At 43.5% G+C, this 228,783-nt stretch carries 233 protein-coding genes, 1 other RNA gene, 1 pseudogene and 1 CRISPR repeat array (2 of these 236 running past the window's edge); of the genes and pseudogenes, 138 read left to right on the top strand and 97 right to left on the bottom strand.

Annotated features, from left to right (window positions below):
- Nucleotides 1-18 carry the 5' end (the start) of a class I SAM-dependent methyltransferase gene (locus IPL34_RS07020; RefSeq protein WP_296839824.1) on the bottom strand. 1,476 nt of this gene lie to the left of the window's left edge, so the window shows 18 of its 1,494 coding nt (coding positions 1-18); its start codon is at nt 16-18; the stop codon falls past the left edge of the window.
- A gap of 492 nt (nt 19-510) precedes the next feature.
- Nucleotides 511-708: a hypothetical protein gene (locus tag IPL34_RS07025; RefSeq protein WP_296839830.1), complete on the bottom strand. Its 198-nt coding sequence runs from the start codon at nt 706-708 to the stop codon at nt 511-513.
- A gap of 32 nt (nt 709-740) precedes the next feature.
- Here IPL34_RS07025 and IPL34_RS07030 point away from each other — a divergent pair, with 32 nt between their 5' ends.
- The 4 genes from IPL34_RS07030 to IPL34_RS07045 all read left to right on the top strand — a co-directional run bounded on the left by IPL34_RS07030 (nt 741) and on the right by IPL34_RS07045 (nt 3,181).
- Entirely contained in the window at nt 741-971 is a 231-nt protein-coding gene (locus IPL34_RS07030) for a hypothetical protein (RefSeq protein WP_296839834.1), read from the top strand.
- Nucleotides 972-1,137: 166 nt separating this feature from the next.
- The gene (locus IPL34_RS07035; RefSeq protein WP_296839837.1) at nt 1,138-1,533 is read left to right on the top strand and encodes a transposase; all 396 of its coding nucleotides are present in this window, start codon (nt 1,138-1,140) and stop codon (nt 1,531-1,533) included.
- Nucleotides 1,490-2,074, top strand: coding sequence for an IS1595 family transposase (locus IPL34_RS07040; protein WP_296839839.1), 585 nt, complete (start codon nt 1,490-1,492; stop codon nt 2,072-2,074). The genes IPL34_RS07035 and IPL34_RS07040 overlap by 44 nt, the downstream gene beginning before the upstream one ends.
- A gap of 210 nt (nt 2,075-2,284) precedes the next feature.
- Complete coding sequence (locus IPL34_RS07045) at nt 2,285-3,181, top strand: copper uptake system-associated protein (RefSeq protein WP_296839841.1); 897 nt, start codon at nt 2,285-2,287, stop codon at nt 3,179-3,181.
- Between the two features lie 9 nt (nt 3,182-3,190).
- Here the strand turns inward: IPL34_RS07045 and IPL34_RS07050 are convergent, their stop codons facing one another.
- The gene (locus IPL34_RS07050) at nt 3,191-4,591 is read right to left on the bottom strand and encodes a M48 family metallopeptidase (RefSeq protein ID WP_296839844.1); all 1,401 of its coding nucleotides are present in this window, start codon (nt 4,589-4,591) and stop codon (nt 3,191-3,193) included.
- A gap of 151 nt (nt 4,592-4,742) precedes the next feature.
- Here IPL34_RS07050 and IPL34_RS07055 point away from each other — a divergent pair, with 151 nt between their 5' ends.
- The 11 genes from IPL34_RS07055 (at nt 4,743) to IPL34_RS07105 (ending at nt 16,027) form a co-directional block, all read left to right on the top strand.
- Nucleotides 4,743-5,081: a rhodanese-like domain-containing protein gene (locus IPL34_RS07055; RefSeq protein ID WP_296839846.1), complete on the top strand. Its 339-nt coding sequence runs from the start codon at nt 4,743-4,745 to the stop codon at nt 5,079-5,081.
- A 73-nt stretch (nt 5,082-5,154) separates the two neighbouring features.
- Nucleotides 5,155-5,619, top strand: a complete 465-nt coding sequence (locus IPL34_RS07060; protein WP_296839850.1) for a DsrE/DsrF/DrsH-like family protein — start codon at nt 5,155-5,157, stop codon at nt 5,617-5,619.
- Between the two features lie 185 nt (nt 5,620-5,804).
- Nucleotides 5,805-6,422, top strand: a complete 618-nt coding sequence (locus IPL34_RS07065) for an NAD(P)H-dependent oxidoreductase (protein WP_296839854.1) — start codon at nt 5,805-5,807, stop codon at nt 6,420-6,422.
- Between the two features lie 22 nt (nt 6,423-6,444).
- Complete coding sequence (locus tag IPL34_RS07070) at nt 6,445-7,314, top strand: metallophosphoesterase (RefSeq protein WP_296839857.1); 870 nt, start codon at nt 6,445-6,447, stop codon at nt 7,312-7,314.
- Nucleotides 7,315-7,529: 215 nt separating this feature from the next.
- Nucleotides 7,530-7,964, top strand: a complete 435-nt coding sequence (locus tag IPL34_RS07075; protein ID WP_296843047.1) for a response regulator — start codon at nt 7,530-7,532, stop codon at nt 7,962-7,964.
- 4 nt (nt 7,965-7,968) lie between these two features.
- On the top strand, nt 7,969-8,340 hold the full coding sequence (locus tag IPL34_RS07080) for a response regulator (RefSeq protein WP_296839860.1): 372 nt from the start codon (nt 7,969-7,971) through the stop codon (nt 8,338-8,340).
- Nucleotides 8,340-8,894, top strand: a complete 555-nt coding sequence (locus IPL34_RS07085) for a chemotaxis protein CheW (protein ID WP_296839863.1) — start codon at nt 8,340-8,342, stop codon at nt 8,892-8,894. Before IPL34_RS07080 ends, IPL34_RS07085 begins: the two co-directional genes overlap by 1 nt.
- Before the next feature lie 16 nt (nt 8,895-8,910).
- Nucleotides 8,911-10,197 (top strand): methyl-accepting chemotaxis protein, encoded by a 1,287-nt coding sequence (locus IPL34_RS07090; protein WP_296839866.1) that lies wholly within the window; start codon nt 8,911-8,913, stop codon nt 10,195-10,197.
- 39 nt (nt 10,198-10,236) lie between these two features.
- A complete protein-coding gene (locus IPL34_RS07095; protein ID WP_296839870.1) occupies nt 10,237-12,057 on the top strand; it encodes a hypothetical protein in 1,821 nt (606 codons plus the stop codon).
- Nucleotides 12,058-12,086: 29 nt separating this feature from the next.
- Nucleotides 12,087-15,560, top strand: coding sequence for a response regulator (locus IPL34_RS07100; protein ID WP_296839873.1), 3,474 nt, complete (start codon nt 12,087-12,089; stop codon nt 15,558-15,560).
- Entirely contained in the window at nt 15,557-16,027 is a 471-nt protein-coding gene (locus IPL34_RS07105; RefSeq protein WP_296839875.1) for a chemotaxis protein CheW, read from the top strand. The genes IPL34_RS07100 and IPL34_RS07105 overlap by 4 nt, the downstream gene beginning before the upstream one ends.
- Before the next feature lie 44 nt (nt 16,028-16,071).
- On the opposite strand, the gene IPL34_RS07110 is transcribed toward IPL34_RS07105, so the two are convergent.
- From IPL34_RS07110 to IPL34_RS07125, 4 genes are all read right to left on the bottom strand, one after another.
- Nucleotides 16,072-16,887: a symmetrical bis(5'-nucleosyl)-tetraphosphatase gene (locus tag IPL34_RS07110; protein WP_296839878.1), complete on the bottom strand. Its 816-nt coding sequence runs from the start codon at nt 16,885-16,887 to the stop codon at nt 16,072-16,074.
- Between the two features lie 80 nt (nt 16,888-16,967).
- Nucleotides 16,968-17,678, bottom strand: a complete 711-nt coding sequence (locus IPL34_RS07115; RefSeq protein ID WP_296839883.1) for a Bax inhibitor-1 family protein — start codon at nt 17,676-17,678, stop codon at nt 16,968-16,970.
- Nucleotides 17,679-17,762: 84 nt separating this feature from the next.
- The gene (locus IPL34_RS07120; RefSeq protein WP_296839886.1) at nt 17,763-18,470 is read right to left on the bottom strand and encodes an SPOR domain-containing protein; all 708 of its coding nucleotides are present in this window, start codon (nt 18,468-18,470) and stop codon (nt 17,763-17,765) included.
- A gap of 137 nt (nt 18,471-18,607) precedes the next feature.
- On the bottom strand, nt 18,608-20,815 hold the full coding sequence (locus tag IPL34_RS07125) for a primosomal protein N' (RefSeq protein WP_296839889.1): 2,208 nt from the start codon (nt 20,813-20,815) through the stop codon (nt 18,608-18,610).
- 520 nt (nt 20,816-21,335) lie between these two features.
- On the opposite strand from IPL34_RS07125, the gene mazG reads away from it, so the two are divergent.
- On the top strand, nt 21,336-22,130 hold the full coding sequence (gene mazG, locus IPL34_RS07130) for a nucleoside triphosphate pyrophosphohydrolase (protein WP_296839894.1): 795 nt from the start codon (nt 21,336-21,338) through the stop codon (nt 22,128-22,130).
- An 822-nt stretch (nt 22,131-22,952) separates the two neighbouring features.
- On the opposite strand, the gene ruvA is transcribed toward mazG, so the two are convergent.
- The 3 genes from ruvA to IPL34_RS07145 are packed head-to-tail and all read right to left on the bottom strand — an operon-like array spanning nt 22,953 to nt 24,794.
- Nucleotides 22,953-23,549 (bottom strand): Holliday junction branch migration protein RuvA, encoded by a 597-nt coding sequence (ruvA, locus tag IPL34_RS07135; RefSeq protein ID WP_296839898.1) that lies wholly within the window; start codon nt 23,547-23,549, stop codon nt 22,953-22,955.
- Complete coding sequence (ruvC, locus tag IPL34_RS07140) at nt 23,546-24,052, bottom strand: crossover junction endodeoxyribonuclease RuvC (protein WP_296839901.1); 507 nt, start codon at nt 24,050-24,052, stop codon at nt 23,546-23,548. Before ruvC ends, ruvA begins: the two co-directional genes overlap by 4 nt.
- Nucleotides 24,042-24,794 (bottom strand): YebC/PmpR family DNA-binding transcriptional regulator, encoded by a 753-nt coding sequence (locus IPL34_RS07145; RefSeq protein WP_296839904.1) that lies wholly within the window; start codon nt 24,792-24,794, stop codon nt 24,042-24,044. Before IPL34_RS07145 ends, ruvC begins: the two co-directional genes overlap by 11 nt.
- A 297-nt stretch (nt 24,795-25,091) precedes the next feature.
- On the opposite strand from IPL34_RS07145, the gene IPL34_RS07150 reads away from it, so the two are divergent.
- A complete protein-coding gene (locus IPL34_RS07150) occupies nt 25,092-25,235 on the top strand; it encodes a hypothetical protein (protein ID WP_296839907.1) in 144 nt (47 codons plus the stop codon).
- Between the two features lie 66 nt (nt 25,236-25,301).
- Here IPL34_RS07150 and IPL34_RS07155 read toward each other — a convergent pair whose 3' ends face one another.
- From IPL34_RS07155 to gloB, 3 genes are all read right to left on the bottom strand, one after another.
- Nucleotides 25,302-28,253 (bottom strand): NACHT domain-containing protein, encoded by a 2,952-nt coding sequence (locus tag IPL34_RS07155; protein ID WP_296839910.1) that lies wholly within the window; start codon nt 28,251-28,253, stop codon nt 25,302-25,304.
- A gap of 78 nt (nt 28,254-28,331) precedes the next feature.
- Nucleotides 28,332-28,901 carry a Uma2 family endonuclease gene (locus tag IPL34_RS07160; RefSeq protein ID WP_296839912.1) on the bottom strand — a complete coding sequence of 190 codons (570 nt, stop codon included), beginning with the start codon at nt 28,899-28,901 and terminating at the stop codon, nt 28,332-28,334.
- A 25-nt stretch (nt 28,902-28,926) separates the two neighbouring features.
- Nucleotides 28,927-29,805 carry a hydroxyacylglutathione hydrolase gene (gene gloB, locus IPL34_RS07165; RefSeq protein WP_296839915.1) on the bottom strand — a complete coding sequence of 293 codons (879 nt, stop codon included), beginning with the start codon at nt 29,803-29,805 and terminating at the stop codon, nt 28,927-28,929.
- Nucleotides 29,806-29,928: 123 nt separating this feature from the next.
- On the opposite strand from gloB, the gene gmk reads away from it, so the two are divergent.
- The gene (gmk, locus tag IPL34_RS07170) at nt 29,929-30,546 is read left to right on the top strand and encodes a guanylate kinase (protein ID WP_296839919.1); all 618 of its coding nucleotides are present in this window, start codon (nt 29,929-29,931) and stop codon (nt 30,544-30,546) included.
- A 45-nt stretch (nt 30,547-30,591) separates the two neighbouring features.
- A complete protein-coding gene (locus IPL34_RS07175; RefSeq protein ID WP_296839922.1) occupies nt 30,592-31,056 on the top strand; it encodes a PaaI family thioesterase in 465 nt (154 codons plus the stop codon).
- Between the two features lie 32 nt (nt 31,057-31,088).
- On the opposite strand, the gene IPL34_RS07180 is transcribed toward IPL34_RS07175, so the two are convergent.
- The 3 genes from IPL34_RS07180 to rluB form a co-directional block, all read right to left on the bottom strand.
- Nucleotides 31,089-31,880 carry a hypothetical protein gene (locus IPL34_RS07180; protein ID WP_296839924.1) on the bottom strand — a complete coding sequence of 264 codons (792 nt, stop codon included), beginning with the start codon at nt 31,878-31,880 and terminating at the stop codon, nt 31,089-31,091.
- Nucleotides 31,819-32,313: a DUF488 family protein gene (locus IPL34_RS07185; protein ID WP_296839927.1), complete on the bottom strand. Its 495-nt coding sequence runs from the start codon at nt 32,311-32,313 to the stop codon at nt 31,819-31,821. The genes IPL34_RS07180 and IPL34_RS07185 overlap by 62 nt, the downstream gene beginning before the upstream one ends.
- Nucleotides 32,314-32,471: 158 nt before the next feature.
- Nucleotides 32,472-33,413 carry a 23S rRNA pseudouridine(2605) synthase RluB gene (gene rluB / locus IPL34_RS07190; protein WP_296839930.1) on the bottom strand — a complete coding sequence of 314 codons (942 nt, stop codon included), beginning with the start codon at nt 33,411-33,413 and terminating at the stop codon, nt 32,472-32,474.
- Between the two features lie 61 nt (nt 33,414-33,474).
- On the opposite strand from rluB, the gene IPL34_RS07195 reads away from it, so the two are divergent.
- Nucleotides 33,475-35,268, top strand: coding sequence for an ABC transporter ATP-binding protein/permease (locus IPL34_RS07195; RefSeq protein WP_296839932.1), 1,794 nt, complete (start codon nt 33,475-33,477; stop codon nt 35,266-35,268).
- A gap of 79 nt (nt 35,269-35,347) precedes the next feature.
- On the opposite strand, the gene IPL34_RS07200 is transcribed toward IPL34_RS07195, so the two are convergent.
- Nucleotides 35,348-35,773 (bottom strand): hypothetical protein, encoded by a 426-nt coding sequence (locus IPL34_RS07200; protein WP_296839934.1) that lies wholly within the window; start codon nt 35,771-35,773, stop codon nt 35,348-35,350.
- Nucleotides 35,774-35,847: 74 nt separating this feature from the next.
- A complete protein-coding gene (locus tag IPL34_RS07205; protein WP_296839936.1) occupies nt 35,848-37,026 on the bottom strand; it encodes an MltA domain-containing protein in 1,179 nt (392 codons plus the stop codon).
- 204 nt (nt 37,027-37,230) lie between these two features.
- On the opposite strand from IPL34_RS07205, the gene IPL34_RS07210 reads away from it, so the two are divergent.
- The 5 genes from IPL34_RS07210 to IPL34_RS07230 all read left to right on the top strand — a co-directional run bounded on the left by IPL34_RS07210 (nt 37,231) and on the right by IPL34_RS07230 (nt 41,474).
- Nucleotides 37,231-38,040, top strand: a complete 810-nt coding sequence (locus IPL34_RS07210) for an ABC transporter permease (RefSeq protein ID WP_296839939.1) — start codon at nt 37,231-37,233, stop codon at nt 38,038-38,040.
- Between the two features lie 161 nt (nt 38,041-38,201).
- A complete protein-coding gene (locus IPL34_RS07215; protein ID WP_296839944.1) occupies nt 38,202-39,209 on the top strand; it encodes an ABC transporter substrate-binding protein in 1,008 nt (335 codons plus the stop codon).
- An 11-nt stretch (nt 39,210-39,220) separates the two neighbouring features.
- Nucleotides 39,221-39,979 carry an ABC transporter permease gene (locus IPL34_RS07220; protein ID WP_296839947.1) on the top strand — a complete coding sequence of 253 codons (759 nt, stop codon included), beginning with the start codon at nt 39,221-39,223 and terminating at the stop codon, nt 39,977-39,979.
- A complete protein-coding gene (locus IPL34_RS07225; RefSeq protein WP_296839950.1) occupies nt 39,976-40,731 on the top strand; it encodes an ABC transporter ATP-binding protein in 756 nt (251 codons plus the stop codon). The genes IPL34_RS07220 and IPL34_RS07225 overlap by 4 nt, the downstream gene beginning before the upstream one ends.
- A complete protein-coding gene (locus tag IPL34_RS07230) occupies nt 40,725-41,474 on the top strand; it encodes an ATP-binding cassette domain-containing protein (protein WP_296839953.1) in 750 nt (249 codons plus the stop codon). Before IPL34_RS07225 ends, IPL34_RS07230 begins: the two co-directional genes overlap by 7 nt.
- Nucleotides 41,475-41,481: 7 nt before the next feature.
- On the opposite strand, the gene IPL34_RS07235 is transcribed toward IPL34_RS07230, so the two are convergent.
- Entirely contained in the window at nt 41,482-42,600 is a 1,119-nt protein-coding gene (locus IPL34_RS07235) for an SAM-dependent methyltransferase (protein ID WP_296839957.1), read from the bottom strand.
- A gap of 29 nt (nt 42,601-42,629) precedes the next feature.
- Here IPL34_RS07235 and IPL34_RS07240 point away from each other — a divergent pair, with 29 nt between their 5' ends.
- Complete coding sequence (locus tag IPL34_RS07240) at nt 42,630-43,379, top strand: pteridine reductase (protein ID WP_296839961.1); 750 nt, start codon at nt 42,630-42,632, stop codon at nt 43,377-43,379.
- A gap of 2 nt (nt 43,380-43,381) precedes the next feature.
- Here the strand turns inward: IPL34_RS07240 and rfaH are convergent, their stop codons facing one another.
- On the bottom strand, nt 43,382-43,894 hold the full coding sequence (gene rfaH, locus IPL34_RS07245; protein WP_296839964.1) for a transcription/translation regulatory transformer protein RfaH: 513 nt from the start codon (nt 43,892-43,894) through the stop codon (nt 43,382-43,384).
- Nucleotides 43,895-44,004: 110 nt separating this feature from the next.
- Here rfaH and IPL34_RS07250 point away from each other — a divergent pair, with 110 nt between their 5' ends.
- The 13 genes from IPL34_RS07250 to mutM all read left to right on the top strand — a co-directional run bounded on the left by IPL34_RS07250 (nt 44,005) and on the right by mutM (nt 56,005).
- Complete coding sequence (locus IPL34_RS07250) at nt 44,005-44,952, top strand: ABC transporter ATP-binding protein (protein ID WP_296839969.1); 948 nt, start codon at nt 44,005-44,007, stop codon at nt 44,950-44,952.
- A complete protein-coding gene (locus tag IPL34_RS07255) occupies nt 44,952-45,704 on the top strand; it encodes an ABC transporter permease subunit (RefSeq protein ID WP_296839972.1) in 753 nt (250 codons plus the stop codon). The genes IPL34_RS07250 and IPL34_RS07255 overlap by 1 nt, the downstream gene beginning before the upstream one ends.
- Nucleotides 45,705-45,710: 6 nt before the next feature.
- Nucleotides 45,711-47,120, top strand: coding sequence for a DUF4350 domain-containing protein (locus tag IPL34_RS07260; protein ID WP_296839974.1), 1,410 nt, complete (start codon nt 45,711-45,713; stop codon nt 47,118-47,120).
- Nucleotides 47,117-47,932: a hypothetical protein gene (locus IPL34_RS07265; protein ID WP_296839977.1), complete on the top strand. Its 816-nt coding sequence runs from the start codon at nt 47,117-47,119 to the stop codon at nt 47,930-47,932. The genes IPL34_RS07260 and IPL34_RS07265 overlap by 4 nt, the downstream gene beginning before the upstream one ends.
- Nucleotides 47,933-48,212: 280 nt before the next feature.
- Nucleotides 48,213-49,556, top strand: coding sequence for a Na(+)-translocating NADH-quinone reductase subunit A (locus tag IPL34_RS07270; protein WP_296839978.1), 1,344 nt, complete (start codon nt 48,213-48,215; stop codon nt 49,554-49,556).
- 4 nt (nt 49,557-49,560) lie between these two features.
- Nucleotides 49,561-50,790, top strand: a complete 1,230-nt coding sequence (locus IPL34_RS07275; RefSeq protein ID WP_296839981.1) for an NADH:ubiquinone reductase (Na(+)-transporting) subunit B — start codon at nt 49,561-49,563, stop codon at nt 50,788-50,790.
- Nucleotides 50,787-51,596 carry a Na(+)-translocating NADH-quinone reductase subunit C gene (locus IPL34_RS07280; protein WP_296839983.1) on the top strand — a complete coding sequence of 270 codons (810 nt, stop codon included), beginning with the start codon at nt 50,787-50,789 and terminating at the stop codon, nt 51,594-51,596. Before IPL34_RS07275 ends, IPL34_RS07280 begins: the two co-directional genes overlap by 4 nt.
- A complete protein-coding gene (locus IPL34_RS07285; protein WP_296839986.1) occupies nt 51,593-52,279 on the top strand; it encodes an NADH:ubiquinone reductase (Na(+)-transporting) subunit D in 687 nt (228 codons plus the stop codon). Before IPL34_RS07280 ends, IPL34_RS07285 begins: the two co-directional genes overlap by 4 nt.
- A gap of 2 nt (nt 52,280-52,281) precedes the next feature.
- On the top strand, nt 52,282-52,875 hold the full coding sequence (gene nqrE / locus IPL34_RS07290) for an NADH:ubiquinone reductase (Na(+)-transporting) subunit E (protein WP_296839989.1): 594 nt from the start codon (nt 52,282-52,284) through the stop codon (nt 52,873-52,875).
- 10 nt (nt 52,876-52,885) lie between these two features.
- The gene (gene nqrF / locus IPL34_RS07295) at nt 52,886-54,106 is read left to right on the top strand and encodes an NADH:ubiquinone reductase (Na(+)-transporting) subunit F (protein ID WP_296839991.1); all 1,221 of its coding nucleotides are present in this window, start codon (nt 52,886-52,888) and stop codon (nt 54,104-54,106) included.
- A gap of 355 nt (nt 54,107-54,461) precedes the next feature.
- The gene (gene nqrM, locus IPL34_RS07300; RefSeq protein WP_296839994.1) at nt 54,462-54,713 is read left to right on the top strand and encodes a (Na+)-NQR maturation NqrM; all 252 of its coding nucleotides are present in this window, start codon (nt 54,462-54,464) and stop codon (nt 54,711-54,713) included.
- Nucleotides 54,714-54,759: 46 nt separating this feature from the next.
- Complete coding sequence (locus IPL34_RS07305; protein ID WP_296839998.1) at nt 54,760-55,179, top strand: CBS domain-containing protein; 420 nt, start codon at nt 54,760-54,762, stop codon at nt 55,177-55,179.
- Between the two features lie 10 nt (nt 55,180-55,189).
- A complete protein-coding gene (mutM, locus tag IPL34_RS07310) occupies nt 55,190-56,005 on the top strand; it encodes a bifunctional DNA-formamidopyrimidine glycosylase/DNA-(apurinic or apyrimidinic site) lyase (RefSeq protein ID WP_296840002.1) in 816 nt (271 codons plus the stop codon).
- 7 nt (nt 56,006-56,012) lie between these two features.
- Here the strand turns inward: mutM and IPL34_RS07315 are convergent, their stop codons facing one another.
- Entirely contained in the window at nt 56,013-56,174 is a 162-nt protein-coding gene (locus IPL34_RS07315) for a hypothetical protein (protein ID WP_296840006.1), read from the bottom strand.
- A gap of 148 nt (nt 56,175-56,322) precedes the next feature.
- Here IPL34_RS07315 and dusA point away from each other — a divergent pair, with 148 nt between their 5' ends.
- The gene (gene dusA, locus IPL34_RS07320) at nt 56,323-57,288 is read left to right on the top strand and encodes a tRNA dihydrouridine(20/20a) synthase DusA (protein ID WP_296840009.1); all 966 of its coding nucleotides are present in this window, start codon (nt 56,323-56,325) and stop codon (nt 57,286-57,288) included.
- A gap of 58 nt (nt 57,289-57,346) precedes the next feature.
- On the opposite strand, the gene IPL34_RS07325 is transcribed toward dusA, so the two are convergent.
- The 4 genes from IPL34_RS07325 to IPL34_RS07340 all read right to left on the bottom strand — a co-directional run bounded on the left by IPL34_RS07325 (nt 57,347) and on the right by IPL34_RS07340 (nt 58,961).
- Nucleotides 57,347-57,541, bottom strand: coding sequence for a hypothetical protein (locus tag IPL34_RS07325; protein WP_296840012.1), 195 nt, complete (start codon nt 57,539-57,541; stop codon nt 57,347-57,349).
- A 79-nt stretch (nt 57,542-57,620) separates the two neighbouring features.
- Nucleotides 57,621-57,962 (bottom strand): TusE/DsrC/DsvC family sulfur relay protein, encoded by a 342-nt coding sequence (locus IPL34_RS07330; RefSeq protein WP_296840015.1) that lies wholly within the window; start codon nt 57,960-57,962, stop codon nt 57,621-57,623.
- A 112-nt stretch (nt 57,963-58,074) separates the two neighbouring features.
- Nucleotides 58,075-58,758: a type I-MYXAN CRISPR-associated protein Cas6/Cmx6 gene (gene cas6, locus IPL34_RS07335; protein ID WP_296840018.1), complete on the bottom strand. Its 684-nt coding sequence runs from the start codon at nt 58,756-58,758 to the stop codon at nt 58,075-58,077.
- A gap of 2 nt (nt 58,759-58,760) precedes the next feature.
- Nucleotides 58,761-58,961: a hypothetical protein gene (locus IPL34_RS07340; protein ID WP_296840021.1), complete on the bottom strand. Its 201-nt coding sequence runs from the start codon at nt 58,959-58,961 to the stop codon at nt 58,761-58,763.
- Nucleotides 58,962-59,061: 100 nt separating this feature from the next.
- Between IPL34_RS07340 and IPL34_RS07345 the strand changes: the two genes are divergently transcribed.
- Entirely contained in the window at nt 59,062-60,408 is a 1,347-nt protein-coding gene (locus IPL34_RS07345; RefSeq protein WP_296840023.1) for a polysaccharide deacetylase family protein, read from the top strand.
- 109 nt (nt 60,409-60,517) lie between these two features.
- Here the strand turns inward: IPL34_RS07345 and IPL34_RS07350 are convergent, their stop codons facing one another.
- Complete coding sequence (locus IPL34_RS07350; RefSeq protein WP_296840026.1) at nt 60,518-61,483, bottom strand: calcium/sodium antiporter; 966 nt, start codon at nt 61,481-61,483, stop codon at nt 60,518-60,520.
- Nucleotides 61,484-61,673: 190 nt separating this feature from the next.
- On the opposite strand from IPL34_RS07350, the gene IPL34_RS07355 reads away from it, so the two are divergent.
- A complete protein-coding gene (locus IPL34_RS07355) occupies nt 61,674-62,201 on the top strand; it encodes a DUF2062 domain-containing protein (RefSeq protein ID WP_296840029.1) in 528 nt (175 codons plus the stop codon).
- 56 nt (nt 62,202-62,257) lie between these two features.
- On the opposite strand, the gene IPL34_RS07360 is transcribed toward IPL34_RS07355, so the two are convergent.
- From IPL34_RS07360 to IPL34_RS07370, 3 genes are all read right to left on the bottom strand, one after another.
- The gene (locus IPL34_RS07360) at nt 62,258-62,845 is read right to left on the bottom strand and encodes a hypothetical protein (RefSeq protein ID WP_296840032.1); all 588 of its coding nucleotides are present in this window, start codon (nt 62,843-62,845) and stop codon (nt 62,258-62,260) included.
- The gene (locus IPL34_RS07365) at nt 62,817-63,299 is read right to left on the bottom strand and encodes a hypothetical protein (protein ID WP_296840035.1); all 483 of its coding nucleotides are present in this window, start codon (nt 63,297-63,299) and stop codon (nt 62,817-62,819) included. Before IPL34_RS07365 ends, IPL34_RS07360 begins: the two co-directional genes overlap by 29 nt.
- A gap of 170 nt (nt 63,300-63,469) precedes the next feature.
- Nucleotides 63,470-65,341: a sodium:solute symporter family protein gene (locus IPL34_RS07370; RefSeq protein ID WP_296840037.1), complete on the bottom strand. Its 1,872-nt coding sequence runs from the start codon at nt 65,339-65,341 to the stop codon at nt 63,470-63,472.
- Between the two features lie 360 nt (nt 65,342-65,701).
- Between IPL34_RS07370 and glnL the strand changes: the two genes are divergently transcribed.
- Entirely contained in the window at nt 65,702-66,775 is a 1,074-nt protein-coding gene (gene glnL, locus IPL34_RS07375) for a nitrogen regulation protein NR(II) (RefSeq protein WP_296840040.1), read from the top strand.
- Nucleotides 66,760-68,172, top strand: a complete 1,413-nt coding sequence (ntrC, locus tag IPL34_RS07380; protein ID WP_296840043.1) for a nitrogen regulation protein NR(I) — start codon at nt 66,760-66,762, stop codon at nt 68,170-68,172. Before glnL ends, ntrC begins: the two co-directional genes overlap by 16 nt.
- Nucleotides 68,173-68,619: 447 nt before the next feature.
- Here the strand turns inward: ntrC and IPL34_RS20735 are convergent, their stop codons facing one another.
- The 9 genes from IPL34_RS20735 to IPL34_RS07415 all read right to left on the bottom strand — a co-directional run bounded on the left by IPL34_RS20735 (nt 68,620) and on the right by IPL34_RS07415 (nt 74,496).
- Complete coding sequence (locus IPL34_RS20735) at nt 68,620-68,775, bottom strand: hypothetical protein (RefSeq protein WP_366931024.1); 156 nt, start codon at nt 68,773-68,775, stop codon at nt 68,620-68,622.
- Nucleotides 68,776-68,778: 3 nt separating this feature from the next.
- Nucleotides 68,779-69,426: a DUF4573 domain-containing protein gene (locus IPL34_RS20740; RefSeq protein ID WP_366931025.1), complete on the bottom strand. Its 648-nt coding sequence runs from the start codon at nt 69,424-69,426 to the stop codon at nt 68,779-68,781.
- Nucleotides 69,427-69,579: 153 nt separating this feature from the next.
- Entirely contained in the window at nt 69,580-69,861 is a 282-nt protein-coding gene (locus tag IPL34_RS20745; protein WP_366931094.1) for a DUF4573 domain-containing protein, read from the bottom strand.
- A 307-nt stretch (nt 69,862-70,168) separates the two neighbouring features.
- On the bottom strand, nt 70,169-71,584 hold the full coding sequence (glnA, locus tag IPL34_RS07390; protein WP_296840049.1) for a glutamate--ammonia ligase: 1,416 nt from the start codon (nt 71,582-71,584) through the stop codon (nt 70,169-70,171).
- A gap of 302 nt (nt 71,585-71,886) precedes the next feature.
- Nucleotides 71,887-72,129 carry a sulfurtransferase TusA family protein gene (locus IPL34_RS07395; RefSeq protein ID WP_296840051.1) on the bottom strand — a complete coding sequence of 81 codons (243 nt, stop codon included), beginning with the start codon at nt 72,127-72,129 and terminating at the stop codon, nt 71,887-71,889.
- Between the two features lie 14 nt (nt 72,130-72,143).
- Nucleotides 72,144-73,109, bottom strand: a complete 966-nt coding sequence (locus IPL34_RS07400; RefSeq protein ID WP_296840053.1) for a homoserine kinase — start codon at nt 73,107-73,109, stop codon at nt 72,144-72,146.
- A 4-nt stretch (nt 73,110-73,113) separates the two neighbouring features.
- Entirely contained in the window at nt 73,114-73,491 is a 378-nt protein-coding gene (locus tag IPL34_RS07405; protein WP_296840056.1) for a hypothetical protein, read from the bottom strand.
- 3 nt (nt 73,492-73,494) lie between these two features.
- Complete coding sequence (locus tag IPL34_RS07410) at nt 73,495-74,220, bottom strand: TIGR00730 family Rossman fold protein (protein ID WP_296840058.1); 726 nt, start codon at nt 74,218-74,220, stop codon at nt 73,495-73,497.
- 33 nt (nt 74,221-74,253) lie between these two features.
- Nucleotides 74,254-74,496 (bottom strand): BolA/IbaG family iron-sulfur metabolism protein, encoded by a 243-nt coding sequence (locus IPL34_RS07415; RefSeq protein WP_296840060.1) that lies wholly within the window; start codon nt 74,494-74,496, stop codon nt 74,254-74,256.
- Between the two features lie 115 nt (nt 74,497-74,611).
- Between IPL34_RS07415 and IPL34_RS07420 the strand changes: the two genes are divergently transcribed.
- Nucleotides 74,612-75,133: a Crp/Fnr family transcriptional regulator gene (locus tag IPL34_RS07420; protein WP_296840062.1), complete on the top strand. Its 522-nt coding sequence runs from the start codon at nt 74,612-74,614 to the stop codon at nt 75,131-75,133.
- Nucleotides 75,134-75,208: 75 nt separating this feature from the next.
- Here IPL34_RS07420 and pip read toward each other — a convergent pair whose 3' ends face one another.
- The gene (pip, locus tag IPL34_RS07425) at nt 75,209-76,177 is read right to left on the bottom strand and encodes a prolyl aminopeptidase (RefSeq protein WP_296840063.1); all 969 of its coding nucleotides are present in this window, start codon (nt 76,175-76,177) and stop codon (nt 75,209-75,211) included.
- A complete protein-coding gene (locus tag IPL34_RS07430; protein WP_296840065.1) occupies nt 76,177-77,061 on the bottom strand; it encodes a polyphosphate kinase 2 family protein in 885 nt (294 codons plus the stop codon). Before IPL34_RS07430 ends, pip begins: the two co-directional genes overlap by 1 nt.
- A 158-nt stretch (nt 77,062-77,219) precedes the next feature.
- Here IPL34_RS07430 and IPL34_RS07435 point away from each other — a divergent pair, with 158 nt between their 5' ends.
- Both IPL34_RS07435 and acs read left to right on the top strand, forming a co-directional pair.
- Entirely contained in the window at nt 77,220-77,993 is a 774-nt protein-coding gene (locus IPL34_RS07435; RefSeq protein WP_296840067.1) for an ATP-binding protein, read from the top strand.
- Between the two features lie 148 nt (nt 77,994-78,141).
- Nucleotides 78,142-80,080, top strand: a pseudogene (gene acs, locus IPL34_RS07440) (acetate--CoA ligase).
- A gap of 67 nt (nt 80,081-80,147) precedes the next feature.
- On the opposite strand, the gene IPL34_RS07445 reads toward acs, so the two are convergent.
- A complete protein-coding gene (locus IPL34_RS07445) occupies nt 80,148-80,465 on the bottom strand; it encodes a DUF2288 domain-containing protein (protein ID WP_296840069.1) in 318 nt (105 codons plus the stop codon).
- A 181-nt stretch (nt 80,466-80,646) separates the two neighbouring features.
- Here IPL34_RS07445 and IPL34_RS07450 point away from each other — a divergent pair, with 181 nt between their 5' ends.
- From IPL34_RS07450 to IPL34_RS07470, 5 genes are all read left to right on the top strand, one after another.
- Nucleotides 80,647-81,675 (top strand): ABC transporter substrate-binding protein, encoded by a 1,029-nt coding sequence (locus IPL34_RS07450; protein WP_296840071.1) that lies wholly within the window; start codon nt 80,647-80,649, stop codon nt 81,673-81,675.
- A 9-nt stretch (nt 81,676-81,684) separates the two neighbouring features.
- On the top strand, nt 81,685-82,500 hold the full coding sequence (locus tag IPL34_RS07455; protein WP_296840073.1) for an ABC transporter ATP-binding protein: 816 nt from the start codon (nt 81,685-81,687) through the stop codon (nt 82,498-82,500).
- A complete protein-coding gene (locus IPL34_RS07460; RefSeq protein ID WP_296840076.1) occupies nt 82,497-83,273 on the top strand; it encodes an ABC transporter permease in 777 nt (258 codons plus the stop codon). The genes IPL34_RS07455 and IPL34_RS07460 overlap by 4 nt, the downstream gene beginning before the upstream one ends.
- A 273-nt stretch (nt 83,274-83,546) precedes the next feature.
- Nucleotides 83,547-84,242, top strand: a complete 696-nt coding sequence (locus IPL34_RS07465) for a SctK family type III secretion system sorting platform protein (protein ID WP_296840078.1) — start codon at nt 83,547-83,549, stop codon at nt 84,240-84,242.
- Nucleotides 84,220-84,852, top strand: a complete 633-nt coding sequence (locus IPL34_RS07470) for a FliH/SctL family protein (protein ID WP_296840081.1) — start codon at nt 84,220-84,222, stop codon at nt 84,850-84,852. Before IPL34_RS07465 ends, IPL34_RS07470 begins: the two co-directional genes overlap by 23 nt.
- A 19-nt stretch (nt 84,853-84,871) precedes the next feature.
- On the opposite strand, the gene IPL34_RS07475 is transcribed toward IPL34_RS07470, so the two are convergent.
- The 11 genes from IPL34_RS07475 to IPL34_RS07525 all read right to left on the bottom strand — a co-directional run bounded on the left by IPL34_RS07475 (nt 84,872) and on the right by IPL34_RS07525 (nt 95,397).
- A complete protein-coding gene (locus IPL34_RS07475) occupies nt 84,872-85,318 on the bottom strand; it encodes a YscO family type III secretion system apparatus protein (protein ID WP_296840084.1) in 447 nt (148 codons plus the stop codon).
- Nucleotides 85,318-86,637: a type III secretion system ATPase SctN gene (gene sctN, locus IPL34_RS07480; RefSeq protein WP_296840087.1), complete on the bottom strand. Its 1,320-nt coding sequence runs from the start codon at nt 86,635-86,637 to the stop codon at nt 85,318-85,320. Before sctN ends, IPL34_RS07475 begins: the two co-directional genes overlap by 1 nt.
- A gap of 3 nt (nt 86,638-86,640) precedes the next feature.
- The gene (sctV, locus tag IPL34_RS07485) at nt 86,641-88,743 is read right to left on the bottom strand and encodes a type III secretion system export apparatus subunit SctV (protein WP_296840090.1); all 2,103 of its coding nucleotides are present in this window, start codon (nt 88,741-88,743) and stop codon (nt 86,641-86,643) included.
- An 8-nt stretch (nt 88,744-88,751) separates the two neighbouring features.
- The gene (locus IPL34_RS07490; RefSeq protein ID WP_296840093.1) at nt 88,752-89,072 is read right to left on the bottom strand and encodes an STAS domain-containing protein; all 321 of its coding nucleotides are present in this window, start codon (nt 89,070-89,072) and stop codon (nt 88,752-88,754) included.
- 30 nt (nt 89,073-89,102) lie between these two features.
- Nucleotides 89,103-89,627, bottom strand: coding sequence for an NfeD family protein (locus tag IPL34_RS07495; RefSeq protein ID WP_296840096.1), 525 nt, complete (start codon nt 89,625-89,627; stop codon nt 89,103-89,105).
- A 160-nt stretch (nt 89,628-89,787) separates the two neighbouring features.
- Entirely contained in the window at nt 89,788-90,837 is a 1,050-nt protein-coding gene (locus IPL34_RS07500) for an EscU/YscU/HrcU family type III secretion system export apparatus switch protein (protein ID WP_296840099.1), read from the bottom strand.
- The gene (gene sctT, locus IPL34_RS07505) at nt 90,834-91,619 is read right to left on the bottom strand and encodes a type III secretion system export apparatus subunit SctT (protein WP_296840101.1); all 786 of its coding nucleotides are present in this window, start codon (nt 91,617-91,619) and stop codon (nt 90,834-90,836) included. The genes IPL34_RS07500 and sctT overlap by 4 nt, the downstream gene beginning before the upstream one ends.
- Nucleotides 91,619-91,888: a type III secretion system export apparatus subunit SctS gene (gene sctS, locus IPL34_RS07510; RefSeq protein ID WP_296840103.1), complete on the bottom strand. Its 270-nt coding sequence runs from the start codon at nt 91,886-91,888 to the stop codon at nt 91,619-91,621. Before sctS ends, sctT begins: the two co-directional genes overlap by 1 nt.
- 1 nt (nt 91,889) lies before the next feature.
- Nucleotides 91,890-92,546 (bottom strand): type III secretion system export apparatus subunit SctR, encoded by a 657-nt coding sequence (sctR, locus tag IPL34_RS07515; RefSeq protein ID WP_296840105.1) that lies wholly within the window; start codon nt 92,544-92,546, stop codon nt 91,890-91,892.
- A 3-nt stretch (nt 92,547-92,549) separates the two neighbouring features.
- Complete coding sequence (sctQ, locus tag IPL34_RS07520) at nt 92,550-93,608, bottom strand: type III secretion system cytoplasmic ring protein SctQ (RefSeq protein ID WP_296840108.1); 1,059 nt, start codon at nt 93,606-93,608, stop codon at nt 92,550-92,552.
- Between the two features lie 202 nt (nt 93,609-93,810).
- On the bottom strand, nt 93,811-95,397 hold the full coding sequence (locus tag IPL34_RS07525; protein ID WP_296840109.1) for a hypothetical protein: 1,587 nt from the start codon (nt 95,395-95,397) through the stop codon (nt 93,811-93,813).
- A gap of 332 nt (nt 95,398-95,729) precedes the next feature.
- Between IPL34_RS07525 and IPL34_RS07530 the strand changes: the two genes are divergently transcribed.
- The 7 genes from IPL34_RS07530 (at nt 95,730) to sctJ (ending at nt 100,193) form a co-directional block, all read left to right on the top strand.
- Entirely contained in the window at nt 95,730-96,386 is a 657-nt protein-coding gene (locus IPL34_RS07530; protein ID WP_296840111.1) for a hypothetical protein, read from the top strand.
- Nucleotides 96,387-96,431: 45 nt separating this feature from the next.
- Nucleotides 96,432-97,769: a type III secretion system inner membrane ring subunit SctD gene (gene sctD, locus IPL34_RS07535; RefSeq protein WP_296840113.1), complete on the top strand. Its 1,338-nt coding sequence runs from the start codon at nt 96,432-96,434 to the stop codon at nt 97,767-97,769.
- Nucleotides 97,770-97,771: 2 nt separating this feature from the next.
- Nucleotides 97,772-97,981, top strand: coding sequence for an EscE/YscE/SsaE family type III secretion system needle protein co-chaperone (locus IPL34_RS07540; protein WP_296840115.1), 210 nt, complete (start codon nt 97,772-97,774; stop codon nt 97,979-97,981).
- A gap of 113 nt (nt 97,982-98,094) precedes the next feature.
- On the top strand, nt 98,095-98,316 hold the full coding sequence (locus tag IPL34_RS07545) for a hypothetical protein (protein ID WP_296840117.1): 222 nt from the start codon (nt 98,095-98,097) through the stop codon (nt 98,314-98,316).
- Between the two features lie 291 nt (nt 98,317-98,607).
- Entirely contained in the window at nt 98,608-98,973 is a 366-nt protein-coding gene (locus tag IPL34_RS07550; RefSeq protein ID WP_296840119.1) for a tetratricopeptide repeat protein, read from the top strand.
- A 17-nt stretch (nt 98,974-98,990) separates the two neighbouring features.
- Nucleotides 98,991-99,557, top strand: a complete 567-nt coding sequence (locus tag IPL34_RS07555) for a hypothetical protein (protein ID WP_296840121.1) — start codon at nt 98,991-98,993, stop codon at nt 99,555-99,557.
- Between the two features lie 21 nt (nt 99,558-99,578).
- The gene (gene sctJ / locus IPL34_RS07560) at nt 99,579-100,193 is read left to right on the top strand and encodes a type III secretion system inner membrane ring lipoprotein SctJ (RefSeq protein WP_296840125.1); all 615 of its coding nucleotides are present in this window, start codon (nt 99,579-99,581) and stop codon (nt 100,191-100,193) included.
- Nucleotides 100,194-100,201: 8 nt separating this feature from the next.
- On the opposite strand, the gene IPL34_RS07565 is transcribed toward sctJ, so the two are convergent.
- From IPL34_RS07565 to hemH, 3 genes are read right to left on the bottom strand one after another with little or no spacing between them, the layout of a single operon-like run.
- A complete protein-coding gene (locus tag IPL34_RS07565; protein ID WP_296840128.1) occupies nt 100,202-101,149 on the bottom strand; it encodes a lysophospholipid acyltransferase family protein in 948 nt (315 codons plus the stop codon).
- Between the two features lie 15 nt (nt 101,150-101,164).
- Nucleotides 101,165-101,923, bottom strand: a complete 759-nt coding sequence (locus tag IPL34_RS07570; protein ID WP_296840130.1) for a competence/damage-inducible protein A — start codon at nt 101,921-101,923, stop codon at nt 101,165-101,167.
- Nucleotides 101,920-103,029 (bottom strand): ferrochelatase, encoded by a 1,110-nt coding sequence (gene hemH, locus IPL34_RS07575; RefSeq protein ID WP_296840133.1) that lies wholly within the window; start codon nt 103,027-103,029, stop codon nt 101,920-101,922. The genes IPL34_RS07570 and hemH overlap by 4 nt, the downstream gene beginning before the upstream one ends.
- A 161-nt stretch (nt 103,030-103,190) precedes the next feature.
- Here hemH and IPL34_RS07580 point away from each other — a divergent pair, with 161 nt between their 5' ends.
- Both IPL34_RS07580 and murI read left to right on the top strand, forming a co-directional pair.
- Nucleotides 103,191-104,000 (top strand): inositol monophosphatase, encoded by an 810-nt coding sequence (locus IPL34_RS07580; RefSeq protein ID WP_296840136.1) that lies wholly within the window; start codon nt 103,191-103,193, stop codon nt 103,998-104,000.
- Complete coding sequence (gene murI, locus IPL34_RS07585) at nt 103,993-104,805, top strand: glutamate racemase (RefSeq protein WP_296840139.1); 813 nt, start codon at nt 103,993-103,995, stop codon at nt 104,803-104,805. Before IPL34_RS07580 ends, murI begins: the two co-directional genes overlap by 8 nt.
- Nucleotides 104,806-104,835: 30 nt before the next feature.
- Here the strand turns inward: murI and IPL34_RS07590 are convergent, their stop codons facing one another.
- Nucleotides 104,836-106,107 carry an O-acetylhomoserine aminocarboxypropyltransferase/cysteine synthase family protein gene (locus IPL34_RS07590; protein ID WP_296840142.1) on the bottom strand — a complete coding sequence of 424 codons (1,272 nt, stop codon included), beginning with the start codon at nt 106,105-106,107 and terminating at the stop codon, nt 104,836-104,838.
- 162 nt (nt 106,108-106,269) lie between these two features.
- Between IPL34_RS07590 and IPL34_RS07595 the strand changes: the two genes are divergently transcribed.
- Both IPL34_RS07595 and IPL34_RS07600 read left to right on the top strand, forming a co-directional pair.
- Complete coding sequence (locus IPL34_RS07595; protein ID WP_296840145.1) at nt 106,270-106,836, top strand: XRE family transcriptional regulator; 567 nt, start codon at nt 106,270-106,272, stop codon at nt 106,834-106,836.
- A gap of 21 nt (nt 106,837-106,857) precedes the next feature.
- Nucleotides 106,858-107,376 (top strand): N-acetyltransferase, encoded by a 519-nt coding sequence (locus tag IPL34_RS07600; protein WP_296840147.1) that lies wholly within the window; start codon nt 106,858-106,860, stop codon nt 107,374-107,376.
- Nucleotides 107,377-107,526: 150 nt separating this feature from the next.
- Here the strand turns inward: IPL34_RS07600 and IPL34_RS07605 are convergent, their stop codons facing one another.
- Nucleotides 107,527-108,360 carry a hypothetical protein gene (locus IPL34_RS07605; protein ID WP_296840150.1) on the bottom strand — a complete coding sequence of 278 codons (834 nt, stop codon included), beginning with the start codon at nt 108,358-108,360 and terminating at the stop codon, nt 107,527-107,529.
- The gene (locus tag IPL34_RS07610) at nt 108,357-109,601 is read right to left on the bottom strand and encodes a VWA domain-containing protein (RefSeq protein ID WP_296840152.1); all 1,245 of its coding nucleotides are present in this window, start codon (nt 109,599-109,601) and stop codon (nt 108,357-108,359) included. Before IPL34_RS07610 ends, IPL34_RS07605 begins: the two co-directional genes overlap by 4 nt.
- Nucleotides 109,602-109,859: 258 nt before the next feature.
- On the opposite strand from IPL34_RS07610, the gene ispG reads away from it, so the two are divergent.
- Nucleotides 109,860-111,095, top strand: coding sequence for a flavodoxin-dependent (E)-4-hydroxy-3-methylbut-2-enyl-diphosphate synthase (gene ispG / locus IPL34_RS07615; RefSeq protein ID WP_296840154.1), 1,236 nt, complete (start codon nt 109,860-109,862; stop codon nt 111,093-111,095).
- 89 nt (nt 111,096-111,184) lie between these two features.
- On the opposite strand, the gene IPL34_RS07620 is transcribed toward ispG, so the two are convergent.
- From IPL34_RS07620 to IPL34_RS07630, 3 genes are all read right to left on the bottom strand, one after another.
- Nucleotides 111,185-111,664 carry a glycine zipper 2TM domain-containing protein gene (locus IPL34_RS07620; RefSeq protein WP_296840156.1) on the bottom strand — a complete coding sequence of 160 codons (480 nt, stop codon included), beginning with the start codon at nt 111,662-111,664 and terminating at the stop codon, nt 111,185-111,187.
- Nucleotides 111,665-111,714: 50 nt separating this feature from the next.
- Entirely contained in the window at nt 111,715-111,996 is a 282-nt protein-coding gene (locus IPL34_RS07625; RefSeq protein ID WP_296840158.1) for a glycine zipper 2TM domain-containing protein, read from the bottom strand.
- A 141-nt stretch (nt 111,997-112,137) separates the two neighbouring features.
- Nucleotides 112,138-113,316: a VWA domain-containing protein gene (locus IPL34_RS07630; RefSeq protein ID WP_296840160.1), complete on the bottom strand. Its 1,179-nt coding sequence runs from the start codon at nt 113,314-113,316 to the stop codon at nt 112,138-112,140.
- Nucleotides 113,317-113,511: 195 nt separating this feature from the next.
- Between IPL34_RS07630 and IPL34_RS07635 the strand changes: the two genes are divergently transcribed.
- The 8 genes from IPL34_RS07635 (at nt 113,512) to IPL34_RS07670 (ending at nt 119,943) form a co-directional block, all read left to right on the top strand.
- A complete protein-coding gene (locus IPL34_RS07635) occupies nt 113,512-113,982 on the top strand; it encodes a hypothetical protein (RefSeq protein WP_296840162.1) in 471 nt (156 codons plus the stop codon).
- A 151-nt stretch (nt 113,983-114,133) separates the two neighbouring features.
- Nucleotides 114,134-115,855: a type II secretion system ATPase GspE gene (gene gspE / locus IPL34_RS07640; protein WP_296840164.1), complete on the top strand. Its 1,722-nt coding sequence runs from the start codon at nt 114,134-114,136 to the stop codon at nt 115,853-115,855.
- Nucleotides 115,842-117,062 (top strand): type II secretion system F family protein, encoded by a 1,221-nt coding sequence (locus IPL34_RS07645; protein ID WP_296840167.1) that lies wholly within the window; start codon nt 115,842-115,844, stop codon nt 117,060-117,062. The genes gspE and IPL34_RS07645 overlap by 14 nt, the downstream gene beginning before the upstream one ends.
- Before the next feature lie 44 nt (nt 117,063-117,106).
- Nucleotides 117,107-117,529 carry a type II secretion system major pseudopilin GspG gene (gene gspG / locus IPL34_RS07650; RefSeq protein ID WP_296840169.1) on the top strand — a complete coding sequence of 141 codons (423 nt, stop codon included), beginning with the start codon at nt 117,107-117,109 and terminating at the stop codon, nt 117,527-117,529.
- A 19-nt stretch (nt 117,530-117,548) separates the two neighbouring features.
- A complete protein-coding gene (locus IPL34_RS07655; RefSeq protein ID WP_296840171.1) occupies nt 117,549-117,989 on the top strand; it encodes a GspH/FimT family pseudopilin in 441 nt (146 codons plus the stop codon).
- The gene (locus IPL34_RS07660; RefSeq protein ID WP_296840173.1) at nt 117,973-118,383 is read left to right on the top strand and encodes a prepilin-type N-terminal cleavage/methylation domain-containing protein; all 411 of its coding nucleotides are present in this window, start codon (nt 117,973-117,975) and stop codon (nt 118,381-118,383) included. The genes IPL34_RS07655 and IPL34_RS07660 overlap by 17 nt, the downstream gene beginning before the upstream one ends.
- Nucleotides 118,383-119,045 (top strand): prepilin-type N-terminal cleavage/methylation domain-containing protein, encoded by a 663-nt coding sequence (locus tag IPL34_RS07665; RefSeq protein WP_296840176.1) that lies wholly within the window; start codon nt 118,383-118,385, stop codon nt 119,043-119,045. Before IPL34_RS07660 ends, IPL34_RS07665 begins: the two co-directional genes overlap by 1 nt.
- A 34-nt stretch (nt 119,046-119,079) precedes the next feature.
- Nucleotides 119,080-119,943, top strand: coding sequence for a type II secretion system protein GspK (locus IPL34_RS07670; RefSeq protein ID WP_296840178.1), 864 nt, complete (start codon nt 119,080-119,082; stop codon nt 119,941-119,943).
- Here the strand turns inward: IPL34_RS07670 and IPL34_RS07675 are convergent.
- The 10 genes from IPL34_RS07675 to rpsF form a co-directional block, all read right to left on the bottom strand.
- Nucleotides 119,909-120,814, bottom strand: a complete 906-nt coding sequence (locus IPL34_RS07675; protein ID WP_296840179.1) for a hydrogen peroxide-inducible genes activator — start codon at nt 120,812-120,814, stop codon at nt 119,909-119,911. The genes IPL34_RS07670 and IPL34_RS07675 overlap by 35 nt on opposite strands.
- Nucleotides 120,815-120,877: 63 nt before the next feature.
- The gene (locus tag IPL34_RS07680; RefSeq protein ID WP_296840182.1) at nt 120,878-122,827 is read right to left on the bottom strand and encodes a 3-hydroxyacyl-CoA dehydrogenase NAD-binding domain-containing protein; all 1,950 of its coding nucleotides are present in this window, start codon (nt 122,825-122,827) and stop codon (nt 120,878-120,880) included.
- Nucleotides 122,828-123,084: 257 nt separating this feature from the next.
- Complete coding sequence (locus tag IPL34_RS07685) at nt 123,085-123,786, bottom strand: response regulator (protein ID WP_296840184.1); 702 nt, start codon at nt 123,784-123,786, stop codon at nt 123,085-123,087.
- A 5-nt stretch (nt 123,787-123,791) separates the two neighbouring features.
- Nucleotides 123,792-125,246, bottom strand: a complete 1,455-nt coding sequence (locus IPL34_RS07690) for an ATP-binding protein (protein ID WP_296840187.1) — start codon at nt 125,244-125,246, stop codon at nt 123,792-123,794.
- A gap of 110 nt (nt 125,247-125,356) precedes the next feature.
- A complete protein-coding gene (locus IPL34_RS07695) occupies nt 125,357-126,505 on the bottom strand; it encodes a hypothetical protein (protein ID WP_296840190.1) in 1,149 nt (382 codons plus the stop codon).
- Nucleotides 126,506-126,591: 86 nt separating this feature from the next.
- Nucleotides 126,592-127,956 carry a replicative DNA helicase gene (gene dnaB, locus IPL34_RS07700; RefSeq protein WP_296840193.1) on the bottom strand — a complete coding sequence of 455 codons (1,365 nt, stop codon included), beginning with the start codon at nt 127,954-127,956 and terminating at the stop codon, nt 126,592-126,594.
- A 113-nt stretch (nt 127,957-128,069) separates the two neighbouring features.
- Entirely contained in the window at nt 128,070-128,516 is a 447-nt protein-coding gene (gene rplI / locus IPL34_RS07705) for a 50S ribosomal protein L9 (RefSeq protein ID WP_296840196.1), read from the bottom strand.
- A 46-nt stretch (nt 128,517-128,562) separates the two neighbouring features.
- Nucleotides 128,563-129,462 carry a DUF2232 domain-containing protein gene (locus IPL34_RS07710; protein ID WP_296840199.1) on the bottom strand — a complete coding sequence of 300 codons (900 nt, stop codon included), beginning with the start codon at nt 129,460-129,462 and terminating at the stop codon, nt 128,563-128,565.
- 44 nt (nt 129,463-129,506) lie between these two features.
- The gene (rpsR, locus tag IPL34_RS07715; protein ID WP_296840202.1) at nt 129,507-129,734 is read right to left on the bottom strand and encodes a 30S ribosomal protein S18; all 228 of its coding nucleotides are present in this window, start codon (nt 129,732-129,734) and stop codon (nt 129,507-129,509) included.
- A gap of 19 nt (nt 129,735-129,753) precedes the next feature.
- A complete protein-coding gene (gene rpsF / locus IPL34_RS07720) occupies nt 129,754-130,158 on the bottom strand; it encodes a 30S ribosomal protein S6 (RefSeq protein WP_296840205.1) in 405 nt (134 codons plus the stop codon).
- A 541-nt stretch (nt 130,159-130,699) separates the two neighbouring features.
- Between rpsF and IPL34_RS07725 the strand changes: the two genes are divergently transcribed.
- The 3 genes from IPL34_RS07725 to IPL34_RS07735 all read left to right on the top strand — a co-directional run bounded on the left by IPL34_RS07725 (nt 130,700) and on the right by IPL34_RS07735 (nt 133,137).
- Nucleotides 130,700-131,932, top strand: coding sequence for a serine/threonine-protein kinase (locus tag IPL34_RS07725; RefSeq protein WP_296840208.1), 1,233 nt, complete (start codon nt 130,700-130,702; stop codon nt 131,930-131,932).
- Between the two features lie 75 nt (nt 131,933-132,007).
- The gene (gene xrtH / locus IPL34_RS07730; RefSeq protein ID WP_296840211.1) at nt 132,008-132,511 is read left to right on the top strand and encodes an exosortase H; all 504 of its coding nucleotides are present in this window, start codon (nt 132,008-132,010) and stop codon (nt 132,509-132,511) included.
- Entirely contained in the window at nt 132,511-133,137 is a 627-nt protein-coding gene (locus IPL34_RS07735) for an exosortase H-associated membrane protein (protein WP_296840214.1), read from the top strand. Before xrtH ends, IPL34_RS07735 begins: the two co-directional genes overlap by 1 nt.
- On the opposite strand, the gene IPL34_RS07740 is transcribed toward IPL34_RS07735, so the two are convergent.
- Nucleotides 133,134-134,123: a hypothetical protein gene (locus IPL34_RS07740; protein WP_296840216.1), complete on the bottom strand. Its 990-nt coding sequence runs from the start codon at nt 134,121-134,123 to the stop codon at nt 133,134-133,136. The genes IPL34_RS07735 and IPL34_RS07740 overlap by 4 nt on opposite strands.
- Before the next feature lie 163 nt (nt 134,124-134,286).
- On the opposite strand from IPL34_RS07740, the gene IPL34_RS07745 reads away from it, so the two are divergent.
- The 17 genes from IPL34_RS07745 (at nt 134,287) to lpxC (ending at nt 153,536) form a co-directional block, all read left to right on the top strand.
- Entirely contained in the window at nt 134,287-135,273 is a 987-nt protein-coding gene (locus tag IPL34_RS07745; protein WP_296840218.1) for a hypothetical protein, read from the top strand.
- 65 nt (nt 135,274-135,338) lie between these two features.
- Nucleotides 135,339-135,682, top strand: an RNA gene (gene rnpB, locus IPL34_RS07750) — RNase P RNA component class A.
- 363 nt (nt 135,683-136,045) lie between these two features.
- Nucleotides 136,046-136,984, top strand: coding sequence for a 16S rRNA (cytosine(1402)-N(4))-methyltransferase RsmH (gene rsmH, locus IPL34_RS07755; RefSeq protein WP_296840221.1), 939 nt, complete (start codon nt 136,046-136,048; stop codon nt 136,982-136,984).
- Between the two features lie 4 nt (nt 136,985-136,988).
- A complete protein-coding gene (gene ftsL, locus IPL34_RS07760; RefSeq protein ID WP_296840223.1) occupies nt 136,989-137,261 on the top strand; it encodes a cell division protein FtsL in 273 nt (90 codons plus the stop codon).
- Nucleotides 137,258-139,108 carry a penicillin-binding protein 2 gene (locus tag IPL34_RS07765; RefSeq protein WP_296840226.1) on the top strand — a complete coding sequence of 617 codons (1,851 nt, stop codon included), beginning with the start codon at nt 137,258-137,260 and terminating at the stop codon, nt 139,106-139,108. The genes ftsL and IPL34_RS07765 overlap by 4 nt, the downstream gene beginning before the upstream one ends.
- Entirely contained in the window at nt 139,105-140,592 is a 1,488-nt protein-coding gene (locus tag IPL34_RS07770; RefSeq protein WP_296840229.1) for a UDP-N-acetylmuramoyl-L-alanyl-D-glutamate--2,6-diaminopimelate ligase, read from the top strand. Before IPL34_RS07765 ends, IPL34_RS07770 begins: the two co-directional genes overlap by 4 nt.
- Nucleotides 140,589-141,935 carry a UDP-N-acetylmuramoyl-tripeptide--D-alanyl-D-alanine ligase gene (gene murF, locus IPL34_RS07775; protein WP_296840231.1) on the top strand — a complete coding sequence of 449 codons (1,347 nt, stop codon included), beginning with the start codon at nt 140,589-140,591 and terminating at the stop codon, nt 141,933-141,935. Before IPL34_RS07770 ends, murF begins: the two co-directional genes overlap by 4 nt.
- Complete coding sequence (gene mraY, locus IPL34_RS07780; protein ID WP_296840233.1) at nt 141,935-143,017, top strand: phospho-N-acetylmuramoyl-pentapeptide-transferase; 1,083 nt, start codon at nt 141,935-141,937, stop codon at nt 143,015-143,017. Before murF ends, mraY begins: the two co-directional genes overlap by 1 nt.
- On the top strand, nt 143,018-144,358 hold the full coding sequence (murD, locus tag IPL34_RS07785; protein ID WP_296840236.1) for a UDP-N-acetylmuramoyl-L-alanine--D-glutamate ligase: 1,341 nt from the start codon (nt 143,018-143,020) through the stop codon (nt 144,356-144,358).
- Nucleotides 144,355-145,602: a putative lipid II flippase FtsW gene (ftsW, locus tag IPL34_RS07790; RefSeq protein ID WP_296840239.1), complete on the top strand. Its 1,248-nt coding sequence runs from the start codon at nt 144,355-144,357 to the stop codon at nt 145,600-145,602. The genes murD and ftsW overlap by 4 nt, the downstream gene beginning before the upstream one ends.
- Nucleotides 145,599-146,723 carry an undecaprenyldiphospho-muramoylpentapeptide beta-N-acetylglucosaminyltransferase gene (gene murG, locus IPL34_RS07795; RefSeq protein ID WP_296840242.1) on the top strand — a complete coding sequence of 375 codons (1,125 nt, stop codon included), beginning with the start codon at nt 145,599-145,601 and terminating at the stop codon, nt 146,721-146,723. The genes ftsW and murG overlap by 4 nt, the downstream gene beginning before the upstream one ends.
- Nucleotides 146,714-148,141 (top strand): UDP-N-acetylmuramate--L-alanine ligase, encoded by a 1,428-nt coding sequence (gene murC, locus IPL34_RS07800; protein WP_296840249.1) that lies wholly within the window; start codon nt 146,714-146,716, stop codon nt 148,139-148,141. The genes murG and murC overlap by 10 nt, the downstream gene beginning before the upstream one ends.
- On the top strand, nt 148,134-149,054 hold the full coding sequence (locus tag IPL34_RS07805) for a D-alanine--D-alanine ligase (protein WP_296840252.1): 921 nt from the start codon (nt 148,134-148,136) through the stop codon (nt 149,052-149,054). Before murC ends, IPL34_RS07805 begins: the two co-directional genes overlap by 8 nt.
- Nucleotides 149,055-149,284: 230 nt before the next feature.
- Entirely contained in the window at nt 149,285-149,980 is a 696-nt protein-coding gene (locus tag IPL34_RS07810) for a cell division protein FtsQ/DivIB (RefSeq protein ID WP_296840255.1), read from the top strand.
- Between the two features lie 3 nt (nt 149,981-149,983).
- Nucleotides 149,984-151,222, top strand: a complete 1,239-nt coding sequence (gene ftsA, locus IPL34_RS07815) for a cell division protein FtsA (protein ID WP_296840258.1) — start codon at nt 149,984-149,986, stop codon at nt 151,220-151,222.
- A 16-nt stretch (nt 151,223-151,238) separates the two neighbouring features.
- Nucleotides 151,239-152,426: a cell division protein FtsZ gene (gene ftsZ, locus IPL34_RS07820; protein WP_296840261.1), complete on the top strand. Its 1,188-nt coding sequence runs from the start codon at nt 151,239-151,241 to the stop codon at nt 152,424-152,426.
- A 189-nt stretch (nt 152,427-152,615) separates the two neighbouring features.
- Nucleotides 152,616-153,536 (top strand): UDP-3-O-acyl-N-acetylglucosamine deacetylase, encoded by a 921-nt coding sequence (lpxC, locus tag IPL34_RS07825; RefSeq protein ID WP_296840264.1) that lies wholly within the window; start codon nt 152,616-152,618, stop codon nt 153,534-153,536.
- A gap of 24 nt (nt 153,537-153,560) precedes the next feature.
- Here the strand turns inward: lpxC and IPL34_RS07830 are convergent, their stop codons facing one another.
- Nucleotides 153,561-153,968, bottom strand: coding sequence for a hypothetical protein (locus IPL34_RS07830; protein WP_296840268.1), 408 nt, complete (start codon nt 153,966-153,968; stop codon nt 153,561-153,563).
- A gap of 803 nt (nt 153,969-154,771) precedes the next feature.
- Here IPL34_RS07830 and secA point away from each other — a divergent pair.
- Genes secA through mutT form a run of 3 tightly spaced genes read left to right on the top strand, consistent with a single transcriptional unit; the run spans nt 154,772 to nt 159,113 of the window.
- The gene (gene secA, locus IPL34_RS07835; RefSeq protein ID WP_296840271.1) at nt 154,772-157,486 is read left to right on the top strand and encodes a preprotein translocase subunit SecA; all 2,715 of its coding nucleotides are present in this window, start codon (nt 154,772-154,774) and stop codon (nt 157,484-157,486) included.
- A gap of 12 nt (nt 157,487-157,498) precedes the next feature.
- Nucleotides 157,499-158,707, top strand: a complete 1,209-nt coding sequence (gene argJ / locus IPL34_RS07840; RefSeq protein ID WP_296840273.1) for a bifunctional glutamate N-acetyltransferase/amino-acid acetyltransferase ArgJ — start codon at nt 157,499-157,501, stop codon at nt 158,705-158,707.
- Nucleotides 158,688-159,113 (top strand): 8-oxo-dGTP diphosphatase MutT, encoded by a 426-nt coding sequence (mutT, locus tag IPL34_RS07845; RefSeq protein ID WP_296840276.1) that lies wholly within the window; start codon nt 158,688-158,690, stop codon nt 159,111-159,113. The genes argJ and mutT overlap by 20 nt, the downstream gene beginning before the upstream one ends.
- A 49-nt stretch (nt 159,114-159,162) precedes the next feature.
- Here the strand turns inward: mutT and IPL34_RS07850 are convergent, their stop codons facing one another.
- From IPL34_RS07850 to ccsA, 5 genes are all read right to left on the bottom strand, one after another.
- Nucleotides 159,163-159,372 carry a DUF465 domain-containing protein gene (locus tag IPL34_RS07850; protein WP_296840278.1) on the bottom strand — a complete coding sequence of 70 codons (210 nt, stop codon included), beginning with the start codon at nt 159,370-159,372 and terminating at the stop codon, nt 159,163-159,165.
- A gap of 29 nt (nt 159,373-159,401) precedes the next feature.
- The gene (locus tag IPL34_RS07855) at nt 159,402-160,955 is read right to left on the bottom strand and encodes a DEAD/DEAH box helicase (protein ID WP_296840280.1); all 1,554 of its coding nucleotides are present in this window, start codon (nt 160,953-160,955) and stop codon (nt 159,402-159,404) included.
- A gap of 205 nt (nt 160,956-161,160) precedes the next feature.
- Nucleotides 161,161-162,528: a DNA repair protein RadA gene (gene radA, locus IPL34_RS07860; RefSeq protein ID WP_296840282.1), complete on the bottom strand. Its 1,368-nt coding sequence runs from the start codon at nt 162,526-162,528 to the stop codon at nt 161,161-161,163.
- Entirely contained in the window at nt 162,521-163,816 is a 1,296-nt protein-coding gene (locus IPL34_RS07865; RefSeq protein WP_296840285.1) for an HlyC/CorC family transporter, read from the bottom strand. Before IPL34_RS07865 ends, radA begins: the two co-directional genes overlap by 8 nt.
- Entirely contained in the window at nt 163,816-164,628 is an 813-nt protein-coding gene (ccsA, locus tag IPL34_RS07870; RefSeq protein ID WP_366931026.1) for a cytochrome c biogenesis protein CcsA, read from the bottom strand. The genes IPL34_RS07865 and ccsA overlap by 1 nt, the downstream gene beginning before the upstream one ends.
- Before the next feature lie 118 nt (nt 164,629-164,746).
- Between ccsA and ffh the strand changes: the two genes are divergently transcribed.
- The 13 genes from ffh to trxA all read left to right on the top strand — a co-directional run bounded on the left by ffh (nt 164,747) and on the right by trxA (nt 178,150).
- Nucleotides 164,747-166,129 carry a signal recognition particle protein gene (ffh, locus tag IPL34_RS07875; protein WP_296840287.1) on the top strand — a complete coding sequence of 461 codons (1,383 nt, stop codon included), beginning with the start codon at nt 164,747-164,749 and terminating at the stop codon, nt 166,127-166,129.
- A 486-nt stretch (nt 166,130-166,615) separates the two neighbouring features.
- Complete coding sequence (locus tag IPL34_RS07880) at nt 166,616-167,434, top strand: hypothetical protein (RefSeq protein WP_296840289.1); 819 nt, start codon at nt 166,616-166,618, stop codon at nt 167,432-167,434.
- 701 nt (nt 167,435-168,135) lie between these two features.
- Nucleotides 168,136-168,696, top strand: a complete 561-nt coding sequence (locus IPL34_RS07885) for a hypothetical protein (protein WP_296840292.1) — start codon at nt 168,136-168,138, stop codon at nt 168,694-168,696.
- 211 nt (nt 168,697-168,907) lie between these two features.
- Nucleotides 168,908-170,146 (top strand): hypothetical protein, encoded by a 1,239-nt coding sequence (locus IPL34_RS07890; protein ID WP_296840295.1) that lies wholly within the window; start codon nt 168,908-168,910, stop codon nt 170,144-170,146.
- 109 nt (nt 170,147-170,255) lie between these two features.
- Complete coding sequence (locus IPL34_RS07895) at nt 170,256-171,413, top strand: DUF1287 domain-containing protein (RefSeq protein ID WP_296840298.1); 1,158 nt, start codon at nt 170,256-170,258, stop codon at nt 171,411-171,413.
- A 189-nt stretch (nt 171,414-171,602) separates the two neighbouring features.
- Nucleotides 171,603-171,854, top strand: a complete 252-nt coding sequence (gene rpsP / locus IPL34_RS07900) for a 30S ribosomal protein S16 (RefSeq protein ID WP_296840302.1) — start codon at nt 171,603-171,605, stop codon at nt 171,852-171,854.
- A 24-nt stretch (nt 171,855-171,878) separates the two neighbouring features.
- Complete coding sequence (rimM, locus tag IPL34_RS07905; protein ID WP_296840305.1) at nt 171,879-172,391, top strand: ribosome maturation factor RimM; 513 nt, start codon at nt 171,879-171,881, stop codon at nt 172,389-172,391.
- A 2-nt stretch (nt 172,392-172,393) separates the two neighbouring features.
- The gene (trmD, locus tag IPL34_RS07910) at nt 172,394-173,170 is read left to right on the top strand and encodes a tRNA (guanosine(37)-N1)-methyltransferase TrmD (RefSeq protein WP_296840308.1); all 777 of its coding nucleotides are present in this window, start codon (nt 172,394-172,396) and stop codon (nt 173,168-173,170) included.
- Nucleotides 173,145-173,489 carry a 50S ribosomal protein L19 gene (rplS, locus tag IPL34_RS07915; protein WP_296840311.1) on the top strand — a complete coding sequence of 115 codons (345 nt, stop codon included), beginning with the start codon at nt 173,145-173,147 and terminating at the stop codon, nt 173,487-173,489. The genes trmD and rplS overlap by 26 nt, the downstream gene beginning before the upstream one ends.
- Nucleotides 173,490-173,701: 212 nt before the next feature.
- Complete coding sequence (locus IPL34_RS07920; protein ID WP_296840314.1) at nt 173,702-175,528, top strand: EAL domain-containing protein; 1,827 nt, start codon at nt 173,702-173,704, stop codon at nt 175,526-175,528.
- Nucleotides 175,529-175,681: 153 nt separating this feature from the next.
- On the top strand, nt 175,682-177,049 hold the full coding sequence (gene mpl / locus IPL34_RS07925; RefSeq protein ID WP_296840318.1) for a UDP-N-acetylmuramate:L-alanyl-gamma-D-glutamyl-meso-diaminopimelate ligase: 1,368 nt from the start codon (nt 175,682-175,684) through the stop codon (nt 177,047-177,049).
- A 6-nt stretch (nt 177,050-177,055) separates the two neighbouring features.
- Nucleotides 177,056-177,670, top strand: coding sequence for a flavin prenyltransferase UbiX (locus IPL34_RS07930; RefSeq protein WP_296843049.1), 615 nt, complete (start codon nt 177,056-177,058; stop codon nt 177,668-177,670).
- A gap of 102 nt (nt 177,671-177,772) precedes the next feature.
- Nucleotides 177,773-178,150 carry a thioredoxin gene (gene trxA / locus IPL34_RS07935; RefSeq protein WP_296840321.1) on the top strand — a complete coding sequence of 126 codons (378 nt, stop codon included), beginning with the start codon at nt 177,773-177,775 and terminating at the stop codon, nt 178,148-178,150.
- A gap of 53 nt (nt 178,151-178,203) precedes the next feature.
- On the opposite strand, the gene IPL34_RS07940 is transcribed toward trxA, so the two are convergent.
- Entirely contained in the window at nt 178,204-179,022 is an 819-nt protein-coding gene (locus tag IPL34_RS07940; RefSeq protein ID WP_296840324.1) for a DUF2797 domain-containing protein, read from the bottom strand.
- A 74-nt stretch (nt 179,023-179,096) separates the two neighbouring features.
- On the opposite strand from IPL34_RS07940, the gene IPL34_RS07945 reads away from it, so the two are divergent.
- The 3 genes from IPL34_RS07945 to IPL34_RS07955 are packed head-to-tail and all read left to right on the top strand — an operon-like array spanning nt 179,097 to nt 180,805.
- Nucleotides 179,097-179,615, top strand: a complete 519-nt coding sequence (locus IPL34_RS07945; RefSeq protein ID WP_296840327.1) for a paraquat-inducible protein A — start codon at nt 179,097-179,099, stop codon at nt 179,613-179,615.
- A 10-nt stretch (nt 179,616-179,625) separates the two neighbouring features.
- Nucleotides 179,626-180,180 (top strand): DUF1415 domain-containing protein, encoded by a 555-nt coding sequence (locus IPL34_RS07950; RefSeq protein ID WP_296840329.1) that lies wholly within the window; start codon nt 179,626-179,628, stop codon nt 180,178-180,180.
- Nucleotides 180,181-180,214: 34 nt separating this feature from the next.
- Nucleotides 180,215-180,805, top strand: coding sequence for a rhomboid family intramembrane serine protease (locus IPL34_RS07955; protein ID WP_296840331.1), 591 nt, complete (start codon nt 180,215-180,217; stop codon nt 180,803-180,805).
- Nucleotides 180,806-181,023: 218 nt separating this feature from the next.
- On the opposite strand, the gene IPL34_RS07960 is transcribed toward IPL34_RS07955, so the two are convergent.
- Nucleotides 181,024-181,512 (bottom strand): Rrf2 family transcriptional regulator, encoded by a 489-nt coding sequence (locus IPL34_RS07960; protein WP_296840333.1) that lies wholly within the window; start codon nt 181,510-181,512, stop codon nt 181,024-181,026.
- 112 nt (nt 181,513-181,624) lie between these two features.
- Here IPL34_RS07960 and nhaR point away from each other — a divergent pair, with 112 nt between their 5' ends.
- Complete coding sequence (nhaR, locus tag IPL34_RS07965; RefSeq protein WP_296840335.1) at nt 181,625-182,569, top strand: transcriptional activator NhaR; 945 nt, start codon at nt 181,625-181,627, stop codon at nt 182,567-182,569.
- Here the strand turns inward: nhaR and IPL34_RS07970 are convergent.
- The 3 genes from IPL34_RS07970 to IPL34_RS07980 are packed head-to-tail and all read right to left on the bottom strand — an operon-like array spanning nt 182,550 to nt 187,496.
- Complete coding sequence (locus IPL34_RS07970; protein WP_296840337.1) at nt 182,550-183,902, bottom strand: sigma-54 dependent transcriptional regulator; 1,353 nt, start codon at nt 183,900-183,902, stop codon at nt 182,550-182,552. The genes nhaR and IPL34_RS07970 overlap by 20 nt on opposite strands.
- Nucleotides 183,880-185,679 (bottom strand): ATP-binding protein, encoded by a 1,800-nt coding sequence (locus tag IPL34_RS07975; protein WP_296840339.1) that lies wholly within the window; start codon nt 185,677-185,679, stop codon nt 183,880-183,882. The genes IPL34_RS07970 and IPL34_RS07975 overlap by 23 nt, the downstream gene beginning before the upstream one ends.
- 38 nt (nt 185,680-185,717) lie before the next feature.
- A complete protein-coding gene (locus IPL34_RS07980; protein WP_296840341.1) occupies nt 185,718-187,496 on the bottom strand; it encodes a hypothetical protein in 1,779 nt (592 codons plus the stop codon).
- Between the two features lie 205 nt (nt 187,497-187,701).
- Between IPL34_RS07980 and rpoH the strand changes: the two genes are divergently transcribed.
- The 3 genes from rpoH to IPL34_RS07995 all read left to right on the top strand — a co-directional run bounded on the left by rpoH (nt 187,702) and on the right by IPL34_RS07995 (nt 190,108).
- Entirely contained in the window at nt 187,702-188,568 is an 867-nt protein-coding gene (gene rpoH / locus IPL34_RS07985) for an RNA polymerase sigma factor RpoH (RefSeq protein WP_296840344.1), read from the top strand.
- A gap of 349 nt (nt 188,569-188,917) precedes the next feature.
- Nucleotides 188,918-189,505 carry an HNH endonuclease gene (locus IPL34_RS07990; RefSeq protein ID WP_296840346.1) on the top strand — a complete coding sequence of 196 codons (588 nt, stop codon included), beginning with the start codon at nt 188,918-188,920 and terminating at the stop codon, nt 189,503-189,505.
- 75 nt (nt 189,506-189,580) lie between these two features.
- Nucleotides 189,581-190,108, top strand: coding sequence for a hypothetical protein (locus tag IPL34_RS07995; protein ID WP_296840348.1), 528 nt, complete (start codon nt 189,581-189,583; stop codon nt 190,106-190,108).
- Nucleotides 190,109-190,112: 4 nt separating this feature from the next.
- On the opposite strand, the gene IPL34_RS08000 is transcribed toward IPL34_RS07995, so the two are convergent.
- Nucleotides 190,113-190,838, bottom strand: a complete 726-nt coding sequence (locus IPL34_RS08000; RefSeq protein ID WP_296840350.1) for an SPOR domain-containing protein — start codon at nt 190,836-190,838, stop codon at nt 190,113-190,115.
- Nucleotides 190,839-191,110: 272 nt separating this feature from the next.
- Between IPL34_RS08000 and IPL34_RS08005 the strand changes: the two genes are divergently transcribed.
- Nucleotides 191,111-191,449, top strand: a complete 339-nt coding sequence (locus tag IPL34_RS08005; protein WP_296840352.1) for a P-II family nitrogen regulator — start codon at nt 191,111-191,113, stop codon at nt 191,447-191,449.
- 13 nt (nt 191,450-191,462) lie between these two features.
- Nucleotides 191,463-192,824 carry an ammonium transporter gene (locus tag IPL34_RS08010; RefSeq protein WP_296840355.1) on the top strand — a complete coding sequence of 454 codons (1,362 nt, stop codon included), beginning with the start codon at nt 191,463-191,465 and terminating at the stop codon, nt 192,822-192,824.
- A gap of 84 nt (nt 192,825-192,908) precedes the next feature.
- Here IPL34_RS08010 and IPL34_RS08015 read toward each other — a convergent pair whose 3' ends face one another.
- The 5 genes from IPL34_RS08015 to IPL34_RS08035 all read right to left on the bottom strand — a co-directional run bounded on the left by IPL34_RS08015 (nt 192,909) and on the right by IPL34_RS08035 (nt 200,924).
- Nucleotides 192,909-196,007, bottom strand: a complete 3,099-nt coding sequence (locus IPL34_RS08015) for a type I restriction endonuclease subunit R (RefSeq protein ID WP_296840357.1) — start codon at nt 196,005-196,007, stop codon at nt 192,909-192,911.
- A gap of 29 nt (nt 196,008-196,036) precedes the next feature.
- Nucleotides 196,037-197,161 (bottom strand): anticodon nuclease, encoded by a 1,125-nt coding sequence (locus tag IPL34_RS08020; protein WP_296840359.1) that lies wholly within the window; start codon nt 197,159-197,161, stop codon nt 196,037-196,039.
- 1 nt (nt 197,162) lies between these two features.
- Nucleotides 197,163-198,260, bottom strand: a complete 1,098-nt coding sequence (locus tag IPL34_RS08025; RefSeq protein ID WP_296840362.1) for a restriction endonuclease subunit S — start codon at nt 198,258-198,260, stop codon at nt 197,163-197,165.
- A gap of 73 nt (nt 198,261-198,333) precedes the next feature.
- On the bottom strand, nt 198,334-199,380 hold the full coding sequence (locus tag IPL34_RS08030) for a PDDEXK nuclease domain-containing protein (protein WP_366931027.1): 1,047 nt from the start codon (nt 199,378-199,380) through the stop codon (nt 198,334-198,336).
- Nucleotides 199,377-200,924: a type I restriction-modification system subunit M gene (locus tag IPL34_RS08035; protein WP_296840366.1), complete on the bottom strand. Its 1,548-nt coding sequence runs from the start codon at nt 200,922-200,924 to the stop codon at nt 199,377-199,379. The genes IPL34_RS08030 and IPL34_RS08035 overlap by 4 nt, the downstream gene beginning before the upstream one ends.
- A gap of 152 nt (nt 200,925-201,076) precedes the next feature.
- Here IPL34_RS08035 and ccmA point away from each other — a divergent pair, with 152 nt between their 5' ends.
- The 12 genes from ccmA (at nt 201,077) to IPL34_RS08095 (ending at nt 210,381) form a co-directional block, all read left to right on the top strand.
- Nucleotides 201,077-201,694, top strand: a complete 618-nt coding sequence (ccmA, locus tag IPL34_RS08040; protein WP_296840369.1) for a heme ABC exporter ATP-binding protein CcmA — start codon at nt 201,077-201,079, stop codon at nt 201,692-201,694.
- A complete protein-coding gene (gene ccmB, locus IPL34_RS08045; RefSeq protein WP_296840372.1) occupies nt 201,682-202,353 on the top strand; it encodes a heme exporter protein CcmB in 672 nt (223 codons plus the stop codon). Before ccmA ends, ccmB begins: the two co-directional genes overlap by 13 nt.
- A complete protein-coding gene (locus IPL34_RS08050) occupies nt 202,350-203,099 on the top strand; it encodes a heme ABC transporter permease (protein ID WP_296840375.1) in 750 nt (249 codons plus the stop codon). The genes ccmB and IPL34_RS08050 overlap by 4 nt, the downstream gene beginning before the upstream one ends.
- Nucleotides 203,096-203,272, top strand: coding sequence for a heme exporter protein CcmD (gene ccmD / locus IPL34_RS08055; protein WP_296840378.1), 177 nt, complete (start codon nt 203,096-203,098; stop codon nt 203,270-203,272). The genes IPL34_RS08050 and ccmD overlap by 4 nt, the downstream gene beginning before the upstream one ends.
- Nucleotides 203,273-203,277: 5 nt before the next feature.
- Nucleotides 203,278-203,721 (top strand): cytochrome c maturation protein CcmE, encoded by a 444-nt coding sequence (gene ccmE, locus IPL34_RS08060; RefSeq protein ID WP_296840381.1) that lies wholly within the window; start codon nt 203,278-203,280, stop codon nt 203,719-203,721.
- Nucleotides 203,718-205,631: a heme lyase CcmF/NrfE family subunit gene (locus tag IPL34_RS08065; protein WP_296840384.1), complete on the top strand. Its 1,914-nt coding sequence runs from the start codon at nt 203,718-203,720 to the stop codon at nt 205,629-205,631. The genes ccmE and IPL34_RS08065 overlap by 4 nt, the downstream gene beginning before the upstream one ends.
- Nucleotides 205,628-206,152 carry a DsbE family thiol:disulfide interchange protein gene (locus IPL34_RS08070; protein WP_296840387.1) on the top strand — a complete coding sequence of 175 codons (525 nt, stop codon included), beginning with the start codon at nt 205,628-205,630 and terminating at the stop codon, nt 206,150-206,152. The genes IPL34_RS08065 and IPL34_RS08070 overlap by 4 nt, the downstream gene beginning before the upstream one ends.
- A complete protein-coding gene (locus IPL34_RS08075; RefSeq protein WP_296840389.1) occupies nt 206,149-206,544 on the top strand; it encodes a cytochrome c-type biogenesis protein in 396 nt (131 codons plus the stop codon). The genes IPL34_RS08070 and IPL34_RS08075 overlap by 4 nt, the downstream gene beginning before the upstream one ends.
- Nucleotides 206,545-206,547: 3 nt before the next feature.
- The gene (locus IPL34_RS08080; RefSeq protein ID WP_296840391.1) at nt 206,548-207,618 is read left to right on the top strand and encodes a tetratricopeptide repeat protein; all 1,071 of its coding nucleotides are present in this window, start codon (nt 206,548-206,550) and stop codon (nt 207,616-207,618) included.
- 194 nt (nt 207,619-207,812) lie between these two features.
- Nucleotides 207,813-208,436: a c-type cytochrome gene (locus tag IPL34_RS08085; RefSeq protein WP_296840392.1), complete on the top strand. Its 624-nt coding sequence runs from the start codon at nt 207,813-207,815 to the stop codon at nt 208,434-208,436.
- Between the two features lie 13 nt (nt 208,437-208,449).
- A complete protein-coding gene (locus IPL34_RS08090; RefSeq protein ID WP_296840394.1) occupies nt 208,450-209,754 on the top strand; it encodes an NAD(P)/FAD-dependent oxidoreductase in 1,305 nt (434 codons plus the stop codon).
- Nucleotides 209,755-209,826: 72 nt separating this feature from the next.
- Complete coding sequence (locus IPL34_RS08095; RefSeq protein WP_296840396.1) at nt 209,827-210,381, top strand: NapC/NirT family cytochrome c; 555 nt, start codon at nt 209,827-209,829, stop codon at nt 210,379-210,381.
- A 41-nt stretch (nt 210,382-210,422) separates the two neighbouring features.
- Here the strand turns inward: IPL34_RS08095 and IPL34_RS08100 are convergent, their stop codons facing one another.
- From IPL34_RS08100 to IPL34_RS08115, 4 genes are read right to left on the bottom strand one after another with little or no spacing between them, the layout of a single operon-like run.
- Nucleotides 210,423-211,127: a hypothetical protein gene (locus IPL34_RS08100; protein ID WP_296840398.1), complete on the bottom strand. Its 705-nt coding sequence runs from the start codon at nt 211,125-211,127 to the stop codon at nt 210,423-210,425.
- A 1-nt stretch (nt 211,128) separates the two neighbouring features.
- Nucleotides 211,129-211,647, bottom strand: coding sequence for a hypothetical protein (locus tag IPL34_RS08105; protein ID WP_296840401.1), 519 nt, complete (start codon nt 211,645-211,647; stop codon nt 211,129-211,131).
- Nucleotides 211,644-212,258, bottom strand: a complete 615-nt coding sequence (locus IPL34_RS08110; protein ID WP_296840403.1) for a hypothetical protein — start codon at nt 212,256-212,258, stop codon at nt 211,644-211,646. Before IPL34_RS08110 ends, IPL34_RS08105 begins: the two co-directional genes overlap by 4 nt.
- Nucleotides 212,259-212,882 carry a MotA/TolQ/ExbB proton channel family protein gene (locus IPL34_RS08115; protein WP_296840405.1) on the bottom strand — a complete coding sequence of 208 codons (624 nt, stop codon included), beginning with the start codon at nt 212,880-212,882 and terminating at the stop codon, nt 212,259-212,261.
- Nucleotides 212,883-213,064: 182 nt separating this feature from the next.
- Between IPL34_RS08115 and IPL34_RS08120 the strand changes: the two genes are divergently transcribed.
- Nucleotides 213,065-214,306, top strand: coding sequence for a hypothetical protein (locus IPL34_RS08120; RefSeq protein WP_296840407.1), 1,242 nt, complete (start codon nt 213,065-213,067; stop codon nt 214,304-214,306).
- Between the two features lie 84 nt (nt 214,307-214,390).
- Here the strand turns inward: IPL34_RS08120 and IPL34_RS08125 are convergent, their stop codons facing one another.
- The 3 genes from IPL34_RS08125 to cas13b all read right to left on the bottom strand — a co-directional run bounded on the left by IPL34_RS08125 (nt 214,391) and on the right by cas13b (nt 220,648).
- Nucleotides 214,391-215,614: an ATP-binding protein gene (locus IPL34_RS08125; protein ID WP_296840409.1), complete on the bottom strand. Its 1,224-nt coding sequence runs from the start codon at nt 215,612-215,614 to the stop codon at nt 214,391-214,393.
- Nucleotides 215,615-215,742: 128 nt separating this feature from the next.
- A CRISPR array of direct repeats spans nt 215,743-216,257; the repeat unit is 36 nt; unit sequence GTCGTAGTCCCGCCTTTACCCAGCAGGCTCTCCAAC.
- A gap of 118 nt (nt 216,258-216,375) precedes the next feature.
- A complete protein-coding gene (gene csx28, locus IPL34_RS08130) occupies nt 216,376-216,951 on the bottom strand; it encodes a CRISPR-associated protein Csx28 (RefSeq protein ID WP_296840412.1) in 576 nt (191 codons plus the stop codon).
- A 4-nt stretch (nt 216,952-216,955) separates the two neighbouring features.
- The gene (gene cas13b / locus IPL34_RS08135) at nt 216,956-220,648 is read right to left on the bottom strand and encodes a type VI-B CRISPR-associated RNA-guided ribonuclease Cas13b (RefSeq protein WP_296840415.1); all 3,693 of its coding nucleotides are present in this window, start codon (nt 220,646-220,648) and stop codon (nt 216,956-216,958) included.
- 552 nt (nt 220,649-221,200) lie between these two features.
- On the opposite strand from cas13b, the gene IPL34_RS08140 reads away from it, so the two are divergent.
- Entirely contained in the window at nt 221,201-221,617 is a 417-nt protein-coding gene (locus IPL34_RS08140) for a pentapeptide repeat-containing protein (protein WP_296840417.1), read from the top strand.
- A gap of 43 nt (nt 221,618-221,660) precedes the next feature.
- Here the strand turns inward: IPL34_RS08140 and rlmC are convergent, their stop codons facing one another.
- Nucleotides 221,661-222,803: a 23S rRNA (uracil(747)-C(5))-methyltransferase RlmC gene (gene rlmC / locus IPL34_RS08145; protein ID WP_296840419.1), complete on the bottom strand. Its 1,143-nt coding sequence runs from the start codon at nt 222,801-222,803 to the stop codon at nt 221,661-221,663.
- Between the two features lie 79 nt (nt 222,804-222,882).
- On the opposite strand from rlmC, the gene hisC reads away from it, so the two are divergent.
- The 7 genes from hisC to IPL34_RS08180 all read left to right on the top strand — a co-directional run.
- Nucleotides 222,883-223,950 (top strand): histidinol-phosphate transaminase, encoded by a 1,068-nt coding sequence (gene hisC / locus IPL34_RS08150; RefSeq protein WP_296840421.1) that lies wholly within the window; start codon nt 222,883-222,885, stop codon nt 223,948-223,950.
- Nucleotides 223,951-223,954: 4 nt separating this feature from the next.
- On the top strand, nt 223,955-224,710 hold the full coding sequence (locus IPL34_RS08155) for a Nif3-like dinuclear metal center hexameric protein (RefSeq protein ID WP_296840423.1): 756 nt from the start codon (nt 223,955-223,957) through the stop codon (nt 224,708-224,710).
- A 268-nt stretch (nt 224,711-224,978) separates the two neighbouring features.
- Complete coding sequence (gene petA, locus IPL34_RS08160; RefSeq protein WP_296840425.1) at nt 224,979-225,581, top strand: ubiquinol-cytochrome c reductase iron-sulfur subunit; 603 nt, start codon at nt 224,979-224,981, stop codon at nt 225,579-225,581.
- The gene (locus tag IPL34_RS08165) at nt 225,581-227,005 is read left to right on the top strand and encodes a cytochrome b N-terminal domain-containing protein (RefSeq protein ID WP_296840427.1); all 1,425 of its coding nucleotides are present in this window, start codon (nt 225,581-225,583) and stop codon (nt 227,003-227,005) included. The genes petA and IPL34_RS08165 overlap by 1 nt, the downstream gene beginning before the upstream one ends.
- Nucleotides 227,006-227,017: 12 nt before the next feature.
- The gene (locus tag IPL34_RS08170; protein ID WP_296840428.1) at nt 227,018-227,797 is read left to right on the top strand and encodes a cytochrome c1; all 780 of its coding nucleotides are present in this window, start codon (nt 227,018-227,020) and stop codon (nt 227,795-227,797) included.
- A 111-nt stretch (nt 227,798-227,908) separates the two neighbouring features.
- Complete coding sequence (locus IPL34_RS08175; protein ID WP_366931095.1) at nt 227,909-228,508, top strand: glutathione S-transferase N-terminal domain-containing protein; 600 nt, start codon at nt 227,909-227,911, stop codon at nt 228,506-228,508.
- Nucleotides 228,505-228,783 carry the 5' portion of a ClpXP protease specificity-enhancing factor gene (locus tag IPL34_RS08180; RefSeq protein WP_296840432.1) on the top strand. It continues 198 nt past the right edge of the window, so the window shows 279 of its 477 coding nt (coding positions 1-279); the start codon lies at nt 228,505-228,507; the stop codon falls past the right edge of the window. The genes IPL34_RS08175 and IPL34_RS08180 overlap by 4 nt, the downstream gene beginning before the upstream one ends.

Below are 228,783 nucleotides of genomic sequence, written 5' to 3' on the forward strand. Positions count from 1 at the left end.
TTCCATCCACGTTTGCATCGCTGTTACCCCTTAAATCAGCTTGGCTTGGAACAGTACCTAGTGCCGTTGTTATTAGTCATGGTTAGGCACTGCATTATTATAAGAATCTATACTATCCGACAAAGTGTAATTTATTGATATTGAGATAACAAGCGACGTTTACGCATCAGGAACCCTCACCATTTGACCATTTAATCCTGAAACCTCACACCTTAGCTGCTCAAACAGGATAGAAACCCCTGAAGGTGAGTGCGGGTGTGTTAACTTTGCATCGACTCTTAACCCATAGAACTTATGAGGGAATATAAGGGGTTACATTCTATTCAATAGTTATATTTCAGGAGGCTTATATGGCTATTTCACCACGCACACTGAGTTCATTAATTAGTGTGTTAAGTCGAGCGACCGCTGCTACAAATAATAACAATTCTAATGGGGCAGGGTTTAATGGTAATGCGGCGAGTCTTAGGCAATTACAGTCACTATTAGTCAATCTATTGACACAGTTAATCAATCAAATACGCTCGCAAATATCCACAGCTCCAGCTCCAGCTCCAGCTCCAGCTCCAGCTCCAGCTCCAGCTCCAGCTCCAGCTCCAGCTCCAGCTCCAGCTCCAGCTCCAGCTCCAGCTCCAGCTCCAGCTCCAGCTCCAGCTCCAGCTCCAGCTCCAGCTCTAACACCGACTCCGGAGCCAAGTCCAGTTCCAACGCCTACTCCTACGCCAACACCCTATCCGGGAGTGGTTCCAACTGATACCAGCTATACGAATTTAATACCTGTAAAGATTAGCACTACTGCCGATGCAGATGGTTGGGGATTAGCTTATGGAACAGGAGTGATTAATGGGCAGACTACTTGCCGCGTCATACTGCCTGAAAAAGATGCTTCAGGTAATCAAATCATCTTAAATGATGGCACAGCAGATGGAGCGCCCCTATATCGTTGTGATGCCATTATTATGACCCAATAAAACAGTAGTTTTAACCTAGTCGTTATTTCTACCCACAAAGCCTATTGCATGGATAGGCTTTGTTTTTTTGGCTCAATATATGTTTCGGGGTCTTGCTTTCCCCTGCATTGCAAACGCCACAGATAGCGGTGAAAGTAGCCATTTCCGATAGCCAAGGAGAGGATTCATGACCCGACTCATCAGTATTTCCAGCCTAACCAGTGATGCCGCCTGTTTCGAGCAAATCCGCAGCCTGCGTTGGCCTGATAAGGTGACCTGCCCGCATTGCGGCTCACCTGAAACTATTCGTAGGGGTAAGGACGGCACCCAACCGGAGCGGCGACGTTACCAGTGCAAACGCTGCGACAAGCGTTTTGATGACCTGACAGGAACCGTGTTTGAAGGCCACCATCAGCCGCTGAAGGTGTGGGTGCTGTGTCTTTATCTGATGTCGTTGAACCTATCCAACCAACAAATCGCCCGCGAATTGGGGTTGAACAAGGATGATACGCAGGCGATGACGGAACAGTTACGGCGCGGTGTCGAGAAAAAAAACGCCAGTAACCCTGTTGGGGAATGTTGAATTTGATGAGGTTTATGTCAAGGCTGGACACAAGGGAAACCCCGAAGCCGTCGCGGATGCTGGGCGTGAAGGTCGCCGCCGCGCCCTGAAAGGTGCGCCGGGGCGTGGGACACTGGAAAAGGACACCCCCCCCATTTTCGGCATGATCCAGCGTTCCGGGGAAGTCGTGATCCGTATGCTGGCGAATGTGAAACAGGCGACGATCAAGCCGCTGATTGTGGCAACGGTGGCAGCAGGTACGCTGGTGTACACCGATGAGTACAACATTTACAGCCGATTGGAAGAATGGGGCTATGCCCATAAAACCGTCCATCATGGTGCAGGCGAATATGCCCGTGATGAAGATGGTGACGGTTTCCATGAAGTTCACGTCAACACAATGGAAGGTTTTTGGTCACTGTTGCGCTCATGGTTACGACCTCATCGGGGGATCTCACAAGAAAAGCTACCGTGTTACCTCGCTTTCTTTGAGTATTTGCACAACATCAGGAAACGCGGACAAGTAGCCTTACAGTCCTTGCTTTCGCTGCTGCTGGGATAAGACCCTGAAACACATATTGAGCCGTTTTTTTTATTTTAGATGATGCTTGTAGGTAAAGTGTGTCAAAACACACAATACTGTGTCTTTAAACCTAATTGCTCCCTTTATCTGCTAGTACTAGCCTAAAGTAATTAATTGATTTATTGATGGATCTTGTATTGGTGCATAGCTTGCTTATCCCAATAACTCCCACTCTAGGACTAATTAATTATGATGAAATATTTACTACCTTTGCTATTTTGTATTAGTTTGCCAGCCGCCGCTCATGTGAGCTTAGTAGAGCCATCGGCTCCCGCCAATAGTTACTATCGTATGACCTTAAAGATAGGTCATGGATGTGGCAAATCACCCACGCATACGGTCATAGTCAACCTACCAGAAGGTATTTATAACGCTAAACCTATGCCTAAAGCAGGCTGGGAGTTGAAAACTACAGTGGGTAAATTAGCTAAACCCTATGATAATCATGGTAAAACTATCACCGAAGAGGTGCGCACTATCACATGGTCAGGAGGTAATTTACCTAATGAGTTTTATGATGAGTTTGTTATCTCAGTCAAATTGGGTAATGAAACAGGCTTAAAAGCCATTCCAGTCACCCAACTGTGTACGGAGGGGCGCTTAGATTGGAATGAGGTGGCTAAAGATGGTGAACAAGAACCTAAATCACCCGCGCCTACTTTAATGATTACCCCTGCTAAAGCCGATGGGCATCATCATGGTGCTGCGACGCCCGCTTCCTCTAGCTCCGATAGCGAGCAAATCACTCAACTCTTAAAGTCCCAATGGGATAAACCCGATGCACCTTTAGCAGTAGAAATACTAGAGATTCAATCAGATACTGCGGTAGCAGGTTGGGCGCAAGGTGAAAAAGGCGGACGTGCTTTTTTACATAAGCACCATGATGCGTGGCAATTAGTGGCTTGTGCGGGTGAGCAAATTAAACAAGTCGATTTTTTGCAAAGCTTAGGCGTATCCAAATCGCAAGCGCAGAGTTTAGTCGATAAAATGACGGCTACTGAGTCTAAGCTGCCTGCGCAATTAGTAGGTCAATATAATAGTTTTAAAGAAGTAGTGATGTTACAAAACGGTAAGCATCAGCATTAAATAATGCGTTTAAAACTTTTCTAGTTCTTTTTTGATCGCTTCGGCTTGTTTAATCTCGGCTAAGCGTTGAGCAATGACTTGACGCTTAGCGGGTTGAGTGTCTTGTGCTTGTTCAAGTGTGAGTTTAGCTTGTTTATAGGCTCCTAAGCGTATGGAGCGTTCCGCTACGGCTAGCATGGCATCTGTTTGATAGCCTAATTGTTTCGCTAAGCGTTGTTTATATTCTAAAAACTCTAGGCTGGTCGTTTCAGTGAGTTTAGCGGCATTGACTATTTGCCATGCTTTAGGGGCTTGTCCCTGAGCCACTAAAGCCTCCGCGACGGGTAAAATTAAAGCCGAAGTACTACCCGCTTTAATTTGTGGCAAAAAGCGTTGCACCGTATCGCTATAGCGTTTATTAGCATTCAGTGCTTGAGCTTGGACTAGGGCAGTAGCGGGATTATTCGGTAGCTTTTGGCTACTCGCTAAAGCTGGTGAGGCTTGGTTATAACGCAGTGCGGTAAGTGTACGAGAGTAATGTTGTAATAGAGGATCAATGCCGCTGTTATCCTGACGCATCAGATGAGCCACTTTAGTTTGCATTAATTTAAAACTTAAACTATCAGCAACCGGTCGTTGCCCCCATTGGCGTACACTACTGCGTACATCACTTAAGCGCTCAATACCCAAGGGATGAGTGCTTAAGTATTTGGCTATATCACCATAAATACTGGATTGACCACGCTCTAGTTGTTCTAAAAAATCAGCCATAGCACTAGGACTAAAACCTGCTCCCGCTAAAATGCGTAAACCCATACGATCTGCTTCGGTTTCATGAGCGCGACTATAGCTGAGTTGGCGGTGCATATTGGTGGCGATAGTTCCTGCAATAATCGCTTGTGCAGCATCTGAGCTACTATTAGCAGCCGCAGCCCCCGCCAATAAACCTAAGCCCGTAACCCAAGGGTTCGCTTTTGAGGCTTGTAGTTGCCGTGCAATATGACGCTGAGTCACATGAGCAATTTCGTGTGCTATCACGGCGGCGAGTTCACTTTCCGAGCGTGAGCGTGTAATCAGTCCCGCATGAATAATGATCACACCTCCCGGCATAGCATAAGCATTCACACTACTATCTTGCGCAATACCAAAATAAAACGGACTAAAGCGCCCCGTGGCATGTTGGACGAGGCGTTGACCTAGTTGATTAATCCATTCAACCAGCTCAGGATCTTCGATAAAGCGTTGACTTTGACGCAGTTCTCGGAATAGCTGGCGTCCAAAATTTATCTCTTGTTTAGTACTTAAAGAGGTATTGGCGGGACTACCTAGCTCTGGCAAGCTGTCGATGTTAGGCAAGGTGAGGGCATTTTCCGCTAAGACTGGACTAGCACTCAATACTGCACTGATTAGTGTAATGAAAACGCCTTTCATAAGATCTTCGTCCGTGGTTGCTTAGGTATAAGTGTAGAATAAAGTATCTGTCAAAAGCTTTAAGTGTCCCGCTTTGTGTGGGATTGCTTGACAGGCAGTTATGTTTTTTAGAATATTAGCACTTATTAATATTTAACTGGGATCAAGTACTATGTTTGGTGTTCAAGAGATTGATGCAGCCTCTTTGCAACAAAAATTAGCCGCTGGTGAAAAGCTGCGTTTAATCGATGTGCGTTCTGAAGGTGAGTTTGCTCAAGGGATTATTCCGGGGGCTGAGTTCATGCCTTTACACACCGTGCCTTTAAAATTAGATGATCTTAAGGCGAGTAAAGACCCTATTGTATTTTACTGCCGTAGCGGTAATCGTTCTGGTCAAGCATGTTGGTTTTTAAAGCAACATACTGGGGTAGAGGCGTTAAATTTAAGCGGCGGTATTATTGCGTGGTATCACTCCGGCAATCAAATTGTGGCGCCTACTAAAGCGGCATAATGACACCCAATAGTATTTGCTCCCTAGCATCTGTGGTTAATCGATATTCAGCATAGCATTTAAGGTAAAGGACATGACAAAGAAATTAGCAATCATCGCTACTAAAGGTACGTTAGACTGGGCTTATCCTCCGTTTATTCTAGCATCGACTGCGGCAGCATTAGGCTATGACGTACAAATTTTCTTTACCTTCTATGGTTTGCAATTGCTGAAAAAGAAATTAAATCTACAAGTCACCTCACTGGGTAACCCCGGAATGCCTATGCCCATGCCTATGCCAGTATTAGCGCAAGCACTCCCTGGTATGCAAACCATGATGACTACCATGATGAAGAGAAAAATGAAAAGCAAAGGGGTAGCCGATTTAGCAGAATTACGTGAACTTTGCCAAGAAGCGGATGTAAAGTTCATTGCTTGCCAAATGACAGTGGATCTATTTGATATGGAGCACAGTGAATTTATTGATGGCTTGGAGTATGCAGGTGCGGCGGCCTTCTTTGAGTTTGCGGGTGAGTCCGACATTTGTATGTATATCTAAAATCCTTAGTGCATAGTAGAGCACTGTGTTTGATGCAAACCAAAAGCCGGATACGTCCGGCTTTTGTATTTTTGGTATTTAAACAGAAGAGGTATTTAAAACAAGTTTTCTGATGAATATCGCAACACAGCTTTAGATACTGCATCATAGCGCCCCATATTATTTATAATCCTTAGGAGTCCTCTATGAAGTTAGCCATTATTAGCGGCAGTCATCGTCTTAACTCACAAAGTGAAAAAGTTGCTAATTACGCTAAAAATCTAGCCTTAAGTTCAGGATTAGCCAGTAGTGCTGAGATCATTAGCTTGGCAGGTAATCCTATTCCCTTTTGGGATGAGGGTGTGTGGGCAGGTGAAGAGCGTTGGCAGCAAGTATTAGCCCCGATTCAAACCGTACTGCGTAATAGTGATGCCTTGATTGTGGTGACACCAGAATGGCATGGGCAAATTCCTTCAGGCTTGAAAAATTTAATGTTATTAGTCGGTGTGCCTGAGGTGGGACATAAGCCTGCATTAATTGTCAGTGTGTCAGCATCGGAAACCGGTGGTGCTTATCCCGTGGCTGAATTGCGTATGAGTAGTTATAAAAATAATCGCATTTGTTATTTGCCAGAACATTTGATCGTGCGCAAGGTCAATAGCGTTTTTAATGCGGATAGTGCCGAAAATGATGCTAAAGCGCAGGAGTATTTACATAAGCGTTTAGCATGGAATTTATCGTTATTACAGGCTTATGCTCAGGCGCTCAGTCAAGTACGTGCTACGGCTGAAACGACGTCTAGTGATTTTGCGTTTGGTATGTAATTAGTTTAGGAACAATAAAAGCGTGAAAGCTCAACAACGCTGGTTAAATCGATTAGGTGCATTAAGTTATTTTCATGATGATTTACATGCTGAGCGTCGTAATGAAATTCGTTGGTTGGTAGAAGAATATACTGAGATTCCTATCCCTCATCTACCCGCCGCTTTTGATGGTTTTACCATTGTGCAACTAACCGATACGCACCTGCGTCCTTTCACGCAACTTGAGCATATTGAGCGAGCCGTGCAGCGTACCAATGCCTTAAATCCTGATTTGGTAGTTTTGACGGGCGATTATGTCTGGCATGACGAGGACGATATTTTGGATCTAGTCCCAGCGCTTGCTCAGCTCAATGCTAAACATGGCGTGTTTGCTGTATTGGGCAATCATGATATTAAAACCGATGCGGGTTTAATTGTAGAAACATTTGAACGCTATGGTATTCCAGTATTGCGTAATCAAGGTTTAGATATTGATCGTGGTGGTCAAGTACTACATCTAGCGGGGATTGATGATGGTTGGCTGGGGCAACCAGACATTAAAACCACACTTTCAGGCTTGAAGCGTGCGACTACCCCCGTGATTTTATTAGCGCATGAACCGGATATGTTGGATTGGTATGCCCATGATACGCGTATTTCTTTGCAGCTTTCAGGTCATACACACGGTGGTCAAGTGCAAGTTAAGCCCGGCAGTCCCATTATTAAGCCTTATTTAGGGCGAAAATATGTACAAGGCTTATATCGGGTCAATCAGTCGTGGATCTATACCAGTCGTGGGATTGGTTCTACGGGTATACCTGTGCGGCGTAATTGTGCACCAGAAATTACTCATCTAACTTTAGTGCAGGAGCAAGTGCCACGATTAGAAGATAGAGTACTAATTGCTGCCTAAATAAGTTAATATTATACCTAGATAAGTTTCAGCTAGTCAGAAGATTTTCCTTTCGGTGGAGGGAGTCGCTACACTGGTACAATGCGAATTACAGTCATAAGACAATCTTAATCACTATAACCATAAGTATTGTCATAAACCCAGGTATTAAACCTGATATTAATCACAACAATAAAAGAGCTGTAAGTGTGAGTAACTCGAATAACAATATAAAAATAGATACCGACGCGCTTGCCGGACTCAAAGTGTTGGTAGTCGATGATAGTAAAACCATTCTGCGTACTGCGGAGGCTTTGCTATCGGAATATGATTGCTGGGTAGCTACAGCGCCAGATGGTTTTGAAGCTTTACCTAAAATTACTGCCTTCAAACCGGACGTAATCTTTATCGACATTATGATGCCGCGTTTGGACGGGTATCAAACCTGTGCGCTCATTAAGGCGAATCGCGCTTATAAGCATATTCCGGTGATTATGCTATCGAGTAAGGATAGTATTTTTGACCTAGCACGCGGACGTTTGGCGGGTTCTGATAAGTATTTAACGAAACCCTTTACCCGCCAAGATCTGCTCTCAGCTATTCAAACTTATGTCATCGATGAGCGTAACCGTCATAACCAAGATCAAGCTCCCGTAACACAGGAGTCTTAGGATTATGGCCCATATACTCATTATTGATGATTCGCAGGTCGAAGCGCGTATGTTGAAAAGCATGCTGGAACATGCTGGTCACACCGTGAGTCATGCAACAAATGGTTATGAGGGTATTGAAATAGCTAAAGCCGAAACCCCTGATTTAATCCTCATGGATGTGGTGATGCCACTGATTAATGGGTTTCAGGCGACGCGTGAACTGAGTCGTGCTCCCGAAACCCAACATATTCCGATTGTGGTGTGTAGCTCTAAAGATTCGGATACCGATTTTTTATGGGCTAAGCGTCAAGGGGCACGCGGCTATTTGATTAAACCCATCCGTGCCGCCGAACTATTGGCAGTAGTGAAGCGTTTTGTGTTGGAGCACGGTTAATGGCGACACCTTATGAGTTATTGGTGGGATTAGCTTTATTGCGCGAGCGTAAGCGCCAATTAGATCAAGCCGAGAATCATGCTTTAGAAGCGTGGTCGGCATTAATGGTGCGCATTGGGACGCTAGTATGTTTAATTCATCGCAATGATGTTGATGAGATTATTTCATTAGAAAGTAGTACACCCGTGCGCGGGGTCGCTCCTTGGGTAGCAGGGTTGGGGTACTTCCGAGGACAGCTACTCAATTTAATTGATTTAAAAGTTTTTTTTTCCTTAGGGGATGCGGGCTATTCACCCGGAGCACGTATTTTAGTAGTGCGCGGTTCAACGGAATGGTTGGGGTTGCGGGTCGATGAGCTGATTGGTATTCGCCATATTTGGCCGGATACGGTACGTCTGGATAAGCAAACTACTACTAAAGCAGCCTTGGGCATTTATGAAGAGCAGTCTTTGTTAGTTGATAATGAACCTATGCTGGTGCTAGACATTAAAACCTTGGCGATGCATCTCAATGACGGTGGATCAGCTATTAATACGCATTGGCAAACCAAATAAATAAGAAGAAAGCACTATGTCGTCAGTTCACAAACAGCTACTTAAGCCTATTCATAGTGGAACGGTATGGGGACCACTGATTTTATTAGTCGTCTGCTTTATTGGGCTGATGGTGTTGTTGCTGATGGATAAAAGCCAGATGGCTGAGGCTCAAGTCGACGCGCTTACTTGGGCCTTGGGTTTAGTTTCACTGGGCTTAATTGCTTGGCTAAGTTTTTTATTTTATCGCTTTTCCTTTCAGCGTAATTATCAAATGCGTAGCGAAACCGAACAACAAAAAGCGATTCTGCATTTGCTAGATGAAATGAGTACTTTAGCGGAAGGGGATTTAACGATTCGAGCTACGGTGACTGAAAATATGACGGGAGCGATTGCCGATTCAGTCAATTTTGCGGTCGATGCCTTACGTGCTTTAGTCATTAAGATCGATGATACTTCGAGTCGCCTCACCAATTTTGCTCAAGAAGCCGATAACCGTGTTTCGCAATTGTCCAAAGCGAGTTCTAGGCAATCCAAAGAGATTGGGGTAGCCACGGCTGCGATTGCCACTATGGCTCAGGCTATTCAAAAAGTATCGCGCAATGCGGCGGCCTCCACCAAAGTAGCAGGTAAATCATTAGAGATTTCGCAAGCAGGGGCGCATACAGTACGCAATACCATTCAAGATATGGTGACAGTCCGTGAGCAAATTCAAGCGACTTCTAAACGCATTAAGCGTCTGGGCGAAAGCTCACAAGAGGTCGGCGATATTGTGCGTGTTATGAATGATATTGCCGAACAAACTAATATCTTAGCCTTAAATGCTTCGATTCAAACCTTTGGCAATCACAATGCTGGCAAAGGATTTGAGCGCGTAGCTGATGATGTGCAGCAATTAGCTCAACGTGCGGCGGAAGCTACACGTAAAATAGATGTGCTAGTGCGAGCCATTCAAGCGGACACTCAGGAAGTGATTTCTTCAATGGAACAAACCACCGCTAAAGTAGTAGCAAGCTCACGTAATGCAGAATCAGCAGGTGCGGCACTGGACGAGGTAGAGCAAGTATCGATTAGTTTGGCGCGGTTGATTGCTAATATTTCTGAAGCTTCTCATAAGCAAGCGGATATGTCGGTAAAAGTGGCGGATACTATGTCCGCCATTCAGGAAGTCACCCGTCAAACGACACAATTTTCTCAAGAAACTAATAAACTGGTATCCAGTTTGAATGATACTGCTGCGGAAATGCGGCGCTCGATTGCCGACTTTAAGCTGTCGGATGATGATATTTCTAAAAAGAAAGTAAACGGATATCGCTCTCTATAATTACATCAATAATGAGCGGAAACAGCGAGAATAATAACTATGATTTCTAATAAGTCGGGTTTAGCCAGTCGTTTAGGTTGGATCATGGGGGAACTCGAAGCTAAGATCAATAAAAGCCAAATTGATTTTAGCCAGTTTACCAAAGAAAACGATGAAGCTGCGTTAGAGCAGACGTTGCATAATTGGGAAGAGATTTTAGGGGTATTAGATGTATTAGGGGCAGAAGGCGCTTATATGTTGGCGCGTGAGATTACCCTATTATTGGCAGCACTCCAGCAAAATAAAATTGCTCGCAAACCCGAAACTTATCAAATTACAGCCGAAGGGATGGTGCAAATAGTGGAATATTTGCATCATTTACAAGAAGGCTATGCCGATCTACCCGTTATTATCCTACCTGCACTCAATAATTTACGTGCTGCGCGTGAGGTCGATTTATTATCCGAGCACTTAGTATTTCTTCCCGAAGAAGGCGCGGTAACCAATGAGCAAATTGGTACGCGTGAATATACTGAGCTAACCGGTGAGCGCTTATCCGACGCTTGTAAACGTTTACGTGCTTATATGCAAAAAGCGTTACTGAATTGGTTTAGAGGGCAAGAGGTTACTGAGAATCTAGCCACCATTCGTAAAGTATCGAATAAAATGTTAACCCTAAATAAGTCCGAACGGCTACGGGCCTTATGGTGGGTCACCTCTGGTTTAACACAAGCCTTAGAAAACCATAAACTAGAGCATAATGGTGCAGTCAAAATGCTCTTAGGGCGCATGGAGCGTGAAATTCGGCGCTTTGGTGAGTCAGGTGAAGAGTTGTATAACCAGATTGTGCCCGATGAGCTGATTAAAAATTTATTGTATTACGTAGGACTTGCAGAACCCGGTGCGTCTTTACTGGATCGCGTCAAAGATACCTATCAATTAGATATGTACTTACCACGCGGCGAAAGTTTAGAGCAACTACGTCATTACTATACTATGCCCGGTCGCGAGCTATGGCGTGCGGTCGCAGGCTCGATGAACGAAGAGATTAAGCAGTCCATTAAACTGATCGAAAGCCTCGAAAAAGAAGAGACTGAGCAAACACCGATTGTATTAAAACTCATTAGTCGCAGCACCAGCTTAGCTCAAGCCTTTAGTATGTTAGGTCTAGGGCGTGCGGCAGAGTTTACCGAGTTATTTGCTAAATCACTCTCGAATAAAACGAAAAATAAAGTAGTGCTGAAGCGCGATGCTTTAATGCAAATGAGTGCGTTTTATCTACGTCTAGAGCGTATTCTGAAAGAGTATGCGGAGACGGGCTATGACATTACCGAACAAGTCTTTGCCCAAGACGCGAGTTATGATCCTGAAACTACGCGTGGTGTATTGCGTGCCGCATTAGTCGAATTAGGACGTGCAAATACGGAACTGATTGCCTTTAGTAAGGAAGAGGGCGCGTTTTTCCGCCTGCATGATGTGATCAAAAACTTACGCGATATTTCCGGCACACTCACCATGATGGATGCTCAGGAAGTGTTACCGCTGTCGAGTGCGGTGTCTTATTACCTCCAAAATGATTTACGCGATAAACGCCGTATGCCTAGTGCCGATGAAATGGCGACTTTGGCGGATATTCTGACTTTATTAGAGGCGATTTTATCGGCTTTTGGACAAAATGAGGATTACTTGCCTCTAGTGCCAGTAGGGTATGAGAAGGTGCGGCTATTGGATCAGTTTACTGATTTGGATCTAGCCGCTCATTCTCATTTAGCCGCCGCCGAAGTCGAATGGGAAAATAAAAAAAAAGCAAGACGTACCATACCAGCGACGCTTTATCAGAGGATGCGGACCTCGACTTCTTTGTCTGGCCTAAGAGCTTAGGTCCACCTGAGGCGGAACAGGATAATATTATGGCTGACACTAAAGTTGTCGAGGTGGTAGGAACTGAGATTTATGACATCTTTGTTGAAGAGGTCGGTGGCATTATCCAGTCTTTGCAAGAGTTAGTTCCCACTTGGCAGCAAGCTCGGCATGATTTTAAATTATTAACCGATATTCGGCGCAGCTTCCACACCCTCAAGGGCAGTGGGCGCATGGTGGGGGCTTTAGCTTTAGGCGATTTTGCATGGGCGTATGAAAGTATGCTCAATCAGGTCTTGTCGGGCGCTACGGATGCTAATGATGATTTAGTGGCTTTATTAGCTTATGGGGTTAAGCAATTAGCTAATAGACAAGGCTTTTTTCTAGAGGCTTGTAGTGCTGATGAGGAGGTTAAGGCAGATGTAAAACGTATTGAGCGTTTCTTAGCAGGCGAACCTTTAGAACTTCCTAATCAAGCTCCAGCCTCCGAGCCTGCCTTACCAACAGCCCCTAGTAGTACTCCAGCCTCTACTCAACAGCAGACTGATCCAGCACTGACACCAACACATGCGCCGACTGCTATTCCTACTATCACTCATGAGCCTGATTTAATTGTTTTAGATTTTGGTACGCAAGAGTTTATTCGCTCGGTTGCCGCTAATGCTATTGATACCATTACTAATGAGACTTCAGATGCTCCCGCTCAGCCTGAGGAACCAGAATGGTTGAAGTTTGAGCAGGATGGTTTAATTGATTTCACCGCAGTGATTCAAGAATCAGAGGCTAGTCCGAGCACCTCGACTATAGGCGCAGCTAAATCTGAATCAGTCGCTAGCCAAGCTGCTGTCTCAGTGGTTCCCCATATAGCCCCAGTCCTCGCTGCAACACAGCCCGCTCAGATTGAAACTCAAAAAACCAAAGCGGAGATCTTAAAAGCCTTACCGCCTTTGGTAATAGATCGTGAGAATTTAGTGATTCTGAAATTGTTTTGGGAGGAAGTCCCCGATCAATTACAAGAGTTAGATAAGTATTTTAATGCCCTACAGGCTAATCCAGCAGATAAAGAACTAAGGTTAAAGTTAGAGCGCTTATTACATACTATTAAGGGTGGCGCTCGTATGGCACAGTTGAGTGCCATCGGTGACATAGCACACCAAGCAGAAAGTAGCTTAGCGGAGTCCACCCAAACCGTAAGCCCGCAAGTATTACAGACGCTGCAAACACAAATTGATCAAATCAATAGTTTAGCAGAGCACTATGAAGCCCAGACTATTGCCGTTACCGAGGCTAATGTACAAGAGCCTAATAAAACTTCTCAGCAGGTTTCACCGCCAGAGGAGAGTAGTGCTCCTCAACAAACGCTTAAGCCAAACTCAGAGCAGCCTGCCACTCACCCTAGTAGCGCCCCTCAACAAAGTAAGGTTGAAAACGAATTAGCGGCGGTGGTTGAGTTAGTAGATAAACCCTTGTCTCCTAGCTCTAGTATTCCTACTCCGCCTGTCACCGAAAAAGTAGTAGCTCCTGCATCTGAAAAAGTAGCCATTGAATACGATAGTGTATTAGAGCAAGTATTAGCCGAACAAACTGAGCAGCTCATAGGTCTGAGTATTTCACAGGCTCCATTAGCGCCTTTAAATGATAATAGTCTCAAGCCCTTAGAAGATGATCCGCTACAAAGCGCTACTATCCAAGATCAAGTACGCCTACCAACGGTGTTTTTAGATCGGGTCATTGAGCATTCTAGTACCATGAATGTGCAGCAAAGTCGCACTCATGAGCGTATTCATTCCTTAGGGGCGGATGTTGGCGAGCTAGGTCGCACAGTGGCACGGTTACGTCACTTACTGCGCTCTTTAGAGCTAGAAACCGAAGCACGGGTGCATGCAGGTATTGTGCAGCAATCACAGCGTGCAGGTTTTGACCCGTTAGAAATGGACCAATATTCCGAGCTACAGCGCTTATCTAGAGCGCTAGCCGAGAGTATGAATGACTTAATTAATATCGAGGGTGATCTGACCGACCAGCTACGTAAAGCAGAGCAGGGCTTGCTGGAAAGTATTCAAGCCGGACGTAAGATTTACCAAGATTTACTCTCTACCCGTCTCATTGCCATTAATGTGCTAATGCCACGTCTCAAGCGTGTAGTACGTCAAACCGCGCAAGAGCTGGGCAAACAAGTAGATTTAGTGATTCATGGCGACGAATGTGAATTAGATCGGCATTTATTACAGCGTTTAACCGCACCACTAGAGCATTTATTGCGTAATGCTTTAGCGCATGGCATTGAAATGCCAGCCGAGCGTGAAGCTAAAGGTAAGGCTGTGCAAGGCTTAATTACTTTAGAGGTGGTACAAGCGGATGCCGAATTAGTGATTCGCGTCATTGACGATGGTGCAGGTTTAAATCGTGCAGCCCTGAGACAGAGAGCGATTGAAAAAGGCTTTATTAAACCGCATGAAGAAATCAGTGATGAAAAACTAGATCGACTTATCTTACAACCCGGCTTTACTACCGCAACCACTATTAGCCAGATTTCAGGGCGGGGCGTGGGGATGGATGTGGTCTTTTCTGAAATCAAATCGCTGGGTGGTAGTTTACATATCGAATCAGTCCAAGGGTTAGGGGCGACTTTCTCGCTACGTATGCCCTTTACTATGGCTTCTAATCCGGTGTTGTTTGTGAATGTACAAGGTCAGACTTATGGTTTGGCAATGGGCAATATTCAAGGCTTAATTCGCTTGAGTGGTGAAGAGGTCAAACGCAAGCTCAATCAAGCCCATGAACATTTAGTGTTTGATGGTATTAAGTATCCGTTGCGTTATTTAGGGCAAGCATTAAAGCTTAGAGGATTGCGTGATATTCAATCCGATACGATGTTCCCGATTTTGTTTACGCTACTAAATGGTCAAGCGCGTGCTTGGGTCGTGGATGCGATTGTGGGGCGGCGTGATGCAGTCATGCAATCGTTAGGGGTATTATTTAAGAATTGCTCGCTCTATTCCGCCGCTACGATTACTCCTGATGGTCAAGTAGTATTACTACCTGATTTACATGAATTAGTACGTGCTCCATTACCTGCCAGCCAGCCTAATCCCATCACTTCAGGCATAGTGATGAAACGGGCTAATGATCAATCACGCATTATGGTGGTAGATGACTCGATTACCGTGCGTAAAGTGACAGAAAAATTCCTAGTAGCCGAAAGCTTTGCCGTAGAAACCGCTAAAGACGGTATGGAAGCATTGGAAAAACTGCGCGACTTTAATCCAGATCTATTATTACTCGATATTGAAATGCCGCGTATGGATGGTTTTGAACTCCTACGTCATGTACGGCAAACACCGGAATGGAAACATTTACCTGTCATTATGATTAGTTCGCGCACGGCTGAAAAACATCGTGAACATGCAACTGCTTTAGGCGCGAGTGACTTTTTAGGCAAGCCTTACCAAAACCAAGCTTTGCTAGATAAGATCCGCGAATTATTAGAGGGTGGAACCTTAATGAAGGGGCTAACAGCATGAAATTACCCTCCGTCGACAGTTTAAAATGTGCCGTATTGCGCTTGCATGAGGGCAATTTGATTTTCCCGATTAGTTTATTAGCCGAATTAGTGACTAATGGTGAATTAGAGGACAGTACCACTCAAGGTTTAGAAGGGTGGTTAACGTGGCGTAGTCGGCGTGTACCGGTCATAGCCTTAGAGTCACTGTGTAAGACCCAATATGATTCTAGTAGTACCGATAGTAAGTATCTAATCTTGCACACAGTTTCCACTTATATGGGCTTACCGTTTATAGCGATTCGGGTACAAGGTGGGATGCAGATTGTTGATTTAAAAGAAGATAATCTACGTAATGATTACAGCGGTAATTTACAACGCTGCCCTTATGTAGCGCGTCAAGTGCGTATTTCTAAGCTCTTATGCTTTATTCCCGATCTGCCTGCTATTGAGAAAATGCTGGTCGAGGTTTTGCAGATTAAGAGCTAAAGCGCCAATTCAAAGCCTCAGTGCTTTAACTTTTAAGGTGCTGGCTATTCAGCACAACACACGCTTACATGCTGCTCCGTTTCGAGGCAAAAGGCAGTGAGTTTGCCATTCCACACGCAACCTGTATCTAAAGCAACGACCTCTGGACTCACGTAATAGCCTAGCGTTGACCAGTGCCCGAAAATCACCCTTGTGCCTAGCGCTTGGCGTTCCGCATAGTCAAACCAAGGTTTTAAACTAGGATCAGTGACTTGGGAGGGATGATTTTTTTCATGAAAATCAAGACGACCATCACTATGACAATAACGCATACGGGTTAATACATTCATGCTAAAACGCTGGCGGTCGAGATCACTAGCGAACGGATCATTCCACACATCCGGTAAGTCGCCGTAAATTTGGGCTAACCATGCAGTAGGATCACGTTGTTTGAGTTCGCCCTCGACTTCCACCGCGCAACGAATAGCGGTAGGTAAATCCCATTGAGGTGCAATGCCTGCGTGTACTAAGACCGTTTGCTTAGCAGGATCATAATGCAATAAAGGTTGGCGTCTGAGCCATTGCACTAACTCGGCATAATCGGGAGCTGCAACTAGCGACTGTAGGCTTTTATGCGGTTTACGAATACCGTAAAAGCTCGCAATTAAACTAATATCGTGATTGCCTAATACCGTAGTGGCTACTTGTTGTTCGCATAATTGTTTGACTAGGCGTAGAGTTGCGAGTGATTCAGTGCCACGACTGACTAAATCACCTGCAAACCATAGATGGTCTGTTTGTGGATTAAATTGAATAGTAGCGAGTAATTTTAGTAACGCACTATAACAGCCTTGTAAATCACCAATTGCATACGTTGCCATAAAGAAAAATCGAAACTTAAATTAAAAAAAACAGCGCCCTAAAGAGCGCTGCGTATACTAATGAGTTTGACTAATTAAACTTAGTCACTGTTACCTAATGACATGAGTAATTGCACTAGGTAGAAGAACATTAAGGCAATGCTAGAGAATAAGCCTAATGAAGCTGCTACATATTGATCAGTGTGATACTCATGAATAATTTGTGATGTGGTGTATAAAATAGCTGCCGCTGCAAAAACTACCATGATCGCAGCAAAGATCCAGCCAAGGTTAAAGCCAAATAGCATGCTAGCTAAAATCACACCTAAAGCCACAAAACCACCAATAGTGAGAATAGGGCCTAGGAAGGAGAAGTTTTTCTTAGTGGTAAATGCGGTAAAGGTAATACCACCTGCTAACGCTAAGGTCATTAAACCCGCTTGTGGAATCACATTGGGAGCATAGTTATAGGCAATATAGAGCAAAGGCATAAATACAATCGCTTCAGCGACAATAAATAAGCCTAAACCCATATATTGTTTTTCGCGTGACATAGGAGTACGTGCCCAACTATCAGCGATATAAGATACACCCATGAATAAGGCCAATACTACAAACCAAATCCATTTGTTAGCAGCTAAAAGACCAACAAAAGACTGGGCAATGCCAGAGGCAATTAATAAGCTTTCTACACCAGCAAACGCGAGTATCGCTAAGCCTAAATGTAGATAGGTACGTTTAATAAAAGTCGAGCGTTCGGTTTCGCTAGCATTAGCGACAATCGCCCCACTATCCATATCCAAATACGCCATTAGTCAATCTCCTCGATCATCGTCATTCGGCTCGAATCGGCCTTATCATAAAGTAAAGTGCAAAGTTTGGGAAAAAACTACCAATTACATACGGATCATAATCGGATCAATGCCCATAGCTGAAATGGATTGCCGCCAGCGGTTAGCTACCCCTTGATCTTTAGTAGGACCAATACGAATGCGATACCACACTTGACCATTCACATTCGCTTGTTCAATACGGGTATTCATGCCGTATTTACGCGCTTTATTTTGCATCTCTAAGGCAGGGGCTTGTGAGCGATAAGCGCCTAGCTGAAACATATAAGTACCACTACTAGCAACGTCTTCGTTTTGGGCATTAGCCTTAGTGGTTTTCTCGGTTGCTGGTTTAGTCTCGGCTTTAGCAGTTTGATTGGTCTCTTTAGTGGCCGCAGGTTTAGCTTCAGGATCGGGGTTTTCCTCAGTAAGCATGACTGGGGCTAGTGATTCATTCATGCTGATCACTGGCAATACCGCATGATAACTAAATCCGGGGCGAGTATCGGCTCCTGCATTATTAGTAGGTGTAGCGGTATTGGCTAAGGGCGTTTGTGCATTGCTAGGATTGGGAGTAGTTAGGGTATTAGTGGTGTTAGTGCTGGGTGGTACTTTTTCAGTAGGCAAGGCTGCATTACTGGTCTCATTCCCCCCCATGACATTAAATATAATAATGCCCGCTAATAGTCCCACCGCAACGCCACCTAGCATCCAACTAATGCCATATTGAGCGTTTTCGGTACGCGTGGTCTCTTCTTTAAAATCTTTAGTCATATTCATGAGTCCCTAATGAAGGGCGAGGGTTACTGTTAGTTAAGTTTAGCAAAACGCATCGGTATAGCCCAATACACTATAGTCTAATCAACTATGTTGCGTGACTTAAAAGAGCACTGCAAGCTAGAAGATTGAGTTTAGGTTAAATCTAAGGGGTCAACATCAATAGACCAACGTACATTAGCGGGAAATTTCAATTGCTTAGTGGTACGAGTTAAGTAATTGAGTAAAGTATGCAGTGCTTTACGCTGACTAGACTGTAACAGCAATTGCGTGCGGTAACGTCCGGCACGTTTTTCTAGCATAGCCGTAGTAGGTCCTAATAACATGACCCCACCTAAGCCAAATAGTTGTAAGTGTTCCGCTATTTTTTCTAACGCTTCCAATGCTTCATTCAATTCAGGCGCATTAGCACGCAATAAGGCTTGATAACCAAAGGGTGGATAGTGCCAACGGCGGCGCTCTTCTAATAACTGGCGTGCAAATAAGGTATAGCCTTGCTCTAGTAAAGTCACTAATGCCGGATTTTCAGGATGCTGGGTCTGAATAATGACTTGTCCAGCTTTATCACTGCGCCCCGCTCGTCCTGCCACTTGCACTAATAATTGCCCAAAGCGTTCGCGTGCATGGTATTCCGAACTTAATAAGGCTGCATCGGCTTCTAAGACTACAACTAAGGTAAGATTGGGGAAATCATGTCCTTTAGCTAGCATTTGCGTACCGACCAAGATAGCCGTTTGATGATCATGTACTTGTTGCAAACGCTCGGCGAGTGCTCCTTTGCGTGAGGTACTGTCACGGTCAATGCGAATAATGGGAATAGTAGGAAAAGTTTGTTCAAGCACTAATTCTAAACGCTCGGTTCCTTGTCCTTGGGTTAATAATTGAGGATGACCACAATGAGGGCATTGTTCGGGAACGAGTTTTTCTACCGAACAATGATGGCAGATGAGCTTACCTTGGCGGGCGTGATAGGTCATATTGGCGCTGCAATATTCACATTGCCCTGACCAGCCACAAGAAGGGCACATGAGCAGGGGGGCAAACCCGCGCCGATTAATAAATAGCATGACCTGCTCTTGACGTGCGAGAGTGTCTTTAATCATGGCTAAGGTAGTAGTCGACAAACCACTACGCAAGGTTTGCCCGCGTATAGTTTGCAATTGTACGCTCGGTGGCTTAGCTGTACCGGGGCGTTGACCTAAATGAAAATAATGAAAGCGTCCACTATCGGCATTGTGTAAAGTTTCTAGTGCAGGTGTGGCAGAGCCTAAAATAATAGGAATATTCAGCATTTGAGCGCGTTTAATGGCTAAATCCCGCCCGTGATAACGAAAACCCTCCTGTTGCTTAAACGATAAATCGTGTTCCTCATCAATAATAATCAAACCTAAATGAGGGCAAGGGGTAAATACCGCTGAACGTGTACCAATAATAATACGTACTTGTTGTTGACGGGCTTGTAGCCATGCTTGTAAACGCTCTTGATCACTCATACCCGAATGCAAACAGACCATGCGCTCATGGGGATAATGCACCCGAAAGCGTTCTAATAGTTGAGGGGTTAGGCTGATTTCAGGAACCAGCACCAGTACTTGTCTGCCCTGCGCTAAAATAGGCGCCATAACTCTTAAATAGACTTCCGTTTTACCACTACCCGTAATGCCATGTAATAACACGGGTTTGAGTTCGGTCTGATTGAGTGCTTGTTGCATCCCTTCAATAGTGGCGAGCTGTTGCGGAGTTAAAGTTAAATGTGGAGCGGTGGCAATGTGGTCTAAAGGGGGGGGAGGTAAAGTGGTACTGGATACTAAACCCTTGGCCTCTAACTGGCGCATAATCACTCGCCAGCCATTACCCGCCCATGCAGCTACCGCCTCCTCACTCACATAGCCCCCTTGTGCTTTCAACCATTCATACAGGGCTAATTGGCGCTTAGCGCGTTGCAATTCAGTGGGTGCGGTGTCAGTCGTATGCAGTTGCCACCAAATCGGTAAATGCAGAGGGCGATTTTGACGCAGCAAAGTAGGCAAAGCGGTAAACACTACCTCACCAATGGGTTCGTGATAATACTTAGCCGCCCAGTCTAATAGCTCTACCAAATGCGCATCTAAAATTGGTTCATCATCCATCACTCTACTAATAGCTTTGAGCTTTTTAGGATCTGCTAAGGTCGGAGTAGCGCTACTACCCATCACTAACCCCACTGTAGAGCGTCCAGTTAGTTTGACCTCGATGCGTGAGCCAATAGGAATAGAGCCTTGCTGGGGATCATAACTGTAATCAAGCGTGCTATAAAACGGGCGCTGTACCGCCACATGGACAACAGGAGGTAAAGTATTCATAACTTAAGTTTACCGCAAAAGTACACAAATCCATGCAAAGTTAGCAAAAGGCTCAGTTTATTTTGCAGGAGGCAAAGCGCTAGTATGCACATAAGCCTTAGTCTAGGCAGGGGTAGGCTGTGGTAAATAGGCAACTGTTGGTTTATTAGAGGTACTTCACAGTTATTCAGTTAGCCTGTGGATAACTCTGTGGATAAGTGTCTAAAAGCCGCTTGCCAAAAGGCTTGCAGCGTTTTTGCTAAGGCTGAATCGTGCTTTAACCACTAGACCCCTGTGTAGCATAATCAATAACTTATAAAATACTTTTTAAGCTATGATTCAACTCCTGTAATAAAAATAATAAGTTAGCAACTACCTAAAAAGATTGTGGACAACTTTTTAGAGCTATTGAGGCGCAGTCGTTGCTGGTTAAGGTACTGATGGACAAAGTGGTCTATTTGCTACTTTAACACGGAGCATACGCCCTTGATTTAGAAGCTGGCATACTACGGTTTTTCAGCAGTTATTAGGTGAGCTACTCATGGCGCAATCAGCAGCAATCAATGAATTATTAAACCTTATGCAGCATCTGCGTGACCCTGAAACAGGTTGCCCGTGGGATAAGCGTCAAACATGGCAAACCATTCTGCCCTATACCATTGAAGAGGTTTATGAAGTCGCGGATGCCATTGATCGCAATGATGCGCAAGCCCTGCAAGATGAACTCGGTGATTTATTATTTCAAGTTGTGTTTATGGCACAAATTGCGGCAGAAAAGGGTTTATTTAATTTTAATGACATAGCCCAAGGCATTACAGAGAAAATGCAGCGCCGTCATCCGCATATTTTTGCGGATACTACCTTTGCCAATGAAACCGCACAAAAACAAGCGTGGGAAAGTATTAAAGCGCAGGAGCGTAATACTAAAGAATCTAGTTCAGCCTCCTTATTTGCCAATATCCCGACGACTTTACCTACCTTACAACGTAGTCAAAAACTACAAAAACGTGCGGCACGAGTAGGGTTTGATTGGGAGCATTGGCGTCAAGTACTACCTAAAATTCAAGAAGAGCTAGCTGAGGTGATTGAGGCGGTTGAGCAAGGCGAACCTTTTGCACGGGTTGAGGAGGAGGTGGGTGACGTTATTTTTGGCACAACCAATTTAGCAAGATTATTAGGTGTGAATGCTGATAATGCCCTGCGCTTAACCAATCGAAAATTTGAGCAGCGTTTTTTAAAGGTAGAGGCCTTATTAAATGAGCGGGGTATTAGTTTAGAGCAAGCTACTTTGCAGCAAATGGATGAGGCGTGGGAGCAGGCTAAGCAATTTGAATAAAAAAATATAGCCCCTGTCGAGTATCGAGAGGAGCTAAATCAAATCACAAAGGACATGGACTCGTTATTATATTGTTATTCTTAAAATCTCCCCCTCGATGAAGAGGGGGATTAAAAATTGAGAAGTACGGTTAGAGTTTTAGTTTTTATAAAATCCTAGGCGGTAACATTCTCATTGGGGCTTGTGGTTTGGGGTATGGTTATTCTTCTTATTCTTAACCAATCAGCTCCTTGGGATAAAATTCCCCCTGTTTTTGACGCAGGGGGTATCGGAATCGAGGCATGGTGGACAATTTATTTTTATTAGAGTATAAGTCCACTCGCTACCTCTTAGGGCTTGCTGTTGATCGTTATAATTTTTGTTATCAGCTTGCTTTAAAATTCCCCCTGTTTTTGACGCAGGGGGTATCGGAATCGAGGCATGGTAGACTATTTATTTTTATTAGAGATTTATGTCTACTCTCTACCTCTTAGGGCTTGCTGTTGATCGTTATTATTGCCTCGGTAGGCGCGAGCTTCTTATTGTTATGATGTCTAGGCTCGCTTACCTACTTTGGACTGCTAGTTTGTTATTGTTATTATTCCCTTAGCCACTGTTATTATTTTGTTATTGTTGTTGTTTTATTTCTTCCTTGTTGCTTTCTATATTGCAATGGGCGTGCCAACTCACTAATACTTTTTTAAGTAACTGATTTTCAAATGTTTTTATAATAAAGCTGCTGGGCAAAGGATAATGACAGGGACAGTGCCACTGTCAAGAAGTGACATAATTACCACAATGGAGGTGACAAGTGGGTGACAGATAAACGGATTGTCAGTTTTGTCACTTAAGGCTAGAGCGCAAGGCTTGGCGAATCATTTCTTCCACACTCAATCCCTGATCTTTATAGGCTTCAATCATTTTTTCGGCTTGAGGTGCTTTATAGCCTAAGGCTAGGAGGGCATTGAGTGCTTCATTCGCAGGATCAGCACTAGAAGTACGAAGCGGAGCATTAGTTAAGGCGTTATCGGCAGGTTTGGGCAAGCGGTCTTTTAATTCCACCACTAAACGCTCAGCCGTTTTTTTACCTACCCCCGGAATACGACTCAGTGCGGTAATATCGGCGGCATGAATAATTTGATACAACTCGATAGGCGTCATACCTGACACAATAGCGAGGGCTAATTTAGGACCTACGCCATTCACCTTAAGCAATTGACGAAAGGTGCTACGTTCATCAAGGGATACAAAGCCATAAAGCGTATGAGCATCTTCGCGCACCGCAAGATGGGTATAAATCACGACTTCGACTTCTGGCTCTAGTGGTAGGGCATAAAACACATTCATTGAGGCTTGCAGTTCATAGCCTACGCCATTGACCTCAATCATTAACTCAGGTGGTTGCTTAAACAGGACTTTGCCACGTAGGGAGCTGATCATTGCCAACCTGCTTGTTGAATACGATTATTAAGATGGCTGGCGTGACTGTGACAAATCGCCACCGCTAAAGCATCAGCACTATCCGCCTGCAATTTGCCGTGCAAATTCAGTAAGTACTTAACCATATGCTGCACTTGAGTTTTATCAGCAGAGCCTTTGCCAACGGTAGCTTGTTTCACTTCGCGGGGGCTATATTCGTGCACACTTAAATGATTTACCACAGCAGCACAAATCGCCGCACCGCGTGCTTGTCCTAATTTCAAAGCACCACCTGCATTAGTGGCAACGAAAATGCTTTCAATCGCTAGTTCATCAGGTTGGTAGAGCTTAATGAGATCAGTGATGCCATTAAAAATCATACCTAAACGCTCAGGAATAGGGCGATCCCCTAATTTGATACAGTCACTATGCACATGCAGCAAGCGTTGCCCGTCACTATCGACAATCCCAACCCCCGTAAAACGTGAGCCGGGATCAATACCCATAATGCGTTTACTCGTCATCGTTGTCTAAGAGTTCGGCAGGAATATCACCGTTATGGAATACTTCTTGGACATCATCGAGTTCTTCGAGGGCATCAATGAGTTTTAATAAGCGTTCACCATTTTCGAGATCAACCGCCGTGAGATTATCAGCACGTTCAGTGACTTCGGCATCATCGGGGGTTAAACCTGCTTTGGTGAGGGTATCGACTAATTCAGCATAGTTTTCGGGAGTAGTCAGTACTTCAGCCGAACCATCATCCGCCATGACCACATCATCTGCACCAGCTTCGAGGGCGGCGTCCATGAGTTTGTCTTCATTGACTCCGGGGGCATAGCTCAATACACCCAGTTTGTTAAACATATAGCTGACCGAGCCGCTGGTTCCCATATTGCCGCCATGTTTACTCAGAGCGTGGCGCACTTCGGAAACTGTGCGGTTCACATTGTCGGTTGCGGTATCAATAATGATGGCAACCCCCCCCGGACCATAACCTTCATAGCGTACTTCATTATAGTTTTCAGCGCCTAACTCGCCTGAGCCGCGTTTACAAGCGCGTTCGATGGTGTCTTTGGGCATATTGGACGCATAGGCTTTGTCGACGGCAAGGCGTAGGCGCGGGGAGGCATTGGGGTCGGAGGTTTTGCCTTCGCGGGCGGCAACGGTGACTTCTCGAATGAGTTTGGTCCAAATTTTACCGCGCTTTTTATCTACTGCCGCTTTCTTATGTTTAATATTAGCCCATTTACTATGACCAGCCATACATCTTACCTGTCGTCAATTCTGCAAAAATGGCGAGTAGTCTAGCATAAAATCAGGGTTTGTGAGTGGGTAGGTTGTAAGGTTTCAGGGCGACCAGAGATCTATGAGCATTGAAACAAAACTGTTAGTGAAACTACCAACGCTAGTTGATGAGTGCTTGTATAGAGAAGCTTGCTGAAAGAGAAGGCTTTAGAGGTTATGGTTATAGCTTACTTTTAGAAACTTTTACAATAGGTATATTTTTTCAAAAAGTGATAGCCGAAATAATGTTGGTTGCTGTGGGTAAGAGTGAGAAAATTGTCGGTTACTATTGGTTCAAGCGTGGATGAGATGATGCAAGGTTTTGCGGTAGCGATTCGTATGGGCGCTACTAAGAAAGACTTTGATGATACGATTGCGATTCATCCGGTGAGTGCGGAGGAATTGGTGACGATGAAGTAATTAAGTACTTCATTGTTTCAAATAATTAGACAGATAATAAAAAAGCCCCGATTTGGGGCTTTTTTATTATCTGTCTAAACCTAACCATTTTTCTTCAAGTCTGGCTAGCTCTAAATATAGCGGGTCATTGTTGCTAACAGTTAAAATTTCTCTATTAGGCCATGATCCAGAGATTTTTTTAGTTTCTCTTGATAGTTTTGATACAAAAATCTTTTTGGCTCTTGTGGTTTTAAGATTGATTAAAACAGCATAGATATCCTCTCGTGTATATATGGTGCTGGCGGATATTAATCTTTTGTCTTTGAGATATTTTTTTATTAATTTAATTATAGAGATGATGGAATATATAGAAAATATAAACCATATGCTGCTAATGACTATATGAAAAAATAGTAAATATTCTTTGTTTTTTAATAGACGAGGTATTAACCATATCACTAATAGCATTAAAGAACCTAAAGTTAGCTTAAGTAAGTTATTTTTATTCTTTATTTCTAAAATTAATATGTATAAGTCTTCTTTGCTCAATGTATTTGATTTAATAGCAAAAAATATTAAATTTATTAAAGCAAATATTGTTATAATTAATACTAGCCACTCAGACAAAAATTGATCGTTGATATTAAAATACCCTTCTGTGTGTGTGTTATAGAAAAATAAGTTTCCAAAAATTATAATGATACTACTAATTATAGCTGAGCTTTCTAAAATAAAGTATTTTTTTCTTTTTAAATCATCCAGTGATAAAAGAGTTACTGTAATAAAAATGAAAAGCACTATGATCATGTAATCGAATGATATTGTAAGCATAAGTAATAATAGTAGAAATTGAACTTTAAAAATTACTACGTAGTATATAATATCATTCTTTACATTCATAAAGGCATCGGAAAGAGAAAAATAAAATAATATGCTTTTAAAGTTAATTATTTTTTCTATATATGAAATACTTCTAAATATATTCATCAGGCTTTTTTCTAATTTTTTGGATATTTTATTTAAGTTTCTACAGCTATTAACAGCAGCTTCATTGGTTATTTGATTCCCTAGTTTAATTACAGCAGTTACTATCTGATCTATGTCGTCGGTATTAAGTAAGGTGGTTGTTTCTAAGGCAATTTTTAAAGATAATACGAAGCTATCAGGATTAGCCTGCTTCAATAGAAAGTTAGCTAAGTCATCTGAAAAGCTATGAATACACTCTTTCCTCCCTTGAAACGCATCTCTTAAAAACCTCATACTATGAATAACCCGTAAATCCTGAGGATTATTAATAGTTTCAATAGTATTCCAGCAAAAATTAGCAATAGCCTGAGCTTTTTCAAAAGGGGCAACTTCGCAATACAATACTAAAGCATCACGCCATTGTGAATCATTAGGAATAGCATCAAACTCAATCGTTTCATCCTCGCGAATAATACGCTGCACCGTAAAGTACTCAATAAAGCGCCGATGCGAAAAACTAAAAACATTATCACCCCCTGATCCCAAACGACCTAACCGTGCAAACTTCAAAATATCAAGCACATCCTCAACAGGTATATCAGGCATATGTTGAGCAATGATAGGAACAGGGGCTTCTAAACCATAGTTTTTAAACATAACACTAGCAATATCAATCGTATGATTAATCACTTGCTCTTTAGTCAATCCCTTTTTGCGAATCCGCTCAGCACAACTATCCAAAGTGCGCTCAAAATAGTCACGGTACATCTCTGACTGATTAGGTGGGAGTTCGCCATTATTTTTCTCTGTATATTCAGCAATTAAAACAGCCGAAAAGGGATTTCTAGCAATAGGTACCAGTTCGGGACGATCTTTAAATAGTTTTTTCACTAAATCCTTACTAAACAAACCATAGTTTTCAAAAGTCGAAATAATTTTTTGCTCAGTAAAAGGGCGAATTTCTAAGGTAACATCGGTTTGAAACTCGTGAGTAGGTTTTCTAAATAAACGCGAGGCTAAAATGCCTTGAGCCTCTCGCTGTCTAGCTCCTTTTAAAAACTTAAACATTACCTCTGAGAGTTGATGAATAAGCTCGGAGTTTTCACGCTCATCTAGTACAGCAGGAATTTCATCAAATGAGTCTAAGACAAAAAACAGCCTACCTGTTTCATACATACGGTCAAAGTACTCATGAAAGAATTTGCTAGTGACTATATCTCTGCTCTTAAGATTTTCTAAGATAAAATCTCTAAGCTGTTGTACGGTAGGCGGATTCGTTTCAGACCATTTCTCAGCAACATGCCACTCGCGCAAATTAATATAAACGGGAATTTTGCCAGTTCTAGGAACTTCCTGTTCTAAATCTTGGCAAAGTTTACGCAAGGCCACACTTTTACCAGCTCCTGGTGAGCCAAGTACTAAAAAAATACGCTGTTTTTTGCTATTGCGTCTGCTTTTAATAGCACTCAGTAGGTCAGTAATTTTGCGCTCTTTGCCACTCGCTGTATTAACCTCAACCTCGGCATCGAGTGGCGTGAAATAGCGAGCGCTCCAGTTCGTTTTAGTGTCAATGCTTTTTAAATCGTCCGTGAGCGAGCCAGCTACCATCTTAAGTCGTTCTTTAAATTGAGGCTCAGGCACATCTCGATCTAAAGGAGTAGTATGCACTCCCATGCCTGTAGAATCGCGCCAATCGTTTACCTTATAAATCACTACTCCGAGAAACACGAACACCATTAATGCAGTGAAATCAAAGTTATTTAGTAGGTTGGCTTGATGATCAGGTAAATAAGGTTTTATAAGTTTTTCAACGAATGCAGGCCACCCTACGAAAGCGGCCACCGCAGCCCCTGCAATAGTGAGAGATAGAATCCTTACAGTAGTTTGGCCATATCTATCTGAAAACCATATAGGTTTAGCAATATAAAGCACCACTGCAATAATGCCGCTAAAAATCAGTGTTTCTTGAGTGCCTTTACCAAACAACAAAAGCAGGGAGCCACTGATAATCAGCAAAAATACAAAAGCAAATAACTTATAGCGATCAGAAAGACTAGAAAAGAATTGAGCCATAGCTATCTATACCAATAAGCGGGGATTGATAGTGAGTATAGCAATAATTAAAGCTAATTAAAATTTAGTATTACGATACTAGGTCAGTTCAATACTCTGATAAATCTCTCGTAGGCTTAAAGTACTAACTGGGCAAGTTAGTTCAATACTTTGCTCCAATTGATTCATTTGGCTTAGATTCCAACTACCCTTATCATTACGTTTTAAAATATCGACCTGATATTTATCTTGAGATACTATAAGATAAGTTTGAAGCGAGCTAATACTTTGATAGGCTAGAGATTTCTCTAAATAATCTTTGCGCAATGTTGAGTCGGAAGTAACTTCAATAATTAAACAAGGATAATCTAAAAAGTAGTCATTATTATCATCATCGTAACAGCTCACTACTATATCAGGATAATAATAGCTATTGCGCTCTTTAACCCGTACTTTCATATCGGAGGCATAAACTTGACAAGAAGATCTGCGTGTTAATTGATTAAAATAAGTGGCAATATTTAAAGCAATGCGATTATGGTGTTTACTCGAACCAGCCATTAAGTAAATATACCCATCCACATATTCATGTCGTTCAGTTGCATTTAGCTCCTGCGCTAAATACTCATCTTCGGTCATAAAAGGCAGTTGTGAGTGGGCAAGTGACATCAGTATTCATCCTTACAGTAGGAGTCTAGTCATACTCAGTATCTTTCCAAATCCGTAAAGTCGCAAAAATTTCAGCAGGCGTTGTTAATTCACGACCCGCCACTGATTCTGCTTTTTTTATGACCTCAGGAATATGGGTGCGTAAAAAGGGATTGGTATTAAATTCATAGCCTAATATAAAAGGTATTGTGCCTTTACCATTATCCAATAAATCCCAACTAGCTTCTAAACGTGCATCAATCGCCACATTATCGGGTTCTACCCATTTGGCAAAACCTAAATTGTCTACGGTATATTCATGAGCACAATACACCATCGTTTCAGCGGGCAAATGGGCGATTTTTTGTAAGGAATGATAGAGGTCTTCTAATGTGCCATCAAATACGCGCCCACAGCCATTAGCAAATAAAGTATCCCCGCAAAACAAACTATTTGCCCCGTAATAAGCAATATGTCCGGCAGTATGCCCACGCACATCAAGCACTTTTAGCTCTAAATTCAGTACAGAAAGCGGTACTATATCGCCTTCATTCAGCGCATGGGTTCGATGGGGAATGTCCTCGTGTTCAGGGCCATACACCGGAATAGTAGGGTAGTGTTGCAAAATTCCTTCAATGCCACCCACATGATCACGGTGTCTATGGGTAATGAGTAAAGCGATTGGCGCTAATTGATATTGTTCTAATGCAGCTAGGACCGCATCAGCATCACCCGGATCAACAATAGCCACCGGACGACGTGCAGGCGGAGCGGGAGTGGTAGGCGTTGTGTCTATGGTTTCGGTAGGTTGTGGAGCGAGAGTTAATGCTGTTACTGACGATAGGGTATTAGCATACTCATCGCTATAAGTAATAAACCAAATGTAATTATCAGTAAAAGCTGGAACGGCTAATACTTCGATCATGGTATTGATGCTCCTATCGCTTCTTAAGATTTTAACTGTTGTGCCTTAGCCGTATAATCGCATATTTAGCTAACAGACCCTAACATTTCAGACCAGTATTTAGGGCTATCATTGGAGTATAGCGTGAAGACCGGACAACTTTATATTGTTTCAGCACCCTCAGGTGGGGGCAAGACTAGCCTACTCAATGCTTTGCGCCTTGAATTAAATGATGTAGTCGTCTCTGTATCCTTTACTACCCGTCAAGCGCGTCCGGGTGAGGAGCAGGGCAAGCATTATCATTTTGTGTCCGTAGCGGATTTCCAGCAGCAAATTGAGCAAGATAACTTCCTCGAATATGCCCAAGTCTTTGATAATTATTACGGAACTTCGCGCCAAACAGTAGGGGAGCAACTAAAAGCCGGCTTAGATGTGATTTTAGAAATTGACTGGCAAGGGGCACAACAAGTGCGCCAGCGTACTGATAATGTGATTAGTATTTTTATTTTGCCACCGAGTCGCCGTGCTTTAGAGGAGCGCTTACGTAATCGTCGCCAAGATAGTGATGAGATTATCGCTAGACGTATGCGCGATGCTCAACGCGAATTATCGCATTACAATGAATACGATTATCTCGTCATCAATGATGATTTTGATGAAGCGCTACAAGATTTAATTAGTATTTTTCGTTGTCAGCGTTTAAGGCTTAAATTGCAACAGCAAAATAGAGCATCCCTATTATCGCAATTAGTCAGTGAGTAATTGAATTTGAATATAGCTCAGTTTATTCAAAAGCATTTTAGCTTTATGTCGGATGCTAAATTATTAGAATGGTATCCGGCGTGGTGGATGATGCGTATTAAAGTGATAGCACTAGAAAATGAATGGCGTCATATCCGCATTAAATTACCGCTTACTGCCATTTCACGTAATATGGGAGGAGGAATGTTTGGCGGCTTTCAAGCCTCTTTAGCCGATCCGATTGCACCCTTAGCTTGTGCTAAAGTATTTAAAAACTATGATGTGTGGACACGAAAACTAGAGGTCGATTTTCGCCGCGCAGGGCTAACGGATTTAGAGTTACGTTTTGATTTTCCGCCTGAATTAGAACGCCAAATTCGAGATGAACTATTAGAGCATAAGCGTAGTACGCCAACGTTTGAGTATGGCTTATATGATGTGCATAACCGCTTATGTACAGTGGTGTTTTGTACAGTAGCTATTCGCCCCAAAGGGTATTTGAAAGATCATAAGCCATTGGCAATGGGATAAATTTTACAGTTAAAAATAGATTTATAATTTAACTAGAAAAGCTGCCCTTGGTTTAAAGCTGCTGTAGTCCTTAATATGCCTATAATCATGAATTGCTTAGGACGCTTAAACTGTGTTCCCATAATAAAATGAGGATTCATGGTTTTAATATCTTTATTATAGAATTGAGTCATTTTAGCTAGTGCTTCTTCCTTAGAGGCATAGCGTTTTTTATATTGATAATAGGTGGTTTGTACTTCCCAATCATGTATTTGCATATTGTGAGACTTACCATCTAATTTAAATCGATAGTAGAATATAAACTCTAAAGGAGCAAGAGGATCTAAAGTTTCTTCAAACATGCGTGATTGTTGCTGAATCATTCCTTGATGGTAAAGAAGCTCCTCTTCTTTGGCTTCTGAAATTGGCTTATAGTAAAAATTAAGATTGTTAATATCAAGCTTAATAATTCCCAAGCTTTTGCGATTAGTAGCTTGTTGTTCCTTTAGCCACTCTAATCCTAAACTTACATAGTTAAGCCATAAAGCAGCTTTGCTATTTGCATTAGAAGAGGCTCGATTTAAAATAATTAAACTACTTTCATCTACTTTATAGCTTTCTGGGCGAGGATCATTTTCAGCTTTAGAGATGCGACACTGAATTAAATCAAAACGATTAAATTTTTGGTCTGATTTGAGCAAACGATAACGAATGGGGTAAAGTCTTAACAATCGACCGTCTTCTGTCAGAGCAGCGCAGCAGACGGTTTCTTGATATTGTTGGCTAGGCTGCGGATAGGCTTTGACTAAAATCCATCCTTTGATTGACTCGAATGCTAATCCCATGTCTTACTCCTAAGTGTTTAGGTGTTCCACCTATTAACTGTGTTAATTTTGTGGCAACTGAAGATCGATGGCAAGTTTTATAGTCACGTTCATAACACATTAGAGCTACATTACCTTTTAATTGTATAGTTAGGTTTTTAAGTAAAAGGGTTTGTGTTTCTAAGTAGTCATTAAAGTCGGCAAAATATTTCTCATAATTTCCATCAGCTCGTAATCTATCTCTGATATCTTTAGGAGATCCTAACTGTTTTTCATGTTGGTAATAAATTCCATGAGCTTCTAAGCAATTTCTCAATGCTGTTTTAGCAAAGCCTTTGCGACGTGACATAGCAATTTCTCTAACATCAAGCAAAGTATCAATACCATATACTTTTAGAGTGGCTATAAAGTCATCAATATTAGCTCCCTCATAACCAATGGTAAAAATGTTCATTTTAATACTCCCAAAAACTAGATACTAGCTTAGAGGTTTATAGTTATGTTGGCTAGTAACAATCATATCCAACGTAAATAAAAAAACGAAAGGTTATTTCAATAAAGAAATCCTTCATTTTTTAGAGTGTCGATACAGATATTTTATTATACCCAATATTAACGATGCCTACCCGTAGGTCTAGGGGCTGATGTACGCGGTGTGGGCATGCTACTACTAGGGCGTCTTGATGAGCGCCGACCTTCAGTATCACGGGCAGATTCACGTTCAAAACGCTTAGTCGCACTCGGACGTTTTACTCGATCTCCGCGCTCTGGGCTAGTACGGCGTACCGGTTTATGCGCATCTAAAGTACCATCCTCAAAACTCAAACCCACAGACTCATACAATTTACGCAAAGTCTTAACATCTAATTCCTCAGCATGACCCTGACGTAAGTAACGCGGCAAACCAATCGTCCCATAACGTACTCGAATCAAACGACTCACGGTCACACCAATTGCTTCCCACAGACGGCGTACTTCACGATTGCGCCCTTCACGTAAAATCACATGATACCAATGATTCGCACCTTCGCCGCCTGCCTCTTTGACCGAATCAAATTTAGCGGGGCCGTCTTCTAATTCAACACCCGTTTCTAGTTGCTGAATCATGTCGGGAGTCACTTCGCCTAATACCCGCACGGCATATTCACGTTCCACCTCAGTAGAGGGGTGCATCAATTTATTGGCTAATTCACCATCGGTTGTAAATAGCAATAAACCATCGGTATTCACGTCTAAGCGTCCTACCATCACCCAACGCCCCTGTTGTAAACGGGGCAGATTTTGAAACACGGTAGGGCGACCTTCAGGGTCAGAGCGTGTACACATTTCGCCCGCTTTTTTGTGATACATAATCACTTTAGGGGTAGCGGCGAGACGCGATTCTAAGTGAATACGGCGACCTTTGAGGCTAATCTGATCGTTGGTTTCAATCAGTTGACCTAGTTCAGCAGGTTTGCCGTTAATTGTTACCTCGCCTGCTGCAATCCAGCGTTCAATTTCACGGCGTGAACCATAGCCTGCATGGGCTAGTAATTTCTGAATACGTTCTTTCATTCGGGCAAGGTCTGGAAAATCAAAGTACCATTATGCCATTGTCTGATAGGAAATACACAATATGATCGGTATGGGTTCCTCACGCACCCAGCGCCCCCACACGGATCGGCGCGATTGGGATAATTTAAAATCAGTATTGCCTTTTTTACTCGATTTTCGCGGGCGAGCTATTTTTGCCCTCAGTTGCTTAGTCCTTTCAAAAGTAGCAACCGTTGGCGTTCCGGTCATGCTCAAAGGCATTGTCGATGCATTAGAGCGTAAACCAGAACAAGTATTAGTGCTGCCCATAGCTTTATTATTAGGTTATGGCTTATTACGTTTATTAAGCGCTGCATTTAATGAGTTGCGTGATGTGGTGTTTGCACGGGTGCGTTATCGAGCCATGCGGCGCTTATCGTTGCGTGTTTTAGAGCATTTACATACTCAATCCTTACGCTTCCATTTAGAGCGCAAAATTGGGGCTATTAGTCGAGACTTAGAGCGCGGTACACGTTCGGTCAGTTCGTTAATGAACTTTATGACCTTTAGCATTATCCCCATAGCGGTAGAGTTTTTATTAGTAGGCATTATTTTGCTGAAGGAGTATCCACCTGTCTTTGCGCTCATTACTTTTGGCACAATAGCAGTGTATGTGCTGTTCACTTTGCGCATGGCCGATTGGCGCATGGATGATCGCCATACTATGAATACCCTTGATTCCCAAGCCAATAACCAAGCAATTGATAGCCTCGTTAACTATGAAACGGTGAAGTATTTTAATAATGAGCACTTAGAGCTAGAGCGTTACGATAAAACCTTAAATGAGTGGGAAGGCTATGCAGTTAAAAGTCAAGCCAGTATGTCGCTACTCAATTTTGGGCAATCCGCCATTATTGCTATTGGTGTGACCATTATTATGTGGGTCGCGGCACAGGATGTACTGACAGGGGCTATGACCATTGGTAGCCTAGTAATGGTCAATGCTTTTATGTTGCAATTGTTTATACCCTTAAATTCATTAGGCATGATCTATCGCTCGTTAAAGTACACACTCGCGGACATGGATACGGTGTTTCGTCTCCTAGAGCAACCGCCTGAAATTCAAGATACAACTAATGCTAAGCCCTTAGTAGTGGAGCAAGGAGCAGTAAGTTTTGAAAATGTGGAGTTTGGCTATCAGGCGGATCGGCAAATTTTGCATGGTTTAACTTTAACCATTCCGGCAGGTAAAACAGTGGCAGTGGTGGGACATAGTGGTGCGGGTAAATCGACTTTAGCACGCCTGCTATATCGTTTTTATGATGTCACGGGGGGCGCTATTTTCATTGATGGGCAAGATATTCGTTCAGTCACTCAAGAAAGTCTGCGCCGAGCGATTGGCATAGTGCCGCAAGATACCGTGCTATTTAATGAAACGTTACGCTTTAACCTGCAATACGGTAAACCGGATGCAACTCAAGCCGATTTAGAGCAAGCTGCTCGCATGGCGCATATTGCTGAGTTTATTGAAAAGCTACCCGAAGGTTGGGATACGGTGGTGGGTGAGCGTGGTTTGAAGCTATCGGGCGGTGAGAAACAGCGGGTGGCCATTGCTAGAGCGATATTAAAGCAGCCGCCGATTTTGATTTTTGATGAAGCCACCTCATCACTGGATAGTACTACCGAGCGAGCGATTCAACGTACTTTAGAAGAGGTCGCAGGCGAGCATACTACACTGATTATTGCCCATCGTTTATCTACGATTGTGAATGCCGATCAGATCGTTGTATTAGACGCAGGACGAGTAGTTGAGCAGGGGACACATCAAGCGTTATTAGCCTTGAAAGGACATTATGCAGCGCTGTGGGAATTACAGCAGCAAGAGGATCAGGATTGATAAGTGCCAGAAAAAGTAAGCGTGTGTTGATAGAACGGAATCAATACACGCTTACTTTTCGATAGATGCTGAGCGCGTTTTAACTCTTAGCGCCATAAATCATTTCATCGGCTGCTTCTTGAGCGCTTTGATTAGCAGGCGCTTGTGCTAAACGCTCATTAGTGACAGGTATTTGGGATAAATGTGCTAAAGAGCTAACTTGGGCGCGTAATTGCTCTAATAGCTCCTTAGATTGCTCACAATTGGCTTGGCATTGAGCTTGAAATAGTTCAATGCTTTGGGCATAGCGCTTGGCTTGGGCATTTAAAGTGTCTGCTTGTTCAGCGGCTTGCTTAAGCGTGCTAATCCATTCCGTACTTTGACGTTGTTCTTGCTCAGCTTGTAGGCGCAAATCGCGTAAACGCATTAGGTCACGACTTTGCGTTTGGGGGCGTAAAAACAGTAGGGCAATAGTGGCTGCTGCTAGAGCAATACCGATAATAGTCCAATCAGTGATATTGAGCATAGTGATAACCTATTCTGGGGTTTTTTATTATTTTAATGAATCAAACCAGTCATTAATCTGAACTGGGCTTAGGTTTAACTATTTTTAGGGCGCAGTAAAAAGGTGCGGCGATAACCGGTAACACCTTGAGCCATAATTTCGCCGTTATGACCTGCTCCTAGGTATAAATCAATGCGAGCATGTCCTTGAATATTCCCACCCCGATCTTGGGCAAAAAGTAATTGCCACTGCGTACCTTGCTCGCGCCCATTAGCGTCCAGCACAGGGAGTTCAGCCAATAATATCGAGCCTAGTGGAATATGTTTATCATCCACTGCCACGGTATGCCAAGGAATCACGGGTGCGCCAATAGAGGTTTTAGGGCGACCTTGTTTAAGGTTAAAAAATACAAAGCGCGGATTAGAGGTCAAAACTTCAGCGATTTTATCAGGGTTAGCATATAGCCATGCTTTAATAGACTCATTACCAAAGCCAGAGGTTTTGTAGCCCTTAGCTTTTAAGTAATTAGCTATTTGCCGATAAGGGTGTCCATTATTACCCGCATAAGTCAGAGTAGCTAAACTACCATCCGGAAAAATAGCATGAGCCGCACCTTGGATTTGGGCAAAATATAAATCAATGGGATTATCCGTCCACGCAATTTCTAAACCCTTACCCGCTAAAGCACCGCGCTTAATATCCGCATGACTAGGCAGTCGGTTATTTTTAGGCTTAGTGTAAATAGGAAACCTAAAACGTCGATCAGGCGTGCGCTTAACATTCAAGGTGGGCGTAATATAGCCCGTATACATGGCTCCCCGCCCTTGAGGGTCAGCATTAATTTCCTGCAAAAAAAACATCTCAGCTAGGCTTTGTGGATTACCGCGATTCCATGATTGCAGACGTTTAATGGTTTGCTCTAATTCTTGTTTGCTCAACTGTACTGAGGAGTTTAGAAATTGCTGCTTCGGTGCACGCTTTAAATATCTAGCCTGCTCTTGCAAGGCCTCTTGAATAGTCGCATTACGGGATAGGCATTGATGCGTTTCACTCATGGTGTGGGCTAAAGAGCAGTTTTGTGCACGCGGTGCGGGAGGAATGGGTTCGGTTAATAAAGAGCCACGAGGTTGTTTATATCCTCGCATTTGGGATTGATAGCTAGTTTTAGTTTTCTCAATACCTAACTGGATAAACTCTTCGGTTAAAGAGCTGTAGGCATTTTGGCTTGCTAGGCAAGCACTGAGTAATAAACTACAAAGGGGCAGTCGCTTCATGGGTGCAGGGTTAGCTTGTAATTATTATAATGTCCTCAGTGTAGGTTTTGGTTCTGAATGCCCTCTTACTGTGCGGATGAGTGGTCTAATTGCCGATGAAATGAGCAGAATTGCGATAAATGGTAGGTTGGCAAAAGGTTGGCTGTGACCTTAAGCGTTTTGCGTTAGGCTAGCCTTATCTAAGCTAGGTGAGTATCCGAACCCATGCAACAAGCCCTGTATTGGCGAGCCTTACAAGCTATCACTTCGCGCGAAACCATCAAGTTTTGGCATCAGCGCGGGCGGCTACTCTCGGCATTGGTGCGCCCCGCCTTATGGTTATTAGTCTTTGCAGCAGGTTTTCAAAATATCTTTGGCGTGTCGATCATCCCGCCCTACGACACCTATATTGAATATCAAGTCTACGTCGTGCCCGGATTGCTTGGCATGGTCTTACTATTCAATGGCATGCAATCGTCTCTTGCGATGGTTTATGATCGCGAAATGGGCTTAATGCGTCTACTACTCACCGCACCCTTACCACGCTGGTATTTATTACTGTGCAAACTACTCGCCGGAACGTTTTTATCGGTATTACAAGCCTATGCTTTCTTAGCCTTATGTGTATTGTTTAAAGTCGATATTCCTTTATTGGGCTGGTTATATGTGCTCATTCCTATGATATTGGTGGGCATGATGTTAGGGGCTTTGGGGCTATTACTCTCAGTCAGTATTAAACAATTAGAAAATTTTGCTGGAACCATGAATTTTGTCATTTTCCCCATGTTCTTTTTATCTACAGCATTATATCCCCTGTGGAAATTACAAGAATCGGGTGCAGAAGTGGTTTATCAAGTCGCACGTTTTAATCCATTTACTCATGCAGTGGAGTTAATCCGCTTTGCGCTCTATGGGCAATTTAACGGTGTTGCTTTAGCAGTAGTCATAATGGCTGGATTGGTATTTTTTGCTTTGGCAGTTTGGGGCTATAACCCGCAATACGGCATGGCTAAAAAAGTGGGTGCAGTGAGTTAATAGGAGTTTGTCCCCCCTCCCTAGCCCTCCCCCCGAAATGGGGGAAGGGAATAAGAGGATGCAGTTTTTTATTCTTCACTCCCTTCCGCCCCTTGTGGGGGAAGGGTCGGGGAAGGGGGAAGCAAACCCACCAATAAGATTTTCAGGAGGAGTATTTCAAAATGTTTTCAATCAAACCTATGGTTAAACGCTTGGCTTTAGTAGCGACTTTAGCAGCCGCATTAGGTACAAGTGCTTATGCAGAAGACTTAGCAAAAATCAAAATTGGCGCTTTAAAATTCGGTACAGTGAATTGGCTTTTAGAAACGATTAAAAATAATGACCTAGCCAAAAAAAATGGCGTGGATTTAGAGATCGTTGAGTTAAGTGGTAAAGATGCTTCTCAAGTGGCTTTGCAAGGTAAAGCCGTTGATATAGTGGTGACTGATTGGCTCTGGGTCACACGCTTACGTTCAGAAGGTACACCTTATACCTTTGCCCCTTATTCCAATGCGGTTGGTAGCTTAATGATGAACCCTAAAGTAGGAGCAAAAAGTATTGCTGATTTGCAGGGTAAAAAGATTGGGGTAGCAGGGGGGGCTGTCGATAAGAGCTGGTTATTAATGCGAGCTTATAGCCAAAAAGAAATCGGTAAAGATTTAAAGGATGTGGTCGAGCCACAGTTTGGTGCTCCACCTTTACTTAATGAATTGGCCCTCAAAGGCGATCTAGATGGTGTGATTACCTTTTGGAATTATGCTGCTCCCCTGAAAGCCGCTGGTTTTGACACGATGATGCCTTTGCCCGAAGTACTCAAAGCGTTAGGTGTTAATCGTCCTTTGCCCTTGATTGGTTGGGTATTTGATGAAAAATGGGCGGATGCTAATAAGACTGCTGTACAAAGTTTCTTAAAAGCAACAGAAGAAGCCCAACAAATCCTTTTAAGCTCAGATGAAGAGTGGACAAAACTACGTCCCATGATGAAGGCTGAGGAGGATAAATTATTTACCGAATTACGTGATCTCTATCGTGCAGGGATTCCTAAATGCTTTGGTAAGGCTGAGCAAGAGGCTTCTGCAAAAGCGTTTACCCTTTTAGCGGGTTTAGGGGGCAGTGAATTAGTAGGTGAGGCTAAGGAACTGGCGGCTGGCACATTTTGGTCAGGTGTGGCGGATAAACCTTGCCCCTAAATGATTAACTAATGAGTACTTTACGCATTGAGTGGGATAAATGGGGGCGCTTAGCGTCCCTAGGATTATTTTTTGTCGTGTGGCAATTGGCTGCACTGTATGCTCAAACGAAAGTACTGCCTACCCCGATAGCGGTATTTGCTCGCTTAGGTGATGAATTAGTCTCTGGTGAATTACTGTTTCATTTAAGCATGACCTTAATGCGCGTCGCGTTTGCCTTTGCTTTAGCCATGTTCGTGGGCGTAGTGCTGGGTATTATGATGGGGGCAAAACCACGCTGGAATTATTGGCTCGATAGCTTATTGATTTTATTTCTGAATATTCCCGCCTTAGTACTGATTATTTTGTGTTATGTCTGGTTTGGCTTAACTGATGCCGCCGCGATTTTAGCGGTAGCTCTGAATAAAATCCCCACCGTAGCCATCAATTTACGCGAAGGAACGCGGGCGGTAGATAAAGGTTTATTAGAGGTCGCACAGGTTTATCATGTGTCACGTTGGGATACCTTTTGGCAAGTGTACTGGCCGCAACTTTACCCGTATTTATTTGCAGCTGGGCGTAATGGTTTAGCACTGATTTGGAAAATTGTTTTAGTAGTAGAGCTGTTAGGACGCAGTAATGGAGTGGGGTTTCAATTAGGCACATTCTTTCAGTACTTTGATATTACTGGAATCTTGGCTTATACCATTGCCTTTGTGGGCGTAGTCTTGCTCTTAGAAAGTACCGTCGTGCGCCCCCTAGAAAAACGCTTAAATCGGTGGCGGGCATGAGTGTAGTATTAGATATTCAAGATAAAACCTTTGCGAATGGTACTCAAGCTTTAGGGCCACTACAGCTAAGCATACAAACGGGTGAATTTGTGGCTATCGTAGGGCCTTCGGGTGCGGGTAAAACTACATTATTGCGCCTGATTGCCGGTTTAGATAATGAATACTCCGGCACGATTCAATTGCCTAGTACTGCAAGCACTTCGCTCGATACTGCTTTCTTATTTCAAGAGCCACGTTTAATGCCTTGGTTGAGTGTCATAGATAATATTCGCCTAGTGATTCCTAAAGCAGAACGAGTCCTCTATGAGCCGCGTATTAAGCCATTATTAGAGCAAGTGGGTTTACATCAGTTTGCTAATGCCTATCCTAAAGAGTTATCCGGTGGTATGGCGCGACGCGTAGCACTGGTGCGAGCTTTTGTACGTAATCCAGCCTTGCTATTAATGGATGAGCCGTTTCAAGCCTTAGATGCGCCCACTGCGAATCAATTACGCCAAATGGTGTTGGAGCTATGGCACAATACGCGTTGCACCGTCATGCTGGTCACACATAGTTTGCGGGAAGCGCTGATGCTGGCGGATCGGGTAGTATTTTTATCAGCGCGTCCTTCACACATAGTACTGGATTATCCAGTAAATCTAACCCGCCCGCGCACTATCGAAAGTACGGAAATACACGAATTACACCAAGCCCTTTTAACCCAATACCCTGATCTATTAAGTGGCAGTATTAGCGAGGTCGAGCCATGTTAAGTGTGCAAAATGTGTCTAAATCGTATGGCTCCACTCTGGCACTCGATAAGATTAGTTTTAACTTGGAGTCAGGGTTTTACGCCTTATTAGGGCCAAATGGTGCGGGTAAAAGTACTTTGTTTCAGTTACTCACTGGATTATTCACCCCCGATCAGGGTGAAATTAAAGTACTCGATATATCGATTAAGGATCATCTGCCTCAGGTGCTTGCGCAAATAGGCGTTGTGTTTCAGCAAATTGCCTTGGATTTAGATTTAACCGTGCAGGCGAATTTACAGTTTTATGGGCTATTGCACGGTTTATCGAAAGCAGACATTAAACAGCGCAGCACTGAGGAGTTAGAGCGTTTAGGTCTAGCTGAGGTACTCACCAAAACCTGTCGTTCATTAAGTGGTGGCAATCGGCGCAAGGTGGAGCTAGCGCGTGCTCTGCTTACACATCCTAAAGTGCTTCTCATGGACGAAGCTACCGTAGGACTGGATCCCGCCTCGCGTGAGTCATTATTAAATCAGGTACACCAACTATGTATTGAGCGCCAAATGTGCGTATTGTGGGCGACTCATTTAATTGATGAAGCAGAGCAAGCTAAGCAAGTACTCGTCCTCCACAAGGGTAAATTATTAGCACAAGATGCGCCACAGTCTATTGTGCAAGCGAGTGCTGAAGCAGACTTATTAGCCGCCTTTTTAAAGCTATCGGGTCAACCAAACACTTTAGATAAGCCCAAAGTACGTAGCCTTTAAGTTGCCTTCAACCTTTATCCGCTCGAAATACCTTAAAGCGTTCGCCCATTTCAGCGGGTAGGGTGAGGATACGTACTTGTTGAGCAAGGGAGTAACTAAGCTCAGGGTTGGAGAATACGAGTTGTTGAAAGTGTTGTTCTAAACCATTTTGTATTAAAAAATGAGCTTGACTCGTCCAGTCGGTGCTATGAAAGCCAGCTTTGACAGCCGCTTGAGTTAAAGCATCAAAATCGACACTGGCGGTAATATCTTGTAATCCCGAATAGAGCAGAGGGTTATCGTGTACATGATGGCGATAGAAGCATTGCAAAGTGCCTTGGGTGCGATCAGGGTGATAGTATTCAGCCTGTGAGTAGCCATAATCAATCAGTAGTAAAAAGCCCTTCGTTAATAAAGCACCTAGGGTATTCACCCAAGCATTCAGTTGTGGGTTGAGTTCAGTGGTATAGCCTGCAATAGAGGGTAGTGACAAGTCAGCTATTAAAGCTTGCAAGTGCTGCGGTGCAGTGCGAGTGGTGAAAGCAAGTTGATGATTGTGCTCAGTCACATGCACCTGCTGATACTGACCTTGTTCATAGCGTATTAATTCAATCGGCATAGCATCGAGCACTTCATTACCCAAGATAATACCTTGGAAGCTCTGATCAGGCAGGCGTTCTAGCCAAGTAATACGATCCATCAAATGCGGTAGCCTTGCTTGGAGTGTGGCAAGTTGTTGTGCTTTCAGGCTAGGGCTAGGCTCTAATAGGTAATAGTGTTGAGGTAAAGCGTCTTGACTTTCCCAGTAGCTCAGCAAAGCAGCCGCCATTTTGCCACTACCTGCACCCAATTCTAGTACGGTACTATTAGGTTCGCTGTGTAAGAAAGCTAAACAATGTTGGGCTATACCCATTGAGAATAAGTCGGATAATTCGGGTGCTGTTATAAAATCGCCTTGTGTGCCAATACAGGTTTTACCTGCAACGTAGTAACCTAGTTGGGGCGCGTATAACGCTTGATTCATATAGTCATAAAAGCTCATGGAATGCGTAGGACTCGCTTGAATCTGGTGCATAATGAGGTTTTGCAAGGTTTGGCTATGAGCTAATTCTTCAGCGCTAGGTACAGGTAAAGACAGGCGTTGCATACGATTAATTTAATCCTAGGGGGTCGGCATTGGGAGTCAATACTTTACAGGGTAAAACCATTCTATTAACAGGGGCAGCGAAACGTATTGGTGCAGTCACCGCGCGTTTTTTACAGGCTCAAGGCGCTACAGTTATTATCCATTATCATCAGGCTGAGCAGGAAGCCCAACAACTAGCTCAGGACTTAAATGCATTGCGTGCTAATTCCTGTGCTTTGGTACGCGGTAATTTATTAGATACTGAGCATTTAAAAAATTTAGTGCAGGAAGCGGTAGCTTATACGGGACGCTTAGATGTGCTCATCAATAATGCATCGACCTACTATGCCACACCATTGGAAACCTTAACGCTAGCGCAATGGGATGATCTTACTGGAGTTAATGTAAAAGCACCGATTTTTTTAGCTCAGGCAGCGGCTCCCTATCTTAAGCAAGTCCAAGGCTCGATTGTGAATATGGTCGATATTCACGGTATGCGTCCTCATAATGGCTATATCGCCTATGGGGTGGCAAAAGCTGGTTTGGTCATGGCTACCCAGTTATTAGCACGAGAATTAGGATCAGAGGTTCGTGTGAATGGTGTAGCACCAGGGGCGATATTATGGCCAGAGCAGGGGGTTTCTAGCGAACATCAAGCTAATACGTTATCGCGCACCGCTTTAAAGCGGGCTGGCACACCCGAAGACATCGCCAAAGCGATTAGTTTTTTGATTCAGGATGCGTCCTACATCACCGGACAAATTATTGCAGTGGATGGAGGACGCTTATTGAATTATTAGGCTTAAGCAGCCATAACATGAGTAGGGTTAATCTTCAGTGAGGTGGCTTTGCGTAGAATTTCTAACAAAATAATGGCACGTTGCTCACCATCATAGTTTTGGAAGATGCCTGTTATACCTTTAAAGGGGCCGTCTTTAATTATCACTTTATCGCCTGTATGGAAACGGTCTAAGTCGATAGCCCGTTCACTGAATGTAGACTCATTCATATGGAGGTAATTGATTAGCTCTAAAGGCACTGGGGTTGGCATTTCACCAAAACGTACAAAGCCTTGTACCCCAATGGTGGAGCGAATAGGGGCCCAATTATCGTCTAAACGATTAAGTTCAATAAACATATAGCGTGGAAACAATGATTCGATAACAGTTTCTTGTTTACCTCGGCGTGTTCTTAACCGTTGTGCAAGTGGGCGGTAAACACTATAACCTTGATTCACTAAATGATGCTCTGCAAGTGCATCTTTATGAGGTTTACTGGTGAGTAAGTACCAGTGTTTAGCAGATTTATCCATCATGTTATGATTTTCCCGGCCCATAATGGCGTTAATACTATAAAGAAGTTTTAAATGCGTCAATTTAAGCAAAGATAAATGGCGTTAGATAATAAACACAAGGAATATCACTTATGGAAGGTCATATATTGCTCCAAGCTACTGGTTTAACACGAGAGTTTAAAGGCTATAAAGCAGTACAAGATTTATCACTCCTATTAAAACAAGGTGAAGTACTAGGATTATTAGGACCCAATGGAGCTGGTAAATCAACTACCCTGCAAATGTTAACCGGTAACTTAGCCCCTACTGAAGGGCAGATTAGTATAAAAGGTATCGATTTAATTGATCAGCCCAAAGTAGTCAAGCGTTTTATTGGATATTTGCCCGAAAATCCTCCTTTATATCGTGATTTGACTGTCCATGAATATCTCGACTACTGCGCTCAATTACACCATATCAAGCCTAAAGAGCGTAAAGCATTAGTTGCGCAAGCATGTAAACGCTGTTATTTAGAAGATGTCAAGCATAGGCTTATTAATAATCTATCTAAAGGCTATCGACAACGAGTGGGGATTGCACAAGCTATTTTACACCAACCTGAGGTGGTCATTCTAGATGAGCCTACTGTGGGGCTTGATCCGATTCAAATTCGTGAGATTCGCACTCTGATTCGAGAATTAGGTGATAGTCATGCTGTTATTCTTTCTACCCATATTCTACCAGAAGTTCAAGCAATATGTGATAGGGTACAAATACTGTATCGAGGTCGATCTGTTTTTAATTCGAGTTTAGTAAATCTAAATGAGGGTTTAGATAAACTAATAACTCTGGAGTGTGAGACTGAAATTCCTATGGAATTACTAAAGAATTTGCCAACTATACAAGCTATACAAGTGAAGGGCTTTGGTAAGTATGAGTTCACGCATGACTTAGGGGTAAATATTGCTCCTATGCTAGCTGAGATCTGTGTGAAGAATAATTTTAAAATTAAGAGCTTAGCACCTTCAGTTAACTCATTAGAGCAAGTATTTATGAGCTTGATTCATCAAGAAACCGATCTCAAGCAGGAGCTGGTATAATGTTTAGGATAGCTAGGAATGAATTAAAACGTATGTTTTACTCGCCTATGGCTTGGATTATTTTAGCTATTTTACAGCTAATTTTTGCGTTCATTTTTCTTTATACCTTAGATCAGTATTTAACCGTATTACAGCCAGCCTTAGTCGGTCAAGATAATGCTCCGGGTATCACTGATATTGTGATTGCTAGCTTGTATTTATGGGCAGGTGTGATTATGTTGGCAGTGATGCCCCTATTGACTATGCGACTATTAGCTGAGGAGCGTATGAATCAAACTTTAGTCCTATTAACCTCAGCTCCTCTATCAATGACTCAAATTGTGTTAGGTAAATATTTAGGCTTAATGGCTTTTGTATTAGTTATTATTAGTATTATCTCTCTCATGCCTCTTTCTTTAGCTTTAGGTACTCCATTAGATTGGGGTAAATTAAGTGCTGCACTATTAGGTTTAATTTTACTATTAGGCTCTTTTGCGGCTGCCGGATTATTTCTATCTTCACTAACTAAGCAACCTATTCTCGCGGCTATCAGCACTTTTGGGTTGCTGCTTTTTTTAGTAGTGATTTATATTTCGGGAAGCTCTGCTAATTCGACTAGTGAGTTATTTGTCTATTTATCTCATTTTGGTCATTTCACAGCTTTTTTAGAAGGTATGTTTAATACTACAGATCTTGTTTACTATTTATTATTTATAGTAGGCTTCTTGCTGTTAACTATTCATAAATTAGACAGTGGTCGATTGCAGGGCTAACTAAGTATGAAAATGACAAAAACGGCTCATTGGCGCTTAGGTCTAAATAGTGGTATTTTTTATTTGACCTTATTAGCTATCATAGGAGGCATGGGATTTTTAAGTACTATGTTTTCTTATCAATTTGATTGGACTTACGGGAATCGTAATAGCCTTAATCCTAGCACTCAGCAACTATTAAATAACTTAAAAGAGCCACTAGAGTTTGTAGCCTATTTACCTACTGATAATGAACTGGCTACTAGGATTGAAAAGGTGGTTAGTAAGTACCAACGTATTAAACCGGATATTAAGTTTACCGTTTTAAACCCTGATTTAGCGCCTAAACAGGCGGCGGAGGACGGTGTGCAATACAGTGGGCAATTGGTATTAAAGTTAGGGCAGGCACCTAATCAGCGTAAGGAATTATTAGAGTCTAGTAATGAGGCTGATATAGTCAGCGCTCTTATACGTATGACTCGTCAAACAGAACGCATAGTTATATTTATTGAGGGGCATGGTGAGCGCCAGCCCTTATGGACTGAATCTAATGGGCTATCACGCTTAAGTGAAATATTAGAAAAAAGTGGCTTTAAAATCCAACCTCATAACCTATTACGTACCCAATCCATTCCTATGAATGCTAGCTTAGTGGTATTAGCAGCTCCACAAACTGCATTATTAGCTGCGGAGGTTAAACTATTAGAGGATTATGTGCAGCAAGGCGGTAATCTATTATGGTTACAAGATCCTAGTGAATTAAAAGGTCTATCTTCATTAGCAGATTTACTGAATATTCAAATACATAGTGGCACTGTGGTGGATGCAAATGAGCGTTTACAAGCGATGTTAGGTATTAAGCATCCCGCCGTAGTACCTGTGATTGATTATGATCCACGCTCTAAACTGACGCAAAATTTAAAAATTCAGACGTTATTTCCTTTTGCCACTATGGTTTCGCGTAACTCTAATTCTGGTGTAAATAGTCAGTTAGTGTGGCAAGCTGAAGAATTTTTACAAACCTTGCCACAAAGCTGGTTGGAAGTCGATCCCTTGCAAGCTAAAGTGGTTTACGATGATACTAAGGGAGATTTAATAGGACCTATTACCATTGGTTTAAGTTTGATACGTACTATCGAGCCTAATGCTGCTGCTTCAGAATCTAAACAACAACGTATAGTGATTATTGGCGATAGTGATTTTATTACTAATGGTTTTATTGGGGAGAGTGGCAATCTCGATTTAGCCATACAGATTTTTAATTGGTTAAGTCGAGATGACAGTTTAATAGGTATTAAGACTAATCCTGCCCCGGATTTAACGTTTAGTTTAGATCAGCGTGTCAGTATTAGTCTCGCACTCTTTTTCTTAATCGGATTACCCTTATTATTAGTGGGTATAGGAACTTGGATCTGGCTGAAGAGGCGACGTTTATGACCAGTACAGCACAACGCTTTTGGCTAAATATTGCTCTATTATTAAGCTTATTAGCTATCGTTAGTGGGGGTTATTGGGCGTGGAAATCACTAGAAGCTGACAAAACAGTCAAGTATTTACTGCCTATGAAAGTGAGTGAATTAACTAATATTCTACTAGAACGTTATTTAGATACTACTAAACCAGAGCGCATTGAGTTTGTGCGCCAGGGCGATAAATGGTGGATGAATACGCCTTATAAGGTAGAGGCTAACCCTGTTAAACTTAGACAATTAATTACCTTAGCTAATGAACCTATTATAGCCCGTTATTCAACCCAAGGTTTAGATTTAGCAGCATTCGACTTAGCGCCTATAAAAACTCAAATAAGCTTAAATCAATATGTTATTGGATTTGGGAATACGAATCCGGTTACTACACAACGTTATGTATTAGTAAATAATGAGTTGGTTTTAGTATCAGAAGTGGTAGCAGGTTTGTTAGCAGGAAGTGCTTTAGATTTAGTAGCACGTACCTTAATCCCTAATGAGTCTGAGGTAATTGAGGTGATTATGCCCGATGGACGGCATATTACTGATGTGGAATTACGCTCTCAATGGCAAGCAGCGAGTGCTTTAAGTATTGAGCAGGCTCTTAACTCTAGGGCTGATTTACCTCTAGTACGTATTAAGCTTAAAGCGGGGGGAGAGTTGAGTTTTCAAGTAGAGCAAACGACTAAGGAGCTTAAGTTAACTCAGATAGCACTCGGTCTAACCTATATTTTACCTCTTAATTGGCACAGTACGCTCTTGCCAGCAGGCTCAGGATTATAGAATCTTTACTAAAAGCAATAACCATAACGTATTAGTTGAGCGACTTAGAGGGCTTATTTAGCTTGTACTAGCAGCAAAAATGCTGCGATAATCTGTGCCCAGACAGCTTGCACAGCGTTTGTCTTTGAAACCCACCATTGCAGAGTTCCTGTTTCAATCGTTAACACAGTTCTGTGTCGAATGGTGTTTGCTGGGTAAGTTTTAAGAGTGCCTTAGTTATTTGAGTCTAACTTGACGCTCTGATCACCGTTTTTTAGAAAACAGGCATTGAATTAACGCAATGAAAATTAGCAAAGGTCTGGATCTGCCTCTGGTTGGTAAGCCTGAGCAGAAGATATACAGCCACCACCAAGTACGGGAAGTTGCTATCCTAGGGCGTGATTTCCATGACTTGCGACCTGCGATGCAGGTTCAAGTAGGCGATCAAGTGAAAATAGGACAAGTCATCTTTACTGACCGCAAGAATCCCAATATCAATTTTACCGCGCCGGGTGCGGGCACTATTAAAGCCATCAATCGTGGCGCTCAACGAGTACTCAATTCAGTCGTCATTGAACTAGCGGCTAATGAAGAGAGTATTAAGTTTACTGCTTATGCACCTGATCAATTAGCTTCTTTAGATGAGCAAGTGGTGCGTGATCAGCTACAAGCTTCTGGTGCTTGGGTTGGGTTTAGAACACGCCCTTATAGTAAAGTGCCTCAGGCTGATGTGAAGCCCGCAGCTATTTTTGTAACAGCGATGGATACGCGCCCTTTAGCGGCGGATCCGGCTTTAATCATTCAAGAGTATGCTGAGGATTTTAAGCATGGTTTAGCAGTGCTTTCACGCCTTACACCTACGGTCTATGTGTGTCATGCTGAGGGTGCTACTATTCCTAAGAGTACACTGTCAAACATTCGCTATGAGACTTTTTCAGGTCCACATCCAGCAGGTTTGCCGGGGACGCATATTCATTACTTAGCACCCGTCAGTGATACTCAAACCGTTTTCTATCTCAGTGCCCAAGAAGTGATTGCTATAGGTAAATTATTTACTACGGGTAAGTTATGGGTAGAACGCATTATTTCTCTAGCCGGTCCCGTCGTCACCAAGCCACGTTTAATTCGTACTCGCTTAGGCACTAATACTAACGATCTAGTCGAGGGTGAACTCAATACTAAAGACGTGTGTCGTGTGATTGCCGGATCTGTCTTGGCGGGTCATCGCGCGGCGGGGAATAGTGCTTATCAAGGGCGCTATCATGAGCAGGTATCAGTGATTAAGGAAGATCAACCACGTTTATTCCTACACTGGCTCAATCCTTGGCTCAAACAGTTTTCAGCGATCAATGTGTTTTTAAATCCTAAAGTGCGTCAGGAAGAATTTCCGATGACAGCCTCGCAAAATGGCAGTCATCGTGCCATGGTTCCGATTGGGAATTATGAAATGGTGATGCCTTTAGATATTTTACCAACACAATTGCTACGCTCATTATTAGTACGCGATACGGTGATGGCTCAGGCGCTAGGCGCTTTAGAGCTAGATGAGGAAGACCTCGCACTCTGTACGTTTGTTTGTCACAGTAAATATGAATACGGCCCAGCATTACGTGAGTGCCTGCGTATGATTGAGAGAGGGGACTAAAGTAATGAAAGTATTACGCAATTTACTGGATCGTATCGAGCCATTATTTGCTCATGGTGGTAAGTATCATAAGTATTACGGCTTATTTGAAATGGTCGATACATTATTTTACAGCCCACCGAACAGAACGATTGGTGCACCTCATGTACGCGATGCTCTCGATTTAAAACGCGTGATGGGCTATGTGTGGATGGCTACCTTTCCAGTGATGTTTATGGCTTGCTATAACACTGGCTATCAAGCGAATTTAGTATTACAAGAAAATCCCGCCTTAGTCGCTAATCTTGAGGGTTGGCGTCATGCGATTATGAGCTGGTTTGGCTATCATGCGGACAGCTTTTTTAATAACGTCTTTCATGGCTTTCTGTACTTTTTACCCATTTATATGACCACTTTCATTGTGGGTGGTATCGCTGAGGTGGTGTTTGCCTTAGTCCGTGGGCATGAAGTGAATGAAGGCTTTTTCGTGACCTCTATTCTGTACACCTTGACTTTACCGCCCACCACACCGTTATGGATGGTAGGTTTAGGGATTTTATTTGGAGTCATTCTAGGTAAAGAAGTCTTTGGGGGGACAGGTAAGAACTTTATCAATCCCGCTTTGGCAGGTCGTGCCTTCCTATTCTTTGCTTATCCTGCGTATATGTCGGGTGATGCGGTGTGGGTTGCGGTCGATGGCTATTCGGGTGCTACACCCTTAGGCATTGCAGCTGCCAGTGGTATTGAGGCCGTCAAAGCAACTGGATTGAGCTGGTGGGATGCGTTTGTAGGTTTTGAACCCGGTTCTTTAGGTGAGACCTCCACTTTAGCGATCTTTATTGGCGGTGCTTTCTTACTGTATACCCGTATCGCTAACTGGCGCATTGTGTCAGGCGTATTCATTGGTATGGTGTTAATGTCTACCTTATTGAATCTTATCGGTAGCTCTACTAACCCCATGTTTGCAGTGTCATGGTATTGGCATTTAGTGATGGGTGGTTTTGCCTTCGGTATGATCTTTATGGCAACCGACCCCGTTACCGCCGCTCATACGGATACGGGACGTTTTTGGTTTGGTATTTTAATTGGGGTGATGGTGATTTTGATTCGTGTGGTCAACCCAGCTTTCCCAGAAGGTATGATGTTAGCCATCCTCTTTGCCAATATGATTGCGCCTTTGATGGACTATGCGGTCATGAAAGCTAATATCAAGCGACGTTTAAGTCGTGAACAATCTAAGGGGCTGAAAGTATGAGTCTCAAAGCCAAAGTAGACGAGTTTTTAGCGCTGCCTAATGATAGTACTAAAAAGACTATTGGAGTGGCTTTAGCACTCTGTTTAGTGTGTGCCGTTGCCGTTTCAACCGCAGCCGTAGCATTAAAACCTGTGCAAGATGAGAATAAAGCGCTAGATCGTAAAAAGAATATCGTAACCATTGGTCAATTAGCACCAGCGGGTACACCCGTAGCCCAAGCTTTCCAAAATGTAGAGTCTAAAGTCGTAGACCTACAAACAGGTGAGTATGTCACTGATGTTGACCCTGAAAAGTTTGATGCGCGTGCCGCAGCGGTTGACCCGAAACAAAATTTAGTACTAACTCGCGAGCAGGACATTGCCTCGATTAAGCGTCGTGCGAAATATGCTACGGTCTATTTAGTAAAAGAAAACGATCAACTGAAAAAGGTGATTTTACCGATTTCAGGTTATGGTCTGTGGTCAACTTTACACGGCTTTTTAGCACTCGAAGCTGATGCGAATACTATTGTAGGTTTAGGTTTTTATGAACACGCTGAGACTCCCGGTTTAGGGGGCGAGGTCGATAATCCGAACTGGAAAGCGCAATGGGTAGGCAAAAAGCTATTTGATGAGCAAGGTAATATTGCGATTCAAGTGGCAAAAGCTCCGGTTGCTGCGAGTGACCCTAAAGCTCAATATCATATTGATGCCTTATCAGGTGCTACTTTAACCAGTAATGGGGTGAATAATTTAGTGCATTTTTGGATAGGTAAGGATGGCTTTGGTCCCTATCTACAAAAAATGCGTAAGGGAGGTGGAGCATGAGTGCTTCCATGAGTTTAGGCTTAAATGCAGAGGCCCGTAAGGTTCTTACTGAGCCATTAATTAATAGTAACCCCATTACTTTACAGATTTTGGGGATTTGTTCAGCATTAGCCGTCACTAATTCGCTGCGTTCGGCTCTACTAATGGCAGTGGGTTTAACCACTGTTACCGCCTTCTCGAATATGTTTATTAGTATGGTGCGTAACCATACACCTAATAGTATTCGTATTATTGTACAAATGACGATTATTGCTTCACTGGTTATTGTGGTGGATCAGGTCATGAAGGCTTATGCCTTTAGTACGGCTAAACAGCTATCGGTATTCGTCGGTTTAATTATCACTAACTGTATTGTGATGGGGCGAGCCGAAGCCTTTGCTATGAAGAATCCACCAGGGATTAGCTTCCTAGATGGTATTGGTAATGGTTTAGGTTATAGCTTGATTTTGGTGTCCGTCGCGGTAGTGCGTGAGTTATTTGGTGCAGGTAAATTAATGGGTTACCCCATTCTGGATCTGGCGAAAGATGGTGGTTGGTATGTGCCTAATAGTTTATTGCTCTTGCCACCCAGCGCCTTTTTCATTATCGGTTTATTGATTTGGGTGATTAGAACTAAGCATCCTAATCAACAAGAAAAGCCCGATTTCTACATTCACGAAAAACCTGCATTAGGAAATCGTTAATTATGGAAGCATTACTCAGTTTATTTGTGAAGTCCGTGTTTATTGAAAACATGGCACTCACGTTCTTTTTGGGAATGTGTACCTTTATTGCAATTTCCAAAAAGATCGAAACAGCTATTGGTTTAGGTATTGCCGTAGTCATTGTGCAATCTATTACTATGCCAGTAAATAATATTATCTTTAACTTATTGAAAGAAAACGTATTAATTGATGGGGTTGATCTGCGCTTCTTAGGTTTGATTACCTATATTGCGGTCATTGCCGCTATTGTACAGATTCTGGAAATGTTCTTAGACCGCTATGTGCCTGCTCTTTATCAAGCGTTAGGTATTTTTCTCCCGCTCATTACCGTGAACTGTGCCATTTTAGGAGGTACTTTATTCATGGTAGAGCGCGATTATACCTTTACTGAGAGTTTAGTTTATGGGGTTGGTAGTGGTTTTAGTTGGATGCTAGCTATTGTGATTCTAGCGGGGGTGCGTGAGCGTTTGAAATACAGCGATGTTCCGGCTGGTTTACAAGGCTTAGGTATTATTTTCATTACGGTCGGACTAATGTCATTAGGCTTTATGTCCTTCTCCGGCATTCAGTTATAGGAGGCCGTCTATGGAAACGATTGCTATCGGTATTTTATTCTTTACCCTGATGATTATCGGGTTGGTGTATCTGATTCTCTATGCCCGTACCAAATTAGTGGCAGAAGGGGATGTTCATATTCTAGTGAATCATGAAAAAGAGTTAGTGGTTCAACCCGGTACTAAACTATTAGGTGCTTTAGCCGATAAAGGCTTATTCGTGTCTTCTGCCTGTGGGGGTGGGGGAACCTGTGGGCAATGTAAGGTAAAAGTGTTAGAGGGCGGTGGTTCGCTCCTACCTACCGAAGAGGCTCATATCAATCGTCGTGAAGCAGCTTGTGGCGAGCGTTTAGCTTGCCAAGTAGCAGTCAAGCAAGATATGAAAATCGAAGTACCAGAGGATGTGTTCGGGGTTAAAAAATGGCTCTGTACAGTACGCTCTAATGAAAATCGCGCTACCTTTATTAAAGAGCTGGTATTAGAGCTACCTGCGGGTGAGGAAATTCACTTCCGTGCGGGGGGGTATATTCAAATTGAGTCTCCTCCTTATGATTTGACCTTCTCTGAGTTTGATATTCCCACCAAATATCGTGGTGATTGGGATAAATATAAGCTATGGGATACCCGCTCAGTAGTGACTGAGCCAGTATTGCGTGCTTACTCCATGGCGAATTATCCCGAAGAAAATAATATCGTGATGCTCAATGTGCGTATTGCTACAGCACCTGCTGGACGCAATGATTTACCACCGGGGAAAATGTCTTCCTTTATCTTTAACCTAAAGCCGGGTGATAAAGTAGTGGTGTCTGGTCCCTTTGGTGAGTTTTTTGCGCGTGAGACTAACAATGAAATGATTTTCGTTGGGGGTGGTGCGGGTATGGCTCCGATGCGCTCACATATTTATGATCAATTACGCCGTCTTAAAACTAAGCGTAAAATGTCATTCTGGTATGGTGCGCGTAGTCTACGTGAAGCTTTCTATGTAGAGGAGTTTGATCGACTCGCTGCGGAAAATCCTAATTTTACGTGGCATATGGGCTTATCTGATCCTTTACCTGAGGATAATTGGAAAGGCTACACGGGCTTTATTCATAATGTACTCTACGATAATTACCTCAAGGATCATCCAGCGCCCGAAGAGTGTGAGTTTTATCTGTGTGGACCTCCTATGATGAACTCGGCGGTCATCAATATGTTGATAGATATTGGTGTAGAGCGTGAAAATATCCTATTGGATGATTTTGGTGGTTAATTAGTTGTAATAGCCATTTAATATTCCTGCTAATAGTCTTAAATAGGCTATTAGTAGGGTAAATAAAAAGTGAATTTTATTGGATTTCCAAAAAGGGTATAGTAGTATGCGCAAGCATACCTAGCTCACAATAAAGAGTAGAGCTGAGATTAAAGAATCGATCCGCTAGGAGGAGTAGATTCTGGGGGAGGAGAGTTAAAAGGGGCGAACATTGTATTCGCCCCAACCGCTAGGAGGAGTGATTAGACTGATCTAATCACGAGTTATAATAGCGCTTTTATTGCATTGCAGCAATTCTTTTCTTTCAATTGTTTTGTACTTTTTTTGTGCAAAACCATCTGCGAGTATCCTGAGTATGATTACCTTTTTGACAACCTTCATTATCTTTGTGGTAGCAGTCGCTGCTCTTTCAATCGGTTGGATCTTAAATCAAAAGTCTATCAAAGGAAGTTGTGGTGGTTTATCTTCCATTCCAGGATTTGAAAAGTCAGATTGCTCTTGTTCTAAGCCCTGTGAAAAACGTTTAAAACGTTTAGCCGCTGAAGCTGATGCTCCTAACTCTGCTACTGATTCACAGCAACAAGTTATTAATCGTTTAATAGATTAAGATCACGTAAGATAGCTTATCTACATAACTTAGGAGTGATATTGATATGTCTAAAGTACCTACTTTGGTTCGTGATTATATGTCGTCTAAAGTGGCGACCCTACGGGAAGATCAAGATGTGAGCGAGGCCGTTGAGGTCTTTACCCGTTATAATGTCTTTAGTGCAGTAGTATTAAATAATCTCGGTAATCTAGTAGGTATTGTGTCGGTTTCGGATTGTATTCATATCGCCATGAAATCAGGTTACCACACCGGATGGCGCGGCATGGTTGGGGAGTTAATGTCTCGTGACGTGCGCGTGGTAGAGTCGACTGATAATATTATTAATGTGGCTAAAATGTTCATGTCGGATAACTATCGCCGCTATCCAGTGATTGAGGATAATCGGGTGGTAGGGGTTATTACCCGTTTAGATGTACTCAAGGGCTTAGATCGGATTGTAAAAAGCTCACAAATTCCGGTTTAACTCATTATTTATGCCTGAACTTCCAGAGGTCGAAACGACCTGTCGTGGTATTCGTCCTTATATCACTCAATCCCAGATTCAAGCTATCACTGTGCGCCAGCCGCATTTGCGCTGGCCGGTGCCTGAGCAAGTTACTCAATTAATAGGGCAGACTATTAAGAGTGTTGAGCGTCGTGCTAAATATATTCTTATTAGTACTACAGGCGGTACTTTAATCATTCATTTAGGGATGTCAGGTAGTTTGCGTATCTGCAATACCGGTACACCTGTGCGTAAACACGACCATGTAGATGTAGTATTAGCCAATGCCCGCGTATTGCGTTTCCATGATCCTAGGCGTTTTGGAGCCGTATTATGGACGGCTGATGCACCTACTCAACATCCTTTATTAATAAAGTTAGGAATTGAACCTCTAGAGTCTGGCTTCACAGGTGAGTATTTGTGGAGCAGAGCGCAAAGTAAAAAAGTAGCTATTAAAGCCTTTATTATGGATGCCCATCAGGTGGTAGGAGTAGGCAATATTTACGCGAATGAGGCTTTATTTTTGGCGGGTATTCATCCACAGATCGCAGCGTGTCAGGTTTCCAAAGCTGCGTATGAGCGTTTAAGCACTCATATTAAACAGGTATTGAGCAATGCCATTGAGCAGGGTGGAACTACCCTAAGAGATTTTGTACGCGAAGAGGGTCAGACGGGATATTTTCAACTGGCTTTGAATGTGTATGGACGCAAAGGTCTACCTTGTGTGCTCTGTAATATGCCTATTGTGCAGATTAAACAAGGGCAACGCTCCAGTTGGTATTGCCCTAGCTGTCAACCGCTTTAAGCCTTGTTTAACTATGCGAAGGGTCAATAATGCCCCGCGCGATTAGTTGTCGTACCATTTGTCTCTTAACCCCACGTTGAATCCCCACGTCGATACCAACGCGATAAAACACCAGACAAGGTAAGCCAATTAATACTAAACCAATAATGTAATAGATGAAGTCGCTCATAATTTAGCCCTAATTATGAATATTTATTATACAAAACCTATAATAGTTACCTTAACTCTATGATCCTGAACATAACATTAGTACTGGACGTTATTTCTAATCGCGCATACAGTAGCGCCTTTTTCAGCTCTTGCATGGCTCCTCTACTATGAATCGCCGCTTTACCGTTGCCCCTATGCTGGATTGGACAGATCGTCATTGCCGTTATTTTCATCGATTACTGACTAGCCAAGCAGTGCTCTATACCGAGATGGTGACAACCGGTGCGTTAATTCATGGGGATACGCAGCGTTATTTGCAATTTCATGCGGCTGAGCATCCAGTAGCGCTGCAATTAGGCGGTAGTGAACCAAAGCTAATGGCACATTGTGCTCAACTCGCCGAGCGTTTTGGCTATGATGAGGTGAATATTAATGTCGGTTGCCCCAGTGAGCGCGTACAAAAGGGCGCTTTTGGCGCGTGCTTAATGGCAGAGCCAGAGTTAATTGCTGCGAATGTACGTGCTATGCAAGCCGCTACAACCTTACCCGTTACAGTCAAACATCGCATTGGTATTGATGATCAGGAAGACTATTCCTCCATGCGCCACTTTGTACAAACGGTGGCGGAAGCAGGCTGCAAGACTTTTATTGTGCATGCACGTAAAGCGTGGCTTAAAGGCTTAAGTCCTAAAGAAAATCGGGAGATTCCACCCCTACGCTATGAGTTAGTTTACCAGCTAAAACAAGAGTATCCAGCCTTAGAGATTATTATTAATGGTGGGATTACTACTTTAGAACAGTGCCAAGAGCATTTAAAGCATGTCGATGGTGTGATGGTAGGGCGTGAAGCCTATCATAATCCTTGGCTATTAGCGCAAGTAGACCCCTTAATCTATGCACAGCCTGCAAAATTTACTAAACGTAAAGCCGTGTTAGAGGCGTATTTAGACTATATAGAGCAGCAGCTAGGTCTAGGTGTACCTTTACAGCATTTGACTAAACCCATTTTAGGCTTATTTCAAGGCTTAGCAGGTGCTAAACAGTTTAGACGCCATATTAGTGAGCAAGCCTATAAAAAAGGTGCAGGCCTACCAGTGGTCATTCAAGCGATGAATTATGTGCAGGAGCCATAAACAATAAAGCCGCAGGAAGCGGCTTTAAGAGCAGTATTAGCTAGCAATAACTATAAAGTTATTTCCAGAAATTAGCTTCTTGGGAAGCGATTTCGCGGACTTCAGCGGCTAATTCAGTGTAACGCTCACGATATTCTTGCCATTCGCCGACATAATAGGCTTCAGCGTTGAACTCACCTGATTGTTCATAGGCAATGAACTTAGCTTGCATTTCTAGCATTTCTTGAATGAGTTCTTGTTTACGAGTATTCATACTTTAATCTCTTAATGACGTGCTGCCGACCAGCATAGGGCGAAGCACTTTAGGGTTACATATCTAGGAAGAGTAGGGATTAATATCCACCTTTACGATTGGTAGGCGGTAAGCCAGCTACTTTTAAACCTTGTTTGCTGGGTGCAAAGGGAAATAGCTCATACATCTCTTTGCTAGACAGCTTTTTATTGCCCCATTTTTCAGCCATAGCCTTCATAATGACGCGTTCCATAGGTTGGTTACCGTTATTATTGATATATTCATCACGCAGATAATTAACAACGTCCCAATGCTTATCGGTCAGTGTAATCCCTTCCGCCGCAGCAATTACCTTACACACCTCTTCGTTCCAGTCGCTAAGATTAACAAGATAACCTGCATCGTTGGTTTCAATTGTAACGCCATTGACTTCATAGGCCATGAGGGCAACCTCCTAAAATGTATTAGTATATAAGCATAAAATTATAAGTTCACTCAGTGCCATGCCTATTCCTCAAAAGGGATAGCAACACGACTGAGGCTAAAATAATGTACTAAGCATCCTGTGCTTTAATCCCTTTATGAGGAATCATCACACCACAACCCATTAAGCGTTCAGTACCTAAACCCTGTTGCTGTAACTTAATTGAGGACTCATGATCAAGATCCGCAATCATTAATTGCCTTGTGAGCAAAGGTTGCTGGGGTTGGTAAAGATAGGTCGTTTTACCGCAGAGCATTTTTTTGATTTTAATTCCAGTGATGTGCTGAATGTCTGCTGCCATACGGATGAGAAATTGCTCTTCTGATTCAGCCTCTAAACTTGCTACATGCCGCGCAAAAATAACGGGTTGATTTTGGAGTAAGCGTGTCTTAGCAGTGCCTACCGTTAGCGCGTAGCCGCCCAAACTTAAGGTATGCCCCGTTAAGGTCTGAGCCTCTAAGAGTCGGGTTTTAGGTAGGCGCAAATAGAGCTTAGTGCGTTTGGAGGGAATCAGTACCTGTTCCTCAGTATCATCGGGGCGCATCCAGCCATTACTACTTTCAGCCACAGGAATAGGGTGCACGCGTGCTAAAGGTTCATCCGCTAACCAAGGTAATACTTTAAGCAAAGCCTCTTGTAACACCCAAGCGTGATCAATAGGTAACTGCTTACATTCAATAGCAAAACCTAAATCGACTACTTCATCGGGTACAACATAGTTTTTAGGTTTATCTTCGTCTTCTTGCCAAAACATGTTTAGCGTCCTGCATCCATAAAAGCTAATTCTAGTTGTTCATACCAATCTTCTGGGCGATCATGATAAGCAGGCGGCTCTATATCAATTTGAAAGTGCAAAGTACCTGTTTCTAAAGCCAGTGCTTGAAGGGTTTGCTTGAGCTCTTTGAAGGTTTGAATGCTATCACCGGAACGCAATAGTATTTCACTCAGTACTAACATGCTGGTTTCTCCTAAGGTAGCTGCTATTGAAACGATTTGAATAAACGCTGTCCATAGTCTATTAGCAATAGAAGTATTTTTTAAATCCAAGGATGTAAGCATGGCAGAGCAAGGCAATAGCTGGTGGCAAACGCTAATGAATAAACTAGGTACTAAACCAGCCCCAACGCCACCTTCTAATAGTTCCAAAACAAGCCCTAGTACGGCTACCTTAAGCCCAGAAGAGGCACAAGCTTATGAAGATATAAGACGCAGCTTAGATATTGTATTTAAAACTGAACCTGAGCCGAGTGCTGAGCCTATGCCCAGTAGTGCTGCCCTAGAGAGTGATGGACTCATGCGCTCCGCCGCCGCACCTGTATTAAGAGCCGCTCCCCCTGTGAGTCGTCCGGGGCAATTATTAAATCTACCCGATCCTAAGGGTGTTCCGCGCTATGCTATTACGGGACGCGTATGGCCGAGCAATCTAGGCGAAGCCAGTATTTGTATGTGGAAGGATGACAAACTGGCGGCATTTAGTTTGACCATCGATGATAACCATATTCAAGATCATGCTTTCTGGACGCAATTATGTAATGAATTTGGTTTTCGCGTGACTTGGTTTGTTATTGTTAATAAATTGGGTTGGCAAAACGAAAAGTGGGCTAATTGGCAAACATTAGTCAACGCGGGCTATGACGTGCAGTCTCATGGCTTTAGTCATTTGTGTGATGCTATGTTTCCGACCCAGCGTGAATATCAACAGTCGGTTGATGTAATGATGGAAAATCTAAGGGGTGCACAAGTAGTTACACATGCTTACCCCTTTGGTTTCAAAGCCAATAAAGTAGGCTCACAATGTGAGTGTATTAAAACTTTAAATGATCGTACCGAAGCCGCCAAATATTTTTTAGCGGCACGCGATGTAGTAGGTGCGATTACCGCTATTAATAAAGTCGACTTTATGGCAATGCCATCGATTAGTAATCTACGTAATTTCTTTAATAGTGCCACGACGTTTGCTTATTTTGATAGTTTATTTGATGCCAATAATAAGGTTAATTACCGTGCTTGGTATTGTGGGCATATGCACCATTTACCCGATCAAGCCACTAAAGATTATATGCGTCAAATCTTTCAGCATTTAAAAAGGCGCTCAGCCGATGTGTGGGTGGGCACATTTACCCAAGTAGCTAAATATGCTCAGCAGTTTGCTACTGCCAAAATTACTTCATTAGCGATACAAGGTAAGCAGATTCGTTTTGAAGTCAAAGATCAAATGTATGATGCATGGTTTAACTTTCCTTTGACTATTAAAATCCGCTTAGATACTTCGTGGGGCACTAAATTAAAAGCAGTACAAAATGGCAAAATGATGGCAGTGCAAGTGATTACCAATGCAGGTGCTCCCTATGCATTGGTAGAAGCCATACCGGATGCGGGTTTGGTCGTAGTCACACCAGCTTAAGTAGAGATTCAACAGTCGAGGGTGGTTGCTGCTTTAGAACTATCCCTTTGCCGAAATAAAAAAGGGGAGTATTACTATTACTCCCCTTTTAATAAGCTAGCAGTCTGTTTTAAAGGACTGATTTAATGAGCCATCCTGTGTAAATGAGATAAATAGCTAATAAGATACCGCCTTCTAAACGAGTAATTTGCCCACGCTTGCGAATACCATAACCAAAGATAAATAATAAGAGAGTCAATCCCAGCATTAAAGTCCAATCACGGGTAAAGACTTCACTCGCCACGGTAATAGGACTAATAGCTCCCGCAATACCAACTACAGCTAAGGTATTAAATAGGTTAGAGCCGACAATATTGCCTACTGCAATATCATGCTCATTTTTACGGGCAGCAATAATTGAAGTGGCCAGTTCAGGTAAAGAAGTACCAGCCGCTACAATAGTAAGTCCTATAATTAAGTCGCTTACCCCTAGTTGTTGAGCAATATTGACAGAGCCCCATACTAATAAGCGCGAGCTAGCGATTAATAGCAGCAATCCTATGACCAACCAAACCAATGCCATATTTTTACTCATAGGGTGGCTATTGAGTTCTTGCTCGGTTTCTAGCGCTAATTCATCGGGACTTTTATTGCGATCTTGATAGATAGACCAAGCCACCAAGCCAAAAAACAGCACTAATAAAAAAAAGGCATCTAAATGGCTAATACTACCATCCCAAATTAACCATCCACTTAAGAGTGTCACACCTAATAAAACAGGTAATTCTTTACGGATTACACTGGAGTTAACAACGATGGGCGCTATTAGGGCGGTAATACCTAAGATTGCAGCAATATTAAAAATATTTGAGCCAAATGCATTTCCTAATGCCAAGCCCGGACTGCCATCTAGTGCGGCAATCGCTGAGACCACCATTTCGGGGGCGGATGTACCAAAGCCTACAATTAACATCCCGATTAATAAGGGTGACATGCCCATATATTTAGCAGTGGTTGCAGCTCCGTCGACAAAACGGTCAGCACTCCATACTAAAATAGCAAAGCCGGCAATAATGGCGGCCAATGACAGTAACATAGGAGGACTCCTGTGGTAATAATGGCGCTATTATTACAGAAATGAAGCTTAATCTAGAGTAATGCTCGGTTTTTAGTGTAATTAAGATGATAGATAGTACCGATTGAATTACTCACCCTTACATAAGGGCGAAGAATGATCTAGACTGAGTGAGTGTGCTCTTATTAGATTAGCTAGGCTAGTGAACGGTATGCCTAAAAAATTATTTCAACGCTTAATGGTCTCTCCTGAAACTATTAAACAACAAAAAGGACTCGGTATTTTAGCCGAGCGTTTATCAAATCCTTGTCTTTGGCATCTCAATCGCCGCAGTGTGGCGGGCGCTTTTGCTATCGGTTTGTTTGTCATGTGGCTGCCCATTCCCTTTCAAACCGTGGTGGCAGCTTTTTGTGCTATCCTGTGGCGCGTCAATATGCCTATCTCAGCAGCCTTAGTGTTTATCAGCAACCCCATTACTATGCTACCTATGTACTATGGCGCTTATTTAGTAGCGGCTAAATTAATGGGTATTGAAACCATTGATTTCAGTGGTGAAATGAGCAGTTGGCAATGGTGGAAGGATGAATTCAGTACTATTGGTTGGCCACTCACCTTAGGTGTTAGTCTCATGGCCGTCCTGTGCTCGGTGTTGGGCTATTGGGGAATACGCCTATTTTGGTCTTGGAATGTGCGTTACCGTGCGCATAAGCGTAAAGCGCGTCAAATTCAACCACTGTGAGTTCAATAGTATCGAGCGTTAAACAGCCTAATCGGCTGATTAGGCGTGAGTCATGTTTAGCGTAAAGTATAGGGATCTAAAATCACTAGCTCCTGCGTGTTAGGGCGCAGCATTAAATTGTCACCGTGTAAATCCCAGTCGATATAGTCCTGATGCTCACGATAATAACGACAAAGCTGACGAATATCTTGTGACAGTGTGTCCCCATATTTTGCGCTAATCCAATCTAAGGTGGCATGACGCTGTGCTTCATCTAACCAATTCATTTCATGAACGCGATTAGTAAAAAACTGCTCATCTGCTTCGGCGAGATGTTTAAGTTTTTCCATCACATAGATGAGGCGATAGTCAGGTTCTTGATGAGTGCGTAATTGAATAGTATTGAGGTCAAGTACCTCATTTTTCATCCCATCCAAGACACCGAGTAGGGCTAATCGGGGTTGATGTTGGATAGCGTGTTGCGCAATAGCGTCGCGGTAATATTCAAGACCTAAGGAAAACTTTTCTAAGATCACATACTCACCATAGTCATAAATATTGGTGAGAAAAGTGTTCATGCATTTTTCGCAAAAAATTTGTTCAAATTCGTTTGCTAAAAAACGCTCTAATAAACCCTCAGTGGGTAGCGTAGTGTGTGATGCCATTTTGCCTCAATAACGTACAGCCATCTTTGCAGATCGCTGGAAAGTAATCATCGAGCCATAAGTGTACATTGATTTTATGTCGTTTGAGAAAAGCTTGTTTAGAACGTCCGTCGGTGGCATAGATAGTAATATCATCACGCTGTAAGGCAGTACGGATTTCTGCAAGGTTTTCTGGGCTAGGAGCACGTAAGGTACAAATGATAGGCGTCCAGCCTTTTTGTTGATAGGTATCAATAAGTTGCTGATAAAAACCTATGTCCGCAGTAATCGTGTTATCCCAGTCAATGGCGACAATTTTTGAGCGCGGTTTATCCAATAAGGCATATACATCAATACTGAAGGCATCGTATTGCTTAGTTAAGGCATGACAATCGGACTGTTGAATAGCATTAAGCAGCAGCTCGTAAGCCGAGGTATAGGTATTTTGATAATAGAATGTAATGGGTAGCTGCATGCTGAGTCCTCCTGTGCGTGTGCATTCTAGTAGCTAGAGTCATCTAACTCAAAACAAATTTACATATGGCAAGATGATTAGTACTAGAGGGCTAAGTGAGGCAAAAATTCTATTGCTTTTGGGGTAGGGGCAGCCGGTTAAATAAATGACTACCCCTTGAGTCTATCAGCTTAAATCAGTCGTTGAGTGTGTTTAGGAATACGCATCTCACTGACTAATTGATCAATTTTAGCGGGTGGAGGACTGGTCACGGCTGCAACAGCAATAGCTACTAGCAGGTTAATGCATGCACCCACAGCACCAAACGCTTCTGGTGAAATACCCCATAACCAATATTGAGCGTTATTCGGTGCCATTGCTGTTTCTGGAATAAAGCCCCATCCTTTAAACCAAAAAATATACGTTAGGGTCACTATTAATCCGGTAAGCATCCCAGAAATAGCTCCGTATTGATTCATGCGTTTTGAGAAAATACCCAACCACAAGGCGGGAAATAAGGAAGCGGCAGCTAAACCAAAGGCGAGAGCCACCACTTCAGCCGCAAAGCCGGGCGGTTTTAAGCCCATATAACCCGCAATTACTATAGCAACGGTCATAGCAATACGCCCTATGGTGAGTTCTGCTCCCTCACTTAAATCAGGCTTGAGAATAGATTTAACAACATCGTGTGAAATAGCGGCAGCAATGGTAAGTAATAAGCCCGCAGCGGTAGAAAGAGCAGCCGCAATCGCACCTGCTGCGGTCAAGGCGACTAACCAGTTAGGCATACCTGCAATTTCTGGGTTAGCTAAGACAATCATATCGTTATCCAGTACTAATTCATTACCTTTCCAGCCATATTTAGCTAAAGGGCTTTGCTCGTGAGCTTGTTGTGCGAGGGTTAAATTGGCTTGAGCTTGAGCGATTTGTGCTTCAGTACCTGAACCGCTGAGTTGTTTAAGTCGTGCCTCACTTTGGCTTAAGCCCTTGTCATTGTAGTACTGGATGCGACCATCATTATTTTTATCAGTGAAAGTCACCAGACCCGTTTGCTCCCAGGTATACATCCAGTCGGGACGATATTCATAGACCAAATTAGCATCGGCTTGGTCAAGTGCTTTTAATTGAATGGCATTAGTAATATTTAAACGTGCCATTGCCCCTAAAGCTGGAGCCGTAGTATACAAAATAGCAATAAATAATAGAGTCCAAGCGGCGGAGCTACGGGTTTCACGCACAGTGGGTACAGTGAAAAAGCGCACAATAATATGCGGCAAGCCCGCTGTTCCCAGCATAAGTGTCATAGTGAGGAGAAACATATTGAGCTTATTCACATCACTATGCGTATAAGCATTAAAACCTAAATCAGTTACCAGTTTATCCAGTGCGTCTAATAGGTGCAGTGAAGGGTTACTCACCAGCGTACTGCCTAAGCCTATTTGAGGAAATAATTGTCCTGTGAGTTGCAAAGAAATAAAAATAGCGGGAATCGTATAGGCAAAAATTAATACAACATATTGGGCAATCTGTGTATAAGTAATGCCCTTCATTCCCCCTAACACCGCATAAATAAAAATAATCACCATCCCGATTAAGAGTCCAGTTTGTACTGACAGATCGAGAAAGCGTGCAAAGGTAACACCTACCCCTTTCATCTGACCGATAACATAAGTTAGTGAAACAATCAGTAAGCACAATACCGCGACTAAGCGGGCGGCATTGGAGTCATAGCGTAGACCAATGAATCCGGGGACAGTAAATTGACCTAACTTACGTAAATAGGGCACGATTAATAGTGCTAGTAAGACATAGCCCCCCGTCCAGCCCATAATAAAAGCAGACCCCTGATAACCACTAAAGGCTAAGATCCCCGCCATAGAAATGAAGGAAGCCGCAGACATCCAATCAGCAGCGGTGGCCATACCATTAGCAATCGGGTGTACTCCTTTGCCTGCCACGTAGAACTCGCTAGTAGTTCCGGCTCGTGCCCATATCGCTATGGCTAAATACAAGCCAAAACTCACCCCGACCACAATATAAGTCCAAAGCTGCAAATCACTCATCCCGTAGATCCTCGCGTAAATTACCAATGCACCGGTAGAAAGCTAACAAATAAAGTTGTGCCTAAATACGTGACATTAATTATAAGGTAGAAAAAAGCGTGTGCGCGGGAAGTTTAGAGCTTTAGAGCGAATTATTTATATGCTTAACATAGAGTTATTATAACTTAAGAAGAGAGTGACACTGTGACTGGCTAGGGGATTGTTTACGCTTCGCCCTAATATGGTGCATTGACTAGACTAAACTTGATAATAACGGGTGCTAGCTCCAGTAAAAACAATATCTAGCAAGGATGGCGTGATATTTGCATTTACAAAGCCTAATCACATAGCTAGTGCATACTTAAAATAGGTAAGTCCTCAATGAGAGTAATCAATGATCTGCTCAATATCATGACCAGTGCTATCGTGGTATTAGATCATGATCTGCATATCCTCTATATGAATCAATCGGCTGAAGTGTTGTTGGGGCAAAGTGTTCATCGCTCTTTGAGTCATCCCTTTTTACAGTTGATTAAAAGTGAGTCGTTTGCCGAGCAATTACGGCTAGCGCGTGGTTTGCGTGAGCCTCATGTGATTCGTGAGTGTGCGGTCGATTTAATCGGTTTAGAAAATATTACGATTGATTGCATTGTGACGCCCCTATTAGATAACGATCAAGAGGGCGAGCTATTGCTGGAGTTATGGCGTGTTGATCGTCAATTACGCATTGTGCGTGAAAAACAGCTACTTACCCAGCAACAAGCGATTCATGAAATGATCAGGGGTATTGCCCATGAGATTAAAAACCCGCTCGGTGGTTTACGCGGTGCGGCGCAATTATTAGAAAGTGAATTACCCGATCCAGCTTTAAAAGAATATACCCAGATTATTATTGCTGAGGCGGATCGACTCAAACAGTTAGTCAATAATATGTTGGGACCGCGCAAAATTCCTAATGTAGAGCGGGTTAATATTCATGAGGTACTGGAGCATGTACGTCACTTGGTGAGCAGTGATAGCACGAATGAAGTGACCTTTGAATTAGATTATGACCCTAGTATTCCCGATGTCATGATTGATCGCGGACAACTCATTCAGGTATGCCTCAATATAGTGAATAACGCCGTGCGTGCTACGCACTATAAAGGTACGGTGTGGTTGCGTACCCGCGTGATGCGACAATTTACTATTCGTCAGCATCGCCACCGCTTAGTTTTGAGGGTGGATATTGGTGATGATGGTGAGGGTATACCTGAGCATTTACGCGACAAACTATTTTTGCCTATGGTGAGTGGTTATGCCGACGGAACTGGGCTTGGTCTATCCATAGCGCAATCGATTATGCGTCAATACAGTGGAGTCATTCACTACGAATCAGAGCCGGGCAAAACCTGGTTTTCCATCTTAATTCCTTACTCAAATGGCAAGGAGAAAGCCTTATGCCCGAAAACATGATTTGGATTGCGGATGATGATCGCTCGATCCGCTGGGTACTGGAGCGTGCATTGCAGCGTGCTGATATGAAAGTACGTAGCTTTGAAAGTGGTGATCAAGTACTAGCCGCCTTACGCCAGCAGCAACCCATCGCTTTATTAACCGATATTCGTATGCCCGGCTTGGATGGAATCGGTCTATTAGAGCGTATGCAGCGCGACTATCCTAATATTCCAGTGATTATTATGACTGCACATTCCGATCTAGATAGCGCGGTATCCGCGTATCAAGGCGGAGCATTTGAGTATTTACCTAAGCCCTTTGATGTTAATGAGGCGGTAGATTTAGTGCGGCGTGCGAGTCATGTGTATGACAAGACTGTATCTAGACCAGTACTCGATAATGAAATGCTAGTGTCACGCGATATTATTGGACAGTCACCCGCGATGCAGGATGTATTCCGTGCCATTGGGCGTTTATCCAAATCGAGTATTACGGTACTGATTACGGGTGAATCTGGAACGGGTAAAGAGCTAGTGGCCAAAGCGTTACACACCCATAGCCCGCGTGCCAATAAGCCGTTCATTGCGCTCAATACGGCAGCTATTCCACGTGAGCTATTAGAATCAGAGTTATTCGGGCATGAAAAGGGGGCTTTTACCGGAGCGTATGCGCAGCGTAAGGGGCGTTTTGAGCAGGCGGATGGGGGCACGTTATTTCTAGATGAAATTGGTGATATGCCCGCAGAATTACAAACCCGTCTATTACGCGTCTTAGCCGAAGGGACTTTTTATCGAGTAGGAGGACATACGCCAGTACAAGTGGATGTCAGGATTATTGCCGCAACCCATCAAAAGCTTGAGGAGTTAGTGCGTAAAGGCACGTTCCGTGAGGATTTATTTCATCGCCTGAATGTGATTCGGATTCATAATCCTCCTTTGCGTGAACGCCGTGATGATATTCCTTTGTTATTAATTAATTTCTTACATCGTGCGGCAGAAGAGTTGCAAGTTGAAGCTAAAACTTTGTCCCCAGCCGTGTGTGAATATATGCAATCTTTGCCTTGGCCGGGCAATGTGCGCCAATTAGAAAATACCTGTCGTTGGTTAACCGTTATGGCTTCCGGTCAAGAAGTGGTAATGGAGGATTTACCGGCTGAGCTATTGCATATTGATCAGCATAACAGTGGTATGGAAATACCGGCTGATTGGAGTAAGGCTTTAGCACAATACGCCGAGCATCGTTTAACTAATGGTTCAAAAGCGTTGTTGGATGAATTAGCCCCTATTTTTGAGCGCGTATTATTGCAAGCAGCTTTAAATAAGACGGGTGGACGTAAGATTGAAGCAGCCGAATTATTGGGTTGGGGACGTAATACCTTAACGCGTAAATTAAAAGAGTTGGGGATTGATGAATAATAAGTGGGCTATAAATCAGTTAATAGGGTTTTGAGTGCGTAGTAATTCTTTGCCGCTTATCTTGAATAATTAGTCACTAATCGTTTATTTGCCTTGGATTCGGTTATTTAATGAAATTTCTTCTAGCCTCATAACCGTAGGCTCAGCGCATGGAGTGTTTGTGCTGGCTAAACTCAAAAAATGGTCAATAAACATAAGCGGTTATAGGATACAGAAAATGGAAATGGATACTACCGGTCGAACCTCTATAAGTACGAGTGCGCCCACTGCCAGTAGTGGTAGTACTACGGCTCCTAGTTCATCTGATGTTTCGCAGTTTTTAACAGCATTAGGTATGCCTAGTGATGTGTCAGCACTGAGTACTGAGGAAGCTGCAACCTTGCAACAAGTAGTAGGTCTGGCTCAAAGCAGCGGAGTTGACTTAAATACTTTAGCATCAATGGCAACTCAGTCATTAGGTAGTGGAACCTCTAGTGCTACCACGACTACCGATATGCCAGTCTCTAGTGCTCCTGCTGCTACTGTGAGTCCTACTTCTGTATCCAGCAGTGCCGCTCCTACTGTAACAGTAGCCGCTACTCCAGTGAATACCACTTCTCCCACGCATCATATGGCCGCTAATGCCAGCTTAGCGCCTAGCTCGACAACGAGTGGTAGCAGCTCTACTACCTCTACTAGCAGTTCTACTGGCAGCAGCTCCGGAACAGGTACAACTACCTCTACTACCTCAGGTACGAGCCAATTAGATGCGGTATTAGCTAGTGTGGGTGGAGTGGAAGGTTTAAAAAGCATTCTAAGTACTTTAGGCATGGATAGCGCGAGCATTAATAGTTTGGTTAATGGTCTTGCCGCAGGCGATGTGAATGCCTTTAATACTTTGATGAGCATACTCAGTGGCGCTAGCGGTTCAACTGGTTCAACAGGCTCCACTGGCTCAACAGGCTCAACAGGCTCAACAGGCTCAACAGGCTCAACAGGTTCAACCGGTTCAACAGGTTCAACCGGTTCAACCGGTTCAACCGGTTCAACCGGATCAACAGGTTCAACCGGTTCAACAGGTTCAACAGGTTCAACAGGTTCAACAGGTTCAACAGGTTCAACAGGTTCAACAGGTTCAACAGGTTCAACAGGTTCAACCGGTTCAACAGGTTCAACAGGTTCAACCGGTTCAACAGGTTCAACAGGTTCAACAGGTTCAACAGGTTCAACAGGTTCAACAGGTTCAACAGGTTCAACAGGTTCAACAGGCTCCACAAGTTCTAGTGGTTTGAGTCAGTTAGATAGCGTATTAAGCAGCATCGGTGGGGTAAATGGCTTAAAGAGCCTATTAAGCAGCATTGGTATGGATAGCAATACCATTAACAGCCTCGTCAATAGCTTGGCGGCAGGCGATGTAAATGCCTTCAATTACCTAATGAGTATTCTAAATTCTGCCACTGGATCAACGGGTTCAACCGGATCAACAGGTTCAACCGGTTCAACAGGTTCAACAGGTTCAACAGGTTCAACAGGTTCAACCGGTTCAACAGGTTCAACAGGTTCAACCGGTTCAACAGGTTCAACAGGTTCAACAGGTTCAACCGGTTCAACCGGTTCAACAGGTTCAACAGGTTCAACTGGTTCAACTGGTTCAACTGGTTCAACTGGTTCAACTGGTTCAGTAGGCGGTGGTACTTCTACGGGTGCTATGGGTGGATATGGTAAAGGCTCAGCACCGCGCGGCGAGTTCTATGGTCATGGTGGTTTTGATCGAGCAGGTGGTTCTGGTGCTTATCGGGGGCACTGGGATGGGGGCGGACGTGGTAGCTTTGGTGGCGGACATGGAGGGGGCTTCAGCGTGAGTGCGTGGAGTTCTGGTGGACATGGCGGCTGGGGTGGTGGTATTAAAGGTGGCAAGTTTTGCTAAGCCTTAAACTTCACAGATTATAAGTCATTGCTCATAAGAAACCCCACTAATGTGGGGTTTCTTATGATTGGCTTAAAAGGCTAAAGCTGATTAGCAGCTATAATACATTTCAAATTCAATCGGATGAGTAGTCATACGGAAACGAGTTACTTCGCCCATCTTTAACTCGATATAAGCATCGATCATCTCATTTGAGAATACGCCGCCCGCTGTTAAGAACTCACGATCTTTATCCAGTGCATCTAATGCCATATCTAAAGAGTGGCAAACTTTAGGAATGAGTTTGTCTTCTTCAGGTGGTAAGTCGTATAAGTCCTTATCCATTGCTTCGCCCGGATGGATTTTGTTTTTGATACCATCCAAACCTGCCATCATTAATGCTGCGAAAGCGAGGTAAGGGTTAGCGGATGGATCAGGGAAACGTACTTCGATACGACGACCTTTAGGGCTAGCTACGAACGGGATACGGATAGAAGCCGAACGGTTACGTGCTGAGTAAGCTAACATAACAGGTGCTTCAAAGCCGGGAACTAAACGCTTATAAGAGTTAGTGCCGGGGTTACAGAAAGCATTTAAGGCTTTAGCGTGTTTAATGATACCGCCGATGTAATAGAGAGCAGTTTCAGAAAGACCAGCGTACTCGTCGCCTGCGAAGGTATTGACGCCATCTTTAGCTAGAGATTGGTGAACGTGCATACCAGAACCATTATCACCCACGATAGGCTTAGGCATGAAAGTTACGGTTTTGCCGTATTGATGAGCCACATTGTGAATGACGTATTTTTGACGTTGTGTCCAGTCAGCACGCTCAACTAGAGTAGAGAAACGAGTACCGATTTCGCATTGACCTGCATTCGCTACTTCGTGGTGGTGAACTTCAACGGGAACGCCTACTTCTTCAAGGATATTACACATAGTAGCGCGAATATCTTGGAAAGAGTCAACCGGTGGTACTGGGAAATAACCGCCTTTGACTACTGGGCGATGACCCATATTGCCTTCAGGGTATTTCTTAGCTGAGTTCCAAGCGGCTTCTACAGAGTCGATTTTTACGAAAGTGCCACTCATATCAGTGCCCCAACGTACATCATCGAAAATAAAGAATTCAGGCTCTGGACCAAAGTAAGCGGTATCCGCAATACCAGTGGATTTTAAGTAAGCCTCAGCACGTTGAGCGATAGAACGTGGATCACGCTCATAACCTTCCATCGTGGTAGGGTCAACGATAGTGCAGGTGAGGTTAACAGTCACATCTTGGAAGAAGGGATCAACGAAAGCACTATTAGGATCAGGCATTAAAATCATGTCTGATTCATTAATGCCTTTCCAACCAGCGATAGATGAACCATCAAACATTTTGCCGTCAACGAAGGTGTCTTCGCTCACTTGATGTACCGGAGCAGTTACATGGTGTTCTTTACCACGAGTATCCGTAAAACGAAAATCAACGTACTTCGCATCACTTTCCTTAATAAGGTTCATGACGTCTTGAGCCGTTTTTGCCATGCTGGTCTCTCCTAAACTAGAGCAATCTGAAAGAAAATAAATAATCAGTAGTTTGATCTAAAGCCCGCTAAGAAAGTACTTAGGTTAATCACTAAGTTGCTTTTTATTAGGCTTTTAATCATGATAACGGATTAAAGCAATATATATGCCAAGCATTGATAGTGTTTAATCAAGTGCTTGGGCATGATATTTAATTAAACATTGCACTATTTTCGTGCTTAATTTGGGTTTTTTGCACTTTATAAGTGCTTTGGTGCTAAGTTGAGTTTGTATAAGAGGGTTAGCGTGCATACTTTGCCCTTTTATGCCTTAGCAGCGGTGCGTAAGGTAATGTGATATTCACGCTCAACAGTTTCGGTATGCACCACACTATGCCCGTGAATTCGCGCCCAAGCTGGAATATCCTGTAAAGCCCCCGGATCAGTACAAATCACCTTAAGTAGTTGCTCTGGAGGTAATTTGGCTACCGCATCTTGAGTACGAATCACGGGTAGCGGACAGAGTAGTCTACGAGCGTCAACAATGATTTCATCGGAGGTGGACATAGCCAGAGATTCACTTACTTAGCGGCTGATAAAGTGTGCCAGTTTGCCTCAAGTGAGGGGGTAGCTTCAATGATGCTGAGAAGTTTAATTTTAAATTCCTGCGGATCTTTTAAAAAAGTGAGTGTGCCAGAAGGGGGATTGCGTTGTGACAAGGCACGCGAGAGCCAAAAACGTAATGCTGCCGCTCGCATCAGTGCAACCCCTGATGCACGCTCCAGCACAGTCAAAGGACGCAGCTCATGATAGCCTTGCAGACAAGCCAGCAAGCGCGATTCATTTAGCTCACCAGTGTCATAACACCAGTCATTAATCACTATAGCTAGATCGTAAAGCCAAGCATCGTAACAGGCATAATACAAATCAATAATACCTGTTAGTTGCTGGTCTGAGCCTAAAGCATTATCGCGAAATAAATCGGCGTGAATGGTTCCCTGAGGCAGTTGCTTCCAATTGACGGAATCTTGATAGGCTAGCTCAGCCTTTAATAGCGCATGATCGGTTCCTTGAAAATAAGGTAGTAACTCTTGTCCTACCTGCATGCGCCACTCATGCCCGCGATCGGGTGCACGGTATAAAGGGAAGTGTTGAGCACTGAGGTGCATGCGTGCAAGCCATTGCCCTAGCTCATAGCATTGCTCGGTATTAGGGGTTTGAATAGTAGATCCGGGCAAGCGTTGGACTAAAGCGGCGGGCTTAGCTTTCAGGATGGAGAGTAATTGACCCTCTTGGTTGCTAATAGGGCGAGCGGTCGGAATACCTTGTTCCGCCCAAAACTGCATCAGTTTTAAAAAATAATCTAATTCTTGAGCGGTATGTTGCTCAAAGAGGGTAAGAACAAACACACCTTGAGTGGTGGTTACAAAGTAATTGGTATTTTCAATTCCAGCCAAGATACCCTGATAGTCCACCAGAGTACCCACCTCATAATGAGTCAGAAATTGCGTTAGTTCTTCGCTAGTAATAGAGGTATAGACCGACATAAGCTTACCAAGAAAACACTTTCCAGCTGGGAATCATGAGCTGTTTATCTTGTTCGGTAGGGCGTTGTGAATTCGTACCGACTAGCCGATAGCTACTACCGCTTTGTGAAACATAGCGTGTTTCAGAATGAATAGCGGGTGTTAAAGACTCTTCAATAGTGCCGTAGCGATCAGGCGTGGAGATAGTAATAGTACGAGTGCGCCCTAATTTCTCAGTACTAGTAGTAACGCTAGTCGCTTGAACATTAGTATTTGCGGCAGATGTGTCATTCGTATTGACGCTCTCAACAGTGCTGGTAGCACCAAAAGTAGCATTGGTATTATCGGCGTAAACAGTTGCAGTCATTAAACTAAGTAGAGTGGCTAAAAATAAGCAGCGCATGGTTTAAAGCTCCATATAGCGATCACGCTCTTCACTGCTAGGGCCAGCAATCGCGCGTTCATAGTGTTGGAAAATATAGTCGACAATGGCATTTGCATCATCAAGCAGTACAAATAAATCCATGTCTTGAGGAGAAATTGTACCCTGCGTAACTAAGGTGTCCCTGAACCAATTTAATAATCCCGACCAAAAGGGGGTATGCACTAATACAATAGGAATGCGTCGCGTTTTTTGGGTTTGGACTAACGTGAGTATTTCAGCCAGTTCATCTAAAGTCCCAAAGCCGCCGGGCATCACCACATAGGCGGAAGCATGCTTAACAAACATCACTTTACGCGAGAAGAAATGGCGAAAATAGAGCGAAATATCCTGATAAGCATTAGCTTGCTGTTCATGCGGGAGTTGAATATTTAAACCGATACTAGGTGATTTACCACTAAAAGCGCCTTTATTAGCCGCCTCCATTAATCCCGGTCCACCACCACTGACCACAGCAAAGCCTGCATTGGATAGTTTGTGCGCAATTTCTTCGGTGAGGTGATACAGCGGATCGTCTGGTTTAGTGCGTGCTGAGCCAAAAATACTCACCGATGGGCTAATACGCGCTAAACGTTCAAAGCCCTCAACAAATTCCCCCATAATTTGGAAAATTTTCCAACTTTCGCGTGCCAGTTCTTGGTCATTAATCGGTTTTAATACGGGGTGATTAGCACGATGAAGTTTATCCATTCTTATTATTCCTTGAGCAGTTAAGTAATAGTTTTAAGATTGAGCTGCCTCTTCAGGCGTTTGCGTGTAGAGTGTCAACGCATGCAATTGCCCAGACGTTATCACCTCAGATAGGGCAGCATATACGCGTTGGTGGCGTTTTACTTTACTTAAGCCAGTAAAGCTGGCACTGATAATACGGGCTTCATATTTATAACCATCCCCATTCACGGTGACGCTAGCATCGGGTAGATGATTTTGAATGATGGCCTGAACCTCGTCATTAGCTATGCTCATTTCGCGCACTACTCCTAAAAAAGGTTGAGTATACCTAGGTCGAGTCAACAATTTGAGTTTCCAGACTTAAAATTGCAGAATTCTTATTCGTGGCATTGATGTAAGGGAGAGCAAGATGGATGTGGTCAAAGCAATACGCGAGACCTGCGTAGATTTTTGTAAGGCATTAACGCCAGATGAGGTGCAGCGTTTTGTCACCTATACCCAAGAAAAGGTCGTAGGGGCACATGAGCTGATTTCTGATATTGGTGCGATTAATGACTCGTTCTATTTGATTGTTCAGGGGGGAGTGCATCTTTATCAGGTGGAGGGTGATAAAGAGTTTGAAGTAGGCTCGATTAAGGCGGGAGGATTAGTGGGGGAGATGTCCTTTTTTGATCGTAAGCCGCGCACGATTCGTTTAAGAGCTTATGAAAAAGGGGCGGTGCTATTAGAGATTAATCGTCAGCGTTTTAATCGTATGCGGGTGGATGAATCTTATATTGCCACTAATTTATTAGAATTTGTAATCCGTAGTTTGGATTGGCTGATTCGTAATTTAGGTGAGGAAAATGCCAGATTGTATAAGCTGGTAGCCCAAAGTAATCAGGCTCAGGAAGAGCATTTAACTAAACCGACTCCCGCTCCGATTTTATAATTTGTCTTTTATCATTCGTTCTATCAAGGCCGCAGAGCGCGGCCTAGTCCAATGCCTTAGCCGATGTAAGCAATACTAGAGTCGCAGATTACTATGTTCTAACCGATAGCGTTCTGTCGCTTGTACTAAAGCCGATTGAATCGCAGGTTCACTCGCTGCATGTCCGCACGCTTGAATAATTTGTAATTGCGACTTAGGCCAAGCTTTATGTAATTCAAACGCTTGATCTAGCGGGCAGATCATGTCGTAGCGCCCGTGAATAATCACTCCTTCAATATCCGCTAGTTTATCGGCATTATTAATTAATTGATCTGGCTCAAAAAAGCCATGATTAATACAATAATGTGCCTCTAAACGCGCCACGCTTAAAGCAGTATGGGCGCTAGTAAAATGTTCTACGGTACTCTCTTTAGGAACAAGATTAACCGTCATACCTTCCCAACTCGACCACGCTTTAGCCGCCTGCATACGCGCAATTTCATTATCGCCCGTCAAACGTTGATAATAGGCTTTGAGCATATTGCCGCGTTCAGCAACCGGAATAGGCGCTAAATAGTGCCGCCAATAGTCGGGAAAGACGCGACTTGCTCCCTGCACATCTTCATAAAACCATTCAATATCACGCGGACGACACAGAAAAATACCGCGCAAAATTAAATAGCTAACTCGACTAGGATGGGTTTCTGCATAGGCTAGTCCTAGCGTTGACCCCCATGAACCCCCAAAGATTAGCCATTGATCAATTTCTAAATGAGTGCGGATTTTTTCCATATCCGCGACTAAATCCCAAGTAGTATTATTTTCTAATGAAGCGTGCGGACGCGAGCGCCCACAACCGCGTTGATCAAATAGAATAATGCGGTAATGCTCTGGGTTAAAAAATTGCCGATGCCATGCCTCACAACCCGACCCCGGTCCGCCATGAAGAAATACAATCGGAATACCTTCCGGTACACCACATTCCTCAACATATAATTGATGTCCATTGCCCACATCTAAATAAAAATGATAATTTTCCCGAATCGCAGGAAATAAAGTACTCATCAGTTTGCTTCCTGTTCTAATTGTTGCCGTGCTTGCTCAAACAGTACTTTATCCTTATCCGAAACGGTAGGGTAGGCTAGGGGGAGAGCTTTTAAGGTTTGGACAATAGTTTCCGCCACCGCCACGCGCATATAATGTTTACTATCGGCAGGTATGGCGTACCAAGGCGCATCATCACGCGAGGTTTCACTCAAAGCATCCTCATAAGCCTGCATATATTTATCCCAATGCTTACGCTCCGCTATATCACCGAGCGCAAATTTCCATTGCTTTTCAGGATCGTTGAGGCGATCTAAAAAGCGTTGCTTTTGTTCTTCTTTGGAGACATTGAGGAAAAATTTAAGGATCACAACACCATTGCGGGCTAAATGCTGCTCGTGTGTACGGATAGATTCATAGCGTTGCTGCCACAACTCGCTCAGCTCAGCTTCTGTTTGAGGAGTAAAGGGTAAATGTTGCCCGCCTAGATACTCAGGATGGACTTTAACGACTAATACCTCTTCATAGTAACTGCGGTTGAATACTCCAATCCGTCCGCGCTCGGGTAACTGTAAGGTAGTACGCCAGAGAAAATCATGTTCTAACTCAGTGGCAGAGGGCTGTTTAAACGAACTCACTTGAAAACCAGCAGGATTTACCCCGCTGGTGACGGCTTCAATCGTGCCGTCCTTACCGGCTGCATCCATCGCTTGAAATACCAAAAGCACCGCATAGCGATTGTCGGCATAAAGTTTTTCTTGTAAAGCCGCTAGTTCTTTAGTGAGTTCAGAGAGGCGTTTTTTTAGCTCATCTTTGCTTAGATTATTGGCAGGTGGTTTCGTGCTAACCTCACTGAGTTTAAAATCTTGCGAGGGAACACGGTGTTGTGGTGGAAATTCATACATAAGCGCTTACCCTGACAGTGGTTTGGTTATTAGTAGGAGTAGTTTAGAATACTGTGCCTACCAGCGATAAGCTACTAACCTACTCTTAATCTTTGCCTAGTTGAACCTACACTGTTACTAACGGCAAAGATGAATTCACCTATTACGATGTGATCATTATGAATGCTGTACTGCAAAACGACGAACTCAATACTTTAGGCTTTATTAAGCCACCCAAATCACTCTTACGCTTAATCGGTAAGGCCATTGGAGATTTTGGCTTGATCCGTGATGGGGACAAGATTTTATTAGGCTTATCGGGTGGTAAAGACTCGTTGTCACTGCTGCATTGTTTGCATCATTTTCAACGCCATGCTCCGATTAAGTTTGAATTTGGTGCGGTAACGATTGACCCCCAATCCGGCGCATTTGATCCCAGCTCCTTGATTCCTTACATGAAATCTCTAGGTATTCCTTATTTTTATGTCAAAGAGCCAATATTAGAGTTAGCGGAAACGCATATGCAAAATGACTCGTATTGTGCCTTTTGTTCACGTATGAAGCGTGGATTGATGTATAAAACAGCACGCGAGCAAGGTTATAATGTTTTAGCGCTAGCTCAACACCTCGATGATTTAGCCGAAAGTTTCCTAATGTCAGCATTCCATGGTGGCAAGCTCAAAACGATGAAAGCACACTACCGTATTGAGGCGGGGGATTTACGGGTGATTCGTCCTTTGGTTTATGTGCGTGAACGTCAGACGGCTGATTTCGCTAAAACGGCTGGATTGCCTGTGATTATCGAGAATTGTCCAGCCTGTTTTGCTATGCCAACCCAACGTCAACACACTAAACTGCTGCTGCTAAATGAGGAAAAAAACCATCCTAAATTGTATCGTAATCTGCTCAGTGCTCTGCGTCCTTTAATGCGTGAGGGGATAGAGTCGGCTTAAGATTGTCGACATTTTGGGAAAATTGCCTTAATCTCTAGAGCTAGAGAATGGAAGTTACATAAGATTAATAATGGCCAGTATTTGAATAGGCTTTTATACCTGCACCACCGCTCGTAAAATTTAATACCCTAGTGAGGAGTCGACACGTATGTCTATAAAGACCTATCCAGTTCCAGCCGAATTTGCCGCTCAAGCTAATGTGAATGCTGAGCAATATGCTGCTATGTATCAGCAATCGGTAGAAGATCCTGAAACCTTTTGGGCTGAGCAAGCAGATCAGTATCTAACTTGGCAAAAAAAGTGGGATACTGTTTTAGATTGGAGCTTTGAAGGTGATGTTCGTATTGCTTGGTTCCAAGGAGGACAGTTAAACGTCTCTGAAAACTGCTTAGATCGTCATTTAGCGACTCGTGGTGATCAAGTAGCGATTATTTGGGAAGGTGATAGTCCTAATGAAGATCGTAAAATCACCTATCGTGAACTGCACGAAGAAGTATGCAAATTCGCCAATGTATTAAAAGGTCGTGGTGTTAAGAAAGGCGACCGCGTTTCTATTTATCTCCCTATGATCCCAGAAGCGGCTGTGGCTATGCTCGCTTGTGCGCGTATCGGTGCGGTGCATTCTATCGTATTCGGTGGGTTCTCTCCTGATGCTTTACGTGATCGCATTCAAGATGCGGAGTGCGGTGTAGTGATTACCTCCGACCAATCTATGCGCGGCGGTAAAAAAGTACCTTTAAAAGGTAATGCCGATAAAGCGATTGCAGAATGTCCTACGGTACATACTTGTATCGTCGTGCAGCGCGGTGGTGATCCAGTGAAGTGGCATGACCACGATGTGTGGTATCACGAAGCCATGGCGACTGCTTCTGCTGATTGTCCTCCTGAGGCGATGGATGCTGAAGATCCTTTATTCATTCTTTATACCTCTGGCTCTACAGGTAAACCTAAGGGTGTACAACACACCACAGGTGGTTATTTACTCCAAGCAGCCATGACTCACAAATTAGTCTTTGATTATAAAGACGGTGAAGTCTATTGGTGTACTGCGGACGTAGGTTGGGTTACTGGTCACTCCTATATTGTTTATGGCCCTTTAACCAATGGCGCTACTTCATTAATGTTTGAAGGCATTCCTACTTATCCCGATGCAGGTCGTTTCTGGGATGTGTGTGATAAGCATGATGTGTCTATCTTCTATACTGCACCGACTGCCATTCGTATGTTAATGGGTGCGGGCGAGAAATTTGTCGAGCGTGCCAAATTAGATAAATTACGGGTGCTAGGTTCAGTGGGTGAGCCAATCAACCCAGAAGCGTGGGAATGGTATAACCGTGTAGTAGGTAAAGGTCGCTGCCCGATTGTGGATACATGGTGGCAAACGGAAACGGGCGCTCATATGTTGACCCCATTGCCGGGGGCTACTCCTCTAAAACCCGGTTCTGCTACCTTCCCCTTCTTTGGTGTTCAGCCATTATTAGTGGATGACAAAGGGGTCGAAGTTAAGGGTAATGGGGTGGAAGGTAATCTATGTATTCGTGCTCCTTGGGCCTTCCATGGCACGTACTTTGTACAAGAACCATGATCGCTTTGTAGAAGCTTATTTCTCTATGTACCCCGGCTACTACTTCACCGGTGACGGCGCTCGCCGTGATGAAGATGGCTACTACTGGATTACCGGTCGTGTGGATGACGTATTAAACGTATCGGGTCACCGTATCGGTACGGCTGAAATCGAATCTGCGCTAGTTCTGCATCCAAAAGTGGCTGAAGCAGCGGTAGTGGGTTATCCGCATGAGTTAACCGGTCAAGGTATCTATGCCTATGTGACTCTGATGACAGGTGAAGAAGGTAATGCGGCTCTTGAGAAAGAGTTAGTCGATTTAGTGCGTAAAGAAATTGGTCCGATTGCAAAAATCAATCTGATTCAATGGTCTCCGGGCTTACCAAAAACTCGTTCTGGTAAAATCATGCGTCGTATCTTACGTAAGATTGCTGCGAATGAGTTAGACAGTTTAGGTGATACCTCAACGCTCGCTGATCCAACCGTAGTCGATGATTTGATTAGTAATCGTGTGAATAAATAACTCGATTATTCGCGATTATTCAGGTAGGGGCAGACCTATGTGTCTGCCCTAATATTTCTGCTATAAGCTATAGACGCTCTTGCACTAAGACCCAAGGTGCTATTACCACCGCCCACAATTTAGAATCATCCGCTACCCAGCTTTTAGCGGTTAAATCTTCTAAATGTTTCACTAGCCCAGCACTAGTCCATTCCGTAAATTTGGCTAGATTATCCTCTACCAAGGCTTCCGCCACATCGAGTAAATCTAAGCTGCTAGCAATGTGTAGCACCCGTCCTCTAGCAAAAAAACGCTCAAGCTCAGACCAAGTAATCCGCGCTGTTTCTAAATTTAATCGTGCTTTGAGAGGAACAGAGTATTGGGTCGTCATAATGTATTGGGGCAAGCAAGAAAAGCTTAAGAGTGTGTCATAAGGTGAGGGAGATTTGAAAGTGTTTAATAAAGCGTTTTAATTGATTCTCGACCCTGATGCTGGCATGTAATATGCTACTGTTGGAGCTAGAGCGGTGATTATTATCACAATAGCTTTGATGTGTCTGCCGATTAAACTTCAGGGAGTGTGCCTTATGCGGAATATTTTTATGAAATCTCTTGCCGCCACCTTATTAAGTGCAAGTATTGCCTTAGTGCCTGCCCTAGCTGAAACTAAAATCCCCTTTACCTTGGATTGGCGCTTTGAAGGGCCTTCTGCCCCCTATTTTATGGCGATAGATCAGGGGCATTTTAAAGCTGAGGGCTTAGAGGTTGAGATAGCAGCAGGGCAAGGCTCTTTAGATGCGATTCCCAAAGTTGCCAGTGGTGCTTATCCTTTAGGCTTTGCGGATATGTCCAGTCTAATCAAATTTTTGGATCAAAACCCTGAAGCACCCGTGACGGCGGTCATGATGTTATATGATAAGCCTGCCTTTGCGGTCGTGGGACTTAAAAGCCGTGGTGTTGAAAAGCCTGCTGATTTAGAGGGAAAAACATTAGGTGCTCCGCCTCCTGATGGTGCATGGGCACAGTTTCCAGCCTTTGCTGCGGCTAATAATTTAGACATGGCTAAAATTAAAATCGAACCCGTCGGTTTCCCAACCCGTGAACCCATGTTAGCTGAGGGCAAGGTAGATGCAGTCACCGGCTTTTCTTTCACCTCGTTTTTAAATACCTTGCGTCTGGGAGTAGAGGAGAAAGATATTTCTGTCATTTTAATGGCCGATCATGGCCTAGCCTTATACGGTAATGCCATTATTGTGAATAAAGACTTTGCCACCAAGCATCCCGAACAAGTAACGGGTTTCCTACGTGCTGTGGCTAAGGGGCTACAAGGCGTGGTGAATGATCCTAAAGCAGGTATTGAAGCTATGGTATCGCGCAATCCTGCTATGGATAAAGCCCTTGAATTGCGTCGCCTCGAAATCGCTCTCAAAGATAATATTATGACTGACTGGGTACTAAAAAACGGTTTGGGTAATATTGATAGCGAGCGCTTTGCTAAATCGCTTGAACAAATTAAGCAAACCTATACCTTTAAAAAAGAGCCTGATGCCCGCTTATATTTCACGGCTGATTATTTACCCAGTGATGGTAGTTTAACCGTTAAAGCAGCACCGTGAGGTTAGTTTATGCGTACTGAAACTACCGAGCTGATTGCTCTGAAACAGGTCAGTCATGCCTATCGCACCGCTTCAGGTTTACTACCTGTATTAGATCAGCTTAATCTGAGTATTCCTGAGGGTAGTTTCTGTGCGGTAGTAGGGCCTTCTGGTTGTGGTAAGTCGACCTTAACTCGGCTAATCGCGGGTTTAATGTTTCCTGATCAAGGTGAGGTCTGGTTACACGGCGAATTAGTACGTTCGCCGCGTAAAACGGTGGGTATGGCGTTTCAAAACCCGGTGTTATTAGAGTGGCGTAGTATTTTAGATAATATCATTTTGCCGCTGGAAATTGTTGCGCCCCGTATGCCCAAAGCCGAGAAAATAGCGCGTGCTAAGCAATTATTAGCTTTAGTGGGTTTGAGTGGTTTTGAGCAAAAACGCCCTTCCGAATTATCGGGGGGGATGCGCCAACGCGCTTCTCTATGTCGTGCTTTAGTCCATAAGCCTGATGTATTGATTTTAGATGAGCCTTTTGGTGCTTTAGATGCCTTCACTCGTGAGGATTTATGGCAGACCATGCACGTCTTGCGAGCAGAGCAGCCTTTTACCGCTTTGTTAATTACGCATGATTTACGTGAAAGTGTTTATCTAGCAGATCAGGTTGTCGTGTTATCGGGGCGACCAGCACGGACTCAGTTTGTGCTGGATATTCCGATACGTGGGATTCGTCCTTTGGCAATGCTCTATGAGCCGCAAGCGGTAGAGTGGTTGGCTATCCTACGCCAACAAATTGAAATTGCTCAAGGTCGTGTGCCACCCACTCTCATAGGAGCCTCTGTATGAAGCCCACGTCTTTAGCTTGGCAGAAGTTTTTTGTCCCCGTGGTTGCTGTAGTGGTAGTGCTATTAGCGTGGGAGATCTTAGTTTGGTACAAAGGGTGGCCGACTTATAAGATGGCTGCACCTAGCGATGTATGGCCTGCTTTTTGGCGCTACCAAGACTTATTTATGGAGTACGGTTGGCAAACCTTGTGGCGTACTGTCGTAGGTTTAGGTTTAGCGGTATTAGTGGGTACATTAATCGGTATGGTGATGGGCTTAAGTCGGATTATGCGTGAGGCTCTCTATCCCTTACTGGTGGGCTTTAATGCCATTCCTAAAGCCACAGTTGTACCAGTGGTGGCGTTAATGTTTGTGGGACAACATGATTTCAACACCGTTTTAATTGCTTTTTTGATTTCATTTTTCCCCATTGCGGTCTCTGTTTCCATCGGTTTATCGACCTTGGAGCCGGAATATCGGGATATTTTGCGCTCTTTAGGTGCTTCACGTTTTACCATTTTCTGGAAAATCGCTTTACCTAAAACCTTACCGGAGTTTTTCGGTGCTTTAAAAGTGGCGGTTACTTTAGCCTTTATCGGTACCAATTTGGTTGAAATTATCACCCCTCACGGTAGAGGGTTGGGGCATTTATTTGATAGTGGTCGGATTAATTCCGATTATCCATTAATGTTCGCCGTACTGATTGCTTTGGCTTTCTTAGGTATCTTGCTGTATTACGTGGTGGTTGCCTTAGAGAAGCTATTTGCCGGTTGGGCAGAGCGCGGCGTGAGTTAAACGTTGTATTTCTCCAGTGCGGGTAACGAGACAGGCTGCGCAGCATAAATCGTTACCCGTAGTTTCTTGCATCCAACACCAACGTACATCGTTAGCATTGGCGAATGCCGCGAGTTCGTTATTATATCGTGATCTCATCTAGCCCATTGCCCGATCATCTACCCCAATTCAATGCTTGAGCCTAGCTTACGTTACTATAAGCGCTATGTGCGTATTATGCTTAATCGTAGTGTGAAGTGATGCGTTAGGGTGCGAGCCTAATAGTAGAGATTTATGGATCAACAAAAAACGACCTCCTCTAATAAAAAGCTTTCCAGCTTGGTATGGGAATTTAATTTCCGTCCCGATAACTATATTCATGCGAGTTGGTTAGCGGCCATGCCTGATGGTGAGTTAATTAGCAAATTAGTCGGCAAACATCGTGGTGCTGAGCGAGTCGTGCAACATCTAATGGGGCGGTTGGGGCTAGAAAACCAAGTCTATTTTAATTTTTCTAGTTCACTCGCCAAGATGGCGCTTTGGTTAGCTGAGGATTTAGAGACTTTAGTGTTGCATGCGGGAGCGGTGATGATTCGTGATCAGGTGCAGCGCTCGGTATCACGCGATGATGTAGTGAAAATCCGTGCCGATATAGGCGACGATTTATATTTCTTTATTCAGCGGCGTGTACCTATGGTAATGCGCCGCCCGCCGGTGGGTTTAGAATTTCCTAATGGGATGGAATTAAAAAAGCGCCTTATTTTGGGTGGGATGCTATGTTTTAACGAAGCGTTTATGGAGTTTCCGCTAGCCTTACGCAAACGTTTAATGATTAAGTTACCGATTCAATGGTATGAGTTATTGGATACTCAAGCGGCATTAGGTCAGCCTTTACGCAACCAACATGCCGAGTGTGTCGCCTTAATTCAAAAAATTGCCATTGATATTAAAATTGGAGTGAGCCACGATGGAAAAATTCGTCTCGGTTAAGCCATTAGACTCACAACTGAGTCCCGAACAACGCGTTTTAAAAGCTCAGGATTATAAGCGCTTAGTGACCTATGAGCAGTTGCTCAAAGAATTAGAATTAAAAGATAAGCGCCGCGAACAGGAGCTATTAGCCGCTAAAGCCGCTGCCTTACGCGCTGGTTTTCAACAGGGCAAAGCACAAGCTAATGCCGAGCTAGCCGCGCAATTACTCGATTTTACCGTCAAGATGAATCATGCAGTCGCTAATACGGAGCGTCAATTAGTGGATGTAGTGATTCATGCGGTGCGTAAGATTGTACATAATTTTGAGGATGCTGAATTAGTCGCAAGCGCGGTAGAACGGGGTATGGAGTTAGTACGCGGTAGCCAAAAGCTGATTATTCGGGTGAATCCTCAACTCTATGATGCAGTAGCGAAGAAAATTAATTCCTTACAAGATACCAGCCGACAGGTGGAGATTGTGAGTGATGCGCACTTAAAAGCGACTGAGTGTGTATTAGAGTCCGATATAGGCATTGTCAATGCAAGCACTGAGCAACAGCTAGAAGCAGTTACTCGTGCATTACAAAAGGCTTTTCCTGATAAAGTAGGACGTATTCAACCGCATTAACCAATTAAACAGCCGAATATTAAGGATCGGGGGCACGATCCTCAGATTTTGCATAAGCTACCGCTTTGGCCTCGATTTCGACAATTTCTTTCATCTTCTCAAACTGTAGAGTCATTTGATCGGACTTTTGTTTGCTAGATTGAAAGGCGGCTTCCGAGGCTTTGAGTTGGTTTTCGGCAGTATTAATCGCTTGATAGTAAAACTGCTCTTGCATGAGCATGTTTTCTAATTGTCCTTGGTACTCCCGTAGTGCCTCAGGGGTAAAAGGTTGGCTTTGCAAGGCTTTAAAGCGGGCTTCTTGTTGTTCTAAACGCCAATGCTGATAGTTAGTCAGATCATTTTTGGCTTGCTGGAGTTGTTGGTTATACCCATCCACTTGGCGGCGCTTCTCTTGCATTTCTGCTAATTGTTGTTCCATGCGCCGATTGCGGATTTTTTTTAATTCTTTAAGTTCATTTAAGCTCATTATGATTTACCTGCTAACTGTATGAGGCGCTGTACTGTTTGATCAAAGGTACTGTGCTCATCGGGTTTTTGCTTAAGAAAATCATTGATTTGATTAATTTTATCCAGTGCCTCATCCGCTAGTGGATCAGCACCGCGTTTATATTCACCCACCCTCACTAGAAATTCAATTTCTTTGTATTTATTCAGTAAAGTACGAATATGAGCGGCAGCACGCCGATGCGGTTCTGAGGTGAGACGCGGCATAATCCGACTCAAACTCCCCAAGGTGTCAACAGCAGGGTAATGGTTACTAGAGGCCAGATCGCGCGATAAGATGATATGCCCATCTAGGAGCGAGCGTACTTCGTCGCCAATAGGGTCAGACATATCATCGCCCTCAATTAGTACGGTATAAAAGGCTGTAATAGAACCATTAGAACCATAGCCCGCCCGTTCTACTAATTTAGGTAATTCTGAAAATACCGAAGGCGGATAACCGCGCCGTGCAGGGGCTTCACCTGCTGCTAGACCAATCTCACGCTGAGCGCGAGCAAAGCGCGTTAAAGAGTCCATCAGCAATAACACTTTTTTGCCTTGATCACGGTAGTATTCAGCCACTGCGGTAGCCACATAAGCCGCTTTCAAGCGTTCAATCGGAGGACGATCCGAGGTGGCAACGATGAGTATAGTTTTAGCCATACCATCTGAGCCTAGTGCCTCTTCCATAAATTCGCGCACCTCACGGCCCCGCTCACCAATTAGAGCGACCACATAGACATCAACGTCTGCGTGTTGCACTAACATGCTGAGTAGCGAGGATTTACCAACCCCCGCACCCGCGAAAATACCGATACGTTGTCCTACCCCGCAGGTAATTAGACCATCAATGGAACGAATACCCAGCGAGAGTGGATCTTTAACCATTTTGCGGGTAAGTGGATCGGGAGGGGAGGCCATTAAGGGATAATAGTCTTGAATCGATACGCCAACCCGATTCTGAATACGCCCAATACCATCCAGCACGCAACCTTTTAAATCATCGCCTACACCCACGCGCAGCATTTCACCCGTTACCGTGACTTGAGTATGAATCGATACCCCTTGCATATCGCCAATGGGGGCGAGTAGAGCAATGTTTTGTTCAAAGCCAATCACTTCAGCGGGAATCATGCGCTCGTCTTCGGCATTTTTGAGCATGCATAATTCACCTAAACGTACTTTAGGAATAATAGCTCGCACTACCGTACCCGTTACCTGCACAATGCGCCCGTGTAATACCAAGGCTTGGCATTGATCTAATGCCTGATACATCACACGCGAGACGTAACTTAATTCCATACTTTACATCCTTGGTTGCATCGGCGGCATCATATGCGGTGGTGGTTGAGTCAGGCGTAACTCACCCGCAGGTTGCACTGAAATGGTAGGAGGTAATTCCTGAATTGAGAGTACAGGCAAATCAGGAAATTGAGCCGCTAAATGAGTACGTAGATGGCGACGTAAATCCATACCCGTTAATACCACAGGTCGAATCGAGTCCGGTGTGGCACGTTGATTATATTGCTCTTCTAAGTAGCGTACTGTATTCATTAGTGTTTGAGCGGCGTCAGGCGAGAGCGCTAAGAAAATACCCGCCTGTGTTTGGCGAATACTGCCCTGTAGCATACGCTCAGATTCGGGATCAATCATATAGACGGGTAATTGCCCCGTGCCACGGGTGAAGGAATAGGCAATTTGTCGTTTTAAGGCAATACGCACACGCTCAGAAAGCATGCCCATATCTTTTTCTTCGGCAAATTCAATCAGCGTTTCTAAAATTTGGCGTAAATCACGGATGGAAATACTTTCACTCAGTAAGCGTTTGAATATATCCACCATTTTAGTATTCGGTACTGCGCGTTGAGCCTCTTGTACTAAGGTGACATAGCCAGCTTCTTCGAGGCGACTCATCAGGGTATGTACTTCTTGTACCCCAATAAACTCAGCCGCATGACGCCGCAGAATAAAACTTAAATGATTACTAATGGTTTTAATCGCATTAGCTCCCACCCCAGTATCCGTTTGAGTCGTGACGGTATTCACTACCGCCATATCGGAGTTAGCACCCATCGCCGCTTTGGGGAGTGCTGCCATCGGAGGTGCATTGAGGTCGCCTTGTGCAACGGGAATGCCACGAATCAAAATGCGGTACATATTACCGCTGAGTTGTTCAGATAAACGTAAACCCACTCCTGACAGTGGCACACCTAAATCGGTATAAAATTGGCGTCTGACCTTGGTAAATTCATCATTCAGGGCAGGCAATGCAATCTGACTGCGCATCGTTTCTGGTATTTCTACCAGTACCGGATCTAGTGGTTTTAGCTCCTCCAATAACTTAGTACTGTCATAGGTTTCAGCCCCACCACCCGTGAGTTTTTCAGCACCACCTAAAATCGTGGTTGCTTCTCCTACCGCAAATTCGCGCTTAGATTTAGCTTTTTTCAGAATGAATCCGGTAAACCCTAAAGTAGCCCCTAATACTAAAAAGACCATAGTAGGGAAACCGGGAATCAGACCCATCATAGTCACAATGACGGCAGCAACCATTAGAGCATTGGGTTGGTCGAGTAATTGACCACTAATATCTGTACCTAAATTACCCTCTTCATCCACGGAAACCCGCGAGATAATAATCCCTGCGGTAATGGAGATAAAAAGTGCCGGGATTTGTGAGATTAATCCATCACCGATAGTCAGTACTGAATAAAGTTGAGCCGCATCACCCGCTGTCATACCGCGCTGCATCACCCCAATCGTAATGCCGCCCAAGATATTGACTAAGATAATAATCAAGCCTGCTATCGCATCCCCCTTGACGAATTTCATCGCGCCATCCATAGAGCCAAAGAGTTGGCTTTCTTTTTCAAGACGTAGGCGACGGGAACGAGCTTCAGTCAAACTAATCACCCCAGCGCGAAGGTCACTATCAATACTCATTTGCTTACCGGGCATGGCATCGAGTGAGAAGCGTGCCCCCACCTCAGCAATCCGCTCTGAACCCTTGGTAATGACAATAAATTGCACAATAGTAATGATCAGGAAAATGACGATCCCTACTACCATATTGCCACCCACCACAAATTGCCCGAAGGTTTCAATGATTTTACCGGCATCCGCTTCAGTCAAAATCAACCGCGTGGTCGCAATACTCAAAGATAGGCGAAATAGGGTGGTGAGTAGGAGCACCGAGGGGAAGGATGAAAAGTGCAATGGTGAGGGCAAGTAAACCGATAGCATCAAGAGTAAAATGGCTATCCCCATATTGATAGCAATTAAAATATCCACTATTAAGGTAGGCATGGGGAGAATCATCATAAAGATGATCGCCACCAGCAGCAACGCGAGCGCAATATCACTGCGAGCCGTTAGTTTTTGTAATAAGCCTTGTGATGGGGCACTCATAGTGTCACCTATACTTTAGAAGCATCGTTTTTAAGTTCGAGTTGTACGTAACGATCCATTCCCGTCAATTTGATTAAGCGTTGAATTAAAGCATTAGCACCCAGCAAAGTCGGTGCAACTTGGTGTGTGTGATAAAACTCTAGTAATACCTGTAGACCGTCGGAGGTCATATAGGGAGTTTGTTCAAAATTAATAATGACAGGCGGTGTTAATTTGGTGATGATCGCTCGTAAATTATCGGCTAGCGTGGCATTCAAAGCGCCCGACAATTGGATAACGGCTTTACCCTCTTGGGTTTGAATTTTGATACTGCCATCAGGGAGTTGCATAGTTGGGTCTCATTAGCTAGTTATGCTGCCTTAATCGACTAAGGCAACGTATAATTTTCTATCATCAATACCAATAATTTTGACCCTTGTACCTGCCGCACAATCAGGACCTGAGACTGCCCAATCCTCACGTTGAATATGAATAGTACCGTGCCCATTCATAATGGGCTGATCGAGCACAATAGTTTCGCCGACTAGATGTTGCCCAGGGTAAGCACTAAAAAACTCTTTAAACGACTTAGATAAATCAAAAAATAATGGCGCAATAAAAATAATCAGCAATAGTACCGGCAATTGCCACTGCCAAAAGGCGGCGGGACTCAAGAGCATCAATAGACCTGTGATACCAGCCGCTAGACCTAGCCATTTTTCCCAAGAGCCATATAAGCTATTTTTATAGTGAGAGATCATGCCGTTGGGTTGTTTAATCCACTGTGACAGCCTGAAAATAGCCCGTTGTACCCATAATTTAAGTTCGCCATCCTGCATAGCTTGTCTAAATCCGCTGAAAGGAGAATGACTCGGCGTTTGACTACCTTGAGACGATTCAGACACGGGTACGAGTCCTTGGTCTTTAGATAATTTGGTTTGGTTTTCAGTCATTGTAGTTATCATGCTAATAATGGCTTTAAATATAAGTACTTTGTTTATTTTAGAATAAATAGAAAAATATAACTCACAAAGCACTAAAATAAGGGTGTTAATTAAGTCTTAATTAACGTTTTGGATTTTGGCGCATTGCCTGAGCCACTCCCTCAATACTGGAGGTGGGGATATATTGATCGACCTTACCTTCCTCTAGTAATAATTGTGCTAATTTTGGGTTTTGAATGGTCGGTACATTCTCAATTTGGGCAATTTCTAGCATACGCCTTGCCACAGGGCCACGACCAATAGCTGCGATTAATGGTAGTGGAGTAACTCCCTGCTCAAATTGTAAAGCGATAGCCACCCCTATATCAACAATCACGAGACGGGCTGTTTTAATACGTTTTTGTATATCTTGCTCGGCTAATTCGCGGCGCAGATTACGTCGCTCTCCCACTACATGCGGATCACCAAACATTTCTTTAAACTCGCGTTTTAATTCTTCCTTAGTCATGCGTTGTTCTTTAAGGAATTGTTGGCGCTGAAAAATAAAATCAACCACCGCCATGACTAAGATAGCGGGGATAATATAAAGAAAGAGCTTGGATATTAAATCCTCATTAATAAATTGCTGGCATAAGACATTACATTGCTGTACGTCATTTAGTAGTAGTTTAATGCCGATATATACCACGTAAAGCATAATGATGCTGATAACAATCGTTTTAAGCAAAGATAGCAGTGTTTCTACTAACTGCTTAACAGAAAAAATACGTTTCATACCTTCAGCAGGATTGATTTTAGCAAAGTCGGGTTTCATACTGTCAAATGAAAATAAAAAACCAAACTGACCAATATTCCCCAAAATAGCGGCTACAGTAACCACTAAAGAAAAAGGTAAAATAATTTCTAGAATAATTTTTTCATTAATAACTTTAAGACTACCACTCAGAGCCACGCCAAAGTCGTAAGACAATAATGTACTAATCACATTAAAAGTTTCTTTTAAGTTTTCGAGGATAGTATTCCAGCTCAGTACAAAGTATAAGATAATGGCAATTAGTATCAGTGCTGAAGGTATGTCTTTGCTGCGTGCTACCTGTCCTCTTTTACGGGCATCACGCAGCTTCTTCGGGGTGGCGTCTTCGGTTTTTTCACTACTACTTTCTTGGCTCACTGCAAAATCCCTTCTAAGATTTGTAATTGAGCGCCTAAGGTAATAAAGTTATCTCTTAGGTAGTCAGCTATAATAATAATGTAGTACATTAAAAAGAAAAAAGCTAAACCACTTTTAATAGGCATAGCCATTAAAAAGATATTTAACTGAGGTAAATAGCGTCCAATTAATCCAGTACCTAAATCAATGATAAGCATTAAGCCTAAAAATGGTCCAGCTAAAAGCAAGGTAGTATACATGAGTTTATCTAATTGAGATAAAAAGTATTTAACCGTGTCTAGATCAAGAGGTGGTATAAAATGATTAATAGGCCATGTTTGATAACTAAAGTAAATTGATTGTATGAGTAATAAAAAGCTACCACTGACAAATAATAAAGTAATAGTGAGTTGAGAGAGCAATATCCCCACGGGAGCGACCATATTAGCACTTAAAGGTGAGAAAAATAGTGCAGACATCGTACCGCGCTGCGTATCAATTAAAAACCCCGTGGCGCGTACTGCCCAAAAGGGAATACTAAAAATGAAACCCATAAATAACCCCAGCACACCTTCTTTAATGAGAATCCCTGCCATCAGTACTGAGTTATTATTCAGGAGTAATACCTGATCATGGGTGAGAGGCAGTATAAAGGCTGCGAAGGCTATAATAATGCCACTGCGAATGGTGGCAGGAATTAAAGATTCTACGAATAGAGGCATGAGAGCGAACATCACCAATAAGCGTGGTAGGGTGAAAGCCAGTGCTAAGAGCCACGGTCTAGTGAGTTCTAGTAGTTCCATCAGCGCCCCACTCGTACAATCTGATCAAAAAGGGTAACGGTGTACATATACAGTTCCGGTCCCATCCAGCGTGCTGTGGCGGCTAAGGTCACAATAGTGGCGAGTAACTTAAAACCGTGAGGTAGGGTTTGCTCTTGAATAGACGTAAGTGCTTGGAATAAACCTATTAATAAACCGACGACGGTAGCTGCAATAATAGTTGGCATTGATAAATACAACACTAATTGCATTGCTTGAGCCGTGTAATGAATGAGCTGTTCATCGTTCATTTTATTGATAACTCAGTAATAAGCCATGAATTAAGCGTGACCAACCATCAACTAGCACAAATAATAGTAACTTAAAGGGTAAGGAAACAACGGTGGGTGAAACCATCATCATCCCCATAGAAAGTAAAATATTTGAAATAATTAAGTCGATTACAATAAAAGGTAAAAAGATTAAAAAGCCAATTTGAAAAGCCGCCGTTAACTCACTCACCATAAAGGCGGGAATTAATACTAATAAATGCTTCTGGTCGACTTCTTGAGCATAGCGAGCAGGCCAAATTTTCTGTGCAGTATCCACAAAAAATTGCCGTTCGGTTACTTTTGAGTGTTTGGTTAAAAAATCTTGTAAAGGTCTAGAGCTATCACTGAAGGCTGCGCCAAAATTAGGGTTTTTAATATCAGTCACTTCTATATTATAGCTATTAAAAATTTCATAGGTTTCCATAATAACCGGAGCCATAATATAAATAGATAGAATAATAGCAATCCCACTGACTGCCATATTGGGTGGTTCTTGTTGTAGACCAATAGCGCTCCGTACAATATGCATCACTACTATTAGCTTAATAAAAGAACTGGTTAAAATAGCAATAAAGGGTGCTAGCCCTAATAAGGTCAATAAACCCAGTAGCAACACTGGATTTGGAAAAGTTTCCATGAGTTAGCCTGTTTTTTTACTGCCAAAAATAGTAAGTAATCTAACGCCTAAACGTCCATTAACATCCACTAATTCACCAGTACCTAATAATTTATTTTGTGAGCGAATTTGTACTATTTCAGGTAGAGGTGTGGATAGTTCGATTACATAGCCGGGTCTTAGTTGCTTAATTTCATTAAAAGATAGTGTATGTTGCCCTATGTCAAAGGTGAGTTGAATAGGAACTTGATTGAGACTATCAATCGTATTTTTTTGTTCTTGATCTGTCATAATGTTCCAATCAGAGTTAATAGTAAGCGTTTTATTATTAAAATTAAATAAGCCAGTACAATAAGTATGAGGCGGTAGAACAATACGAAGTTGTTGTCTTTGTAGAAAATCACTATCATTGAGCAATATAACATCGGTCGACTCTAGACTATTTAGCTCAGCTAAAGTTAGTTGTTGTCGGCTTAGCTCAATGCGTAAAGGGGTTTGTAATTGCTCCCAGTCTAAATTAGGGTCAGAAGGCCAATGACGTAAACGTTCTTGAAGTAGCGGGTAAGTACGTTCTTCTACTAATAAAGTACCGGTCATTTGAGCGCTATTATCCACCTGACCATCAACTATACTCATCTCAGTGAGTTCAAATCCTAAAGGTAAGGTATAAAGCTTATTATGCTTATCCGCCGATAAGCCTTGAATTTTTACTTTAGTACCTAAACCATGTTCTGCCACGACTAATAATGGCTCTAGCGCGTTTTCTAATAAGGCAATGGCTAGATTTTCTGGCAACCTATCCAACATACCTTCTGGAATAAAGCTGCGGATATTATCAACTAAAGGCCAGTTGGTGAGCCATAAACCTGCTACTGAATCTCCTAAGCCCACGGTTAAACTAATAGGTGATATATCCCGTTGATTAAGATTGCCGGGCATTAAACGCACACGGAAGCTTTTAGTTTCATTAAGAGAAAAAGAAAAAACACGCGATTTATTGAGCAGCAAATTATTCATGCGTACAGCTAACTCGGTCTGACGCTCTAATTTGAGTGGTTTGAAAGTGATGGTACGACTGCTCATGGTTCTAGTATTGCCGCCTATCCTGTAGCTTGTGTTCTCAGCTTTAGCTCAGCCCACCATGACCTAGAGGATGAAGTTTTGTTATTAAAATAATTATGGCTACTGCCCTAACAGCTTGCCCCACGATAAAATAATCTTATCGTGGGGCGGTCTTTTAAGCAATATCAGGCGACTAGCGTACAATAGTGGGGTGACACTAACCTTAACTGATTGCAGTTCCTCCCCAGTTTTGTAAACGGGGTAGGTTGGGGTTAGCAATCGCAGCACCTAAGTAATAGCCACCGAACGTGCCTCCAGTGGGTGTCCATGATCCATCCGCATTAAATTTAACGGCGACCTCACCAATACTGGCTGACCAGAAGCGATGATTACCATCCGCTGCCTGACCGAGATAAACCGCATTCCAGCCTTGCGTAGCTGAAGTGTTGTCACCAGGTTTATCAAAGTAGTAGGTATTACCTACGGTGAGTCTATCACCCTGATTAGGGTCAAATAGGGCAGTTTCACCCTCTAGATTAGCACGACCATTGACTACTATAGTGCCAGCAGGCGCTGTGCGTACACGAGAGATATAACCACCATCAAAATTCGAGTTATCGAAGGGGTCATACCATGAGGCAATGGCTAGCTTACCTTGAGTACTACGATCAAAGGCAGCTGCGCCAATAGTATCTAACGTTGCCTTTAGATTGAGAATAGTCATCGGGGTGGCACAATCGAAGCGATAGGCACTACGATTGTTAAATAAATCATTCAGTGCATCAGAAGGCTTAATGGCATTACCACTATTATCAGCGGTGCGCATCACCATATAGCGATTACCCCCACGCTGTACAATTTCCCAAAAGTTGTTACGTTCTAGTACTTGTTCTGTACCGCGAGCACCATTAATGGGATCGGTATAGGAGCGCGATTCAGGGCGCGATAATCTACCACCTGCAATTTGCACAATATCATTGGTAAAGCCCCAACCAGAGCCTATGGAGTTAGTGGTAGCGGCCATGTTCTCACGGAAACGAATATCGTATATATCCTGAGCAGTTAAAACTTTGCTACGTAACTGATTACCTGACGCATCACGTACTACTACCGTATCGCCTACACCTAGACGATTATCAGGTGTACCGCCTTCTAGTGCAGTAATAGTTGAACCCGTAGCCACCGTGCCGTTGGCATTTGTCGCAAATAAGCTACTGAGAATACTACGTTCAGAAGCAGTGAGTGTTGCTGTTGCAGGGCTAGGCGCTGGTACAGGCGTCGGAGTAGGAGACGGCACGGGCGTCGGAGTAGGGGATGGCACAGGCGTTGGTGTCGGAGACGGCACGGGTGTCGGTGTCGGAGACGGCACGGGTGTCGGTGTCGGAGACGGCACGGGCGTTGGTGTCGGAGATGGTACGGGCGTCGGAGTAGGCGACGGTACGGGCGTCGGAGTAGGCGACGGCACAGGTGTTGGTGTCGGAGACGGCACAGGTGTCGGAGTCGGAGATGGCACAGGTGTTGGTGTCGGAGACGGCACAGGCGTTGGTGTCGGAGACGGCACGGGCGTTGGAGTAGGCGACGGTACAGGCGTCGGAGTAGGCGACGGCACAGGTGTTGGGCTAGGAGCAGGTGTCTGCCCACTTTGAATTTGTTGTAATAATTGAATAATTAAACGTAGTAATTGTAAAAAAACGGGATTACTAAATAAGTTGGTATTACGAAATGCAGGGCTAGTACTGGTAGAAGAGCTGGTTGAAGTGGGGCTAGTGGTACTCACCGGAGTACTAGTTGTGCTTTGAATAGTTGACATAATTGTTATCTCCTTTATGCATCGTCAAATACCCACCTTCCCTAAAGGTAGGGTATCTCGCCATATATGTTTATCAAGGTATTGCCCTAGCATATGAGTTGCCTGACTAACTGACATAGAGCGTGAGGATGATAGGGAGCAACCAGCGGACAATCTGTTATCTGTCCCCAAATTGCTTGTTATTTAGCGTAAGATCATGACGGCTAGCACTTTCCTTCTATACCAGTTTCGTTAACGTCTATCCTACGGTACTTGGTCTGTTCAGCCACTTGATGTCACACTATTCCCAATACACTGCTAGCAAATATAAATTTTATCTGAGAATACTTAGCATGTTGCGTGCCAAACTCCTTACATTATTAATCTGTTGGCTGATGATCTCCGAGGGTTACACAGCACCCTTGCCTTGGGGAGATAAGCCCTATTCGCACTTCTCGGATCAAGAGCCTTTAGCCGATATGCTAACGACCCTAGCAGCTAATGAAAAAACTCCTATTGCCGTCAGTCCTCAAATCAAACAGGTGATTAGTGCACATTTCAAAGAGCGCTCAGTGAAATCTATCTTTGAGGAAGTGGCTAAAACACAAGGTTTAATTTGGTACTACGACAAAGAAACCTTATATGTGTATAAAGAAGATGAAATTAAAACGGGTTCAGTTAGCTTAAAATCACTTACCCCTACAGAGTTTATTGATGCACTAAAACGCTTAGAAATTTATGACGATAAGTTTAAATGGGAAGTGTCTGAGGTCGATAATGTCATTAAGCTAGCAGGTCCTGAGCGCCTGATTACTACGGTCATTGAAAATGCTAAATTAATGGATTCCCAAGCCTCTAAAGAAAAGCGTATTTATAAGTGGACAGATGCTAAAGGTAAGGTGAACTATAGTTCAGAGCGTCCCGTATTAGCTGATGGTAATTGGGATGTAAAAATTAATGAAAAATATCCGGGTGTAGTAGTACTGGATGTCGTTCCAGTTAAAAAGTAGTGAAAATATTAACAATTACTAAAATCACTTGAGTCTAAATTACTTATGAGTGTTCAACATACTGTGTATTTATTAAAAGTTTTAAGTGGCGCTAACGCAGGGGCTATAGTACGCTTAAAAACAGGTACATTAACTATTGGGCGCTCCATGTCTTGCGATATTATTTTGCATGATGAAAATATTGCAGAGCAACACGTTAATATCGATATTAATAATGAAGTTATTACATTAAAACCCTTAGCTTTACCTGTATTAGTAGATGGGCAGGACATTAACTCTCACGAAGTACAAATTAACCCTTATCAAATTATTACCGTAGGGGATGTGGATTTTTTCATTGCAGATCCTCGTATGTCTGAAGCAGAAGCCAAGGTTGCTAATGCACGTATGCGTAAAGAGCAATCAGCTCAGGCGCAAAAGCTCTCTAATTCAGCAAAAATGGCTAGCAGTCTTAATAGCAATGGAAAAGCTAAAACTAAAAAAGGTTTTTTAAGTAATAAAGCTTATTTGTGGTTAGGGCTATTACTCTTATTACTAGCTAATTTACTGTATTTTTTACCTAATTTAATCTCGCTTTCTGAAAAACTAGGTATTAAATCAACACCCATCGATGATACTAAGCAGTTAGTGACTAATTTAAATAATGAAACACTGAGTGTTATTGAGAAATCCCCCGGAAATATTGTCGTGACTGGATACGCTAAAAATACGGCTGAGCGTAATGATATTATTAATCAATTAATGCGTATGGGGAAAAATGTGACGCATCGTATTTGGATTAATAGTGAGCTGGCTGAGAATGCATCGATGATAGCCAATACCTTGGGCGAGAAAGGGATTCATTTTAAACCTAAGGCAGAACCGGGTGTGGTATCAGCCTTTGGTTTTGTTAGTAATAGTCAGGACTGGGAGCGGGTTAAGGCTAGTATCTTGGCTGATGTGTCAGGTATTAAGCAGATTGATGAGTCTGAACTACAAACTTTACTCAAACGTTTAGAGGCTTTGCAGCAGTTTGTCGAGAAAAATGGCCTTTCAGACCGTATTCGCGTGGCAATCAACCAAGGAAAGATTACAGTTAGTGGAGAGCTAACCAATACAGAAATTAAGCGTTGGAAGGATCTGTACTCTGAGTTTGTTGCCACTTACGGGGAAGGTCCTAGTATTGTAGAAAATTTATATGACGCTAGAGATCGTATTAAATTAGCAATACGTAGCGTTAGTGTAGGTGACGTACCTTTCTTAGTATCTAAGGATGGAAAAAAATACATGATAGGTTCAAGTCTTGGTAATAGTTATTTTATTAAAGATATTAAACCCGACCATGTGTTATTAACTAATAAGGGTGTTGATATTCCAATTTATTATGGTTTAGAGGAAAAATAACAATGCCATTACAAATAGAAGAAAATCTAAAAAAAGATGTGTCCGGTATCTATAAAAACGAGTTATTAGAGAAGTTTAACCAAGCTGCTTCTCAGGTGCGATTTGAACTCAATCAAGGTGTTGATCCGGTTGAGTATAATAAGCTGAATAAATTACTTCAGGCTATTGAAGCAAGCTCTGAGGTAGTAGAACAAGTTTGGGGACAACGTTAACCTAAATCTTGCAATTAATATTAGCATTAGCCATTAATGCTAATTTGCACAGTAGTTATACCTTTATATGGATAATTACTGGAAGTTTGGTAAATTAATAAGGAGATGATTGAATGTCTGATTTAGCTGTTTCTGGTGCTGGCGGTGCGGATCCCTATGCTGCTGCTCTAGCAGATATGAAAACCCAACAAGCCAATAGCTTAAGAAGTCAAGCGGAAATGACCAAAATGAACGCTGATTTTACTGCGCAAAGTGATATTATCGCTATGCAGTCTGCTATGAAAGATAAAATGCATAATATGATTGCACAGCAAATTCGTAGCTTAAGCCAGTAATATTTAGTTAAGAGCACTATGGCGTTTTATACGTTATAGTGCCATTATGGTAGCTAGCTATGCTTAGCTACCATAATTAAAATTCTAAGCTTTCCAATACTAGACAATAAATATTAATAATTTTGTACTGCTCAGGAAGATATTAATACTGAATAGATCTAATAAATCGTTTGGCGGCTTATGCTACATGCCTACTAAATTTTTTAGTCAAGTTTTAATACTAACTGATTATTAAGTGAATACTGCTCTAGGTAGTAGTGTTATTTCTAATCCTGAATATGAAGTAAAAAAATGCAAGCAACAACAGAATTACTGCAATTACTTTCCGAAATTGGTTATATGGCTTGTTTTAGAGGGGATGTTCAACGAGCTAAAGTTATCATGGATGGCGTGGATGCAGTGGGTCGAGAGCAAACTCCGATTAAAATGGGTTTGGCGATTACACGCATTTATTCAGGTGAATACGATATGGCTATCGATATTTTGCGTAATCAGATTTTAGTCCATGAGCCTGATCATATGAGCGCTAAGTGCTTTTTAGGAATCGCTCTTAATCAAATTGGGCAACAAGGTGAAGCTCAACAGTTATTTAGAGAAGTTTCAGCTCATGGTAATGCAGACGAACAAAGTATTGCTAATGCCTACCTCAATCAATAGTAAAGGAGTATCGCTCCATGATTGAATCCAGTGTGTTAATGAGTATTGCCCCCCTGAGTGGGGTGGGCGCACCTATGGCGCAAACCTTACCACCACCCCAATCTCAAGATGTGATGCGTTTTGAGGATGTGATGAGTGGTAAGTTGGATTTGTCCACGCTCAAAAGTAGTACCAACGATCAGGCTGTCCTACAAATGGTAGAGCCAACGACAGGTGTAGAATCAACTTCTTTTAAAGATTTGGTGATTAATAAACTATCCGATATGGATAGTTCTTATTCAACCATTTTGAATCAATTGCAAAGTCATCCTCAATTTAGTGATTATTTAACTCAAAGTGGTGCTAAGGATGGCAATTCCGTCCTGACTTATCCTGATGTAAGCTCGAGTGGAGGTGAGGCAAACGACTATCAGGCTGCCTTGCAGGACATCCAAAAGACTCAAACCGCAGCCTTAAATTACCAAAAAGATACTACGGCTTGGACATTTAATGCCCAAATGTGGACAACTACAGTTAATTTAGCCTCTGCTGTGGTCAATCAGGTCGCTCAAGGCTTTAAAACGCTATTTAGAGCAAGTGGCTGATATTAATACTCTAGGTGCTCAATGAAAATAATAAAAATAAAATCTAAAATTAGCATTAGTTTATTGCTTAGTGTTCTATTGTTAGCTGGTTGTAAAGTACAACTTCACAGCCAGCTTAATGAAATAGATGCTAATAATATGATGGCGATTTTGCTAGAAAATAATATTAGCGCTGAAAAAATTACGGATGCTAAAAACGGTACTTACACGCTTAATGTGGACGAGTCCAAAATTCCTCAAGCAGTGGCTTTATTGCGTGAGCATGGTTATCCACGCGAAAAAGTGGCCTCTATGCAAGAGTTATTTAAAAAGGATGGTTTGATTTCTTCACCTTTAGAGGAACGTGCGCGTTATATCTATGCTTTATCTCAAAGCGTGCAAGAAACATTATCCCAAATTGATGGCGTACTCGTAGCACGGGTGCATGTGGTATTACCTGAGGATGCTGTAGTCACGAACAATAATCCAGTCACTCCCTCATCAGCTTCGGTTTTTATTAAGTATCACCCTTCTTTTGAATTAGAAAGTATGAAGTCTGAAATTAAGCTGATTGTGGAAAAAAGTATTCAAGGCTTAAGTTACGATAAGGTATCTGTAGTCATGGTTCCCGCCCAACTGCCTAATACTCGTAAATAATAGCTGAATCAGTTGGTTAGCGGAGTTTGGCTATAAATATTCAGACCTTCTGGATGAGTTTTAAAAATTTTCAATAGCCAAAGATATTGTTCTGGATAAAGCGCAATTAATTGCTCTAACGCCTGATTCAAAGTAGTCGCATCACGCTCTGCATCACCACTGGGGTAAGCTTGGAGTCGTTCACTCATGGCAATCCTATAGTAACCCGATTGAGGATTAAAACCAGCCAAGGCAGCAAAACAATGTGCCTTGCTTAAGTCAGCAATACGGGCGGGTGTGGTCAGAGTTGCTTTAGTTTGACCCATGAAGGGGGCAAATACAGAGGCTTTTAGACCTAAATCTTCGTCAGGTAAGAAAATTAAGATTAATCCGGGTTTTAAGGCACGTACTAATTTTAATAAGCCAGCTTCACGGGGAATGACAAATTGCACATCTTTTAAACGGCTGCGTGCGATTAACCAATCAAAAATCGGGTTGCTTAGCGGCTTATAAGAACCATAGGCGGCATAATTTAGACCGATAGCTAAGGGTGCAAACTCAAGCCAAGTGGAGTGAGCTAACAGTAGCATGATAGGTTTATGATCAGCTAATGCCTGTTGGAAGGTAGTGGGTAGTTGTAATTGAATACGTTGAGCCAGCGTAGCGCGAGAGCGAAAAAACAGTACGCTGTAATCCAATAAGGCAGCTGCATAATGCTGTAAATGCTGGAGGGCTAATTGATGGCGCTCAACATCAGAAAGCTGTGGATAGCATAGTTTAAGATTGATCTCGACAATAGCTCGGCGCTTAGTTTGATATTTGTAAAGTAAGCGCCCTAACTGTTTCCCTAGCCACCAGCGTAACTGCCAAGGTGCATAGGCTAAAGGCAATAATAACCCTACCCCTAGCCAAGTCACCCCATAGCGTGGATGCAACCAGCGCCACTCAAATGAGGGCGCGGTAAATGAATCTTTCATGGAGTTAGCGTAACACTAACCAGCTTGGCGCTGGCAGGAGATGGCTTGCGCTTGCATTTGTAGCTCAAACCACTGTCCCGCATCGTTGACGGCTTCCGGTTGACCCTTTAAGCCAAAATCAATCACGCGACTACGCTCGGTGCTGGGTAAGCTGGAAAGGCGCACGGCGGGAAAGGTTTCTAGTAATTGCTCCATCATAGGAATGAGGTCACTTTCGAGGACATTGCTAAGCTCCCAACGTTGCTCAATGTCGGGATTAGGGGATTGGAGGTGGCGGTAATGCGTATCTAATACCCATTCAATCATTGGCCACGCCATATTGGGAAAACCGGGGACAAAGTGATGGTGTGCCACTTTAAAGCCCGGAACCTTATTAATAGGATTAGGAATGAGCGTGCAATTGTCGGGTAATTCCGCCATACGAATGCGTTGCGGATAAGCGCGTTCCCCAAATTGACGCTCAATGAGTGCGACCGCTTGTGGGTGGCGATAGAGTTTAAAACCAAAGGCTTCTGCGGCACATTGGCGCGTTAAGTCATCAGGTGTGGCTCCAATACCGCCAAAACTGAATACAATTTCATTAGTTTTTTGTGTCTCATGAAAGGTGCTTAGTAACATTTCACGCTCATCGGCTACCATCCGAACCCAAGCTAAGGTCATGCCGCGTGCTTTGAGCATAGCGATAACGCTGGCCATATGTTTATCTTGGCGTTGTCCGCTTAATAGCTCGTCCCCAATTAAGATCAGTCCTACTCGGTTGGATACTGCCTTCATTGCTTAGCCCCTAACTGTTGTGCGCGTTGGCGCGTTAAATCTGCTTGTCGTTGCCATTGGCTTTGAGCGCTTGGATCGGCTTCGGGCCAGCCTTGGGTATGTTGTTGTACCAAATCAGCCAGCATCCGAATGTGATCTTCTCGTGCGTTCAGAGCTGGAACGTAATAATACTGCTCTCCGCCTGCTTTAATAAAGTGCTCTTGATTCTCAACTTGAATTTCTTCCAGCGTTTCTAGACAGTCGGCGGCAAAGCCGGGGCAGATCACGTCAACTTTTTTAATCCCTTCGGCGGGTAGAGCTTCTAAGGTTTTATCAGTATAGGGCTGCAACCATTCCGCCTTACCAAAGCGTGATTGAAAGGTCACACGATAGTCATTAGGGCGTAAATTCAATTCTTCAGCCAGTAAGCGTGCGGTTTTGTGGCACTCACAAAAATACGGATCACCTAAGGTTAAATTACGTTTCGGGATGCCGTGAAACGACATCAATAATAATTGACCGCGTGCATGCTTATCCCAGTGTTCACGAGCACTATCCGCTAAAGCTTTGATATAGCCTGCATGATCGTGATAATGATTAATCTGACGTAATTCAGGCATCCAACGCCATGAGCCTATTTCCTTAAAAACAGCTGCAAAAGTGGTTCCGCTGGTGGTAGAGGAGTATTGCGGATAAAGCGGCAATACCACCAAGCGTTGCATACCTGCTTGGCGTAATTCTTCTAATGCTTCCTCAATCGAGGGTTGACCATAGCGCATAGCGAGGGCAACTTTAACCGTGCCGGCAAAACGTATTTCTAACTCACGTTGTAATAATTGTTGTTGTTGCTTGCCAATGCTTAATAGGGGGGAGCCTTGAGCAGTCCAGACTTGCTTATATTTCTCCGCACTCGCGGCAGGACGTTTGGGCAAAATAGCCCCGTATAAAATCGGATACCAAATGAGGCGCGGGATTTCAACCACTCTTGGGTCAGATAGGAATTGCCTTAAATAGCGCCGTACTGAGGGCGTATCGGGGGCGTCGGGTGTGCCTAAATTCACTAGCAGTACGCCAATCGCTGCGGTTTTGCCGTGAAAGTAATCAGTATCATTTTTTAATCGGCTCATGGGAGTCACGCTGGGCTGCTAAAAGTGGGTGCAGGATAAACCGAAAAGCCGCAAAAATAAATTTTGTTGCGCCGCATTGGGGTAATAAGGTTTAGCCAGACGCTTGACGCTCATAGAGTGCTCTAGCTAGATTAGCAAGCTCAGCGATAAAGAGAGCAATCATGTTACCGGATTTAGTACAAGTGACCCAATGGGTCAAGCATGTGGCACAACAGGAAATTGCTCCACGTTTTAATAAAGTTGGTTTTTCTATCAAAACCGACGGGAGTGTCGTTACCGAAGCCGATTTAGCCTGCCACCAAGCCTTAGAGCATCAGTTAGCTCAAGCCTATCCGCATATCGCTTTTTTGAGTGAGGAGATGAGTACGGCGCAACAGCAACAGTTGCTGGAGACTCATGAATGGTTGTGGGTGCTCGATCCTTTGGATGGAACCAGTAACTTTACGGCGGGAATGCCGCTATTTTGTACCTCATTAGCCTTATTACATCAGGGGCAAGTGGTGCAAGCTGTGACTTATGATGTCGTGCGGGATGAAGTTTTTAGCGCTCAATCAGGGCAGGGTGCTTATTTAAATAATACCCGTCTTAAATGTTCAAATAGTGGTTTAAGCCTAAAGCAAGCGGTAGGGATTATTGATTTTAAACGCTTGAAGCCAACCTTGCGCACTAATCTAGTCAATCACATGCCTTTTGGTTCACAACGTAACCTAGGGACGTGTGCTTTAGAGTGGGCTTGGATGGCGGCAGGGCGTGGACAAGTTTATTTACACGGTGGCATGAAACTATGGGACTTAGCGGCAGGTACTTTACTGCTCAAAGAGGCGGGGGGTATGGCTAGCACAGTAGAAGGGCAGCCTATTTCAACCGCTCAAGTAGGTTCGCAATCCACCCTTGCAGCCTCTGATCCGGCTTTATTTCCGATTTGGCAACAAGTGATTGCGGATTACTCGACTGGCGTTGTTCATGGCTAAGCGACCGATTGGGGTGTTTGATTCAGGTCTAGGAGGTTTATCGGTCTTATTAGAGATTGAGCGTCAATTGCCGCATGAGGATTTAATCTATGTGGCAGATTCGGCTCATGCGCCCTATGGAGCTAAAACGGCACACTATATTGCTGAGCGCTGTATCAAAATCAGTGATTTTTTACTCAGCCAAAATGTAAAGCTTATCGTGGTAGCATGTAATACCGCTACAGCATATGCAGTCGAAGTGTTACGCCAATATCTTGCGCTTCCCATTATAGGTTTAGAGCCAGCAGTCAAACCTGCCGCCAAATTAACTCAAAATGGCAAAATTGGAGTATTAGCTACTCGTCAAACTGCTAATAGTACACGCCTCCAACGTTTAATTGATACCTACGCTCAACAGGCTCAAGTCTTTGTACAGGCTTGCCCCGGATTAGTGGAGCATGTCGAGCAGGGTGATTTTAATAGTACTGAATTAAAACAATTATTGAGCGAGTACTTACAACCTTTGCAAGCGCAGGGTGTTGATACCTTAGTATTGGGTTGTACCCATTACCCCTTTTTGCGTGCAACCCTGAGCGAATTAACTCAAGGGCAGATGACTATCGTAGAAACCAGTCAAGCCGTGACGCGCCAAGTCGTTAATATTTTAAGCCAAGGTCATTTATTACAAAGTAATCGTACTCAGCAGCGCCAAGTGCAGTTTTATTCGAGCTTGCAGGGCGAGGGACTGAAGAAAAGTGCCCAAAGCGCAGCGCTTTTGTGGCAAAGAGAGCTAGCGCTGCTTTCTTTGCCTAATGAATACCGGTAGGGGCAAACCTATGTGTTTGCCCTACATTTTTTAAACCACCGCGAATGCTTGTTCAATATCGGCGATAATATCGTCTATATGTTCAATACCAATACTCAAGCGAATGCTTTCAGGGCGCACGCCTGCACGCAATTGCTCAGCTTCGGTCAATTGACGGTGAGTCGTTGAAGCAGGATGGCTGGCTAAGCTTTTGGCATCGCCAATATTGACTAGGCGCTTGATCATTTGCAGTTGATCATAGAATTTTACCCCTGCATCAAAGCCGCCTTTAATACCAAAGGTCAGCAGCGAGGCCGGTTTACCATTGAAGTACTTTTGCGCTAGAGCATGATAAGGATTGTCTTCTAAGCCTGCGAAACTCACCCACTCGACTTTAGGATGACTTTTTAAGTAATTAGCCACGGCTAAGCCATTCTCACAATGGCGCTCCATGCGTAAACCTAAGGTTTCCACCCCTTGCAAAATCAAGAACGCATTAAACGGTGAAAGCGCTGAGCCTGTATTGCGTAAAGGTACAGTACGGGCACGACCGATATAAGCCGCTGCACCAAACGCTTCAGTATAAACCACACCATGATAAGAGGGTTCGGGTTGATTCAATACAGGATAACGTTCTTTATTTTCCGCCCAAGGGAATTTGCCCGAATCGACAATAATGCCACCAATCGATGTTCCATGCCCCGCGATATATTTGGTCAAAGCATGTACCACAATATCCGCACCATACTCAATCGGGGTGCAGAGCATAGGAGTCGCTACCGTATTATCTACAATGACCGCTACACCGTGTTTATGAGCCATTGTTGCAATCGCTTCAATATCAGCAATATTACCCGCTGGATTACCGATAGTTTCGCAGTAGATCGCTTTGGTTTTGTCATCAATTAGTTTTTCAAGCGCTTCGGCTGAATCATTTTCCGCAAAACGCACTTGAATCCCTTGGCTGGGGAGCATGTGAGCGAATAGGGTATAAGTGCCGCCATAGAGTTGTGGCGTACTGACAATATTATCGCCTGCTTGTGCAATGGTCAGAATGGCGTAATTAATCGCCGCCATGCCTGAACTCACGGCTAAACCTGCTAAGCCACCTTCTAGAGCAGCAATGCGCTTTTCCAATACATCGTTGGTAGGATTCATAATACGGGTATAGATATTGCCCGGAACCGCTAAATTAAATAGATCTGCACCATGCTGAGCATTATCAAACTCATAGGCAACGTTTTGATAAATCGGCACAGCTACGGATTTGGTAGTAGGTTCGGTCGTGTAGCCCGCGTGAATTGATAGGGTTTCTTTTTTCATTGTCATCCTCCAGTAGTAGTGGACGCACATTAGCATAGATTTGACATGGCATGAATGCACAATGATTCATAAGTATTGGAGCACTAGCTATATCAATAAAGGGCTTGCTCTATTCTATTATATTGGAATATATTTTTAATATATTGGATTTTGAGTGAAGCTATGCCAGAAGATATTCATAGTCGAATCGCTAAGCGGATTAAAAGCTTACGTATTAAACGCCAAATGACACTCGACCAGTTAGCACAAACTACACAAGTAAGTCGTGCAATGCTTTCATTAATTGAGCGTGGAGAAAGTAGCCCGACCGCAGTGTTATTAGAAAAAGTAGCGACTGGATTGGGTGTAACTTTAGCAGCTTTGTTTGAAGATCCAGAAAGTGCATCAAATCCCCTAGTCCGTGCTGATGAGCGCACGAGTTGGTGCGATCCTGACACGCGTTATCAGCGTTGGAATCTTTCGCCTCCCAATTATCCCTCACCTTTACAGTTGGTGAAGGTGATTTTACCTAGTGGCGCACGGGTTCATTACGAAACCCAACAGCGTGAAGGTGCGGTCTATCAGCAAATTTGGGTATTACAAGGTAGCTTGAAAATTACTTTAGGTGATAACACGTATTTGCTACATAGCGACGATTGTTTTGCCATGCAGCTTAATCAAACCATGACCTATTACAACCCTAGCCAACAAGATACTCATTATTTGGTCGCTATTGCTAATCACAGTTAAGTTTCTGCGGAGGGTATAAGCTTGTTTACCATTCAATTATTGACACTGTTTGATGACAACACTATTGCTGGTTTGAGTGAAGTATTAATTGATGCAGTGGAGGGGGGCGCTTCGGTCGGTTTTGTTGAGCCTATGACGATTGCTAAAGCACAACATTATTGGCAAAAATTAAAATCCAGTGTCGAGCAGGGGGAGCGCTTAGTATGGGGGGCTTTTGATGCGGAGAATAAACTCATAGGCACTGTCACCCTTATTATGGATTTACCCGAAAATCAGCCTCATCGAGCCGATCTAGTAAAACTCCTAGTACACCGTAAGGCACGCCAGCAAGGAGTAGGGGAAGCTTTGATGAGGGCAGCAGAGCAGACTGCTTATGAAAGGGGTAAAACCTTATTAGTATTAGACACCGCAACCTATACAGCCGAGCGTTTATATCAGCGTTTACAATGGCAAAAAGTAGGTACGGTTCCCAATTATGCGTTAATGCCCGACCATTCACTGTGTGCCACCAATTTCTATTATAAAATTTTGACTAAATAACTGATTGATCAAATTAAGCTATTACTTATTATGGTAATTATAGAGCTAATTCAACATCAGATTAACGCGGTGGTAGAGCTAAGTTAGCTGGTTCAGACTATGAGTATTACCCATAGTCTGACTAAAGCAATGAATTTGTTCAGCGGTAGATTAGGGCTTAATCCAATCCTGACAACCTTGTTTCATCATGGGGAGCAATTCAAAGTGAGTCGGATACCACACCGTCATACGATAGTGACCATGAATAATGGTTTCATCAGTGCGACAAGCGCCGCCCATACCTTTATGGTCACAAGGTTGCTCAGACCATTTGCCGCCGCCACTATTACAGCCTTCGCCCACACTCTTAATCACTGCCGATAAATTCAACCCTTTCATATCCGCAAAATCTTCACACCAACCATTCTTTAATAAACAACTGCCAACGATACCCGCCCTAGTTTCCAGTTGCCCCGCCGCGCCCAATAAATCAGGCTGAGCGGTATACAACTTAGCTAGTTTGCCTGCTATCGCTTTGAGTTGCTTATCACTGATAGCTTCTGGGTCTTTAGGTTGCCAGCCTACCGCCAACAATAATTGATAAGTTTTTTGCGGATGTTGCAGCGTTAAAGCACTTCCTAGAAAACCGTCTTCAGGTTTACGCTTAGTCATAAAAGTACCTTGCCAACCCTCGATTTTCACCGGAGTAATAATAGTATTCTCTGGATTACCCGCCTCCTCGTCCTCATCCGCCTTAGCTTCTTTACCCACACCAATACTCAAATGCACCGTAGCATCTAACATGCCTGATCTATTAAAAAACGAACACGATGCGCCGGACCCTTCCGAGGCTTCGTCGTCCATCATACACACGGGTGTAGCTTTAAAAGGTTGTTGCGGCACAACCTCACGAGTTTGGTTTTGAAAAGTTGTCAGATCAATGCCCAAGACTTGAGTAGACCATAACGCTAAAGCACAACAATACGCTAATTTATAATGTTTCATAGTTGTGTACCTGCTGCATTAACCACTTCAATCACTTGTTCGGCTAGAATCTTTTGATCAGGTGCAGCTTCAAATTTAAAAACATAAGTTCCGGCTACCTTTGGCATAGTAAAGCGCATAGGCTTATAGTTTTGAACAGCATCTTCGCGCACATAACCTAGTCCCAATGGTTTACCACCTGCCTGTGGATATAACCGTACCAGCCCTTTTAAGCCTAAAGGAGCTTCAAGATTGACTTCAATCTTACTACCTATCGTTGCTTGCGCGGGGGCAACTAATTGAACTGTTGCCTCTAGCAGTTTAATAGGCACTTCAGCCACTAATTCACGCTTATCCCCTTTAGCCAAACGCACTACAAAATCACCGGTGACATTCGGCATGCGGAATTTGGCAATACTATAGCCCCCCGTTTTTTTATCTTTATATAAGTACTGGTGAGCAAGGGCGGTATTTTTCCCCAGCATAAATATTTCAATATGCATATCAGCCGTTTTAGCTATGTCGGGATCACCCTCGACTTTGACGCTAATCTCAGCCCCTTTCAGCACCTCAGTGGGTGTCACGGTCAGAATAGCTTTGGGTAACACAGGCGGTGTAGGTGGCTCTTCAACTTTTGGGCTTTCAGCTACTTTAGCCGTTTGCTCTAAGGCAGTAGTTAACTCACTTGCGTTACCAGCAACAATAAACTTGCCTCCAGTATTGTCTGCCAAGCACTTTAAGCCTTGTTGGTCTTCAGTCTTAGTCACATCAAAGCCAATGACGTGAGCAGTAAAATCAACCCCCAACTTTTCTAGCTCAGTCCCTAGGGCACAAGGGTCAAGATTACAGGTTTCCACCCCATCGCTAATTAAAATAACGGTGGCTTTTTCTTCAGTATATTTCAGCGCTTCCGCCGCCTGTTTCACCGCAGCCGATAGCGGGGTCTTACCTTTAGGTGTTAGCTTGTCGACCCATGCACCGATTTTACTAGCGTTCCCTAATTCGACAGGCAGCAAGACTTCAATATCAGTGCAATCATCTTTTTGCCTATGACCATAAGCGACTAAACCGACGGCTTGATCAGGCGGCCAATCAGCGACTAAGGTTTTGAGCGCAGCACGGGCAATATCAATTTTAGCTTTGCCTTCTATTTGCCCCCACATACTGCCCGAAGCATCTAACACCAGCATAGAGCGTTCTTCTGCTTGCACGAATGACAGAGAACAGACTAATAAACCTGCTAATAATGTTTTGTTATACATAATGATGCTCCAGAGTAAATGATCCAACCTGTTGTCACTCATTGCCTTTCAATCAAGTGTTGATTCTATTATTTGTATTAAAAACAATAGTTTATATTTATGTGTTTCACTTGGCATAGTGACTCTTAGGCTATAACTTAAATCCTACAGGGAGTGGCTAGGGGTAGGAATGGGATTAGTCAATGCATGGGATATTTTGCGTGGTTTAAAGTTTTTTAGGCATAATAACCGCCTTCTTAGCTTAAGAGCTTTACCATTATGGCAAGTAATATACTGATTCAACGTCATCCTACGGTAACGGTCAAAGTAGGGCATGTTTTAGTAGGAGGTAATGCCCCCGTAGTCGTGCAGTCTATGACCAATACTGACACGGCGGATGCATTGCGTACCGCGATTCAATGTGCTGAGTTGGCTCAAGCAGGTTCTGAATTAGTACGTATTACCGTCAATAGCCAAGCGGCGGCAGAGGCAGTACCAGAGATTCGAGAGCGCTTAGATAAAATGGGCTGTAATGTCCCGCTGATCGGTGACTTTCATTTTAATGGGCATAAGTTATTAAGCGCTGTGCCTGCTTGTGCTGAGGCTTTGGCCAAATACCGCATTAATCCGGGTAATGTGGGGCGCGGTAAAAACCGTGATGAGCAATTTGCCCAAATGATTGAGTTTGCCTGTCGTTATAATAAGCCGGTGCGTATTGGGGTGAATTGGGGGTCACTCGATCAGGAGTTACTGGCGCGTAAACTAGATGAGAACTCTAAATTGCCTAAGCCCTTAGAGCTTTACGATGTGATGCATGAGGCCTTAATCGAGTCAGCCTTAAGTAGTGCCGCTAAAGCCGAAGAGTATGGTTTGCCACACGACCATATTATTTTGTCCTGTAAATTGAGTGAGGTGCAGGGCTTAATTCGTGCTTATCGTGATATGGCTTCCCGCTGTGATTACCCACTGCATTTGGGCTTGACTGAGGCGGGTATGGGGAGTAAGGGAATTGTTGCCTCTACCGCAGCGCTGTCAGTCTTACTGCAAGAAGGGATTGGTGACACGATTCGGATCTCATTAACGCCTGAGCCGGGGGCGTCGCGTGATAAAGAAGTGATTGTCGGGCAAGAGATTTTACAAGCGCTAGGCTTACGTTCCTTTACTCCTCAAGTGGTTGCCTGTCCGGGTTGTGGGCGTACTTCGAGTGATTATTTTCAGCATCTGGCGTCACAAATTCAAACATGGCTACGTGAACAAATGCCCGTATGGAAAACGCAATATCCGGGGGTAGAGGCTATGTCAGTTGCGGTGATGGGCTGTGTGGTGAATGGTCCGGGGGAAAGTAAACACGCTAATATTGGAATAAGTTTACCGGGGAGCGGTGAAGTACCTGTCGCACCTGTCTATGAAGACGGACAAAAAACGGTAACTTTAAAAGGGGATAATATTGCCCAAGAGTTTCAGGGCTTAGTGCAGACTTATGTAGAGCGTACTTATCGTCGTCACGTAGGTTGAACGTTAGTAAGGCTTAAAAGGTAGGAAGCGACGATTTAGTTGTCAGACGAAAAAGAGCCGCTTCCTGATCCTTAGATGTTTAACAGCAATTAGTCAGCTGCTTGCCATTGACCATTAGGAGCACGGCAGGCTTTCATAGTTACATTTTCCATCCGACCATTGATAACCGCTTGAATAGTAGCAGGACGGCAGACAGTGGATTGGTTTTGATAGGTGGTTTGATACACAGGACCGGGTTTAGCGGTATAGGTATAGCCAGTGTTAGGATTTTGCCAAGTGGCTGGGCGACCTGTTGCAATGGAGTTAGCGACATTGGCCTGATCTTGTTGATCCATTTGTGCACCGATATTGCCACCAATATAGCCACCAATAATAGTACCTAAAATAGTAGCCGCTTTTTGACCATCTCCCTTGCCAAATTGATGACCAATCACGCCACCAATCACGGAGCCAGTGATAGCGCCGGTTTGGGCATTGCTAGGAGGAGGAATCATAGCTCCACCACCACAACCGACTAATACGGTAGCTGTTAAGCCCAATGCAGTGAGGATACGAATCGATAATTTCATGTAAAGACCCTTTTTTTAGTGTTAGCTATCTGGTTGTATCAGTATAGAGTTTAGTAGTAATAACGGCGTGGAGCAGGGCGCGGTTGTTGATAATATTGATCAGCCTGCGCTCCCACATTACCTCCGATATAACCGCCTGCAATCGCTCCCGCAATGGTAGCAGCCTTTTTGCCATCGCCTTTACCGAATTGATGACCTACCACGCCACCTAATACTGAACCCGCTACAGCACCGTTTTGTGTATGACTAGCAGGTGCTGCACCACAACCAGTGAGAGATAATATAGTAAGAGTTGCCGCAATTGTTATCGGATAGGCAATATATTTTTTCATCGTAAAGCTCCTAATGATAGCAGCAGTAGAGCAGAAGCTTGCCCTACTGCTGGGTTATAATCGGTCAGTTATTAGTTCTGACCGCTATAGTAGCAAAAGGTTCTGAACGAATGCCTAAGCGGTCGTTTTTAGCAGATGAGATTAAGAATTAGGCGCTTTAAATTCAAACGTCTGTTCACTGATTCCTTGAGGACTCACTTCGACATCCTGTTCTAAGGAGTTTTGGTTATAAGTGGCTTTGACTCGATACTTACCCGCTGGCAGTAGTTCACTCACTTGCTCTAATAAAACGTAATTAGTAATAGCCTTATCATTACTGTCATATAGGGCATAGTTGGCTTTAACCGTTTTACCTTCAGCGTCTTTAGCACTCAATTTAAGTGTGCCGATTCTATCAATATTAAAACGGTATTCGGTGGTTTCTTTGGGGGCTACAGTAATCGTTTGGGACTGACGGAATCCTTTCCATAAGGCATTTACTCGATAAGTACCTGCTGAGAGTTGGGTGGTGAATACCTCACCCTGAGTCATCTGTGTCACCAGTTGATTATCTGGGGTATAAATAAAATAACTAGAGCGCAAATTATCAGTTTTGCCTACTTCACCTAAGCTCAGTTTAACTGTGCCCGGATTGCGTAAGGGTTGATTACGATCAGGAGTTAAGACTTGTACTTCGCCTTCAGAACCCACCTCATTAATTGCTTTTTCTTCGATAATAGGTTGTAACTCGGTAAAAAGTGCACCGATAGAGGCGGTATTTTGGGCTAATACAAAGCGTCCACCCGTATTAGTAGCAATACATTGTAATTGCGCTTCGTCTTTAGCATTAAAACCTAATACATTAATCACTAGGTTAGGGTAATGTTTTTTGAGAGTAGCGGCGGTTTCGCAAGGATCTGCTTTACAGCTTTCCTCACCATCGCTAATTAATAAAATATTGCCATTATTTTTGACTTCATTGGCGGCGGCTTTTAGAGCGCTGGCAATAGGCGATTTACCTTTAGGCATCAATTTACTAGCTTTTTTGAGCAACTCGGTGCTGTCCATCCCTATAGCGCCCACGACTTTGACACTGTTACATTTACCTCCATAAGTCGTCAGTCCCAGAGGTGTAGTGCCTGCACCTTTGACAAGGGTATCTAAGCTCTCACGGGCAATCACAATCTTATGTTGACCCTGTACCTGAGTCCACATGCTATTAGAGCCATCCATAATAATCATGGTTGCAGGTTGCTCCGCAGCGAGTGAGGGAGCACTCAAGCAAGCGGATAGTGAAATAAAGCTGGAGTAACGAATCAAGGTTCGAGCAAATGGTTTCATCGTATTAACTTTTGTTTTTACAGGGGTTGATGTCATGAGCGTAGCACCCTAGGTTAAGCAAGCCATAGTAATTGTTTATTAGCGGTTTATCTGGAACTACTAAGAGCTTAGTCTACAATTACTAGGGTGGGGTTAAGGTTAGACTATCATACTTATGAGAACTGTTTATATCCTTGCCATTATTTAGGAGTTTTTATGCCTAACGATAATATTTTTGCTGCTCCTCAAGCCGAGGTTCAAGACTTAGCAGGTGGACAAGGCTTGTATTCTGATACGGTGGTTTTAGCGCTCAGACGTACCCGCCCTTGGGTAATGGTGATGGGAGCGCTCGGTTTAATTAGTGCCGTTTTCATGTTATTAGCCGTAGTAGGGATGATAGCCACCGGTATGGGTGATGTAGCGTTTGGTGCGGGCATGGCATGGCCTATGGCGGCTATTTACCTTATTTTGACTGTGATTACTTTTATTGCTTCTATTCAATTATTTCGTTTTGCTGCCGCCATTAAACGTGCTTTGAGTACCATGCAACCCGTTGATCTTGATGATGTATTACTCACACAAGCTAATTTTTGGCGCTTGGTAGGTATCTTAAGTTTGGTGATGTTAATTCTCAGTTTTGCCATGGTAGGTATGATGGCGTTTATGTTGGTACAGAGTGGGATCTAGCCTGAAAAACTACTTGCAACTTATTCAGGTATCAACGAAACTTATAAAAAAGTTATAAAGGAGTACCACTGAGTACTCCTTTATATAAACCAATAAAAACTGAAACCCGCTCTAGGGTTGCTGTAACCTTAATGACATAAAGAATAATAATATGCAGGTTGCGACACACTCCGATGATTTGGATGTTGCCTTTGGTGAACGTTTAGTCAAGTTAGGCAAACTCAAACCCAGCGATTTCGATAAAGCACTCCGTGCCCGCTCGGAACTAAAATTACCCTTAGGCAAAGTATTAGTGCGCTTAGGGATGTTGTCTGAGCAAGAAATGACCTTTGTGTTATCACGCTTTCTCAGTGTGCCTATGGTGATTACCAAAGACTATCCCGAACAAGGTCTCTCAGATCTAGGCGTCTCTGTTAACTACTTACGCTCGATGGAAATTGCTCCGCTCACCTTAGTAGACGACGTATTGACCATAGCGACTACGCAACCGACCAATGAGCAAATGCTTAAAGCTCTAGCAATGGCGAGTGATAAGACCATCAAGCCGCTTTTGGGGCTACCTTCTGAGATTCAAGCCCATATTGAGCGTTACTATGCTCAAACTAAAACTGATGAAAAAAATGATGAGTTTGAGATTAGCAGTGCCAATCACGATCCTGATGATATAGAGCATCTTAAGGATATGGCGAGTGAAGCACCTGTGATTAAACTCGTCAATCAAATCATGACTCAAGCCATGACTATGCGGGCCTCGGATATTCATATTGAGCCATTTGAAAATCACCTCAAAATCCGTTACCGCATTGATGGGGTGATTCATGAAATAGACTCGCCGCCCGCCCAACTCACCGCAGCGGTTATTTCACGCATTAAACTGATGGCGCGACTCAATATCGCTGAGCGCCGCCTGCCTCAAGATGGACGCATTCAGTTACGCGCACAGGGTAAAGAGATTGATATGCGTGTCTCTACCGTGCCTACCATGTACGGCGAAAGTGTAGTCATGCGTCTATTAGATAAGCATAGCGTTAAACTAGATTTAGAAACCTTAGGTTTTTCAGACACTAATCTGCGCGTATTGCACGAGCAATTAAAGCAACCTCATGGTGTTATCCTAGTCACAGGTCCTACTGGTTCGGGTAAAACGACCACTCTTTATGCAGCACTGACCCACCTCAATACTCCAGAAAATAAAATTCTAACCGTTGAAGATCCAGTGGAGTATGAGTTAGAGGGGATTAATCAGATTCAAGCGAATCCTAAGATTGGTCTGACGTTTTCCGATGCTCTGCGTGCCATTGTGCGTCAAGACCCTGACATTATTATGATCGGCGAGATGCGTGATTTAGAAACCGCTAAAATTGCTATTCAATCCGCTCTGACCGGACACTTAGTACTGTCGACTATTCATACTAATGATGCAGCGGGTGGGGTGACACGCCTACTGGATATGGGGATTGAAGATTATTTAATTACCTCTACGGTGAACGCCATTTTAGCGCAGCGCTTAGTGAGGCGCTTATGCCCGCAATGTCGTGAAGCTAAACCAGTTTTGCCTGAAGTAGCTAGAGAATTAAATCTGCGGCGTTATCAACCAGAGGGCGAATTATTAGCGTGGCAAGCCAAAGGGTGTCCGGCTTGTGGTCATACGGGCTATAAAGGGCGTAGTGCGATTCATGAAATTTTAGTCATGGATGATGATGTGCGCCGTTTAGTACTTAAACATGCGGATGCCGGCGTTATTCAAGATCAAGCCCGTAAAGCAGGGATGTATACCCTCTATGAAGATGGTTTGCTCAAAGCCTTAAAAGGTGTCACGACTCTAGAAGAAGTCTTACGTGTCGCTGAGGAGACTGCTGATGCCCCAGTATAACTATAAAGCAGTCAAATTCAGTGGAGAGGCGGTTGAGAATACCATTGAAGCAGCTTCTGAAGCTCAGGCTATTGAGCAATTACAAGCTCAAGGTTTAATACCCGTCAAAGTGGTAGCCGCTAAAGGTACTAAGACTTCTTCAGCCAATAGTGGCTTAAAGTTATCCGGCAGCTCTAAAGTCAGTCAAAACGATATTGTAGCACTCACTCAACAACTATCCTCCATGCTCAAAGCGGGGCTGCCACTTGATCGTGCTCTAGGGGTGCTATTAGAAATCACTGAGCAAAAAGGTGTTCATCAGCTCGTCAAGGAAATCCAAGATAAAGTCCGCAGTGGGCGCAATTTTGCGGATGCTTTGGATGAGTCCGGTAAATTTAGCCGTTTTTACGTCAATATGGTGCGAGCGGGTGAGGCAAGTGGTTCAGTGGATGAGGCGTTAGCACGTTTAGTGGACTACATGCTCCGAGCTAAAGAGTTACGCGGCACGGTGATGTCTGCACTCATTTATCCGATTATTTTATTAGTGGTGGCGGTTAGCTCGATTATTGCCTTATTGATTTTTGTAGTACCGCAATTCTCACGCATGTTTGAGGATATGGGGGGCGAATTACCAACCATTACTAAGGTGGTAATTGCAGCCGGAGAGGTGCTCAAAACGCAATGGTGGTTAATACTAGGTATCTTATTACTAGGGTTATTATTAATTCAGATATTTCTAAAAAACGAATCAGCCCGCAGTCGGCTAGATCGCGCTATGCTCAAATGGCCTTTAGTAGGCTCATTAATTTCTAAGGTGGAAATGGCGCGTTTTTCTCGTAGCCTCAGTACCTTATTGCATAATGGCGTACCGCTCTTGGGAGCACTGCAAATCGTTAAAAACACCATGAGCAATCGAGTCATGGCGCGTGCGGTCGAAGAAGCAGCAGGCAGTTTAAAGCAGGGCGAAAGCCTCACCCGCACATTACTCAGTAAAGGAGTGTTTCCTCCTTATGCCTTACATATGCTCAGAGTCGGCGAGGAAACCGGACAAATGGAGCATTTACTGAATGAAGTGGCGACCATTTACGATGCGGAAGTCAAAACTTCAGTACAACAACTACTGGCTTTAATGGAGCCATTATTGATTCTCTTAATGGCTTCGGGCATTTTGGTAGTGATTTTTGCCGTCTTACTACCCATGATTAATATGGCAGACTTGGTTAAGTAGTTAACATTAATAGCTAATAAATAACAAACACGATGGAGAATAATATGCAACAACAGCGGGGTTTCAGCTTAATTGAGCTGATGATTGTATTGGTCATTTTAGGTTTAATTGCTGGGATTGTAGGGCCTCAAGCCATGAATTATCTAGGTCGCGGGAAGTCGCAATCGGCTAAGGTGCAGATTGAGAACATTAGTGCTGCACTCGATATGTATAAGCTAGAGGTCGGTAATTATCCAACAGCTTCTGAGGGGTTAAAAGCATTGGTAACAGCGCCTTCGAGTGCCAAAGGTTGGAATGGTCCCTATTTGAAAAAGGGGGGCGTGCCTTTAGATCCTTGGAATAATGAATATCAGTATAAGCGTCCGGGGGCTAATGGTCAGCCTTATGATTTACTGTCTTATGGTGCGGATAATACTCAAGGGGGTGAGGGCGATAACGCCGATATTACCCTGTGGAATAAGCAGTAAGTAGTAGAGTCATAGAATCATGCCGATTCGCCTAGACGCTATACGCGGCTTTAGCTTAATTGAAGTCATGATTGTATTGGCCTTGACAGGGTTATTAATGGGGGTTGTCGCCACTAATTTAACTGAAGGTCCAGTACTGCGTGAGTCTGCGCGTGAGGTATTAGCCAGTTTACGTCATGCGCGTTCTAGCGCCATTATGAGTCAAAAACAAACCCGCTGGATTATGGATACTAGCAATAAAAGTTTCCAAGTAGAGGGGCTAAAGCAAGAGCGTAAGCTGTCTACCGCGATTGAGCTAAAACTGCATACAGCCGCTTCGGAGGTGTTAGCTAATAATCGCGGGGCGATTCGCTTTTTTCCCGATGGTAGTTCCACAGGCGGCTCAGTGGATGTGACCTATAAAGGGCAGACTTATAAAGTGAATGTAGAGTGGGTTACCGGACGTGTCAGTATTGAATAAGCCTAAAGCACATCAAGGTTTCTCATTACTGGAGGTGCTCGTAGCCTTTGTAGTAATGGGTTTGGTGGTAGGCACATTGCTGCAACTCTATGGTACTTCGATGCGCAGTGTGTCGTTAGCGGATGAAATGAGTTTTGCCTTGTTAGCCGCCGAGTCGCAATTAGCCAGAGTAGGGCGTGATATTCCGGTTGAGCATGGGGCTGAAAGCGGTGCAGTCGATGGTTCAGACTATCGCTGGCGCGTAGAGATGGAGCCTGTAGAACTGATGGAAAATCAAGACACCTTCTCTTTAAGTCTAGAGCCTTTTCGGGTAGTAGTCACTATTGAATGGGATAGTGATCATAAGCAGCGTTCTTATACGTTGACCTCCATTCGTTTTGGGGAAAGAAAATAGTGGCGCACTCTTCACTTTCCAAGCCTATACAGCAACAGGGATTTTCGCTTTTAGAGGTGATGATTGCATTTGCCATTTTAGCTTTTTTATTTACCGGATTATTCGCCAGTTTCAATACTATGAGTAAAGGCTGGGACGCTGCGGATAACCGTATGAGCAAAACCGAAGATATGCGCTTGATTGAGGAGTTTCTACGTCGCCAATTAAGTCAAATGATTGTGGTGCGCGTCATGGGAACCGACAAAGGCGGCAATAAAACCCCAGTTTTTGCCTTTAATGGTGCAAGTGATGCAGTGCGTTATGCAGCTCCCTTGCAACCCCTTCAAGGTCAAGGCGGCATTTATTTAATTGAGCTGTCTTTAAAGGGGCAAAAATTACAAATGCGCTATACCCCTTATCGTCCTGATACGGAGTGGGATGAGGCGTTTGATGAGAGTGAGCCGGTACTGGTGTATGACGGTTTGAAAAGCGCTAGGTTTAGTTATTTCGCAGCCGAAACCCTAGATCAAGATCCTGAATGGCAAGACGATTGGGAAACCGAGCAAGGGGTTTATCCTCTATTGCTTAAGTTGGAGCTAGCAGATAGTGAACGTCAATGGCCTGATTTATTAGTGCAATTACCCCAAGTGGACGCCTATGTTACCGCTCAAGTACCGCGTTAAATTACCCAAAATCTCACAGCAACAAGGCGTTGCTATGATGATTGTACTGTGGATGATTGTGATTTTAATGCTGATGGCTGGCTCATTAGTATTTTCCTCTCGTACTCAAATGCAAATGATGGACTATGCACGTTTTAGTGTGAAAGGTCGGGCATTGGCTGAGGCAGCAGCGCATTTTGCGGTTATGCAATTATTTGTGCCAGCGGATGAACGTTTAATCAAAATTGGCGGTGGAACGGCTCAATGGGAGTACGAGGGAGCTAAAATTGATATTCGCATGATTGGCGAAAATGGTTTAGTTGATCTTAATAGGGCGGATCGCAGTTTATTAAGTGAAGTCGCTAAAAAAGCCGGAGTGTCTGATAAAGATATTGAGGCTTTATTAGATGTTATTGAGGATTTTCGGGATTCGGATGATCTGAAACGTATTAATGGCGCAGAAGATCCCGATTATGAGCGTGAGAATATAGAAGCAGGCGCTAAAGATGCCCCTTTTGAACGTGTCGAGGAATTACAACAAGTCTTAGGTATGACACCGGACTTATACGCACGCTTAGCGCGTTATTTAACCGCGAACTCTAATGCTCGCGGTATTAATCCTATGATGGCTCCGCGTCATGTGTTGTTATTATTAGCTAAAGGGGATGAGCGGGCGGTCGATGCGTATATTCAAGAGCGCGAGGAAGCTAAGGGCGGCTGGGTACAACCTAGTTTTGGAGCTGAGTTTTTAGATCAACTAGCAGCTCCTGTCTATCGGATGCAGATTAGTGTGAGTACTCCCGATGAACCACGACCCGCTTATATGGAGGAGCGTTCTATTCGACTCTTACCCGGACGTAACCCACCTTTCATCACCTATTACGTCAAGACAGTGAGTCCTGATGCACGGTTTGAATAAAGTGCCCTAGTTGTTTAAATTCTTCTGCTCTAGCACTGCCGCGCCGCCAAGCCAGACCAATTTCTCTAAAACTATACTCATCCGTTTGCCATAGTTTGACTTCAGTACCTGCCAAGAGTGGAGAGTTTTGTACCATCTGGGGGAGGAAGCTAATGCCTAAATCGGCATCAATCATTTGCACTAAAGTTAAAATACTGGTGGCATTAAAGCGATTCACCTTATCCAGATCCTGTAAATGACAAGCAGCTAAGGTGTGATCACGTAAACAATGCCCATCTTCTAACAGCAAAATACTTTCAGCAGCTAATTTTGCAAAATCATAGTGAGCAGGGTTTAAATGTTGTGTGTTTTCTCGGCAAGCTAAATAAAAAGGATCTTTAAATAAGCTATGAATTTCTACATTACTCATTGCATAGGGGAGTGCTAATAACACTAAATCTAGTTCACCGTCTAATAATTTAGCATGAAGGCGTTGAGTAATATCTTCAGTTAATAATAACCTTAACTGTGGAAAAGCATGACGTAATTTAGGAACCACTTTAGGTAATAAAAAAGGAGCAATCGTAGGAATAATTCCTAACCTAAGATCCCCGGTTAAAGGCGCATGGTTACTACGGGCTAATTCAACCAAGTTTTCAATATCGCGCAAACAGCGCCGAGCTTCTCCTGCTATTTGGCGTCCAATGTGCGTGACTGTGACATTTTTATTAGTGCGGTCAACTAATTGGACTTTTAGGGTGGTTTCTAATTCACGGATGGCGGTACTAAAGGCTGATTGTGAAACAAAACACGCATCAGCAGCACGCCCAAAATGCTGATAAGTATCTAATGCTACAAAATAACGTAACTGCTTGACGGTCGGCAAACTCATAATATTCCCTAACTGGATGCGTCTGAGGTTATATAAACCTAGCTATTTTCAGTGACTTAGATTTTATAAAGAGCTGCTGAGTGGATGAGTAGCATAGCGAATCGGACCCCCTCTAAAAGCAGGAAAACCGCATCCCATCACCACGCTAAGATCTAAAACACTCGCTTCTTCAATTAATCCTAATTCCAAGCAGATACGCGCTTCTTCTACCATCTGTTTGACCAGCTTACGTTTCATCTGCTCACCATTACCTGTCCATTGTTCGCGTTCAATTTTTAAAGCTCTACCATTACGATACCGATAAAAACCACTTTGAGTTTTACGACCTAATTTCATATTGGCTACCAGTGTGCGTAATAGAGCAGGAATTTCTAAACTCATCTGTTGTTTAGCTAATTCCCCTATTTGTAAGCACACATCTAAACCAATATAATCGGCTAACTCTAAAGGGCCATAACGCATACCAAATTCACGGGCAGCTTTATCTACTGTAGTAACAGGAACACCTTGTTGCTGTAAACGCATACCTTGAAATAAATAAGTAATCAAAATACGGTATACCGCAAACTCATGTTGATAACTCAATATGAGGGGTAATTTACCGATGAGACGCATTAATTCTACGGTACGTTCAATAGCGGTTGAATTAGTAAGTTTGGCTATATAAATAATTTCAACTAAAGACAGAGTACTAAAAGGTGTGAAGCTATGTAAGCCTACTACGCGTTGGGCTTGGAGTAGGGGAGCAGTGAGATCTTTTAAAGAGTGAGTGAGGCTAGTAGTGACTAAAATGGTCTGAGCTGGGGTATTTTCTTCCAAATCAGCTAGTAGATCCTGTTTAGCACGTAATTGGTCGGGAATACATTCAATGACAAAATCAGTCTGTACCTCCTGTAAGGATTTAATCCATGTTAAGCGTTCTAGAGCTGGAGTATAAGCTTTAGCATTCAGATGACTAGAGAGCTGTTCTTGCAGAGCGGTTTGGGCTTGTTGGCGTTGCTCGGCATTGGTTTCTTTAATACTGACTTGGCAACCTGCTAGTAGGAACGCCAGTGCATAAGCTTGCCCCACTGTGCCTGCACCTATCAAAGTAATACTAGGTGGGGTTGTAGTTGCACGCGGTAGCTCCAGCAGCCAACGCTGCTCAGCCGTTTTGAGATAGAGCAGATGGGTTCCGGGGGCTTCTAATACTAAATCAGTAAACGTGTGCGCTTCGGATGGGAGCAATTGTTTCTGTGCGGGAAAGCTCAGCCAATTAGTGAGTAGGCGCTTAGGGGCTGGATAAAAGGTTTGGGGATAGTAGCTTTCTATTAATTGCTTTAACCCTAGGCTTTGTATCCATTTAAACGCATTCGACCAATGTTGATGGCGCTTTTGCTTGGTATGCAAAGTGGTTTTTTTGGTATGCGCGATTTTGTCTAGGGTGTGTAGGAGTTCATCTGAAGAGGTAATGTAATCAATCAGCCCATGCGATTGAGCAGTACTCAATGACCACACTTGCCCACTTAAGATAAATGTCCATGCAGCTTTAGCCCCAGCACGACGTATTAACGGTTGAAATTGCCCAATACTAGGGGGGATACCTAGGCTTAAATCGTGATGTTGAAAAGTAGCGGGCGCATGAGTTAAGGCGATTGTAGTGTCACAAGCCAGTGCTAGCTCTAAACCGATACCGGCACAATAACCATTAATCAGTGCCACTATCGGGACAGGTAAGCGCCTCCATAATTGGGTTAGTTCTTGAGCCTGTTGAATGTATTTTAAAACCGCTTGCCGATGGCGCAGGGTATAGAGCTGTTCAAGATCATGACTACCTAAGAAACTGTCAGGATGAGCAGAGGTGAGGATAATGAGTTTTAAATCAGCATACTGCGTAGCCTGAGCACAGATTGACATTAGTTCATCTAATAAGGCTGACGAAACGGTATTACCTTGAGGTTTACTACTATTTAAGTAGATCCACAAGTACTGATGCTCATCAAAAGTTAAACTAAGATATTGATATGGCTTCATATGCTCAAGTTAGGTAGCTGTTATTATAGTGTCTTAGGCTAATTGTAAGATCAAATGAAGAAGAAAAGCAGTATTAAAGTGTTTTTATAAGAAAAAGGCGAGTCCTTGAAGCAGGGACTCGCCTAACGAGGTGAAATGTAAAGCGATTTGATTTACACCATCTATAGTAAAACCTTAATAAGTACAAAATTTGATTACAATGTGCAAAAAGTATGAACAAATGAGTGCAGCAACTTAAGAGTATTTAACTAAACGCATTAAGGCTCATATTTATAGCCTACTGAATACACGGAATGAATCAACTCCCGTTCGGGTTCTAACTGGTCTAGTTTTTTGCGTAGCTTCTTAATGTGGCTGTCAATGGTGCGATCACTCACAATACGGTTATCGGGATAGGCTTTTTCCATCAAATGCTGGCGACTAAAAATACGTCCGGGTTTAGAGGCTAAAGTTTCCAATAGCTCGAATTCCACTAGGGTCAGAGCCGTTTCTTGCTTGCCCCAATGTACTGTGAGACGGTCACGCTCTAATAACAAACCATTAGTTTTATTTACCTCGTTCGCAGTAGTTACTGTAGCAGTGGAGGCGCTGTCATTATTACCAGTGCGCCGTAACACTGCTTTGACGCGTGCAATAACCTCGCGTGGGCTAAAAGGTTTGCAAATATAATCGTCAGCGCCTAGCTCTAAGCCTAGTAAGCGATCAATTTCTTCCGTGAGGGCGGTCAGCATAATAATAGGGGTTGCGGTGAATTGCCGTACTTCCTTACAAACCTCTAGTCCATCCTTACCGGGGAGCATTAAATCTAATAAAATCAATACGGGTTGATGTTCTTTAACCCATGTGGCTACCTCTGTCCCTTGCGTAATCCAATGAGTTGCATAGCCAGAGTTTGCTAAGTATTTAGCCAAAATATCAGCGATTTTAGGTTCATCTTCCACAATCAAAATAGTATCCATGCCAATTATCCTTTATAAAGGGGCAGGGTAATGGTAATAGCTAAACCACCTAAAGGCGAATGGCTAGCCTGAATACTGCCATGGTGGGCATGCACGATATTATAGCTGATACTTAAACCTATTCCTGCTCCCCCCGTGGCACGATTACGCGAACCCTCAACTCGATATAAACGCTCAAATAGTTTAGGTAAAGCCTCATCGGGCACACCGGGGGCTGAGTCACTAAATTGGATCAGCACTTCTTTACTGGTAGTTTGTAGGCGCACCTGTAATTGCCCCGGACTATCGGTATAGCGCTGGGTATTTTTGATTAGGTTTTGAAATAATTGTTGGAGACGCTGTTCATCACCATGCACGATGACAGGAGGCTGTCGAATGGTAGTTGTCAGTGTAATATGTTGATCAGCTAACACCTTTTGAAATTGATTCAGCGTCTCAGTGAGTAGGCTACTAATATCCAAAGGAATTTTATGATAGCTCAATGCGCCACTATCAGACATAGATAGCGTGTATAAGTCATCAACTAAACGATTTAAATGCAAAACCTCTTGATGTAATGAGTTGATAGTGGCTTCATCCGGTTCATTAATGCCATCCTGTAGTGCTTCAATTTCACCGCGTAAAATGGCTAGGGGAGTACGTAATTCATGAGCTATATCCATAATCCATTGCTTCCGTGCCCCTTCATTTTCTTTCAGGCGCTCAGAGAGTTGATTAAAATCGCTAGTCAGTTTACCTAGCTCATCTTGGGATTTTACGGCCATTTGCAAGCCATATTGTCCCTCCGTGAGACGTGTGGTGGCATGGCGCAACTGATCAATGGGTTTGACTAATTGACGTGTCATTAAAAAGGAAAATAACGCAGTGGTCAGGAGTGCTGCTATAGCGGCCAACCAAAGTAAATAATCCAAGCGATGCGTAAATTCACGGTCTAGCTGATCCAGAAACTCCACACTCCGATACATACCCACATAGCCAATAATACGACCTTGATACGCTAAAGGACGCTCAAGACTATGCGGACGTCCCATAAACTCAGGACGGCTGTATACCATTTCACGGTTTTGATCCAGAATGAGTACCCTTGCAAAAAACCGTCCATTGCGTCCAAAAGGGGGGCGACTGTGATGCGGAGGTTTGCGTTTTGCAGGGGAAAACATGTCTTCTAATAATATTTCGGGCGGTGGATTGCTAGGAGGTGGCTGATTTCTAATAATAAAAGGGGCAAGACTACCAATATTAGTACGTAACGCATCCCAGCTTAATTGCGTAGCATAATGCTCTAGTAGAGATTGCTCTAGACGGTCTAATTGAGCCTTATCCTGTTGCTCAATATAATCTAAAAACGCATCCGTAACGGTATATTTAAAAATCAGAATAATCGCCCCTAGCGAGATAAAACAAGCCAGCAAAAAAGCGATAAATAATTTAGTACGAATACTAAAGTGTTTGATAAGCATGGAGGTGTTAAGTCTAAGTGGAGCCGCAGCTAATGCTTTAGTATGACATAACACTTTGCAAAAAAGATGATGCTCCCACTACCAAGAATCCGTACTAGGAGCATGTTGGGTTAGCGTACCACTTGCAGCCAAATATGACCGCTATTGCCAGAGTTTTTGATTTGCACGACTTGGATGGACTGACCTGAATTAACAAAGCCTATGGTTTCACCTAAATTATTGCTACCTGCACGGCGTCCGGGAGGGGCATCACGCAATTTAGCTCCTGTAGCTAAGCGATAACGTTGCCCTTGTAAAGGGAGCTGATCGCCAATCACTAAGCCACGTTGTATCCATGTGCCATTACTAAACTGTCCCGCATAGATCCAGCCACTACCTTGAGGAGGAGTGCTAGGATCGTTAGTAGGAGTGGCAGGTGGATTACCTGCTTGGCGCGTAGTGGTATTTAAACCTGAAGGGGTGGCAGTAGAGGGGGTAGCCAATGTGCGCGGTGTGCTTAAGGGTATACCGCCACTGAGTGCTAATAAAGTAGTAGAGGATACTTTGCTATTACTATTGTCGCTGCGTGTATTGGCATTAATCACTACGGCTGGTGCTGATTGCGGCGATACGGCAGGGTTAGCAATAGGTTCATTGACTAGGCTGACTTCGATAGGGGGCGTAGTCTCAGGACTTGCCGCGCCAGTGCGTTCAGTAGTTCCTGTTGTAGTCGTAGTAGTTGCAGTAGTAGTTGGGTTTGAAGTATTGGTTGGGGTATTCGGTGTTGGTACAGCATTGACTGGGTTTTGCGATAGCGTCGAGCCAGGTAGGGCTTCCACGGGAGCGGTTGTAGGGTCTGTAGTTTCAGTTTGCGTTAGGCTAGTTAAGGGTTCACTAATAGAGGTATTGGCAGTAGTAGGAGCGGGTACATCATTACTAGAGCTGGCAACGACTGGTGCGGGCGTTGTGGCATTAGAAGCTGGAGCGTTTAAGGCAATGGGAGCAGCATTAGTAGTTGAGTTGGCTACCACTGCATTAGGTTCTTCTTGCGGAACCGGTGGAGGTGAGTCCAGACGTTCAGCAGGCGAGGGCACTGAAGCAGGAGTAGTTAAAGCTGCTATAGGGGCAGCGGTGCTCTCCAACTGGGGCGCGTGCTGGCTGCTGATATACCAAATTAAACCACTACCAATAGCGAGGAGCGGAATCCCTAACATTAATAAGCGTCGACGCTTCTGTTCTTGATGGCTGCGTAGCCTGATGAGTGTTCTACCACGAGGCATGGCAATTCTCCATTGCGCTGAGGTTAAGCCTAACCATAGTTAAATTGATTCAAACCCTATCATAATGCACTTAGATGAAAATTAGATTATTCAACTCCATGAATATAATTTTCCGGGGCATAGTTTTCAAAGCGCGTGTATTTACCGAGGAAAGTAAGGCGAGCTGTGCCAATAGGACCATTACGCTGCTTTGCTATAATAATTTCAGCCGTGCCTTTATCCGGTGAATCTGGATTATAGACCTCATCACGGTAAATAAAAATAATCATATCGGCATCCTGTTCAATCGCACCAGACTCCCTAAGGTCAGACATAATAGGTCGTTTATTAGGGCGCTGTTCCAAACTACGATTGAGCTGAGATAATACAATAATAGGCACGGTTAGCTCTTTTGCCAATGCTTTTAAGGAGCGTGAAATCTCAGATACTTCGGTAGTACGGTTTTCACTTCCACCGGTTTGCATTAGTTGTAAGTAATCCAGCACAATTAAGCCTAATTGCCCGTGTTCACGCATTAAGCGTCTGGCTCTAGCGCGTACTTCGGTAGGTGAGAGCCCGGGGCTATCATCAATAAACATCGGCACATCCGCGAAAATACGTACTGCCGTGGCAATACGGGGCCAATCTTCGTCGGATAACTTACCAGTACGCACTTTATGTTGATCCACTCGACCCATAGAGGAGAGCATACGCAGCGTGAGTTGTTCAGCAGGCATTTCCATACTAAATATAGCAACCGGTAATTTTAAATAAGCCGCTGCATATTCAGCAATATTCATGGAGAAAGTGGTTTTACCCATAGACGGGCGACCTGCCACAATAATTAAATCACCCTTTTGCAGACCAGAAGTCATTTCATCTAATTGGGTATAACCTGTAGACACACCTGTAATGGTGGAATCTAATTTACTCAAAGCCTCAATATGAGCCAGCGTGTTTTTCATTAGTTTTTGAATAGGGCGAAACGTTTGACCTTGGCGCGTGCCTTGTTCAGCGATACTAAAAACTTTTTTTTCTGCCTCATCTAATAAATCTTTGCTAGTGCGTCCGTGGGGGTTAAACGCTGCATCGGCTATATCTGTCCCCACACCAATTAATTGCCTTAAAATCGATTTTTCGCGCACAATTTCAGCGTAAGCACGGATATTAGCTGCACTAGGGGTGTCCTTAGCTAAAATAGCAAGATAAGCAATACCGCCGGCGTCTTGAAGTTGGTTATTTTGTTTGAGCCATTCGGACAGGGTGACAATATCAAGGGGTTGAGCATTTTCTGCCAAATAGTTAATGGCACGAAAAATAGCACGATGATCATGGCGATAAAAATCATCAGCAGCCACCTTATCAGCCACTAAGTCCCAGGCATTATTGTCCAGCATTAAGCCGCCGAGCACGGATTGTTCAGCTTCGATAGAGTGCGGAGGGATTTTGAGCGATTCGTACGTATCTGCCATAGTTGGATTACTCTGATTACGCCGTAAGATTAAAGGCAGATAGATGGATTGACAACAGGTAGACTCAGTATAGTGAGTCTACCTCTAGGTGCAAAGCTTAGTAAAAAGAAAAATTACTCAGCTTCAACCACTACTTTAATCGTAGCATTTACATCAGTATGTAAGTGCACACCCACTTCATACTCACCTAAGGCACGAATTGGACCACTAGGCATGCGGAGTTCACGGCGTTCAATAGTAATGCCAGCCGCTTGAATCGCTTCAGCAATCTCAATATTAGAGACTGAACCGAATAATTTACCTTCGCTTCCGACATTAGCTTTAATGGTGAACACCATATCTTGTAACTGAGCAGCACGCGCCTCAGCCGCAGCATGATTTTCAGCCGCTGCTTTTTCTAATTCAGCACGTTTTTGCTCGAAATCAGCAATATTTTGCTTAGTGGCCATTTTGGCACGGCCAGTGGGAATTAAATAGTTACGGGCATAACCTGGACGTACTGAAACAATACCGCCTAGAGTTCCCAGATTTTCAACCTTTTGTAGAAGAATGACTTCCATCGTAATCACCTTTATGGTTCAGACTAGTTGCTACTGGTCTGTCAATCTAAATAGTTGGTTTGCTCGCATTAATCAGGCGGCGTAGATCAGCTTGACTATCAACAATGCCTAGGACAGCTAAAAGCACACTGACAGGTAGAGTGAACACCATCAATAATAGGTATAAAGCGATTAACCAACCTATGCCTAATTTGAGATGGTGGACGGTATAATGAACTAATGACAAACCAGCAAATAAAAATACCGCTAGCCCCACTAAAATCAGATCCGTTAATAAGGCTGAATCAGTGAGTAGTCGTAGTGCTACTAATACCACCATTAATAAGGCCAGAGGGGTGCTAATACGCATCCGGTGAAGTTCAAATTGAAATCCACCAGGATTATATAGTTGCGCCTGCCAATAACGACCTAACATTAACGATGCAATCCAATGCACACCTAATAATGCTGCTATAGCCCCCGTCATATAAGGGGCACTTACTTTCATTGCCTCAGTCAGTTGCAGTGTTTGATCAGTGCTCTCTAAGGACAGGTAGCTTACTAAGCTGGTTAACCATTGCTCCCAAAGCGCAGTGGGATTACCCACTATGAGATGAAACGCAATAATCAAAACCGCTAGCATAGCAAATAAATATTGCAATACCTGAGTCCATGAAACGGTACGCTCTAGAATAGCACCCAAGACAATAATAGGCAGCCAGCTCACCAAACTAGAAGCTAGCCCTACGAAGGCATTGCCTTGCAGCACGAAAATCATGAGCGCTATACCGACTGTCACGGGTAGAGCGACTAATAAACCTTGCTTAGCCCCTAAACGTAATGTCACTAAAGCAATCGCTGCATTAGCAAAAATCCCAAGTGGGGCTAATACAAACGAAATCAGCGTCATGGATAAAGTAAAAATAATCGCATTGAGCCGACTAGACATTATGAAAGAGGCCATCATGGCAATTACTCAATAGTGCTTAACTTAATACTAGGAGCTTAGCCTTATTTATGTTGGTCAGTGTAAGCTAATAACGCTAAATAGCGGGCACGCTTAATGGCAGTGGCTAATTGACGTTGATAGATAACTTTAGTGCCAGTAATGCGGCTAGGAACGATTTTACCGGTCTCAGTAATGAAACCTTTTAAAGTATCTAAATCTTTGTAATCAATCTCGCTGATACCTTCAGCGGTAAAACGGCAATATTTTTTGCGGCGAAAATAACGTGACATATTGTATGCTCCCTAAGCCTTAGTCTTGATCGTCTTCATCGGTATCGTCATCTAATAGTTCATCTGTTTCATCGATGATGCGACGAGCTGGACGGGCTGGTTTATCACCATCTTTCTTGAGAGGTGAAGGTTCAGTAATAGCATTATCACGACGAATAACTAGAGTACGAATAATGGCGTCGTTAAAGCGGAAAATGCTTTCTAATTCAGCTAAGGTCTCAGCATTACACTCAATGTTCATCATCACATAGTGTGCTTTGTGTACCTTATTAATAGGATAAGCTAATTGCCGACGACCCCAATCTTCTAAACGGTGTACTTGACCGCCGTTATCGGTTACTAGCGCACGATAGCGCTCAATCATAGCAGGTACTTGTTCGCTCTGGTCTGGATGCACCAGGAAAACAACTTCATAGTGTCTCATTGAGTCTCCTTTTGGATCTAAAGAGCCTCCCACTGGAGTGGTGAAGCAAGGATTAGGTTGGGAATGTCCCAAGCCAAAATAAAGCGCGTAAGTATCTGCAATAACTTAAATATTGTCAATTAATGATTTTAGTGCAATCGTGATTAGGTAGAGGGATGGCGCTTTAATACCTTTCAGTTAAGTAGTCATTCAAAAGTTATCGAGCATTCCTTCCGCAGGCGCTGTGAATACATCCTTGTACGCTACAAGGCGGCATCCCTGCCGCCAAGACTGCTCCAGCAATACCCGATAACTTTCACTCAAGTACTTACTAAGTCTAAGACGGGATTTAGTGCTTAATTTTGTACACATCAGGGTGCTTACATCGGTAATAAACCTCCTATAAACGCTTTAAGCGCTAATCCTTGTGGGGATGCCCAGCAAATTAACTTGATCTGTTCTAGACTCCAAGAATAAACCTAATGGGTTAAATGCTGGGAAATTCAGGGGCGGTTTAAAACTGGACATTACCATAGGCTTAAGGACAAGCGGGGAAAAGCATATGTATGAAAGGACTAGCAACTATCAATTAGAGCCAAGTAATGATGCAAAAGCGTTAAGGTCTTGCTTATTAGTAGAAGGCTATATCCCCCGTTTAGATTTAGAGTTGATTGTCAGAAAGCAATTAAACTGTGAGGTAAAGCGTTTATTTTTGCCTAGTGAAAGTGCCGAGATCCTCAATGTAAATCTAGGTTATCATTATGATCTGATTTTATTGAATAATGTGCCATTAGAGCGCTTGCAGGGTTTAGAGAAAGTTACACTAGATACCTTAGTGATTGCATTAGTGGATCAGTACAACCCATTACCGCCTCATCCCTTGCCTATCCATTATTACCTACCGCTTCATATAGTGGCTTGGCAATTTGCAGCGTGTGTTAAACAATTATTTAAGTTACAGGTTATTTTGGGTCACTATCCGTGGTTAAAAATGAATGAGTCTCAAGGTCGACCGCTCCAATTGCTGCATCGTAGTGAAGGCGCTGTATTATTTAAGCTCTCTACTCCCCCCACTGAGCGGGTCATTAAATATTTTAAACTGGATACCGAATTATTAGCGGCGCATCACTTTGAGGTGTTTTTAGCCCTAGTAGCCAAACTACAAGCGCTGCAACATCGAGGCGTAGTCCCTATTTTAGAGGCACAAGCGAATACCCAAGGTGTGTATGTCGTGATGGAGTATGTGGAGGGGATTACCTTAAAAGATTGGTTGCGTGATGAGCCTTTACCAGCCTTAAAGCGGCGTTTAATGTGGTATCAAGAAGTCGTAGAGGCCGTGAGTAGGCTGCATCAGGCAGGCATAGTGCATGGTGACTTGAAGTCCTCCAATATTATGATTCGCTATGATGATCAACCGGTATTATTAGATTTTGGTTTAGACGGTCAATTGCTGCGTGAGGCGGGTGCATTAGCCGAGGGCGAGATTTATGGTACTCCCTATTATGTTAGCCCTGAGTTGATTATGGGTGATCCTTTAGATCAGCAGGCTGATATTTATGCTTTAGGGGTGTTGTTTTATGAGGTACTGACCGGTCAAAAACCGTATCAAGGACGCGCTTTAGATCTTATTTTGCGTAAGCATATGCTCGCACCCATTCCAACCTTGCCAGAGACACTAGCTAGCTATCAGCCTGTTCTTAATCGAGCGATGGCTAAGATTCCAGAGAGTCGCTTTGCTACAGCGCAACAGTTATTGGCAGCTTTACAAACGCCTTCATTGCAGCTTAATGAGTAGTTTGTTAGTCTAAGCATTCATCATTAGTAAAAATAATAGTTAATTATAAAAATTAAGTGAATAGGGTGGTTGCCAGTGAAGCAGTTCTTAGTGGGCTTTTTAGTGCTACAAACCATTTTGTTTGCATTAGAGATGCTAACCATTACCCAAACCTATGTGATTTTACCGTGGACTAGCTTTTTAGCCTGGTTGAGTGCGGGTTTGCTGAGTCTATTAGATCCCCATGTGGCCGCCTCTGGGAAGGTAATTGCCAGTACCCTTAAACCTTTTGCTATCTCGATTGAGCCGGGCTGTAATGGTGTAGAGGCTATGATTATTTTAATTGCAGCCATCACCGTCTTTCCCGCCACTTGGGGTGAGCGGCTTAAAGGTTTAGCTTGGGGGCTAATCGCTATTCAAGGTCTTAATTTGGTGCGTATTATTAGTCTGTTTTACCTAGGGCAATGGAATGAAACTTGGTTTGAATGGGCGCATCTCTATTTGTGGCAAGCCTTGATTATGTTAGATGCTCTTGTGGTGTTTTTAATTTGGGTACGCTATGTCAGTAAAAAAGCCCAGCTCAAAGCGGTTGCTGCTTGATGAAAACGCAAATAATTAGTCATTTCATCATTAAGGTCTTGGGTTATTTAGTGTTGACCTTCGCACTTTGGTATTACCTCGCCACTTGGCATTTAGCCCCGTTAGTTGCTTTGGCGCATGTGATGATGTCGGCTTGGCTGCCTGATTTTATTATGTGGGTTAAATTACAAGGCACAACGGTAATCGTTGCCACCCAATATGGATTCGATGTAGCAGGCTTATTAGTCACTCCCCCTAGTCTAGAAGCCGCAGGCTTTACCTTAAATCCCTTAAGTTTTGGCTATGGTTTACCTTTATTTAGTGCTTTACTCCTAGCGACACCGGTGTCTGACAAGGGATTAAGGTTGGTAGTAGGCAGTTTAATACTAATGGGGCTGCAACTGCTGAGCTTGTTAGTGAGTATTTTAAAAGCTCTGACCTTTGAGCTTGATCCAGCGCTACAGCAAGCGCTGCAATGGTCTACTTGGCAACTGGATATGATTGCTTTGACTTATCAAATAGGCTTTTTATTATTACCAATGATCGCACCACTCATTATTTGGGCGCTATTGAGCCAAGCATTTTTAATTCAATTGGCTCCTCAACTACAAGGTTTGCATCGGCTACCTTCAGAGCAGCAAAACTAAGGTTTTTGGTCGTCTTCTGTACTGGTAGGGGGCGTTTTCTGACCGCGCCACTGCTCTAAATTGACGACATTAGTTTCCTCGCGGGTGTGAGGTGATTGGGGATTATGGCCCAGTAATACCGAAGGATTACCGGCTAAAAACTCACGCATGAGGCGCAGCTTTAAACTATTAGGAAAGCGTTCTGCTGTTTCGCCTTGCTCCAAGGCTTCTGATTCTTCTTCAGTTAAAGAATTGACTAGCATTGTCCAGCGTTGATTGAGCGCGTGAGCTAGCGGTTGCCCATTTTTTTCTAATTGGGATTGGACATTTTCAGGTAAAGACTCTAGATAAGCATCTAGGTTTTCCATAATGGTGCCGGAGTGATTAGCCTCTAGACTATCTAAAATATCTTGTAACCACAGTGTTTCGGCTTCACGAGCAAAAAAGTCATGATCTAAAGTAGGTTGACCATGTTTAATACGCCCCTCGGTTTTGCCATGTTTTTGCCAAAACGCGCGTAAAGTTGGGATATGAGTTTTTAGCTGGTCGAGTAGAGAAGGTTCTTCATGTTCACTCGCCGCATAATCATAAGTCACGATCTGTACTTGTTGGCTTAGTAAAAAACCTTGATAGAGTGCACTGACATATTGGAATGCATCAAAGGAGAGCGTGATAATATTTTCTTCATAGTCAGTCGTATCAGGTTCCTCTAATTCAATATTGAGAAACATTTGATAGTCTTCATAAACAATGTCCCAAAAAATCTTACCGTCCTGATGGCGCACATAGATGGGGGTATTTAGGGTAGTATGGGGATTTTCAGGGTTAGAGGTAATCAGCCAATAATCACCATTTTGCTGCACACTTTTTATTAGTGCGCTCAAATCCATGAACTCCAAGGGAGCACTAAAGGCTTGGGAAGGACTATTATAATGATCCTGCACCGTTAAATAGAGGTTAGGCAGGCCACCTTCAAGGGTAATTGTAATTGAGAGACTTTGATCCATACCTTTAGTCTACCAAAAATTGCTGTAGTAGTGCAGTGATTCATTGCTTAATCCATTTGAGTGGAAAAGACATTGCAACTTTGCTGCACTTTGACATATACATGAAGCACCTTAGAGGTGCTACCAAGTACACCTCTTTTAGTTGGAATAAGGAGTATATAATTTGTTCAAATGGATGGCGCGTCGCACCCAAGAATTAATTGTGGCGTTTCTTATTGTAGCGGCATTAATTTGGGGGGTTATTACTCAACCTATTTTACCTCCAACCAGTCAAAGCACTTTACTGCGTTTAGATGCACAAAAACTACAAGCGAATATGTTAGCACTAGGGGAGTTTAAGGGCGATTTATCCGAGGCTGAAGATAATGTCATTATCAAAACCGCTGATTATGTAACGCAACGCCTAGAAGGTTTGGGCACGATTGAATCCAAAGGCTATAGTGCAGGGTTGCATCAAATCAACCTACAAATTGGTAAGGTTAAGGTCGATGCTTCTAATCCAGAATACCCTATTACTCATCCACGCTTAGTCTTGGTGGTACATCATGTTTTATCTACGGTATCTGCTTGGGAGGGCGCTAAATCCTTAGCCGGTCTGATTGAGTTAGCGCAACGCTTAGAGCAAGACACGAAAACTAATAAAAACCTTGCTTTGGAATTAGTGATTTTTCTGCATCACGCTAATACCTTGTCCGATACCATTATGGCTGCGACAGAGGCGCATGTAGAGCAGTTGGAGCGTGATGAACGTAAACAAGATCGGGTGATTGTCTGGATGCCGGGGATTTTATTGCCCGATGCTTATACCAGCTCTAGTCATTGGGGGTTTTTAGCGCCTGCTGTACCGAGTGATGATAGTGATGTGCAGCTTTATAGCCGTTTAGCGGATTATCAGTGGTTACGCGAAGCTAAAAGCATGTTTAGATCGGCTGATATTGCTCAGGTTGACTCCTTAACCGTTTTGAGCAGTTTTCCCAAGGTCAAACGCTTTCCCTTAAATAACTATTGGGAAGAAGACATTATGGTTTTATTAATTCGGACTAAACTGGTAGGAATTAACCAAGATTATGCCGACTTAATGCGTTTTTTAACCGGATTAGAGGTATTGCTTAAACAACCTGTGAATAGACCTAATCCTAAAAAAGATTAGTTTTCCCAACTAAAAGCTCAGAAAGATTAACTACTCTGATAGGTTTTCTGTTATAAAGCGCACATCGAGTTGATCGGGTAATCGCCGTTCGCAAGAAGGGAGGAAAGTCCGGGCTCCATAGGGTAAGACGCCAGATAACGTCTGGGCGGCGTGAGTCGACGGAAAGTGCCACAGAAAATATACCGCCTTAGGCGTCAGTTTAAGGTAAGGGTGAAATGGTGCGGTAAGAGCGCACCGCGCTTCTGGTAACAGAAGTGGCAGGGCAAACCCCGTCTGGAGCAAAACCAAATAGGGACACATTGGTGTGACCCGCACTGTGTCCGGGTAGGTTGCTTGAGGTTATTGGTGACAATAATCCTAGATGAATGATTATCCACGACAGAACCCGGCTTATAGATCAACTCGACTTTTATTTTTCTGCTCTACTTTCTCTGCTTAACGTTCCTTCCTTAGTTAAGAACGATAATAAACAAAGGTTTGACATTGACACAGCTAGGGGGAGTTTCTAACATGCTCTAGCTAATGGAGTGGCAGAGCTGATAGGGTATTAATCAAGGATGATAACCGTCGTTTTATGAGTATTTTAACTCACACAGTTCCATTAATGAGTTCCACTCGCTTCAACGATTATTAACCATTCTTAAATGAGCTGTTACTCCACTATGGTCGGTATTTAGTAGCAATTTTTAATAGCTATAGTGGCTGATAAGTTATTTCATTTTAACAAATAGGGTATTCTGAGACCTTCTTTAGGTAGGCTTAGCGATTCAATATGATGACAGCACCTTTTACCCATGACAGTGTACTGTTATCAGAGGCAGTTAATGCCCTGATGATTAGACCCGATGGATTATACATCGATGGTACGTATGGGCGTGGCGGTCATTCAGCCTTAATTCTGCAATCCTTAGGCGCACAGGGTAAGCTCTTAGTCATTGATAAAGATCCCAGTGCTATTGAGCATGCTAGATTGAATTATCAAAACGATCCGCGTGTGGTAATTTGGCAAGGTTCTTTTAAAGATTTTGATAGTGCGTTACAGGCTTGCAACTTAGCACGGCCCAATGGGCTATTACTGGATTTGGGGGTATCTTCACCGCAATTAGATGATGCCGAGCGTGGGTTTAGTTTTATGCGCCAAGGTGCTTTAGACATGCGCATGAATCCCCAACACGGTATGAGTGCCGCAGATTGGGTGAATAGTGCAGCAGAGACAGAAATTGCTGATGTATTATGGCGTTATGGTGAGGAGCGTTTTTCGCGCCAAATAGCGCGTAAAATTGTCCAAACGCGTACTGCCCAGCCCCTAACTACGACCTTACAATTGGCAGAGTTAATTGCTCATGCTATTCCTAAAAAAGAGCCTCATAAGCATCCCGCCACCCGTAGCTTTCAAGCGATTCGCATTAAAATTAATGAGGAATTGCAGGATATTGAGACTTGCTTAGTAAAAACCTTAGATCATTTAGCCCTAGGGGGGCGTTTATCAATTATTAGCTTTCATTCTTTAGAGGATCGTTTGGTCAAGCAATTTATGCGCGAGTATTCGACGCCCAAGCGTTTACCTAAAGGTCTGCCCATTCTGGATGATCAGACTGAAATGCCCCCTTTAAAGCTAATAGGTAAGGGATTGAGAGCAAGTGAACAAGAAATTGCAACTAATATACGTGCTCGGAGTGCTTTATTGCGCATTGCAGAGCGTATGAGGTAAGAGTATGGAACGCTGGCAGTTTTTTAGCTTAATTTTTCTCTATGTGGCAGTGATTGGTATGGCGGTGTTGTTGGTCGCTAATCGTCACCAAGCACGCCAATTATTTGTTGAATTGCAAACGCTAGAAAAAGAGCGTGATCGGTTAAATTCAGATTGGAGCCGTTTGAAGCTAGAGCAAAGTACACAGCTCCATCACTTACGCATTGAGCAGCGTGCTAGGGAAAGCTTGAAAATGCAAAAACCTTCCACAGAAGGGATTGGAGTGATTCGTGAATGAAGCGTCGTAAAACTCCCTCGCCTATTTTTCAAGGGCGGCGTTTTCTCTTAATGTTGATTTTACTAACTCTGATTGGGGTGTTACTGCTACGCGCTATTTGGTTGGAAATTTATCAGCGTGATTGGCTCCAAGAGCAAGCCGACAAGCGTCAAACCAGTATTGTCAAAATACCCGCCTCACGCGGCATGATTGTAGATCGTAATGGTGATCCTTTAGCCATTAGTTCGCCCGTAGAATCCTTATGGTGTAACCCTAGTAAACTCATCGAAGCCCGCGCTCAATTACGCAAAGAATATGAGCAAGCCTTACAAGCTGCGGATGCGCGTAAAGGTACGGCGGAGGAAGAAAAAGCTAAAGCCTTAGAGTTAGCCAGTCTACGCTTTCAGCGCCTAGAACAAGCATTAGCCAAAATAGAAAGCGAACTAGAACTAAAACCCGGTGAGTTATTAAAGCGTTTGAATGAGTCTAAGGATAAAAAGTTTTTTTATTTAGGGCGCTTGTTATCTCCAGAGGTTGCCGAAGCCTTTTTGAATCTGAATATTGAAGGGGTAGGCAGTACCCAAGAATATCGACGTTTTTACCCAATGACTGAAACAGCAGGGCAGCTAGTCGGTATCACGGATGTGGATGGCAAAGGGATTGAGGGCATAGAAAAAGCTAAAAACGAGCTACTAGCGGGTAAAAATGGTCGCAAACGTGTGGTCTTAGACGGAAAAAGACGCTCAGTGGAGGATGTGGATCGTATTGAGGATATGGTTCCGGGGCAGATGATCCAACTGAGTATTGATCGGCGTATTCAGTATTTAGCCTATCGTGCCTTATTAGCTCAAGTCACCCAACTCAAAGCTCAGGCTGGCTCGGTGGTGGTCATGGATGCTCATACGGGTGAAGTGTTAGCGATGGCTAACTATCCTTCTTTTAATCCCAATAACCGTAAAGAGGTTGATTTAGCGTCTTCGCGTAATCGGGCAGTGACGGATAGTTTTGAGCCGGGGTCTACCTTAAAGCCTTTGACGGTAGCGGCTGCGCTAGAGTCGGGTGCTATTCGACCCGATATTGAAGTGGATACCTCTCCGGGGCATTTAAATTTTGGTAAGTATAAAGTTCAAGATCCCACTAATTATGGTACTTTATCCATAGCACAAATTTTAGCCAAGTCGAGTAACGTTGGGGCTAGTCGACTCGCCTTATTAATGAATCAACGCGATCACTGGATGTTTTTAAATCGTGTCGGTTTAGGACGGATTACTGAGTCTGGATTAATAGGCGAAACCGAAGGTAAGCTCACTAATTATGTTAATTGGGGACAGGTAGATCGAGCATCACATGGTTATGGCTATGGTTTATCGACTAGCTTATTACAATTAACCCATGCGTATACGCCGTTTGCAGCACAAGGGGTGTTGTATCCGGTTAGTATTTATAAACTCGATGCCAGTCCTAGTAATGGTCAGCAGGTCATGAGTCCAGATACTGCCAAAGCAGTGCTGCGCATGATGGAAGCTGTAGTGCAAGCGGGAGGCACGGGACAAAAGGCTGTAGTAGAAGGCTACCGTATTGCAGGCAAAACGGGGACAGCCTACAAATATATCAATGGCAAGTATCGTAATGATAAATATATGACTAGCTTCATTGGTATTGCTCCGGCTAGCCAGCCCCGTCTCGTAGTTGCTGTGCAAATTGATGAACCTAAAACAAATGATAGTGGTGGGCGGGCTGCTGCTCCAGTATTTGCCAAAATTATGGCGGAGTCACTGAGACTATTGGATATAGCACCTGACAACCTACCCAATTTAAAACAAGCAGAACATACGACACAACAAGGGGTAACAGCGGGTGGAACATGATAACTAATACCCTCAGTACACTTTTATCAGCTTGGGTAGCCGATGCGCCCAATATTCCTATTACGGGTCTAGCCGTTGACACGCGTCTTATTCAGCCCGGTATGGCTTTTGTAGCTCTACAAGGGGGACAACATCATGGTATTGAATTTGCGGAAGTAGCGATTCAAGCGGGGGCAGTGGCGATTCTAGCTGAACCCGTTGAGCAACGCAGTTTTCCAAGGCTATCTGTGCCCGTGGTCGTGGTTCCACAGTTGCGCGAGCGCTTGGGACTAATCGCTAAAGCGTTTTATGATGCTCCTTCCGATGAGTTATTTATGGTAGGGGTGACAGGTACGGATGGCAAAACCTCCACTACTCATTTCATCGCTGAAGCACTCCAAGTGTTGGGTACTAGAGCGGCGGTACTAGGCACATTAGGCAGTGGTCTACCCGGTCAATTATTGAAAGCGACTCATACCACACCCGATGCAGCGAGTGTGCATAAAGGCTTAGCTCAGCTCAAAGCACAAGGCTTTCAAGCGGTTGCGATGGAGGTTTCATCTCATGCCCTAGATCAAGGTAGGGTTAATGGGGTGAAATTTGATGTGGCAGTACTGACTAATCTCACCCGTGATCATCTTGATTATCATGGCTCAGTTCATGCTTATGCCGAGGCAAAACGTAAATTATTTCAATGGCCTACCCTTAAGCACATTGTGGTCAATTTGGACGATTCCTTTGGCGACGATTTATTAGAGCAAGCCGAAGCACAGGGCTTATCGGTACTAGGTTATGGTATTGGTGAGCCAGATGAGTATCCAGACAATACTATCGTAGCCTTTAATCCAGTATTTAATCATCAAGGTATTCGTGCTCAGGTTATTACTCCTTATGGCGAGGGCGAGCTATATGCACCCGTTTTAGGGCAGTTTAATCTACATAATTTACTGGCTGCTCTAGGCGTCTTATTAGTCAAGGGTATTAGCTTGGATCAGGCATTACAGGCGATTGCTCAGGTGCAAGTTGTGCCCGGACGCATGGAACGTGTAGCAGACCAAGGTTCTGGCATATTAGTAGTAGTGGATTATGCTCATACACCGGGGGCTTTAGGGCAAGTACTCAAAGCAGCTCGTACCCATACGCAAGGACAATTAATTTGTGTGTTTGGTTGTGGTGGGGATCGTGATCGTGGTAAGCGTCCGCTCATGGCACATGCCGCTGCAACACTAGCCGATCAGGTCATTGTCACCGATGACAATCCACGCACCGAGTCACCCTCACAGATTTTTGATGATATTCGTGCCGGATTTGCCACCAATCAGCCAGCTCTATTTGAACATGATCGTGCTCAAGCAATTCGCCAAGCGCTAGCTATGGCAAAGGCAGGCGATACGGTATTAATAGCAGGCAAAGGTCATGAAACCACCCAAACCTTTAAAGATCATGTCATTGATTTTGATGATCGCTTACAAGCCACCCAAGTGCTAAAGGAGCGCTCAGTATGAGTTGGATGAGGCTAGCAGAGATTGCTCAACGCTGTGGGGGGCGTTTAGTAGGGGCTGATGTAGCTATTGAGGCAGTGCAGCGCGATTCACGTTTAGTTAAACAGGGTGATTTATTTTTAGCACTCAAAGGTGAGCGCTTTGATGCCCATGATTTTGTGCCACAAGTCGTGGGTAAGGCTAGTGCTGCTTTGGTAGCGTGTGAAATAGATTGTGATCTGCCACAGGTTATAGTGGATGATGTGCGTCTAGCTTTAGGTCGTTTAGCGGCTAGTTGGCGTACTGATTTTACTAAGCCTTTAATTGCATTAACGGGTAGTAATGGCAAAACAACTTTAAAAGAAATGCTCACTGCCATTTTAAATCAAGCAGGTAATACCTTAGCTACCGAAGGCAATCTTAATAATGATATTGGTGTACCCTTAACTTTATTGCGCTTACGTCCAGAACATGAGTTTGCTGTGATTGAAATGGGCGCGAATCATTTTGGTGAAATTGAGTATTTAACTTATTTAGCTAAACCGGATGTGGCTATTTTAAATAATGCAGGTGCTGCACATTTAGAGGGGTTTGGTGATATTGCAGGAGTATCTAGAGCTAAAGGTGAAATATTCCAAGGTTTAAAGCTTGGTGGTACTGCTATTTTAAATGCAGATGATACCTATCACAGTTATTGGCAAAGTATTACTACGGATTTTAAGGTATTAAGTTTTGGTCTAGCCAATCCAGCAGATATTAAAGGTTCTTTAGTAGGTAATCAGCTAAGTATTATTACCCCTCAAGGTGATATTGCTATAACCCTTAATTTATTAGGTCGCCATAATGCTTTAAATGCCTTAGCAGCTACCGCTGGAGCCTTAGCGATAGGTATTTCATTAGAGCATATTAAGCAAGGGTTGGAGCAATTAAAACCAGTTAAAGGGCGTTTAGCCTCTTATAAAGCTCCACAGGGGACTTGGTTAATTGATGATACTTATAATGCTAATCCCTCTTCAATGGAAGCAGCTTTAAAAGTACTGGCTGATTTACCCGGTCGTAAAATCTTCATATTAGGCGATATGGCAGAGCTAGGCTTAGATGCGGTGCAGATGCATGAAAAAATTGCTCTACTAGCCAAAGATTTAAAAATAGATACGTTTTATGGTTTGGGGGTAAAAAGCCAAGCGGCTTGTAGTGCCTTTGGTACACCAGAAACGGGTTTTACTCAATTAGAAGATTTAATGGCTGCTTTAGAGCAACAGCATTTAGATAATAATACCATTATTTTAATTAAAGGCTCGCGCTCAGCCAAAATGGAGCGTGTTGTCGCTGCATTAATGCAAGCACAACTAGATGAGGTGCATTAATGTTAGTCTGGCTATTTGATTTTTTAAGCCAATTTTATAGTGGTTTTAATGTTTTCCAATATTTGACCCTAAGGGCGATTTTAGGGGTAGTCACTGCCTTAGGCATTGCGCTATGGACTGGGCCTATGATGATTCGCTGGCTCACCCGTATGAAGATTGGGCAATACATTCGTGAGGAAGTGACCCAACAGCATAGTAAAGCTGGAACGCCGACCATGGGTGGGGTCATGATTATTCTAGCCATTGCGGTGTCTACCTTATTATGGGCGGATTTAAGTAATCGCTATATTTGGGTAGTCTTATTCGTAACCTTAGGTTTTGGTTTAGTCGGTTGGATGGATGATTATATTAAAATCAAAAATCGGCGTAATCTAGGGCTAACCGCAAAACAGAAATATATTAGCTTAAGCTTGATTGGTTTATCAGTAGCGATTTATTTATATTTTACTGCCGCCACTTCTACAGAAACCACTTTATTTTTACCCGTTATTAAAGGTGCTCATTGGCAAATGGGTCTACTGTTTATCCCTTGGGTTTATTTAGTGATTGTGGGTGCGAGTAATGCGGTTAATCTAACCGATGGTTTAGATGGTTTGGCTATTATGCCTACTATTTTAGTCGCGGGTGGCTTAGGGGTATTTTGTTACGTGAGTGGTAACGCGGTAATGGCTAATTACTTGGGTATTCCGCGTGTTCCGGGTGTGGGTGAGTTACTGATTTTTTGTAGTGCGATTTTCGGCGCAGGCTTAGGGTTTTTATGGTTTAACTCTTATCCCGCACAAGTCTTTATGGGCGATGTTGGTGCTTTAGCTTTAGGAGCCGCTTTAGGCATAGTGGCTGTATTAACTCGTCAAGAGTTTGTATTAGCAATAATGGGTGGGGTATTTGTGCTAGAAGCCTTATCCGTCATTATGCAGGTGAGTTATTTTAAAGCCACTAAAGGTAAACGTATTTTCCGTATGGCGCCTTTACATCATCACTATGAGAAAAAAGGTTGGCCTGAGCCTAAAGTGATTGTGCGCTTTTGGATCATTACGGTGGTTTTAGTCATGATTGGTTTGGCGACTTTAAAGGTGCGTTAAATGAAAGCCATTACAGATTATCGCTCTATTTTAGTAGTCGGATTAGGTCAAACGGGTTTATCAGTAGCGCAGTATTTAGCAGCTAAAGGATTAAGCTTTAAAGTAGCCGATTCACGCACTAATCCCCCCGGTCAAGACGCTTTAAATCAGCTTGGTGTCAGCATACCAACACAATTTGGCGAATTTAATGCAGAGTTTTTCGCAGAGGCAGATTGTTTGATAGTGAGTCCGGGGATTGCGATTAGTACTCCCATTATTAAAGCCTGTGCCGAGCGTGGGGCTGAAGTCATGGGTGATATTGAGCTATTTATACGTGAGGCCAAAGCACCGATTGTGGCTATCACTGGATCGAATGGTAAAAGTTCTGTCACGACTCTAGTAGGCTTGATGGGAGAAGCCGCGCATTGGAGCACTTATGCAGGTGGTAATTTAGGCACACCAGCGCTCGATTTTCTAAACCAACCTGTACCTGATGTGTACGTGATGGAGCTGAGTAGCTTTCAGTTAGAGACCACGCGTTCATTACGCGCCAAAGCCGCTACGGTACTCAATATCAGTGAAGATCATATGGATCGCTATGATTCCTATGCGGATTATGCAGCGGCTAAGCAAGTAGTGTATCAAGGCTGTGACGTTGCAGTGGTCAATCGCGATGATCCTTTAGTCATGGCTATGCCTACGGATGGGGTAAAAATAAGTTTTGGTTTAGATCAACCCAATAGTACGCATGACTATGGCATTCAAGTGTTTGAAGGTGAGAGCTATTTGGCTAAGGGTGAACAGCTCCTGCTACCTATTAAGCAGATGAAGTTACCCGGCCTGCATAATGCTGCAAATGCTTTAGCAGCTTTAGCATTAGGAGAGGCTATTGGTTTACCGTTTGAGCCTATGCTGCAAACCCTGAAAAGTTTTACTGGTCTACCGCATCGTACTCAATGGGTACGTGAGTTAAGGGGCGTCACTTATTATGATGATTCTAAGGGTACTAATGTAGGGGCAACGTTAGCGGCTTTAGCGGGTATGCCTAATAAAACGGTGTTGATTGCAGGTGGGCAGGGAAAGGGCGCTGATTTTAGTCCTTTAGGTGAAGTCTTAGCTCGTAAGGCACGCGCGTTAGTATTGATAGGGGAAGATCGCTTAAAAATCGCTGCGGTTGCAGAAGGTCAATGTCCTTATGTGTTTGCTGAAAGTATGCCAGATGCGGTGCAAAAGGCAGCACAATTAGCGCAAACAGGCGACAATGTATTGTTATCACCTGCTTGTGCTAGCTTTGATATGTTCAAAAACTATGGGCATCGGGGCGAGATGTTTGTGCAAGCGGTATTGGAGTTGCCGTCATGAAAACTTGGCTCAATAGCTGGTTAGTGTATTGGGAGTCACTCAATTGGTCGCGTTATATTGACCGAGAATTGTTAGTGGCGGTCATGGCTTTGCTGGCTATTGGGGTGATTATGCTGGGTTCTGCCTCGTTGTGGGTGGCTGAGCGGCAGTATCAGAATGCGTTTTATTATCTCAATCGCCAAGTATTGTTTATTGGGGTGGGGTTAGTAGCAGCCTTGCTGGTGTATCAGATTCGCTTAGGGTTTTGGCAGGATTTAGGCGTAAAGCTTTTACCTATTGCATTGATCCTATTAGTATTGGTATTGATTCCGGGGATAGGCAAAACGGTCAATGGTAGTAGCCGCTGGCTAGAGATTGGTCCTTTTTCGCTCCAAGTATCAGAGTTAATCAAAGTCATTATGCTGCTGTATTTATCAGGCTATTTAGTACGGCACGGTAAAAATTTAGCAACATCTCCCTCTTATCAGCCTTTAGTGATTCCTTTAGCAGTATTAGGAGTAGTGGGCGCACTGCTCTTATTAGAGCCAGATTTTGGCTCAGCGGTGATTATTATTAGCATGGGCTTAGTACTGTTGTTTCTTGGTGGTTTACCCCTAAAACGCTTAGCAGTCTTATTTGGTGGGGCTTTAGTGTTTATGGTTCCCACTGCTTTTATGGGTTATCGCGGTGCGCGGATGGAGGCTTATATTAATCCTTGGGCTTTTGCGGAAGGCAAAGGTTATCAAACAGTACACTCGCTAATGGCGATTGGTGATGGTGGCTGGTTTGGCGCAGGTCTAGGGGGCGGTGTACAAAAGCTTTTTTATCTACCTGAAGCCCATAATGATTTTATTTTTGCAGTACTCGCAGAAGAATTCGGTTTTATTGGGATGGTAGTGGTACTAGCCCTGTATGCGTGGTTAGTGTTTCGCGCTTTTAATATTGGCTTTCAAGCGGATAAAAGTGGGCAACATTATGGGGCTTATGTCGCTTATGGCGTAGGTTTTTGGATGGGGTTTCAAGTAATTCTCCATATTGGAGTAAATTTGGCGGTGCTACCCCCCAAAGGTTTAACTCTGCCCTTAATGAGCTATGGTGGAAGTAGTATTTTAATTACCTTAATTGCTTTAGCTCTATTAATGCGGGTACATCGTGAAACTCAGGCTGCTTTATTTGGAGTGGCAGAACGTAAACCTACCCTTAAACCGTCCGCGCGTTCACGTACTGTAAGACAATTAAATAAAACAACTGAAAAGGCAGGATGATGACCAAACGGCCTATTTTAATTACCGCTGGTGGTACGGGTGGACATGTATACCCCGGATTAGCGGTAGCGCGTGATTTGCAGGCGCAAGGGATTCCCGTGGTGTGGATGGGAACACCTCAAGGGTTAGAGTCCAAAATTATACCGCCGACAGGTATTGAAATGGCGCTATTAAATGTGTCTGGTTTACGGGGCAAGGGTATTAAGCCCATTTTATTAGCCCCGTTTAAGCTCACTAAAGCCTGTTGGCAAGCTTTGCAAATTATGCGGCGCTATAAACCCGCAGCAGTATTGGGTATGGGCGGATTTGTGGCCGGACCCGGAGGCTTTGTCGCCGCTTTAATGGGTATTCCAGTCATTATCCATGAGCAAAATTCGGTTGCGGGTTTAACCAATAAATTATTAGCTCGATTGAGTAAGCGGGTATTAGCAGGTTTTCCCTCAGCTTTTAAACCTAGTGCTAAATTAGACGTAGTGGGCAATCCGGTACGGCGCGATATTGGTGCATTACCTAGCCCACAAGAGCGTTTAGGGGCAAGACGTGATGAACCACTGAAATTATTAGTGATTGGCGGTAGTTTAGGAGCGCAGGCTCTTAATCAAATCGTCCCACAGGCGCTGGCTCGTATGCCAATGGAGTTAAGACCCGAAGTCAGACATCAAGCAGGGGCTAAACATAGTGCTGAGGCAGAAACCGCTTATACTCAAGCTCAAGTAGAGGCTAAGGTATTTGCTTTTATTGAAAATATGGCAGAGGCTTATGCTTGGGCGGATTTAGTGATTTGTCGGGCGGGTGCTTTGACCATAGCAGAGCTTGCTTCAGCGGGTGTGGCGGCTATTTTAGTGCCTTATCCACATGCGGTTGATGATCATCAAACTGGCAATGCTCGCTACTTAAGTGAGGTAGATGCTGCTTTATTAATGCCTCAAGCTACGCTAAATGCTGAGTCATTAGCTGAAAAATTAATATATTTTGCCTCGCAACGTGAGGCGCTTATCGCAATGGCAGCGCGTGCGCGTGCTTTAGCTAAACCGCAAGCCACGGCTCAAGTCGCTGCTATTTGTGCTCAGTATGCTAACTATCCATTTAATTTTGAAGGAGCAAACCAACCATGCAATTAGGCAGCCAAAATTTTACCCGCAAGCGTATTAAGCAACTACACTTTATAGGTATCGGTGGCGCGGGTATGGGCGGTATTGCAGAAGTGGTTGCGAATTTAGGCTATAAAGTGTCCGGCTCGGATGCCGCAGAAAGTGCCATGACCGAGCGCTTGCGTCAGTTAGGGGTGACAGTATTTAAAGGTCATGCGGCGCAACAAATTGAAGGGGCTGATGTTATTGTCGTCTCTACCGCGATTAATGAGCAGAATCCTGAAATTATAGCCGCACGCGAGCAACGTATTCCGATTATTCGCCGTGCCGAAATGCTAGCCGAGTTAATGCGTTTTCGCCACGGAATTGCTATAGCCGGTACTCATGGCAAAACCACGACGACCAGTTTAACGACCAGTTTATTAATTGAGGGTGGCTTAGATCCCACTTATGTGATTGGTGGCAAGCTTAATAGCTCAGCGAGCAATTCAAGATTAGGCACGGGTGAATATTTAGTCGCCGAGGCGGATGAAAGTGATGCATCGTTTCTACACTTACAACCCATGATTGCCGTAGTAACCAATATTGATGCGGATCATTTATCAACGTATGGCGGCGATTTTGGCAAGCTCAAGGAAACCTTCATTGAATTTTTGCATCATTTACCGTTTTATGGCCTAGCGGTGTTGTGCGTGGATGATGAGCATGTGCGAGAAATTCTGCCACAGGTGAACCGCCCGATTATTACTTATGGGTTTACGGATGAAGCGGATATTCAAGCCACGAATGTGCGTTATCAAGGTACACAAAGCTTTTTTACTTTGCATTGTCGCCGTTCTGGTCGTCAGTTAGAGGTCATACTCAATATCCCCGGTCGCCACAATGTACTAAACGCTATGGCAGCAATAGCGATTGCTATGGAGTTAGATATTAATGAGCAGGCTATTTTGCAAGCCTTAGCACAGTTTCAAGGCGTGGGGCGGCGCTTCCAAATCGCGGGCGATATTGAGACAGCAGCAGGCAAAGTGACTTTAGTGGATGATTACGGTCATCATCCGCGTGAAATGGCAGTCACTTTAGCCGCAGCGCGTAATGTCTGGCCCGATAGACGTTTGGTATTAGTATTTCAGCCGCATCGCTATACGCGTACTCGTGATTTATTTGAAGATTTTGCCCAAGTATTATCCGAGCCTGATGTATTAGTATTGATGGATGTCTATGCAGCGAGCGAGGAGCCGATTGCCGGTGCGGATGGGCGTACCTTAGCACGCGCGATTCGGACACGCGGTAAAGTAGATCCCATTTTTGTGAATGGACCGGATGAGGTTCCAACGGTCTTAAAAGACATTTTAAAGGATGGTGATGTCATCCTGACTCAAGGTGCGGGAAGTGTGGGAGCACTTGCGCATAGTTTGCCGAATAGTTTAGGGGTAAAGGGCGATGAATGATAATAAAAAACGCTTTGGTAAAGTAGCTGTATTGTATGGGGGCTGGTCTGCGGAGCGTCCAGTGTCACTCAAAAGTGGTGCTCAAGTATTGCAAGGGCTATTAGCAGCAGGCGTTGATGCGCATGGCATTGATGCCGGACGCGATATTATCGATGTCTTAAAAACAGGTCAGTATGACCGTGTATTTAATATTATGCATGGTCGCGGCGGCGAAGACGGTGTGATTCAAGGGGCTTTAGAGTTATTAGGTATCCCTTATACAGGTTGTGGCGTAATGGCCTCAGCGATTAGTATGGATAAATTAATTACTAAACGCCTGTGGTTAGGGACTGGATTACCGACACCTAATTATCGAGTATTAACGGCAACGAGTGATTTTGGCGCGGTCGTAGCTGAACTGGGTCTACCTTTAATGGTAAAGCCCGTTAAAGAGGGTTCCAGCATTGGTATGACTAAGGTGAAGGAGGCTAATCAATTAGCCGATGCTTATAAAAAGGCAGCTGAATTTTGCCCAGTAGTGATTGCCGAGCAATGGATTACTGGACAGGAGTTTACGGCGGGTATTTTAGCGAATGAGCCTTTGCCGCTAATTCGTGTGGAAGTCCCCGGAGAATTTTACACTTATGATGCTAAATACATTTCCAATGAAACCCAATATCATTGTCCTTGTGGTTTAGCACCTGAGCTTGAAGCACAACTCCAACAATTAGCCCTGACAGCATTTCAAACCGTCGGTGGTAGTGGTTGGGGGCGTGTGGATATGATGTTAGATAATGCACAGCGCCCTTGGTTAATTGAGGTCAATACTAACCCCGGCATGACTGACCATAGTTTGGTTCCGATGGCAGCTAGACAAGCGGGTATGAGCTTTTCACAATTAGTAGTTAAAGTATTGGAGACCACTTTGGTATGACTCGAACGCCTGTTTCAAGGAAGAAGGCGTCTATAACAACAACTACAAACCCACGTCAAAAAAGCTTCAAACGTTCCGCTGAGCTTACACGATCTGCTCAGCGCGGTCGTGCTTTAACCACGAAAACTAATAAATCGAGAGCGTTTGGGAAATTATTAACAATTTGGAAAGCAGCAGCACTTAGCCAGAAAGGTATCAAGTTCCTAACGACTTTAGCTAGTATCATGGTAATGATAGGCTTGGGACTTTTTATTTATTATTGGCTATTAAATCCCAGTAATTTAACTATTAAACAGGTCGATATTCAGGGACAATTTCATTATATTAACCCTGAGGAGTTAGGGACGCAGATAAAACCTTATACAGATACTAATCTATTTCTCTTAGATGAGGCTGGCTTAGAGCAGTTTTTAGAGCAACAGTCTTGGATTAGAGCCGCGAGTTTACGTAAAATTTGGCCCCAGCGTTTAGAAGTTTTATTAGAAGAGCAAGTACCCGTGGCTTTTTGGGGAAAAAGCCAGCTTTTAAATCAATATGGTGAAATTTTCACCGGAAGCTTGCCAGAAAAACAAGGTATATTTCCTTATTTATACAGTCCTAGTGAAAAAGGGCGTGAATTAGGTGAACGTTATGTCGAGTTAACTCGTTTATTAAGTAATCTCTCATTGGAGATTAGTGAGTTGACGGAAGATGCTGCGGGAAGTTGGGTAATTCGTTTTAAAAATGGCCCAGAAGTGGTTATTGGACGAAAAGACTATGAAAAACGTTTGAGCCGCCTTAAAGTAGGCTACGTTCAAGCATTAAAAGACAAATTTTCCCAGATTCGTCGTATCGATTTACGTTACACGAATGGTTTTGCCGTAGAATGGAAGCAAATCCCAACCAGCTTTTTAGAGCCAGACATCTCTAAAAAGATCGGGAGTTAATTTATGTCAAAGAAAAATGACCATAATCGCATTGTTGCCTTAGATATTGGAACTTCTAAGGTAGTAGCATTAGTGGGTGAAGTAAATGATAATGGCCGTTTAGAAATTATTGGTATTGGCTCTTGCCCCTCACGCGGTATGAAGAAAGGGGTGGTGGTCAATATTGAATCTACTATTCAATCAATTCAGCGTGCTATTGAAGAAGCTGAGTTGATGGCAGGTGTGCAAATTGACTCGGTATATGTAGGTATTGCTGGCAGCCATGTACGTAGCTTAAATTCGCATGGTATTGTGGCCATTAAAGATAAAGAAGTGACCGATAATGATGTAGATCGTGTCATGGATGCTGCGCGAGCGGTAGCGATTCCAGCCGATCAGCGTATTTTGCATGTATTGCCGCAAGAGTACATTATTGATCAGCAAGAAGGGATTCGTGAGCCTGTCGGTATGGCTGGAGTACGTCTTGAAGCACGCGTTCATTTAGTCACCGCTGCCCATAGTGCTGCACAAAATATTATTAAATGTGTCGAGCGTTGTGGTTTACAGGTAGAAGATATTATTTTAGAGCAAGTGGCTTCAAGCTATGCGGTCTTAGAAGAGGATGAAAAAGAACTAGGTGTTTGCTTAGTTGATATTGGTGGTGGTACGAGTGATATAGCTGTGTTTTTAAATGGCTCTATTCATCATACTGCTGTTATTCCCATCGCGGGTGATCAAGTGACTAATGATATTGCGGTTGCAGTACGAACCCCTACTCAACACGCAGAGTCTATTAAAATCCAATATGGCTGCGCTTTACGTCAACTCGTTGATGATGATGAACTCATTGAAGTCCCCGGAGTAGGCGAGAGAGAACCACGTAGTTTATCCAAGCAAACCCTAGCTTCGGTCATTGAACCGCGCTATGAAGAGCTGTTTTCATTAGTACTTCAAGAATTACGTCGTAGCGGTTATGAAGAACGCATTGGGGCTGGTATTGTATTGACAGGTGGTACGTCTAAAATGCGTGGAGCAGTCACCTTAGCCGAAGAAGTATTTCATATGCCCGTTAGAATTGGTATGCCACGTGATATAGGTGGTTTACGAGGTGAGGTAGAAAACCCCATTCATTCTACTGGCGTAGGTTTATTGTTATATGGTATTGCACAACAGTCTTACGGAGAACGACGTACTTATGATACTTCTGTAGCCTCTGATGGGGTATGGGAACGTATTAAAAGTTGGTTTAACGGAAATTTCTGACAGTAGGAGAACGGGCATGTTCGAGTTGATGGACGCTTTTGAAAAAGGCGCCACCATTAAAGTAATTGGTGTGGGTGGCGGCGGTGGTAATGCAGTTAAAAACATGCTGGAGTCAGGTATTGAGGGTGTAGATTTCATCTGTGCCAATACTGATGCTCAAGCACTCCACGGCACTGGAGTTAAATCAGTTATTCAGTTAGGTAGTGCACTGACCAAAGGTTTAGGCGCAGGCGCTAACCCTGAGGTAGGGCGTGAGGCTGCTCTAGATGATCGTGATCGTATTAAGGATATGATCAGCGGTAGTGATATGCTGTTTATTACCGCAGGCATGGGAGGTGGCACAGGTACAGGTGCTGCACCCGTAGTAGCAGAGATTGCCCGCGATATGGGGATTTTAACGGTTGCAGTAGTGACCAAGCCTTTCCCCTTTGAAGGCACTAAGCGTATGAAGGCAGCCGAATTTGGTATTGCCGAATTAGCTAAGCATGTCGACTCGCTGATCACCATTCCCAATCAGAAATTACTGACTTCTTTGGGCAAAAATGTTTCTTTATTAGAAGCTTTTAAAGCAGCTAATAATGTATTGCTCAATGCAGTACAGGGCATTGCTGAGCTGATTACTCGCCCCGGCTTGATTAACGTCGACTTTGCTGATGTGCGTACCGTTATGTCCGGCATGGGTGTTTCCATGATGGGTATGGGGCGTGCTCAAGGTGAAGATCGTGCCGCCAAAGCGGCGGCAGCAGCTATTTCTAGCCCGCTATTAGAAGATATTCGCTTAGATGGCGCGAAAGGTATTCTAGTTAATATTACCGCAGGCATGGATATGGGTATCCATGAGTTTGAAGAGGTAGGCGAGGTGATTCGCCAGTTTGCTTCAGATGAGGCTACAGTGGTAGTAGGTACTGTTATCGATCCAGAAATGCGCGATGAAATTCGTGTAACTTTGGTTGCGACGGGTCTAGAGGACAGCCCCTCTAGTGTGAGCTTAACTCAACGGCAAAATGCCCAACCCCAAGCAGCACAAAGACCCGCAGTAGTAGCACCAGCACCTAGTCGTCAAGACAAAATTCGTACTTTGCGTCCGGTAGTGATTGATACCAGTGCTGATAATTTGCCAGTCAAAGATCGCAGTAGTAATCGTTCTTATGATCCAGAGCGTATCTTAGATATTCCAGCTTTTTTGCGTAATCAAGCTGATTAAGATAACAACACATGCCCGTGTGAGTGGCTGTCAATACAGCCACTTTAAGGCAAGAATAAACCCGACGTGTATAAGCGTTTAGCACCCTATTCAGCACCCCGTTAATTATGCACGTTACAATTTGTCCCAACTACTGCATGCTTAGTAACTACACACATTAGCACAAACATCTAAGGACATTGGGCATTTATGCTGAAACAACGCACTTTAAAACAAGCCGTTTCTACGGTTGGCATTGGCCTGCATTCCGGTAAAAAAGTTTCTATTATCTTGCGTCCAGCGCCGAGCGATACGGGTATAGTATTTCGTCGTATTGATCTTGGTATGGAGGCTCTCATTGAATTGCATCCAGAGCGAGTGGGGGAGACCATGCTATGTACCGCCTTGGTGAACGGTACAGTCAAGGTGTCTACCATTGAGCATTTACTATCTGCGCTAGCCGCCTTAGGTATTGATAATCTCTATGTCGATTTAGATGCGCTTGAAATTCCTATTATGGATGGGAGTGCTTCGCCTTTTTTATATCTCATCTTATCCGCTGGAATCCAAGAACAGTCAGCACCGAAACGGTTTATTAAAATTAAAAAACCAATTACTTATGATAATGGCAAAGGCGCTTGGGCTACTTTAAAACCCTATGATGGTTTTAAGATTAAGTTTGAGATCGACTTTAAACATCCAGCAGTCGATGCAACGGCACAGTTTTTAGAAGTGGATTTTGCACGGCAAGCCTATGCGAGTGAGATTTCTCGGGCGCGTACTTTTGGCTTTATGCGTGATATTGAAAAATTGCGCTCCTTAAATTTGGGACTAGGCGGAAGCTTGGAAAATGCCATTGTGTTAGATGACTATCGAGTTTTGAATCGAGAAGGCTTGCGCTATAGCGATGAGTTTGTGCGCCACAAAATCTTAGACGCAATTGGTGATCTATATACGTTAGGGCACGGCATTATTGGAGCTTATCATGGTTTTAAATCAGGGCATGCGATTAATAATTTGCTCGTGCGCGAATTACTTAAGCAACGCGAAGCTTGGGACATTGTGACTTTAGGTCATACTCAGAAAGAAAAAGCAATCTTTGCGGATAACTACACTTTAGCGCCACTCTGAGGTCATTAAATTTTAAGCATCATGCTAAGCCTGAAGCAAAGTAGGCTCAGTAATCGCTTCAGCTAAACGCCCTAACGCCATACCTAAGTCTTTATCCGGTATATCGGAAGCAATACTTTTCATAATAGTAAGAGTCTGGAGTGATGCTTTTGCACGCTTTGGTGGTCGAGTAGGTAGATACAGCGGTAAACTTAAAAGCTTGATCTCTACTTGGCTTAAGTTGAGGTGTAAAGTAAGGTTTAATGTTTTGCAGATTTTCTTGCGTAAAAAGCGCGCTTGTGTAGCCAATACCACATCATCGGTCATTAACAGTAAAGTATTTCTTTGAATAATAGGCCAGATACGATGAGGTTCAGAAATAGGCAATAAAGGTTGCAAAGATGCCGTGATTTGGTCAATTTCTACCAGTCTTTCCTGTAGTTGTGGATACATTGAGATATAAGCTTTTTTCATAACTGACCAAATAAAATTCAAGCATGCTAAGTAAGCACAAGTATCATTTTGCTGAAAAGCAATCCACCTACACAGGGCGCGTGTTAGCCTAAAACTAATGTTTTCTTTAAGTGATTAGGGACTACAATGAGTAGTATTTGCTATTAATACAGCAACTTATGAAATTTGACCCGCGTTTACCTTCTTTTCAAGAAGGATAGTATAAGATAGTAGCGAGTTGATTGGCGACCCCTCACTGACTATCTGCCTTTAACACTACTCACCTTCGCTTCACTCGTCAACGTAGTATTTTCGATAGCTTTTATTAATTATTTGTAAGGTAGTCGATGAAAGCATTCGCTGCTATTGGGCATCCGCTACAGCACTAGGTTTTGAGGGGAAAAGCTAGTTTTTCACCACCTGTTAGGAGCAAGGATTAACTTTTGCAGGGCTTGACAACGATCAGATAAATAACAGTTAGTGAGTATGAGTTGAGTGACTTGAAATTCATGATTTATACATTGCCAATTAATTCACACTACGTCTATGCTTTTACGTTAGAATTCAGCCGCAAAAGAGGAGGTGTAGTGATATAGCCTCTTTACAGGTTGATAATCAGCCATATTACATACAGATGCTAACCGTTTAGCCATTATTAGATGCTAAGGCTTGTATTTGCCAAGGGCAGACCCATATATAAAGTCTTAGACGTTCAGCTTACTCAAGCAATATAATCTTGACCTTTAAGTGATATGGCGCTGTTTCCACCCAGTTAGGTGGATGAATAGGAGATAATAAAGCAAATGCTCGGTTCTGTTGCCAAAAAATTGTTCGGAAGTCGGAATGACCGACTGATTAAGGGATACTCAAAAGTTGTCAAAATCATCAATGGCTTAGAGGATAAGTTTGTTGCTCTGACGGATGAGCAATTAAAGGCAAAAACCACAGAATTTCGCGCCCGCTACGCTAAGGGTGAAACCTTAGATGCCTTACTACCAGAAGCCTTTGCTACCGTGCGTGAGGCCAGTAAACGGGTGTTAGGCATGCGCCATTATGATGTGCAATTAATCGGCGGTATGGTGCTGCATGATGGCAAAATTGCTGAGATGCGCACGGGCGAGGGTAAAACTTTAGTCGCTACCTTAACAGCCTACCTCAATGCGCTCTCTAGCAAAGGGGTGCATGTTATTACAGTGAATGACTATCTAGCCCAACGTGACGCTACGATGATGTCTAAACTGTACGGTTTCTTAGGTTTAACCACGGGCGTGATTATCAGTGAACTCGATTCCAATCAGCGCCGTAATTCTTACAGTGCCGATATTACCTATGGAACGAATAATGAATTTGGTTTCGATTATTTACGCGACAATATGGCGTTTAGTAAAGAGGAGCGGGTGCAACGTGAACTCAACTATGCCATTGTCGACGAGGTTGACTCGATTCTGATTGATGAGGCACGGACTCCGTTAATTATTTCTGGTCCAAGCCAAGATGCGTCAGACTTATATCGTGCCTTAGATGCTATTGTCCCCAAACTCAAGCGTAAAGCCGGCGGTGAAAAAGATGAAGGTGAGGGCGATTATTATGTGGACGAAAAAGCCCGCCAAGTTTATCTCACCGAAGATGGACAAGAATATGCCGAGCAGTTATTGCAAGAGGCTGGTGTATTAGTCGACGGTGCAGGTTTATATGATGCTGCCAGTATCACTATCCTACATCATCTCAATGCCGCACTCCGCGCCCACTCTTTGTTCCAACGCAATGTCGATTACATCGTTCGTGACAACAAGATCGTCATTGTGGATGAGTTTACTGGACGCACTATGCCCGGTCGCCGTTGGTCAGAGGGGTTACATCAAGCGATTGAGGCGAAGGAAGGGGTGGATATTCAGGCTGAAAATCAAACCTTAGCCTCGATTACCTTCCAAAACTATTTCCGCCTCTATAAAAAACTCTCTGGTATGACCGGTACGGCCGATACCGAAGCCTTTGAGTTACAACAAATTTATAAGCTTGAAGTCGTCGTTATTCCTACTAATAAGCCTATGATTCGGATCGATTCTAATGATTTGATCTATATGACTATCGGTGAAAAGTACGACGCGATTATTAAAGATATTCAGCAGTGTGTAGAAAAAGGTCGCCCTGTGCTAGTAGGTACGGCGTCTATTGAAAACTCGGAATTAGTCTCAGATAAACTAAAAGCGCTGCGTATTCCTCACGAAGTACTTAATGCTAAGCAACACGAGCGTGAGGCACATATTATCGCCAATGCGGGGCGTCCCGGCGCTGTTACGATTGCGACCAATATGGCAGGTCGTGGTACAGACATTATGCTAGGGGGCAGTGTTGAAGAAGAGCTAAATATGTTGGGTGATAATCGCACCCCTGAAGCGGTAGAAAAAATTAGAGCGATGTGGAAAAAGCGCCATGATGCGGTGATTGCCTCAGGTGGTTTGCATATTGTGGGTACTGAGCGCCATGAGTCACGTCGTATCGATAACCAGCTACGTGGACGGTCGGGGCGTCAAGGTGATCCAGGTTCATCACGTTTTTACCTGTCACTTGAAGATAATCTGATGCGTATTTTTGCCTCTGACCGAGTAAAGGGTTTGATGCAAAAACTCGGTATGGAAAAAGGGCAAGCGATTGAAGCAGGGCTAGTCTCACGCTCGATTGAAAGTGCTCAGGCGAAAGTGGAAGCGCATAACTATGATATTCGTAAGCACTTACTCGAATACGATGATGTTGCTAATGATCAGCGCAAGGTCATTTACGAACAACGTTCAGACCTATTAGAAGTACAAGATATTCAGGACATGATTAACTCTATTCGAGTTGATGTGGTGGATAGTACTATCAGTAAACATATTCCAGCCGGTAGTGTTCCAGAGCAATGGGATATTCCTGGTTTAGAAAAGCAGCTAAATGAAGAGTTTGCTTTAGCTTTACCCGTTCAGCAGTGGCTAGATACGGATAAAAATCTTTATGAAGAAACCTTGCGTGAACGCATTCAAACTGAGGTTGAGCAGACTATAAAGGCTAAAGAAACGCTCATTGGTTCTGAAAGTATGCGCCGCTTGGAGCGTGAAGTGATGCTGCATATTTTAGATTCGCATTGGAAAGATCACTTAGCCGCTATGGATTACTTGCGCCAAAGTGTAGGCTTACGAGGCTATGCGCAAAAGAATCCTAAACAAGAATACAAGCGTGAAGCGTTTGAAATGTTCCAAGAAATGTTGGAGCGGATTAAACATGAGGTGATTTCGTTCTTAGCCCGCATTCAGGTCAATACCACAGCGCCTGAGCCAGAACCAACACCTGAGCCACAATATCGTCATTATTCCCATCCGCGTGTAGCCAGTGCGCTCCAAGTGGAAGAGGACGATGAGGTAGTTGATGCCATGACACCGGAAAAGCCTTATCGCCCTGACAAAACTAAAGTAGGGCGCAATGATCCCTGTCCTTGTGGTTCAGGCAAAAAATATAAACAATGTCACGGTCAATTGGCTTAAAAGGGGCATAGTATGGCTGTTCATTTATCAGTTCCAGAGTTTTTATTACCTATTAAAGGTATTCGTTTAGCTACGATCAATGCGGGCATTCGTTATAAAAATCGTGATGATATGGTGCTCATTGAGGCTGCTGAAGGTAGTAGCGTAGCTGCCGTATTTACGCGTAATGCTTTTTGTGCCGCACCGGTTACGGTAGCAAGAGCACATCTGGCACAAGCCCCAATTCGCTATTTAATGATTAATGCAGGTAATGCGAATGCAGGTACGGGTAGTGAGGGCTTAGCCGCAGCCACCACTACTTGTGAAGCTTTAGCACAAGTAGCGGGGGTGAATACTAATCAAGTATTGCCTTTCTCCACGGGTGTGATCGGTGTGCAATTACCGGTGGCAAAAGTCACTTCAGCGTTGCCGGAGCTAGTTGCCTCGCTCACTGAAGATAATTGGATGAAAGCTGCACGCGCAATTATGACCACGGATACTCTGCCCAAAGGGATTAGTAAACAGGTCAGTATAGGCGGGCAAACCATTACTATCACGGGGATAGCTAAGGGCGCGGGCATGATTCATCCCAATATGGCTACGATGTTGAGCTATATTGCGACGGATGCTCAAGTAGAGGCTAGCTTTTTACAACAAACGCTGAGCAGCGTGGTAGACGATACCTTTAACTGTATCACTATAGACGGCGATACTTCGACTAATGATGCTTTAGTGTTGATTGCAACAGGGGCATCAGGGGTAGCGGTAGGCGAAAATGAATTAGCAACTTTCCACGCGGCACTAAAAGAGGTTTGCCTATTCCTCGCTCAAGCGATTGTTCGCGATGGTGAGGGCGCTACTAAATTTATCGATGTTCAAGTAGAACAAGCACGTAGTCGGGAAGAAGCGCACACGGTTGCTAATACGGTGGCTCTATCTCCTTTAGTCAAGACCGCACTCTTTGCTAGTGACCCTAATTGGGGACGCATTTTAGCCGCAGTAGGGCGTAGTCCGATTGATAGCTTAGATGTGAGCCGTATTAGTATCTATTTAGGCGATACGCTGCTGGTGAAAGGGGGGCAACCTTCACCGGATTATACTGAGGCTCAAGGTCAAGCCGAAACTAAAAAAGACGAGATTAAAATTCGTATTAGCTTAGGTCGAGGTGATGCAGTCGCCAATGTGTGGACTTGTGATTTCTCCTTTGATTACGTGAAAATCAATGCAGAATACCGCAGCTAATTTACCCATCATCCATGTTGTGGCGGCTATTATTGTGAGTCCTGATAGTCGCCAAGTGCTCTTGGCTAAACGTCCTAGTCATAAGCATCAAGGCGGTAAGTGGGAGTTTCCGGGTGGAAAGGTAGAGCCTAATGAATTAGCCACTCATGCTCTGGCGCGTGAGTTAGCTGAGGAATTAGGGATTGATACCCAGCCACACGAGATGCATCTTTTTCAAGAGATACATCATACTTATCCAGAAAAGCAGGTGCATTTAGAGTTTTGGTGGGTAAAGGCTTTTAGTGGAGTTCCACAGGGTTTAGAGGGTCAAACAATACAATGGTTTGCTTGGGCTGACTTAAGCAGTCTAGTGTTTCCTGAAGCCAACCAGCCAATTGTAAAGCGTTTAGTTGCTCAAAATAATTAGTTATTCTGAGCAACTGCTCAGCCCTTAATGGTGCTCTCTGTGAGGTAGGTTAAGCATTCATATCGGGTATGAGAGCGCTATTGATTTTTTGAATCATATCTTTGATGTGTAGCTTGCGTTTTTTCAAGCGCGAGACTAAAAGCTGGTCATAAACACCTTCAAGCATTAAAGCAGCAATTTGCTCATCAAGCTCACGATGTTCACAGCGTAGTTTGACTAGCTGTGCACGTAATTCATGTTGGGGTTGTTGGGTTAGCATAAGCAAGCATAAAGAGTATGAGGGCACATTTATTTCAGTAAAGTACGACGTTTTTCTTTATAACGAATGACCACCTTTTTATCTGGGTTAACCGTTTTAGTGGGCATGTAATCAGTCTGATTTTCCCAGTCACCGATAGCATAAGGGGCGTCATGAGTTAAGGTTGAGGGCATGCGCATACCGTGGTCGGAACGCTTACGCACAGGGTTATTGGTACTAGGCGCACCACCATTGCCATTAGTACGTCCATAGGTGCTTTTACGGTCGTTCATAGCTGGATTAGTACGACGTTCGTTTTGATAGTTATTTTGTCCTTGACCTTGCCCCTGGCTGTGGTTAGCACGCGGAGGACGGGTATCACGGTCGCGGGTGTCACTACCATTATTAGTGCGTACTGGACGTTTTGCATGCGGCTGCTGAGAGCTGTGTGCATTACGCGAGTCGCGTTCAGGTTTATTGCGATTGATAGCTCGGTTAGAGGGTTCTAGACCTGCAATAGTACGCTGCTCAAAGGCTTCACCTAAGTATTCTTCAATCTTTTTAAGTGGTTCACGCTCTTGACGACCGACTAACATAACAATAGGCACGATGCTAGGTTCATCTAAAAACTCTTGTAGACGACTGACATAATGCTCGACTTTTTCGGGTACATCAAAATGAATGACCCGTTCCCCACCATTAATTTCAGCCTGAATGCCTTCTTGATCAGCCACAATCAGAATAGGACAGGCTTCTGTATTACGTTCTTCTTCAGCTAATAAATGCACCGCGTCCGCTGTATGACCATGGTTAGCTAGACTATCAGCGAGTGATTTAGCAGTTTTAGCATTAACGGTATAAATAATAGTAGGAACTACCTGACGTTGATCTAATAAATGATCCATCAGGGCAATTTTATGGGTATAGTCATCAGCGAAATAAACGTGTTGCTTGAGTTGCAGTAATTGAGTTTTTTCGTCCTGAATCGTGATTTCTTCAGCGCCTGTTAGAATCTGTCTAGCATAAGGCGTGACCTGCTCATCATGGCGCACAAAGGCAATAATCGGATAGGGAGTGGTACGTTGAGCTAGGATTTTATCAATTAAATTATGTAAGCCTTTTTTGTAAATTGCAGTGAGGTCATCAATAATCAGCATCTCTAAGTTATTAAAACTCGCTTTATTATTGTCCACTAAGTCATTCAACCGCCCAGGAGTTGCAATCATTAAATCCAAGGGACGACGTAATAGGCGCATTTGGGGCTGATACGGACGACCGCTTACAATAAAGCCTGTGCGGATTTGTTGTTCACCCAACAGACGTTTAATAGTGTAGGTAATTTGGTTAACTCGATCACGCCGTGAAGTGAGGATTAACACACGCGCTCCTCGATGGTCTTCTAAGGGATTGGATAAGACGTAACTAATCGCAGGTATCAAAAATGATCCTGTTTTCCCAGAAGCCGATTGTGTCCATACCAGTACACTACTGCCCTTATTGATACAAGGAATCAGTTGTTGTTGTAACTCGGTAGGATGTTCATAACCAGCGGCTTGTACGCTAGTTACAAATTCTTTATTTAAACCTAAATCCTCAAAAGACAAGACATATACTCCCCGGATGAGTGCGCTCAGGTAGCGTTGGAACCTTTTCTTTAGAAATTAAAAAGGGGAAATTAGCATTAGGAGCCTTTGTAAAAGCCGCACAAGACCCAGATTTGTGAAATTGAAATTGCGACCTCAACACTGACTTTAAACTATTATATATGTTGCATCTAGTCAACAGCTCTGAGATAAACGTGTGGTAAATTTACATCAAAACCTCGATGGCTTTATCTAATCGTGGCACGGCAATGATGTCCATACCCTGAATGCTATGATGAGGCTTATTAGCTTTTGGTATAATAGCACGTTTAAACCCATGTTTGGCAGCTTCATGGAGTCGCTCTTCGCCATTAGGCACAGGACGAATTTCTCCGGCTAGACCCACCTCGCCAAATACAATTAAATCCGCAGGTAAAGGGCGATTTCTAAAACTGGATAGAGCCGCTAAAACTAACGGTAAATCAGCAGCCGTTTCAGAGATTTTAACACCCCCCACAATATTGATAAATACATCCTGATCAAACATGGAAATTTGACCGTGGCGATGTAGCACCGCTAAGAGCATAGCCAAACGATTTTGCTCTAAACCTAAGGTCAAGCGTCGTGAATGTCCTCCATGACTACTATCGACTAGGGCTTGAACCTCAACCAATAAAGGGCGTGTACCCTCGCGGGTAACCATAATCACACTACCTGCTACAGGCTCCTCATGACGTGACAAGAAAATAGCTGAGGGATTACTAATACCGCGCAACCCTGTCTCAGTCATGGCAAATACGCCTAATTCATTGACAGCGCCAAAACGATTTTTCACTGCGCGTAGAATACGATAGCGTCCCCCCGGATCGCCCTCAAAATAAAGCACAGTATCCACCATATGCTCTAATACTCTAGGACCGGCTAGTGTTCCCTCTTTAGTCACATGACCTACGATAAATAATGAGGTTTGAGTTTGCTTAGCAAAACGTACTAATTGAGCGGCAGCTTCACGAATCTGGCTCACTGAGCCGGGAGCTGACTGCAATTGCTCAGTAAAAATCGTTTGAATCGAGTCCACCACCATGATTTTAGGCTTTTCAATCAGGGCTAACGCAATAATAGTTTCTACACAGGTCTCGGTTAAAAGCCTAAGATGTCCAGCGGGCAAATTTAAGCGATGTGCTCGCAAACTCACTTGCTGCATCGACTCCTCACCGGTCACATAAAGGCTTGGTATCTCTGGCAAGCCACACAAAGCCTGCAAAAGAATGGTGGATTTACCAATCCCCGGATCACCCCCAATCAAGACTACCGAGCCTGTGACTAGACCACCACCCAGCACCCGATCCAGTTCTGTCATACTGGTAGATAGGCGTGGGTCTTCTTGTACGGTCACATCCTTGAGTGATTGAATTTGTACTTTATCCCCTGCATAGCCACTAAAGCGTGGATTTTGCTGTTTAGCAGTGGGTGCAGAAATAGCTACTGTTTCTTCTAAAGTATTCCATTCGCCACAGTCTGGGCATTGCCCAATCCATTTATTTTGAGTAGTACCACATTGCGAACAAACATACTGAGTTTTGGTTTTAGCCATTAGTGTTATCTAGCTCTAAATCACGAGTTAAACGAGGATAAATAATAGCAGTTTTTACCGCATTATTACGCGTTTTGCGTATTTCTATAGGATATTCATTAATTAATACGGTCATTCCGGGAACAGGAATCGCTTGCAAATGCTCGGTTATTAATCCGTTAAGGGTTTTTGCACCATCAATAGGTAAATTAATTTCCAATAAGCGATTAATTTCACGTAAATGCATACCGCCATCCACCCAAGCACTACCATCTTCTTTACGTTGGATTTCGCGTGATAAACTAGGAGGGACTGTAGAAAACTCTCCTACAATTTCCTCTAAAATATCCTCCATCGTAATCAGACCTTGTACTTCACCATATTCATCCACAACAAGAGCAATACGTCTTGATTCAGCACGGAAGTTAATTAACTGTTGGGTAAGGCTTACGCCTTCAGGGACAAAATAAGCGGGTCGTATAATACTTTCTAAGCGCTCACGCGTTAAATAACCGTCGCGCAGTAGAGGAAAGATTTTGCGTACATGCACAAAACCCTCTACTTGGTCTAAACTCCCGCGATAAACCAAAATACGAGTAAAATTACTACGTGCTATTTGATCCTCAATATCGCTCCAATCGCTTTCCAAATCGACAGCATAGATTTGGCTACGTGGAATCATAATATCCTCAATCGTTGTGGATTCTAGGTCTAATACACTCACTAGCATATCAACGTGATTTTTAGGGATGGTTGCACCGGCTGCGGTGACGACACTGCGTAATTCTTCACGGCTTAAAGCAATGCGGTTGGTGTTATCAGACTTTAGTCCAAAGATTTTCAGTAGTACACTAACTAAGCTATTGACAATCCAAACAAAAGGCCAAAAGATTTTGAGTATAGCGGTGTAAATATAAGAGGCTGGAAAAGCAATACGCTCAGGATGTAAAGCTCCCACCGTTTTTGGCATAACCTCACCAAAAATCAGCAATAATAAGGTTAAAATACCAGTAGCTAAGGCAAGACCTGCATCACCGAATAAACGTAAGCCTAGTAAAGTAGCTAATTGAGTAATAATAATATTTACGAAATTATTACCTAATAAAATCATGCCTATCAGTCGCTCAGGTTTTTCCAGTAGCTTTTGAGCTAACTTAGCACCTTTATGATTTTGCTCCGCTAAGTGCCGTAGGCGATAGCGGTTTAAAGTCATTAATGCGGTTTCAGAGCCAGAGAAAAATGCTGACAGGCTAAATAATCCAAGTAAAGATATAACTAATAGACTAATCGGTATGCTATCTATATTCATTAGCGTTGCACCAAAAATTCGATAATAAATTTACTGCCTAAAAATCCTAACATTAAAATTATACTTCCTATTAAAGTCCATCGTATTGCAATGCGTCCACGCCACCCGTAATGCCAATGACCAATCAGCAAGGCTGTGAAGATAAACCAAGCTATTAAGGATAAGATGGTTTTGTGAGCTACATGCTGAGCGAATAAATCGGTTAAATAAATAAAACCAGTCATCAGCCCTAGGGTTAAAAAAATCACTCCTACTAAAATCAGGCGAAATAATAAGTCCTCCATATCTAATAAAGGAGGAAGTGATTTTAAAATTAAAGTGTGTTGGCGTTTATGTAGATAATGGTTTTGAATGGCTAGTAAGAGGGCTTGAAAAGCTGCCAGAGTTAGCATGCTATAGGCGAGTAGTGAAATAATAATATGAATACCTAACCCATTATCCAAACTTGTATTGACTCCTATAGGCTGGGGAAGAAGCTGAATAGTCAGACCCAGCAATGTCAAGGGTATAGTAAATAGGCTTAAGCTTTGTACCGGACGCTTTAATTGGGCAATCAGTAGGAGCAAATTAGTTAACCACATGACTAAGGATGCAGTTATATTAAAATTTAATACAAAGCCTGATGAGGTGCGCATAAGCCATAATAGACTAAGCCCATGCGCTGCGAGAGCTATCAAGGTTAAGGGTTTTAACCATCGGGTGGATAATAGCTTAGGAGTCGATTGGCTGGGAGTTTTATATAGTTGAAAGAGTAGCGTAAGCCAAATTAAAGACCAAGCTATTACTGCCAACAGGGTCATCATTATTGTCATTGTGCGGTGTAAGTTTCTTAAAGGTTAGCAAGCTATTTCGTGACGAGTGCAATGAAATAGCACATTTGATGTTATCATACCAATATGTACCTGACTCGGACTAGCAGAAGAATAAATCATGTTTGAAAATTTAAGTGGTCGTCTCTCACAAACGGTCAAAAAATTGCGTGGTCAAGCGCGTTTGACTGAGGACAATATTAAAGAAGCACTGCGCGATGTACGTATGGCATTGTTGGAAGCCGATGTTGCTTTGCCTGTGGTAAGAAGTTTTATTGAAAATGTGAAAACCCGTGCCGTTGGTCAAGAAGTCCTTTCTAGCCTAACGCCCGGTCAAGCTTTCATTAAAATTGTAAATGATGAGTTAGTGACGGTTATGGGTAAGGCGAATGAGGCCTTAGCGCTAAACAGTCAGCCGCCTGCGGTGATTTTAATGGCAGGCTTACAAGGGGCTGGTAAAACCACTACGGTGGGTAAATTGACGCGCTTTCTTAAAGAGCGTGAAAAGAAAAACGTTATGGTGGTGAGCTGCGACGTGTATCGTCCAGCCGCTATTAAACAATTGGAAACGGTCGCCCAACAAACCGGAGGCGTCTTTTTCCCCAGCCAACCCGATCAAAAACCCGTAGCTATTGCAAGAGCTGCGTTTAATGAAGCTAAGCTCAAATATTTTGACGTACTGATTATAGACACCGCTGGGCGCTTGCATATTGATGCAGAGATGATGGGGGAGATTCAGGAGCTACATGCTGCGGTTAAACCTATCGAAACCCTATTTGTAGTGGACAGCATGACGGGGCAAGATGCTGCGAATACTGCCAAAGCGTTTAATGATGCTCTACCTTTAACCGGCGTGATTTTGACTAAGGCTGATGGGGATGCACGGGGTGGAGCTGCATTGTCGGTGCGGCATATTACGGGCAAGCCAATTAAGTTTATCGGGGTAGGCGAGAAACTGGATGCGCTAGAACCCTTCCACCCTGATCGTATGGCGTCGCGTATTTTGGGTATGGGCGATGTGTTGAGCCTGATTGAAGAAGCTCAGCGTCAAGTTGATCATGAGAAAGCTAAAAAGCTCGCTCAGAAGCTTAATAAAGGTAAAAGTTTTGATTTTGAAGATTTAAAAGAGCAAATGGAACAAATGCTTAAGATGGGAGGCATTGCTAGCCTGATGGATAAGCTCCCCGGTATGGGTAATGTTCCAGAGCAAGTAAAAAATCGCGCTAATGATCGTGAAATTCGCCAAATGATTGCTATCATTAACTCAATGACACCTCAAGAGCGGCGCGACCCTGATGTGATTAAAGCCTCACGTAAACGTCGGATCGCTGCTGGATCGGGTTTGCAGGTACAGGATGTGAATCGTTTGCTCAAGCAACACATGCAAATGAGCAAAGCAATGAAACAGTTTTCTAAAGGAGGGATACGTAAATTAATGCAAACCATGAAGGGGCGTTTACCCTTTAATGGCGGTTTGCCACCGACGGGAGGTAATCTCTCTTAAGTATTACCTGCATTAGTATGTATAATGCATATTCATCGTAATGCTGGGGGCAATTAATGGGGCTTAGCGTACTAAACTACCCTTGCCAAGCATTATGATCACCTAGCTCAGTTTGTAATTGCAAAGATTTGGTACTAGGACAAACTACTGAGAGACTAATTTTATTTTATGCTAGAACCAATAAATATTATTGGCTTTAGCTGGGGCAGGGTTAATTTGTTGTATAAAAGCACTTCTTGCTATCAAAAATGTGTTTTCTCGCAACTTTGTTGTATTTTGCTATTGAACTTTTCATTTATTCAGGGCAACTTAAGCAGGTGGGGATTCCACATCACCCCAAGAGGCATGGAGTGCGTCAAATTAGCTAGCTTATGTATGGTTAGGCTTAAGGTGTTCAGTTCGTGCTAGATATTTATGAGGTAGTTGATAATTTTATTAACTACATTTGAAATGCTTTCCCTTAAACAACGAAAGAGACTTAAGATTATGAAAATCAAGACTCAGCTCACACTGGCGGCATTAATGGCTATGGGTCTGTTTGCATCTGGTTGTAGCCAACAATCAGCCGATGCTAGCGCTAGCCCAGCTCAGCAAACAACACAAGCCACTTCTCAGCAAACAACTTCTCAACAAACGACTTCTCAGCAAACTTCTCAGCAAGCAACAGCTGAAGAAGGCGAAAAAGTAGTTGTAGAACCAGTAGAACCAGCACCAGCTAAGCCAATCGTTAAAGAGGTTGTGCGTACTGTTGTTGATTGCAGCAAGTGTGGTAAGCGTCCTGGTGGTCGTCCAGCAGGTGGTAAGTGGACACATTCTCATCCAGCTATCCCTGGTTGCACGAAGTCTATCACTCACAGCCATCCATATTCTAACCGTAACCACAAGCATAACTATAGCTGCAAAAAAGCAGGTCCAAAGAAAGTAGTTAAGCGCCCACCAGTGAAGCGTGGTGGTGGTAGTGGTGTTAAGCGTACTCCTCGCCCAATGGGTAACAAGTGGTTACACTCTCATCCAGCCATTCCTGGTTGCACTAACAGCGTAACTCATGCTCATCCATACACCAACCGTAACCATACTCATGCTTATGGTTGCCGTCCAAAGGCTAAAGGTGGTAAGAAGGTAGTTCGTCCACCAGTACGTCGTCCAATGCCTCCAATGGTGCGTCCAGTGCCACGTCCTTTACCTCCAGTACAAGTGCCAACTATCGTTGTGCCACCTACCAAAGCTAAAGGTAACTACAAAGGTCCAATCGGCTACAATCCAGCTACCTTAAAAATGATGAGCGATTATCAGCAAGCTAAATAATTTAATTATTCTTAGCGTAGTTAGATAATCTGAGTTCAGCTCAGCTATGTTAACGTCCAGTCTTATCAGCTAAGGCTGGACGTTTTTATTTGGTGCTTACTAAATTTGCTCTGGCTCTAGCAGCATAGGATCAGGAATCTTGGTGCGGCATGCAAAAAATCTAGTGTCGGATCAATAAAACCAATAGAATAAGCACGCTCAGCATAAACCGCTTGTTTATGTGGTAAATATGAGACATACTAAGTCACAATTACACTACTTTGGTGTAGTTCTTAGTTAAACTTATGTATTAGTGAGGGAGTTCTAGTACATTAAAGAAGAAGGTAAGGGATTGCTTTAGTAGTTAATTTAAGCTTCTAAAAAAGCTGGAGCAACAAACAGGTTGGGACTAAAAGTATTACAAGATCGCTAATGGTGGTTTAGCTGTTATCTATCTGTTAAATCAGATGATATTCTGAATTGTTATAGCAATCTTAATCTATCAGGTTGTATTCAAGCAACTTAATTAAGCTAAGTAGTTAATAGATCAATGATCAGTTATTTTCAATAAACTGGCTATTGAGTATTTATACTTAAGTGTTTGATATTAAAATACTTTATTCAATATAATGTCACTTAATCTGATTTTGTTGCTTATCAACAACAACTTCTTGGTATTATTTGAAGATACTTTCATTTAAACAACAAAGAGACGAAGACTCATGAAAATCAAAACTCAATTAACACTAGCTGCATTAATGGTAATGGGTATGTTTGCTACAGGTTGTAGCCAACAATCAGCGGATGCTAGCGCTAGTCCTGCTCAGCAAACTACCGGTAGCCAACAAACTTCTCAACAAGCTACACAAGAATCAGGTGCTACTGAGACTACAGGTACTGAAACGACTACTACTGAAGTAACTGAAACTGTTCAGCCTCAAGTTAAAACTGTTATTAAGTATGATTGCAGTAAGTGTGGTCCACGTCCATCAGTACGTCCTGCACAACCACGTCCAGTACGTCCTCATGCTCGTCCATCAGTACGTCCAGTACAACCACGTCCTTATGTTCGCCCATCAGTACGTCCAGTACAACCACGTCCAGTACGTCCTTATGTGCGTCCAGTACAACCACGTCCATACGTGCGCCCAGTACAACCACGCCCAATGCCAGTTGTGCCAGAAGTGGTAGTACCTGCTGTGAAAGCTAAAGGCAACTATAAAGGCCCAGTAGTTTTAACACCTGCTACTCGTGAAGCTATCATGCAAATGCAAGCAGAGTAATGAATTAATAGCTAGGTAGTGCTACTGCCTGCGTTGTTAAATCGTTAAGTCTAATGCTTATGCCTAGTTATGTTATGTAACTAGGCATTTTTTTTGGCTTGAAATTATTGAGCCTGACAATTAGTCTAGGCGTTTTAAATAATTGAGCATTGAACATCCGCTTACAGCTAAGCTTTGAGTGGCTCATTTCGTCAGGTGGTCTTTAGGATCTATGAAAAAAATCAAATATTTTGCGCTGCTGTGTATTACCAGCCTTGCCGTTTTGGCGCACTCAGCTCAGGCTGCGGTGTGGGAAACCTTATATCAATGGGATAATACGTGGGAAGAACGTTATCGAGCATGGGTGAAAACCAACATGAAAGATGACATTTTCATGAATCCTGCTAAGCCCATCTACTATAAGTTTGAGAATGATTGTGCAGATGCTGTATATGCAATGCGCTTGATTTTTGCCTATGAACATAACCTGCCTTTTGTGGTGAATAATCAACAATCACCGGGAAAGTTAATCAGTAATGACATGAAAACTTGGGATAACTTGCCTCCTCCGATGCGAGTGCGCAAGTTCATGGATTATGTCGCTGATATGACCAGTACTAAGTCATTGCGCCAAGATACTTATCCCATTGCCTTAGCTGATATTAGACCGGGAGATCTTTATGTTGCCCCCGGAGTGCATTCTTATCAAATCGTGAATGTAACCGACACAGGCATTGCGGAAGTACAGGCTTCTACGACACCTAAGTCAGCCCGCTACCTGTTGCGTACACCTTCTTTTCCGTTTTACATGCCAGAAGATAAAAATTTTCAGGATGGCTATCGGCGTTTCAAACAACCGCAAAACATCAAAGCATCACAGAGCCAACAGCCCGGCTTTAGTCTTGAGCAGTTTCAATTAGCTAAAGATGTTAATTTTGATTACGTTATTTTTACCGACGTCATCTCACGTAAGTTAGGTAAACGTGCTGAAAAGCCGGATGAAAAAACCTTACGTCTACTGCTAGCTTTGTGTATGTATGCGAATGACCGCAGCGTTTATGTTTATGATGCCCTATGGTATCTACAAAAAATTCGTCGTGAGGGCCGTCAATGTATGAATGCTAGAGAGTACGATGACCATTCTACTCCGGGACGTGACAAGCGCTTGACTATGTTCTTTGATTCAGTCAGACATCATTTAGATCGGATTGGGCGTTTTGATCCGCGCTCTGTGCCTGCACGTTGGGCGAAAGCGGTATTTTCGCGTGATAAGCCACCTAAAAGTGAGATGGATCTGTTAAATAAATTCTGCATGGTTCAAATGACTCTAGGGGAAGAATACTATATGACGCTGCGTGATCTACGTAAAAACGTAGAGGATAAGTTATTAGTATCCGACCCACATGCGCCACTGGAATATCGTTGGGGGCTGGTAAAGACTCCTTATCAACCGACTTGCCCTACCTATTAAGGTTTAAGTTGGCTTGAGTTCAGTGAACATTTAGTGCCTGTTGATTATAACGGATGAAAGAATTATCAACAGGCTTCTCAAGGTAGAGGCAATGACCAGTAGGTGGATAATGAGTATTGGTATGTTCATGAAAAAGGCGTTTAATACTAGCGTTACCTTAGTAACTTCAGCGGTGGTAATGGGTAGTTTTGCTGGTTGTGCAGCACCTGCTAAAGTTGCCGAAGAGACGGTAGCGGCTGACACCCCTAAAACAGTAGAGGATAGTTCGGTCTTATCAGAAGCTAGTTTTGGTGATATTAAAAACAATGTAGTGCGTAGTACTAGGACAACAGTAACGACAACTAAGACAAATAATAATATTAGCACTAAGACAACTAAAACACAGATAGTTACAGTTCCTAAACCTAGACCACAACGCTCAACGGTGGTCAGACGTAAACCTGCCAGTGTATCCGCACCGCAACAGGCTCTAGCTAGCGCTCAAGCCAATGCTAGAGAAGAAGAGTGGTTAAATTATCAACGTAAATGGGAGCAAGATCAGGCTAGACGACGTTCCCAAGCCAGTAGACGCGCTCCACGTACACAGGTTGCACAAGTTCGCCAACAGACTTGGCGCAATGATAATAATGTTGCACAAGCGCAAGCTTGGTCAGATGCTCCTCGTGCACCTAGACAGCAATTAATTCAAATTGCTATGGCTCCAGTCATAGATGCCGGACGCTTATCTAATGCAGCAGTGAGCAGAACACGCACTAATGTCATGTATGATGGACGTTATATACCTCTGCGTTATCCGAATGGGGATGTCCCTTCTAACATTGGGGTGTGTACGGATGTGGTTATTCGCTCCTATCGGCAATTAGGTGTCGATTTGCAACGCTTATTGCATGAGGATATGACCTATAACTTTAACTCTTATCCTAATTTGCCTAAATGGGGACTCAATGCCCCCGATCCTAATATTGATCACCGCCGTGTGCATAATCTAAAAGCTTTCTTTGCCCGTTATGGTCAGCGCCTGCCGATTACACATAATCCTAGTGATTACCAACCAGGTGATATTGTCACTTGGAGCTTAGGAGGTGATCAGGAGCATATTGGTGTGGTAGTAGACCGCTATTCAGATGCTGATCCAAGACGCCCGCTCATCGTACATCATATCGATGCGCGTGGGGTTAAAATGGAAGATATGTTATTTACTCTGCCTATCACCGGACATTATCGTTATTTAGGTGGTGCAGGTACGACTCAGTTAGTATCGATGTAGTTGCTCTTAGCGCTTCTTGCTGGTTAAAAAGCCTTGTAAGTGTTTACAAGGCTTTTTCATTACTGGACTTAGGAAATTCTAGATCAAAATACCTTTCTTTTTTTCCGAAACTCAGTACAATTGCCCGTTTACTTTGACCTGCTGGTTTTCAGTGGGAGAAGTGGTTTAGATTTTATAAAGGTTTAACGCATGGTCAGTATTCGTTTAGCAAGAGGCGGAGCTAAAAAACGCCCATTTTATCACGTAGTTGTGAGTGATAGCCGTAAACCACGCGATAGTGGTTATATCGAGCGTATTGGTTTTTATAACCCTGTTGCACGCGGTCAAGAAGTTCGTTTAAGCATTAATACTGAGCGTGCTAATTATTGGTTAGCTCAAGGTGCTCAGCCTTCAGATCGTGTAGCTAAGTTAATGAAAGAATCTGCTCCAGCAGCAGCTTAATTGAGTGAATTGAGTATTTAAGCTATGAGTTCCTCTCCCCAGCCCTTGATTGTAATGGGTAAGATTGCAGGAGCTTATGGTATTAAGGGGTGGGTAAAAGTGATGTCTTTTACCGATCCACCTGAAAAAATATTACGCTATCGACCTTGGCATTTATTGAAAGAAGGTCAGCCTCAAGTTATTAAAGTCAAGTCGGGTAAGCCGCATGGTAAGACATTAGTAGCGTGGTTGGAAGGAATTGAGGATCGTAATCAAGCTGAATTACTCAATGGTTATGAAATAGCTATTGAACGTCAGCAATTACCCCAACTAACTAATAATGAATACTACTGGTCGGATTTACTCAATCTACAAGTGGTTAATCTACAAGGGATTGACTTTGGTCGTGTGACTTCGTTAGTAGAAACAGGTGCCAATGATGTGCTCATAGTACAAGGTGAACGTGAACGTTTAGTGCCTTGGATTTGGGAGCAGGTAATTAAGCAGGTTTCATTAGAACAGGGTGTCATTACGGTAGACTGGGATGCTGATTTTTAGCCATGCGCTTTGATGTCATAACCTTGTTCCCTGAATTAGTCGGTACAGTCGCTGAGTCTGGGATAACAGGGCGAGCCGTTAAGCGCGGATTAGTCACAGTAAATTGTATTAATCCGCGCGCTTATGCCACCGATGTCCATAAAACTGTCGATGATCGACCTTATGGTGGTGGTCCGGGCATGGTGATGCGTTCCGATTGCTTGCTACAGTCCATTACTGAGGCTAAGCAAGTCAATCAAGGTAAAGTACTTTATCTGAGTCCGCAGGGTAGAGTATTAAATCAAGCGTTAGTTAAGCAGCTCGCGCAAGAGCAAGGTTTAATTCTGGTCTGTGGCCGCTATGAAGGCATTGATGAGCGTGTCATTGAATTGGGCGTGGATTTAGAGTGCTCAATAGGTGATTACGTATTAAGCGGTGGTGAGTTGGGAGCGATGGTTATTATTGATGCTATCACCCGATTGCTACCGAGCGCTTTAGGTCATACTGAATCGGCTGAGCAAGATTCGTTTAGTGATGGTTTATTAGATTGCCCTCATTATACTCGCCCCGAAATAGTACAAGGTTTGACTATTCCTGAGGTGCTGAAAAGCGGTAATCATAGTGCCATAGCACGGTGGCGTAGAAAGCAATCATTAGGTCGGACCTGGCAACGCCGTCCAGACTTATTACAATCAAAAACGTTGTCTCAAGCGGACCAAGTTTTGCTTGAGGAATATCGACAGGAACAACAAGCTTCAGCAGAGGTTTTATCCCATGAGCAACATTATTCAACAACTTGAACAAGAACAAATGACCAAGCAAGTCCCAGCCTTCCAAGCAGGTGACACAGTAGTGGTAAATGTTCGTTTTAAAGAAGGCGATAAAGAGCGTATCCAAGCCTATGAAGGTATTGTGATTGCTATGCGTAATCGCGGTTTAAATTCTTCTTTCACAGTGCGCAAAATGTCATACGGTGAAGGGGTCGAGCGTGTATTCCAAACCTATAGCAACTCGATTCACTCTATCGAAGTGAAGCGTCGTGGTGATGTGCGTCGTGCGAAGTTATACTATCTCCGTGGCTTAACAGGTCGTGCTGCACGGATTAAAGAAAAGGTTTAATTTCCTTACTTTGTTCATCTCAAGAAAGCCACCCTAGCACTATAAGGTGGCTTTTTTCATTGTACCTACACCGTTTAGCCTACCCATTGCCTATTCTGGCAGGTATTCAAGTAAACTAATGCTCTTCAGTGCTATTGGATAGCCTCTCATTAGATTATTTTATATTAATCCCAATGTGATAAATTCTACTAAAAACTACTGGGGTATATTGGGTGGATAGCTGGTCATTGTTGCCCATCACCGTGAATGTCAGTGTCTTGATTAGTCTATTATTAGCTGTAGGACTCATCATTGCGCTCATAGTATTGTGGTCTAAATACCGAGCTGAGCGGCGTCTGCAACTTTTACAATTGGATATATTAGTCAATTCTTTGATTGATATTGATGAAATTGCGGTCTTAGTCGATCATCGCGGTTATGTCGAGTTTATGAACCCAGCCGCAGAAAAATTAATGCGCTATCGTTGGATGAATATGCGCAATAAGCCCTATCGTTCTATTTTTGAACTGATTGATCCTGTCAAACGTATCCCTATCCATTGGTCAGTGCCCTCTTCAAATATACAGTCTTCTGCCAATACTTATAAATCTTGTATTTTAAATACCAAAGAAATTAATGACTTAAATACCACTTATACCGTGCGCTCTATTCGTTTAGAGGGAAATAAAAAACTATTTACACTCTTACTATTACGTGACTATGCAGAGGTCAGAGCCTTACAAGCAAAACTTGATTACCTTGAAATGCACGATCAGCGTACTGGATTGTTAAATCGTAAATGCTTTGAGCTACATTTGAAAAATGCACTGGATGAAGCACGGCAGCAAGGGGTGAAACACTCCTTTATTCATGTAGCACTAGATCAGTTTAAAATGATTAATGATACAGTAGGGCACAATGCGGGCGATGCGTTTATTGAGCGTATCTCTGATTTACTCAAAGCGGCGATTACACAACAGCGTGATGTGTTAGCACGTATTGGCGGTGATGAGTTTGGGATTTTATTTCGTGAAATTGAACCCATTGAGGCGCTAAAAAGAGCTGAAAATATCCGCCAACAGATTGAGTCCTATATCTTTTATTGGAATGCACGGGCGCATAAAATCACTGCTAGTATTGGTTTTGTACCGATCTATAAACGTTCGGGTACACCTAATCGCATTCTCTCTTTAGCGGATGCCTCCTGTCGGGTAGCTAAGTCTAAGGGAGGCAATCATTTGCACTTATACCGCCCTGATGATAGTGAGGTGAAAAAGCATCGTGGGCAGCTAGTCTGGTTAGGGCGTTTGCAAAAGGCATTTGAAGCTGCCCAATTTCGTTTAGTGGCTCAGCCGATTCAGTCACTTAGTCCAGAAAAGTTCAAGTTGCCCTTTCATCATTACGAGGTGTTACTGCGCTTATTTGATGATAATGGGCAACCTATTTCGCCCAATGAGTTTATTCCCGCCGCTGAGTATTATTCTATGATGCCGCGCTTAGATCGTTGGGTGATTCATGCTTTATTACAAGAGCTACAGCGCATTAATCAAAAAGCTCCCTTACCCATCTTTAGTATTAATCTGTCAGGGCAAAGCTTGGATGATTCGACCTTTTTAGAGTTTGTACAGCAGGAAATTAAAACAGCGGGTATTGATCCGCGCATGTTGTGTTTTGAGATTACGGAGCGGGTAGCGATCAGTAATTTAGGTTTAGCACAAAAGTTTATTGCCACCCTCAAAGCTCAAGGCTGTAGCTTTTCCTTAGATGATTTTGGGACAGGGGTTAGCTCGTTCAGTTATCTGAAATCATTGCCAGTCGATTATTTAAAGATCGATGGTAGTTTTATTAAGGACATTCTCAATGACGGGGTGGCTCATACTATGGTGCAATCGATTCATCAGGTCGGTCAAAAGATGATGGTGCAAACCATTGCTGAGTATGTAGAGAATGAGCGTATTATGCAGCTATTGCGCGACATTGGGGTGGAGTATGGACAAGGCTATGGTATTAGTCGACCTGTAGCGCTTAACGATATTATTGAAAGTCATATTATTAAATAAGTAGCTGATAAAAAGTAATCGTGCATTGCTTGCGCAGTCGCTGTGAATACATCCGTGTACGCTACAAGGCGGCATCCCTGCCGCCAAGACTGCTCCAGAAATACTCGATTACTTTTAGATAGGTAGTTAAATTAACGATTGCAATTTAGGGCTATGGCAGTGAAGCATATTCATATTTTAGGTATTGGTGGCACGTTTATGGGTAGCCTCGCGCTATTAGCCCGTGAGTGTGGTTATCAAGTTTCAGGTTCCGATACTAATGTTTACCCTCCCATGAGTACTATGCTGGAGGAGCAAGGCATTACGATTAGCCAAGGGTATAAACCCGAACATATTCCGACTGACGTGGATCAAGTCGTGGTCGGTAATGTGATGAAGCGTGGTTTAGAAGTGGTTGAGTACTTGCTAGAGCGTAATATCCCCTATATCTCAGGACCGCAGTTTTTATATGAGCATATTTTAAAAGACCGCTGGGTGCTTGGCGTGTCGGGTACTCATGGCAAAACTACCACCTCGACGATGGTGGCGTGGATGCTCGAATATGCGGGTTTAAAGCCCGGATTTTTAATTGGAGGTGTACCAGAAAATTTTGCTCTTTCAGCGCGGTTGAGTCCTGAAAGCCCATTTTTCGTAGTAGAAGCAGATGAGTACGATACGGCCTTTTTTGATAAGCGCTCGAAGTTTGTGCACTACCACCCCCGCACGTTGATTGTGAATAATATTGAGTACGATCACGCCGATATTTTCCCTAATGTCGAAGCTATCCAAACCCAATTCCATCATCTCGTGCGTACCGTACCGCGCAATGGTTTAATCGTAGCGAATGGAGTGGAGCAAACTGTACAAACGATGCTCAAGATGGGTTGCTGGACACCTATTGAGTATTTTGCGGGTCAAGGGGAATGGCAGGCTGAATTAGTTCAAGCGGATGGTAGTGAGTTCAAAGTATTGCATAAGGGTAAAGTATTAGGCACGGTAAAGTGGTCTATGTTAGGCGTGCATAATGTTAATAATGCCCTCGCTGCACTGGCGGCGGCACGTCATGTCGGAGTACCTGTAGCAATTGCTATTCAAGCCTTAGCTGAGTTCCAAGGGGTAAAGCGACGTATGCAGCAGCGCGGAGTGGTACGCAATGTGACCGTGTATGATGATTTTGCGCATCATCCGACTGCGATTACTACCACACTAGCGGGCTTACGCGCCAAAGTGGGTTCTGCACGTATTATTGCGCTGTTGGAACCACGCTCTAACACTATGCGTATGGGGACACATAAAGAGCAATTAGCACAATCGCTACAAGGCGCAGATCAAGTATTTTTGTATCAGCCTGCGGGTTTAGATTGGGATTTATCGGGGGTAGTGGACGAGCTAAAAGGTAAGGGGCACTTGCTTTATGATATTGATCAGCTCGCGCAAACCGTAGCCCAATTCGCCCAAAGCGGTGACCACATATTAGTGATGAGTAATGGCGGTTTTGGCGGGATTCATGAGAAGCTATTGCGCTCCTTAAGTACTACCTAAACTATGATGCAAAACGCTCCCACCATTACCTTAATTATGACGGGCGCTTCGGGCGCTCAATATGGCTTACGTTTACTAGAGCAGCTCATTAAGGCTAAGTGTCGGGTATATTTATTGCTCTCACGTCCGGCTCAGTTAGTGATTAATACTGAAACGGATCATCACCTACCTGGGCGTGCCGCTGAAATTGCTGAGTATTTTACTAAGCTCTACCAAGCTGATCCGGGACAGTTACAAGTCTTTGAGCGAGAGCAATGGATGGCTCCGATTGCCAGCGGGAGTGGGGTAGCTGATGCGACAGTGGTTTGTCCTTGTACCACTGCCACCCTTTCCGCTATAGCCTGTGGAAGCAGTCGCAATCTTATCGAACGGGCGGCGGATGTGGCATTAAAAGAGCGTAAAAAGCTGATTTTAGTCATTCGTGAAACGCCGTTTTCAGATATTCACTTAGAGAATATGCTCAAACTGTCGCGTATGGGTGTGGTAATCATGCCTGCGAATCCGGGTTTTTATAATCGCCCGCAAACCATTGATGATCTTATTGATTTTATGGTGGCGCGAGTGTTGGATCATTTGAATATTGCCCAAACTTTACAGCCCAAATGGGGTACTCAGGGTTAATAGTACCCTTGTGTGATTCTGTGCTACGCTTAGGGCTATTGATCGGACAACCCAAATGTGTTGCTTTGATTAATCTTTATTAGAATTTATAGAGGAGTTGTCATGGCAACTGTTGAAATTACTGCCGATACTTTTAATGATGCAATCACTGAAAATGATATTGTGATTGTGGACTTTTGGGCGCCTTGGTGTGGCCCTTGCCGTTCATTTGCCCCTACTTTTGAAAAAGTATCCGAAAAGCATACTGATATTATGTTTGCTAAAGTGAATACGGAAGAAGAGCAAGATTTGGCGGGACATTTCCAAATTCGCTCTATCCCCACATTAATGATCTTCCGTGAGCAAGTGGTATTGTTTGCTCAGCCCGGAGCCTTGAGTGAGTCGCAATTGGAAGAAGTGATTGGCAAAGTACGTGAGCTGGATATGGCTAAAGTACATGCTGAAATTGCCGCTCAACAAGACGCAGCTAATCAAGAATAATAGCGAACTGTTTACACGCTAGAGAGTTCTAGGCTCTCTAGCTGGTAAAGTAATCACTCCAAAGCATCACAGCTAAGCTTCACCTGATAGCCGCCAAACTTACGAATATTCAATACCCCTGTATCCAATAATAAGTACTGCCCCTTAATCCCCCGCAATGTCCCACTGATTTGGGGTGTTTTATCCAAATTTAAGGCAGTCACTTTAGTCGGGTAGTGCTGAATAGGATAAATCAGATCAATGCTATCTGTGGCTATATACTCAATACCCTCCAAACCTAAGTTATCAATATCCTCTTGCACTAATGTCAATAGTTCATCACGTTTTAGATGTAAATCAACTTTTTCGGCCTCTGCTTTAAGCATTTTTTGCCATTGCGTCTTATCGGAGATATGTTGTGCTAGTGTATTTTCTATTAAGCCCGATATATGACGAGTGGGTACTTTTAAAATGGGTAAGGCTTGAGTAGCACCTTGATCAATCCAACGAGTGGGAATTTGGGTGTGGCGTGTGATACCTACTTTGACGCCTGATGAATTCGCTAAATACACATAATGTGGTTGCATACAGTGTTGCTCACCCCAAGCAGGTTCACGACAAGTTCCTTGCGCGTAATGACATAATTCCGGTTTGACTACACAAGTATCGCATTGTGCTAAACGGGTGAAACAGGGATAGCAATAGCCTTGATCAAAGCTTTTACTGGTTTTACGTCCACAGTGAATACAGTTAATTTGTCCGGTAAACTCTAGGCTCAAAGTGTGACCTAGCGCTGGATTCAGTAAGATAGCGCTATCATTGAGTACTAATGAATAACTCACTGGAGTCGTTGCTTGGGTGTGCATTTTGGATAGATTGCCAGTGACTTGCATAATACGCTCTGCTCAAGGGTTGAATTTCAATAATAACATGGCTTAGCCACTGATGGCTCAATAGGGTAAGATTTGTGACTTTAATACCACGTTTGATCTTTAATGCATTATTGCTAGCGGCTTTGGGGCTATTTATTGCGGGCGTGTTTGCCCCGTTGATTGAGCTAGAAAAACTATGGATTTTTAAAAATGTTTTTTCATTAGCCTCTAGCCTTGAAACGCTCTTAGCTGAGCGTGAAATCGCCTTATTTGCGGTGTTATTTCTATTTAGTATAGTGACGCCCATTATCAAAATAATGGTCTTAGGCTTGGTAGCGAATACTTCGCAGGGGTATCGTGAGCGCCACCATCTATGGATTAGTTTTTTAGAAATTTGGGGCAAGTGGTCAATGCTGGATGTGTTTGTCGTAGCACTCATGCTCGTTGCAGTAAAATTAGGACCCTTAGCTCATGTGACAGTACATCAAGGTGTGTATTTATTCACAGGAGCGGTATTATTAATGCAGATCTTAAGTGTTTGGTTGCATTGGGTATTAAAGCGCCAAGCTAAACTCAGTGAGTCACGCGCACTGAGTGTCATTAAACCAGAATAGCGAGTCTTTTATGTCGGAGCAGGAAACGATTATAACTACTACCCAATGTTGGGTTGAGCATTGGGTTATCGGTGAAAGTTTATGCCCTTTTGCGCATAAACCCGCCACAGAAAACCGTATCCTGTATCAGGTCAGTAACGCTCAGCGCCCTAAACAGTTATTGCTGGAGCTGGCTCAAGCCTTAGAGCATTTAATGAATACCCCTGCTCAAGTCGTCGAAACGACCTTATTAATACATCCTTATGTGCTAAAAGATTTTTTGGCTTATAACGCTTTTTTAGATCAAGTGGATGATTTGCTAGTGGAGATGGATTTAGAGGGTGTTCTGCAAGTCGCTTCATTTCACCCTGATTATCAATTTGCCGATACTGATTATGACGATGTAGAGAATTTTACCAATCGCTCCCCTTATCCTATGTTACATCTCATCCGTGAAGCTAGCATTGAACAAGCCATCCGTTATCATCCTAATATTGAAGCGATACCTGAGCGTAATATCGAACAGGTGCGTAGCTTAGGTTTAAAGCATATTCAAACCTTACTCGCTCACTGTAAAGGCGAATGACCTGATAAATTTATACACCACAAGAGGCTAACCCATGGCAAGTTTTTTGAGTCGTACCACTACCCAAAGCCATATACATCGTATTAAAGATGAGTTGTGGTTGGTGTTTCTATTTATTGCGGCTATTTGGGGCGTATTTTTGCTAGATCGCTTTTTGCCTTTAGAACAATGGGGGCTAATACCGCGTGATAGCGGCGGCTTAGTGGGGATTATGACTATGCCGTTCTTGCATGGCAGCTATACACATTTACTCAATAATACGGTTCCTTTAGTCATACTATTGGTGTTACTGGCCGGTTCTAGGGCTGATACGCGCTGGGTAGTATTAGGGATTATGCTCTTAAGTGGTTTGTTGCTGTGGCTGTTTGGACGCTCAGCCTTACACATTGGTGCGAGTGCTTTGGTATTTGGTTTAGCAGTCTTTGTGATTATGTCGGGATTATTAGAGCGGCGGGCAATACCTTTAATCTTAAGTGCCGTCGTGATTTTTATGTATGGAGGTACTTTGCTGTTGGGGGTTTTACCCGGACAACGTGGTGTATCTTGGGATGGACATTTATTCGGTGCAATAGCAGGTGCATTGGTAGCTTGGTTATTCTTAAAGCGTAGTGAGTATGGGCGCTAAATGAGATTTTTAGAAAAAGTCAAACCCGCGTAGTGAGTTGATAGGCACAACGCGGGGAATCCTCTATTAGTCAGTTGTTAAAGGAGGCATTGGGGAATTTTTTATATTATCGTTTGCTAAGTCGTCATCTTGTGTCAGTGTTTATAGTCTAATAGGCAACCGTGCAAGAATGATGAATAAGATGTGCAATTTCGTGCACATCTTATGTTTTAGTTACCTTAGTAAGCCATACCTGTTTCAGGTAGACGTGGTGGGAACATCTTAGCGATCAGTCGCGCAGTTAAGCCGGGTTTATAACTGGGGCGTCTTTGCTCAATACGTAATAAGCTACCGAGAGTCACGCTAGAGAGTAAGCTATGGAGCTTATTATCCATTTCGCGCCAAATTTCCTGAGTCACTAATTGCTCTACCGTAGTAGGCTGCATATCTAACCATTGCGCATGAGGCTCTGGTGACTCAGCAGCAGTGACAATTTCCGCTAGAGTAATTTGATGAGCAGGTTTACTTAGGTAATAACCGCCCCCTGTGCCGCGAATTCCTTCAACCAAACCGGCTTGGCGTAACTTAGCTAAAGTGCGCTCCATATAGGGACGAGAAACTTTGACTTGAGCGCGAATGTCTTTTAGACGTAATGCCTCTGCCCCCATGTGGGTGGCTAGGGTTGCCATCGTCATGATAGCATTCCATCCGTGTTCTGAAAGTGTCATAATACTTTCTCCCTAATTTTCTATTTATCGTAATATCAACTATAGGTCTAAGAGGTAAGATTTAACAGTCGATTATCTCGGACTCTTATCAATTTAAAGTTGACGATTCTCAATGCTCAATTATAAACATCTGTATTATTTTCGAGAGGTCGCCAAAGCTGGGAGTATCGCTCGTGCCAGCGACAGGCTTCATATTACCCCACAAACGATCAGTATGCAGCTAGGCATGTTAGAAGAAGATTTAGGTACTCAACTCTTTCATCGCCGTGGTCGCAATCTAGAACTCAGTGAAGCAGGGCAAGTTGCTCTCGATTATGCAGATGAAATTTTTGCCCTCGGTGCGGAAATGCGTGAGTTGCTCCAACATTATCCTGAGGGAAAAGCTCAACTATTTAGAGTGGGGGTGTCGGACTTAGTTCCCAAGTCTATTGCGTATAAAATTTTAGAACCCGCCATGACATTAGCTAAACCTATACACATTATTTGTACCGAAGGAAAGTTACCCGATCTATTGGGTGAATTAGCGGTACATCGAATGGAGCTGGTGATTGCTGATAGTCCTATGCCTTCTACTATGAATGTCAAAGGGTTTAGTCATCCTTTAGGGGCGAGTGGTATTAGTTTTTTTAGTACTAAGGAGGTGAAGCAAGCTCTAGCAGGAGCGTTTCCGCAGTGCCTCCATCAAGCGCCTCTACTCATGCCTAATGAAGGGGCTGCGATTCGTACCCAGCTCATGCGCTGGTTTTATGATCAGAACCTAGAGCCTAAAATTGTAGGTGAGTTTGATGATAGTGCTTTAATGAAAGCATTTGGCTTGGCAGGGCGTGGCATTTTTACAGCGCCCACAGTATTAGCCGATACCCTTAAAAATGAGGGCGTTGAGTTAATTGGCAGCCCCGAAGAAATTTGGGAGCGTTTTTATGCCATTTCGGTAGAGCGGCGTATTACTCACCCCGCAGTACGAGCTATTACTGATCAAGCGCAAGATTGGCTCAAAGCTACTGTTCCTTTAAAACAGCGTAAAGCTAAAACTTTCCTCAATGAAGAGGATCTTTAAACTGACTGCGTTCCAGACCGTATTTGCTCATTTTATCGGTTAGCGTTTTGCGTGGAATATTTAACTGTTCCATTACCAAACGAATATTACCTTGGCACTGATTTAAGGCTTGGCGGATCAGCGTTTTTTCAAAGCTCGCTACTTTGGCAGCTAAGGAGTCCCCACTTAGCGTTGTGTCAGAACGCATGAGAGCGCCTAAATCATAACTATAATTTTCACCTAATAACACATAACGCTCAGCGATATTACGTAATTCACGCACATTACCCGGCCAGTCGTAGCGTAATAATACCTCTAGTGCTTGATGATTGAGAGGGGGTACTTCGGTTTCACAACGTGCAGCCGCTACCAATACAAAGTGTTGAAATAGCAAGGGAATATCATCCGGTCGAAAGCGTAGAGGAGGAATTTCTAAACTCACTACATTCAAACGATAATATAAATCGAGCCTAAATTCCTCACGCTCAGCTGCTGTTTTTAAGTCAATTTGACTAGAAGCAATGAGGCGAAAATTAACCGGAACCCGTTTAGTACGTACCTGAGTCTCTAAAGAGCGTTCTTGCAAAGTGTGTAATAAACGCGCTTGAGTATTTAATGGCAAATACTCGATTTCGTCTAAAAACAAGGTTCCTCCGTTGGCAGCCTCCATTTTGCTGAGGGGGTTAGTTTTATTGCCTTGTAGGGCGGGGAAGCCAAACAGTTCCTGCTCTAAAGCGAGTTGGTTGCCAGAAGCACAGCTAAAGGTAATAAAATTATGAATACGGCGCTGGCTTTGCTCATGTAGGGAGCGAGCGACTAATTCTTTACCTGTCCCCATTTCCCCCCAAATTAAAACATCGGTATCTACTTGCGCTAAACGCGTAATCATTTTACGTAGATTCAGTATCGAGGGGGCTTGTCCCATAATGCGGGGACCAATACGCTCTCGATTAGTGAGTTCTTCTTTAAGTGAGCGATTTTCTAAGGTTAAACGGCGCTTTTCTAGGGCACGTTTGACTACCTCAACTAATTGATTAGCGGCAAAGGGTTTTTCTAGTAGGTCATAGGCGCCATCACGCATGGCTTGTACTGCGGTGGCTACATCCGCATGCCCACTAATCAAAATAACGGGTAAGTCTTTATCAATATGTAAAGCCTGTTGTAAAACCTCTAAGCCATCCATGCTCGGCATACGAATATCGCTAATCACTATTCCATTAAAGTCTGGTGTGAGATGGGCAAGAGCGCTCATGCCTTCGGCAAAACTCAATACTTCATACCCTGCTAGTACTAGAGTCTGACTCGCAGAGTTACGAATCATTGGTTCATCATCAATGAGTAGAATTTGCGCCATGATTATTCAGTGCTGGTGGGAGTGATAAAGTAAAGACAGCGCCACGGGGAGAGCGGTTGGCAGCACTCAGTTCGCCTTGCATATCTTTGGCTAAACGATAAGAGATAGATAAGCCTAAACCAAGCCCTTGCCCTAAACTTTTGGTAGTAAAAAAGGCTTCAAATAAATGCTCTAAATCAGCGGCTTGAATACCAGTGCCATTATCTAATACCTGTAAATAGACTCGTGTCACATCAGCATAAGCTTTTAACTCGATTTCACGCCTTGTTTGCTCTTGCGTGGCATCAATGGCATTACTGATTAAATTAACAATAATTTGCTCTAGCCAAATCTGATCTGCCCATACCAACGGTAAATCAGGAGCATAATCGGTGTTTAGAGTGACTTGGTGTTTTAGTAATGCAGGGTGCATGATTAATAAGGCGGCTTGAATGGCTCCTTCTAAGGAGCACGCGCTAAAACTACCGTGGCTCTTACGTGAAAACAGTTTAAGTTGATGAGTGATGGTTGCCATGCGCTCGGTGAGTTGACTAATTTCAGTGAGATTTTGTTGTACTAAGGTGTAATGGCTAAGCGTCAGTAATTGCTGTGCATTATCGGCATAGGTGCGTATGGCGCTTAACGGATTATTGAGTTCATGATTAATGCTAGCGGCTAGTTGTCCTAGTGCAGCCATTTTGGCCGCTTGGATCAGTTCCCCTTGAGCTTGTTTTAGTGCCTGAGTACGTTCGGTGACTTTAGTTTCTAAGGCTTCCAGTGCTTGTTGCTCATAATGACGCCGCTGTCTGCTCATGCGCCAAGCGAAATAACCTAATAACCCTGCCATGCCCAGTACTAAGCTGGTTATCAACGTAATCCAAAGCAGTTGGCGCTCAATAGGTTGTTGATCTATTAAAATGTGTACCGTCCAGCCCTCTTGGGGCAGCTCCTTATAAACATGGGTATAGGTGTGCTTATCCCATTGCCATTCAGCAGCATTTGTTAGTAAAGGGGTTTGAGTAGCGAGGGCTGGAATCGTTTTGCCATTATAACGTCGTGTGGTATTAAGTTTTTGTTGTGCTTCAGCGTTCAGAGGGCTGAGTGCATGTAGCGACCAGTGCTTTTGACTGGTCATAAAAATAACACCTAGTTCATCGGTAATCATAAACTCAGCAGGTGCTTGATCTGCCGTCCAGTCTTGTTCAAAGTGCGTAATATTAATTTTGACGGTAATCACCCCGATGATTTGCCCCTGCGTGTTTCTAACCGCATAGGAAAAATAATAGCCACGCTCTTTGGAGGCACTACCTAACGCATAATAGCGCCCCAATTGTCCTTGCATAGCCTGTTGAAAGTAGGGGCGAAAATGATAGTTTTGCCCAATAAACGTATTAGGGCTTTGCCAATTACTAGCAGCGATAGTTAGTCCAGCAGTATTTTTAAGATAAATATCTTGAGTACCGGCTTGTTGATTAAGATCGGTGAGATAGAGATTTAAATACGGTAGCGTTGCTGGTGAGGGGGCAGGTGTGCTGAGGTAGTCAATAATCAGCGGGTTTTTAGCTAATATTAGGGGCAAATAAGCATGACGCATCAAGAGAGCATCTAGTTTACTTTTTAAATGGGCTAGATGATAATTCGCTTCTTGTTCTAACTGAACATACAGTGTGTGGCGTGCGAGTGAGTAGGTGATACCTAGCAATAAGCCACCCACTAATAGCAGCAAACCAGCTAATAGCAGGGGGCGCACGGCATTAGAAACGTAGGTTAGGCACGTTTTAGTACTGAGTTGGGTCATGTAGTATCAATAACATAACCCCTACACACTGTCACGGCCTACTGTGTGATACTCATCGGTTCATTAATACGTACCATACGTAGTTGTTGCTCACGTTGCCGTAGAATTTTGTCTTTGACCTGTAACTGTTGATTGAGTTGTTCAATCATCTGTGTTTTAAGCTGAATCACTTTCTCACGTTGTTTCAACGCCTCCATATAACGGCTGCCTTCTGAATCCTGATAGCTTTGTAGCGCGGCTAATCGCTGGATAATTTGCTGCTCCAAGCCTTGTAAATGTTGCTCACGTTGTTCTAGGCGGTGTTGAGCTTGTTTAAGTAGCTCGGTAGGTTCAGCATAGGAGGGTTGTGGTGTTTTTAATAGTTCTGCAAGAGTCGCTAATTGTGCTCTGAGTTCTTCTTCTAAAGTGGTGACACTGTGATGACGTAACTCTAAATCCTGTTCGCGTTGGCTGAGTTGTTTTTCCCAGTCTTTCAAATGAAGCGTGTGCTGTTCTAAAGCACGACTATGCTTAATCAGGGTTTGATCTTTTTCCGCAATCACATGGTCTTTTTCTAGCAGTGTGCTTTGTAATTGCGCAACATGGAGTTGTTGTTGGGTGAGGGTGTGCTCGCGCTCTTTGAGATGTTGTTGCCATTCCTGCATCTGATGCTCTAAAAACTCAATATGTTGAGCTTTTTTGGATAAAAGCTGTTCTAGATTAAGAAATTGCTGATTGCATTCTTCTAGTTTGGCTTGGCGGGTTTGCAAAATCGCATCCAGCTTTTCAATGCGCTGTTGTAACTCTTGAATGGTTTGATCACGTTCCTGAATCGCTTGATCGCGGTTATTAAGCTGATAAGTTTGCTCGGTTAAGTGAGTATCACGTTGGGTTAGTAGTTCTGCTTTAGCTAATGTGACCTGATCCCGTTGGGCAATTTGTTGATCGCGCTCCGTGATTTGTTGATCCCGTTGGGTTAATTGCTGCTCGCGTTCTAATAAATGCTGTTCTTGTGCTTGCAGTTGTAGGGTCTGAGTGTGTAATAACTCTTGCTGTTGCTTAAACTGTTGTCCTTGCTGCTGAATCAGTTCTAACTGTTGCTTAATCGCTTGATCACGCTCTTGTAATACGGTTTCACGTTGTTGAAGTTGCTGTTCTAATTGAGTAAGGCGCTCACCCCATTGGCTGAGTTGTTTATTACGCTGTTGAATGTGCTGCTCTTGCTCGCTAATCATTTGTTGATGATCAGCCACTAAATTAGCCGCCTGAGCCTGTTGTTTTTGATGCTCATGTGTCCAACGATTTAGCTCTAATAGTTTGGCTTCTAAGGCAGTAATAATCTCATCACGCTTTGCTAGTTGTTTGTCACGCGCTTCAATCTCACGGTGGCGCTTCACTAATAAGCGCTCACGCTCTTCTAGTTGCTTATCACGTTGATGCACATCTTCTTCATAGTGCAGTTTGAGCTTATAAATTTCGTGTTCTTTATCAGAGAGCTGTTTGCGCAATACATTCAGTTGGTGGGTATACTGTAAGTTTGGCTTAATACCTTGAGCGCGTGCATGCTCTTGTATCTCCATAAAGCTTTGTAATTCGCGGATTTTGCTTTGAAGCTGTAGATCTTTGTCATTGATTTGCTTGGTACGAGTTTCTAATAGATACTCAAACTCTTCAATAAGTTGGTTACGTTTAATGAGTTCCGCTTCTAGCACCTGAATGCGTTGACTAGAATCGAGTTGCTCTGTGGGGAGAGGTGGAATTTTTAATCGAGTAGAGTTTGCCTCTAGGACATTGCTAGTGGCATGAGAGTCAGTGGAATGATCTGTAAGGCCAAGCATAATAGAGCCACTCTAGGTTATAAGACAGTTTAATAATAAGGCGAGCTAGAGAGGCACTAAAGGGTGGGTAGTACAGAGGTAGCAATTCTGTTTACGAGCTGTCAAGGGGTTTTAACCAAAAAAATTAGCACTCATCATTAAAGAGTGCTAAAATAGCAAAAAGTCAAGCACTAAAAATCGTTAATCTTAAGGAGATTACCCTATTATGAGTCAAGCATTGATGTTACGTGGACAAACTTTACCAAGCCCTGTGGGTAGCTTGGAGAGTTATATCCATGCCATTCATGCGATTCCCGTACTCGAGGCAGACGCAGAAAAAGAATTAGCCTCACGTCTCCGCTTATATAATGACTTAGATGCGGCACGACGTTTGGTGTTGCATAACCTACGCTTCGTGGTAAAAGTGGCGAGGGGCTATAATGGTTATGGTCTGGCATTAGGTGATTTAATCCAAGAAGGGAACATTGGGCTGATGAAAGCGGTCAAACGTTTCGATCCGGAGATTAATGTGCGCCTGATCTCGTTTGCAGTACATTGGATTCGCGCTGAAATTCATGAGTTTATTTTACGCAACTGGAAGATTGTTAAAGTTGCTACCACTAAAGCACAACGTAAGTTGTTCTTTAATTTACGTAGTAGCAAAAATCGTCTGGGATGGCTCACTCATCAAGAGGCACAGTCTGTCGCCGATGATTTAGGGGTGAGCACGGCGGATGTATTAGAAATGGAAAAGCGCATGAGTGCGCAAGATGTGGCGTTTGATTTATCACCGGATCAAGAAGACAGTGAACAAAACTATGCACCACAACACTACTTAGCCAGTAGTGATTATGATCCTTCTGAAGTTCTCGAAAATGAGGAGTGGGAGGATTTTACGCGTGAGCGTTTTGCGCTAGCACTCAGTGAACTCGATGAGCGTAGCCGTGACATCTTAGCGAGTCGCTGGTTAGCGGAAGAAAAGGCAACCTTGCAAGAGTTGGCTGAGCGTTATCACGTATCAGCCGAGCGTATTCGCCAATTGGAAAATGTGGCGGTGAAGAAATTAAAACAGGCGGTTCTGTTGGAAGCATAAAATGACTTCTATAAAAAAAGCCGCGTTAAGCGGCTTTTTTTTGGTCTATTCAAAGGCTGTTAATTGCCAAAGAAGACTACCGAGAAGAATGAGAACCATGACCATGCCACTAAGGCAATCACAATTGCCATGGGCAAACCAAAACCAAAATCTAATTTAAACATAGTATTTACCTTTTCACAGATGACCTAATGTAGAGCATAATCCAATCGAGGTCTAACCGACAAGCATTAGGTTTCGTTAATATGCTCATTTATGGCTTGTCACCAAACTTTAACTTTTTTTATGTACTCATTCAGTAGGATAGGAGCCTATCAGTGCTGACACACTAGCAAACAAGGATAACGATATGGAACAAAACTTAAATCAAGCGATTTTGCGAACGGATATCAGTGGCTTGCCACTCGAATGGATTCATTTCCAAACGGCCGTAAAATTATATTGTGCCGATCAAGTAGCCTATACCTGTGGATCGCCTCTATTAGTGATTCATGGTGGGATTAATGCGCGTACCGGCGAACAAAGTGTGCTTGAGATTAATTCTATTATCGCAACGGTGGGTAGTCAGCACGGGCTTAATAGCCAACGCTATATACCCCCTTTGAATAATTCAGCTTTGTTTAGGCGTGATAGCCATACCTGTATGTATTGCGGCGAAACCTTTAGTGAGCGGCACTTATCCCGTGATCATATTCGCCCCCTTGTACAAGGTGGACAAGATACTTGGACGAATGTGGTGACGGCTTGCCGTGATTGTAATAGCCTTAAAGGGGGACGCACCCCTGAGCAGGCGCATATGCCCCTCTTGGCTATACCTTTTCAGCCGACTTATGCGGAATATGTGTATCTTCAAGGTAGGCATATTTTAGCGGATCAAATGGAGTTTTTATGTGCGCATTTTCCGCGTAGCAGTCGCTTACGGGAACGCTTGCAGTAACTTGACTCAATAATCCTTTGACTTAAGCTCCTAAGGTATACACTTTAGGAGTGACAAGGATTAAGAGGTATTAGGATGATAGTCCCCATATGCTGCCAGCGAGTATTGCTCATCGCTACCTTGAGTTTGCTATGCACCGCTTGCCAAGAACAAGCTGATGCAACTTTGACTCCTAAAGTCGAAATCAAACCCACCCCTAATACTCAATTGACCGAATTAGCCCTGCCCCCGATGGATTCAAAGCCCTATATTACGGATCAATATCAACTACCTACGGGGCTAGTAGTGCAGCTATGGCAAGAACAGGGTCAGTGTCAACTCCAAATAGGGCAACACGCTAAACAAGTATTAGCACTACAAGCCCCCTGTCGCTTTATGCGTTCTCCAGCCACTGATAAGGTACAAGTCTTCAAAGCAGATCGTGTAATACGAGTGGTAGCCCTAGTAGGGGACGTTATAAATAAGGATTGTGGCAATGCAGTACGCGCTCTAATCGTGCGCGGTAATAGTGTGCATTTAGCCGATAAAACCCTTAAACAAGGCTCGTATTGTGTGAGTCGAGGGTTAGAAAACGCGCATTACGTACAGTTTTTGAAGCCTTAAGCTTTTAGTAACTCGGTTGGCGCATTAACACGAAACTTTTACTCAATAATTTGGGATAGCGGCGGCGAATCTGATCACGTACTGCACGGGCGCTATTTAAATTAGCATAACGTCCTACTCGTACTCTAAATAATATGCCAGCCTTATCTTCTATTTGGTAAATATAAACTAAATAACCATCTTGCTCTAAGGAGCGCCTAATACTGTAAGCCGTTTTTGAATAATAGCCGGCATAGACTTGTACGGTGTAATAACCTTTAGCTAAATTGGCTGGAAACTCAGCAGGTGGATTAGTGACTCGCACTGGAGCAGAGCGGGTGCTGCGTCTATATTCTAAGCTTTGGGTTTGTGGCGTCTCTTGTATGGCTTGGGTAGCGGCGGCAACAGGTTCTTGAGTCATCAGGGAGGTGCTATTGGAGTCGTTACTGTCTTGATACACCGCATTATCATCATTGGGTGGAACCCATTCATCGGTTAAAAGTTCACCCTCTGGGGCAGCTACCGAGGCATTAACCCCTTGATTAGTCGTATTAGCAGGCACTTTGGGCAGACTGATACTAGGTAGTCTCTCAGTAATCTGGCTCATACTGGGGAGTTTATCCATGCCGGGGATCATGTTTTTTTTGTATAGCAGAATTAAACCCACCACGATAATAACAAAGATGAGTACGTGCGATAAACGAAGTCCCCCCCCTCTGGGGCGTTGAGTACTTGGCGCAGGCTGAGACATATGAAACCCATGTTAGTTTTCCCTAACTATAGACAAGTTCTAATACTTTCCCAAGTAAAACTCATTAATGCCTAAAGTCTGCTTATAAAATGTACTCTAACCATGGTGCGCTGCAATAGTATAAGCACTTTTTTAGTGCAAAATGGATGCACTATTTAAGTACTTTTCTATTAATAGCGCCTCTATAAGGGTTTGGCATATCAATTGCAAAGTATTTCCTAACCGGACACTTTTAGAGTCCATTCCACAGACGGTTATGGAGTACACATTAAATGAAAATGATCACTGCCATTATTAAACCCTTTAAGCTCGATGATGTGCGCGATGCCTTGGGTGAAATTGGGATTAAGGGAATAACAGTTACAGAGGTCAAAGGATTTGGTCGCCAGAAAGGACATACTGAGTTATATCGTGGTGCTGAGTATGTTGTTGATTTTTTGCCTAAAATTAAATTAGAAGCAGCGGTGGATGATGCAGTGGTTGATCAGGTGATTGAAGTAATCACTAATTCAGCTAATACCGGAAAAATTGGTGACGGCAAAATTTTCGTATCCCCTATTGAACAAGCTATTCGGATTCGCACTAGCGAACGCGGCGTGGATGCACTCTAAGGAGCATTGAAATATGAAGTATTTACGGTTAATGAGTTTAATGACTTTATTGGGGGCATCGAGTTTAGCACTAGCAGATACTCCTGTGCCGGATAAAGGCGATACCACTTGGATGATGATTTCTACCATTCTGGTTATTTTGATGATTTTACCCGGTTTGGCTTTATTTTATGGCGGTTTAGTACGCGCTAAAAATATGTTGTCAGTACTGAGCCAAGTGTTTGCTATTTTTTGCGTGATTGCCATTTTATGGGTGGTTTATGGTTATAGCCTAGCCTTCACCGATGGCGGAGCGCTCAATAGCTTTATAGGTGGTTTTGACAAACTGTTCCTTAAGGGCGTTGATACTGCTGCGGTGGTTGAAACCTTCTCCAAAGGTGTAGTCATTCCTGAAATGGTATTTATGGTATTCCAATTAACCTTTGCGGGGATTACGGCTGCTTTGATCGTGGGTGGATTTGCCGAGCGCATTAAGTTTTCAGCCTTAATTGTCTTCAGTGCTTTATGGTTCACTTTCTCTTATTTACCCATGGCTCATATGGTGTGGTTCTGGGGTGGTCCTTCAGCACCTACTGCGCCAGCAGGTTTTTTATTTAGTCACGGTGCTCTCGATTTTGCAGGTGGTACAGTCGTCCATATTAATGCAGCGATTGCCGCTTTAGTGGGTGCAATGGTGATTGGTAAGCGGATTGGTTATGGTAAAGAAGCGATGGCTCCTCATAATTTAGCCTTAACTATGATCGGTGGTTCGTTACTCTGGGTCGGTTGGTTCGGCTTTAATGCGGGCTCTAATTTGGAAGCCACAGGAACAGCAGTCTTAGCCATGGTCAATACAGTAGTAGCAACGGCAGCGGCGGCTTTAGCGTGGATGTTCGTTGAGTGGATGATTCGTGGTAAGCCTTCTATGCTGGGTATTGTATCAGGTGCAGTGTCAGGTCTGGTTGCAGTGACTCCGGCGGCGGGTTTCTCTGGCCCTATGGGTGCGATTATTTTAGGCGCAGTGGCAGGTGCGGCGTGTCTATGGGGTGTGACCGTAATGAAACGTTGGATTGGTTACGATGATTCACTCGACGTATTCGGTGTACACGGTATTGGTGGGGTAATCGGTGCGCTAGGCACTGCGGTGGTGGCTAGCCCAGCGTTAGGTGGTTCTGGTGTATTTGATTACACTGCCAATGCCGTTGCCGAATATAATATGGTGGCACAATTTATCAGCCAAGCTTGGGGTGTAGTCACTGCGATTATATGGTCAGGTGTAGTGAGCTTTGTATTATTTAAATTGATTGATGTCACTATGGGATTACGTGTCAATAGTGAAGAAGAACGTGAAGGTTTAGACACAGTAACTCACGGTGAACGCGCTTATAATCTATAACTCTATTCTTCACTCCCAAGGTATCGCAATGATACTGCTAAAGGCTGGTTGATCCAGCCTTTTGTATAAGCGAGAAAAAAGTCGTTAAACCGTCCCACCCACACCTTTAAATTTCTCCACAAAGGCTGCTATTTTTTGAAAAACACTTTGTTTTTTCGTTAAATAGTGCGGATTAAGCGGACTCATCTTTGGAAGAACCGCATTGAGTTCTGTACCATTTTCACTGGCATATTCTCGTTTTAACGATACCGTGATATAACGTTTGGCTGCTTCCACATTCAGGTTTTCCGAACTAATCAACTCATCTGCCTCACGCTGTTGTTCTGCCTGAGCAAAGGTAAAAAAAGCTTCAATAATACTAGGTTTGTCGAGAATGCTGTCCAAGTTAGTTTGATTAATAAAATCAACCAGCAAACTTTCTTTGGCACGATTACCAAGACTGGCACGAATTAAACGGCGCACTTCTTCGACCAATGCCACCTTATCTTTTATTTTTTTGTTGTGTTCAAAAACTAACTCAAGAATATAATCCAGATTAATCTCTTGCGACTTAAGTAAATCCACCTCAAAAACCACATCATCCCAATCAAGGGTAGATGCTTCTTTTTCTTTGGTAGATTTTTCCCGTCGTAGCCAGTCACGAATATCGTTATAAGTTGAGCGGTAATCTTGAATAGTTCGCTCACTTGGAATCGTAACCGCCTGCATCGCAGTTAAGTCAGCATCGTTTAAGTAATACTTAGCCTTAAATGCTTCGACATTAGCAGGGTCGGTCATATCCACATTCTGCAAAGCTTTTAAGCCTGCAAATTCATCATAGTTTTGCAAGACATTCTCGACACGTAAATATTCACCAAATAATTTAGCAAAATCTTTTTTATCTTTTTCTTTAACAATATCATCAGGGTTTGGAAAGCGTTGTTGTAATTCTTCTACCACATCCATAAAACCACGACGAGCTTCACCAGTTACACTATCAGTGAAGCCTTCCATGTATTCTTTATAGCTTTTTTCCAGCACCACATTTTTGGTATTCTCATCACCAAAACAGGTAATGGCTTCCTCAGTAGCTTCCTTTAGATCACGGAAAGTAACGATATTACCAAATGTTTTAGTCGCATCATAAATACGGTTAGTACGTGAGTAGGCTTGTATCAAACCGTGGTAACGCAATTTTTTATCCACGAATAGGGTATTTAATGTAGGCGCATCAAAGCCTGTCAAAAACATACCCACTACAATGATCAAATCAACCTCTTGGTTTTTTACTCGTTTTGCCAAATCACGGTAATAATTTTGAAATGCCTTGCTATCAACACCGTAATTGGTTTTAAAGAGTGCATTATAATCAGCAATGGCTGAGCTTAAGAACTCCTTCGCACTACTATCCATCGCGCTAAGCTCAAAGCTTTCATCTACAATATCGCCTACCGCGTCTTGTTCTTCATTGGCAGCAAAAGAAAAGATAGTCGCAATCTTAAGTGGCTTATAACTATCTTTCTGTAAATGCTTAAAGGCTTCATAATATGACTTAGCTGCATCTACACTACTTACCGCAAACATAGCGTTAAAGCCCTTGCCGTTAGCCTGTAAGCGGTGAGTTTTTTGCTTAAAATTATTCAGAATATATTGTGCGATTTCCCGAATACGCTCAGGATGCAATAAGGCGTGTTTGTTTTCTGCTGCGGTAAGCTTTTTCTCGTCTTGTTCCGTTTCAATTGCCTTAAACTTTGGACGGACATCATTATAATCCACTTTAAACTTTAATACTTTCTCATCACGAATGGCATCAGTAATCACATAAGAATGCAAGTTATACCCAAACACCGATTCAGTGGTTTCTGCACCTAATGCGTTTTTCCCAAAAATCGGTGTGCCTGTAAATCCAAACTGATAAAACTTTTTAAATTTTTTCTTTAAGTTTTTTTGAGCCTCACCGAATTGCGAGCGGTGCGCTTCATCAAAAATAAATACGACTTGCTTAGTATAAATAGGCAAGTCGTTTTCATTTTTCATCAAGTTATTCAGTTTTTGAATGGTAGTGACGATGATTTTATTATCGTCTTTATCAAGATTACGTTTTAGTCCTGCGGTACTCTCTGAGCCATTGACACTATCGGGTGAAAAGCGTTGATACTCCTTCATGGTTTGATAATCGAGGTCTTTACGATCCACCACAAAAAATACTTTATCAATAAACTCTAACTCAGTCGCTAAACGTGCTGCCTTAAAACTGGTGAGGGTTTTTCCTGAACCTGTTGTGTGCCAAATATAACCACCGCCCTTAGTAGTGCTCCAGTTTTTTGTCTGATAGGCGCTATTGATTTTGCACAAAATACGCTCAGTCGCAGCAATCTGATAAGGGCGCATAATTAACAAGGTATCGCTGACATCAAATACTGAATAGTTTATCAGTACATTCAACAAGGTATTTTGTTGGAAAAAGGTAGTAGTAAAGTCTTTTAAATCCTTTATCAGGGTATTGTCCGATCTTGCCCAATTCATGGTGAAATCGAAACTGTTTTTATCACGCTTAGTCGTATTGGAAAAATAACGGGTGTCCGTGCCGTTTGAAATCACAAAAAGCTGCAAATACTTAAACAACGAGTGTTCAGCATTGAAACTTTCCTTGCTGTAACGATGAACTTGGTTAAAGGCTTCACGGATGGCTACGCCCCGTTTTTTTAGCTCAACTTGCACTAATGGCAAGCCATTCACCAAAATAGTAACATCATAGCGATTAATCTGTGTACCTTTTTGCTCAAACTGTCTAATCACTTGTAATTTATTACGGGCAATAGTTTTTTTATCTAAAAGGTAAATATTTTGTATATGCCCATCATCAAAAACAAAATCATAAATGTAGTCATTATGAATTTTGCGGGTTTTGTCGATGCTATTATCACTAGGCTTGTCTAAGTATTCCTCAACAAAGCGTTGCCATTCGCTATCTGAAAACTGCACATCATTGAGGGTTTGCAACTGTACTCGCACATTAGCCAGCATTTTTTCGTGGGTATTGAGATCACGCAGATACTCATAACCTTGGCTTTCCAAATTTTCGATAAATTCACGCTCTAAGTCATATTCGCTTTGATAGCCTTCATTGACCTGTGAACACTTGGTGTACTTATCTAGCACGATGAAGCTATTCGACTCTACGATGGTTTTATATTCTTTCATTTACTCATCCTCGAATAATACTTTTTCATTTAGCTAACAATCGACTTGAAACGATAGGTTTCATTAATGTGCTTCACCAAATAGCTCAAAACACGCTTATCATCAGTGTTCAATTCAACTATCTCATCCCCTGAATGCTTAGAGTGGCTTGATATATTGATAATACGTGCTTCATAAGGGTTACGACTACCTGCGATCTGAGGCAGTAACTCTGCCCAACTTTGATAACCCAGAAATGTTGATGTTTTTTCCAAAATATTTCTAAGGAAATTAAAGTGGTATTTGTGCAAAAAACCCGTCTCAATAGCTTTTTCAAGCTCAGCCTTAAGATAAAGATGATACGAAAATGGTGAATCACTGGACTGAGATACTAAATCATATTCTCCATTTTCATATTTTTTAAGAACATACTTCTTAAAGGTGTCTTTCTTAAACTCATTGTGCAGTATGTTGTAAAAAAGTGGGTTATGAGTTGTGATAATAAACTTAATACTTGATGTACTGGATTTAACCAGTTGCGCTAAATTCACTGCCAGCTCAATTAAATGATTCTCATCTAAAGAACTTACGGGATCATCAATAAATACATATTCTAACTGATCAAAATCCGACGTTTCACGTTCGCTAGGTTCTGCCACATTCAAGACATCAATTACTTGCTTGAGCAAAGAATAAAACACACTCCAGATAAAGTTGCTTTCCTCGCCTTTTGATATTTTTATATTTTCTGATACCTCATCATTTCCTCGCATATAAGAAAATGTAACTTCAGAAAAATCAGAACTAAATTTAGGAGTTAGCTTTTCATTGGTATACTGTTGAAAGCTGGTAGTAATATTCTGATCTTGACCTTGATTTTGCAGAACCCATTGAGTAAAAGAGTTTGGTTGAATTTTTAATTTAGGCTCAACATCAAACTCCAAGTCATTATCCCAATAGAACAAATCTTCCGTAAATGCATTGTAATAAAGTATTTTTTTGTGTACTAATTTTGTTTCCTCTGCATCTTTTTCAGTTTCGGTTTTTGGTACAATTAAATCTTTAAACTCTCGCGACAAACGAGTCTTACCAGTACCATTAAAGGCATAAATCAAATGAACTTTTTTATTGGATTTTTTGAGTTGTTGTGCAATATCTGTTAATGATGATGCCATACTATGCCTCTAGCGCTGGTTTTGGAAAACTCAATAGCTTTTCACGATAATATTCATATTGCTTTTGACGTAATTCGACTTCACGCGGTAAACCCTCAGTAATTGAATTGGTTAGCACATAAAATTTATCCAAAATAGCAACAATTCGCTTTTGTTCGGAGAACGAAGGTACTGGTATCGGAAAGTTTAGAAACATTGGCCTGCGGAGTGAAGTGACAGATGAACTCACCGATGCTTTTTGTATGTACGTGTAAAAATATGATGCTATGTAATGATATACAAATCTCGAATCCATATTTTCGCTTGGGACAATACGGTATGCTCGCTGATGTAGTGCATATTTACCTTGGGCGTAATGAAATACTTTTCCTACCCCAGCACCATCTCCAGCAGTGATAATCGCAGTTTCATCAAAGTCAAACATATTTAGCTTTAACGGCTCACGACCGCGAGCATAAAAAATATAATCCCCATCCTCAATAGCATCTTGTGTGTCATGACTGCCTGTACCAATTATTGCCACCTCTCCCAAAGTTTTCCATTCCACATCCCCCTCTTCAAAACTCAACAACTGATCACGATAGTAGTTGTATTGTTTTTTCCGCATAGTAAGAGCGACGGTAAGAGCGGCGGTAAGAGCGGCGGTAAGAGCGGTAAATGCGTCCAAAATACGAATGATTTCGGTTTGAATATGCAGCGGAGGAATGGGGATTGGAATTTTGTTTAAAATAGCTTGTGTTAAGCTTGGCCTACCTGAGCCAGCATCCAATGCCATGAGGTCTATTGTTGTAATAAAATAATAAAGAAATTTTGGAAAAACCTTCGATTCATCAATTTCTGTATAGTAAATTGTATCAACGTTCCAAAATGGCGATTCAACATAAAAAATATTTGTAATCGAGCCTTTTCGAGGAATCAAAACTGTTGGCTTGTTATATGAGTATGTATCGACATATCCCATGACTCCTCCCGAACCATAAACCGGAATATCTCCTGAATTTAAACCTTTCCAATCTTTTCCATGCTTTATTTTGGCAACTTCCCCCAGCGGTTTCCATTTAACTTCAACACCTTTGAGTAGGTCTAAGATATTACTCATGGTTATAGCTCCTTGGTTTTGAAGATGCTATAACCTGCGTTATAATAGCTAACCTCGATTCCCTTCATAAAACTCATTTTTTGTCACCTTCCAATAACCTACGTTCTGCCAGCCGTTCGCGTACTTCAATCAATGCGCTATGCAACTTTTCTTCCAGTAATTTCCTAGATGGCAAGCATGTCCAATACTCAGCAACCATAATATTATCCTTGGGCATATTCAGCAGCTCCACCTGCTCAGAACCCGCTTCTGCACAAAGAATCAAACCAATGGGTGCTTCCTCTCCTGCTTGCCGCTCGTGTTTATTCAGCCAGTTCAGATACAGCTCCATCTGCCCTTTATAAGCTGCTTTAAAATGGTTTATTTTCAGTTCAACCGCGACCAAACGTCTCAGCTTACGGTGAAAAAAAAGCAGGTCAAGATAAAAATCTTCTCCGTCAATGATCATACGTTTTTGGCGTTCTACAAACGCAAAACCTTTCCCCAACTCCAGAATAAAAAGCTCAAGTTCTTTGAGGATGGCATTCTCCAGTTCATTTTCTAAATATCCCTCCTTCAACCCCAAAAAATCTAAGAAGTAAGGATCCTTGAAATTTCCGTATAAATGCCCTGCATCGGCTAGTGCCAGCTTAGTATCAGCGATCTCAGCGCGTTCAAAGACTTTACGCTCAATCTGAAGCCTCAATACCCGTTTACTCCAACCTGCATCAATAGCGGTACGTGCATAAAACAATCTAGCTTCGAGTGATTTCAAAGGAATCAATGCCAGAAAATGCGACCAACTCAATTGTCGTGCCAGCGGAACGACAATCTCAATATCTGGAAAAGTCTCTGCAAACTGCATCATGCGCCGCAGATTGTTCGCCTCAAAACTTTTGCCATAAAGTGCGACAAGCTCTTGAGCCAGAGACACCACAACCTGCTTGCCGTATTCCGCTCTCTCACCATGCAGCACTTCTGCATTTATTCGACGGCCAACCTGCCAATAGGTGAGGGTAAGCGCACTATTCACCGCTACAGCGACTTGGCCACGACCTTGTTCAACAAGAGCCTTTACATCGCGCAGCAGATCACTCGTTTGCAGGTTGGGTGGTTGATTTTTTGATTCATCTAACATCATACCGTCCCCTCAATCTCTGCAACAATGGCATCAATATCAGCACGTAAACGGTCAATCTTCGCCACCGTGCTTTTCAATTCGGCATTGAGCTTGGCAATATCAATCACTTCGCGGGTATCTTTAGCTTCCACATAAGAACTGACCGACAGGTTGTATTCATTTTTAGCAATATCAACGTATTCCACCGATTTAGCAAAATGGGCAACCTCATCCTTGCTATCGAATGCCCTCATGATTGGCTCGATATGTTCATCGGTGAGCATATTGTTATTGGTTTCTTTTTTGAACAAACTGCTGGCATCAATAAACTGGGTTTTGGTATCGGTTTTGTGTTTGGAAAGCACTAAGATATTGACGGCAATAGAGGTACCAAAAAACAAATTGGGGGCTAAAGCAATCACGGTTTCAACGTAGTTATTATCCACCAAATATTGGCGAATTTTCTGCTCCGCACCTCCTCGGTAAAAAATACCGGGGAAGCAAACAATCGCTGCCCGTCCTTTGCCAGATAAATAACTTAAGCAATGTAATACAAATGCAAAGTCAGCCTTAGACTTGGGGGCTAATACACCAGCGGGGGCAAAGCGTTCATCGTTAATAAGGGTGGGGTCGTCGCTGCCAATCCAGTTCACCGAATACGGCGGGTTAGACACAATCGCATCAAAGGGTTTGTCATCGCCAAAATGAGGGTCTAATAGCGTGTTACCCAACGCCACATGGAACTTATCGTAATTGATGTTGTGCAAAAACATATTCATACGCGCAAGGTTATAGGTGGTGTGGTTGATTTCCTGCCCGTAGAAACCTTCTTCGATGATATGAGCATCAAAGTGTTTTTTAGCTTGCAACAACAATGAGCCTGAGCCAGCAGCGGGGTCGTAAATTTTATTGACGGTCTTTTGCCCGTGCATTGCCAGTTGCGCAATCAGCTTGGATACGTGTTGCGGGGTAAAAAACTCACCGCCTGATTTACCCGCATTCGCGGCATAGTTAGAAATCAAAAACTCATAGGCATCACCAAACAAATCAATCTGGTTATTTTGGAAATTGCCAAAACTAAGTCCTGCCACGCCTTTGAGTACAGCGGCTAAACGGGTGTTTTTATCTTTAACCGTATTGCCCAATCGGTTACTGGTGGTATCAAAATCGGCAAACAAGCCTTTAATATCATCTTCGGAGGGGTAGCCATTCGCCGAACTTTCAATAGCGGCAAAAATAGCAGCCAAATCGGTGTTCAAATTAGGATTATTATTGGCGTTAGTAGCAACGTTTACGAACAACTGGCTGGGGTAGATGAAATACCCCTTGGTTTTAACCGCATCGTCTTTAATTTCTGGGGTAATAACATCATCAGGGAGTGCGGCATAATTTACACTTTCGTCATCCCCCTCAAGGTAACTGGCAAAGTTTTCACTAATGAACCGATAGAACAACGTGCCTAACACATATTGTTTGAAGTCCCAGCCATCGACGGAGCCACGCACCTCGTTGGCAATTTGCCAGATTTGGCGTTGCAGTTCGGCGCGTTGTTGGGTACTGGTCATGGGTAAATTCCTGTTTTATGAGTATTGGAGTAAGTTCAGCAAGGAACAAAATAGGATTATAACGAGTATTAACCCTCTATTGGAGAGGTAGACAACACTGCTAGGTCTTTTTATAGTGGCTTTATCTCTGCTAGGAACCCATTTAGTCACGTATGTCTTTAACTGTCCAATCAATTAGTTACGACTATAATGAACACTCATTACTAACAAACATCAGCTTTGAATTAGGGGCAGGGCAGTGGCTGTTTGTCAAAGGCGCTAATGGCAGCGGTAAAACTACGCTATTAAAACTACTGACTGGGTTTAAATCGCCTCATCAGGGGCAAATTCTTTGGCAAGGCACACCTATTCAACAACAGCTTTCTCATTATCAACAAAAAATTGCATGGTTAGGTCATACCAATGGCTTAAAAGCGGAACTGACGGCGCTAGAAAACTTACGTTTTAATCCGGCTATGCAATCCACCGCGTCTATTCAAAACACCTTAAAACGTGTAGGGCTTAAAGCTCAACAGCATCACAGGGTCAGTACCTTCTCGGCTGGTATGAAGCGCCGTTTAGCGTTGGCACGGTTATGTCTTAGCGCAGCCCCTCTTTGGATTTTAGATGAGCCTCAGACCGCTTTAGATCAGGCGGGTACTCAGTTATTGGTCGAGTTATTAACTGAGCACTTACAGCAACAAGGCTCGGTGATTCTAAGCTCGCATTTACCCTTAAAGCTCGTGGGTTTCGAGCCACACTATTTGGAGTTGAGCGAGTGCGAAGGTTGAAGTTACTGATTCAACGTGAGGTATTGCTAGCATGGCGGCGGCGCTCCGAGAGTTCAGCACCTTTATTATTTTTAGTGTTGGTAGTCGTGTTATTTGCTTTTGGTATTGGTGTAGAGGGTAAGATTCTGCAACGTATTGCCAGTGGTGTGATTTGGGTGGCGACTTTATTGGCGATTTTATTAGCCAGTGAATCCTTGTTTAAGCCCGATTATGAAGATGGGTCTTTAGAGCAACTGGTTTTAAGCCCCTATCCTTTGAGTATTACCGTCTTAGTACGAGTATTAGTGCAATGCAGTTTTATTCTAGTACCTTTATTGGTGTTAGCTCCTTTGATAGCGGTGATGCTGGAAATGACAGGGGCGATGACTTTAGCATTGGTGCAGGGTTTAGTATTGGGTGTGCCTACTTTAAGCCTGATTGCCGCTATTGGGAGCGCTTTAACGGTGAGCCTCAAGCAAAGCGGTATGTTGCTCGCCTTGGTGGTGTTGCCGCTGTATATCCCCGTGTTAATTTTTGCCAGTAGTACTGTGGAATTAACACGCCAAGCACTACCTATTACCGGACAACTGTATAGTTTGGCTGGCTTATTAGTATTGAGTGTGAGCCTAGCGCCTTGGGCGATTGCTAGTGCTTTACGGGTGGGAGTCGCGCAAACATGACCCTATTCAAAGGTTGGCAACGGCTAGCGTCTCCAGCCGTCTTTTATCAACTTGCTACGCGTTTAATCCCTTGGCTAGGAACCATTACGGTTGTGCTATTGCTAGTAGGGCTGTATGGCGGTTTAGTCTTAGCGCCCCCTGACTATCAACAAGGTGAAGCTTTCCGCATTATCTATGTGCATGTTCCAGCGGCTTGGTTATCTTTAATGATTTATACCCTGATGGCAGTCTGGGGCGCGATTATCCTGATTTGGCGGATTAAATTAGTGGAGCAGCTTTTGGTCGAAAGTACGGTGATTGGTGCGAGTTTTACTTTAATTGCTTTAGTGACAGGTTCCATTTGGGGTAAACCGATGTGGGGCTCTTGGTGGGTTTGGGATGCGCGTTTGACCTCGGAGCTGATTTTATTATTTCTCTATTTAGGGGTGCTGAGTTTGTATCAGGCTATTCCTGATAAGCGCATGGCGGCAAAAGCGGCGGCAATTTTGGCGTTAGTAGGAGTGGTGAATATTCCTATCATTCACTATTCGGTGGAGTGGTGGAATACCCTGCATCAAGGTCCTACTATTACTAAATTCGATAAGCCCTCCATTCATATGTCTATGCTGATTCCTTTATTAATCATGGCGTTGGCTTTTAAGCTATTTTATGTCTGGGTATTACTATTACGGGTACGTAACGACCTCATCAGGCGTGAAAGGACGCGCCACTGGGTTAAGCAATTAGTACAGGAGCAAAAGCTATGAGTGACCTCAGTGCGTGGACTACTTGGTTAGCCATGGGCGGTTATGCCGGTTATGTGTGGGGTGCGTTGGGCTTTACCTTAATAGTCTTGGCAATGAACGTGCTATTACCTTGGCTACAGTTGCGTGCTTTACGCAAGCAGATACGTCAGTCTTATGAGTCGCAGGAGGAGTGATAACCATGACTGCTATGCGCCAACAACGGTTAATTTTAGTGCTACTGATTGTTTTGGGTGTGGGGATTGCTGCTGCTTTTATGCTGCGTGCTTTTCAAGAAAATATGATGTTTTTTTATGGCCCTAAGGAAATTAAAGCCGGACAAGCGCCCTTAGATCGAGAGTTTCGGGTAGGTGGATTAGTGGTTAATGGCAGTGTCGAGCGCGGTGAGTCCTTGCAGGTTAAATTCGCTTTGACCGATTGGACGGAAACCGTACAGGTACACTATGAAGGTATTTTGCCCGATTTATTTCGTGAGGGGCAGGGTATTATTGCACGCGGTAGGCTATTAGCGAATGGCACGGTTCAAGCTGTTGAGGTACTCGCCAAACATGATGAAAACTATATGCCTCCTGAAGTAGCCGCTTCCTTGCCTCATACGTCAAAACCCACAGGGCAAGGACAATGATTCCAGAGTTAGGTCATTATGCTTTGTTGTTGGCGCTAGCCGTTGCTCTCATTCAGACCGTATTTCCCTTATGGGGCAGTGTGTCGGGTAATACTACGTGGATGAGTTTGGCTAAGTACTCAGCACGTACTCAATTTCTATTAGTGGCTTTAGCCTATGCCGGATTAACGCTGGCTTTTATTGCACAAGATTATTCAGTGGCTTATGTGGCAGCCAGTTCACACGCTAGTGTGCCCTTGGAGTATCGGATTTCAGGGGTTTGGGGTGGGCATGAAGGTTCACTATTGTTATGGGCGCTGATTTTAGCCTTATGGTCAGCCTTAGTCTCCGTCTTTAGTCGTGCCTTACCAGAGCGTGTCTTGGCGCAAGTATTGGGTGTGATGGGGTTTATTAGTGTTGGCTTTTTATTGTTTATTTTACTTACTTCCAATCCTTTTGAGCGTTTATTACCTGCACCCGAAGAGGGGCGTAATCTCAATCCCTTATTACAAGATTTTGGTCTGATTATTCATCCCCCTTTGTTATATCTGGGTTATGTGGGTTTTTCGGTGAGTTTTGCGTTTGCGCTTACGGCGTTAATGGAAGGTCAAATGTCTGCGCACTGGTTGCGTTGGGTGCGCCCTTGGACTTTGATCGCTTGGGTGTTTTTAACGCTTGGCATTGCAGTAGGGAGTTGGTGGGCTTATTACGAGTTGGGTTGGGGCGGTTGGTGGTTTTGGGATCCGGTAGAAAATGCTTCTTTGATGCCGTGGTTAATAGGGACGGCGTTAATTCACTCTCTAGCCGTGACGGAAAAACGTACCACCTTTCAAGCATGGACTTTATTACTCGCCATTGCTGCGTTCTCATTAAGTTTATTAGGGACATTTTTAGTACGCTCAGGGGTATTAACTTCGGTGCATGCGTTTGCTTCGGATCCAGAGCGTGGGTTATTTATTTTAATCTTTTTAGTATTGGTAGTGGGTTTATCTTTGACGCTCTATGCCTTGCGAGCGCAGCAATTTACCCAAGCTCAGACCTTTCATTGGCTCTCCAGAGAAACGGGCTTATTACTCAATAATCTAGTCTTGGTAGTCATGACCGCTACGGTGCTACTCGGTACTTTGTATCCTTTAGTATTGGATGCCTTAGGGGCAGGTAAGATTTCAGTAGGGCCGCCTTATTTCAATAGTGTCATGTTGCCCTTAGGCGGGCTATTGGCGCTTCTCATGGCATTGGGGGTATTCGTGCGCTGGCGCTCAGATGAGATGCAACGTTTGAAGCGTGCATGGTTAACGGTTTTAGGTCTAGCTCTCACATTGGCTGCGGTATTGCCGTATTGGGTGACGGGCGAGTTTTCCATTATGACAGTGTTAGGGCTATTCGTGGCTTTTAGCGTGTTAGTAGGAGCACTCAATTGGTTAATCAGACAGGCGCGTAATCTGAGTATTGTGGGAGGGGCGCTAGCACACATCGGTATGGGTATAGCGATGATTGGCATTACTCTGACCTCGCTGTATAGCACGGGCAAGGATATACGTTTAGCACCTCAACAGCGTTATGAATTAGCGGGCTATGAATTTGAATTTAAAGGGGTGAAAGAAGTGCGCACTCCACAGTACTTAGCCTATGAAGGGCAAGTTACTGTTTATCAAGAGGGGCAAGTCATTACTGAGCTATATCCGCAAAAGCGTACCTATCCAGTGCAAACTATGCCCATGACCGAGGCCGGTATAGAGGCTGGCTTATTACGTGATTTGTTTGTTGCCTTAGGCGAGCCACTGGATCAAAACGCTTGGAGTCTGCGTATTTATCATAAGCCTTTTATTCGCTGGATTTGGTTGGGGGCGCTCTTAATGGCGTTGGGTGGATTAGTGGCAATGCTAGATCGACGCTATCGCCTAGCCGTAAAGCAGGATAATCCGGTATGAAATACCTAGTTCCCCTAAGCGCCTTTGTAGTTTTGGTCGTGTTATTAGCGTTTGGTTTAGGGAATAATCCACGTCTTGTTCCTTCCCCTTTGCTCCATAAACCCGCTCCAGCATTTATCGCGCCGCTATTGCTGGAGCAGGGTAAAGTCAGCTCGGAGCAAATGTTGGGAAAGGTCTGGGTATTAAATGTATGGGCTTCATGGTGTGCAGGGTGTTTAGATGAGCATGCAGTCTTGACGCAGTGGGTTACAGAACAACAACTTCCCACCCTAGGCTTAAATTACAAAGATACGCATGCTAAAGCCGAGGCTTGGCTCAAGCAATGGGGTAATCCGTATAGTGTGGTAGCTCTTGATCCCAAAGGCGATATTGGTTTGGAGTGGGGTGTGTATGGTGTGCCGGAAACCTTCATTATTGATCAAAAAGGGATTATTCGTTACAAACATATTGGTAGCTTGACCGAGGCTGTAGTCCGGGAGCAATTGAACCCCTTAATCCAACAATTGCGAGGTCAACCATGAAGCAATGGTTAGTGGGTTTAGTTTGGGTTTGGTGTTTGGGATGGAGTGCTCAAAGTTTTGCTTTAGAAGTCTACCCCTTCCAAAATGCTGAGCAGGAAGCGCTTTATCAAGAGCTGATTCATGAGTTGCGCTGTGTCGTGTGTCAAAACCAAAGCCTAGCCGAATCCAATGCACCCTTAGCCGTTGATTTGCGTCAACGTATTCACGAAAAGATTATGCTTGGGCAAAGCCGTGAGCAAATTATGACTTTTATGGTAGAGCGCTATGGTGAGTTTGTGCTGTATCAGCCCCCGCTAAAATGGAGTACAGGCTTATTGTGGTTAGCACCCTTAGTCTTTTTAGGTTTAGGTTTGCTGATGCTAGGGCGCTTGATACGGGGTAAGAGGGAATAGGCTATGTTGTGGTTATTAATGTTGGTTTTATTGCTCCTCACTTGTCTGTTAGTGCTGTGGCCGTTATTACAATCCACCCAACGCTCCTATGGTTTAGTGGCGAGTATAGTGACCTTAATTATTGCGGTGAGTACTCTAGGCTATGCCGCCCTAGGTAATCCAGAGGCATTAGGGTTTAGAGAAAAGATGGCAGAGCAACATCGCACCGCGCCCGATCAGGGAAATAGCTCTGCTGATCTCACCGTGATGCTGCAAAGTTTAGAGCAGAAACTTAAAACTAATCCCGATGATCTAGACGGTTGGCTCATGCTAGGGCGTTCTTATCGTAATTTGCAACGCTATCCAGAGGCAGAAGCGGTCTTAATGCGCGTCATCGCTCAGCGCCCACAAGATTTAGAAGCGTTGTTGATTTTAGTGGATGTTAAATTAATGAACCCGCTAGCTAATAAAGCTGCTGAAACGGAGCCACTGATTCGCCAAGCCTTACAACTCGCTCCTCAAGATACCACTGCTCTGTGGTTAGCAGGTATGGTAGCCATGCGCTTAAATCAACCGCAACAAGCCCAAAACTATTGGAGTACTTTGTTGCCGTTACTCAAGGATGAGCCTCAGTTACAAGCTGAAGTCCAAGGGCTATTGGAGCGTTTAAATCAACCCCAAACTAAAACGCTAGCGAGTGCCGCAAAACCTAATAGCGCCGCTGCACCCGCTCAGTTAGTTGATCCCAACAGTATTCAAGTGACGGTGCGTTTAAGCGCTGAGCTAGCAGCCAAAGCAGCACCCACGGATACCGTGTTTATTTATGCCAGAGCACAAGATTCTAATGCACCCCCTATGCCGGTAGCAGTACACCGTGTAACAGTGCAGGCTTTGCCCATTACAGTGGTATTGAACGATAGTATGGCAATGACGCCCGCAGCAGTGTTGTCGCAATTTCAGCATTTTAAGGTCGGGGCGCGGATTAGTAGTACAGGTAAAGTATCTGCTAATGAAAAGGATTGGATGATTGAGCAGCAGGGTGTGAGTTTGGGTGCAGTTATTACTCTGGTTGTCCATGACAATCAGCAAAAATAACCCCATAAATTGTATCCAAAAGAGATAGCCTGTCCTAAAAACATTTCTCTTATAGACAGATTGTATTAGTATCGAAGTGGCTTATTCGTTAAATCAATGGTTTAGATAATTAATAATTCTTGGTTTCAAACTGATGATTTCAAAGCCAATATAACGAACAAGCTTTTGCATTTTAGGAGTTAGGAGGAGCTACTATGAGGCAAACAGCCTTATCTATTTTACTCGCTATGACCTGCCTAGGTTTTGGCGCTAGTGTATCTGCTGAATCAAATACTAAACCTGCCGCAGCGGCCGATCTCACTAATCGAGCAGCATTATTAAGTTTCACTTGTGCAGGGTGTCATGGGATGGATGGGGCGAGTGTGGGTCCCGCTTCTCCTACTATTGCAGGGTTATCACCTGATACTTTCACCGAGGCTATGCAGCAATTCAAAAAAGGTGAGCGTCCTTCTACTATTATGGGGCGTATTGCTAAGGGCTATAGCGATGAAGAAATTGAGCTAATGGCTGAATACTTTTCCAAACAAACCTTTGTGCCTGCTAAGCAAGAAGCGAATACTGAGCTAGTGAATAAGGGTAAGGAATTACACGAAAATTATTGTGCCAAATGTCACGAGGACGGAGGTACTAAGGACATAGATGGTTCTAGTATTCTGGCGGGGCAGTGGAAACCTTATTTGGAAATGACCTTGGCTGATTTTTATAGTAAAGAGCGTGAAGCGGGTAAGAAAATGGCTGCCAAGCTAGAAGACTTGCAGAAAGATCACGGCGATGATGGGGTCAAAGCCCTCATTGAATACTACAGCAGTCAGCAATAATGAGGGGATAGGCATGACAACGTTATCACGCAGAGGATTTATCAAAGCGGCGGCTAGTGCAACAGCAGTCGGTTTTATGGGTATGCCTTATGTATCATTCGGGGCAGGTTCTAAAGTCGTTATCGTCGGTGGCGGTACAGGTGGTGCGACCGCAGCTAAGTATCTGCGCAAATTAGATCCCAGCCTTGATGTAACTTTGATTGAGCGCAACGAGCATTACTATACCTGTTATATGAGTAATGAGGTGATTGGTGGCGAGCGCAATATTGAGTCCATTAAGTTTAGCTACGATGGCTTACGCAAACACGGTATCAATGTCGTCATTGACGAAGTAACTGCTATTGATGCAGCAGCTAAAAAAGTGACTACTAAGGGTGGTGAGTTTAGTTACGACAAATTAGTCGTTTCTCCGGGCACGGATATGAACTGGAACGGTATTGAAGGTTATACCGAAGAGGTGTCCAAAGATATTCCCCATGCTTGGAAAGCGGGTGAGCAAACCACGATTTTACGTAGCCAATTAGAAGCGATGCCAGATGGTGGCTTGGTGGTGATTTCAGCGCCTGCTAATCCTTTCCGCTGCCCACCAGGGCCTTATGAGCGGGCTAGTTTAATTGCTGGCTATTTGCAACAGCATAAACCCAAATCTAAAGTCTTAATTCTCGATGCTAAAGATAAGTTTTCTAAGCAAGGCTTATTTATGGGCGGCTGGAAGCAGCTTTATGGTTATGGTACGGATAAAGCGCTGATTGAGTGGAAGGGTAAAGAGGATGAGGCGGGTGTAGTCAAGGTTGATCCTGCTACTAAGACCGTTACCACGGCTTTTGGTGATACCTTTAAAGCCGATGTACTCAATATTATCCCACCGCAAAAAGCAGGTACGATTGCCATTACCGCAGGTTTAACCAATGACTCTGGCTGGTGTCCAGTCGATCCTAAAACCTTTGAATCCACTATCCATAAAGATGTGTATGTGATTGGTGATGCGAGTATTGCGACTAGCATGCCGAAATCTGGCTATGCTGCTAACTCTCAAGCTAAAGTCTGTGCGATGGCGATTGTGACCTCTCTGCAAGGTAAGGAAATGGTTGAGCCTACTTATGTCAATACTTGTTACAGTGTTGTGGGCAAAGACTACGGTATTTCCGTCGCTGCCGTTTATACCTTAGGTAAAAATGACAAGGGCGAAGCTAGCATTGTTGAGGTTAAAGATGCCGGAGGTGTAAGCCCAGCCGAGGCGAATGCTGAGCACCGTAAGCGCGAAGTAGCCTTTGCGCATAGTTGGTTTGCTAATATTACCCATGACATTTTTGGTTAGTGATTAGTAATGGAAGCAGGTAGGTAGGCGCTGTGCTTACCTACTGGTGTTAAGTACAAGGAGTTAGACTTTATGTCTGATCAACCCCTTAAAAAGAAACGTCGTTGGTTGCCTATTACCCTAATCTTTGCGGGTGGGATTCTAGCGGCGGGGCTGGTAAATAGTGCTCTCGATTACACGAACCGTACTGAGTTCTGTGTGTCCTGCCATACCATGCAAACCAATTTTAAAGAGCTACAGGAAACCGTACATTGGTCGAGTGCTTCAGGTGTGCATGCGGGTTGTGCGGATTGTCATGTGCCCAAAGCCTTTTTCCCCAAGATGAAAGCTAAGATTTTAGCGGCTAAAGATGTGTATCACGAGATCGTGGGTACTATCGACACGCCGGAAAAATACGAAGCGCGGCGTTGGCAAATGGCGAATGCAGTGTGGGATAAAATGCGTGCGAGCGATTCGCGTGAGTGTCGTTCTTGTCATTCAGTGGATCACATGGACTTTGAAGAGCAAGACAAAAGCGCTGCAAAAAAACATTCACAAATGGTTGAGCGTGGTCAAACCTGTATTGATTGCCATCAAGGCATTGCTCACAAAGAACCTGACGAGCCTAAAGACGCCAAAACCAATTAATCGTACTAAATCATACTGAATCTTCACCCGTTTTAGGCGAGCTAAGGGCTAAAGCGGGTCAGTTCCATCGTAATTTTGCCTCCCTTAAATACCTCGGCATCGAGGGGTTCACTACGTTCTAGCTTCACCAGCCCTATATTAGGCGCATACCATTCACGATTCGTAATGGCTAAATCGACATAGCCCTTGCGTGCATCCGCATACACATAGAGCTGTGCTTGCCCCTCCACCAGCCAGCAGTTTTCAAATGTACCAGCCGGTGTAGTAATAGTTTCATTCAGACTGAGCAAAGTATAAGCCATATTAAATTGGTAGCCCTGACTAGACGGCGGCTCAGGATTAGGTGCGATACGATGCAGGGTATAAGGCACTGATAAGGCTGACCACGTAAATCCTACGGTGGCGTGAGCAGGATGAGGCAGGACTAATGGTGGGGCGGTGTCCCAGTGCGGTTTAGTCTGTACGAGCATACGTTTGCCATAGCGTTTTATACCTTGCTCATCAGCCTGTAAGTAGTAATCCGTACCTTCGCTAGTACGTCGCACTGAGTAGGCGTGGTCTTTAAGCGTTTGGGGGGAAGCAACTTCAATACTTAAAGAGCGTGTTTGCTGCTCGTTAATCAGATCAGTCGTAACCTCATAGTCCCATTGATAGCCTTCTACTAAAGGAAAGTAGCGTGTGCTGTCATCGGGTGGCTGAGAACAAGCACTTAAGATCAGTACTAACAATATAATGAAGTACTTCATCTTATTTCTCAGGTAAAGAAGGGTCAGGCAGTTTTTCAAACTTCAGCTCCAGTTGTTCCTCGCCAATCCCGTCTAAGTTTTGTGGAGGCTTATTCCCTTTTTGTGAGCCTTTACTTAAGCCTCCCATTTGTAAATTACCCTCGCGCATATTTTTTAGTGCATCCTCTAAGGCGGAGTGCGCTTGCTTACCATACGGAATTAAATAAGCGCGTGGCTCACTAACAGGAAAACTACCTTTTAAGGTTGAAGCCCAAATAAAAATTTTGCCCTTAGTTCCTGCCTCCACATCCGGTTCATCAATCACCGAGGCATGGAGTAAAAACTTGTCAGGTAAAGTGGTGTGACTTGGCCAGCCTTGGGTTTGTTGCCATGCCTGATAAGCTAGCAAATAACAGCCTGTGGTGAGGAGTACTAAGCCTAGTTTGAGCCACGTTTTAAACGGTGCATAGATTAAGGCTAGACTGACTAATGCCAGTAGCAAAACATAGGCGAATACTTGGAGCAGTAAAGCTTCGGTCATAATTTGCCGCCTTTGACAAGTGAGCGTTGCAAAGTATTAACCTCGCTTACTTTGCCATTAGGTAAAATAGTAAAACGCACGGCGGTTTTCTCCTCACCTTCACGGCGCAGAGTAGTGGTCGCGTAATGCAGTACTTTAAGTTTGGGATTGACTTCAGCGAGATATACCGTAACCGGAACTTCGCGCCCGTTAGTGCTGCGGTAGTAGTGGATATTAACGGTAAATTCCCCCGCTGGACGCCCGCGTATAGTGACGATTTCTTGATTGAGGGGGTTAATGACCTCACGCCCATCGATGAGCTGCATATCATTAGCAAGTCCTCGATCATCCCGATCTAAGTGCATTAAACCGTCTTGAGTATGTTTAAACCAGACGGTTTTATTTCCGGGTCCTTCTACCCACGTATCAATATCATTCGGGTCATTATCCGGCCAACTAGCAGTAATCATGAACTCAGCTTTTGGGTCAATAATGCCGCTTTTGGCAGGCGGGTTGAGCAATAAAAGGGCAATTAATAGTAAAAAGGTAAATGTCAATAAGCCATTAAACAGCAGGTCAGTGAAGGGATCAATGCTGAAGTCACTGGCTTTTTTGCCACTAAAAATCGCCATTTAGTGACTGCCGGAGGTTTTGGGAAGTTGCAAAATGTGCATCAATAAGGCATCAGCATAGCGATCTAGCGCTAGATATTGAATGCCTAGAATCAGACTCCCAATTAAGCCAAAAATCGTAGTATTCAATGCTATGCCCATCCCCTTAGTCATTTGCTGCATGAGAGTTTGCAATTGGTTAATGTCGAGTGATTGCAGACCATCGAGGGAGGTCAGCATCATCACAAAGCCTATGACCGTGCCGAGTAATCCTAATTTAATTAGCATTCCATTGATAAACCAGCCTGTTTGATGCGCACCACGTAGATATTCGGCTAACTGTTCGGTGAGTAGGGTTTCATTAGTACTGGGATCTGAACGCGCTTGTAAATATGTATGCAAGGGGATGGCGCGGTTGAGAGTTTGTAAAGCTTGTTGCTGTCGCGCTAGAAAATAGGCACGGTAACCGCCGTGGAGTAATCCCGCCAGCCCTAAGAGTAGAATTACAATACTAATACGCGTAGTGTCGGTCGTGATCATAGGCTGGAGTACGTGTAAATCCCAACTGATATAGACCCCCAAACCCACTAATCCCATAAACCAGAGCCAATACAGCACACTGAGATAGGGGGTGGATAGGTTCATTTAGGTCAGTACTCCAATTAGCGAGAAGCTAGTTTAGGGTAGGGAGGTTTAAGAAAGGTTGGTGACTTTTAGCAGGCGTGTAGTGAGTTTTAGGTCGGTTAGGGGATGTGGTCTAGGCGAGTCTAGGATAAGATGTTATACCGAGATTCTATATCATAAACTGTTAGCCACTCAGGGAAAAGATGAGTCCTGTTGCACTTTTCGACAAATCGTTCTTGCAGTCATTGAGCGTAGATGAATCGGTCTGGTTCGACCGATTCTTTACCCCTAATATTTCACCTCTGTTCTATGTAGAAACACTTGCGGATTTAGACAAGGAAGTGAGCAGAGGAAGAACAGCGGAGCAAGTAGTTGGTAATATTGCAGAAAAGTCCCCTCAGCTAAGCGGTGCTCCAAATGTTCACCACAGTGACTTGCTGTTAGCTAATCTAATGGGGCAGCCAATTTCGATGTCCAATAGACCAATTGTTGCAGGTGGTAGACCTGTACAGTCTGAAGGAAAGAAAGGTGTAAATTTTGATATATCTCCTGAAGCAAAAGCCTTTAACAGGTGGCAAGACGGTGAATATCTAAAGATAGAAAGAGAGTTTGCAAGGATCTGGCGAGCCAACATTAAGTCAATGACGTTTGAGAGTTCTGCGATATATGCGCAAAAACTTGGTATAGACATTTCTCTTTGTAAAAATATGCAAGATGCATATACAGTCGCAAGTCAAATAGTCACGAGTTCAGCCAAGCCCTATGACTTGATATCATTCATTGTTCAATCACTTGGAATACCTCGCAAATATCATCAAAAATTAGTTCAGAGGTATCAGATATCTGGGTTTCCAGCGCTAAGTTACTATGCTCCCTATGCGGCACACGTTATAAAAGTTGAAGTTTTCTTTCACATTTGTATCTCACGTGGGTTTATTTCTGCTGATCGCCCTTCTAACAAAATCGATATTGCATATTTACATTACTTACCTTTTTGCAATGTATTCATTTCAGGGGATAAATTACATAGAAGTACAGCACAATATTTTCTCGCTAAAAATCAGAGGTTTGTTTGGGCGGCTGAACTCAAAGAAGATCTCAATAAGTTAAATGATCATTACTTGAAGTTACCTGAAGAAACCAAGGATAGAGGTGTAATTTCCTTTGCCAGCAAGCCTCCCACGGATGGTAAATTTCTGACTGCCGAATTATGGGATATATTAGGCATCCGTTGGCGGGATGAGAAAGTCGATAACATTGCTCCTCTTTCTGAGGAAGCAAACGACAAGCTTTTTCAGCATATAAAGGGCTTTACAGATGCTCCAACCTTGCCAGCCGATCAGATAGACCCATATGAAGAATTAGATAGCTTATCAATTCAAAGGTCTATCAGAAGAAAAAGAGGAAGTTGGTATCAAGTGCCTAGAAGCCTTAAAGATAGCTAGCAATGCACTTGCTTGGATTGGTATTATTATATAAATCAATATATTATAAAAATATTGATCTTAATGATTAAGCTTTTCTACATCCTACAAATACCCCACTGGAATAACATTAACCTCACCAGAGAGCGGAATATCGCTTTCTCTGAGGCAAACAATCACACCCTCTCCGCGTGGCTTATCTAAATTATCCAACACACTAAAATGCTTAGCAGCACTTAAATTCGGGCTGGCTGTTTTCTTAAACTCGACCGGATAAATTTTATTATCACGCTCTAACAGTAAATCAATTTCGCGTTGTTCTTTATCTCGATAAAAATATAGATTGGGATTTAATCCATTATGCCAATAGCTTTTTAGTATTTCGATCAATATCCAATTCTCTAAAATAGCGCCCGACATAGCGCCTGCTTCCAATGTTTCAGGTGATGACCACTGCGTTAAATAGGCACATAAACCCGTATCTAGAAAATAAAGCTTGGGTGTTTTAATTAAACGCTTATTCACATTATTAAAATAAGGTTGCAGCAAATAAATAATGCCCGAAGTTTCTAAAATGGAAAGCCATGCTTTTGTGGTTTTCTGGTCAATATCGACCTCTCGCGCTAAATCCGCATAATTGAGTAATTGCCCCACTCGCGCTGCACAAGTACGCAAAAATAACAAAAAGCTGCGCTCATCACCCACTCGTGTTAAATGGCGCACATCGCGCTGCAAATAGGTTTGTAAATAGGCGCTATAAAACAAGTCACGCAGCATTGCCTCATGCAAAGCTACTCGTGGATAGGAGCCGCGCCAAATACGCTGATAGAGCGTTAATAGGGTGAGTGGTGGTGTGGCTTGCTTACGTGCTGCTTCAATCCAAGTGCGAGTAGGTACAAAAGGCTGAGTATTTTGAGCACGGCTCTCTAGTTCTGCTTGCGAAAGTCCCAATAAATCCAGTACCGCCACCCGCCCCGCCAGACTCTCGGTGATGCCTTGCATGAGATGAAATTTTTGCGAGCCTGTCAGCCAAATCAAGCCATTGCGTTTGTCCTTATCCACCAACAGTTTAATGGTGCGGAATAGTTCAGGGGCATATTGCACCTCGTCAATAATAACGGGCGGCGGATGGCGTTGGAAAAATAACGCAGGGTCAGTATGCGCCAATTCTGCTTCCAATGGGTCATCTAGGGTCACATAACGGCGTTCAGGCTCGGCACAGGTTTCTAACAGAGTGGTTTTACCCACTTGGCGAGCGCCTGTGAGTAAGAGCACGGGAAACACTTGTGATGCAAGACGAATGGTAGTTTCTAGGGTGCGAGGTAGCATAAGGTTCGACTAATCTGGAATTAAATTCCAGATTAGTCGGGTTTTAGATGCGTGTCAAAAATTTAATGCTGTTGTAGGGGCAAACCTATGTGTTTGCCCTGTTCTACCTGTGATAGCCAAAGCATAAGGTCGTAGTCCCGCCTTTACCTAGCAGGCTCTTCAACATCTCCCTTCTGGGATGAGAATCTGAATCTAAGTCGTAGTCCCGCCTTTACCCAGCAGGCTCTCCAACAAAATAGAGAAGGAGACAAAAAATGAAAAATAATGTCGTAGTCCCGCCTTTACCCAGCAGGCTCTCCAACAAAACCAAACTGGCAAAAGGGGCTGCCAGGTTACGTCGTAGTCCCGCCTTTACCCAGCAGGCTCTCCAACCAAGGGCATAGTTAATATAGTATCATAATGATAGTCGTAGTCCCGCCTTTACCCAGCAGGCTCTCCAACCATGAAGGATTGGACGGGATTATTTGTATCCGTCGTAGTCCCGCCTTTACCCAGCAGGCTCTCCAACGCAGGCTCATATGGAGTTGCTATTTCTGGTGTGGTCGTAGTCCCGCCTTTACCCAGCAGGCTCTCCAACACCAAACTGGCAAAGGGACGCCAGTTAACAGTCGTAGTCCCGCCTTTACCCAGCAGGCTCTCCAACCCCTACCCGTGCTATTTCCTTTGTACAAACAAATACTTGCATAGCTTTTCTTTCTATATCAAAAGAGATAGATCGAGTTAGCATTTTCGGCATACTCCTTGCTTGGAAAAATCAACCCCTACACCTCTAACGCCCGATAGCGTTGATCTAATTCTAACCGCAACTGCTGATTCAGTTGCTCATAAATCCCCTTAAGCTTTTCCGCCTGCTCCGGCTTATCAATCGGTGTCAAACCCTCCGCATTCACCGCCACCGCCCGATGCGCAAAATAAAACCCCGCCGCCACCGCCCTATACCCATACACTAAATCCCGCACCTCCTTAGACACAAACAAACCCGCATGTTGCTGATAAAACACCTCACTCAACTCATGCAACATAAAACGCTCTAAATGACCAAAGTGATAAAAATACTGAATGTCGCTACCCTCTCGACTATGTTTAGTCCAATGAATAATCGCTTTATCGCTCTTTTTATCACTCATATACGCCAATAACGCCCAAACCGCCTCCAACGCCGCAATCTCACGGCGCAAGCGGTCGGTGCGAATCGTAGTATTGTGCGTAATCCGACTCTGGCGCGTGGCAAACACATACGCCAACCATGCCGCAATCACCACACCGATAAAGCCTAATACCGCTACCATCAAATCAGTGATTTCACCCACCGCAAAGGTCATCCCGAATAACTGCATCACCTTACCTCTGACTGTTTTGTAAATAATTAAACCACGGCTGACACAAACGCTCCATGTGTTCCGCAAAGCGCACCGCCACCTTACGATGCAGTGCAGGGTTATCCGGTGTTGGCTCTAACCGTACTCGTGTCGCTAAATCAGGAAAGTGCTCTGCTTCAGGATATTGATTGTGGGCAAACGCATTGCGAATCAGGCGAAATTGTCGAAACGCAGCCACACTAAACCCAGCCCCCCGCACATGCGCCGCCTGAGCCTGCTGATAGAGCGCCCACAATAAATCCCCATGTCGCCCCTCACCAAAATCTACTAGCGATTGCTTGAGTTGAGCGCGTTGCTCCTCGTTGAGCGTGGAGTCTTTGAGCGCTAGTTTACGCTCTGGAATAGTGCCTAGTGTTTGGATAATAGCGCGTTCTAAGCCATGAATGAGCGCCATAATTTTTACCCGTGTACGCCGATAACTGGCTAATTCAGCACGAATTTCATCATAATGCAGCTGAGTTTCACTCAAAGGATAATAGCCACCATACGCACCCAATAGCCCCACTAAGCGCCGATCCCGCACCAACACACTTAAACCGCCTAAATCACGGATTTTACAGCTCGGATGATACAGACTACGCGCTGTCCACGGTTTAGCAGGCTCGTTTTTCTTGGGTTTAGGTTGTGGAATAGGTAATTCATGCCAAATCGTCGTATTAAGCAGCGTATGAGCGATACCCTGCAATGACCATTGCGGTTTAGGTGCATCAGGCGTTAGTACTAACTTATCCAAATAATCCCGCACATACAGATAAAGTATTTTGTCTTGAGCCACTAAATGCCGCAGCGCCCTTTCATCCTGTTTATAAGCTTTGAGTAGTTGGCTGAGCTTGGCGCGTTTTTCCAACAGCTCATTGGATTTTGCCGCTTTACTCACCACAGGTTCCGGTGTTTTTAGATAAGCACGAATAGCCTCTACTTGAGTTTTACGCTCCGCTTCAGGCAGATAGTATTTAACCTTCTCGGCAAATTGTTTCGTGCGTTTATCCAGCCATGTATCCAGCAAAGGATGCTGACGCGGATAGTCATACATCGCTTGCTCGGCTTCGCCTTGTTGAGCTAAATAGCGTTTCAGTAACCATGTAATAGAGGGTGGAATGACCACCGTTTCATGCTCACGGCTCAAGTGTTGAGAGCCTTGTGCCTCTAGTTCAGCAGGGCTAAGCCCTAAGTACTCGGCTACTCTAGTTAGAATAGGCTGATATAAAAACTGGTCAGGTAAAGGCAAAGGTTGTTTAAAGCTTTGAGTGGTGGGTTCCCATAGTTCATGCAGCCATTGTGCGAGATGAGATGCAGGTCGTAAGCCCAACCACTTAGGCAGATGATCCAGTGACCAGTGTTTTGCGTCATGAGCACATTGTTTTAAAAAGCGTTGGCGCTGTATTAAATAGGCTTCATAAAAACTCAATAAGCCTTGGTATTTATTAGGCTCCTGTTGTAAGCCAAGTTGAGGCAAAAAGGGATGGGCTAATGGTCCCGCTAATAAACCACAATCCTCCAATAAATCAGCGATCTTAGGTGGTTGTTCTAAATGTGCGCCGTAGTAAGCCAGCGTTTTTTGCAGAATTTGATATTGCTGACTATTGAGCTTGCCTCCGTCAGGCTTAGTACTATCCACAGGCTGAAAGCGCATGAAATCATCAGCAAGAAAGTCACCTATCACCCCACACTTAATCGCTTTAAAACCTTTTTGCCCGCGCTTTTTATCAGATTGCAATAGGTTTTTAAGTGCCGTCAAACGCTGTTCAGTCTCTGCACTTAAATACTCAATACGCTGTTTTAGCGCAGCATGTGATAGGGGATTAGCTTTACGCCCTTGGATTAAATGATGCTGTACTACCTGTGGCAAACTACTAAATGGTACTGCAAAGCGCCCTTGTGCATTAAAACACTGGTCGACCCATTGTTGCGCCTCCGTGCGTGTCATGGGGTAGGACGGTTCACCTTGAGCAAGTTTTTTCACTAAGGTACGCATACCTGCTTCATAGCGACGTATCAGGGTATCTAAGCGTGAAGCAGTGTGACCTTGAGCCTGTGTTTTCCACAAATAATGATAAAACGTGGTATGCAATAATTGCTCATGACTCATCCAAAATTGCGGTTGCATGGTCTGAGCACTAGGGGAGGGCAATGCAATAGCCTGCTGTGCGGCATGAGCATTAAGGTCGGGGTAGTCTGCGTTAGTAGGCTTTTCTGCATGATCCAAACGAAAACCAATGCGCTCAGGAAAATAATGGTAATGCGGATAAGCCGGAATTAAATAAGGGTGCAAGGTAACTATGCCTTGAATACCTTGTGCCTTAATGAGTTCAGCCTCTTCGCGTAGTTGAGTGTAATTATTTTCCAGTAGTGTCCAGTCAGCAGGTTTAGTCGCTTGCTCTAAGTCATGCAAACGTCCATAACTGAGTATTTTCTGCCCTAAAGTGCGTATCCGTGGTAGTTGATCGGTAAAGTATTCAGCCGCTTTGAGGCGCACATGATAATGAAACTGCCCCAAATCAAGGGCAAAGCGCAGCCGATTATCCGCATCAAAATCTAAAAAGCGCATCATCAAGCTAGGAAAGCGTTCATTACGCCCGCGTGCAAAGAGCACACTCGCGCCTTCAGGTTCGTTTTCTTCCTCAACTTCGCTAGCCATTGCCGCTTCAAAACGAAACTTAGCTTGATCCTCAGGACTTAAACACTCTAATAAGGGCAAAGGACAGCGGGCAAGTTCCGACAAAGTATCTAAAGTGAGCGCTATGGTGGTATCAGTAGACTCTAAGCGTTGGATGGGTAAATGTAGGCGATAGACCGCGATCATTTCCCGAATAATACTGCGCTGCTCTGTAGTCCATTGTTGTTGTAGGGTAGGGGATGCTGCCTCCCAAAAATGACTCATTAATTCAGCACTTTGGCTTTTCTCTAAAAATAACGCGCAAAACAGTACATGACCAAAGCTATAAAGGACTTGTGATTGGGGGGTAATAGCGTTTTCAGGTACATTAATCGGGTCACTGCACAAAGCAAACACAAATTCATTAGAGCGTTTGGCTTTACCATCACGCCCACAGCGCATAAAGCTAGCCATTGATGCTGTGCTATGACTAAAGCGCTTTTTCACTTCGTGAAAGCTAGCATCGTAAACACGATTGAGTAGAAAGTAGAGTTTACGCTGTAAAACGCGCTCTAACTGACACTCAGGATCAGTAGGATGCACAAAGGTATTACGCAAATCATTCAGCAACGCCAGAACCCAAGTGAGGCGTTGTTCATAATAGCGTGGTAGCGGAACGGCTAGATCTTTAGCTTGGTTAGTCTTGTTGGTGTTATCCATTAATACCTTGAGAAAACCAAAACTACGATGCAGGTGCTTAATCATATTGGCTTGTTCTTCAGGGGGCGCAGTTATTAGACCTAGCTCTTTAATAGCACTTTCAATCTGATCTTCATTCTCAAGTACTTTGCGCCCAACCTTGCTACGGATGTCATTCAAACAAGCCAACACATTTAATCGCGCATCATTGTAGTAAGCCGCTAATACCTCTGGTGGTAAGTAAAAGGCTGTAAAACTAGGCGGAGCATTTTTAGTACTATGGGCTTTTTGAGCTGGCTGGGAGTGGTTTGTGCGAGGCTTGGGAGATTTTCCAGACTGGCGTCGGCGTAAGTGATTCATAGTCTATGCCCTTAAAATTAAAAAACACTCAATTTAAAGATCTTTTTAGCATAGATATTAGGCTGAGCCTATGATGGACTCCTAACACGCTCTCAGTCTGAGCATGATGTGGTGGTTTCGAGGCTGTTTTTTTAATGATTTATAATGAATCTACCTCTTACCGCCTGAGATCCGGCGAGTTTATAAGAGCTAGTGTGCTTTTAAGTTATCGAGCCTAGATGCAAAGCCTTAACTTAATTGCTGTTTTGACTCACTATTCTGGGTGTCTATTTTTAAACTCTCGTAATGGGGCGACTATTTTAATCTGGAAAGCTGGATATTTTTTAAATCCAGCGCATAAATAATTGTAGGGTATAGGGTGGCACACGTATGATTATTAATCAGGAGTGTTGTTCAACGGTTGAAGTGTTTTTTAGGTAGTTTTATGCGCATGATAGCTACTGAAGAGACACATACCTATTTCTCCACAAGAGTCAGAAGCGGGGTAAAAAAGCTATATCGTGCTATGCGGGCAATACTTCTAACCCACCCACACCTAAGCAGGAGAGAGTTATGTATGGTACATTTTTGAATGCCTATCAAGTAGAGCACAAAGTACAAGCTCAAGAAGATATGACAGGGATTAATCTTAGTGGCAAAGATTTAAGTCATGCCAAACTAAGTAAAGCGCGGTTTAATTCTGCTGATCTTAGTAAAGCTAATCTGAGCGGAGCTGATTTAAGCGGGGCCGATCTAGCTGGTGCTAATTTAAACGGTGCTAACCTGACCGGAGCTAATCTAGTTAATGCTACCCTTACCAGTACTGATTTAAGCAATGCTATTCTGTGTGGAGCCAACCTATCAGAAGCCATTATGTCTAATGCTAACCTTAGTAATGCCGATTTAACTAATGCTAACTTAAAACATGCTGATATAGAGGGTATCAACCTAGCTGGAACAAAAGGTTATATGGGTACTCACGGGATATAGAGCCATAGGATAATGCGCTGAGCAATAAGGCGCATTATTGGCGTTATTTAGCGCTAAGCCTTAATAAGCACAGTACTTCATAATGGGCAGTATGGGGAAACATATCAAACAATTGCACCTTTTCAATCGTATACTTATCTAAATATTTTAAATCACTAGCCAGTGTTACCGCATTACAGCTTGAATATAAAATAGCTTTAGGTGCAAACTCATTAATCGTTTCAGCGAGTATTCGACCAATACCCCGTCTCGGTGGGTTTACAATAATCAAATCAGGTCGATTATTGGGTCTCAAAGTAAAAGTACTCGAATCTAGAGCTTGGAAGTTAATCTGTTTTAATCCCAATGCTTGCGCGGATTGTTTAGCACACTCAATTGCTTCCGCTTCAATTTCAATTCCCGTTAAATGCGTTTCAGGTGTGGCACAGTGCAAACCAAAACCACCCACACCACAAAATAAATCCCAAATATGTTTAGCTTCTAAAATACTCGTCCACTCTCTAGCGGTTTGATAAAGCTGAGCAGCAACAAAGGGATTAGTTTGAAAAAAGCTTTTAGGGCGAATCTTTAAGGGAACATGATTAAAATGCTCCTCGATTACTTTAGCTTCAGTTAAAAATATTTCCTGCTCACCCTCTAATACTGCCATGTGAATTGGTTGAATATTGGCGGAGACCACTTTAATAGCGGGAAACTCCGTGAGTAAATAGGCTAAATTTGCCTGAATACGCGCTAGGGCATTTTCACTTCTGAGCACAAAACGTAATAAAAATTCGCCAGTCGCTTGGCTTTGAGTAAGCAAAATATATTTTAATTCGCCTTTTTGCTTATCAATACGATAGGGGGGAATGCCCGCTTTTTGAATCCAGCGCTCTAGATAATTTAATACCTGCTGCATAGTGTCAGAATAAAGCGGGCAATCGACTAGGCTAATATTTTCACCTTGCGGACTAATAATGCCTAATAATGGTTGGTGTGCTGCACCGAGTGCTACCATTTTGGCTTTATTGCGAAAGGCGCTAATAGGGCTGGTTGTGACTGGCTCGTAAGCTTTAACATGATAAGGAGCGAGTATTTGCTCTAAATGCTGTTGTTTTTGTTGAATTTGTTGCTCATAGGGTATATCGAGCCAACGGCAAGAGTGGCAGCGTTGGGCGCTAAAGTGAGGGCAGTGGAGAGCAGTCATACATCGTACTAAGTAGAGGTCGTCAAGTTTAGGCTCTCGATGGTATACTTAAGGTTTGTTTTTCACAAAGACTTCTGTCATGAGCCAATTTTGGAGCGCCCACGTTCACGACCTCGATCCCTATGTTCCCGGTGAGCAACCCAAGGATCAGCGTTATATTAAGCTCAATACCAATGAATGCCCTTATCCACCTTCGCCTAAAGCGATTCAAGCGATTCAAAGCGCTAATCTAGAGCATCTGCGTCTATATCCAGATCCTAATGGCGATATAGTGAAAGAGGCAGTGATTGAGTACTTTAAGGAATATAACTTAGAGCGCAACGAAGTATTTGTGGGCAATGGCTCTGATGAAGTGTTAGCACATGTGTTTTGCGGACTCTTAAAGCACGATTTGCCGCTGCTTTATCCCGATATTAGCTATAGCTTTTATCCGGTTTATGCCAATTTGTATCAGATTGAGACCGATGTAATTCCACTGCGTGATGATTTCACCATCAACATTGATGATTATCAGCGCCCGAATGGAGGCATTATTTTTCCTAATCCTAATGCACCGACTGGAATCGCTTTACCTTTAGCCGCTATTGAAACCTTATTACAGCGTAATCCTCATTCGGTAGTAGTGGTGGATGAGGCATATGTTGATTTTGGGGCTGAGAGTGCCGTTAGTTTAGTAAAACAGTATGCTAATTTATTGATAGTACAAACTCTGTCAAAATCACGGGCTTTAGCGGGTTTGCGTTTGGGATTTGCCATAGGGCAGGCTGATTTAATTGAGGCATTGGAGCGCGTTAAAAACTCATTTAATTCTTATCCCTTGGATCGTTTAGCTCTGATTGCAGGAGCGGCGGCTATTTTAGATCGGGATTATCTTCATTATGTAAGCCGTGCCATTGAGCAGACTCGTTCTACTACGGTGCAAGGTTTAGAACGTTTAGGTTTTAAAGTATTACCCTCGCGGGCTAATTTTATTTTTGCGCGTCCCCCACAGGGTCAAGCTCAAAGCTTATATAGCCAATTAAAAGAGCGGGGTATTTTGGTGCGGTATTTTAATAAGCCGCGTTTAAATGAGTATCTGCGTATTACGATTGGCACGGATGAGGAAATGACTGAGTTGTTGACCCAACTGAGACGCTTAGTAGGGTAAGGCGATGGATTTATATGAGTTAGATCGCTATTTAGAACACTTACTAAGTGTTAGTAAGTTTAAAGATTATTGTCCTAATGGCATTCAAGTTGAAGGTAAGTCTGAGATTACCACGATTGTATCGGGTGTGACGGCGAGCCAAGCTTTATTAGACCGAGCAGTGAGTTTAAAAGCGGATGCGGTTTTAGTGCATCATGGTTATTTTTGGCGTGGCGAGCCTTATGTGGTGCGGGGTATGAAGAAAAAGCGTTTGGCTACCCTACTTAAGCATGATATGAGTTTGCTAGCCTATCATTTACCCTTAGACGCGCATCCTACGCTGGGTAATAATGCGCAATTAGCCCAGCGCTTAGGGTTTCAAGTTGAGGGCGTCATGGATGAGCGCGAGTTACAAGGTGTGGGTAATATTGGGGTATTAGCCCAGCCAATGACCTTAACCGAGTTTGCTTTAAGAGTAGCCTCAGCATTACAGCGTGAGCCTACTTTAGTGAGTGGTGGCTCACACTTGATTAAGCGCATTGCGTGGTGCACCGGAGGAGCGCAGAGTTATATTGATCGTGCCGCCGAGTTAGGGGTTGATGCTTATTTAAGCGGTGAAATTTCTGAGCAAACGACTCATAGCGCCCGTGAATTAGGGATTCACTATATTGGCGCGGGTCATCATGCGACGGAGTGTTATGGGATACAGGCGCTTGGGGAACATTTAGCCGAGCAGTTTGGCTTAAAACATCTCTTTGTGGATTTGGATAACCCTGCATAAAACACATTATTACCGTATTTTTTTGTGGTATTATGCGGCTCCAGTTATCTGTGGTTAAGGATGAAGAGCTGCGTAAGGAGTGGTAGGCGATGTGAGGCAATGTTTCTGACATTCAAAGAGTTGCGTTTAAGCCTAGCACCTTATTTAGTATATGCTAATATAAGCAAGCACCAGAGCCACCACATTATACAGATTTAGCTACTTGTTTAACTTAAATACGCGTTATACAGGGGCTTTTAGTTTTGATTATTTTTGGAGTGAGCTAACGATGGCAAATTCAGGAGTAGATAAAAGCCGCCGCCGCTTCCTTATCGCTGCCACTGGGGTAGTGGGAGGAGCTGGAACGGTTGCGCTTGCAGCTCCATTTCTTACGTCGATGTCTCCTAGTGCGCGTGCGCTTGCAGCCGGTGCACCTGTGGAGTTCAATCTAAGTAAGGTGGAGCCGGGTCAGCAGGTACGTGTGAAATGGCGTGGTAAACCTGTTTGGGTAGTAAACCGTACACCTGAAATGGTGCAAGGTTTAGCCTCTTTAAATGATAAGCTGAAAGATCCAGAGTCGATTATTCCTTCTCAGCAACCCGAATACGCAAAAAATCTCTATCGTTCACGTAAAGAGCAGTATTTGGTATTAGTAGGGATCTGTACGCATTTAGGATGTTCTCCTACTTATCGTCCAGAAGTTGCACCTGCTGATTTAGGGGCTGATTGGATTGGTGGTTGGTATTGCCCTTGCCACGGTTCACGCTTTGATTTAGCGGGTCGCGTGTATAAAAACGTTCCTGCTGGCAGCAATTTAGAAGTGCCCCCTTATTATTTCAAAGACGATAGTACTATTTTAATCGGCTTAAATGATGCTAAGGAGGCGGCATAATGGCAGATCGTCCCGCTCATAATTACAAAGGTTTTTTAGGTTGGGTAGAAGACCGCTTCCCTTTAATGGAAACGTGGAACTATCACTTAGCACAATACTATGCACCTAAAAACTTTAACTTTTGGTATTTCTTTGGCTCACTGGCTATTTTAGTGTTAGTGATTCAGATCGTTTCAGGTTTGTTCTTAGCTTTTAACTATAAGCCTGATGCTGCCTACGCCTTCGCTTCTGTTGAATACATTATGCGTGACGTGCCCGGTGGTTGGTTTATTCGTTATATGCACTCTACTGGTGCTTCCGCCTTTTTCGTCGTAGTTTACCTACATATGTTCCGTGCCTTAATTTACGGCTCCTATAAAGGTAAACGTGAGCTGATTTGGTTAATCGGTATGGCGATTTATGTGGTGCTGATGGCGACTGCATTCATGGGTTACTTATTACCTTGGGGACAAATGTCTTATTGGGGTGCACAAGTTATTATTAACTTATTCAACACCGTGCCCTATATCGGTAATGAATTATCGACTTGGATTCGCGGTGACTTCGTATTAGGTGATGCGACTCTAAACCGTTTCTTTGCTCTGCACTTCTTCTTACCCGCATTAATTTTACCTGCGCTAGTATTTGTGCACATTGTGGCTCTCCATGCGGTAGGTTCTAATAATCCTGACGGTGTTGAAGTCAAGCAAGGTCCTAAAGGTAATCTATGGAGTCCTAATGCACCGACTGATGGTATTCCTTTCCATCCTTATTACACCGTAAAAGATATTGTGGGTGTGGCGGTCTTCTTATTCTTCTTCTTTGCCATTGTGTTCTTTGCTCCAGAAATGGGGGGCTATTTCTTAGAAAAGCCTAACTTTGAACCAGCTAATGCGCTAAAAACACCTTTACATATTGCTCCGGTATGGTATTTCACACCGTTTTATACCGTATTACGTGCAGTGCCTGATCCTTGGTACGGTACTCTAGCGATGTTCTCGGCGATTATTGTATTGTTCCTATTACCTTGGTTAGATCAAAATCCAATTAAATCATGGCGCTATCGTAATCTGGCTCATAAAGCTAATTTACTGATTTTTGCTCTAGTATTCATCGTATTAGGTTGGATGGGTGTGGAAGCGGTGACCCCTGCTTTTAAAGAGCTAGGTACACGTATGACTGAGATTTACTTCTTATTCTTCGTGGTGATTTGGGTACATAGTCGTCCAGCGACCGTTAATTACTTAATGTGGTTTGGGATTTTATTAGGTTTGGTCGTGTTAATTGATTTATTGCGTTATAACGGCGATGTGCAAGAAGAGGCTCATCAAATTTTAGTTCAGTTTATTTGGCCTTTGGCTTATCTGACTATTACCTTGTTGTTGCCTGCCTTTATATCGAAGTGGAATCAGGAAAAGCCTGTTCCAGACCGTGTTACAGGTTAAGGAGTAGCCGTTATGAAAAAGCTTCTAGCAGGTCTTGTTTTATCAACTGCTGCTCTATTTAGCCAAGGGGTAATGGCCTCTGGTGATGTAGTTCCGTTAGAAAAAGCAGATATTGATGTCCATAATCAAGCCAGTTTGGCGCGGGGTGCTAAGTACTTCGTGAACTACTGTATGGGATGTCACTCATTAGCCTTCAGTCGTTATAACCGCCTTGCTCTGGATGCAGGTCTAACCGATCAGCAAGTCCAAGAAAACCTTATCTTTACCAGTGGTAAAGACGGTGAGATGAGTAAGATCGGTGACAATATGGTGAATGCCATGAGACCCGCCGATGTGGAAGAGGGTTTTGGTGCGGCTCCACCTGATTTGTCTTTGACCGGTCGGTTACGCGGTGGTGACTGGATTTATAGTTACTTAAAAGCGTTTTATGTTGATCCTACTCGTCCTATGGGGGTCAATAATACCGTTTTCCCTAATGTGGGTATGCCCCATGTGTTATGGGAATTACAAGGCTGGCAAAAGCTGGAAAAAAATTGTACCCCAGCCGCTGAAGGTCACGGTGAACACGGAGCGCAACATTGCACTGAGCATTTAGTTAGTCTAAATCCGGGTAAAATATCAGGTCCTGAATATAATCAGGTCGTGCGTGATATTACTAACTTCTTAGTGTACGTGGGTGAGCCTGCACAATTACACCGTAAAACCATTGGCGTCTTTGTCCTGTTGTTTATGGTGCTCTTTGGTATAGTGGCGTACTTCTTGAAGAAAGAATATTGGAAGGATGTTCATTAAGAGCAGTCTGGTATAACATAGTAGGCTACTTTGGTTAAATCCAAAGTAGCCTTTTTACTTTAGGTTGTAGGGAGTTTGTGAATGGCGTCGTTATCCAGTCGTCGGTCAGTTATGACATTATTTTCGTCACCTGACTCAGCGGATAGTCATCGTGTGCGTATTGTATTGGCTGAAAAAGATATAACTTATGATACTTTAAATTTAGGCCCTAACGATAAATCGGAAGACTTAGCCGAACTCAATCCTTATAACACTACTCCTACCTTGATTGATCGTGATCTAGTACTTTATGACGCCCGTATCATTATGGAGTACTTGGATGAGCGCTTTCCGCATCCACCGCTAATGCCTGTCGATCCTGTAACCCGTGCTCATTCCCGCCTAGCCTTATATCGGATTGAGCGTGATTGGTTTTCATTAGTGCAGGATATTGAACATGGTGATCAACAAGAAGCGGCTCAAGCACGTAAAATTTTACGTGAGAGTGTGCTGTCTGCGGTCGAAGTGTTTGCTATTAAACCTTATTTCTTAAGTGATGAATTTTCATTAGTGGATTGCACCATTGCCCCGATTTTATGGCGTTTGCCTAAATACGGCATTGATGTACCTGAAAAACAAGCTAAGCCAATTTTACGGTATATGGATCGAGTTTTTTCACGCGATGCGTTCCAACAATCGCTTAGCAAAATTGAAAAGTCGATACGCCCATGAGTACGCATAATTCTCCCACTGAACCGGCTATGAGTCCTAAACGTCCTTATTTATTGCGGGCGTTCTACGAGTGGATTGTTGATAATGGGTTAACGCCCCATGTTTTAGTCGATGCGACTTATGAAAATGTAGTCGTTCCCCGTCAATATGTAAAAAACGGTAGCATTGTACTTAATATTAGTCCGGGGGCTGTACATGCGCTGCATATGGATAATGATGCAGTGACCTTTAGTGCACGTTTCAATGGGGCTTCGTTTTCTGTTTATTTACCCATG

This window comes from Thiofilum sp. (genome assembly GCF_016711335.1).
Taxonomy (GTDB): domain Bacteria; phylum Pseudomonadota; class Gammaproteobacteria; order Thiotrichales; family Thiotrichaceae; genus Thiofilum.

What these genes read in the sequence shown, in the direction of transcription:
- IPL34_RS07035 (WP_296839837.1), top strand. Translation starts at nt 1,138, where the DNA reads ATGACCCGACTCATCAGTATTTCCAGCCTAACCAGTGATGCCGCCTGT.
- IPL34_RS07045 (WP_296839841.1), top strand. Translation starts at nt 2,285, where the DNA reads ATGATGAAATATTTACTACCTTTGCTATTTTGTATTAGTTTGCCAGCC.
- IPL34_RS07050 (WP_296839844.1), bottom strand. Translation starts at nt 4,591, where the DNA reads ATGAAAGGCGTTTTCATTACACTAATCAGTGCAGTATTGAGTGCTAGT.
- IPL34_RS07055 (WP_296839846.1), top strand. Translation starts at nt 4,743, where the DNA reads ATGTTTGGTGTTCAAGAGATTGATGCAGCCTCTTTGCAACAAAAATTA.
- IPL34_RS07060 (WP_296839850.1), top strand. Translation starts at nt 5,155, where the DNA reads ATGACAAAGAAATTAGCAATCATCGCTACTAAAGGTACGTTAGACTGG.
- IPL34_RS07065 (WP_296839854.1), top strand. Translation starts at nt 5,805, where the DNA reads ATGAAGTTAGCCATTATTAGCGGCAGTCATCGTCTTAACTCACAAAGT.
- IPL34_RS07080 (WP_296839860.1), top strand. Translation starts at nt 7,969, where the DNA reads ATGGCCCATATACTCATTATTGATGATTCGCAGGTCGAAGCGCGTATG.
- IPL34_RS07085 (WP_296839863.1), top strand. Translation starts at nt 8,340, where the DNA reads ATGGCGACACCTTATGAGTTATTGGTGGGATTAGCTTTATTGCGCGAG.
- IPL34_RS07090 (WP_296839866.1), top strand. Translation starts at nt 8,911, where the DNA reads ATGTCGTCAGTTCACAAACAGCTACTTAAGCCTATTCATAGTGGAACG.
- IPL34_RS07095 (WP_296839870.1), top strand. Translation starts at nt 10,237, where the DNA reads ATGATTTCTAATAAGTCGGGTTTAGCCAGTCGTTTAGGTTGGATCATG.
- IPL34_RS07100 (WP_296839873.1), top strand. Translation starts at nt 12,087, where the DNA reads ATGGCTGACACTAAAGTTGTCGAGGTGGTAGGAACTGAGATTTATGAC.
- IPL34_RS07105 (WP_296839875.1), top strand. Translation starts at nt 15,557, where the DNA reads ATGAAATTACCCTCCGTCGACAGTTTAAAATGTGCCGTATTGCGCTTG.
- IPL34_RS07110 (WP_296839878.1), bottom strand. Translation starts at nt 16,887, where the DNA reads ATGGCAACGTATGCAATTGGTGATTTACAAGGCTGTTATAGTGCGTTA.
- IPL34_RS07115 (WP_296839883.1), bottom strand. Translation starts at nt 17,678, where the DNA reads ATGGCGTATTTGGATATGGATAGTGGGGCGATTGTCGCTAATGCTAGC.
- IPL34_RS07120 (WP_296839886.1), bottom strand. Translation starts at nt 18,470, where the DNA reads ATGACTAAAGATTTTAAAGAAGAGACCACGCGTACCGAAAACGCTCAA.
- IPL34_RS07125 (WP_296839889.1), bottom strand. Translation starts at nt 20,815, where the DNA reads ATGAATACTTTACCTCCTGTTGTCCATGTGGCGGTACAGCGCCCGTTT.
- mazG (WP_296839894.1), top strand. Translation starts at nt 21,336, where the DNA reads ATGGCGCAATCAGCAGCAATCAATGAATTATTAAACCTTATGCAGCAT.
- ruvA (WP_296839898.1), bottom strand. Translation starts at nt 23,549, where the DNA reads ATGATCAGCTCCCTACGTGGCAAAGTCCTGTTTAAGCAACCACCTGAG.
- ruvC (WP_296839901.1), bottom strand. Translation starts at nt 24,052, where the DNA reads ATGACGAGTAAACGCATTATGGGTATTGATCCCGGCTCACGTTTTACG.
- IPL34_RS07145 (WP_296839904.1), bottom strand. Translation starts at nt 24,794, where the DNA reads ATGGCTGGTCATAGTAAATGGGCTAATATTAAACATAAGAAAGCGGCA.
- IPL34_RS07155 (WP_296839910.1), bottom strand. Translation starts at nt 28,253, where the DNA reads ATGGCTCAATTCTTTTCTAGTCTTTCTGATCGCTATAAGTTATTTGCT.
- IPL34_RS07160 (WP_296839912.1), bottom strand. Translation starts at nt 28,901, where the DNA reads ATGTCACTTGCCCACTCACAACTGCCTTTTATGACCGAAGATGAGTAT.
- gloB (WP_296839915.1), bottom strand. Translation starts at nt 29,805, where the DNA reads ATGATCGAAGTATTAGCCGTTCCAGCTTTTACTGATAATTACATTTGG.
- IPL34_RS07175 (WP_296839922.1), top strand. Translation starts at nt 30,592, where the DNA reads ATGTCGGATGCTAAATTATTAGAATGGTATCCGGCGTGGTGGATGATG.
- IPL34_RS07180 (WP_296839924.1), bottom strand. Translation starts at nt 31,880, where the DNA reads ATGGGATTAGCATTCGAGTCAATCAAAGGATGGATTTTAGTCAAAGCC.
- IPL34_RS07185 (WP_296839927.1), bottom strand. Translation starts at nt 32,313, where the DNA reads ATGAACATTTTTACCATTGGTTATGAGGGAGCTAATATTGATGACTTT.
- rluB (WP_296839930.1), bottom strand. Translation starts at nt 33,413, where the DNA reads ATGAAAGAACGTATTCAGAAATTACTAGCCCATGCAGGCTATGGTTCA.
- IPL34_RS07195 (WP_296839932.1), top strand. Translation starts at nt 33,475, where the DNA reads ATGATCGGTATGGGTTCCTCACGCACCCAGCGCCCCCACACGGATCGG.
- IPL34_RS07200 (WP_296839934.1), bottom strand. Translation starts at nt 35,773, where the DNA reads ATGCTCAATATCACTGATTGGACTATTATCGGTATTGCTCTAGCAGCA.
- IPL34_RS07205 (WP_296839936.1), bottom strand. Translation starts at nt 37,026, where the DNA reads ATGAAGCGACTGCCCCTTTGTAGTTTATTACTCAGTGCTTGCCTAGCA.
- IPL34_RS07210 (WP_296839939.1), top strand. Translation starts at nt 37,231, where the DNA reads ATGCAACAAGCCCTGTATTGGCGAGCCTTACAAGCTATCACTTCGCGC.
- IPL34_RS07215 (WP_296839944.1), top strand. Translation starts at nt 38,202, where the DNA reads ATGTTTTCAATCAAACCTATGGTTAAACGCTTGGCTTTAGTAGCGACT.
- IPL34_RS07220 (WP_296839947.1), top strand. Translation starts at nt 39,221, where the DNA reads ATGAGTACTTTACGCATTGAGTGGGATAAATGGGGGCGCTTAGCGTCC.
- IPL34_RS07225 (WP_296839950.1), top strand. Translation starts at nt 39,976, where the DNA reads ATGAGTGTAGTATTAGATATTCAAGATAAAACCTTTGCGAATGGTACT.
- IPL34_RS07230 (WP_296839953.1), top strand. Translation starts at nt 40,725, where the DNA reads ATGTTAAGTGTGCAAAATGTGTCTAAATCGTATGGCTCCACTCTGGCA.
- IPL34_RS07235 (WP_296839957.1), bottom strand. Translation starts at nt 42,600, where the DNA reads ATGCAACGCCTGTCTTTACCTGTACCTAGCGCTGAAGAATTAGCTCAT.
- rfaH (WP_296839964.1), bottom strand. Translation starts at nt 43,894, where the DNA reads ATGATGGATAAATCTGCTAAACACTGGTACTTACTCACCAGTAAACCT.
- IPL34_RS07250 (WP_296839969.1), top strand. Translation starts at nt 44,005, where the DNA reads ATGGAAGGTCATATATTGCTCCAAGCTACTGGTTTAACACGAGAGTTT.
- IPL34_RS07255 (WP_296839972.1), top strand. Translation starts at nt 44,952, where the DNA reads ATGTTTAGGATAGCTAGGAATGAATTAAAACGTATGTTTTACTCGCCT.
- IPL34_RS07260 (WP_296839974.1), top strand. Translation starts at nt 45,711, where the DNA reads ATGAAAATGACAAAAACGGCTCATTGGCGCTTAGGTCTAAATAGTGGT.
- IPL34_RS07265 (WP_296839977.1), top strand. Translation starts at nt 47,117, where the DNA reads ATGACCAGTACAGCACAACGCTTTTGGCTAAATATTGCTCTATTATTA.
- IPL34_RS07270 (WP_296839978.1), top strand. Translation starts at nt 48,213, where the DNA reads ATGAAAATTAGCAAAGGTCTGGATCTGCCTCTGGTTGGTAAGCCTGAG.
- IPL34_RS07275 (WP_296839981.1), top strand. Translation starts at nt 49,561, where the DNA reads ATGAAAGTATTACGCAATTTACTGGATCGTATCGAGCCATTATTTGCT.
- IPL34_RS07280 (WP_296839983.1), top strand. Translation starts at nt 50,787, where the DNA reads ATGAGTCTCAAAGCCAAAGTAGACGAGTTTTTAGCGCTGCCTAATGAT.
- IPL34_RS07285 (WP_296839986.1), top strand. Translation starts at nt 51,593, where the DNA reads ATGAGTGCTTCCATGAGTTTAGGCTTAAATGCAGAGGCCCGTAAGGTT.
- nqrE (WP_296839989.1), top strand. Translation starts at nt 52,282, where the DNA reads ATGGAAGCATTACTCAGTTTATTTGTGAAGTCCGTGTTTATTGAAAAC.
- nqrF (WP_296839991.1), top strand. Translation starts at nt 52,886, where the DNA reads ATGGAAACGATTGCTATCGGTATTTTATTCTTTACCCTGATGATTATC.
- nqrM (WP_296839994.1), top strand. Translation starts at nt 54,462, where the DNA reads ATGATTACCTTTTTGACAACCTTCATTATCTTTGTGGTAGCAGTCGCT.
- IPL34_RS07305 (WP_296839998.1), top strand. Translation starts at nt 54,760, where the DNA reads ATGTCTAAAGTACCTACTTTGGTTCGTGATTATATGTCGTCTAAAGTG.
- mutM (WP_296840002.1), top strand. Translation starts at nt 55,190, where the DNA reads ATGCCTGAACTTCCAGAGGTCGAAACGACCTGTCGTGGTATTCGTCCT.
- IPL34_RS07315 (WP_296840006.1), bottom strand. Translation starts at nt 56,174, where the DNA reads ATGAGCGACTTCATCTATTACATTATTGGTTTAGTATTAATTGGCTTA.
- dusA (WP_296840009.1), top strand. Translation starts at nt 56,323, where the DNA reads ATGAATCGCCGCTTTACCGTTGCCCCTATGCTGGATTGGACAGATCGT.
- IPL34_RS07325 (WP_296840012.1), bottom strand. Translation starts at nt 57,541, where the DNA reads ATGAATACTCGTAAACAAGAACTCATTCAAGAAATGCTAGAAATGCAA.
- IPL34_RS07330 (WP_296840015.1), bottom strand. Translation starts at nt 57,962, where the DNA reads ATGGCCTATGAAGTCAATGGCGTTACAATTGAAACCAACGATGCAGGT.
- cas6 (WP_296840018.1), bottom strand. Translation starts at nt 58,758, where the DNA reads ATGTTTTGGCAAGAAGACGAAGATAAACCTAAAAACTATGTTGTACCC.
- IPL34_RS07340 (WP_296840021.1), bottom strand. Translation starts at nt 58,961, where the DNA reads ATGTTAGTACTGAGTGAAATACTATTGCGTTCCGGTGATAGCATTCAA.
- IPL34_RS07345 (WP_296840023.1), top strand. Translation starts at nt 59,062, where the DNA reads ATGGCAGAGCAAGGCAATAGCTGGTGGCAAACGCTAATGAATAAACTA.
- IPL34_RS07350 (WP_296840026.1), bottom strand. Translation starts at nt 61,483, where the DNA reads ATGTTACTGTCATTGGCCGCCATTATTGCCGGCTTTGCTATTTTAGTA.
- IPL34_RS07355 (WP_296840029.1), top strand. Translation starts at nt 61,674, where the DNA reads ATGCCTAAAAAATTATTTCAACGCTTAATGGTCTCTCCTGAAACTATT.
- IPL34_RS07360 (WP_296840032.1), bottom strand. Translation starts at nt 62,845, where the DNA reads ATGGCATCACACACTACGCTACCCACTGAGGGTTTATTAGAGCGTTTT.
- IPL34_RS07365 (WP_296840035.1), bottom strand. Translation starts at nt 63,299, where the DNA reads ATGCAGCTACCCATTACATTCTATTATCAAAATACCTATACCTCGGCT.
- IPL34_RS07370 (WP_296840037.1), bottom strand. Translation starts at nt 65,341, where the DNA reads ATGAGTGATTTGCAGCTTTGGACTTATATTGTGGTCGGGGTGAGTTTT.
- glnL (WP_296840040.1), top strand. Translation starts at nt 65,702, where the DNA reads ATGAGAGTAATCAATGATCTGCTCAATATCATGACCAGTGCTATCGTG.
- ntrC (WP_296840043.1), top strand. Translation starts at nt 66,760, where the DNA reads ATGCCCGAAAACATGATTTGGATTGCGGATGATGATCGCTCGATCCGC.
- glnA (WP_296840049.1), bottom strand. Translation starts at nt 71,584, where the DNA reads ATGGCAAAAACGGCTCAAGACGTCATGAACCTTATTAAGGAAAGTGAT.
- IPL34_RS07395 (WP_296840051.1), bottom strand. Translation starts at nt 72,129, where the DNA reads ATGTCCACCTCCGATGAAATCATTGTTGACGCTCGTAGACTACTCTGT.
- IPL34_RS07400 (WP_296840053.1), bottom strand. Translation starts at nt 73,109, where the DNA reads ATGTCGGTCTATACCTCTATTACTAGCGAAGAACTAACGCAATTTCTG.
- IPL34_RS07405 (WP_296840056.1), bottom strand. Translation starts at nt 73,491, where the DNA reads ATGCGCTGCTTATTTTTAGCCACTCTACTTAGTTTAATGACTGCAACT.
- IPL34_RS07410 (WP_296840058.1), bottom strand. Translation starts at nt 74,220, where the DNA reads ATGGATAAACTTCATCGTGCTAATCACCCCGTATTAAAACCGATTAAT.
- IPL34_RS07415 (WP_296840060.1), bottom strand. Translation starts at nt 74,496, where the DNA reads ATGAGCATAGCTAATGACGAGGTTCAGGCCATCATTCAAAATCATCTA.
- IPL34_RS07420 (WP_296840062.1), top strand. Translation starts at nt 74,612, where the DNA reads ATGGATGTGGTCAAAGCAATACGCGAGACCTGCGTAGATTTTTGTAAG.
- pip (WP_296840063.1), bottom strand. Translation starts at nt 76,177, where the DNA reads ATGAGTACTTTATTTCCTGCGATTCGGGAAAATTATCATTTTTATTTA.
- IPL34_RS07430 (WP_296840065.1), bottom strand. Translation starts at nt 77,061, where the DNA reads ATGTATGAATTTCCACCACAACACCGTGTTCCCTCGCAAGATTTTAAA.
- IPL34_RS07435 (WP_296840067.1), top strand. Translation starts at nt 77,220, where the DNA reads ATGAATGCTGTACTGCAAAACGACGAACTCAATACTTTAGGCTTTATT.
- IPL34_RS07450 (WP_296840071.1), top strand. Translation starts at nt 80,647, where the DNA reads ATGCGGAATATTTTTATGAAATCTCTTGCCGCCACCTTATTAAGTGCA.
- IPL34_RS07455 (WP_296840073.1), top strand. Translation starts at nt 81,685, where the DNA reads ATGCGTACTGAAACTACCGAGCTGATTGCTCTGAAACAGGTCAGTCAT.
- IPL34_RS07460 (WP_296840076.1), top strand. Translation starts at nt 82,497, where the DNA reads ATGAAGCCCACGTCTTTAGCTTGGCAGAAGTTTTTTGTCCCCGTGGTT.
- IPL34_RS07465 (WP_296840078.1), top strand. Translation starts at nt 83,547, where the DNA reads ATGGATCAACAAAAAACGACCTCCTCTAATAAAAAGCTTTCCAGCTTG.
- IPL34_RS07470 (WP_296840081.1), top strand. Translation starts at nt 84,220, where the DNA reads ATGGAAAAATTCGTCTCGGTTAAGCCATTAGACTCACAACTGAGTCCC.
- IPL34_RS07475 (WP_296840084.1), bottom strand. Translation starts at nt 85,318, where the DNA reads ATGAGCTTAAATGAACTTAAAGAATTAAAAAAAATCCGCAATCGGCGC.
- sctN (WP_296840087.1), bottom strand. Translation starts at nt 86,637, where the DNA reads ATGGAATTAAGTTACGTCTCGCGTGTGATGTATCAGGCATTAGATCAA.
- sctV (WP_296840090.1), bottom strand. Translation starts at nt 88,743, where the DNA reads ATGAGTGCCCCATCACAAGGCTTATTACAAAAACTAACGGCTCGCAGT.
- IPL34_RS07490 (WP_296840093.1), bottom strand. Translation starts at nt 89,072, where the DNA reads ATGCAACTCCCTGATGGCAGTATCAAAATTCAAACCCAAGAGGGTAAA.
- sctT (WP_296840101.1), bottom strand. Translation starts at nt 91,619, where the DNA reads ATGGAACTACTAGAACTCACTAGACCGTGGCTCTTAGCACTGGCTTTC.
- sctS (WP_296840103.1), bottom strand. Translation starts at nt 91,888, where the DNA reads ATGAACGATGAACAGCTCATTCATTACACGGCTCAAGCAATGCAATTA.
- sctR (WP_296840105.1), bottom strand. Translation starts at nt 92,546, where the DNA reads ATGGAAACTTTTCCAAATCCAGTGTTGCTACTGGGTTTATTGACCTTA.
- sctQ (WP_296840108.1), bottom strand. Translation starts at nt 93,608, where the DNA reads ATGAGCAGTCGTACCATCACTTTCAAACCACTCAAATTAGAGCGTCAG.
- IPL34_RS07525 (WP_296840109.1), bottom strand. Translation starts at nt 95,397, where the DNA reads ATGTCAACTATTCAAAGCACAACTAGTACTCCGGTGAGTACCACTAGC.
- IPL34_RS07530 (WP_296840111.1), top strand. Translation starts at nt 95,730, where the DNA reads ATGTTGCGTGCCAAACTCCTTACATTATTAATCTGTTGGCTGATGATC.
- sctD (WP_296840113.1), top strand. Translation starts at nt 96,432, where the DNA reads ATGAGTGTTCAACATACTGTGTATTTATTAAAAGTTTTAAGTGGCGCT.
- IPL34_RS07540 (WP_296840115.1), top strand. Translation starts at nt 97,772, where the DNA reads ATGCCATTACAAATAGAAGAAAATCTAAAAAAAGATGTGTCCGGTATC.
- IPL34_RS07545 (WP_296840117.1), top strand. Translation starts at nt 98,095, where the DNA reads ATGTCTGATTTAGCTGTTTCTGGTGCTGGCGGTGCGGATCCCTATGCT.
- IPL34_RS07550 (WP_296840119.1), top strand. Translation starts at nt 98,608, where the DNA reads ATGCAAGCAACAACAGAATTACTGCAATTACTTTCCGAAATTGGTTAT.
- IPL34_RS07555 (WP_296840121.1), top strand. Translation starts at nt 98,991, where the DNA reads ATGATTGAATCCAGTGTGTTAATGAGTATTGCCCCCCTGAGTGGGGTG.
- sctJ (WP_296840125.1), top strand. Translation starts at nt 99,579, where the DNA reads ATGAAAATAATAAAAATAAAATCTAAAATTAGCATTAGTTTATTGCTT.
- IPL34_RS07565 (WP_296840128.1), bottom strand. Translation starts at nt 101,149, where the DNA reads ATGAAAGATTCATTTACCGCGCCCTCATTTGAGTGGCGCTGGTTGCAT.
- IPL34_RS07570 (WP_296840130.1), bottom strand. Translation starts at nt 101,923, where the DNA reads ATGAAGGCAGTATCCAACCGAGTAGGACTGATCTTAATTGGGGACGAG.
- hemH (WP_296840133.1), bottom strand. Translation starts at nt 103,029, where the DNA reads ATGAGCCGATTAAAAAATGATACTGATTACTTTCACGGCAAAACCGCA.
- IPL34_RS07580 (WP_296840136.1), top strand. Translation starts at nt 103,191, where the DNA reads ATGTTACCGGATTTAGTACAAGTGACCCAATGGGTCAAGCATGTGGCA.
- murI (WP_296840139.1), top strand. Translation starts at nt 103,993, where the DNA reads ATGGCTAAGCGACCGATTGGGGTGTTTGATTCAGGTCTAGGAGGTTTA.
- IPL34_RS07590 (WP_296840142.1), bottom strand. Translation starts at nt 106,107, where the DNA reads ATGAAAAAAGAAACCCTATCAATTCACGCGGGCTACACGACCGAACCT.
- IPL34_RS07595 (WP_296840145.1), top strand. Translation starts at nt 106,270, where the DNA reads ATGCCAGAAGATATTCATAGTCGAATCGCTAAGCGGATTAAAAGCTTA.
- IPL34_RS07605 (WP_296840150.1), bottom strand. Translation starts at nt 108,360, where the DNA reads ATGAAACATTATAAATTAGCGTATTGTTGTGCTTTAGCGTTATGGTCT.
- IPL34_RS07610 (WP_296840152.1), bottom strand. Translation starts at nt 109,601, where the DNA reads ATGTATAACAAAACATTATTAGCAGGTTTATTAGTCTGTTCTCTGTCA.
- ispG (WP_296840154.1), top strand. Translation starts at nt 109,860, where the DNA reads ATGGCAAGTAATATACTGATTCAACGTCATCCTACGGTAACGGTCAAA.
- IPL34_RS07620 (WP_296840156.1), bottom strand. Translation starts at nt 111,664, where the DNA reads ATGAAATTATCGATTCGTATCCTCACTGCATTGGGCTTAACAGCTACC.
- IPL34_RS07625 (WP_296840158.1), bottom strand. Translation starts at nt 111,996, where the DNA reads ATGAAAAAATATATTGCCTATCCGATAACAATTGCGGCAACTCTTACT.
- IPL34_RS07630 (WP_296840160.1), bottom strand. Translation starts at nt 113,316, where the DNA reads ATGAAACCATTTGCTCGAACCTTGATTCGTTACTCCAGCTTTATTTCA.
- IPL34_RS07635 (WP_296840162.1), top strand. Translation starts at nt 113,512, where the DNA reads ATGCCTAACGATAATATTTTTGCTGCTCCTCAAGCCGAGGTTCAAGAC.
- gspE (WP_296840164.1), top strand. Translation starts at nt 114,134, where the DNA reads ATGCAGGTTGCGACACACTCCGATGATTTGGATGTTGCCTTTGGTGAA.
- IPL34_RS07645 (WP_296840167.1), top strand. Translation starts at nt 115,842, where the DNA reads ATGCCCCAGTATAACTATAAAGCAGTCAAATTCAGTGGAGAGGCGGTT.
- gspG (WP_296840169.1), top strand. Translation starts at nt 117,107, where the DNA reads ATGCAACAACAGCGGGGTTTCAGCTTAATTGAGCTGATGATTGTATTG.
- IPL34_RS07655 (WP_296840171.1), top strand. Translation starts at nt 117,549, where the DNA reads ATGCCGATTCGCCTAGACGCTATACGCGGCTTTAGCTTAATTGAAGTC.
- IPL34_RS07670 (WP_296840178.1), top strand. Translation starts at nt 119,080, where the DNA reads ATGATGATTGTACTGTGGATGATTGTGATTTTAATGCTGATGGCTGGC.
- IPL34_RS07675 (WP_296840179.1), bottom strand. Translation starts at nt 120,814, where the DNA reads ATGAGTTTGCCGACCGTCAAGCAGTTACGTTATTTTGTAGCATTAGAT.
- IPL34_RS07680 (WP_296840182.1), bottom strand. Translation starts at nt 122,827, where the DNA reads ATGAAGCCATATCAATATCTTAGTTTAACTTTTGATGAGCATCAGTAC.
- IPL34_RS07685 (WP_296840184.1), bottom strand. Translation starts at nt 123,786, where the DNA reads ATGGATACTATTTTGATTGTGGAAGATGAACCTAAAATCGCTGATATT.
- IPL34_RS07690 (WP_296840187.1), bottom strand. Translation starts at nt 125,246, where the DNA reads ATGCTTATCAAACACTTTAGTATTCGTACTAAATTATTTATCGCTTTT.
- IPL34_RS07695 (WP_296840190.1), bottom strand. Translation starts at nt 126,505, where the DNA reads ATGCCTCGTGGTAGAACACTCATCAGGCTACGCAGCCATCAAGAACAG.
- dnaB (WP_296840193.1), bottom strand. Translation starts at nt 127,956, where the DNA reads ATGGCAGATACGTACGAATCGCTCAAAATCCCTCCGCACTCTATCGAA.
- rplI (WP_296840196.1), bottom strand. Translation starts at nt 128,516, where the DNA reads ATGGAAGTCATTCTTCTACAAAAGGTTGAAAATCTGGGAACTCTAGGC.
- IPL34_RS07710 (WP_296840199.1), bottom strand. Translation starts at nt 129,462, where the DNA reads ATGATGGCCTCTTTCATAATGTCTAGTCGGCTCAATGCGATTATTTTT.
- rpsR (WP_296840202.1), bottom strand. Translation starts at nt 129,734, where the DNA reads ATGTCACGTTATTTTCGCCGCAAAAAATATTGCCGTTTTACCGCTGAA.
- rpsF (WP_296840205.1), bottom strand. Translation starts at nt 130,158, where the DNA reads ATGAGACACTATGAAGTTGTTTTCCTGGTGCATCCAGACCAGAGCGAA.
- IPL34_RS07725 (WP_296840208.1), top strand. Translation starts at nt 130,700, where the DNA reads ATGTATGAAAGGACTAGCAACTATCAATTAGAGCCAAGTAATGATGCA.
- IPL34_RS07735 (WP_296840214.1), top strand. Translation starts at nt 132,511, where the DNA reads ATGAAAACGCAAATAATTAGTCATTTCATCATTAAGGTCTTGGGTTAT.
- IPL34_RS07740 (WP_296840216.1), bottom strand. Translation starts at nt 134,123, where the DNA reads ATGGATCAAAGTCTCTCAATTACAATTACCCTTGAAGGTGGCCTGCCT.
- rsmH (WP_296840221.1), top strand. Translation starts at nt 136,046, where the DNA reads ATGATGACAGCACCTTTTACCCATGACAGTGTACTGTTATCAGAGGCA.
- ftsL (WP_296840223.1), top strand. Translation starts at nt 136,989, where the DNA reads ATGGAACGCTGGCAGTTTTTTAGCTTAATTTTTCTCTATGTGGCAGTG.
- IPL34_RS07765 (WP_296840226.1), top strand. Translation starts at nt 137,258, where the DNA reads ATGAAGCGTCGTAAAACTCCCTCGCCTATTTTTCAAGGGCGGCGTTTT.
- IPL34_RS07770 (WP_296840229.1), top strand. Translation starts at nt 139,105, where the DNA reads ATGATAACTAATACCCTCAGTACACTTTTATCAGCTTGGGTAGCCGAT.
- murF (WP_296840231.1), top strand. Translation starts at nt 140,589, where the DNA reads ATGAGTTGGATGAGGCTAGCAGAGATTGCTCAACGCTGTGGGGGGCGT.
- mraY (WP_296840233.1), top strand. Translation starts at nt 141,935, where the DNA reads ATGTTAGTCTGGCTATTTGATTTTTTAAGCCAATTTTATAGTGGTTTT.
- murD (WP_296840236.1), top strand. Translation starts at nt 143,018, where the DNA reads ATGAAAGCCATTACAGATTATCGCTCTATTTTAGTAGTCGGATTAGGT.
- ftsW (WP_296840239.1), top strand. Translation starts at nt 144,355, where the DNA reads ATGAAAACTTGGCTCAATAGCTGGTTAGTGTATTGGGAGTCACTCAAT.
- murG (WP_296840242.1), top strand. Translation starts at nt 145,599, where the DNA reads ATGATGACCAAACGGCCTATTTTAATTACCGCTGGTGGTACGGGTGGA.
- murC (WP_296840249.1), top strand. Translation starts at nt 146,714, where the DNA reads ATGCAATTAGGCAGCCAAAATTTTACCCGCAAGCGTATTAAGCAACTA.
- IPL34_RS07805 (WP_296840252.1), top strand. Translation starts at nt 148,134, where the DNA reads ATGAATGATAATAAAAAACGCTTTGGTAAAGTAGCTGTATTGTATGGG.
- IPL34_RS07810 (WP_296840255.1), top strand. Translation starts at nt 149,285, where the DNA reads ATGATAGGCTTGGGACTTTTTATTTATTATTGGCTATTAAATCCCAGT.
- ftsA (WP_296840258.1), top strand. Translation starts at nt 149,984, where the DNA reads ATGTCAAAGAAAAATGACCATAATCGCATTGTTGCCTTAGATATTGGA.
- ftsZ (WP_296840261.1), top strand. Translation starts at nt 151,239, where the DNA reads ATGTTCGAGTTGATGGACGCTTTTGAAAAAGGCGCCACCATTAAAGTA.
- lpxC (WP_296840264.1), top strand. Translation starts at nt 152,616, where the DNA reads ATGCTGAAACAACGCACTTTAAAACAAGCCGTTTCTACGGTTGGCATT.
- IPL34_RS07830 (WP_296840268.1), bottom strand. Translation starts at nt 153,968, where the DNA reads ATGTATCCACAACTACAGGAAAGACTGGTAGAAATTGACCAAATCACG.
- secA (WP_296840271.1), top strand. Translation starts at nt 154,772, where the DNA reads ATGCTCGGTTCTGTTGCCAAAAAATTGTTCGGAAGTCGGAATGACCGA.
- argJ (WP_296840273.1), top strand. Translation starts at nt 157,499, where the DNA reads ATGGCTGTTCATTTATCAGTTCCAGAGTTTTTATTACCTATTAAAGGT.
- mutT (WP_296840276.1), top strand. Translation starts at nt 158,688, where the DNA reads ATGCAGAATACCGCAGCTAATTTACCCATCATCCATGTTGTGGCGGCT.
- IPL34_RS07850 (WP_296840278.1), bottom strand. Translation starts at nt 159,372, where the DNA reads ATGCTAACCCAACAACCCCAACATGAATTACGTGCACAGCTAGTCAAA.
- radA (WP_296840282.1), bottom strand. Translation starts at nt 162,528, where the DNA reads ATGGCTAAAACCAAAACTCAGTATGTTTGTTCGCAATGTGGTACTACT.
- IPL34_RS07865 (WP_296840285.1), bottom strand. Translation starts at nt 163,816, where the DNA reads ATGAATATAGATAGCATACCGATTAGTCTATTAGTTATATCTTTACTT.
- ccsA (WP_366931026.1), bottom strand. Translation starts at nt 164,628, where the DNA reads ATGACAATAATGATGACCCTGTTGGCAGTAATAGCTTGGTCTTTAATT.
- ffh (WP_296840287.1), top strand. Translation starts at nt 164,747, where the DNA reads ATGTTTGAAAATTTAAGTGGTCGTCTCTCACAAACGGTCAAAAAATTG.
- IPL34_RS07880 (WP_296840289.1), top strand. Translation starts at nt 166,616, where the DNA reads ATGAAAATCAAGACTCAGCTCACACTGGCGGCATTAATGGCTATGGGT.
- IPL34_RS07885 (WP_296840292.1), top strand. Translation starts at nt 168,136, where the DNA reads ATGAAAATCAAAACTCAATTAACACTAGCTGCATTAATGGTAATGGGT.
- IPL34_RS07890 (WP_296840295.1), top strand. Translation starts at nt 168,908, where the DNA reads ATGAAAAAAATCAAATATTTTGCGCTGCTGTGTATTACCAGCCTTGCC.
- IPL34_RS07895 (WP_296840298.1), top strand. Translation starts at nt 170,256, where the DNA reads ATGAGTATTGGTATGTTCATGAAAAAGGCGTTTAATACTAGCGTTACC.
- rpsP (WP_296840302.1), top strand. Translation starts at nt 171,603, where the DNA reads ATGGTCAGTATTCGTTTAGCAAGAGGCGGAGCTAAAAAACGCCCATTT.
- rimM (WP_296840305.1), top strand. Translation starts at nt 171,879, where the DNA reads ATGAGTTCCTCTCCCCAGCCCTTGATTGTAATGGGTAAGATTGCAGGA.
- trmD (WP_296840308.1), top strand. Translation starts at nt 172,394, where the DNA reads ATGCGCTTTGATGTCATAACCTTGTTCCCTGAATTAGTCGGTACAGTC.
- rplS (WP_296840311.1), top strand. Translation starts at nt 173,145, where the DNA reads ATGAGCAACATTATTCAACAACTTGAACAAGAACAAATGACCAAGCAA.
- mpl (WP_296840318.1), top strand. Translation starts at nt 175,682, where the DNA reads ATGGCAGTGAAGCATATTCATATTTTAGGTATTGGTGGCACGTTTATG.
- IPL34_RS07930 (WP_296843049.1), top strand. Translation starts at nt 177,056, where the DNA reads ATGCAAAACGCTCCCACCATTACCTTAATTATGACGGGCGCTTCGGGC.
- trxA (WP_296840321.1), top strand. Translation starts at nt 177,773, where the DNA reads ATGGCAACTGTTGAAATTACTGCCGATACTTTTAATGATGCAATCACT.
- IPL34_RS07940 (WP_296840324.1), bottom strand. Translation starts at nt 179,022, where the DNA reads ATGCAAGTCACTGGCAATCTATCCAAAATGCACACCCAAGCAACGACT.
- IPL34_RS07950 (WP_296840329.1), top strand. Translation starts at nt 179,626, where the DNA reads ATGTCGGAGCAGGAAACGATTATAACTACTACCCAATGTTGGGTTGAG.
- IPL34_RS07955 (WP_296840331.1), top strand. Translation starts at nt 180,215, where the DNA reads ATGGCAAGTTTTTTGAGTCGTACCACTACCCAAAGCCATATACATCGT.
- IPL34_RS07960 (WP_296840333.1), bottom strand. Translation starts at nt 181,512, where the DNA reads ATGACACTTTCAGAACACGGATGGAATGCTATCATGACGATGGCAACC.
- nhaR (WP_296840335.1), top strand. Translation starts at nt 181,625, where the DNA reads ATGCTCAATTATAAACATCTGTATTATTTTCGAGAGGTCGCCAAAGCT.
- IPL34_RS07970 (WP_296840337.1), bottom strand. Translation starts at nt 183,902, where the DNA reads ATGGCGCAAATTCTACTCATTGATGATGAACCAATGATTCGTAACTCT.
- IPL34_RS07975 (WP_296840339.1), bottom strand. Translation starts at nt 185,679, where the DNA reads ATGACCCAACTCAGTACTAAAACGTGCCTAACCTACGTTTCTAATGCC.
- IPL34_RS07980 (WP_296840341.1), bottom strand. Translation starts at nt 187,496, where the DNA reads ATGCTTGGCCTTACAGATCATTCCACTGACTCTCATGCCACTAGCAAT.
- rpoH (WP_296840344.1), top strand. Translation starts at nt 187,702, where the DNA reads ATGAGTCAAGCATTGATGTTACGTGGACAAACTTTACCAAGCCCTGTG.
- IPL34_RS07990 (WP_296840346.1), top strand. Translation starts at nt 188,918, where the DNA reads ATGGAACAAAACTTAAATCAAGCGATTTTGCGAACGGATATCAGTGGC.
- IPL34_RS07995 (WP_296840348.1), top strand. Translation starts at nt 189,581, where the DNA reads ATGATAGTCCCCATATGCTGCCAGCGAGTATTGCTCATCGCTACCTTG.
- IPL34_RS08000 (WP_296840350.1), bottom strand. Translation starts at nt 190,838, where the DNA reads ATGTCTCAGCCTGCGCCAAGTACTCAACGCCCCAGAGGGGGGGGACTT.
- IPL34_RS08005 (WP_296840352.1), top strand. Translation starts at nt 191,111, where the DNA reads ATGAAAATGATCACTGCCATTATTAAACCCTTTAAGCTCGATGATGTG.
- IPL34_RS08010 (WP_296840355.1), top strand. Translation starts at nt 191,463, where the DNA reads ATGAAGTATTTACGGTTAATGAGTTTAATGACTTTATTGGGGGCATCG.
- IPL34_RS08015 (WP_296840357.1), bottom strand. Translation starts at nt 196,007, where the DNA reads ATGAAAGAATATAAAACCATCGTAGAGTCGAATAGCTTCATCGTGCTA.
- IPL34_RS08020 (WP_296840359.1), bottom strand. Translation starts at nt 197,161, where the DNA reads ATGGCATCATCATTAACAGATATTGCACAACAACTCAAAAAATCCAAT.
- IPL34_RS08025 (WP_296840362.1), bottom strand. Translation starts at nt 198,260, where the DNA reads ATGAGTAATATCTTAGACCTACTCAAAGGTGTTGAAGTTAAATGGAAA.
- IPL34_RS08030 (WP_366931027.1), bottom strand. Translation starts at nt 199,380, where the DNA reads ATGATGTTAGATGAATCAAAAAATCAACCACCCAACCTGCAAACGAGT.
- IPL34_RS08035 (WP_296840366.1), bottom strand. Translation starts at nt 200,924, where the DNA reads ATGACCAGTACCCAACAACGCGCCGAACTGCAACGCCAAATCTGGCAA.
- ccmA (WP_296840369.1), top strand. Translation starts at nt 201,077, where the DNA reads ATGTCTTTAACTGTCCAATCAATTAGTTACGACTATAATGAACACTCA.
- IPL34_RS08050 (WP_296840375.1), top strand. Translation starts at nt 202,350, where the DNA reads ATGACCCTATTCAAAGGTTGGCAACGGCTAGCGTCTCCAGCCGTCTTT.
- ccmD (WP_296840378.1), top strand. Translation starts at nt 203,096, where the DNA reads ATGAGTGACCTCAGTGCGTGGACTACTTGGTTAGCCATGGGCGGTTAT.
- ccmE (WP_296840381.1), top strand. Translation starts at nt 203,278, where the DNA reads ATGACTGCTATGCGCCAACAACGGTTAATTTTAGTGCTACTGATTGTT.
- IPL34_RS08065 (WP_296840384.1), top strand. Translation starts at nt 203,718, where the DNA reads ATGATTCCAGAGTTAGGTCATTATGCTTTGTTGTTGGCGCTAGCCGTT.
- IPL34_RS08070 (WP_296840387.1), top strand. Translation starts at nt 205,628, where the DNA reads ATGAAATACCTAGTTCCCCTAAGCGCCTTTGTAGTTTTGGTCGTGTTA.
- IPL34_RS08075 (WP_296840389.1), top strand. Translation starts at nt 206,149, where the DNA reads ATGAAGCAATGGTTAGTGGGTTTAGTTTGGGTTTGGTGTTTGGGATGG.
- IPL34_RS08080 (WP_296840391.1), top strand. Translation starts at nt 206,548, where the DNA reads ATGTTGTGGTTATTAATGTTGGTTTTATTGCTCCTCACTTGTCTGTTA.
- IPL34_RS08085 (WP_296840392.1), top strand. Translation starts at nt 207,813, where the DNA reads ATGAGGCAAACAGCCTTATCTATTTTACTCGCTATGACCTGCCTAGGT.
- IPL34_RS08090 (WP_296840394.1), top strand. Translation starts at nt 208,450, where the DNA reads ATGACAACGTTATCACGCAGAGGATTTATCAAAGCGGCGGCTAGTGCA.
- IPL34_RS08095 (WP_296840396.1), top strand. Translation starts at nt 209,827, where the DNA reads ATGTCTGATCAACCCCTTAAAAAGAAACGTCGTTGGTTGCCTATTACC.
- IPL34_RS08100 (WP_296840398.1), bottom strand. Translation starts at nt 211,127, where the DNA reads ATGAAGTACTTCATTATATTGTTAGTACTGATCTTAAGTGCTTGTTCT.
- IPL34_RS08105 (WP_296840401.1), bottom strand. Translation starts at nt 211,647, where the DNA reads ATGACCGAAGCTTTACTGCTCCAAGTATTCGCCTATGTTTTGCTACTG.
- IPL34_RS08110 (WP_296840403.1), bottom strand. Translation starts at nt 212,258, where the DNA reads ATGGCGATTTTTAGTGGCAAAAAAGCCAGTGACTTCAGCATTGATCCC.
- IPL34_RS08115 (WP_296840405.1), bottom strand. Translation starts at nt 212,882, where the DNA reads ATGAACCTATCCACCCCCTATCTCAGTGTGCTGTATTGGCTCTGGTTT.
- IPL34_RS08120 (WP_296840407.1), top strand. Translation starts at nt 213,065, where the DNA reads ATGAGTCCTGTTGCACTTTTCGACAAATCGTTCTTGCAGTCATTGAGC.
- IPL34_RS08125 (WP_296840409.1), bottom strand. Translation starts at nt 215,614, where the DNA reads ATGCTACCTCGCACCCTAGAAACTACCATTCGTCTTGCATCACAAGTG.
- csx28 (WP_296840412.1), bottom strand. Translation starts at nt 216,951, where the DNA reads ATGCAGTTATTCGGGATGACCTTTGCGGTGGGTGAAATCACTGATTTG.
- cas13b (WP_296840415.1), bottom strand. Translation starts at nt 220,648, where the DNA reads ATGAATCACTTACGCCGACGCCAGTCTGGAAAATCTCCCAAGCCTCGC.
- IPL34_RS08140 (WP_296840417.1), top strand. Translation starts at nt 221,201, where the DNA reads ATGTATGGTACATTTTTGAATGCCTATCAAGTAGAGCACAAAGTACAA.
- rlmC (WP_296840419.1), bottom strand. Translation starts at nt 222,803, where the DNA reads ATGACTGCTCTCCACTGCCCTCACTTTAGCGCCCAACGCTGCCACTCT.
- hisC (WP_296840421.1), top strand. Translation starts at nt 222,883, where the DNA reads ATGAGCCAATTTTGGAGCGCCCACGTTCACGACCTCGATCCCTATGTT.
- IPL34_RS08155 (WP_296840423.1), top strand. Translation starts at nt 223,955, where the DNA reads ATGGATTTATATGAGTTAGATCGCTATTTAGAACACTTACTAAGTGTT.
- petA (WP_296840425.1), top strand. Translation starts at nt 224,979, where the DNA reads ATGGCAAATTCAGGAGTAGATAAAAGCCGCCGCCGCTTCCTTATCGCT.
- IPL34_RS08165 (WP_296840427.1), top strand. Translation starts at nt 225,581, where the DNA reads ATGGCAGATCGTCCCGCTCATAATTACAAAGGTTTTTTAGGTTGGGTA.
- IPL34_RS08170 (WP_296840428.1), top strand. Translation starts at nt 227,018, where the DNA reads ATGAAAAAGCTTCTAGCAGGTCTTGTTTTATCAACTGCTGCTCTATTT.
- IPL34_RS08175 (WP_366931095.1), top strand. Translation starts at nt 227,909, where the DNA reads ATGACATTATTTTCGTCACCTGACTCAGCGGATAGTCATCGTGTGCGT.